A 170,212-nucleotide genomic window follows, 5' to 3' on the forward strand; every position below is an offset into this window, starting at 1 on the left:
AAGATCGACCTGACCCAGATGCTCGCCCAGCAGGCCGCCCTCCACGGCATCGACGCCGCCTCGGATCGCGCCCTCGACCTGCCGATCTCGCGCGACAGCTTCCTCATCAGCTACGTCAGCCGCACCGACGGCTTCTTCTCCCAGATGCCCAAGGAGGACCTGCCCCCCGGCTACGATCCGCGCAAGCGACCCTGGTACCAGGCCGCGGTCGCCGCCGACGGGCCGATCCTCACCGAACCCTACGGCGCCGCCGCCCGGTCGGGCAGCCTCACCATCACCAGCGCCGCCCCGATGCGCGACTCGAAGGGCGCGCTGCTCGGCGTCGCGGGCAGCGACTTCGACCTCGACGCGCTCGCCCGCATGATCAACGCCATCGACACCGGCGGCACCGGCTACGCCTACCTGGTGTCGCGCGCCGGCAAGATCCTGATCCACCCCCGCGCCGAGCTCAACGGCAAGCCCCTGTCAGACCTGATCACCGGCCCCCTGCCGGCGATCGGCCAGGCGACCGCCGAGACGCGCGAGGGCGAGCGCCCGACCCTGACCGCCTTCGCCCGGGTGCCGGACCTGCCCGCCTCCCTCGACTGGTACGTCGCCCTCTCGGTCGACCGCGCCACCGCCTTCGCCCCCGTCACCCGCCTGGCCACCGCCCTCGCGGCGACCACGATCCTGGTGCTGCTCGTCCTCGCCGTGGTGGTCAGCCGGCTGATGTCGGTCACCGTCGCGAGGCCGTTGAACCGCCTGGTCACCGTCCTGCAGCGCATGGCCGGCGGCGACGTCGACGCCCGGATCGACGTCGCGGCGCGCCGCGACGAGATCGGCGCGGTCGGCCGCGCCGTCGAGGCGATCAAGGAGATGGTGGCGCGCACGGCGCGCGAGCAGGCCGAGGTGACTCGCGTCGCCGAGGCGGCGGCGGAGGCCGAGCGCCGCCGCACCATGCTGGCGCTCGCCGACGGCTTCGAGCGGGCGGTCGGGGGGATCGTCGGCATGGTGTCGTCCTCGGCGACCGAGCTGCAGGCCACGGCCCAGGACATGACCGCGACCGCGTCGCAGACGGCGGCTCAGTCGCTCAGCGTCGCCGCGGCGGCCGAGCAGGCCTCGGCCAATGTCGGCACGGTGGCGGTCGCCTCGGAGGAACTCGGCGCCAGCGTGCAGGAGATCGCCCGCCAGGTGGCGGGCTCGGCCGCGCTGGCGCAGGGCGCGGTGGCGGAGGCCGGCCGGACCGCGCACCTCGTCGGGGAATTGTCGGCGGCGGTGTCGCAGATCGGCGACGTGGTCGAGCTGATCTCGACCATCGCCGGGCAGACCAACCTGCTCGCGCTCAACGCGACGATCGAGGCGGCGCGGGCCGGCGAGGCGGGGCGTGGCTTCGCGGTGGTGGCGGCCGAGGTCAAGGCGCTGGCCAACCAGACCGCCAAGGCGACCGGGGAGATCGCCGGCCACATCCAGCGCATCCAGGGCTCGACCGGGCAGGCGGTGACGGCGATCGACGCGATCGAGCGGCGGATCCGCGAGATCGACGGGGTGGCGGCCTCGATCGCCGCGGCGGTGGAGCAGCAGGGAGCGGCGACGCGGGAGATCGTGCGCAACGTCCACGAGGCGGCGACCGGGGCGGGCGAGGTGACGACGACCATCGCGGACGTGGCCGGCCGGGCCGAGGAGACCGGCGCCGCGGCGTCCCAGGTCCTCTCGGCCTCCTCCGAGCTGTCGCGCCAGTCCGAGCACCTGACCGCCGAGGTCGGCCGCTTCCTCGCCACCGTGCGGGCGGCCTGAGGCCGGATCGTACCCGGTCGATCCGGTGCCGCTCGCAGATGCGTGCTCATGGCTCCGCCCGCGAGGGCGGACGCCTGCCACTCGGCGAGGAACTGCCCGATCGGCTCGGGTGGCACGCGCCCAGCCGGGTGATCGGAAGAGCCTTGCGGGCCGACAGGCCGACATCGAGCCGGGGCTCGTGCTGCTGCGATGGGGGACGTGCGACCCATCGCCGATAGCGACGATCGTCGGCTCGGTCTCGAGAGAAAGCGCGACGCCGGCGACGATGAGCCACGAATCCGGCCGCGGTCTCTGTCCGATCGAACAACGACATCTCCGCGACCGGAGCGCTGCGCGATCGTCTATTTCGCCGTCCTTGTTGGCGCATCCCGCCGCCAGGACGGCGAGCGACCCGGCAAAGCTTCGCCCGCTCCGTCGCAGATCTTGCCGCGAAACCGGCGGCCACTCTTACGAAATCTGCGTGGCCGATGGGTCGGACCGGCGCGTGCGGGTCCTCGATGTCCGCTCACCACGGATCGGGACCCGTGCGTGGAGCGCGGTACCATCATGCCGGCGGAGTGGGGCGGTACCGCCGCCGCGGCGGCTTTGCGCAGGAGCGGCCCGGCGGTGATCGTCGACGGCGCAACCGGCGACCGGTGCTTCCTGGATGACGCGACCGTCACCCTGGTCCCGGCGCTCCGGCCGGGCGGCACGGTGATCCCCTGCAATCTGCGCGGGCCCGCAGGGTTGCCGGACTGCGCGAGGGGCCGGCGTGCGGTACGATCGCGCAGGCCTTCGCCGCCTTCACCTGGCGGGAGTGACGGGATGTCCTCGGGAGGGGCACCCCATCCGGGATGCCCCGCCTCACGTCAGGCGAAGTACTGGCCGCCGTTGATGGTCAGCGTCGAGCCGGTGATGAAGCCCGCCTGCTCGCCGGCCAGGAACTCGACCGCGCGGGCGATCTCCTCGGCCTCGCCGAGGCGGCCGACCGGGATGTGCGGCAGGATCTTGGCCTTCAGCACCTCCTCGGGGATCGCCTTCACCATCTCGGTGCCGATGTAGCCGGGCGCGATCACGTTGACGGTGATGCCCTTGTTGGCGTTCTCCTGCGCCAGCGCCTTGGCGAAGCCGATCACGCCGGCCTTGGCGGCGGAGTAGTTGGTCTGGCCCATCTGGCCCTTCTGGCCGTTGATGGACGAGATCAGGATGATGCGGCCGAAGCCGCGCGAGCGCATGCCGTCGATCAGCGGACGGGTGCAGGTGAACATCGAGTCGAGGTTGGTGCGGATCACCGCCTGCCACTGCTCGAAGGTCATCTTGTGGAACATGCCGTCGCGGGTGATGCCGGCATTGTTGACCAGGATCTCGATCGGGCCGAGCTCGGCCTCCGCGGCGCGGATGCCGGCCTCGCAGGCGGCGGCGTCGCCGACGTCGAACTTGAAGACGGGGATCCCGGTCTCGGCCTTGAAGGCCTGCGCGGCCTCGTCGTTGCCGCCGTAATTCGCCGCGACCTTGTAGCCGGCCTCCTTCAGACCCTTCGAGATCGCGGCGCCGATGCCGCGGGTGCCGCCGGTGACCAGTGCGACGCGTTCTGCCATGTGCCCTCTCCTCTTGGACGTGCGAGCGGTTTCATCCCTCGGCGCATCTCCGTGGTACTTTACGGAAGGCCGACGTTCCACAATGAAGGCGGGTGCTGTCCCGCTTCTTTAAGTGCTAACTGTAAAAGGCGGCCGGACTTCCGGCCGCCCCTCGTCGCGCCGCTAATATTTCAGCGCGACTTGAGCGATCGAGCCCGTATCAGCGCTCGAGGCACATGGCGACGCCCATGCCGCCGCCGATGCAGAGCGTGGCGAGGCCCTTCTTGGCGTCGCGGCGCTGCATCTCGTGCAGCAGGGTGACGAGGACGCGGGCGCCGGACGCGCCGATCGGGTGGCCGATGGCGATGGCGCCGCCGTTCACGTTGACCTTCGCATCGTCGAAGCCCAGGTCCTTGTTGACCGCGAGGGCCTGCGCGGCGAACGCCTCGTTGGCCTCGATCAGGTCGAGGTCGGAGGCCTTCCAGCCGGCCTTCTCGAGGGCCTTGCGCGAGGCCGGGATCGGGCCCGTGCCCATGATCTTCGGGTCGACGCCGGCGGTCGCCCAGGAGGCGATGCGGGCGAGCGGCTTGAGGCCGCGCTTCTCGGCCTCCGCCGCCGACATCAGCACCAGGGCGGCGGCGCCGTCGTTGATGCCCGAGGCGTTGCCGGCGGTGACCGTGCCGTCCTTCGAGAAGGCGGGTTTCAGCTTGGCCATGCCCTCGGGGGTCGCGCCGTCGCGGATGTACTCGTCGGTGTCCACCACCACGTCGCCCTTGCGGCCGGGCACGGTGACGGGGGCGATCTCGTCCTTGAAGCGGCCGTCCTTCTTGGCGGCTTCGGCCTTGTTCTGCGAGCGGGCCGCGAAGGCGTCCTGCTCCTCGCGGGTCAGCTGCCACTGCTCGGCGATGTTCTCGGCGGTGTTGCCCATGTGGTAGCCGTTGAAGGCGTCCATCAGGCCGTCCTTCAGCATCGTGTCGACGAGCTTGAGGTCGCCCATCTTCTGGCCGCCGCGCAGGTACTGGGCGTGGGGGGCCATCGACATCGATTCCTGGCCGCCGGCCACGATGATGTCGGCGTCGCCGTTGGCGATCTGCTGCATGCCGACCGCGACGGTGCGCAGCCCCGAGCCGCAGAGCTGGTTGAGGCCCCAGGCGGTCTTCTCCTGCGGGATGCCGGCGGCCATGGCGGCCTGGCGGGCCGGGTTCTGGCCCTCGCCCGCGGCGAGCACCTGGCCGAAGATCACCTCGTCGACCTCCTCGGGGGAGACCTTGGCGCGCTCGAGCGCCGCCTTGATGGCGACCGCGCCGAGCTTGTGGGCCGGGACGGTGGCGAAGGCCCCGTTGAACGAGCCGACCGGGGTGCGGGCCGCCCCCACGATGACGATATCTGCCTTCTCAGCCATGCGCCTCTCCTGACCTTCTCCCAGCGTCGTGGGCCGCCGCCGGCGCGATGTCCCGGCGGCGGCGCCCCACGCGCTTTGGGGTGGATGAAAGCTTTGCCCTCCGGGAAGTCAAGGCATGCTCCGCCCGTTATCGCGCTGGCAGCGCGGCCAGTTTGCGTGGACGGCGCGCAGATTGCTGTTTTCGCCGGCACACGAAGGCTTTAAGGTCGGTTCATGAGACACGGTGAAAATTCGGCTCGCCCGGTACCGTCCAGTTCCCGCCGGGTTCGCCAAGAGGGAGACAACGCACCGATGGCGGACAGCGGCAAGTCGACACCCACCGTCATCAAGAAGTACGCCAACCGGCGTCTCTACCACACGGGCACCTCGACCTACGTCACCCTCGAGGATCTCGCCGCGATGGTGCAGGCCGGCGAGGACTTCGTGGTCTACGACGCCAAGTCGGGCGAGGACATCACCCGCTCGGTGCTGACCCAGATCATCTTCGAGCAGGAGAACAAGGCCGGGGCCGAGAACCTCCTGCCGGTGGCGTTCCTGCGCCAGCTGATCCGCTTCTACGGCGACAGCATGCGGGCGATGGTGCCGAGCTTCCTCGAGCATTCCATGCACCACCTCGCCCGTGAGCAGGACGGCCTGCGCGAGAAGATGTCCCAGAGCTTTGGCCCCACCGCCTTCCAGCACGCCATGGAGGAGCAGGTGCGGGCCAACATGAGCTTCTTCAACGAGGCCATGCGGATGTTCACGCCGTTCGGCCCGGGCGGCCAGCCGGGGAGCGCCGACGCTCCGGCCGAGGCGTCGGTCCCGGCGGCCCCGGCCCCGAAGGCCGAGCTCGACGACATCAAGCGTCAGATGGCCGAAATGCAGAGCCGGCTCGAGGCGCTGGCCAAGAAGTAGCGCGGGACCGCCGGGGAGGGTGGAACACGGCAGGGCCCTTGCGACGTTGACGGCGCGTCGATCCGCGGAGCCCGCGCCATGTCCCAGCCCGACACGCCCGTCCCGCACCCGGACTCGCCCGGGCGGGCCCTCGTCCCGATCCAGGCGCCGACGCCCGTTCCCGCGGTGCCGGCCCGTCCGCTCGCCACCTTCCTGGTCCAGCTCATCGACGGGCCGGACGGGGGCTTGCGGCCCTCGCGGCTCCATCGCTCGCAGGTCGCCTCGGCGCGCTACGCGGCGGGCGGCGATCTCTGAGCCGGCGTTCGGCTCCCGGGGATTTCACGACCACGGGGCGTCGGCCGCGAGCCGTCGAACGGCCGCGCGACAACGTCGACGGGCTACGACCGCTTCGCGCGCGCCTCCGGCTCCAGCAACGTCATCAGCGAGCGCAGCGGCGGGCTGGCCTCCCCCGACCAGACGAGGTGGGTGCGGCTGAGCCGCAGGTGGTCCGGCAACGGGTGGCGCGCGACCGCGGTGGCGAGCACCGCATGGTCGAGCACCGCGGCCGGCACGATCGCGGCTCCGGTCCCGGCGGCCACGCAGGCCACGATGGCATGGTACGAGCTCATCTCGAGAACCCGCTCCGGCGATCGGTCCGCCTCGGCGAGCCAGGCGAACAGGCGCTGGCGGTAGGAGCAGCCGTGCGGGAACGCCACCACGGTCCGGGCCCGCTCCGGTCCCGCATCCGCCGTGCCCTTCGCGGCGATCAGCACCAGCTCCTCGTCGAAGGCCGGCATCGACGACAGCGGGCCGTGCTCGAACGGCTCGGACACGAAGGCCGCCTCGACCTCGTGGCGTTCGAGCTGGCGCAGCATCGCCCGGGTGGTGCCGGTCTGCAGCTCGATCGTCACGTCGGGATGGCGCGCGTGAAAGGCCGAGAGGATCGGCGGCAGCCGGGCACCGGCGGCGCTCTCGATCGAGCCGAGCCGCAGCACGCCCCGCACGCCGCCGCCGCGCAGCTCGCGCTCGGCGAGGTCCGCCAGCTGCAGCAGCTTCTCGGCATGGCCGAGCAGGGTGCGGCCGGCCTCGGTGAGGACGAGCGACCGGCCCTCGCGGCGAAACAGGGCGACGCCCAGCCGCTCCTCGAACTGCTTGATCCGGGTGGTCACGTTGGACGGTACCCGATTGAGCAGGCTCGCCGCCCGCGTCACCCCGCCCTCCCGCACCACGCAGCGGAAGATGTGCAGGTCGTCGAGATCCATCGTTCTCATAGAAAGAACGATATATCAGAAAAATTCATTTTCCAAGAATGAGTGCCGGGTGTCTGATCCCGGCATGCACACGCCCCTCGCGTCCCCCGCCCGTTCCGCCCCGCGACCCGCGACCTGGCCCGTCGTCGCGAGCGGCGTCCTCGCCCTCGCGGTCGCGATGGGCATCGGCCGTTTCGCCTTCACGCCGCTGATGCCGTTGATGCTGCGCGACGGCACCCTGACCGCGGAGGCCGGCGCCGAGTGGGCGGCGGCGAACTATCTCGGCTATCTCGCCGGTGCGCTGACCGCGGGGTGGTTCTCCGGCAATCCGGGTCGCGGGCTGGCCGCGAGCCTCGCCGGCGTGGCGCTGACGACCCTCGCGATGGCGCTCGCCGGCGCGCCTGCGCCGGCCCTCCTCGGCACGGCGTTGCGCGCCGCGGCAGGCCTGTTCAGCGCCTGGGCGCTCGTCTGCGCCAGCGGCTGGTGCCTCGCCGAACTCGCGCGGCGCGGGGCGCCGCGCCTCGGCGCCTGGATCTTTACCGGGGTGGGCCTCGGCATCGCGCTCGCCGGAGCGCTCGCCTGGCTCGGCGGGCGCCAGCCGGCAGCCCGGCTGTGGCTCGAGCTCGGGATGCTCGCCCTCGCCGGAGCGCTGCTCGCCGGGTTCCTCGCCCGGCGCGCAGGTGCTGTCCCGGCCGCAGCCCCGGAGCGCGAGGCCGCGGCGGTCGCGCGGGGCGCGGCCGATGGGCAGGGCGCGCTGATCCTGTGCTACGGCCTGTTCGGGTTCGGCTACATCGTGCCGGCGACGTTCCTGCCGGCGATGGCGCGCGACCTCGCGCCCGACCCGCTGGTCTTCGGCCTGGCCTGGCCGCTCTTCGGCCTCGCGGCGATCCTGTCGGTGGCGGGCGCGGCGCGCTCCCTCGCGGCCGTGCCGCGCCGGCGGCTCTGGGCGGCGGCGCAGGCCCTGATGGCACTCGGCACCGCGCTGCCGGTCGCGATCCACGCCCTCTGGGCGGTCGCCGCCTCGGCGCTCCTCGTCGGCGGCACCTTCATGATCGCCACCATGGCGGGGTTGCAGCTGGCGCGCGAGGCGCGGCCCGACGACCCGACGCCGCTGCTCGCCCGGATGACCGCCGCGTTCGCGGCCGGGCAGATCGCCGGCCCGCTCGCGGTGCGCGCCTTCGGGGCCGGCGGCGGGGACGGGCTCGGCCCGACGGGGGCGGTCGCGGCCTCCCTCCTCGCGCTCTCCGCCCTGTGGCTGTGGCGGGCGGGGCGTCGCCGGGTCTGAGGCGGCCCACAAACGAGAACGGCGCCCGCGAGGGGCGCCGTCATCCCGTGCCGGTCAGCGGCGGCGCGAAGGCGCCGCCGAACCGCATCACGCGTCGGCCTTGACCTTCAGGACCTGGCGACCGCGGTACATGCCGGTCTTCAGGTCGATGTGGTGGGGGCGGCGCAGCTCGCCGGAATCCTTGTCCTCGACGTAGGTCGGGGCCTTGAGGGCGTCGGCGGAACGGCGCATGCCGCGCCGCGACGGGGAGGTCTTTCGCTTCGGAACGGCCATTGGAACTGTATCCCGTGCAACAAAATAGGCGCGAAGCTGCTCCCGGGCGGAGCTGCCGCGCGCGTCGCGATCCTGATCGGAGCGGGGTCTATAGAGGAGACGCGCGCTCCTGGCTAGGGGACCGATCCCAGAAATCCGCTCGGCCCGTCATGCACCCATTCATGCATCCATTAAGGTGCCGTTCAACGGCGAAGGTCGCATGATGGGTCCAGCCGCTCCGGACAGCCCAGGCCCGGGCGCCCGAGGGCGGCACGATCGGAGCTCTTCCCGATGACGCGCTTTCCCCGCCTGACCCGCGCCCTGGCGCTGACCGCCCTGCTGGCTGCGGGCCCCGCTCTCGCCCAGACCCCGGCACCGTCGACCCCGACGACGCGGCCCGCTCCCACCACGACGGCCCCCGCGGCGCCGGTCGCCCCCAAGGCGCCCGAGGCCCCGAAGACCGCCCCCGCCGCGCAACCGGCGCAAGCCGGCAAGCCCGCCCTCGTCGACCTCAACAGTGCCAGCAAGCAGGAGCTCGAGACCCTGAAGGGCATCGGCGCGGCGCGCTCCGAGGCGATCGTCAAGGGCCGGCCCTATCGCGGCAAGGACGAACTCCTGTCGAAGAAGATCGTCCCGTCGAACGTCTACGAGGACATCAAGGACAAGGTCATCGCCCGCCAGAAATCCTGACCGCCCGGATTTCCGGCGCGTTCCGGGCGCACCCTTGGACGCATCCTTGCCGGCCCGGGGGAGGGGTGCTAGGCGCCGGGGCAGCCCCTCTCGACGTTGCCCCGGACGCGCCTCCCATGCCCCATCGCCTGCACCGCGGCGACCTGCCCGACGATTACGTGCCGGGCCCGGCCATCGCGGTCGACACCGAGACCCTCGGTCTCCAGCCCCACCGCGACCGGCTCTGCGTGGTGCAGATCTCCCGCGGCGACGGCGAGGCCGACGTCGTGCAGATCCCCAGGGCCGGCCCCGAGCCGGTGGTGCTCAAGCGCGTGCTGGCCGACCCGGCGGTCACCAAGATCTTCCACTACGCCCGCTTCGACCTCGCGGTGCTCTTCCATCGCCTCGGCGTGATGCCGGGGCCGGTCTACTGCACCAAGATCGGCTCGCGGCTCGCCCGCACCTATACCGACCGGCACGGCCTGAAGGACCTGGTGCGCGAGCTCCTCGGCGTCGACCTGTCGAAGCAGCAGCAATCCTCCGACTGGGGCGCCGACACCCTGACCCAGGCGCAGATCGACTACGCGGCCTCGGACGTGCTGCACCTCCACGCCCTGCGCGCCCGCCTCGACGCGATGCTCGCCCGCGAGGACCGCGCCGCCCTGGCGCAGGCCTGCTTCGACTTCCTGCCGACCCGCGCGCGCCTCGACCTGCTCGAATGGGACGAGACCGACATCTTCGCGCATAGCTGAGCGGACCTGGCGAAACGCGCGCCGCTGCCGCCCCGCCGGATGCCGACGGCGACCGGCGGTTTCGCGGGAGACGCGGAGCCGAGACAGAAGCCTGGCCGTTCTGTTAACCTTCCGGCCATAACTTCGACACCGGACCGGGGCAGGGGTGGGGCGTGTCCCGCGCACCCCGCCCGGGTCTCGGCATGACGCAGGTGGCCAGTACCTTGCTCGACGCGGTCCCGTCCCCGGCCGGCCCGGCCCTCGATTCCCGGCGCCTGCGCGCCCACACCCGCGCCCGCCGGCACAGCGCCCAGGTGCGCTGGCTGCGCCGCGCGATCCCCCTCGGCGCGGGCGCGGCCGGGCTCGCCATCGTGGTCGGCACCTGGCTCAACCCGTTCGCCGATCTCGGCGTCTCGGTCAGCCTCGGCGCGATCGGCGTCTCGGGCTCGAAGGTGACGATGGAGAGCCCGCGCCTCTCGGGCTACCGCTCGAAGGACAACCGCCCCTACGTGGTCACCGCCAAGGCCGCGCTTCAGGACGTGCGCAAGCCCTTCGTGATCGAATTGCAGAACATGCTCGGGCGCCTCACCACCGACGAATCGGGGGGGCTCGCCCATATCGAGGCGACCGCCGGGATCTTCGACACCCAGAAGGAGGCGCTGGAGCTGAGCCAGCACATCCGCCTCTGGACCGACAAGGGCCAGGAGGCGCGCCTCACCTCGGCCCATGTCGACTTCAAGGCTGGCGCGATGTCCTCGCGCGAGGCTGTCACCGTCACGATGCCGACCGGCTCGATCCGGTCCGACGGCCTCGAGGTGACCGAGAACGGCAAGACCATCTCGTTCGTCGGCAACGTCAGGGCGGTCTTCTCCAACCACGCCCCTTCCGAGACCTCGGAGCAGGATCCGCCGCTGCGGACCACCGAGGCCCAGATCAAGGACGATTGAGCCCGTGCCCCGTCTCCCGGCCCTCGCGGCGCTCGGCTGCCTCACCCTCGCGGCGCTCGCCCTCCCGTCCGTCCCGCGGGCCGAGACCCCGGCCGCGCCTACTGCCAAGAAGAAGGAGGCGGGCTCCGGCTTCGGCGCCTTCGGCAGCGGCGGCGGCAAGGAGCCGATCAAGATCGACGCCGACCGCCTCGACGTGTTCGATCGCGAGAACAAGGCGATCTTCGCCGGCAACGTCGTGGCGGTGCAGGGCGAGAGCACCATCCGCTGCTCCAGCATGACCGTGCACTACCAGCGCAAGGAGAAGGAGCCGAAGGGCAAGGCCGAGGCGAAGGCGCCCGAGGCCAAGGCCGAGGCCAAGCCCGACGCCAAGGCCTCCCTCACCCAGCCCGCGGAGCTGAAGCCCGTGAAGGTCGAGGCGAAGCCCGAGCCCAAGGTGGAGAAGGCCGAGAAGGCGTCCGATCCCACCGACGGCAGCGCGATCCGCCAGGTGGTCTGCGCCGGCCCGGTCACGGTGGTCTCCAAGGACCAGGTGGCGAGCGGCGACAACGCGGTGTTCGACCGGGTGGCGAACCGCGTCGTGCTCACCGGCAACGTGGTGCTGAGCCAGTGCCAGAACGTCACCCGCGGCTCGCGCCTCGTCTACGACATGAATACCGGCCGGGCGAACATGGACCCGGTCGCGGGCGGCCGCGTCTCCGCGATGTTCGTGCCGGGCGGCAAGGACGACAGCGCCAAGGGCAAGCAGGCGGGCTGCGCGCAGCCGCCTGGCCAGGCGGGCAAGGCGGCGCCGAAGCCGAGAGGGTAGGTGGGGGACTGAGGGTGGTCGATTTGGGGCCGTAAGGCCCTGAATCCGACTAGCGCGACAGGCCACTGAAGGTGCGGCGCTGATTCCCAGGCTTGAGCACCGCAGACCTCGGTTTCTTGCTGGTGCTCGGCAAGTGCGGCCTCGTGGCAGGCTCTCGCTCACCTGATACGGGCTGCCCGCTTATCTGCTCAAGTGCGCTTACCGGCGTCGGGTGGCAACCTCGAATGATCGACAGGCCTAAGCGTCGCCGGCACCCGACCAGCCTGTACGGAAAACCCCGCGAACTCCTTTTCCGTGCATCGCATCAATCCGACAGGGTTTGTCGCGCACCTCCCTCCGCCGTGGTCCGAAGGACGCGGTGCGAAGGCGAAGCTGGCTCGATGCCTTGTCGGCAAATACATGTTTTTCGTACAATTGAGCCTGACACGCGGAATGGTCGCTTGGGGTGGGAACCAGACTCTCACCCTGCACCCCATAGCGGACGCTCGGCGATCCACGGTTCTCGGTAGCAGCTGACGACCAGGATCATACCCGACCCATAGTACAGGCTAGAAATAAAGTCATACCAGCAGACAATTAAGTATCCAGAGATGGATCTTATACCACTGGCCAGAACTCAAATTTCTAAAGCATTCCCGTTTAGATCCTGCCATATACGGAGTCATGGAGCATTAAGATACGCCGAAAAGTGGCTCTGCTTCGCGGCCATTTCCCATGCGGTGCCACTAATTGCGGGTATCATCCAGGCTACCTGTTGTAGATTGGGCACAACTCGCAGCTAATTACTCCGTGCTTAGAAAACCCGTTGCGAGCCCTCAACCGCAATCTGTAAGCTTTTGGAAAAATAGCGGGGGCGGCGGCGTGGCTAATCGATTTCTATTGGCCGTTATGGGTCTAGCGTGCTGCGTCGCAGTGTCGGCATGCGGTAATACGCTGCCAATCATGGACGTGAGACACCCAGATCCCGGAGATTTTAGCGACTTCGTCCAAGCGGTTGTTTTGCACGTTCGTTGCGAACTGCGTCGAGCACTCAAAGCGAATACGCTCAATAATTCACAACGCCTCGCGATCTTGGACAAGTGGTCGGCCAAGATCGCCTTAAATCTAAAGGCCATTGATGAGGGCACGGCGAACCCCAATGTGACGGGAATTCCAAGTGCAGTTTTTTCAATCGGGGCGACCGGATCTTACAAAGCGGATGCTACCCGCGAGATGACTATGACTTATTTTTTGACCGTACAGGAGCTTCTCACTGAACGTGAGCCTGACGGCCAGTTGGCTATTGACCCTATCTCGAAGTTGCCGACGCCGTGTCAAAACGCCAATGATGGCTTCGCTCCTATAGGTGGCGACCTTGGCATCGAGCAGACAATCGCGGCAGCGTTCACGGCGTCTGATAGCTTCTATTCGCTTTCTGACGTTGTACAGGGCGGGCCGTTTGACACGATCTCTCATCATGTCAACTTCACCGTGATTGCTGGGGCCACGGTTACCCCGACATGGAAGTTCGTGAAGGTAACGGCTGACACGTCCGGAACGCTTCTTGGAGCTAACCGCACGACGTATGACGACCTGCTCATCACCCTCGGGCCCTCGCAGCTTGGAACGAGGAAGCTCGTGAAGGGCGGTCGCGTGCGTGTATTGGAGCCTTTGAGCGGTACATCAGAACTCGATCAGTCGTTCTTTGTGGAGCGTCTTAAAACAGTCTTCAGCTCGCCGCGGCCTGGTTTCTAAGGAGTGCGTGATCATGATGACCACATCGAAGATTGGTATGACCGCAGTTGCTTTGGTAGTCGGCGGAATTTCTACTGCTATGGCAAGCGATTACACCTGCATCTCTGGCGCCCGCATTCCGATGACGGTTGCGGCTGCTCAAGCAAGCGGATGGAATTGCACGACGACATGCGCCGCGCAGCTAAAACCCAATGCAAGCCTTCTTCCGGAAGAGGCCGATATTTTCTCAAGAGATAATCCGGATAAAAAGTGGGGCCCGCCCTATACCAATGGTAAGATTTGTATCGTGTATGTTGATCCCGGAAAGACTACGCGAGCGAGATACGGCGATGGCGCAAGATGCTTTTACACATACAGCGCTAGACCGGCCGACCCCTGTCAGGCTGGTGATCTAACAATTGCAAGTGAAAGGACTATCACCCAATAATCTGTTTTTGAGCGAGAACACCGTCTCAAGAGTACCAGCTAGAGCAGACGTTTGCACTCTATATATGTTTAGCGGCGCGCGATGGCCGGTCGATGTCACGACATGGACTGGAGGACAGATCTTCCAAGTGCCTGAATTGGGTCGAAAGCAGCCCCGTGAGCGCCTGTCAGGACTCCGCTGGCATCCCCAACTAGCCATCTTGTATGTCGGAAAACACCTGTTTTCCGTACATCCAGGCGTCACACTCGGAATGGCTGAACCGAGTCGATAGAGGATTCGCCCACAGTCAAGCTGATGAGGTTTATCCGTAGCCCGAAACTCGGGCGCTGCCTCTCCGGCGCGGGAGACAGGTCCCACGCCCGGCTCCGAAATGTCCCCGCAGACCGAGACGGCCCGGCGATTCCCACGCCGGGCCGTCTCGTCTCGCTTACGCCGACACCAACGGCGTCCCCGCCTCCGCCGCGCTGTCGCCCTCGGGCGTCAGCACCTCCTGGCCCTGCGCCTCCACCACCGCCGCGGCCGTGATGTTGACGATGCCGCGCGCCGTCACCGAGGGGGTGAGGATGTGGGCGGGCCTGGCCGGGCCGAGCAGCAGCGGGCCCACCGGTAGGGCGTCGGCCAGGGTCTTCGAGAACTGGAACGCGATGTTGGCCGCATCCAGGTTCGGCATGATCAGCACGTTGGCCTCGCCCTTGAGGCGCGAGCCCGGCAGCACCTTGTCGCGGATCGCCTGCGACAGGGCGGTGTCGGCCGCCATCTCGCCGTCGACCTCGAGGTCGGGGGCGCGCTCGCGCAGGAGCGCCAGGGCCTGGCGCATCTTGCGCGACGAGGCGGTGTCGAACGAGCCGAAATCGGCGTGGCTGACGAGCGCGATCTTCGGCGACAGGCCGAAGCGGCGGGCGGTATCGCCGCAGGCGATGGCGACGTCGGCGATCTCCTCGGCGCTCGGGTCGGGCCGCACGTGGGTGTCGGCGAGGAAATAGGCGCCCTTCGAGGTGACGATGAGGCTGAGCGCCGCGAAGTCCCGGGCACCCGGCGCGAGCCCGATGATGTCGCGGATCACCCGCACCTTGCTCTCGAAGCGGCCCTCCAGGCCGCAGATCAGCGCGTCGGCCTCGCCGCGGCGCACGGCGAGCGCGCCGATCACCGCGTTGTTGGTGCGCACCAGCGTGCGGGCGCCGTCCGGCGTGATGCCGCGGCGTCCGGCCAGATCGATGTAGGTCTGGACGTAGGTGCGGTAGCGCGGATCGTCGTCGGGGTTGATGAGCTCGAAGTCGCGGCCGGGCTGGATCGCGAGGCCGAAGCGCTTGAGGCGGGTCTCGATCACGTTCGGGCGGCCGATCAGGATCGGCTTGGCCAGCCCCTCCTCGACGATCGCCTGGACGGCGCGCAGCACCCGCTCGTCCTCGCCCTCGGCGTAGACGACACGGCGGGGATCCTGCTTGGCCGCGGTGAAGACCGGCTTCATGATGAAGCCGGAGCGGTGCACGAACCGGTCGAGGGATTCGGCATAGGCCCGCACGTCGGCCAGCGGCCGCTTGGCGACGCCGGAATCCATCGCCGCCTGCGCCACGGCCGGGGCGATGCGCAGGATCAGGCGCGGGTCGAACGGGCTCGGAATCAGCGAGTGCGGGCCGAAGGGCCGCGCCTCGCCGCCATAGGCGCGGGCGACGACGTCGGAGGGGGTCTCGCGGGCGAGCCCGGCGATCGCCTTGACGGCCGCCGCCTTCATCTCCTCGTTGATCGTGGTCGCGCCGACATCGAGCGCGCCCCGGAAGATATAGGGGAAGCACAGGACGTTGTTGACCTGGTTCGGGAAGTCGGAGCGCCCGGTGCAGATCATGGCGTCCGGCCGCTTCTCCTCGGCCAGCGTCGGCATGATCTCCGGATAGGGGTTGGCGAGCGCCAGGATCAGCGGCTTCTCGGCCATCCGCTCCAGCATCTCGGGCTTCAAGACGCCACCGGCCGAGAGGCCGAGGAAGACGTCGGCGCCGGGGATCACCTCGGCGAGCGTGCGGGCCTGCGTCTCCTGGGCGTAGACCGACTTCCAGCGGTCCATGAGTTTCTCACGGCCCTTGAAGACGACACCCTCGATGTCGGTGACGAAGATGTTCTCGCGGCGCGCGCCGAGCGAGACGAGCTGGTTGAGGCAGGCGAGCGCCGCCGCACCCGCGCCCGAGGTGACGATCTTGACGTCCGAGATCGTCTTGCCGGCGAATTCGAGGCCGTTGAGGACGGCCGCCGCCACGATGATCGCGGTACCGTGCTGGTCGTCGTGGAAGACCGGGATGTTCATCCGGGCCCGGCAGCGCTCCTCGACCTCGAAGCACTCCGGCGCCTTGATGTCCTCGAGGTTGATGCCGCCGAAGGTGGGTTCCAGCGCCGCCACCACGTCGACGAGCTTGTCGACGTTCTTCTCGTTCAGCTCGATGTCGAAGACGTCGATGCCGGCGAACTTCTTGAACAGGACCGCCTTGCCCTCCATCACGGGCTTGGAGGCGAGCGGGCCGATATCGCCGAGGCCCAGCACCGCGGTGCCGTTCGAGACCACCGCGACGAGGTTCTGGCGCGCAGTCAGGTTCGCGGCCTCCTCCGGATCGGCGGCGATCGCCTCGCAGGCGGCGGCGACGCCGGGAGAGTAGGCCAGCGCGAGGTCGCGCTGGTTGCCGAGCGGCTTCGTCGGCTGGATCTCCAGCTTCCCGGGCCGCGGATGACGGTGGTAGAACAGCGCGCCGCTCTTCAGATCGTCCGAAATGTTGCTGCTCACCGCGCTCTCTCCCCGGGTCGCCCAAAAAGTCGGGCTTGCCATCCTGCCCGCGACTCGCAAGCGAGCGCGCGGGTGAGGGGTTTCCTGCACCGCCTGCGGCAGGGGCGCAACCCTCACAACGAGACGTGCCTGCATCTGGCCAAGCTCGCGGCCCGGCACGGCTTCCGGGTGGCGCCGTACTCCTACGGCAGGCCGAAGGTTCGATTCCCCGAATCCGGCGCGCGACTGACGATCGGCCCCTACTGCTCCATCGCCGACAAGGTCGAGATCCTGCTCGGTGGCAACCACCGCACCGATTGGGTCTCGACCTATCCGTTCGCCGCGATGCAGGGCCTGTGGCCGGACCTCGACGCGCCGGAGGACTACCACGCCTCCCGGGGCGACGTGACGATCGGGGCCGACGTCTGGCTCGGCTCGGGCTGCCTGATCCTGTCGGGGGTCACGATCGGCTCCGGCGCCGTGGTGGCCGCCCACGCGGTCGTGACCCGGGACGTGCCGCCTTTCGCCATCGTCGCCGGCAACCCCGCCCGGGTGATCCGCCACCGCTTCCCGCCCGACATCGTGGCGGCGCTCGTCGAGACCGCCTGGTGGGACCTGCCGCCGGAGCGGGTCCGGGCCCTGGTGCCGCTGCTCCAGAGCGGCGAGGCCGAGGCCCTGGTGCGGGCCCTGCGGGACGGGCACGGCCGGACGGACGGGGAGGGGCCTTAGCCCCCGAGTCCCGCCGAGTCCCGCGGGGGCAGCCGGAGCGGCGCCGCGCCGGCCTCCGTGCCCGGCCGGCGGTCCGGCGATCGACGCGTTTGCCGGAGCGACGCCGCGCCGGCCGCCGTGCCCGGCCGGCGGTCCGACGATCGACGCGTTTGCCGGTGCGTCCGCCGCTATCGGGGGCGCGGCCCTTCGCGTGGCCGCATCCCCGCCGCCGTCAGGCCCGCCGCTGCCCGGTCTCCTTCGCCGTGAACCCCTCCAGGATCTTGTCGAGCGTCAGCGGGTAGTCTCGGATCCGGATCCCGGTCGCGTTGTAGACCGCGTTCGCCACCGCGGCCCCGGCGCCGCAGATGCCGAGCTCGCCCAGCCCCTTGCTCTTCAGCGGGTTCGTCTTGTCGTCGAGCTCGGGCAGGAAGACCGCGTCGATCTCCGGCAGGTCGGCGTGGACCGGGACGTGGTATTCGGCGAGGTCGTGGTTGACGAAGGTGCCGGAGCGCGGATCGACCTCGACCGCCTCCATGAGCGCGGTGCCGACGCCAAACACCATGCCGCCGATGGCCTGCGAGCGCGCGGTCTTGGGGTTTAGGATGCGTCCGCCGGTGAACACGCCGAGCATCCGCCGCAGCCGGATCTCGCCGGTATCGGCATCGACGCCGACCTCGGCGAAATGCGCGCCGTAGGAGTATTGCGAGAACTTCTTCTCGTTCTCGCCCGGCTTGATCTCGCCCTCGGCCTCGAGCCCCGGCCCGATCAGGTCGCGCAACGCCGCCGAGCGGTTGCCCGAGGTGATCCGCCCGCCCGTGAAGACCGCGTTCTGCGGGTTCAGGTCGGTCTTGGCGAGGAGCTGGCCGCGCAGGGCCTCGCAGGCCATGTAAAGTGCCGAGCCCGACGAGGCGGCGCCGAACGAGCCGCCGGAGCCCGACGACATCGGGTCGGCGGTGTCGCCCAGCACCATCCGCACCTGTGCGACCTCCAGGCCCAGCATCTCGGCGGCGATCTGGCTCAGGATCGTGTAGGTGCCGGTGCCGATGTCGGTCATCGCCATCCGGGCGGTGAGCGTGCCGTCGGGATCGAGGCGCACCCGCGCCTTGGCGGGCTGGAGCGGGTTGAGCCGGGCCGCCGACGCGACGCCGTGGCCGACCATCCACTGGCCGTCCCGCACCGAGCCGGGCTTCGGGTTGCGCTTGTCCCAGCCGAACAGGCGCGCGCCCTCGCGCAGGCACGGCACGAGCTGGCGGGTCGAGAACGGGACCTTCTTCTCCGGGTCCTCGGCCGGCTCGTTGCGGATGCGCAACTCGATCGGATCGAGGTTCAGCGCCTCGGCGAGCTCGTCCATGGCGCCTTCGAGCGCCAGCATGCCGACCGCCTCGCCGGGCGCCCGCATTGAGGAGGCGGGCAGCAGGTTCAGCGAGGCGAGCCGGTGCGCCGTCAGGCGGTTGGGCGCCGCGTAGAGCGAGCGGGTGACGTTGGCCGAGGTCTCGAAGAAGCTGTCGCCGGGCGTCGTGTCGGACCAGGATTCGTGCCCGATCGCCGTGAGCTTGCCGTCCCGGTCGGCGCCGAGGCGCACCCGCTGCACGGTGTCCGAGCGGCGCGTCGTCGAGGTGAAGACCTGCTGGCGGGTGAGCGCGACCTTCACCGGCCGGCCGTTCAGGTTCTTCGAGGCGAGCGCGGCCAGGATCGCATCGGCCTGCGGCTGGAGCTTGCCGCCGAACCCGCCGCCGACGAAGCGGCTGATCAGGCGCACGTTGTCCTTCGGCAGCTTGAAGACCGAGGCCAGCGCGTCCTGGCCGCGATTCGGCATCTGGTTGGCGGTGATCAGCGTGACCCGGTCGCCCTCCCAGGCCGCGATGGTGGCGTGCGGCTCCATCATGGCGTGGCTCTGCACCGGCGTGGTGTAGCGCGCGTCGATCGTGACGGCCGCCGCGGCGAGGCCGGCCTCGAAGTCGCCGAGGCGCGAATCCGGCGGCGTGCGCGCCTTCTCGGGCTTCTTGGCCTCGGCCAGCGCGTCGGCCAGCACGTAGGCGCCCTTGTCCTGGTCGTAGGTGACCCGGATGGCGGCGGCCGCCGCGCGGGCCTCCTCGAAGCTCTCGGCCACCACCAGGGCGACCGGCTGGCCGGCATGCCGGATTTCGGTACCGGTCAGGAGCGGGCCGACCTGCTCCTTCTTCTCGCCCTGGGGCGGTACGTTGCGGTGGGTCAGCACGTGCACGACGCCCGGCATCCGCTCGGCGGATGCCGTGTCGATGTCGCGGATGCGCCCCTTGGCGACCGTCGCCGTGACGACGAAGCCGTATCCGGGATCCTTCATCTCCCGGCTCTCGTAGGCGTAGGTGGCGCGGCCCGTGACCTTGAGGGGGCCGTCGACCCGGTCGATCGGCCGACCCACCGGGCCGCCGGTCTGCGTGTCGAGGGGTGTGACGCCGATCGGCTGGCTCATGTCCATGGCAGTTCTCCGATATCGGCGATCAGGCGCGCAGGGCGTCGGCGACGGCGGCCGCGAGGGTGCGCTTGGCGAGCGGGATCTTGAAGTCGTTGGGGCCGTAGCCGCGGGCGCCCTTCAGCGCCGCCTCGCCGGCGGCGGCCACGCCCTCGCGCACGAGCGCGGCTTCCGCCTCGGCCACCCGCCAGGGCTTGGGGGCGAGCCCGCCGAAGGCGAGGCGGGCCGAGCGGATCGTGTCGCCCTCGGCCTCGATCACCGCCGCCACCGACACGAGGGCGAAGGCGTAGGAGGCCCGGTCGCGCACCTTGCGGTAGACGTGCCGGCCCTTCACCGGCGCCGGGAGCGTCACGGCGGTGACGATCTCGCCGGGCGCGAGCGCGGTCTCGATCTGCGGCGTGTCGCCCGGCAGGCGGTGGAAGTCGGCGATCGGGATCCGCCGCTCGGCCCCGTCGGGCGCCACCGTCTCGACCGTGGCGTCGAGCGCCCGCATGGCGACCGCCATGTCGGAGGGGTGGGTGGCGATGCACTGGTCCGACGTGCCGACCACCGCCAGGATGCGGGTGAACCCTCCGATCGCCGAGCAGCCGGAGCCGGGCTGGCGTTTGTTGCAGGGCATCGCGGTGTCGTAGAAATACGGGCAGCGGGTGCGCTGCAGGAGGTTGCCGGCGGTGGTCGCCTTGTTGCGCAGCTGGCCCGAGGCGCCGGCGAGGAGCGCGCGCGAGAGCACGCCGTAATCGCGCCGCACCCGCTCGTCGGCGGCGAGATCGGAGTTGCGCACCATCGCGCCGATGCGCAGGCCGCCGTCCGACGTCGCCTCGATCCGGTCGAGCGGCAGGCGGTTGACGTCGACGAGGTGAGTCGGCGTCTCGATCTGCAGCTTCATCAGGTCGAGGAGGTTGGTGCCCCCGGCGATGAAGCGGGCATTGGGCTGTCCGGCGACAGCCCTGGCGGCGTCGGCCACGGTGGCGGGGCGCTCGTAGGTGAAAGCTTTCATCGGTCGCTCCCCTCAGAGCCGGGTCGCCGGGCCGCCGGCATCCCGGATCGCCGCGACGATGTTGGGATAGGCGGCGCAGCGGCAGATGTTGCCGCTCATCCGCTCGCGGATCTCCGCGTCGGTGAGGGCGACCGTCTCGGTCAGGTCCTTGGTCACGGTGCTGGGCCAGCCGGCCTTGGCCTCGTCGAGCATGCCGGCGGCCGAGCAGATCTGGCCGGGCGTGCAGTAGCCGCACTGGAACCCGTCATGCTTCACGAAGGCAGCCTGGAGCGGGTGCAGGTGGTCGCCGTCGGCCAGGCCCTCGATCGTCTTGATCTCGTCGCCCTCGTGCATCACCGCGAGCGTCAGGCAGGCATTGATCCGGCGTCCGTTGACCAGCACCGTGCAGGCGCCGCACTGGCCGTGGTCGCAGCCCTTCTTCGAGCCGGTGAGGCCGATGCGCTCGCGCAGGGCATCGAGGAGCGTGGTGCGCGGGTCGATCTCGAGGGGCCGGGCCTGGCCGTTGACCCGGAGGGTCACCGGCATCCGGGGCGTCGCCGGCTCGGCGGCGAGGGCCGGCGGCGTCGCGGCGGGCGGGGTCGCCGCCTGGGCGCGCCCGGCAAAGCCCAGCACGGCCGCCGCGGCGACGCCGCTCTCCAGAACGCTCCGGCGCGTGAGCCGCGGCGCGGAATCCGAGTTGTCCATGGTGCCTCCCGGCCTGGGGCGAGGTGACGGCGCACGGGCGCCGATGCCGCCTCGGCCGTTGGGCCGCGACGTGATTGCTCACCAAACGTTTCGGGGGCTGGGCGGGTCCCGAACTGGCCTCGGGTGCGGCATCGCGTGCGGCACGCAGCCCTCCACGGAGGACAACCTCGATACGGGAGTCCGTGCCCCTGCCTCTCAGCAGGTGGATGGTCGTTGACCTCACGTCGTGCGATCGTATGGTCCCATGACTGATCGAGGTGCATCGCGCGGTTCGAGTGGGATCACGCCAAAGCTCGCACCAACATCGTCAAGCACGGCGTGTCCTTCGAGGCCGCGACGGCGGTCTGGGACGATCCGCTCCACGTCGTCGTGCCGGATCGCATCGAGGCCGGCGAGCAGCGCTGGCATGCGCTCGGGATGGTGGGAGCGGTGGCGATTCTCGTCGTGGTTCACACGTATCCCGGTCCGGATGACGCGATCCGGATGACGATTGTATCGTCCGCATCATCGGGGCCCGGCGTGCGACGATCCATGAGAGGAGGCGCTATGAGCAGGACAGCGCTTAGCGCGGAGGAACTGGCGCGGTTGGCCGCCCTCGCGGCCTGGCCGGATCACGAGATCGATACGGACGACATCCCCGAGGCGCCGGCCGAGAATTGGCGTCATGCCCGCCGGGGGCCGGGCCGCTCTCCCGTGGAACGACCGGCGATCATTCCGATCGATGGCGACGTCGTGTCGTGGTTCAAGCGCAGTCCTCCGACGACGGATATCAGGCCGACATCAACCGCGTGCTGCGACGGTACGTCGACGAAGCCGCGAAGCGCTCCGCCTGACCGCCCTCACGAGCGAAAGATACGCGTGTACTGCGTCTCGTGCCGGAACGAGCCGAGGTCGAGCCGTAGCGTCGCGGTCCCGGCCTCGTCGAGGGGCAGATCCTCCACGGCGCGCGCCAGGGCCGCCGCCCGCGGCATCAGGGCGGCGACCACCCGCGTGCCGGCGGTCTGGCCGACGGGAGCGAGGCGCAGCGAGGCCGAGACGAGGTTCTGCAGGAAAGCCGCGAGATAGGCCGCCAGCACCGTGCCGCGATCGAGCCCGTGGGCGCCGGCCGCCGCGCCGACCGCGACCGGATAGGCCACCGGTCCGTCGAGCCGCCCTGCGAGGTCGGCGAGGCGCGGCACGTCCCAGGCGGCCCGGGTGGCATCGAGGAACGAGCGGCCCTGCTGGCTGGTCTCGAGGTGCAGCTCGCGCGAGGGGCTGAGCGCGAGGGCGAGGTCGTTCACCGCCACCAGCGCATCGGCGTCGCCACGTGCGGCGGCCCGATGGGCATGGGCGGCCAGGATCGCGTCGCTGCGGCCGGCGCCGTGGTCGAGCACGTCGGCGAGCCAGTCGCGTAAGGACGCCTCGTCGCGCACGTCGCCGGCCTCCACCGCCCATTCGAGGCCGTGCGAGTAGGCGTAGGCCCCCACCGGATAGCCCGGCGAGAGCCAGGCGAGCAGCACCAGGGCGTCCGGGACCCGCTCAGCCATGGGGGTGGTCGTGCGAATGGTCATGGTGGTGGTGTCCGTGACCGTGCCCATGATCGTGCGAGTGACCTTGCGCGTGCCCGCCCGCATAGGCGCCGCCCTCGGGCCGGAACGGCCGCTCGACCGGCGTCGCGGTGCCCCCTAAGCCCTCCACCATCGCGGCGAGCACATGGTCGTGGGCGATCCAGAGCGCGTCGGTGCCGATCTCGGCCGGGATGTGCCGGTTGCCGATGTGCCAGATCAGCCGCTTGAGGGCGTGGTCGGTGGCGGCGCGGATCTCCAGCAGTCTTTCCGGCGCCGCCTCGACCCAGACCAGGCGCCCGTCCTCGAGGCGGAGCGCGTCGCCATCGTCGAGGACGACCGGCTCGGGGAGGTCGAGCAGGAAGGCGAGGCCGCCGACGCCCCGCATCGCCATGCGGCGCCGGTGCCGGTCGCCGGAATCGAGCACGATGCGGTCGACGATCTCGCCGGAGCCGAGGACGTCGCGGCGGATGACGCGGGTGGCGCGGATCATGGGAAGGGCCGGGTTCCGATCAGTGAGGGTCAGACGACGTCCGGCTCGTCCGGACCGGGATAGAATCGCTCGTCGAGGATCTGCGACAGCGTGTAGGGGCAATCCGGCGGAAAGCTCCGCTCCGGCAGGCCGGTCTCGTCCGCCGCCCGCACCCGGGCGAGGCGATAGGCCTTGCTGAGAACCTCCGCCGGCCAGGCCCGCAGGCTCGGGCTCATCGTCACCACGTCGTCCAGGCTCACGCGCTGCTCGACGATGGTGGCGCGCCAGCCGTACTTCCGCTGCTGCGGCTGGAATTCCCATTTCAGCAGGTGGTGCAGCAGGACGGTCAGTCGGGAGCGGATCTCGGATTTCTGCGACCCGCCCAAATCGGCGATCTCCTCGGCCAGTGCCTCGCGATCGAGCGCGGCCCAGCGGCCGGCCCGGATCAGCGCGGCCTGTCCTTGCGTCCAGAGAAAATAGTCGATCTCGGGCGAGACATTCGTCTCGGGCGAGACGCCGGCCTCCGGCGCCTGCCGCTCGGCGAGCTTGGGCATGGTGTCGCTCCTACCCGATCATGATAGCTCAGAACAGGAAGTAGCGCTGCGCCATCGGCAGCACCTCGGCGGGCTCGCAGACCAGCAATTCGCCATCGGCGCGCACGTCGTAGGTTTCGGGGTCGACCTCGATCACCGGGGTGGCGTCGTTGTGGATCATGCTCTTCTTCGAGATGCCGCCGCGCACGTTCTCGACCGCGACGAGCTGCTTGGACACGCCGAGTTTTTCGCGAAGCCCCGCCTCGATCGCGGCCTTCGACACGAAGGTGAGCGCCGTCGACGCCGGCACCCGGCCGAACGCGCCGAACATCGGACGGTAATGCACCGGCTGCGGCGTCGGGATCGAGGCGTTGGGGTCGCCCATCGGGGCGGCCGCGATGGCGCCGCCCTTGACGATCAGGTCCGGCTTCACCCCGAAGAAGGCCGGCGACCACAGCACGAGATCGGCGAGCTTGCCGACCTCGACCGAGCCGATGTGCCGCGAGATGCCGTGGGCGATGGCCGGGTTGATCGTGTACTTGGCGACGTAGCGCTTGGCCCGGGCGTTGTCGTTGCCGGACGCATCGCCCGGGAGCGCGCCGCGCTGGCGCTTCATCTTGTCGGCGGTCTGCCAGGTGCGGATGATCACCTCGCCGACCCGGCCCATCGCCTGGCTGTCCGACGACATCATCGAGAGCGCGCCGATATCGTGCAGGATGTCCTCGGCGGCGATCGTCTCCTTGCGGATCCGGCTCTCGGCGAAGGCGAGGTCTTCCGGGATCGATGGGTCGAGGTGGTGGCACACCATCAGCATGTCGAGATGCTCGTCGATGGTGTTGCGGGTAAACGGCCGCGTCGGGTTGGTGGAGGAGGGCAGCACGTTCGGCAGCCCCGCCACCTTGATGATGTCCGGCGCGTGCCCGCCGCCGGCGCCTTCCGTGTGGAAGGCGTGGATGGTGCGGCCCTTGAACGCCGCGATCGTGTCCTCGACGAAGCCCGATTCGTTGAGCGTGTCGGTGTGGATCATCACCTGGATGTCGTGGGCGTCGGCCACCGACAGGCAGCAATCGATGGCGGCCGGCGTGGTGCCCCAATCCTCGTGCAGCTTCAGTGCGCAGGCGCCGGCCCGGATCATCTCCTCCAGGCTGTCGGGCTTCGAGGCGTTGCCCTTGCCGGCAAACGCCAGGTTCATCGGGAAGGCGTCGGCGGCCTCGATCATCCGGGCGATGTGCCAGGGACCCGGCGTACAGGTGGTGGCGAAGGTGCCGTGGGCCGGGCCCGTCCCGCCGCCGAGCATCGTGGTGATGCCGGAATTCAGCGCCTCGTCGATCTGCTGCGGGCAGATGAAGTGGATATGGCTGTCGAACCCGCCGGCGGTGAGGATCTTGCCCTCGCCGGCGATCACCTCGGTGCCCGGCCCGACCACGATGGTGACGCCGTCCTGGATGTCCGGGTTGCCGGCCTTGCCGAGCGCCGCGATGCGCCCGCCCTTGAGACCGACATCGCATTTCACGATGCCCCAGTGATCGAGCACCACCGCGTTGGTGATGACCGTGTCGACCGCGCCGCCCGCGTTGCTCGCCTGGCTCTGCCCCATCCCGTCGCGGATCACCTTGCCGCCGCCGAACTTCACCTCCTCGCCGTAGCGGGTGTGGTCCTGCTCGACCTCGATGACGAGGGAGGTGTCGGCGAGGCGGATGCGGTCGCCCTTGGTCGGCCCGAACATCGCCGCGTAGGCGGCGCGGGGGAGGCTGGCGGGTTTGGGGGTGTTGGACATGGGCGGCGGGTCCGGTCAGGCGGGCGTCGAGGAGTCGGATTTCGTGCGCGCGTCCTCGGCCAGGAGATAATCCCCGATCGGGTCGGCGCTGGGTGCCGGCGGGCCAGTCCTGGCGCGGGCGCGGCGGGCGATGTCTCGAAGGGAGAAAAGCGTGTCGGGCCTCGTCGAATGCGCGCGTCCCTCGTCTCCCGAAATGGGGGAGCCTTGGTCACCCGGCGCACGATCGGGCATCTGATGGGCGTCGGCTGGCAGAGTCACCGGTCCTCCATACCTCGATCTCCCATCCTCGACCTCATCCTGAGGTGTCAGTCCATCTCGATGGACTGACCTCGAAGGAGGGCTCGATGGATCGCTGTGACTTCTGGAGCCCTCCTTCGAGGTCAGTCGATTTGCAATCGACCGACACCTCAGGATGAGGTGGAAGGTTGGGAAAAGCAGGTTCGCATCGCCTACAGCGCCCCCATCACGTCACCCCGGAACCCGTAGACCTTCCGCCCGCCCCCCATCGGGATCAGCACCACCTCCCGGGTCGAGCCCGGCTCGAAGCGCACCGCCGTGCCCGGCGCGATGTCGAGGCGCTGGCCCCGGGCCTTGTCGCGGTCGAAGCGCAGCGCCGGGTTGACCTCGAAGAAGTGGTAGTGCGAACCGACCTGGATCGGCCGGTCGCCGGTATTGGCGACCTCGATCACCGTGCGGGGCGCGCCCTCGTTGAAGACGATCTCGCCGTCCGGGGTCGTGACCTCGCCCGGCACGTTGGTGGCGGGGGTGCCGCGGATCGGGTGGTGGACGGTGACGAGCTTGGTGCCGTCAGGGAAGGTCGCCTCGACCTGGATGTCGTGGATCATCTCGGGCACGCCCTCCATCACCTGGTCGGCGGTGAGGACCTGCGCGCCGAGCCGCATCAGTTCGGCCACGGTGCGGCCGTCGCGGGCACCCTCGACCACGAAGTCGGTGATCAGCGCCACCGCCTCCGGGTGGTTGAGCTTCACGCCCCGGGCCAGGCGGTTGCGGGCCACCATCGCCGCCATGGCGACGAGGAGCTTGTCCTTCTCGCGGGGGGTCAGCAGCACAGGGGCGTCTCTCCGGTCGGTGGGGCCCCATCCTTCGCCGAGGCGGGGGCGCGAGGCAAGATTTCCGGGTGCGGGCGGCCCCGGCGACGAGGCCGGGCACGCAAGAAACGAGCCGTCAGGTCTGCCAGACCCGCGGCAGCGGCCGCCCGCGAAACCCTTCGAGGATCCGGGCGGCGGCGACCCGCAGGGGGCCGATCTCGGGCCCGAGCAGGCGTAAGCTCAGCATGCCGTTCCAGGCGCTCGCCCCGGCCTCGACGGACAGCGCCTCGCAGCCGGCCGCCTGGATCAGGTCGCGGACCTGGTCGAGCCGGCTCTCGGCGTCGGGGGCGAGGTGGAGGAGCGTCGCCGTCGCCCGGGCGCCGCCGGCCACCGCCCGCCGGGCGAGGGTGGCGGCGATGTCGCCGTCGAGCCGGAAGGTGTCGGCGTAGACGAGCCGCCCGGCCCGGCGGATGCGCCAGGAATCGATGAGGGCGCCGTCCCGCACCACCTCGCCCTTGGCGGCGCGGCCGAAGACCAGGGCCTCGAACAGGGTGAGTTGCGCCGTCGCGTCGATCTCCGCGGAGAAGCCCCGGGCGAGCCGGGCGCCGTCGAACAGGATCGTCTCCTGCGGCAGCCAGGCCAGGGCGGCCTCCGGTTCGAGCGCGAGGTCCACGTCGAGCCGGGTCACCGGTCCGTCCGAGCGGTAGATCTTCTCCGCCGCCGTGGTGGTCAGCACGAGGTCGGCCCCCGGGCCGAGCCGCGCCTCGACGGTGAAGCGGTCGCCGCAGGCGATGCCGCCGGCGCTGTTGAGGAGCACCGCCTCCATCGGGCCGATCCCGCCGGGCCCGCGCTCCGGCCGCGGCAGGCGCAGCCGCAAGGGGCCGGCTTCGGCGAGGTCGGTGGTCCGCGTGGCGCCGCCCGGCATCCGCGCGACGGCGAGCGCGACGTGGCCGATCGAGCGCTGGCGGCGCACGGTATCGGGAAGGGGGGCGGTGGTGGATGGCGGCATCGGGAGCCCGGCGGGCCGGACGGCCCTCGTCGAGCCACGCTTAGACCGCGCCGGCAGCCCCGCAGGCAAGCCCCGAACGCGCGATGATGCCGGCAGGCCGTCCGGCGCGCGGCAGAATCTGCCGTCGGCCCGGGACTCTCCGGCGTCCGCGCACCGGCACTCCTGCTAGGCTGCCCGGGTCATCGGGAGCCCACGGATGCCAGCACCTCTCCTCCAGATCGAGACGACGCCGGACCTGCCGGCGACCGCCGACGTCGTGGTGATCGGCGGCGGCGTGGCCGGCACCTTCGCGGCCTACTATCTGGCGCGCCGGGGGCTCAGCGTCGCGCTGGTCGAGAAGGGCCGCGTCGGCGCCGAGCAGTCGAGCCGCAACTGGGGCTGGTGCCGCCAGCAGAACCGCGACGCCCGCGAGCTGCCGATGGCGACGAAGAGCCTCGACCTGTGGGACCGGCTCAACGCCGAGATCGGCGAGGATCCCGGCTTCCGGCGCTGCGGCCTGCTCTATCTCAGCAACGACGATGCCGAGATCGCCCGCTGGGCCAAGTGGCGCGACTTCGCGGTGACAGAGGGCGTCACCACCCACATGCTGAGCGAGAGCGAGGCGAAGGCGCGGGCGAGCGCCACCGGGCGGGGCTGGAAGGGCGGGGTGTTCTCGCCCTCCGACGGCGTCGCCGATCCGTCCCGCGCCGTGCCGGTCGTCGCCCGCGGGGTGATGAAGGCGGGCGGCAGCGTCCACCAGCTCTGCGCCGCCCGCGGCCTCGAGCTCCAGGGCGGACGCGTCAGTGCCGTCGTGACCGAGAAGGGCACGATCCGCACGAAGACCGTGGTGATGGCCGGCGGCGCCTGGGCGTCGTCGTTCGTGCGCCAGCTCGGCATCCGCTTCCCGCAATCGGCGGTGCGCTCCTCGATCCTGGCGGTCGGCCCCAGCGTCGCCGGCCTGCCGGACGCGCTCCACACCGCCGAGATCTCGGTGACCCGTCGCGGCGAGACCGGCGGCCATACGCTCGCGATCAGCGGGCGGGCCAGCGTCGATCCCACGCCCCAGCAGATCCTGTTCGCCCGCGAGTTCGTGCCGATGTTCGCCCGGCGCTGGCGCGCCCTGCGGCCGGGCGGCCTCGGCGGCTGGCGCAGCGGGCACGAGACCGCCGCGCGCTGGCGCCTCGACGAGGAGACGCCGATGGAGCGGATGCGGGTCCTCGATCCGAAGCCCGACGCGCGCCTCGTCGCCGAGACGCACCGGCGCGCCCTCGACCTGCTGCCGGCCCTGCACGGCACGACGATCACCGCCTCCTGGGCCGGCTACATCGATTCGACCCCCGACGGCGTGCCGGCGATCGGCGAGGTGACGGGCGTGCCGGGCCTGATCCTGGCGGCGGGTTTTTCCGGCCACGGCTTCGGCATCGGCCCGGGCGCCGGCCACCTCGTGGCCGACCTCGTCACCGGCGCCGACCCGATCGTCGATCCGCGCCCCTACCACCCGGACCGGTTCGAGGCCTCGGCCTGGGGCAAGGTGGCGGAGTTCTGAGGAGCGGATCTCCGTCCGGGTCCGCGACGATCCCTCGCGCCGGCGGGGTCGAAGTACCGTAAGCTCTCCTCCGCGCGAACGGAGGACGCACCGTGGAGTCTTCGTCACCCGAAACGACCTGCCGGGTCGTGCGACCCGGCCCCACCATCGTCGGCAAGCAGGCGCTGACCTACGCACCCGCGGTCTCGGCCGAGACGGTCGGATCGACGGGGCTGCACATGCAGCTCGTCACCCTGCCGCCGGGGGCCCGCGCCAGGGCCCACCTGCACGAGGCGCACGAGACGGCGCTCCACGTGCTCTCGGGCGTCGCCGGCACCTGGTACGGCGAGCGCCTGGAGCACCACCTGTGGAGCCGGGCGGGCGATTTCGTCTACATCCCGGCCGGCGTCCCGCACCTGCCCTACAACGCCAGCCGCACCGAGACCTGCACGGCGGTGATCGCCCGCACCGATCCGAACGAGCAGGAGAGCGTGGTGCTGCTGCCGGAACTCGACGCGCTGCGCCCTCCGGAGGGGGACGTCATGGCGTAGGGCCGGCGCCGCGAGGTCCGGCCCCCTTGCCTCACATCGCCGTCGGACGTCCGGCGGCCACCACCAGCAGCTTGCCGTCGCCGAGGGTCCGGGCCGCGGCGCGGCGGATGTCGGCCTGCGTCACCGCGCCGATCAGGCCGTTGCGGCGGGCGATGTAGTCGATGCCGAGGCCCTCGAAGGCGATCTGGACCAGCTGGTGGGCGATCTTGGTCGAGGTGTCGAAGCCGAGCGCGTAGGAGCCGGTGAGGTAGTCCTTGGCCTTCTGCAACTCGTCGTCGTCTGGGCCGTCGCCGGTCAGGCGGGCGATCTCGTCGGAGATCACCGCCAGGCACTCGGCGACGCGCTCGTTCTTGGTGGCGGTGTAGCCCCAGGTCATCGAGGCGGCGCGGTGGCTCACCAGCGAGGTGCCGACCGAGTAGGCGAGGCCGCGCTTCTCGCGCACCTCCTGGAAGAGCCGCGACGTGAAGGCGCCGCCGCCCAGGATGTGGTTGAGGACGTAGGCCGGGATGAAGTCGGGGTCGCGCCACGGCACGCCGTCGGTGCCGAAGCGCAGGACCGATTGCGGCACGTCGAGGTCGACGACGATGCGGCGGCCGAGGCCGGTGATCGTGGTCGCCGGCACCGCCGTCAGGGCGCCGCCCTCCGGCAGGTCGCCGAAGGCGGCGTCGAGGGCGCGCAGCAGCGCCTCCTCGCCGATGGCGCCCACCGCCGCGACCTTGACCCGGCCGCGGGCGAGCAGCCGGCGGTGCATCGCCACGAGGTCGTCGCGGGTGATCGCCGACACGCTCTCGATCGTGCCGGAGGAGGGCCGGCCGTAGGGGTGGCCGGGATAGGCCTCGGCGAAGAAGCGGCGCGAGGCCATCACGCCGGGATCGTTCTGCTGGTAGCGCAGCCCGGCGAGCATCTGGGCCCGCACCCGCTCGATCGCCGGCGGGTCGAAGCGCGGCTGGGCCAGCGCCAGGGCGAGCAGCGCGATCGCCTCGTCGGCGTGCTTGACCAGCATCTTGAGCGAGCCGCCGATGGCGTCCGGCCCGGCATGGAAGCTCAGCTCGATGGCGCGGGCGGCGAGCCGCTCCTGGAAGGCGTCGGAATCGTGCGGGCCGGCACCCTCGTCGAGGAGGCGCGCCAGCATCTGGGCGGTGCCCGACTTACCCTCGGGGTCCTGCGCGGCGCCGCCCTCGAAGGTGAAGGCGAGTGCGATCAGCGGGACGATCGGCGATTCGACGTGCCAGGCCTCGATGCCGCGGGCCGAGAGGACGGGACGCGCCTGGGTCGGCGACGAGGAGGACGCCGGGGCGGCGGTGCTGCGGGAGACGGCGTCGGCCGGGGTCATGAGGACCTCTTGTTGTCGTGACGTGCGAAGACGGATCCGCCCGGCGGCGCGCACGCCCCGGGCGGTGTCAGGATGCTGGGTTCAGGCCGCCGCGGCCGAAGACGCCTTCGAGGCACCCTCGCCCTTGACCAGATAGCCGGTGACCGAGCGGGCCGGCACCAGGTAGCGCTCGGCCACCGCGGCCAGGCGCGGGGCCTGGACCGCCTCGATCTCGGAGGGCCAGCGCCGCACCTCCTCGATGCTCTCGCCGATGGCGAGCGCCGAGCCGAAGATGCGGGCGAGCGAGGACTGGCTGTCGGAGGAATAGACGGTCTCGGCGACGAGCCGGGTCTTCGCCCGCTCGATCGCGGTGGCGGTCAGGGCCTCGGAGGGCGCGCGGGCGAGCGCCCGGTCGAGGGCCTCCTCCAGCTTCTCCAGGCTCACGCCCTCCGCCGGCACGGCGTAGACCGAGAAGCGGGTATCGTCGATCGCCGAGCCCATGTACCAGGCGCCGGCATTCACCGCGACGCCCTGATCCAGCACCAGGCTGCGGTAGAGGTAGGAGGTCGGCCCGCCGCCCAGCACCTCGGCGAACAGTTCGAGCGCGTGGCTCTCGCCGTCGCGGGCGGTCATGCAGGAGGGGGTGAGGTAGAGCCGCTGCAGGGTCGGCTGCTCGACCTTCGGGTCGGCGACGCTCAGGCGGCGCGCGGCGCGCGGCTCCGGCTCCCGCGGCCGCACCCGCTGCGGCCGGGCGCCGCGCGGCGTCACCACGCCGTAGGTGTCGTCGGCCAGCCGCCGGACCTCGTCGGCGGTGACGTCGCCGGCGACCACCAGGATGGCGTTCTCCGGGGTGTAGAAGCGGCGGTAGTAGTCGAGGGCGTGGGTGCGGTTCAGCTCCTCGATCTCGTGCATCCAGCCGATGATCGGGATGCCGTAGGGGTGGTGGACGAAGAGCGAGGCCGCCATCGCCTCGGAGAGCTGGGCCGAGGGGTCGGTCTCGACCCGCATCCGGCGCTCCTCCAGCACCACGTCGCGCTCGGGCGCCACCACGGCGTCGTCGAGGATCAGGCCGGTCATCCGGTCCGCCTCGAAGCTCATCATGGTCTTCAGGTTCTCGCGGGCGACCCGCTGGAAGTAGGCCGTGTAGTCGAAGGAGGTGAAGGCGTTCTCCTGGCCGCCCAGGCTCGACACCGCCTTCGAGAAGGCGCCGACCGGATGGGTCTCGGTGCCCTTGAACATCAGGTGCTCGAGGAAGTGGGCGATGCCGGACTGGCCGAGCGGATCATCCGCCGAGCCGTTGCGGTACCAGACCATGTGGGTCACGACGGGGGCGCGGTGGTCGGGGACCACCACCACGTCGAGGCCGTTGTCGAGCACGAAGGACGCCACCTCGGGACCGCCCGCCTCCGCTCGGCCGAAGGGCGCCGCGTCGGTGCGCAGGGTCGCGCTGACGGGGCTGGCGAGGCCGGGGGCGGGGCGCATCCTGACTGGGGACATCCTGATCTACCTTAGCCGGGCGACCGGAAGGGCCCCCCGTGTTGGATCGTGAACCGGCTCACTTAAGCGAGGCTTGCGGCTCTTCGCGAGTCGGAGGCCGGGAGAGGCGGAGCCGGGGGCGAGCCGGTCCCCGGGGGTCGCCGGCCGTTAGAGACCCTGTTCTAGAGCATTTTGTGGCAGGGGGGACCCGAAGACTGCGGAGAAATGCATCCCGTGCAGGTCGCACCCGACCTCGCCCAGTCGAAGCGTGGCCGGAGTTTTGGGTGAAGCTTTGGGTGCATTCCGCAGGATCTCCCCCGGAGACGGGGAGACGTGCAGCCCTGCGCCGGAAGCAGGGCTTTCACGCACGAAAAACCCCGGGCCGCTGCTGCGGCCCGGGGCGGAAGACCCGGTCGGATCTCGGAAACGTTACTGGCGCGAGCGCAGGTAGGCGCCGGGATCGGCCTGCTCGCGATCGCTGATCATCGCGTTCGGGCCGCGATCGGTGCGGGCGAGCTTGCCGTTCGGCGGCTTGCGGTAGCCGGTCGGCGGCGCGGTCAGGGTGTCGCGGGAGGGCTCGACGTCGGGCAGGTTGACGTCGTCGTCCTTCTTGCCGGCGAAGAGCTGCATCGGGTTGAGCCAGAACGACTCCTTGACGTTGTCGCCGGGCTTGTAGGTCGGCTCCGTCGTCATGCTGGCGCCCTCGCGCCGGCCGGCCTGCATCTCGCGGATCGGCAGGGTGGCGTTCTCGTCGCTCACCCGGCCGCCATAGCCGCGGGTGATCGGCTTGCGGTCCTCGGCGGCGCGGCGCTCGCGGGTCGCGGTCTCGGGATCGGTCGGCCATTGCGGGTTGGCCTCGCGCAGGGCGCGGCGGTCGACCGGCGGCGGCAGGGCGGCCTTGTCCATCTTCGGCGGCAGCACCAGGGGCGCCCGCTCGCGGTAGGTGATGGTCGGCCGCTCGGGTTCGATGAGGCCGATCGACGACAGGGCGTTCTTCATCGCGACGCCTTCCTGGGCGTGCGCGCCCGGGGAGGCCATCACGCCGGCCACCAGGCCGGCGGCCGTCGCCGCGGCGAGTATCGTGCGCTTGTCGAGCATGCTGGCCCCTTGCCTGTTCCGCCCCCTGGGTTGGTTCCCGAGGTGGTGGCGGTTTCGGGCGAAGGTATGGCGTGGCCGTAGGCGGGCGCAACGCCGATCCTCGCCGTTGCGCCCGTGACACACACGCGTTTTCAGGTCGGCCCGCCCGTTGCCGCCGCGCGGCGGCGCTCCAGCACCAGCCCGTCGTAGAGGAGGCCGACCACGCCGAAGACGATGCCGGCATCCGCCACGTTGAACACGTACCAGGACCAGGCGCCGGCATGGAGGTGGACGAAGTCGAACACCGCCCCGTAGGCCGCCCGGTCGATGGCGTTGCCGATCGCCCCGCCGACGATCATGCCGAGCGATCCCGCGAGCCAGCGGCTGCCGGCGCGCGCCATCCAGACCGAGAGCGCGACCGAGGCCACCAGCGACACGCCCACCAGGAGCCAGCGCCCGAGCGCCGAATCCTGCTGGAACAGCCCGTAGGAGACGCCGCGGTTCCACACCACGATCAGCTGCGCGAAGGGCGCGAGCACGATTGGCTCGCGCACCGGCAGGTCGGCGACGAACAGGAGGCCGAGCTTCGTCACCTGGTCGAGGACCAGGGTGACGAGCGCGACGAAGAGGCCGAAGGGGAGGGGACGCATGACTTTTCCTCGCCCTGTCCCTGCCCGTTACTCGGCGGCCTCGGCGTGGAGGGCGTCCCACTCGCGCAGGGCCTGCGCGTCGCGGGGCGTCACGTCCGGGTAGTCCGGGTCGCTGCCGACGCTGTCCAGCACCTTCCACGAGCGGGCGCATTTGCGCCCGTCCGCCAGGGCCGGCACCACCGCGACGCCCTTGACCTCGTCGAGCCGGAAGGCCTCCGCCGGACCCTCGCCGGCCTCGACCCGGATGCCGGAGGTGATGCACACCTCCGAAAAGTCGATGCCGTCGAGGCTCGCCAGCAGGTCGGTGTCGGCGACGAAGACGGTCGGGGCCGCCTCCAGGCTCGCGCCGATGCGCTTGCCCGCCCGCTCGATCTCGAGCGCGCCCGTCACCACCCGGCGCACCCGGCGGATCTTGGCCCAGCGCTTGGCCAGCGCCTCGTCGCGCCAGGCGGCCGGCGTCTCCGGCAGGGTCTCGGTATGGACCGACGCCGTCTCGGAGGGATAGCGCGCGAGCCAGGCCTCTTCCGCCGTGAAGGCCAGCACCGGGGCGAGCCAGACCGTGACGCGCTTGAAGACCTCGTCGACGACGGTGAGCGCGGCGCGGCGGGTCTGCGACGAGATCGGATCGCAGTAGAGCGCGTCCTTGCGCACGTCGAAGTAGAACGACGACAGGTCGCCGGTCATGAAGCCGTTGAGCAGCGCCACGACCCGCTTGGTGTCGAAGGTGCGGAAGGCGTCGCGGATCTCGGTGTCGAGCTCGGCCAGCCGATGCAGGATGAACCGCTCCAGCTCGGGCATGTCTTGCGGGGCGACCCGGTCCTCGGGCCGGTGATGGGCGAGCGTGCCCAGCATCCAGCGCAGCGAGTTGCGCAGCTTGCGGTAGGTCTCCGAGAAGGTCTTGATGATCTCCGGGCCGATGCGCAGGTCGTCGGTGTAGTCCGAGGCCGCCACCCACAGGCGCAGGATGTCGGCGCCCGAGCCCTTGATCACGTCCTGGGGCGCGACGACGTTGCCCTTCGACTTCGACATCTTCTCGCCCTTGGGGTCGAGGACGAAGCCGTGGGTCAGCACCACGTCGTAGGGCGCGCGGTCGCGTGTGCCGCAGGATTCGAGCAGCGACGAGTGGAACCAGCCGCGATGCTGGTCCGAGCCCTCGAGGTACATCACCGTGTCGTCGCCGCCGTCGCGCCGCCGCTGGATCCCGGACAGACCCGGAAACGCCTGCGGGTCGCCCAGCGTGAAGGCGTGGGTCGAGCCGGAATCGAACCACACGTCGAGGACGTCGGTCACCTTCTCGTAGGCCGCCGGGTCGTGCTCGGGGGCGAGGAACCGGGCGCCGTCGGCGTCGGTGAACCAGGCATCCGCCCCCTCGGCCGCGAAGGCGGCGTGGATGCGCGCGTTGACCGTCTCGTCGCGCAGGATCTCGCCGGTCTCGCGGTGGACGAAGACCGTGATCGGCACGCCCCAGGCGCGCTGGCGCGACACCACCCAGTCCGGGCGGTTGGCGATCATGCCGGTGATGCGGTTCTGGCCTTGCGGCGGCACCCACTGGGTGACGGCGATCTCGCGGAGCGCCACGTCGCGCAGGGTCGCGTCGTTCAGGCTCGCCACCGGCTTGTCGAGGGCGATGAACCATTGCGGCGTGTTGCGGAAGATGACCGGCTTCTTCGAGCGCCAGGAATGCGGGTAGCTGTGCTTGAGCGTGCCGCGGCCGACGAGCGTGCCGGCGGCGGTCAGCGCGGCGATCACCGCCTTGTTGGCGTTGCCCTTCTGGCCCTTCTCGTCCAGCACGCGGGTGCCGGTGAGGCCCGGTGCCGACTCGGTCAGCACGCCGTCGGCATCGACCGTGTAGGGGATCGCCGTCTCGATGCCGCGCTCGCGGAGCTGGCGGCCGTTCGCCATCCAGACCTCGAAATCCTCGCGGCCGTGGCTGGGGGCGGTGTGGACGAAGCCGGTGCCGGCGTCGTCGGTGACGTGCTCGCCGTCCAGCATCGGCACCGCGTAGGCGTAGCCATCGTTCCAGGACGCCAGCGGATGGGCCAGCGTCACGCCGGCCAGCTCTTCGGCCGAGACGTCGCTCAGTCGCTCGAAGGATTCGACGCGCGCTGCCTTGAAGACGTCGCCCGCCAGTTTGTCAGCAACAACGTAACGAACACCAGGTTGAGACCAGTTCTCTTGAGGCGCAGCAACGACACGATACAATCCGTAGGAGACTTTTTTGGAATAGGCGACGGCCCGGTTGGCCGGGATCGTCCACGGGGTGGTGGTCCAGATGACGACGCGGGCACCCTGCAAGTCCGGGGCCGTCTTCGAGGCGACGACCGGGAAGGCGGCCCAGATGGTGTCGCTGACGTGGTCCTCGTACTCGACCTCGGCCTCGGCGAGCGCGGTCTTCTCGACCACCGACCACATCACCGGCTTCGAGCCGCGATAGAGCTGGCCGGTGGTGGCGAAGGTCATCAGCTCGCGGGCGATCGCGGCCTCGGCCGGATAGGCCATGGTCAGGTAGGGATGGTCCCAGTCCCCGGTCACGCCGAGGCGCTTGAACTCCTCGCGCTGCACCGACAGCCAGTGCTCGGCGAAGGACCGGCACTCGCGCCGGAACTCGACCACCGGCACGTCGTCCTTGTTGCGGCCGGCGGCGCGGTACTGCTCCTCGATCTTCCACTCGATCGGCAGGCCGTGGCAGTCCCAGCCCGGGACGTAGTTGGCATCCTGCCCGAGCGACCCCTGCGTGCGGACGACGATGTCCTTCAGGATCTTGTTGAGCGCGGTGCCGATGTGGATGTGGCCGTTGGCGTAGGGCGGACCGTCGTGCAGCACGAATTTCGGCCGCCCGGCCGCCGCCTCGCGGATGCGGGCGTAGAGGTTGGTCCTCGCCCAGCGCTCCAGGATCTCCGGCTCGCGCTGCGGCAGCCCGGCCCGCATCGGAAAATCGGTGACCGGCAGGAACAGGGTCTCGGAATAGTCGCGCCCGGTGGCGGTTTTCGGCTCGGTCATGGTGGTCAAGGCTCGTCTGGGGCGCGGACGCGCAGCCCTTGAGAGGGAATCGCCCGTGAGGGAATCGCAAGCGGCGAAACGGCGGCAACCCGGCCTTCCGCGCGGCCGCGCGATGGCGGCCCTCAGGCGGAAGCCGGGCTCGTAATTCGCCGGATGGCGGCGCGGCGCGGGTGCGATTCGGTCATCCGGCGCTTCTAGCAGCGGCGGGCGGGCGGGGGAAGCGGGGTGATGAGCCCGACGAGCGACCCGGCCTCCGGCGCTCCGATGATGAAGGTCCGGTGGAGATGGCGCGTCGGACCGGCCCTTCCCCCTCACTGCCGATGTTGCTAAAAAAGACTATAATAGTCACGAGGTGCCCGATGCAGGAAATTCAGCTCCGGGATGCGAAGGCAACGCTGTCCGCCGTCATTGATCGCGCCCGCCATGGCGAGCCCTCGGTGATCACGCGCCATGGCCGACCGGAGGCCGTCCTCCTGAGCTACGAGGAGTGGCAGCGTCTGTCGCAGGTCCCCTCTTTCGGACGCATGCTCATGTCTGCGCCCCTGGAGGCAGAAGATCTGCCTCCGCGCGACGGCGGCGTGCGCGACGTCGAGTTCTAGGACCTTGTACCTCGTCGATACCAACGTTGTCTCCGCGGCGGCTCCGACCCAGGCTGCCGTTGCGCCGGACCTCGTCGCCTGGATGGATCGCAACAGCGCTCATCTATATCTCTCGGTCATCACGGTTGCCGAGATCGAGGCCGGTATCGCCAAGAGCCGCAGGCAGGGCGCTCACCGAAAAGCCGAGCGTCTGGCCGAATGGCTGGCCGCGTTGCTGCACCTCTATGGCGCCCGGGTCCTTCCGATCGACCTCGATGTCGCGTGGTATCTCGGCTGCCTGACCGACAGGGCCCGCGGGCAGGGCCTCACACCCGACCTCGCGGATCTCGCCATCGCGGCGACGGCACAGAGCCGCAAGTGGTCGGTGCTGACGCGCAACCTCCGGCATTTCAGTCCGCTGGGCGTGCCCGCACATGATCCCTTCGCGGCGCTGCCGCCCGATGCGACAAGCCGACCGCTCGAACCCTGACCGACGTCATTGCGCGGACGAGCCCTGATAGAGCCACGACACCGTCCCGGCCTCGACCAGCACCATCACGCCGATCCCGATCAGCACGAACGGCGTCGCGACCCGGCCGATCCGGCGGATCGGGGCGCCGAAGGCCGGATGGTGGACGAGCCGGTGCGCGAGGGCGAGCCAGAGCCCGGTCATGAGCGCGAAGACCGCGACGAAAAGGACAAGCCGCGGGCCCGGGCTGGTGGCGAAGACCGGGATGTAGATGCCGAGGTTGTCGCCGCCATTGGCGATCGTCACCCCGGCCACCGCCAGCGCGTGGCCGACGGAGGCCGCGCCGGCCGGAGCCTCGTCCTCCGCGTCGGTCCGCATTGACAGGAGGCGGCGCAGGCCCAGCACGATCGGGACCAGGCCCATGAGGCCGATCCAGGCTGGAGGCACGATCAGGGACAGGAGCGAGCCGGCGAGCGCCACCAGCACCAGGGCGGCGATCCCGAAGCATTGGCCCACGACGATCTCCCGCGGGGCGGTAGCGCGGGTTGGAGAAGAAGCCGATCACCACGAAGAGATCGTCGAGATTGGTCGAGGCGAAGAGCGTGATCGCCAGGCCGATATCGGTCAGGGGAGCCATGGTGATGCGAACGAGAAGGCCGGAACGGGACGCTGCGTCGCGCTGTTGACGAGAAGGTTCAGTGAATCCGGAGCTCTACCATGCGGATCCTGCTTCCTGCCCTCGCGCTCGCCGCGCTCCTGGCCACCCCGGCCGTCGCCCGCGAGCTGCGCCCGCCGCGGTCGGTGCCGGAGGACATCGACGCCACGGGCTCCGTGACGCCGACCGACCCGCTGCTGATCCCCGACGAGGACAGCGGCCCGGCGCGGCGGACGAGGCGCCCGCGCGAGCGGGGCACGGACGCCGAGGCGCCGATCCGCGAGTTCATCCCCGAATAACCGGCATTTAACCCCGCCGGCCCAGCGCGGCCTACGGGACACCACAGGGTGGTCGATCTGCGGTGCCGGTCCCATCCACACCCTCATCCTGAGGTGTTAGTCGATCGAAGATCGACTGACCTCGAAGGAGGGCTCCATATAACACTGAGGTTTCTGGAGCCCTCCTTCGAGGCTCACTGCGTTCGCACCTCAGGATGAGGTCGTGGATGGAAAAGGCGAATCCGGTGATATTCATGCCAATGTCTACTATTGGCTGGGCCGAATCGCCCTGATCGAATCACCCCAGCATCGAGGGCGTGCGGTCGGAGGCGAGCAGGCGGCGCGCCCGCGCGGAATCGTCGTGCATCTGCACGACCAGGGCCTCGGCGCTGTCGAAGCGCTCTTCCCCGCGGATGAAGCCGACGAGCTCGACCGCGATCGCCTGGCCGTAGAGGTCGCCGGAGAAATCGAACAGGTAGGTCTCGAGAAGCGGCGCGCCGTCGTCGAAGGTCGGGCGGCGGCCGTAGCTCGCCACGCCGTCGCGCAGGCTGCCGTCGACGAGCCGGACGCGCACCGCGTAGATGCCGTGGGCGAGCGCGCAGGCGTCGAGCGCCACGTTGGCGGTCGGGAAGCCGAGGGTGCGGCCGCGCTTGTCGCCGTGGCGCACCGTGCCCTCGACGAACCAGCGGTAGCCGAGGAGGTGGTTGGCGGTTCCGACGTCGCCGGACTCCAGCGCCGCCCGGATCGCGCTCGAGGAGACCGGCGCCTCGCCGCCGCCCGCCGCCACCGCCGGCACGATCCGGCAGGCGAGCCCGTTCTCGGCGCAGAGCGCCTCCAGCATCGCCGGCGTGCCCTCGCGCCCGCGGCCGAAATGGAAGTCGTGCCCGATCACCACGCCCGACAGGCCGAGCTCGCCCTTCAGGGTCTCGGCCACGAAGGCCGACGCCCCGGTGCCGGCGAGCCTCGCGTCGAAACGGCGCACGAAGGCGCCGTCGATGCCGAGCCGCTGCAGCACCGCGAGCTTGCCCGCCTCGCCGGTCAGGCGGAACATCGCCGTGCCGGGCGAGAAGAACGCGCGCGGATGCGGCTCGAAGGTGACGACCGCGCTCGGCCGGCCGAGGGCCGCGGCCATCTCCCGCACCGCCGCGATCAGGGCGCGGTGGCCCTGGTGGATGCCGTCGAAGTTGCCGAGCGCCGCGACCGCGCCCCGCAGGCCCTCCGGCACCGGTTCGCCGTCGCGGTGGACGGGGAAGGACGGGGCGACGGGGCGCGGGGCAGTCTCGTCGCGCGGCATACGGGTCCTTGGCTTGCCGGGGGAAGGGTGTTCTGAAGGCGGCCGGACCCTGTCGAAATCCACCGGTCGGGTCAAGACGCCGGGGCGCAGGCCGGGGGGCGGACCGGTCTGCCCGCGGGTTAACCGCTTCTCAAGGGCCCGGAACTACAAGCTGAGAACAGAGGAGCCGACCGGCGCCTCGACTCATCATCCAAGCGGGAACCGGCGCGCGGGGATGCGTCGCGCCCGCGAACGGAGCCGTAAGCCATGGCCCTTGACCTCGGCATGCCGATCCTCGTGGTGGACGATTACCAGACGATGGTCCGCATCATTCGCAACCTGCTCAAGCAGCTCGGCTTCGAGGATGTCGACGACGCCTCGGACGGCACCGGCGCGCTGGCGAAGCTGAAGCAGAAGAAGTACGGCCTCGTGATCTCCGACTGGAACATGGAGCCGATGACCGGTTACGAGCTGCTGCGCCACGTCCGAGCCGACGACGCCCTGCGCACCACGCCGTTCATCATGGTCACCGCCGAGTCGAAGACCGAGAACGTCATCGCCGCCAAGAAGGCCGGCGTGAACAACTACATCGTGAAGCCCTTCAACGCCCAGACGCTGAAGACGAAGATCGAGGCCGTCTGCGGCGCCTGACGCCGCCGACGCGACGAGGCGGTGCCTCTCGGGCGCGGGAGCGTGCGGCTTGGCCGAGAGGCCGGCCGCACCCGCGCCGGATCCCCGAGCCCGCAACGGGCCGGGAAGCAACCTAGCCGCGGGGATCGATCAACGTGCTCAGGCAGATGACGGAAGGGCCGCGGTCCGCCCTCAACCGGCTGCTGGGAGGCAAGACGCCCATGGCCGGCACGACGGCGGCCCAGGCCGCGACCCCGGCGATCCCGGTCACGGAACTCCTGGAGATCGCCGACTACATCACCAAGCTGAAGGGCGGCATCGCGGCGCTGCGGGCCCAGGAACTGACCCGCGACCGCATCCCGATGGCGCATGACGAGCTCGGCAGCGTCGTCGCCGCCACCGCCAGCGCCACCAACCGGATCATGGAATCGGCCGAGTCGATTCTCGCCCTCGAGGCCAAGTCCCTCGACGATTACCGCCGCAAGGTCGAGGCCCATATCGGCGACATCTTCGAGGCCTGCACCTTCCAGGACATCACCGGCCAGCGCATCTCAAAGGTGGTGGAGGCCCTGGGCCAGCTCGAGAAGCGCCTGTCGCAGTTCTCCACCGTGGTGAACGTGCGCGACGGCGAGGCCGAGCTCGATCCCGAAGAGGCGCGCCGCAAGGCCCGGGCCGAGAAGCTGCTGCTCAACGGCCCGCAGCCGAAGGGCCCGGCGACGCCGCAGGACGCGATCGACGCCCTGTTCTCCTGACCGGATTTTGTCGAATCTCCAACCGGGGCGCGCCGGCCGCACCCCGGCCTCACTGCGTTCCTACCAGCGCAGCAGGTCGATCACCGCGTCCGGATGGACGGTCTGGGCCTCGAGCCAGTGGGCGATGTCGCCGATCGGCGCCCCCGCCGCGACGCCGAGCTCCTCGGCATGGATGCCGCGCGCCACCAGCAGGGACGCGATCCCGAAGGCCCGCGCACCGGCGACGTCGGTGCGGATCGCGTCGCCGATGGCGAGCACCCGGCCGCGGGGGAGGGGGGTGCCGCCGTCGAGGGCTTCCGCGGCGGCGAGCGCCGCCTCGTAGACCGGAACGTGCGGCTTGCCGGCGTAGACCACCGCGCCACCCAGTTCCTCGTAGAGCGCCGCGAGGGCGCCGGCGCAGGGGATCAGCCGCTCGCCGCGCTCGACCACGAGGTCGGGATTGGCGCAGATCATCGTCACGCCGCGGGCGGCCCAGGGGGCGAGCCGGGAGCGGTAATCCTCCGCCGTTTCGACCTCGTCGTCGAGGAGGCCCGTCACCACGACGTGGGCGGCATCGTCCGGCCCGCCGCGGGCGAGGTCGAGGCCGTCGAAGATCGGCAGGTCGCGCGCCGGGCCGAGATGGTAGACCGGCGCCGCCGCCCGCTCGGCCAGCAGCCGGCAGGTGAGGTCGCCCGAGGTGACGATGGTGTCGTAGGCGCTGCGCGGCACGCCGAACCCGTCGAGCTGCGCCAGGACGCCCGCGCCCGGACGCGGGGCGTTCGAGACCAGCACCACCCGGCGCGGCCGCTCGCCCGGCAGGGCGCGGAACCGCGTCAGCGCGTCCGAGGCGCCGCGATGGGCGTGCACGCCGTCGTGCAGCACGCCCCAGACGTCGCACAGGATCAGGTCGAAGCCGCCCGCGACGTCGGCGATCCCGTCTAGGATCGCGACCTCGCCCGGATGCGCCGCGCGAACCATCTCGGCCATGCCGTCCCTCCTGGCGCTGCATCGCAGCAAAACGCCTGCCGGACTTAAAGAGGGTCCGGCTCGAATGCAACGCCTGTTGAAATCGTTTACAGTCTTTCCGGGCCAAAACCCGGCCCGCGTCAGAGGAATGCCATCCGGTCGACGTCGACGAGGCCGCGATCGGTGATCTTGAGGTGCGGGATCACCGGCAGTGGCAGGAAGGCGACCTGGAGGAACGGCTCGGGCAGGGTGCAGCCGAGGCCCCGGGCGGCCTCCCGCAGGGGCGGCAGGGCGTCGCGCACCGCCTCGAACGGCCGGTCGCTCATCAGCCCGGCGATCGGCAGCGCCAGCTCGGCCAGGATCCCGGTCTCGTCCGCCACCACGAACCCGCCCTGCAAGTCGATCAGCCGGTTGACCGCCCGGGCCATGGCCTCCGTATCGGCCCCGACGACGCAGAGATTGTGGCTGTCGTGACCGACCGAGGAGGCGATGGCGCCCCGCTTCAGCCCGAAGCCCCGCACCAGGCCGCGCCCGATGCTGCGGGTGCCGTGGCGGGCCACCACGGCCACCATCGCGATGTCCTGGGCAAGGTCCGGCACGGCCGCCGGGGTCAGGCGCAGGTGCTCGGTGATGATGCGCCCGGGCACCACGCCGATGACCGGGGTCTCGCCCGCGGGCGCCGGCACGGCGAGGTCGGCGGCGCCGACCGGCTCGGCCCGCACGCTGCGGCGGCCCGGCGCGGGCGTGGCATCCCGCGTCGCGGCAAGCGCCTCGTCCGCCGGGCGGCCCGCCGCGAAGACGGCCGAGACGGTGCAGGCTTCCAGGTCGTCGAGCAGCACGACGTCGGCGCGCTTGCCCGGGGCGATCATGCCGCGGTCGGTGAGGCCGAAGGCGGTGGCGGCGGTGAGCGAGGCGGCCCGGTAGGCGGCGAGCGGCGGCACGCCGAGCCCGATCGCGGTGCGGATCAGGTGGTCGAGATGGCCTTCCTCCGCGATGTCGAGGGGGTTGCGGTCGTCGGTGCAGAAGGCGAGGAACGGCGCCGTCCGCTCGGTGAGCAGGGGGGCGAGCGCGTGCAGGTCCTTCGAGACCGAGCCCTCGCGAATCAGCACCGTCATGCCCTTGCGGATCTTCTCCAGCGCCTCCGCGGCGCTCGTCGCCTCGTGGTCGGTGCGGATGCCGGCGGCCGCGTAGGCGTTGAGGGGGAGGCCCGACAGGAGCGGGGCGTGGCCGTCGACGTGGCGCCCGGCGAAGGCCGCGAGCTTGGACAGGCAGGCCGGATCGGCCGCGACGACACCGGGGAAGTTCATGAACTCGGCGAGCCCCAGGGCCCGGGGATGATCGCGGTAGCGCGACAGGTCGTCGGCCTCGATCCGGGCGCCGGCGCTCTCGAGGTCGGTCGCCGGCACGCAGGAGGAGAGCTGGACCCGGATGTCCATCACGGTCTCGCTCGCCGCCGCCAGCGCGTAGTCGAAGGCGGCGGTGCCGAGCACGTTGGCGAGCTCGTGCGGGTCCCAGATCGCCGTGGTGATGCCGTGGGGCAGGACGCAGCGGTCGAACTCGTGCGGGGTGATGAGGGAGGATTCGATGTGCAGGTGGGTGTCGATGAAGCCCGGGACGGCGATCCGCCCCCGCGCCTCGATCACCCGGGCGCCCTCGTAGGTGCCGTAGGTCCCCACCACCGTGTCGCCGCATACCGCGATGTCGGTCTCGACCAGGTCGCCGGTGACGAGGTCGAGGAGGCGGGCGCCGCGGATCACCAGGTCGGCGGGCGCGCGCCCGGCCCCTTGCGCGATCCGGCGGGCGATGGGGTTCGACATCGGGGATCCTTCTGGCTGCGAGGTCCCCGGATTCTAGGCAGACCCGCATCGGCAGGCCACCGCGTCGTCCACCGAGATCCTCGCTTCGTCGCCGTATTTTCTCTGCGACACCGACGGCCGTCCTCGCGACATCGGCTCGGGACGTCTCGCGCCGAGGGCGACGAAGCCCCCGCGGCGGCGGGTCGGCCGGTCCTCACACCGCGCGGCGCAACACGTCCCGGAAGGCGCGGCGCACCGGCGGGGGCTCGTCGGCCGGCGGCGGGGGCGGCGGCTCGGGGGCCGGCTCGGGAGCGGGAGGCGAGAGAACCTCGGGCCGCACCACCCGCGGGGGCGAGAACACCGTGCCCTGCGCCAGCGGCAGGTCGAGGTCGATCAGGTCGGGCACGTCGGCCTCCTGCTCGACGCCCTCGGCCACCAGCCGGATCCCGGCCCGGGCCAGGGTGGTGGCGATCGCCGCGCCGTGCTCGCTCAGGAGCAGGTCGACCCCGATCTTGGCGTAGCTCGCGCCGCGGGCGGCCAGCGCCGGGGCGTCGAGGCGCGGCTCCGCGACCCGGTCGACCGCGAGCCCGATCCGCTCGCGCAGGGCTGCCAGCGCCCCCGCCTGCTCGGCATCGAGGCTGCGCCAGCTCTGCTGCGGCAGGGCCAGGATCAGCCGCCCGGCGAGTTCGGGGTGCAGGTCGATCAGGCGGCTGACCGCCCGCAGGAAGCCGGGCTCGAACAGCGATCCCGGCGACAGGGCGTAGGCCACCGGGGTCTCGCTGCCGCGGCCGGCGAGGTGCTGGCCGATCGCCGTCACCCGGGCGAGCATCAGCCGGTCGAGCTCGGTGGTGCGGCCGTGCCGCTCCAGCACCCGCAGGAATTCCGCCGGCGCCAGGAGCGCGTCGCCGACGCGCAGGCGCGCCAGGGCCTCGTAGAACGCCACCTTGCGCTGCGGCAGGCTGACGATCGGCTGGAGGTGGACCTCGAGCCCCTCGCCGAGGGCGGCCAGGATCTCGGATTCGGGCCTCGGCGCCGCGGCGGGCTCCGGCACGAAGGGCCGGCGGGGTGCGGGCGCGGCGTCGCGCGGCAGGATCGGGTCGGCCTGCGGGGCCGGTGCGGTGGCAGCCTCGGGCCGGGCCGCCACGGCAGGATCGGCCATGGCGGCCAGGGGCCAGGCCTGGGCCGCCTGCGCGGAGGCGCCCGGATAGGGAACCGACGACGGCGGCGCGAAGGCCTGCGGCGCGGCCTGCGCCAGGGAAGGGGCGGCCGCCGGTACGGGTGCCGACGCCATCGGGGCCTGCGCCACGGGCGCGTGTGCCACGGGGGCCTGCGCCAAGGGGGCCTGCATCAGGGGGGCCTGCATCAGGGGGGGCGCCACCGCGTGAGCCGCGGTCATCAGAGGAGGCGCCGTCACGGGGGCGGGCATCGCCGTCGGCATCGGGGCCGGCTGGGCGGGGGGCGCCGCGAAGGCCTGGGTCGGTGATGGGACGGCGGGCACGATCCCGGCCTTGAGGTGGGTCAGGTCCTCGTCCTGGGCCGCCACCGCCACCGCCAGTTCGCGCACGATGCCGCCGAGGAGGCCGATCTCGGCCGTGACCTCGGACAGGCCGTTCTCGAGCGCGGCGACCGGCGCGGCGGGCGCGCTCCGCTGCTCGACCGCGAGGAGGCGGCGCGACAGCAGGTCGATCTCGCCCGACATCCGCTCGACCTGCCTGGCCAGGCGCACGGCCCGCCGGTAGGCGAGCGCCGTGGCGACGCCCGCGAGGGCGGCGACCACCAGGGCGGTCCCGGCCACGGCACCGAGGAGGGGCGCCGACAGGAAAGCGAGCGCCAGGCAGGCCGCGCCCGCCAGGAGGCAGGAGAGGCTGAGGGCGATCCGACCCGCCGACGACCGATCGGCGCGCCGGCCGATCATGAGGGCCATGGCGATTCCTCTTAACGTATCGAGGACGTGCCGGGCCTCGCGGGATCCCGGCGCGTCGACGGTTGTCGCCGAGGCGCCCGATGCCTGCAAGACACGGCTGCGGGCTTCCCACGCTTTTCGCCCGACCTTGTCCGAGTTGCCGCAGTACCCGACATGGCTTGTGCGGCCCTGGCGTGCCGCGGGACGGTGCCGCCGCTGCCGGCGGGCCGTCGTGACTGATGGCGGCACTGACGGGCCGCGGCAAGGGAGAGTTGTAGCGATGACGATCGACCGGGCCGATGGCCGGATGGACCTGACGATGAAGGTCGAGGGCATGACCTGCCAGGGATGCGTCGCGGCGGTGACGAAGGCGATCCACCGCCTCGACCCGGCGGCCGAGGTGTCGGTGGACCTGGAGCGCGGCCGGGTCGCGGTCGTCACCGCCGCCCAGGCGCTCGATCTGGCCCAGGCCCTCGGCCGCGCCGGCTACGACGCCGAGGCCATGACCGGCTGAGGCCATGACCGGCTGAGGCCATGACCGGCTGAGGGTCCGGTGATCGGCCGGTCCCGGGCCGGTCCGACGGGGGAAAACGCCGGCGGGAGGGCGGCCCGCGCGGTGATCCGTGGACAGGTTTTGCGCCCGCCCCGCGCTCTAACGTTCGTTTAAGCCGGCTCTGCGAGGGTTTCCGCAGTTCGCAGAGTAGGGGCGCCGGGGCCGCAGGGTTCCTCGCGCTGGCGTGGCGGTGTGCATATCAACGGTGCCTTTGCGTCCCTGATCGATGCCCGTCTGACGGGTCTCGTCCACGAATCCACCGCCGGCGACCCGGCCGAGAGGGCCCGCCACGAGCGGTTCCTGATCTCCCGGCTCGCCACGGGCGCCGTGCTGATGGCGATGCTGCCGCCCTACCTGCTGTGGCGCGGCGTGCCGACCCTCGTCGAGGCGGCGGCGGCGGCCTGCCTGATCCTGCCGGTCTTCGCCGCCCTGCTGCTGGCGCGCACCGGCAACCTGACCCTCGCGCACGGGCTGTCCTCGGCGGCGCTGACCGGCCTCGTCGTGTGCCTGGCGAGCCTGACCGGCGGGCCGACCTCGGCGGTCACGATCTGGCTCGTGATGATCCCGGTCGAGGCGCTGCTCGCCGGCTCGCACCGCGCCGCCCTGGTGGCGGCCGTGCTGGCGATGCTGGGGGCGGTGGCGGTCGCGCTCGTCGAGCCGGCGACCGGCTTCGGCTTCTTCGCCTGGCCCTCGGCGCTCGCGATGCCGGTCTTCGCCATCACGGCGATCTGCCACGTCCTGGCGCTGTCCCTGGAGCATCACCGCCGGGAGGGGCGCTGGAGCGCCCGGCTCACCGCCGCCTCGATGCGCGACGCCCTGCTGCTCGATGCCATCGACGACCTCGTGACCTGGCACGATCGCAACGGCAGCGTGCTGCAAGCGAGCCCCGCCGCCCGCTCTCTCGCCGGGACGACCCCCGACGCGCTGGAGGGCCGCGGCCTGTTCAACCGCGTCCACGTCTCGGACCGGCCGGCCTTCCTGACCGCGCTCAGCGACGCGGCCGCCCAATCGCAGCCGGTGACGGTGCAGTTCCGCCTGCACGCCGCGGGCGAGGCCGGCGAGACCGGCCGGGTGATCTGGGCCGAGATGCGCGCCCACCGGGTGCCGGGCGCGATGGTGCCGGCGGCGGCCGGCGAGGCCGCCGTGGTGGCGGTGACCCGCGACGTGTCGGAGCACCGGCGGCGGTCCGAGGAGATCGAGGAGGCCCGGGCCGCGGCCGAGCGCGCCGACGAGGTCAAGAGCCGCTTCCTCGCCACCGTCAGCCACGAGCTGCGCACGCCGCTCAACGCCATCATCGGCTTCTCGGAGATGCTGGAGGCCGAATCGACCCTGGCGCTCGGGCCCGAGCGGCGGCGTGAATATGCCGGCATCATCCATTCCTCGGGCCGGCACCTGCTCGAGGTGGTCAACACCCTCCTCGACATGTCGCGGATCCAAAGCGGCAACTTCGACTACGCGCCCGAGCCGTTCGACCTCGCCGGCCTCGCCCACGGCGTCTGCGACCTGATGCAGATCCGGGCCGACCAGGGCGGCGTGCGTCTGCGGCGCGAGGTCGCCGCCGACCTGCCGGAGGTCACCGCCGACCCGCGCGCCTGCCGGCAGATGCTGATCAACCTCCTGTCGAACGCCGTGAAGTTCACGCCCCGCGGCGGCGACGTGGTGGTCTCGGTGCGCCGGGTGTTCGACCGGGTCGAGATGGCGGTGACGGATACCGGCATCGGCATCGCCGAGGCCGACCTGCCGCGCCTCGGCGACCCGTTCTTCCAGGCCGGCCTCGGCACCGGCTCGGGCTACGGCCGCCCGCACGAGGGCACCGGCCTCGGGCTCTCGGTGGTGCGCGGCCTCGTCGGCCTGCATCACGGCGAGCTGACCGTCGAGAGCGGCCCGTCCCGCGGCACACGGGTGGTGGTCACCCTGCCGCTCGACTGCCGCGTCGGCCGCGGCGATCCGGGCTGCCCGGTGCCGATCCGCACCGCCGCCCTCGTCGCGCAGGCCGGGGCACCCGTCCCGGCCGGGGCGCTTCCTCCCCCGGCCGCGCCCGCCCCGGGCGAGCGTCCCGCCGCGATGCGGCTCACCGGGTGAGGGCGCCGGCCGGCACGCGCCGGCACCCCTGACCCCCGCTAAGCCGCCGATCGAATCCGGAAAGGAGATGCGATGTCCGAGGCGCCAGCCCGGAGACGCGACGGGGCCCTCGACCGTCGCCGCGACGCGGCACCGCCCCGTCGCGCCGCCGACGCGCCGGCCCGCCGGCCCGACCCCGACGTCGCTCCGGCCGGCGAGGCCGCCGCCGAGCCGGCCCTGACCGCGGATGCCCGGCCGGCGCCGCGCGTGCGGACGACTCCCCGTGCCCCGCGCCCGGTCCGGTCCGCGCCGCGCCCGGCCGGCGCCCTCGACCGGATTCGCGGACGGGCGGACCGGATCCTGCGGCATCCGGCCGGCATCGTCGGCGGCCTCCTCGCCCTCGGGGCGGTGGCGGCGGTGGCGGCGAACGCCCTCAGCTTCCAGACCGGGCGCCACCCGGCGCCGCTCTTCGCCAAGGCGTCACCCGACAAGGCGCTCTCGGACGGCAAGGGCTCGGCCGGCAAGGACACCGCCGGCAAGGAACCCGCGGGCAAGACCCCGGCCGACCGGACGGCGCCGGACACCCGCGCGGCGCAGGCCGCTGGCGAGGCGTCGCCGCGCGCCGCCAAGCCCGATGTCTCGAAGCCGGACGGCATCGGCGCCCTGTTGCGCGACGACCGCACCACCGCCTCCCTCGGCCCGAAGGCCGATCCGGCCCGGTCAGCGAAGGCGCCGCACGGCAAGGAGACCGCCGGGCGCGAGGGCCAGGGCCGCGAGGCCTCCGGCAAGGCCGCCTCGCATGCGCCGGTCCGGGAGGCGCGGGCGCCGGAGCCGAAGGCGTCGGCCCTGCACGCGGCGGCGCCCGCGACGGGTCTCAAGCCCGACCGGTCGGTCGCCTACGCCCAGCGCGCCCTGATCAAGCTCGGCTACGGCCCGCTCACCGTCGACGGCATCGCCGGCCCGACCACCCGGGCGGCGCTCGCCCGCTTCGAGCGCGAGCGCCGCCTGCCCGGCGCCAGCGTGGCGCGCCGGACCCTGCAGGAACTCGAGGCGCGTTCGGGTCTCAAGCCCGAGTGAGAACCTGTTTGACTTGCGACGGCACAATCGCGAGGGGATTTTCTATCCTGCCCTCCACCTCATCCTGAGATGCTGGCGATCATAGATCGCGGGCGATCAAAGATCGCCAACACCTCAGGATGAGGTTGCTTGTGGGATAGACCATATCGATCGGCTAAACAGGCTCTGAGATAATCGGGCGGCATCCCGTACGCTGCGGGGTCGGTCGCCGCCGAAGCTTCAGGGAGCCTGCGCGATCGTGCGATCGTGGTCGTACGGGATGCGGGCCGGACGGGTCCGCCCTACTTCCCGAAATCCACCTTCGCGCCCCGCTCGACGTGCTTGGCCAGATCCCGCGCGTCCCAGTTGGTCAGCCGGACGCAGCCATGCGACTCGGTCTTGCCGACCTTTTCCGGCTCGGGCGTGCCGTGGATGCCGTAGCCGTCGTTGCCCGAGAGGTCGATCCAGACCACGCCGACCGGGTTGTTCGGGCCCGGCTTGATGGTGAACTTGCGCTTCGTCTCGACGCCCTTGAACTCGTATTTCGGGTTGTAGGTGTAGGTCGGGTCGAAGGCGACGCCCTCGACCTTCAGGATGCCGCTCGGCGCCGGCTTCTCCTCGCTGCCGATCGAGGCCGGGTAGGTGTGCACCAGGGCGCCGTCCTCGGCATAGGCGCGGACCTGGAGCGCGTCCCTGTCGACCTCGATCCGGCTGACCTTCGGCGTCTCGGGCAGCTCCTTGGCGGGAATGCGCCCGGTTTCGAGCGCCGGCACCGCCGCCACCGTGATCACCGTGCCGGCCTTGGTCAGCGCCGCGTCGGGGTTGAGGGCCGTCAGCAGGCCCCGGCTCATGTGGAAGCGCTCGGCCAGCATCTCGGCCGGCGAGCCGTAGGAGAGCGCCTTGAGGTCGGCCTGCTCCTCCATCTTGGGCGGGATCTCCTCCGCATAGGGGCCGTCGACGTCCTTCTCGGTCAGGGTGTACTGCGTCACCGCCGGGTCGGGGCTGGTGCCGGAGAGGGCCTGCCACAGCGGTGCGTCGAGGCGGCCGGCGAAGGCCTGTCCCTTCGCCTTGGCGAAGGCCGCGAGCGCGCCGCGCAGGTTGTCGCCGTCGCGCCCGTCGATGGCGCCGGGGGAGAATCCGGCCCGGTCGAGGAGCACCTGGGTCCGGATCGTCAGCGGATCGGGGCGCTTCTCGGCGGAGGCCTTCTCCTTCGCGGTCTCGCGGCCTGCCTCCGCCTTGTCGGAGGCAGGCTTGTCGGTTGCGGATTTGTCGGGCTCCGTGCCGCCCTCCGCCGGGCCGGCGCCGAATTGCGCCTGATTGATCGCCTCCGCGGTCAGAGGGGTCTCCGCGGCGCCGGCCGCACCCGCGCATCCCATCACCAGCAGAACCGCACCGAGCCTCGCCGCCGACCGCATCCGACCCTCTCCCGACTTACGAAGAACCGCAGAGCCTTAGAAGCGCCGGACGCGGGCGGACGTTCCCGCGCGGCATGTTCGACGGCCTGTCCCTATTGGCACAGGCGATGGCCGGCGGGCCGCTCGCGCTCGTCGAGATGGAGGTGGTTGGCGTGGGCTGGGTCCGAGCCCGGCCCGAGCACGGTGCGGAAGAAGCCGCAGGCGCGCGCCCGGACCGCAGCCTCGAACGCCGCTTCCGGCGTTCCCTCGCGGCTCGCGCCGACGGCGATCGGGGTCCGGCCCTCGACGACGAAGCCCATCACGTCGACCCCGTTGGCGTAGGCGTGCTCGCTGAGCTTGGCGCTCGGGTCGTGGTTCTGGCCGCGGCACTCGTAGGACCCGCCGATCTGGAGCTTCTGCGGGGCCTTGCCGAGGAGGCGCTCGCCGGTCACCCGCACCTCGGTGCTCCAGCGGGCGAGCGCCTCGGCGGCGGTGCAGGTGAGGGTGGCGGCGGGCGCGAGCGCGACGCCGTCCGGCAGCACCGTCACCCGCAAGGGTCTGGCCGCCCCGCACATCCCGTCGAGGAGGGGCGCGACGGGCTCGGCCTTGACGCCGAGGCGCTCCAGCCGGCCCAGGCAGGCGGTGTCGTCGGGCACGATCGTGGCGGGCCCCGGCGCCGGGCCGGACGGCAGGTCGGCGGGCCGCTCGGGCGGCAGGGGGGCGGTCTCGACGCCGGGGGCGGCCGGCGTATCCTTGCCGGGCTCCTTGGTCGTGTCCTTGGTGGCGTCCTTGCCCGCATCCTTCGCGGCGTCCTTGGCGGCGTCCTTGGCCGCGGGGTCGCCGGGCCCGGATTCCTTGACGTCGGGATGCCGGGCCGTCGGCTCCTTGATTGCCTCGGGCCGGGGCGGCGGCAGGGGAACCTGCTCGGCCGGGGTCCGGCTCAGCGGTGTCCCGGTCGGTGCCTGGGCGACCGCCGGCCCCGCCAGCACGGCGCACCCCATCAGTACGGCGAGGCTCCGCCCCATCATCGTCCTCGGCATCGCGCGTCCCCCCGTTCGCGCTCTCCAACGGCCGGCCAAGCGTGACCGTTCCGGCGGCGGGGCGTCCCCGGACGATCGGCGCGTCCCGCCGCGCTTGCGCCCCGCGCCCGAGGGTCTATCGTCGCCCGCCACACCAGCGAGAGGACCAGCATGCGCGGCGTCACGGCGGAGCACGAGCCCAACCCCTTCTCCGAGCCGGTCTGGACCACGCCCCACGGGCTGCCGCCCTTCGAGCGCATCGCGCCCGCGCATTACGAGCCGGCCTTCGAGCGGGCGCTCGCCCAGCACGTCGCCGAGATCGAGGCGATCGCCGGCAATCCCGAGCCGGCGGCCTTCGCCAACACCATCGGGGCGCTCGAGCGCTCCGGCGAGGCCCTGCGGCGGGTCTCCGCGACCTTCTTCAACCTGGCCGGCAGCCACACCAACCCGGACCTCCAGGCGGTCGAGCGGGCGGTGGCGCCGCGGCTGGCGCGCCACGGCAGCGCGATCTACCTCAACCCGGACCTGTGGGCGCGGGTCTCGGCGGTGGGCGAGGACGGCCTGACCGACGAGGAGAAGCGGGTGCGCGAGCGCTACCGCCTGCGCTTCCGCCGCGCCGGCGCCGAGCTCGACGCCGAGGCCAAGGAGCGGATGGCCGCCATCGCCTCGCGGCTCGCCGAGCTCGGCACACAGTTCAGCCAGAACCTGCTCGCCGACGAGAGCGGCTTCATGCTCGAACTCGCGGGCGAGGACGACCTCGTCGGATTGCCGCCCTTCCTGCGCGCCGCGGCCAGCCGGGCCGCCGAGGAGCGCGGGCTTCCCGGCTCGCACGTCGTCACCCTGTCGCGCTCGCTGATCGAGCCGTTCCTGGTCTTCTCGACCCGGCGCGACCTGCGCGAGCGCGCCTACGGCGCCTGGATCCGCCGCGGCGAGAACGGCGGCGAGACCGACAACCGGGCGATCATCACCGAGACCCTGCGGCTGCGGGCCGAGCGGGCGCGCCTGCTGGGCTACCCGAGCTACGCCGCCTTCCGCCTCGACGACACCATGGCGGGCAGCGCCGAGGCGGCGGTCGGGCTCCTGGAGGAGGTCTGGGCCCCGGCGCGCCGCCGGGCCGAGGCCGAGCGCGACCGCCTCCAGGCCCTCGCGCACGAGGACGGCCAGACCGCCGCCCTGGCGCCCTGGGACTGGCGCCACTACGCCGAGCGCCTGCGCCGACGCGAGCACGCCCTCGACGAGGGCGAGATCAAGCCGTACCTGCCCCTCGAGGGCATGATCCAGGCCGCCTTCGACACCGCGCACCGCCTGTTCGGCCTCTCCTTCACCGAGCTGGCGGAGGCGCCGCGCTACCACCCGGAGGTGCGGGCCTGGGAGGTCGCCGACCAGGACGGCACGGTGATCGGCCTGTTCCTCGGCGACTACTTCGCGAGGCCCAGCAAGCGCTCGGGCGCCTGGATGAGCGGCTTCCGCTCGCAGGAGCGGCTCTCGGGCCCGGTGACGCCGATCATCGTCAACGTGATGAACTTCGCCAAGGGCGGCGAGGACGAGCCGGCGCTCCTGTCCTTCGACGACGCCCGCACGCTCTTCCACGAATTCGGCCACGCCCTGCACGGGCTCCTGTCGAACGTGACCTACCCGATTCTCGCCGGCACCGCGGTGGCGGGCGACTTCGTCGAGCTGCCCTCGCAGCTCTACGAGCACTGGCTGGAACAGCCCGAGGTGCTGCGGACCCATGCCCGGCACTACCGCACGGGCGAGCCGATGCCCGAGGACCTGCTGGCCCGGCTGCTGGCCGCCCGCACCTTCAACCAGGGCTTCGCCACGGTGGAGTACACCGCCTCGGCCATCGTCGACCTCGACCTGCACCTCTCGCCGGAGGCCGAGGGCGGCATCGACCCGCTCGCCTTCGAGGCGCAGTCGCTGCGCCGCATCGGCATGCCGGCCGAGATCGCGATGCGCCACCGCACGCCGCACTTCCAGCACGTCTTCGCCGGCGAGGGCTACGCGTCGGGCTACTACAGCTACCTCTGGTCCGAGGTGCTGGATGCCGACGCCTTCGACGCCTTCCGGGAAGCCGGCGACATCTTCGACCCCGCCACCGCCGAGCGCCTGCGCACCTACGTGTACGGCGCCGGCAACCTGCGCGACGCCCGCAGCGCCTACACGGCGTTCCGCGGCCGGCTGCCGAGCACCGGGCCGCTGCTGCGCAAGCGCGGCCTAGCGGCGTAGCCGCCGGCCGAGGGCCGACGCGGCCGCGAGCCAGGCCGCGTCGGCCAGGAAGGCGAGCGACGCGGCCGCCGCCGCGCCCTGGACCAGCGCCAGGGTGTTCTGGGTCTGGAGACCGACGACGATCGGGGTGCCGAGGGTCTGGGCGCCGGCGAGCGCGCCCACCGCCGCGGTGGCGACCGCCAGGACCAGCACCACCCGCAGGGCCTCGAGGATCGGCCCCGCGGCGAGGGGCAGCTCGACCCGCAGGAGCGTCTGCGCCGGGGTGAGCCCCATCGCGGTCACGGCGGCGCGCACGTCCTCCGGCACGGTGGCGAGCGCCCCGGCCGTGCCGCGCATCACCGGCATCAGCCCGTAGGCGGCGAGCGCCAGCAGGATCGGCGGCGTGCCGAAGCCGAGTACCGGCAGGGCGAGCGCCACCACCACCACCGGCGGCGCGGCCTGGGCGGCCGCCGCGAGGGTATCGAGCGAGGTGCGCAACGAGGCGCCCGCCGCCCGGGTCGCCAGGATGCCGAGGGCGAGGCCGGCCCCGCCCGCCAGGAGAAAGCCGCCGAGCGCCAGGACGAGATGATGGCGGGCGAGCCAGGCGAGGCGCCCGGCCGGCACCGGCGTGCCGGCCTGCAGCCCGAGCGCGCGCACGAGGGGACCGGCGACCTCGGGCAGGCTCAACCCGGCCAGGACGAGGCCGAGCGCCAGGGGCGCGGCGAACCGGGGCAGGGCGCGGGTCATCGGGCGGGTCATGCGGCCTTCCGCGTCGTCAGGAGCGCGAGCCCGGCATCGAGCGCGAGCGCCAGCCCGATCACCGGGAGCGCGCCGAGCAGGATCAGGTCCTGGGCGAACTGCGCCATGCCCTCGAACACCACCGCCCCGAGCCCGCCGGCCCCGACGAGGCCGCCGAGGGTGGCGAGCCCCACGCTCTGCACCGCCGCGACCCGCAGCGCCCCGGCGATCACGGGAGCGCCGAGGGGCAGGCGCACCCGCAGCAGCGTCGCGCCGGGGGTGAGGCCCATCGCCCGGGCGGCGTGGAGCACCGCCGGGTCCGCCGCGGCGAGGCCGGCGGCGAGCCCCCGCACCAGCGGCAGGCACAGATAGGCGGCGGTGCCGATCACCGCCGGCACCGGCCCGATGGCCGACAGGCCGAGCCCCCGCAGGGCCGGCACGAGGGCGAGGAGGCCCGACAGGCCCGCCACCAGGCCGGCGAAGAGCGCCAGCGCGGGGACGACCTGCACGCCGTTGAGGAGCCCGTCGACGAGGCGCGAGGCCGATCCGTCGCGCAGGCGCAGGAGCGCGAGCGGCCCCGAGACCGCGAGCGCGAGCGCGAGCGCGGCCCCGGCGAGCCCGAGATGCTGGAGGAACGCCGCGTTCACCGCGCCCGCCCGCGCCCGGTACTCGACCATGAGCGAGAGCGAATCGAGGAGCCCACCCCCCGCGGCGAGCGCCAGGAACCCGAGGTGGAGCGCCGCGGCGACGAGGCCGCCCCATCGCGAAAAGACCGCCCGGGCCGCCTGCCCGGCGAGCCACGCCAGGGCGAGGCCCGCGAGCCAGGCGCCCGGGCCGAGGGCGGCGCGGGCCGCCGCCGGCTTGCCGACGAGGAGCCCGGCGGCGCCCTGGCCGGCGGCGAGCACCAGCCCGCACCAGGCCGCGAGCGCCGCCGCGAGGGCGAGGCGGCTTCCCTTGGCGGAGGCGGGGGCGGCGAGCAGCACGCCCGCGGCGAGCGTCAGGAGGCCGAGCCCGAGGCCGGGCAGGCCGATGCCGACGGGCGCGCCGGGCACGAGGCGGTTCGGCGCGAGCGTGAGGACGGGCAGGCCCGCGAGCGCCGCGACGGCGAGGCCGGCCGCCGCGAGGGGCAGCCCGCGGGACAGCATCGACGGCGGCAGGGTCGGGGGCGGCAAGGTTCGGGGCGTCGTCGTGCCGGGAGGCGTCATCTCGGAGGGCCTCATGGTGCGACCGATTCGAGGTAGCGGCGGGCGACGGCCTCCGGCGTGTCGCCGTCCACCGCCACCTGCGCGTTGAGCCGGCGCAGCGTCGCGAGATCGAGGCCGGAGAAGAGCCGGTCGAGGGCGGGCGCCATCGCGGGGTGGCGCGCCAGCGCCTCGGCGCGGACGAGCGGCGCCGGTTCGTAGACGATCTGCGCGCCCAGGGGATCGCTCATCACCACCACGTCGAGGGCCGCGATCGCCCCGTCGGTGCCGTAGACCATGCCGGCATTGACCCCGCTGATCCCTTGCGCGGCGGCCCGCAGGGTGACGGCGGTGTCGCCGCCGGGCAGCATCACGATCCGCTCCCGCGGCAGGGCGAAATCGTAGGCGCGCTCGAAGGAGGGCAGGGCGGCCGGGCTCTCGACGAACTCCGCCGAGGCGCAGAGCTCGATCCGGCCGCGACGGACCGCGCCGGCGAAATCCGCCATCGTGCTCAGGCTCTCGGCCCGGGCGAGCGTGCCCGCGACGGCGATCTGCCAGGTGTTGTTGGCGGGCGCAGGCGTGAGCCAGGTCAGGCCGTTCGCCTGATCGAAGCGGCGCGCCGCGGCGAGCGCGGTCTCGGCCCGGCGCCAGGCCGGGTCGGCATCGGTGCCGGAGAAGAAGGCGGCGTTGCCGGTATATTCGGGGTAGGCGTCGATCTCCCCGGCCTGGAGCGCGGCGCGCACGATGCGGGTCGGGCCGAGCTGCAGCCGCGGGGTCACCGGCACGCCGAGGCGCCGAAGACTCAGGACGATCATCTGCCCGAGGAGCGCACCCTCGCCATCGATCTTCGAGGCGACGACGACCGGGCGCCCCGTCGAACCCAGCGCCGTGCCCGCCGTGCCCCAGACGAGACCGGCGAGCGCACCCGATACTACGCGGCGTCGATTCAAGGGGGCGCGCGGCCCCGATCCCCGCTGCATCGCGTCCCAGCCCGCTACGCTTGACATGACTGCCTTTCCGGGCGACGGCTCACCGGCGCTGGTGACGCGTGTCGCCGCGGACTCGCACGGGTCGCGGGCGATGGGAACCCCCGACGGCGCAACGGCTCCCGCCGCCTCGGGGACGGTTCGGTCGGTCCCCGATTCGGGGCGATGAGGGAAAGACATCCGGCGTGGGCACGGAAACAAACGAAGAGCTCCTGAACGGTGCCCGCGTCCTCGTCGTCGAGGACGAAGCGGCGATCTCGATGCTCCTGGAGGACATGCTGCTCGATTTCGGCTGCGAGGTCGTCGGTCCGGCGGCTCGGCTCAGCAAGGCGCTCGAGATGGCCGAGAGCGAGAGCTTCGTGGTCGCGATCCTCGACGTCAACGTCGCCGGCGAGCCGATCTACCCCGTCGCCGAGGCGATCGTGCGCCGTGGGCTGCCCCTGGTCTTCTCCACCGGCTACGGCGGCGCGGGCATCCGCGAGCCGTTCCGCGACCGGCCGGTGGTCCAGAAGCCGTTCAGCCAGCAGGACCTCAAGCGCACCCTGATCGCCGCGATCGCGGCGGCGAACTGACCGATACGCGCCCGGTCGTCGGCGCGACCGTCCGATTTCAGACAGTATAGATCTCATCGATTGCCAGTCGAGGCAAGTCGATCTGCCACTCGATCGCGACATCTCGCCGCGCCGGACCCAACCGCGTCGAGCGGTGCCGCCCGCGGGCCGGGCGACGGACCTCGCCCTCGTCGGCCGCCCGCGCCGTCCTCCGGCGCGCGCAGCCTTGAGCGTCCCGCCTCAGCGGATGCCGCCGCTGGCGGTGATGACCTCGCCCGTCAGCCAGCCGGCGTCGTCGGAGGCCAGGAACGCCACCACCCCGGCGATGTCCTCCGGGCGGCCGGCGCGCCCGAGTGGCGTCTGCGCGACGAGGCCGGTCTCCATGTCGGAACCGACCACCCCGGCGGCGTGCGTGCCCTCGGTCACGACGAAGCCCGGGCTGACCACGTTCACCCGGATCTTGCGCGGCGCCAACTCGTTGGCGAGCACCCCCGAGATGGCGTTCACCGCACCCTTGGTCCCGGCATAGACCGCCGCCATCGGCGTGTGCACGTGGGTGATGGCCGACGAGATGTTCACGATGCTGCCGCCCTCGCCGAGATGCCTCGCAGCGGCCTGCGTCGTCAGTAGGAGCCCGAGCACGTTGACGTCGAACTGGCGCCGGTAATGGTCCTCGGTCAGGTCCTCGATCGCGGCGAATTCGTAGATGCCGGAATTGTTCACCAGCACGTCGAGCCGGCCGAACTCCCCGACGGCGGCCTCGATCAGCGCCTGCGCCTCCGGCGCCCTGGTCACGTCGCCCCGGACCGCGACCGCCCTGCCGCCGGCCCCGACGATGGCCGCGACGACCGCGTCGGCTCCCGCCCGGCTGGAGGCGTAGTTCACCACCACGGCGGCGCCCTCGCGCGCCAGAGCCTTGGCGATCCCGGCACCGATGCCCTTCGACGCGCCGGTCACGACGGCGACCTTGCCCTCAAGCTTCGACATGCGTGCTACTCTCCGATCCGGGCCCGCTCCGTCGGCGGAGCGATAGTCCCATAGTTCGGAATTTCGGAACTATGGCGGTGGAGTTCAAGACCCCATGGACGGTTGATGAGACCCCTGTTCCACCCCGCCATCGAGGACGTGCGGCCGGAGGCGATCCTGCACGCCCTCGCCGATCCCGACCGGGCCGCCATCTTCGCCGGGATCATGCGGGCCGGCTGCGTCGAGGCGTGCTCCGCCCTGTCGGCGATCGGCGACCGCGTGATCCCGAAATCCTCGTTGTCCAACCACGTCAAGGTGCTGCGCGAGGCCGGATTGATCCGCAGCGAGCGCCACGGCGTCGAGATGCGCAACCAGTCCCGCTGGGCCGAGGTGGAGGCCCGCTTCCCCGGCCTGCTGGCGGCGATCATCAACGCCTATGCGTCCGGCCTCGGCACGACGCCACGCGCCGACGAGACGGTCGCGTCATCCTGAATAGGCGCGCATCGGCTGGCCGACGCTTCGCCTACCCGGGTTCTCGTGTCGTCGCGGATGCTTGTCGCGAAACCGGATGCCGCCTCTTGCGAAATCCGCTCGTGGGCGGCGCGTCGGGGGTTGCGAGGCGGTCGAGCCGGCCCTCACGCGCTCCGCGCTTCGGGCCGCGCCCCGCCCGCACGCCGCTCCGCGGGGCCGCGCAGGTCGGCGGCCTCCTGCGCCTCGACCCGGCGCTTGAACGCCCCCCAGGCCATCAGCGTGCAGCCGCAGCGGTCGCACTGGATCATCGCCTCGTCGGTCAGGGCGGCCGGCAGGCGGACCGCCGGCGAACCGCACGACTCGCATCCGAACCCGCTGCGCATCTCGCTCACCCCGTTCCCGTTCAGGCCGCACCGCAAGCTTAGGCATGGTGCGCTGCACGCAAGATGAACGGAATGCGCCCAACCGCTACGAATCCAGCTCGAAGGCGGAGACGACGTGGCGGGGCCAGCGGCCGGGGGCGACGAAGACCGCGTCGGCCCGGAGCGTCAGGCCGGCGCACCAGGGCGCCCGGGCGATCCAGGCCCGGGCCGCGCGGGACACGAGGCGGCGCTTGCGCGTCGATCGCGACCTGGGCCGCCTCCAGGCTCGGACGGGCCTTGACCTCCACGAAGGCGACGACGCTGCCCCGGCGCACGATCAGGTCGATCTCGCCGCCGCCGAGCGAAACCCGCCAGGCGAGCGGCCGGTAGCCCTTCAGCAGCAGGGCGAGCGCCGCCAGGATCTCGGCCCGCCGGCCGCGGGCCAGGTGGAGCCGGCGCCGGGCCGCCCCGTCAGGCCTCGCCGGCATCGTCGCCGCGGCGGGCCAGCACCAGGGCGCGGGCATAGACCTCGCGCCGCTTCAGGCCGGTCTCGTCGGCGACGAGGCTGGCCGCGTCCTTGATCGAGTGGCGGGCGAGCGCCGCCTCGATCCGGGCGTCGAGGTCGGCGTCGTGCTCCGGCCCCGGCGCGTCCTCGGGCGCGGTGCCGATCACCACCACCACCTCGCCCTTCGGCGGGCCGGAGGCGGCGTACTCGGCGGCGAGGGAGGCGAGGTCGCCCCGGCGCACGGTCTCGAACAGCTTGGTCAGCTCGCGCGCCACCGCGGCCGGGCGGGTGCCGCCCAGCACCTCGGCGGCATCCGCCAGCATCTCGGGCAGGCGGTGGGGCGCCTCGAACAGAACCAGCGTGCCCGGCACGCCGCCGAGCATCGCCAGGCGGTTGCGCCGGGCGCCGCTCTTCTGCGGCAAGAACCCCTCGAAGAAGAACCGGTCGGTCGGCAGGCCGGCCGCGACGAGCGCCGTGATCGCGGCCGAGGGCCCGGGGATCGGGGTCACGGAAAGCCCGGCCGCGATCGCCGCCTGGACCAGCTTGAAGCCTGGATCGGAGACGAGCGGCGTGCCGGCATCCGAGACCAGCGCCAGGGCCTCGCCGCCCTGCATCCGGGCGATCATCCGGTCGCGCACCCCCTCGCCCGAATGCTCGTGATAGGCCACGAGCGGCGTGGTGATGCCGTAATGGGCGAGCAGCGTGCGGGTGACGCGGGTATCCTCGGCCAGCACCGCGTCGGCGGCGGCGAGCGTCGCGAGGGCCCGGAAGCTCACGTCCTTCAGGTTGCCGATCGGCGTCGCCACGACGTGCAGGCCGGGGGGCAGGGGATCGGCCTCCGCGGCGAGGCCGAAGGCGGTGTAGACGGCCGGACCCCGGCCGGTGGCGGACCGGTCCGGAGACCGACGGCGGGAATCGTCGCTGCGCTGGGTCATCGCGCGCGACACTGCCACGGCTTCCCGCCCCCGCGCCATCGCGGCGTGGCCGGGAGCGGTCGTTTACTTTTCCCCGGCAGACTTTATGCACCGGGCACGTTCGTTGCCGATTCGTTGCGCGCGGGGCGCGGCGGGCCGGCCGGACCGGGGGGAGCGGGCGATGGGGGGCATCGGCCTCGACACTCTGAAGCGGTTGGGATGGGGCGGCGCGCTGCTCGCCGGCCTGCTGGCGCTCGGCGCCTGCGGCGGGGTCGACAGCCCGGTCGTCGCCACCCGCGCGCCCGCGCCGGAGGCTCCCGCCGCGCCGCCGCCGGGCGAGCCGGCGACGCTCGGCACCGGCAGCGTCAAGGTGGCGCTGATCCTGCCGCTCTCCGGGCCCGGGGCCGCGGTGGGCGCCAGCCTGCGCAACGCCGCCGAGCTGGCGCTGCAGGAATCCCAGAGCCCCGACCTGAAGCTCCTGGTCAAGGACGACCGCGGCACGCCGGACGGCGCCCGCGAGGCGACGGCGTCGGCGATCGCCGAGGGCGCGGAGCTGGTCATCGGGCCGCTCTTCTCCGCCACGGTGCAATCCGCCGCCGCCACGGCACGGCCGGCCGGCAAGCCGGTGATCGCCTTCTCGACCGATGTCAGCGTGGCGGCCCGCGGCGTTTACCTGCTCAGCTTCCTGCCGCAGACCGAGGTCGACCGGATCATCGACGCCACCACGGAAGCGGGCCGGCGCTCCTTCGTGGCCCTGATCCCGGAAACGACCTACGGCAACGCCGTCGAGGCGCAGTTCCGCGAGGCGGTGGCGCGCCGCGGCGGCCGCGTCGTCGCGATCGAGCGCTACCCCGCCGGCAACCCGGCGGCGGCGATCGGGCGGCTCGCCCCGCTGATGACCGGCCCGGCGCCGCAGGCCGACGCCCTGTTCCTGCCCGACACGCCCGACGGGCTCGCCGCCGCCGGGGCGGCGCTCACCCGCGCCGGCTTCAACCCGGCCCGGGTCCGCCCGGTCGGCACCGCGGTGTGGAACGACCCGCGGGTCTTCGCCCTGCCGGCCTTCCAGGGCGCCTGGTTCGCCGCCGCCGACCCGGCGGGCTTCACCGGCTTCGGCCAGCGCTACCGGGCCCGGTTCGGCACCGATCCGGTGCGGGTCGCGACACTCTCCTACGACGCGGTGTCGCTCGCCGCCGCGCTCAACCGGCAATACGGCTCGCAGCGCTTCGCCGACACCACGCTCACCAACCCGTCGGGCTTCGCCGGGATCGACGGGACCTTCCGGTTCCGCCCGGAGGGCACCAGCGACCGGACGCTCGCGGTGTTCGAGATCCGGGGCGGCGGCACCACGATCGTCAGCCCGGCGCCGCGGGCGCTCGGGCCCTCGGGGACGTAAGGCCCCCCGGCGGCGGCGCGAGGCCCCGGGGGGCGGGCCGTCAGGCTGCCAGTTCGGCCACCACGGCGTTGAGCACCGGCGCGCCCTTCGGCGTCGCCGCGAGGCGCCCCTCGGGGGTGCGGGCGACGAGCCCGGCCCCGACCAGCCCGGCGATGCGCTCCGGGTCGAGGGGCCGGCCGGCCAGCGCGGCATAGCGGGCGGGATCGATCCCCTCGCGCAGGCGCAGGCCCATCATCAGGAACTCGTCGGCCTGGTCGCCGGGGCTCAGGGCCTCGGTCTCGAGGAGGCCGTGCCCCTCGCCCTCGGCCCGGGCGAGCCAGGCCTCCGGGTTGCGCTCGGTCGAGGTCCCGGTGCGGCCCTCCGGCAGGACGAGGCGGCCATGGGCGCCCGGGCCGATGCCGGCATACTCGCCGTAGCGCCAGTAGAGCAGGTTGTGGCGCGATTCGGCGCCGGGCCGGGCGTGGTTCGAGATCTCGTAGGCCGGGAGGCCCGCACCGGCGCAGACCTCCTGGGTCACGTCGTAGAGGATGCGCGCCGCGTCGTCGTCCGGCACGGTGAGCTTGCCGGCGGCGGCGAGGCCGTAGAACGGCGTCCCCTCCTCGATGGTGAGCTGGTAGAGCGAGAGGTGCTCGGCCGCCCGGGCGATCGCCCCGCGCAGCTCGGCGGCCCAGGCCTGCGGCGTCTGGCCCGGGCGGGCGTAGATCAGGTCGAAGGAATAGCGCTCGAAATGCGCGGCGGCGGTCTCGACCGCCCGCATCGCCTCCGCGGTGCTGTGCAGGCGCCCGAGCGTCTTCAGCGAGGCGTCGTCGAGGGCCTGGACGCCGAGCGAGACCCGGTTGACCCCCGCCGCCCGGTAGCCGCGGAAGCGCTCCGCCTCGACACTGGTCGGGTTGGCCTCGAGCGTCACCTCGACGTCGGGCGACACGCTCCAGGCGCCCGCCACCGCATCGAGGAGCGCCCCCACGGTCTCCGGCTCCATCAGCGAGGGCGTGCCGCCGCCGAGGAAGATGCTGGTGACCGCGCGGCCCGGCGCGAGGGCGGCCGCGTGGGCGATCTCCCGCGCGAAGGCGGCCCGCCAGCGCGCTTGGTCGAGGCGGGTGTGGCGGACGTGGCTGTTGAAGTCGCAATAGGGGCACTTCGCGGCACAGAAGGGCCAGTGCAGGTAGACCCCGAAGCCGACGTCCCGGGTCGGATGTTCGATCATCCAGGGGATGTGCCGGCCTTGGCGCCGCGGCGCAAGGGGCGGAATGCCCGCAGGAGCGCTCCTGCTACGCCGGCAGGCCGTGATGCCGGCGGGCGATCAGGCATTCCGGGTCGCCGGGCTCGCAGGTGCGGCAGACCTCGGGCCGCACCGCGTAGACCTTGCACGCCACCGTCTCGCCGATCCGGCCCTCCAGCGCGCTGCACCGGTCGCCCTCGCAGCGCATCCGCCCGGCCGGGTCGTCGACATAGGCCTCCGGGATGCGCGCGAGGTCGGCATCGTCCTCGATGCTGAAGCGCGGCCACTCCGCCGAATAGGCGCAGCAGGCGCCGCAGGACTGGCAGGCGAAGCCCGCCGGATCGGCCGGATCCGCGGCGAGGCTCACGGGGACAGTCCCGGGGAGACGGGCGGGATCGGGCGCGGGCGGCCCTCGTCGTCGATCGCCACGAAGGTGAACACGCCGACCGTCACCTTCTCGCGGGTCTGGGTGCGGAAGCGCCGGGCCCAGGCCTCGATCTGGATCCGCATCGAGGTGCGGCCGGTGCCGACGACCTGGGTGTAGACGCACAGAACGTCGCCGACCCGGACAGGGCGCAGGAAGGTCATGCCGTCGACCGCCACCGTGACGACGCGGCCCTGCGCCCGCTCGACCCCGGCGATGCCGCCGGCCTGGTCCATCTGCGACATGACCCAGCCGCCGAAGATGTCGCCGTTGGCGTTGGTGTCGGCCGGCATCGCGATGGTCCGCACGGTAAGCTCGCCCTGCGGCCGCGCCGCCGCCGCGTCGGCGGTGCCGTCCGTCGTCCCCTCGTCCATCTTCGTCATGCTGCCCCCCTGGTCTCCCGGTCGAGCATAGGGCATCGAGACGCCGGAGCGCGAGCGCCTCGAATCGCCGATTGCACCCCGCGGTTTCATCCCCGGGCGAACGGACCTAGAGTCGGCGGCACGCCACATCAATCAGCCGGAGGACGCATCATGATCCAGGGCCACCCCACCAGCGGCGCCGAAGCCGACCGCGACTGCCCTGTCCCGCTCGCGACCCTCGGAGAGATCTACCGGGCCGAGCCGGAGGACCTGCCGGACCTCCTCGACGCCCTGCCGGTCGAGACCCGCGCCAAGCTCGCGGGCTACCTCTACGCCAAGAGCCACACCCACAAGCTCGGCCTCGTCGTCGCCCGCACCTGCGGCAAGGACGACCTTGTGAAGGCGCTGGGCGAGATCGGCACCGTCGTCCACGGCCAGGCGCACCTGCCGCCGCCCAAGCCCGTCCAGGCCGCCCCGGCGCAGCCCCAGGCGCGCAAGATCAGCCTGGGCGGCTCGGGCTCGAAGCGCAGCTTCGACTGAGGGGCAGGTCGGCCGCCCCGCGATGGGGACGGCCGACCGCCGGCGCCCGTTGCCGTCGAAGCACCCGGCGGGGTGATCGCGTCACCGCAGCTCCAGCGTCAGGCTCCGGAAGCGCTTGCCGTCCCGCGACTCCCCGCACGGCTTGCCGTCGGAGCCCAGGGCCTCGCCGTCGTCGCTCAGCACCTGCACCCGGCCGCCGGCCGGGTCGACCAGCAGGCCTTCCGGCTGAAAATCGGGAATCGCCGCGAAGGCCGCGGCGGCGCCCTCGATCCGGACCGGCTTGTCCGCGGGCGTGCCCGACCAGCGATAGAGGTCGAACGGCTCGCCCCCGCCGCCCGCTCCCCCCGCCAGCACCAGGTAGGCCTTGGCCCCCGGCGCGTAGGCGATGTCGCGGATGCCGCGGCCCTTGAGGTCGAGGGCGACCGGGGGGCCGAGCCGCGGGGCGGCGCCGGTAATCGCCTCGGCCGGGTTCTCCAGCGGCACCAGCAAGGCGTTGGCGTCGGTATCGAGGGGGTTGCGCAGGCCGAGCCAGAGGGACTTCTCGTCCGGGCGCGGCGCCATGCCCTCGATGTTGAAGCCCTTGCGCTTGGGGTCGAGGTCGTCGCGCGCCGGCACGTCGAGACCGATCCGCGCCGCCAGGAGCGGCGACAGCGCCGCGAAGGCCTGGGGCAAGGAGCGGATCGCGGTGCCCTTCGGGGTGAGCGCGGGCGTGCCGGCCGGGTCCGTCACCGCCATGGCGGCAAGCCGGCCGCGGCCCGGGCTCTGCTTGCCGCCGTGACGGCGGCTGTGCGAGCCGAGCAGGTAGAGGTCGGGGCCGAGCCAGGTCGCGGATTCGAGGTCGGCCTTGCCGTCCTTCTCGCCGAGGCCGAGCGGTGCCGCCAGATCGGCGCCGTCGAGGGGCAGGGCTTCGCCGCTCGTGCCCGCCCGGTAGAGCCGTACCACGGTCGACTCGTCGTCGACCACCAGGAAACGGTCGCCGAAGCTGCCGCGCGGATACGGCACGGCACCCGACGCCTCGCACATCCCGCGATGCTCCAGCAGCGGACCGACCTTCACCGGCTCGGCGGCAGCGGCGAAGGCCGTGACGGACGAGACGAGGGCGGCGAGGAGCGGCAGGGGGCGAGGCATCACGGGTCTCCCGGATTCCTGTTGCAGGCGGGTGCCGATCGGGCGCCCCGAGCGGCCTCCACGGGATGGCCCGGAGGTGGCGAAGGCGACCGTCGAACGGGGGTTCGCGAGAGGGGCCCCGCCTCAGCCGCCGGTCATCGGCGGGAAGAACGCGACCTCGGCCGCGCCCGCGAGCGGCGTCTCGGGCTTGGCGTGGACCCGGTCGACGGCGGCGCGGACCACGCCCTCGGTCTCGAAGGCGTACGCGTATTCCTCGCCGCGGCCCTTCAGGAAGGCGACGAGGTCGGCGACGGTCGCGACCTCGGGCGGCAGGTCGAGGGTCTCCTCGGGACGGCCGATCCGCTCGCGGACCCAGGCGAAGTAGACGAGCTTCATGGGGTGGCGCTCATCTCTCGTCGTCGATCACGTGGCGGATGCCGGAGCGCATGTAGTCGTAGCCGGTGTAGAGCGTCAGCGCGGCGGCGAGCCACAGCAGCACGAGGCCGAGCGTGCCGTTGCCCGGCAGCACCCGCTCGCCGGCCGGGCCGGCGATCAGCACGCCCAGCGCCACGAGCTGCACCGCGGTCTTCCACTTGGCGACCCGGCTCACCGGCACGCCGACCTTCAGCTCGGCGAGGTATTCGCGCAGGCCCGAGACCAGGATCTCGCGGCACAGGATGACGATGGCGGCCCAGAGCGACCAGCCGCGGATCGTGCCGTCGGCGCAGAGCATCAGGAGGCTCGCGGCGACGAGCAGCTTGTCGGCGATCGGGTCGAGCATCCGCCCGAGCGCCGAGCTCTGCGAGTAGGTGCGGGCGACGTAGCCGTCGAGATAGTCGGTGATCGCGGCCGCGACGAAGACCGCGACGGCGATCCACCGCGCGGTGTCGTCCTGGGGCCAGAACAGCAGCGCCACCACCACCGGAACCGCGACGAGGCGGCCGTAGGTCAGCATGTTGGCGAGGTTGAGGGCCGTCGAGCGGCGCCGGGGCACGACCACGTTCATCGCCTTCGGTGAAACCACGCGGGGGGAGGGGGCGTCAACACGGCTGAACCCGGACAGGGCCTCGCGGATCCCCCCACCTCACGCATCGGCGTGGAAAAAGTCGTAGACCGCCCGGGCGGTCGCGGCATTCACGCCCGGCGTCCTCGCCAGATCCTCGAGGGCGGCCCGCTCGATCGCCTTCACGGTCCCGAAATGGTGCAGGAGCGCGCGCTTGCGCGTCGGCCCGATGCCCGGGATCTCGTCGAGGGGGTTCTTCACCATCTCGCGCTTGCGCTTGGCCCGGTGCGCCCCGATGGCGAAGCGGTGAGCCTCGTCGCGCAGGCGCTGCACGAAGTACAGGGTCGGGTCGCGCGGCGGCAGGCGGAACGGCGCCTGGCCGGGCACGAAGAAGGTCTCGCGCCCCGCATCCCGGTCGCGCCCCTTGGCGATGCCGACGAGCGGCACGTCGGTGACCCCGACCTCGTCGAGGGCCTTGCGGGCCGCCTCGAGCTGGCCGCGGCCGCCGTCGATCAGCACGAGGTCGGGCCAGGCCGGAAACGCCTCGGTGTCGTTCGGGTCCGGCGCGGGCTCCGGCTCCGACGGGCCGCCCGCGGCGGCCGCCACGCTCGCCTCGGCCCTGGTGCGCGGGTGTTCCTTGACGAGCCGGGCGAAGCGGCGCTGCAGCACCTCGCGCATCATGCCGTAATCGTCGCCGGGCTTCACCTCCTCGGACTTTATGGTGAAGGTTCGGTAGTGAGTCTTCATGAAGCCGGTGGGACCTGCGACGATCATCGCGCCGACCGCGTTCGTCCCCATGATGTGCGAGTTGTCGTAGACCTCGATGCGGCGGGGCGCCGCCGCGAGGTTGAACGAGGTGCCGAGCGCGACGAGCAGCTTGCCCTGCGAGGCGGTGTCGGCCAGGCGCCGGGCCAGCGCCTCGCGGGCGTTGCGGGCGGCGTACTCGACGAGGTTCTTGCGCTCGGCGCGTTTCGGGCAGTGGATCTCGACCCGGTTCTCGCTCTTGGTCGAGAGCGCGGCGGCGAGGAGCTCGGCATCCTCGATCTCGTGCGAGACCAGCACCAGCCGGGGCGCCGGCTTGTCGTCGTAGAACTGGGCCAGGAACGAGGCCAGCACCTCGTCCGGCGTCATGCTGCGGTCGGCCTTCGGGAAGTAGGCCCGGTTGCCCCAGTTCTGCCAGTTGCGGAAGAAGAACACCTCGATGCAGAACTGCCCGGCCTGCTCGTCGAGGGCGAAGACGTCGGCCTCCTCGATCCCCTGCGTGTTCACGCCCTGCACGCCCTGGATGGCGGCGAGCGCGGCGATGCGGTCGCGGTAGCGCGCCGCCTTCTCGAACTCCCAGGCGTCCGAGGCCGCCTGCATCTCGGCGGCCATCCGCTCCTTGATGGCGTTGGACTTGCCCGACAGGAAGCCCCGCGCCTCCGCCGCGAGCCCGGCATAGTCCTCGACCGAGATCTCGTTCGTGCAGGGGCCCGAGCAGCGCTTGATCTGGTAGAGCAGGCAGGGCCGCGAGCGATTCTCGAAATAGCTGTCGGAGCACGAGCGCAGCAGGAAGGCGCGCTGGAGCGCGTTCACCGTGCGGTTGACCGCCCAGACGCTGGCGAAGGGGCCGTAGTAATGCCCGGCCCGGCGCCGCGCCCCGCGATGCTTGACGAGCTGCGGCGCGTCGGAATCCGCCGTGAGCAGGATGTAGGGCAGGGACTTGTCGTCCCGCATCAGCACGTTGAAGCGCGGCTTCAGCTGCTTGATGAGGTTGGCCTCGAGCAGCAGCGCCTCGGTCTCCGTCGCCGTGGTGACGAACTCCATCGAAGCCGTCTCGGCGATCATCCGGGCGATGCGGTTGGTATGCGCCTGGCCCCGCGCGTAGGAGCCGACCCGGTTCTTCAGGTTCTTGGCCTTGCCGACGTAGAGCACGTCGCCCTTGGCGTCGAACATCCGGTAGACGCCCGGCGAGGACGGCAGGGTGGTCCAGAACCGGCGGATCACCGCGGTGCCGGCCTGGATCGCCCCGGCCCCGGCATCGAGGTCGAAGTCGATCTCCGGCGAGGTATCGAGGGCGTCCACCGTCTCGTCGTCCTCGATCGCGTCGAGGGCGTCGGGCGGCACGTCGTTCCCAGGCTGTCGGCTCATCCCCGCGATGTAGGCGCCGCCGCCGCCGCTGGAAAGACCGCGCACAGGCGCTAAAAGGCCACCGGCGGCCGATGCCCCCGAAGACCGACGGACAGAGGAACCCCCGCCCGCATGAGCCTGCGCGACTGCCGCGTGCCCCGCATCCCGCCGATCCGGTGCGACCGGCCGGCGGTGCGCACGATCGAGAACGCCCTCTACCTGCCGCACAGCGAGGCGCGGGGCCGGCCCTCGGCCCTGTTCGACGCGGCAGGGCGCTTCGTGCCCGAGAGCGTGGATTACCGCGGCACCGTGCCGTCCTGGCAGCGCACCGACTGGCCGCAGGACTGGTCCTCGGGCCTGCCGGCGGACGTGCACGAGGCGCCGGAGGAGACCTACCTCTTCCTCGGCGGCGCCCACCTGCATTACGGGCACTTCCTCGTCACCACCCTGCCGCGGTTCTGGCCGCTCTTGTCGGGACGGCCGGCGGCGCCGATCCTCTGCTACGCGCCGACCGATCCGGCCCTGTGGCAGCCCTACCGTTTCGCCCTCGACATCCTCGCTCGCCTCGGCCTCGACGTGCGCGACATCCACGCCTTCGAGGGGCCGCGGCGGCTGCGCCGCGTCGTCGTGCCGGCCCCGGCCTTCCAGGAAGAGGCCTACGGCCACGCGGTCTTTCGCGACCTCTGCCTCGGGATCGGGGCCGGCTGCCACGCGCCCGAGGAGGTCGATGCCGACGACCGGCCCGCCTACCTCGCCAAGACCCGGCTCGCCGGCGGCGTGCGGCGCTTCGCCAACGAGGACGAGGTGACGGAGATCCTCGCCCGCGCGGGCGTCGAGATCCTGCACCCGGAGACGATGAGCTTCGCCGAGCAGGTCCGGCTCTTCGCCCGGCGCCGGGTGGTGGCGGGTTCCCTCGGCTCGGCCCTGCACACCGCCCTGTTCGCGCCGCCCGGCCGGCGCGTGGTGGCGCTCAGCCCCGGGCGCACGATCAACCCGACCTTCCGGCTCGTCGACGTCCTGTGCGGCAACGCCGTGTCCTACCTCCACCAGCCCGGCACGGCGGAGGCGGCCCCCGGTGCCTTCGGCAGCCAGCACCACCTCGCCGACCCGCGGGCGGCGGCCGAGGACCTGCTGCGGCGCATGGAGCGGATGGCGGCGTCGCCGGTGCGGGGAGGCCTGGCGGGGACAACATCGCGCCTCGCGGGGGCGTGGTCTCGCCTCACCGGCCGCGGCGTCCCGTAAGCCGCGGGGCCGGGCGGCGCAGACGCGACGAAACCCACCGCGTCGTCCCGCGGCTGTCCGGGGACCGGGAGCCGGGCGACACAGTGGGTTTTCGGGTCCGTCCCGTTCCGGCCTGCGCGACCGCGTCTCTCAATCGAACAGGGCGTCGATGTCGGTCTGGTCGACGTGGCCCGGATCCTCGTCGAGCTTCGGACCGTTGAGGAGGCTGCTCTCGTCGTCGATGCTGACGCCGCCGGCGGTCTCGCCGATCAGGTCCTTGAACGCATCCAGGCCGCCCCAGGCGTCGATCATCCGGTCGATGTGGTCCTCGACGAACTTGAGGACGTTGACGATCTTGCTGATCCGCTGGCCGGTCAGGTCCTGGAAGTTGCAGGCCTCGTAGAGCACGACGGTGCGGTCGAGGATGGCATCGACGCTGGAGCTGTCCTTCAGCCCGCCGGTCGAGCGCAGCACCGAGGCGTGGGTCTCGATCTCCTCGACGGCGGCCAGGATGGTGGTGGTCGCCCGCTCGGTCGCGTCGACCACGGCGTCGAGCTCGCCGGCGGCCCGGCGCACGCCCTTGCCGTCGAAGTCCTGCCGGTGCAGCACCGCGATCTCGTGCTTGGTCCGGCCGATGGCGGCCTTCATCACGTCGAGCTCGGTGCGCATGCCGTAGACTTCGGCCATCTCGCGACGGCAGGCGTCGATCACGTCGCCGGTCGTGGTCTGGGTCAGCCGCTTCAGCTCGTTGACCGTCGCCAGGATCTCGGAGATCCGGTCGTCATTGGCCGGGTTCGGCTGAGGCGACGCCTCGACCGGAGCATGGGAAACGCCGAGACTTTCCTCGATGCGGAAGCGCTTGTTCTTCATGGATCCGAGAGAGCCTGCAACCGCGGCCGCATCGTACGGCCCACGCGGTGCAGTCTCGCCAGGATTGATTGCGAATTGCTGAATGCCGGCGACGTCGCGGCATGTGGTGACGAAGGATTCACGATGCCGGCGGATTAACGATTCGACGCAAGGGTTTAGCGAAACGCTCACCACGTTCCTTCACCGCCCGGTCCCCGCCGATCCGCTCTCCTGTCGCCAGCGACGGCGATCGGTCGGACGGATCTTTGAGGCGGGTTGCGATGGTGATGCGCAGGATGGTGCTGACCGGGACGGTCGCGGCGGGGCTGGGCGTGGTGGCGCTCGGGACCGGTCCGGCCCTGGCGCAGGGGACGACCGGCTACGGTGGCGGCTTCATCGAGTACCTGATGACCGGCCAGGATCCGGTCACCGTGGCCCGCCCGTTGCGCCCCGCCCCGGTCGCGCCCGACGGCACGCTGCTCCCCGGGCGCGGCTACGGCTACGGCCAAGCCGCCTACGCCACCCGGCCGGGCGCCTATGCCGGCGAGGCCTACGGGCAGCGGCCGGCCTATTCCCGCACGGCGGGCTACGCTGCCGCCGGCACCTCGGGTGCGCAGGTCGGTTACGCGCCGGCCGAGTACGGGGGCGCCCTGCATTCGGGCGATCCCGTGCCGGTCCGGGCCCAGGCACCGCAGCAGGCGTATGTGCCCCAGCAGGCCTACGCGCCGCAGCAGGCTTACGCCCCGCAGCAGGCTTACGCCCCGCAGCAGGCCTACGCGCCCGATCCGTTCGAGGCGCCCGGCACCCGCCGGGCGGCGCTGCCGGAGGCCCGCGAGGAGGGAATCGCCCGGGCGATGGACCCGCGCTTCCAGCGCCAGGAGGTCGCCTATGACGGCGGCCAGCGGCCCGGCACCATCGTGATCGATACGCCCTCGCGCTTCCTCTACCTGGTCCAGCCCGGCGGCCGGGCCCTGCGCTACGGCATCGGCGTCGGCCGGCCGGGCTTCACCTGGTCGGGCATGAAGACCGTGAGCGCCAAGCGCGAATGGCCGGACTGGACGCCGCCGGCCGAGATGCTGCGCCGCCGCCCCGACCTGCCGCGGCACATGGCCGGCGGCCCCGCCAACCCGCTGGGCGCCCGCGCGCTCTATCTCGGCTCGTCGCTCTACCGCATCCACGGCACCAACGAGCCGCACACGATCGGCCAGTCGGTCTCGTCCGGCTGCATCCGGATGATGAACGAGGACGTGACGGACCTCTACGAGCGGGTGCCGGTCGGTGCCCGCGTGATGGTGATCTGACGCCGCGAGGATAGTCTCACGGCATGAAAAGGCCCCCGCCGCGTCGCCGCGGCGGGGGCCTTCCCGTTCGACGCGGCGGCCCGGTCAGACCCAGTCGTCGCTGCCGCCGTCGCCCGTGTCGCCGTCGAACGAGGCGTCCTGGAAGCCGGCATCGTCACCGCCGAGCGGCGCGCCGAAATCCTCGCTGCCGCCCTGGTTGCCGAAGTAGTTGTTCTCGACCGTGGTGCCGCCCGCCGCGCCGGCGCCGCCGAGGCCCGCCATGCTGCCGAGCGACGAGTGGCCGCCCGCGAAGGCGTTGCTCAGCGCGCTGCCGAGCAGCATGCCGCCCGCCGCGCCCGCCGCCATCGGCAGGGCGGTGGCGAGGAAGCCGCCGCCGGCCCGCTGCGGTGCCGCCTGCTGGCCGGCCCAGGGGCCCCCCTGCTGGGGCGCGTAGCCGGGCGCGGGACCGCCCGGCTGCTGCTGGCCGTAGCCGGGCTGCTGCTGGCCGTAGCCGCCGCCCTGGTTGCCCCAGGCGCCGCCGCGCGGGGGCTGCTGCTGCGGCTCGGGCCGCGAGCCGCCGCCGAAGATGCTCGAGAAGAAGCCGCCGCCCCCGCCCTGGCTCGCGCCCTGGCCGCCGCGCTGGGCCTCGGCCCGGGCCTGCTCGAGCTGCTGGTTGAGGCTCTTGATCGCCTCCTCCTGCACGTAGACGAGCTGCGCCATCGCGTAGGGGGCGTAGGGCTGGGCGCGGATCTTGTCGGCGATGAAGCGCTCCGCGTCGGCATCGCGGGGTTGCTGCGCGGCCTGCTCCAGTCGCTGGAATATGCCGTTGATGACGTCGCGTTCTTCGCTGTTCATGGAGCCGTACTCCTTCGGTTGCCGTTGGGCGGACCCGGCCCGGCGCCCACGAGATGGGAGGGGGACGGGCGTTTGTCACGGGGAGACAACGCCCGAGCGGGGCGTTTTCGCTCACCTCCTGCATTACGTTTTCGTCACCCCGTCTCATCCCGTCGCGGCCCGTCCGTTTCGCCGCTCCCATTCGCCGCTCCCGCCGTGAGGCCTTCATGCGGGACCCCGACTTTCTGGCATCCCCATCGCCTGTTAAGGGGACCGTGACGCGGCACGTGCGGTTGCCCGCGGGAGGAACATGATGGATCGCAAGACGATCGGTGGCCTGTCGGTCGCCCGGGTGCTGCACGACTTCGTGGTCGACGAGGCCCTGCCGGGTACGGGGGTCGCCCCCGACGCGTTCTGGAACGGTCTCGCGGCCCTCGTGCGCGACCTCGCGCCCCGCAACCGCGCCCTGCTCGCGACCCGCGACGCCCTGCAGGAGAAGATAGACGCGTATCACCGCGAGCGCGCCGGCAAGCCGGTGGACGAGGCGGCCTACAAGGCCTTCCTCGCCGAGATCGGCTACCTCCTGCCCGATCCCGGCCCGGTGCAGGTGCGCACCGACGACGTCGACGACGAGATCGCCACCATCGCCGGCCCGCAGCTCGTGGTGCCGACCTCGAACGCCCGCTACGCGCTGAACGCCGCCAACGCCCGCTGGGGCTCGCTCTACGACGCGTTCTACGGCACCGACGCGGTGTCTGAGGAGGGCGGCGCGACAAGGGGCGGGGGCTACAACCGCACCCGCGGCGCCCGCGTCGTGGCCCGCGCCCGCGCCTTCCTCGACCGCACCGTGCCGCTCGCCGGCGGCCGCCACGCCGACGTGGTGACCTACGCGGTCGAGGGCGGCCAGCTCGTCGGCAACATGAACACCGGCGACACCATCCCGCTCGCCCGGCCCGACGCCTTCGCGGGCTATCGCGGCAAGGCCGGCTCGCCCAACGCGCTGCTCCTGCGCCACAACGGCCTGCACGTCGAGATCGTGCTGGACCGCACCCACCGGATCGGCCGCTTCGACGCCTCGGGCGTCGCCGACATCCTGGTCGAGTCCGCGGTCTCGACGATCATGGACCTCGAGGATTCGGTCGCGGCGGTCGATGCCGACGACAAGGTCGTGGTCTACCGCAACTGGCTCGGCCTGATGAACGGCACCCTCTCGGCCCCGGTCGAGAAGGACGGCAAGCGCTTCGAGCGCAAGCTCAACCCCGACCGGACCTACACCGCGCCCGACGGCGCCGGCGAGGTCAGCGTGCCGGGCCGCTCCCTGATGCTGGTGCGCAACGTCGGCCACCACATGTTCACCGACGCGGTGCTGGACGAGTCCGGCGCCGAGGTGCCGGAGGGGATGCTCGACGCCGCCGTGACGGCGCTGATCGCGATCCACGACCTCAAGAGCACGGGCCTGCGCAACAGCCGCCGCGGCTCGGTCTACATCGTCAAGCCGAAGATGCACGGGCCCGACGAGGTCGCCTTCGCGGTCGAGCTGTTCACCCGCGTCGAGGCGATGCTGGGCCTGAAGCCCAACACGCTGAAGATGGGCATCATGGACGAGGAGCGCCGCACCACGGTCAACCTCGCCGCCTGCATCAAGGCGGCCTCCGAGCGGGTGGTGTTCATCAACACCGGCTTCCTCGACCGCACCGGCGACGAGATCCACACCTCGATGGAGGCCGGCCCGGTCATCCGCAAGAACGACATGAAGGGCACGCCCTGGATCAAGGGCTACGAGGAGAACAACGTCGATGTCGGCCTCGCCTGCGGCCTGCTCGGCCGGGCGCAGATCGGCAAGGGCATGTGGGCGGCGCCCGACGCGATGGCCGACATGCTGATGCAGAAGGGCGCCCACCCGAAGGCCGGCGCCTCGACCGCCTGGGTGCCCTCGCCGACCGCCGCGACGCTCCACGCGCTGCACTACCACGAGACCGACGTGAAGGCCCGCCAGCAGGAGCTGGCGCGCCGGCCGCGCTCGGCCCTCGACGAGATCCTGCAGGTGCCGCTCGCCCGCTCGAACTTCGCCCCCGACGACGTGCAGCAGGAGATCGACAACAACGTCCAGAGCATCTTAGGGTACGTCGTGCGCTGGATCGACCAGGGCGTCGGCTGCTCCAAGGTGCCGGACATCCACGACGTGGCCCTCATGGAGGACCGCGCCACCCTGCGGATCTCGTCCCAGCACATCGCCAACTGGCTGCACCACGGCGTGGTGTCGCAGGAGCAGGTGATGGAGACGATGAAGCGCATGGCCAAGGTCGTGGACCGCCAGAACGCCGGCGACCCGCTCTACCGCCCGATGGCGCCGGGCTTCGACGGTCCCGCCTTCCAGGCCGCCTGCGACCTGGTGTTCAAGGGCCGCATCCAGCCCAACGGCTACACCGAGTACGTGCTGCACGCCCGGCGCCGCGAGGCCAAGGCCGCGGGCGCGCCGGCCTGAAGACGCGAGAGGGGAGGGCGCCCGCCGCGGCGGGCGCCCGATCAGGGGTTCCGGGCCGGCGGGCGGTTCCGCCGTCCCGTTCCCGGGAACTCGTCGGCGACACTTTTCCCGGGCGATGTCCGGAGGGCCCGTCAGCAGACCGCGTTCGCGTTCGTCATCACGTCGATGGCGTAGCCGCGGTAGGAGACGCCCGACGGGCTGATGTAGCTCTTCACGAATCTCGGCAGCACGGAATTGTAGGTGCTGCTGATGATGACGGCGGCGCCGATGTCGCCGTCCCGCATGATGTTGCCGGCGGAGGCGAGCACGTCGGCATCCGTCAGGGCGGTCCTCGTGCCCGAGCAGACCTTGACCGACCCGCCGCTCTTCTGAAGCATGAACATATCGATCGTCGCGCTCGGATAGCGCACGAAGGTGTTGGCCCGGCGCTTGATGTAGGCGTCGATCATGTCCGACATGCAGCTCGAGTTCTGGCAGGTGGACATCGCCCGCGCGATCACCACCGAGGCCCGGTCGACGTCCCGCTTCGTGTTGACCATGAAGACGATGTCGTGCGTTCCCATGAACATCAGCAGCGCCAGGCTGCTGATGACGGCGAACTCCACCGACGCCGTTCCCCGGCTGCCCCGCACGAACCCGCACAGGCCGCTCGCCAGTCCGCTCGCCGGGCCGTGCAGCCGCTCTCCCCGGGCCGCACCCCATCGCGTTGCGATCGGACGCGGCTCTGGGTGATCGACGCCACCGCACGATCCGCGACGAACCGGGATCCGCTTCGCCGGACGATGCTCCAAGCAGATTTCGCCGAAGTGGTTGCCGGTTCGGCGCCGAAAATCTGCGACAAAACATGAACCTAAGCGGGCGAAGCGTTGGCCTGCCAACGCAAGTCTGCCCAACGCAAGTCTGCCCAACGCAAGTCTGCCCAACGCAAGTCTGCCCAACGCAAGTCTGCTTAGCGCCGGAACACCACCGATTCCCGTGCGACCAGCTGCGGGACGAGCGGCACGAGGCGCGGGGCCGCCATCGCCGCGCGCAGCACGATGACGTCCTGGCTCGCGCCGGTGTCGAAGCTGGTCCCGGTGATCGCGGTCGACGCCGTCGGAACGTCGGGAAGCTTCATCGCCTCGATCGTGATGCCGCTGGCCTGGTTCAGGCAGCTCTGGGTGAAGGCGATTCTGGCGCAGATCTTCGCCTTGTAGCCCGGCTTGTCCCGGGCCAGGAGCTCCGCCTCCGGCTCCGAGGCCGACTGATACAGCGCGTCGCTGATCGTCTGCTGGAGGTAGCAGTAGATCACGAATTGCAGCAAGCCGAGCACGAGCATCAGCAGCGGAAAGGCGATCAGAGCGAACTCGACCGCCGTCGCGCCCGACCGGCATCTCAGCATCTTGGCTGCGGAGGTCATCGCAGGTTCTCGGAGGAAGGGGCGGCCACGTCAAGGGCATGAGTTCTGGCAGAAGCGCAGATAGTCGATCAACCCGCCGAAGCTGTCGTCGAGCCCGGCCGCACGCCAGGAGATCCGATAATCCTGCTGCTTGGTGACGCTGAATTTATAGCTTCTCTCGATCCAGGTCTTCGACCAGATGCAGACGTCGGTCATGTACTGCTTGACATAAGTCGGGTCGGTGGTGGCGGTCAGGGCCTGGTCGTCCGACTTGTAGCCGCTCGATTTCGGCTCGACCCAGAGCTCGATGCGCCGGGTCTGCCCGTCGAGGGCGACCGTGCTCGTGCCGGCCGCGTTCTTGGCCACGTCGCCGTCGCGCGTCAGGCCGTCGGTGTCCTTCGGGTTCGAGCAGATGATCGCATCGTTCGGGTACTGGTACGCCCCGACGTTCTTGCGCGCCGTATAGACGTAGCGGACCTCGTAGGTGCCGACCGCGAGGTTGAAGATCATGTTGATCGACGAGTTCGTCGTGTTGTTGCCCCGCGTGCAGGCATTCTGCTGGGCCGTGGTGCGGGTGCCGACCTGATTGCTGCAATCGCTGTCGAGCTCGGCGAAGGACTTGCCGTACTGGACGCCGTCGCCGGTCGTGATCGCCGAGAGCTGGTCGACCTCGACACCGGCATTCGTCGTTCCCCATGACTTCCCCTGGCAGATCGAGCTGGTGCAGTTCGCCTGCGACATCGTGCCGAACACCGCCCAGCCGCCGACCAGCTGCGAGGCGTAGCCCTCGAACGACTCGGACATCATCATCGTCGGCGGGCCGGACGAGGACGCTGCCTGGACGTTGCAGTCGCGCGTCACGGAGAAGTCGACGCTGTCCTTGTTGAGGAATTTCTTGAAGAACAGCCCGACGCTCCCGGTCGCCACGACGTGGATGTTGCCCGGACGGACGCTCAGCGGCGGCGTGGTGAGCACCGTGGAGGATACCGTCGGCGTCGCGGTGATCTGGGCGGTCGCGGTCAGGCCCCGCTCCGACCGGTTCTTGTCGGCGTAGGACTGGACCGTCGCGCCGTAGCCGCTCGGCATGCTCAGACCGGTCAGGCTCTCGACGTAGACCTCGGCCTGTCGGCAGCTCAGGTCGGTCGCCGAGATCAGCCTCTGCTTGTACTCGACCGCGCGCGAGATCTCGATGCTGCCACCGATGCCCACCATGAGGATCGGCAGCAGGATGCCGAACAGGACGGTGGTGATGCCCCCCCGGTCGCCCATGAATCCGTGGCGCCTCGTGGACTCGAAACGCATCCTTGTCTCCGCGGGTCGTTCGATCCAAACGCCGCGGGACTGTCTTCCTAAATTATTTAACAAGTATTAATTCGGTATTAGAGCTTGCGCTTGTACCGAGATTATTGATTCTCGGTTGTTTCAACGGACGTCGTCCTGTCGCGCCTTGCTCGGAACGGCGCAGCGCCCGGCCATGTCGTGGCCGGGCGCTGCTCCAGGTTATCGATCTTGCAGTAATTTTTTCGACGAGCCTGAAGCCGTCTCGTCGAAAAGTGCTCTAGAACGGGATGTCGTCGTCCAGGTCGTCATAGCGCTTCTGGTTGCCGCCGCCGGATGCGGGAGCGGGGCGCCGCTCGCCACCGCCGCCGGACGACGAGCGCCCGCCGGAGCTGCGGCCGCCGCCACTGCCACCACCGCCGCCGCCGCCGCCGTAGTCACCGCCGCGGCTGATCTGGCCGCCGCCCATGTCGTCGGCGCCCATCTCGCCCATGCCGCCCTCGGCCCCGCCGCCGCGGCCGTCGAGGATGGTCAGCTCGCCACGGAAGCGCTGCAGCACGATCTCGGTCGTGTACTTCTCGACGCCGGACTGGTCCTGCCACTTGCGGGTCTGGAGCTGGCCTTCGACGTAGACCTTGGATCCCTTGCGCAGGTACTGCTCGGCGACGCGGGCCAGGTTCTCGTTGTAGATCACGACCGAGTGCCACTCGGTCTTTTCCTTGCGCTCGCCGCTCGCCTTGTCCTTCCAGGACTCGGACGTGGCCAGGCGCAGGTTCACCACCGGATCGCCGGAGGCCAGCCGGCGGGTCTCGGGGTCGCGCCCGAGATTGCCCACCAGGATCACCTTGTTCACGCTGCCCGCCATTCCGCTCTCCTCTCGTTCCATCTCACTCGGGCGTTCGCTTCGGCGCAGGCCCGCCCGACGCCGCGGACCACCGCATCGGTCCTGCGAGTTGGGCCGAACCGGCCGGGCCCGGCAAGGGGAGGGGGCGCCTTGTGCCCGAAACACACATCGCCGAGGCCCGAATGTGTTCTACATTTGTTCGTCGAGCGAGGCAAGCTCCGTCGGCGCGCCCCGACGGGCGGCCTGCACTACGAGAGCCCGGTCGGGACAATCATCCGTCCTGTCCGGCCGGTGCCGTGAAGTCGTCCACGCGCGCTTGCGGTGCGTCGCCCGCTCCAAGCCGTGCTGCCGCAAGGTTCCGCCTCGTCGCGAGCAGGCCGCGTCCCGGCTCCGATCCGCCGCCAGTGTGTCGGGCAAGTCTCGGCTGACGTAAATTTTAGCCGGGGCGGGATTGCCAGCGCGCTGAACTCGTGGCGGAGTGCCGAAACATGCCGCGAGGGCGTTGACGTCGCTACTCCCACGCTGCATGCCGCGCCACCGGTCCCAGGGCCGGCAGGACGACCGCCGGAGACGTCAGCGGGTGTCCGTCGATGAACGAGCGGGCCGGACCGTCGGTGGGTTCCGGCCGTCGAACGTATTCCGGTTGAATATGCGGCGAAGGCCGCACCGCGACGGCCGACCTGAAGGCGGCCGGCACCGTGGGGAGAGAACGAACATGCAGCACGCCACGCCGTCCGCGACGGCCCCGGGCTCGTCGCAGCCCTGGTACAAGGTCCTCTACATCCAGGTTCTGATCGCCATCGCGCTCGGCGTCCTGCTCGGCTACGTCGCCCCCGACACCGCCAAGGCGATGAAGTGGCTCGGCGACGCCTTCATCGCGCTCATCAAGATGATGATCGCGCCGATCATCTTCTGCACCATCGTGCACGGCATCGCGTCGATCGGCGACCTCAAGAAGGTCGGCCGCGTCGGCCTCAAGGCGCTGATCTACTTCGAGGTGGTGTCCTCGCTCGCCCTCGTCATCGGCGTGATCGTCGGCGAGATCGTGCAGCCGGGCGCCGGCTTCGGCGCCACGGCGGCGCAGCTCGACGCCAAGGCGGTGGCCGGCTACGTCAGCAAGGCGCAGGCCGATTCCACGGTCGCCCACATCATGGCGATCATCCCCAAGAGCTACTTCGACGCCTTCGCGGGCGGCGACCTCCTGCAGATCCTGCTGATCTCGGTGCTGACCGGCGTCGTCATCACGGGCCTGGGCGAGCGCGGCAAGCCGGCGATCCACGCCATCGAGGCGGCGGGCGAGATCTTCTTCCGCATCATCGGCATGATCGTGAAGCTCGCGCCGCTCGGCGCCTTCGGCGCCATGGCCTACACGATCGGTCAGTACGGCATCGGCAAGCTCGGCAACCTCGCCGGCCTCGTCGCCACCTTCTACCTGACGAGCCTCCTGTTCGTGCTGGTGGTGCTCGGGCTGATCGCGCGCTTCTCCGGCTTCTCGATCCTCAAGTTCCTGGCCTACATCAAGGACGAGCTCCTGATCGTGCTCGGCACCTCGTCGTCCGAGACGGTGCTGCCGCACATGATGCAGAAGATGAAGCGGCTCGGCGCCTCGGATTCGGTCGTCGGCCTCGTCATCCCGACCGGCTACTCGTTCAACCTCGACGGCACCAACATCTACATGACGCTGGCCACCCTGTTCCTGGCCCAGGCCGTGGGGGCGGATCTCAGCTTCGGGCAGTACGCCACCATCATCGCGGTCGCGATGCTGACCTCGAAGGGCGCCTCGGGCGTCACCGGCGCCGGCTTCATCACGCTCGCCGCCACGCTCGCGGCCATTCCCGGCAACCCGGTCCCGGTCGCCGCGATGGCGCTGATCCTCGGCATCGACAAGTTCATGTCGGAGTGCCGCGCGCTCACCAACCTCGTCGGCAACGGCGTCGCCTGCGTGGTGGTCAGCCGCTGGGAGGGCGAGCTCGATCCGGTCAAGCTGCGCGAGGTGATGGCCAATCCCCTCGCCATCGGCACCGAGATCGCCGACGAGAAGCCGGTCCCGGTCGCGCCGTAGGCGGGATGGCACAGCTGCGCATCGGCATCGATCTCGGCGGCACCAAGATCGCCGGGATCGCCCTCGACGGATCCGGCCGGGTCCTGGCCGAACGGCGCGTCGCGACCCCGCGGGGCGACTACGACGCCTCGCTCCGGGCCATCGCGGCGCTGGTCGGGGCGCTCGAGCACGCGGCCGGCGCGACCGGCACCGTGGGAGTCGGCATCCCCGGCGCGCTCGTGCCGGGGACCGGCCGCGTCAAGAACGCGAACTCGACCTGGCTCAACGGCCGGCCGCTCGGCGACGACCTCTCGTACGTCCTCGGACGGCCGGTGCGGCTCGAGAACGACGCCAACTGCCTGGCGGTGTCCGAGGCCGTCGACGGGGCGGGCGAAGGCCTCGCGGTCGTCTGGGCGGTGATCCTCGGCACCGGGGTCGGGTCCGGCATCGCGCTCGCCGGCCGTGCCCTCTCCGGGCGCCAGCGCATCGCCGGGGAGTGGGGCCACAACCCGCTGCCCTCTCCCGGCGACGACGAGCGCCCGGGCCCGGCCTGCTATTGCGGTCGCCACGGCTGCCTCGAGACCTGGCTCTCCGGGCCGGGGCTCGCCGCCGACCACGCCCGGCGCACCGACCGGGCGATGAGCGGCGAGGCGATCGTCGCGGCGATGCGGGCCGGCGACGCGGCGGCGGCTGCGACCTTCGGGCGCTGGCTCGACCGGCTCGGGCGCGGCCTCGCCGGCGTCGTCAACGTGCTCGACCCGGACGCGATCGTGCTCGGCGGCGGCCTCTCGACGATCCCCGAGATCTACGACGCGCTGCCGGAGCGCGTCGCCCCCCACATCTTCGGCGGCGGCTTCGCCACGCCGATCCGGCAGAGCCGCCACGGCGACGCCTCGGGCGTGCGCGGGGCGGCATGGCTGTGGAACGGGGAGGATGCGCCTGCCGCCTGAGGCGTGCTAACCGGTCTCGTCGACCGCCTTTCGCGCCTCGGGAGATCGCCTGTGCCGGCCAGACCCGTCGACCTCGATCCGGCCTCGATCCGCATCCTCGAGCACCTGCAGCAGGACAGCGAGGTCGGCATCGGCGACCTCGCCGAGGCGGTCGGCCTCTCGACCTCGCCGTGCTGGCGCCGGGTCGCCGACCTCAAGGCCCGGGGCATCATCCGGCGCTGCGTCGCGGTGGCCGACCCGCAGGCGCTCGGCCTGCACGTCAACGTCTTCGTCCACGTCTCGCTGGAGAAGCAGACCCAGGCCGCCCTCCAGGCCTTCTCCGACGCCATCCGCCACCGGCCGGAGGTGATGGAATGCTACCTGATGAGCGGCGAGGCCGACTACATGCTGCGGGTGGTGGTCGAGGACCTGGCCGAGTACCAGCGTCTCATCGTCGATCACCTCACGCGCATCCCCGGCGTCGCCAAGATCCGGTCGAGCTTCGCGCTCGATCAGGTGAAGTACACGACGGCGTTGCCGCTGGATCACCTGAAGGGCTGACGCGGCCGGGACGATCCCCGGACCTCCCCGTCCGTGCCCTCGTCCCGAGGCCGCAGATGGAGATGGACGATGCCGGGCACGCCCGGCGATAGCCCGGTGCCCCCTCTCCACGCCGGCACTGCGGGGGTAGCTTTCCGTCTCTGCGCAGGCTCGCGCTGTTTTCTCGCGCAAGTTCCCGCGCAAGTTCCCGCGCACGTCCTTGCACCTTGCCCTGGCCGGGGCGGACGGTCTACCCCATCTGTCCGGCGGGCCCTCCGGGCTCGCGACGTGAAGGCCGTTCTCCCGAGGTCATCGATGCTCACCGACACTCCCGCGGCCGGCCAGACCCCTGCGGGCGCCCTGATCAAGGACACCACCACCGCGACCTTCCGGCAGGACGTGATGCAGGAATCCCTGCAGCAGCCGGTGCTGGTGGATTTCTGGGCGCCGTGGTGCGGGCCGTGCAAGCAGCTCACGCCGATCATCGAGAAGGCCGTCAAGGATGCCGGCGGCAAGGTGAAGCTCGTCAAGATGAACATCGACGAGCATCCCCAGATCGCCGGCCAGCTCGGCATCCAGTCGATCCCGGCGGTGATCGCGTTCCAGCGCGGCCAGCCGGTCGACGGCTTCATGGGCGCCCTGCCTGAGGGCCAGATCAAGGCCTTCATCGAGCGCCTGGTCGGCCCCCTCGGCCCCACCGCGGTCGAGGACCTGATGGTGGAGGCGCAGGCCGCCGCCGAGGCCGGCGACACCGAGGCCGCCGCCGAGATCTACGCCGCCGTGCTCGGCCAGGAGCCGGGCCATGCCGGCGCCATCGCGGCGCTCGCCCGCCTGATCCTCGACCGCGACGACGTCGAGGGCGCGCGCCAGTTCCTCGATTCGGCGCCGCCCGAGGCCGCCAAGGACCCGGCCATCGCCGCGGTGCGGGCGGCGATCGAGCTCGCCGAGCAGGCGGCCTCCCTCGGCGACCTCGCCGGCTTCCAGCGCCGGATCGAGGCCGACCCGGCCGACTACCAGGCCCGGTTCGACCTGGCGCTGGGCCTCAACGCCAAGGGCCAGCAGCAGGAGGCGGTGGACCAGCTGATCGAGATCGTCCGCCGCGACCGCACCTGGAACGAGGACGGTGCCCGCAAGCAGCTCCTCCAGCTCTTCGAGGCTTGGGGCCCGATGGACCCGATGACCATCCGCGGCCGGCGCAAGCTCTCGACCCTGATGTTCTCCTGATCCGTCGGCGGGGCCCGCCGGCGCGGCATTTACGCCGGACAGGTATCCTCGCCGGAGGGCGGCGCCCTAGAACAAGGGGCGCGATCCCGGGCCCGCCGTCGCGGGCCCGGATCCCCTTCGTTTCGCGGGAGCGACGCCGATGAGCATGAACGTCGCCTACAAGGGACCGGCCGACTGCCCGGTCGTGATCCCGGTCTTTCCGCTCCCCGGCGCCCTGCTGCTGCCGCGGGGCCAGATGCCCCTCAATATCTTCGAGCCGCGCTACCTCGCGATGATCGACGACGCGCTGCGCACCGACCGGGTGATCGGCATGATCCAGCCGGATTCGGAATCCGGCGAGACGCCGCTCTCGCCGAAACTCTTCCGCGTCGGCTGCGCCGGCCGGGTGACCCAGTTCGCCGAGACCGGCGACGGCCGCTACCTGATCTCGCTCACCGGCATCGCCCGCTTCCGGGTCGAGGAGGAGCTCTCCACGACGACCGGCTACCGCCGCTGCAAGGTGACCTTCGCCCCCTTCGAGAGCGACTTCCACGCCCGGGCCGGCGAGGAGGCGGTGGACCGCGCCGGCGTGCTGAAGGCTCTGCGCGATTTCGTCGACGCCAACGACCTCAAGGTCGACTGGGCGGGGATCGAGGAGGCGCCGAACGAGGCGCTGGTCAACGCGCTCTGCATGATGAGCCCGTTCGGCGCGCGCGAGAAGCAGGCGATGCTGGAGGCCCCCGACCTCAAGACCCGGGCCGAGGTGCTGATCGCCGTCACCGAGATGGAGCTGGTGCGGGGAGCGGGCGGCGAGCCGACGCTGCAATAGGACGGGCTTTGGGTTAAGGCGTCCCGGCACACGCCCCGCCGGACCACCCGGACGCACCTTCGAGGACCCCCATGACCGATTCCCCCGCCGCCGAGGCCGCCCGCATCGACCCCAAGCTGCTCGAGCTCCTGGTCTGCCCCCTGACCAAGGAGCGGCTCGACTACGATGCCGCCCGCCAGGAGCTGATCAGCCGCTCGGCCAAGCTCGCCTATCCGATCCGCGACGGCATCCCGATCATGCTGCCTGAAGAGGCGCGCCAGCTGGCCGACTGACGGCCCGCCGCCACGCCCGGCCCGTGACGTTTCGGTAACGACCCCGGCCGATCGCGGGATCCGCCCGCGACCTTCCGGGCGGTTCGGCCGTTGGTCCCCCGCCGGGCCGGCACCGTGCCGGCCCCTCGGAGTGACGATCATGAAGCTCAGGCTCATCGCCGCCCTCGCGTTCTCGACCCTGGCTCTCGCCGGCGCCGCCGAGGCGCAGGGCATTCCCGGCGGCATGGAGCGGGGCGCCCGCGAGGGCAACCGCGTCGCCGGTCCGGTCGGCGGCATCGTCGGGGGCGCGGTGGGCGGCGCCGTCGGCGGCGTCAACGGCGTGCTGGGGATCGATCCCGGCCGGCGCGCCTACCGCACCAGCCTGCGCGGCCGCCACGACCGCTCCCATCGCCGGCACCGCCACTATCGCTGAGGCGGATCGCGGGGCGAACGGAGGTGTTCCGTCCGCCCCGCCCCGGACCGACGGAGATCGATCTTTCGGGATCGCGGCGATTCCTGGACGGTGCTTCTCCGGCGCCGCCGCGACACGCGGTACGGCCCCGTAATGGTTTGAAACTCCTTCGCGAATCGGCGAACGGCGCCGCTTGACCCGCGCCCGCCGCGGGTCCTAAGCACGTCGGCCAGAGACCGACGCCCGAGGACGCCATGACCGACCGCCTGCCCGGCTTCAACACCCTCGCGATCCATGCCGGCGCGGCGCCGGACGCCGCCACCGGCGCGCGGGCGACGCCGATCTACCAGACCACCTCGTTCGTGTTCGACGACGTGGACCACGCCGCCTCGCTGTTCGGGCTGCAGGCCTTCGGCAACATCTACACCCGCATCACCAACCCGACCAACGCGGTGCTGGAGGAGCGCATCGCCGCGCTCGAAGGCGGCACCGCCGCCGTGGCGGTGGCCTCGGGCCACGCCGCCGAGTTCCTGGTGATGCACGCCCTGATGCAGCCGGGCGACGAGTTCGTCGCCGCCAACAAGCTGTACGGCGGCTCGATCAACCAGTTCAACCACTCCTACAAGAACTTCGGCTGGAACGTCGTCTGGGCCGACACCGACGACCCGGCCTCGTTCGAGGCGGCGATCACGCCGCGCACCAAGGCGATCTTCATCGAGTCGATCGCCAACCCGGGCGGCGTCATCACCGACATCGCGGCGATTTCCGCCGTCGCCAAGCGCCACAACATCCCGCTCATCGTCGACAACACGATGGCGACGCCGTACCTGATCCGCCCCTTCGAGCACGGCGCCGACATCGTGGTCCACTCGGCCACCAAGTTCCTCGGCGGCCACGGCAACTCGATCGGCGGCCTGATCGTCGACGGCGGCTCGTTCACCTGGGCGGGCGACGCCCGCTACCCGATGCTGTCGCAGCCGCGGCCGGAATATGCCGGCATGGTCCTGTCCGAGACTTTCGGGAATTTCGGCTTCGCCATCGCCGTGCGGGTGCTCGGCCTGCGCGACCTCGGCCCGGCCCTGTCGCCGTTCAACGCGTTCCTGATCATCAACGGCATCGAGACCCTGCCGCTGCGCATGCAGCGCCACTCCGACAACGCCAAGACCGTGGCCGAGCACCTGAGCCGCCACCCCGCCGTGGCGTGGGTCAGCTATCCGGGCCTCGAGGCCGACCGCTACCACCAGCTGCACAAGCGCTACTGCCCGCACGGTGCCGGCGCGGTGTTCACCTTCGGCCTCAAGGGCGGCTACGAGGCGGGCGTGGCCCTGGTCTCGAACCTGAAGCTCTTCTCGCACCTCGCCAATATCGGCGATACCCGCTCGCTGGTGATCCACCCGGCCTCGACCACCCACCGCCAGCTCACCGACGAGCAGAAGACCCGGGCCGGCGCCGGGCCGGAGGTGGTGCGCCTCTCCGTCGGCATCGAGGATGCGGGCGACCTGATCGCCGACCTCGACCAGGCCCTCGCGTAGGACGCCCGCGCGCAGCGGCCCCGCGGGGCCGCTGCGGCGACGCATCGCCATTGCCGTCAGGCCCGGCCCCGTGATCTATTGGGGCACGTCCGGGTTCGGCGCGAATGGGCCGGGACGCGGGGCCGCCCGGGTGGGCCCGGAGTCCGGCGGGCCTGGAGGCTGGTGCGATGGTCGTCCACGACACCGACGCCTGTCCCCCGGCCGGCGACGGGCCCGCGCGGCAACGCGAGATCCGCGAGGAGATCCTCCGCCTGCGCGCCCTGCTGCGCGAGGCCCGGCGGCCGCGGCGGACCGCCCCGGCGGCCGAGCCGTCCGTCATCCCGCCACCGGTTCCCGCCCCCGACTGGGAGACCCGGCTCGCCACCGCCGAGGAGCTGAACGCGCAGCTGCGGGCGAGCGAGGCCTTCACCGCGCGGCTCCTCGCCGCCAGCCGCGACGACATCCAGGTGCTCGCCCTCGACGGCACGGTCCAGTGGCGCAGCGAGGGCGGCCGGGCGAACGCCGCCGAAGCGGAGGCTCGCACCCCGTGGGCGGAAGCCTGGCCCGAGCCCACCGACCGGCGGGCCGCGGACCTCGCATTGGCCGCCGCCCGGGCCGGTCGCACGGGACGCTTCCGTGCGCCCTCCGGCCCGCCCGAGTCCCCGCGCTGGTGGGACGTGGTGGTCTCGCCGATCCAGGGCGCGGACGGCGCGCCCGAGCGTCTGCTGACGGTGGCCCGCGACGTGACCGAGGCGCACCGGGCCGAGGAGCAGCAGGCGCTCCTGATGCAGGAGATGGCCCATCGGGTGAAGAACACCCTGGCCCTCGTCCAGGCGGTCGCCGCCCAGACGCTGCGCAGCGCCACCAGCCTCGAGGCCGCGACCGACGCCTTCAACGGCCGCCTGATGGCGCTGGCGGACGCCCACGACGTGCTGATCCGCGGCGCCTGGGCGGAGGCCGACCTCGCGGCCGTCGTGGCGGGCGCGATGGCGCCGCATATCGACGCGGTGCAGGACCGCTGCGCCGCCGTCGGGCCTCCCGTGGCGCTCGGGCCGCGGGCGGTCCTCACCCTGTCGCTGATGCTGCACGAACTCGCCACCAACGCGGCGAAGTACGGTGCCCTGTCGAGCCCGACCGGGCGCGTCGCGATCGCCTGGACGATCCTCGATGCCGCCCCGCCGCCCGCGGGCGACGGACGGGCCATGCTGCGCCTGCATTGGCGGGAGAGCGGCGGTCCCCCGGTCGTGCCGCCCACCCGCTGCGGCTTCGGCTCGCGGCTGATCGAGCGCAGCCTGGTGCACAGCTTCGGCGGGAGCGTCGCCCTGCGGTTTCCGCCCGAGGGCGCCGAGATGGAGCTGGAGGCGCCGCTCGCCGCGCTCCAGGACGGCGCGGCCTGAGGCCCATCGGCGCCGCCGATCCGTCTCCCGGCCGTGCTTGACCCGGGGAATGCGGACCCATAGGCACCATCCCTTCGGCCGCAACCATCCGCCCCCGCCCGCATTGCCCGCGATGACATCTGATCCGGACCGACCGCCCCAGGAGCTTCTCCATGGAGAAACCCGTCAGGGCGAAGACCTGCGCCGGGAGGAGGCCGACGCCCCGCCGGTGGTGCTCCTCGTCGAGGATGACGGCCTTCTGCTGATGGAGGCCGCCGACACCCTGGCGGAAGCCGGCTTCACCGTGCTGGAGGCGCCCCACGCCGACCAGGCGCTCGCGGTGCTGGAGAGCCGCGCCGACGTCGAGGTGCTGATGACCGACGTCGACATGCCCCTCGGCTCGATGAACGGCTTCGCCCTCGCCCGCCTGGTCTCGCGGCGCTGGCCGCGGATCCCGGTGCTGGTGGTCTCCGGCATGGGCAGCCCCGGCCCCCACGACATGCCCCCCGGCGCCCGCTTCATCCCCAAGCCCTACGCGCCCTCGGCCCTGGTGCGGACGTTGCACGCCACCGTGCGCCGCGCCGCCTGAGCCGCCCCTTCCACGGACGACCCCGATGACCGACCCGACCAAGCCGCGCCCCACCGAGCTGCATTTCGCGACCCGGGCGGTCCATGCCGGCACCGCCCCCGACCCGGCCACCGGCGCCCGGGCGCAGCCGATCTACTTCACCAACGGCTTCGTGTTCGAATCGAACGAGCAGGCCGCCGACATCTTCGCCATGCGGGCGACCGGGTTCTCCTATTCCCGCGGCTCGAACCCGACCGTGGCGGCCCTGGAGCGCCGGGTCGCCTCGCTGGAGAGCGCCAAGGCGGCGGTCGCCGTGGCCTCGGGCCAGTCGGCGATGCTGCTCGTGCTGATGACGCTGATGCGCTCGGGCGACGCCTACGTCGCCTCCTCGCGGCTGTTCGGCGGCTCGCTCGGCCTGATGCGGCGGCTCGAGGGCCGCTACGACCTCGTGCCGCAATTCACCCGGGGGCTGACGCCGGAGGATTTCGAGGCGGCGATCACGGACAAGACCCGGGCGGTCGTCTGCGAGTCGATCGTGAACCCCTGCGGCACGGTGATCGACCTCGAAGGCGTCGCCGCGGTGGCGCACAAGCACGGCCTGCCGCTCATCGTCGACAACACGCTGGCCTCCCCGGCCCTGATCCGGCCGATCGAGCACGGCGCCAACATCGTGGTCCACTCGACCTCGAAGTTCCTGTCGGGCTCCGGCACGGTGATCGGCGGCATCGTCTGCGACGGCGGCCGCTTCGACTGGAAGGGCACCGGCCGCTACAACCTGATCAACGAGCCCTGGCCGGACTATGACGGGCTCGTCGTCTCCGAGCGCTTCCCCGAGACCGCCTTTGCGGTCGCCTGCCGCCTGTTCGGCCTGCGCGATCTCGGCCCGGGCCTGTCGCCGATGAACGCCTTCCTGACGCTCACCGGCACCGAGACCCTGCCGCTGCGCATGGAGCGCCACTGCGCCAACTCGCGCGCCGTCGCGGCCTTCCTGAAGGACCATCCGAAGGTCGCCTGGGTCAGCTACCCGTCCCTGCCGGGCCAGCCCGGCGAGGCGATGGCGAACCGCTATTCGCCGATGGGCGCCGGCTCGATCTTCACCGTGGGCTTCAAGGGCGGCGAGGCGGCCGCGCAGAAGTTCATCACCGGGCTCAACCTGATCTCGCACCTCGTCAATATTGGCGAGATCAAGTCCCTGGCGATCCACCCGGCGACCACGACCCACCGCCAGCTCCCCGCCGCCGACAAGGAGGCCGCCCGGGTCGGCCCCGACACGGTGCGGCTGTCGATCGGGCTCGAATCGGTCGAGGATCTGATCGCCGACGTGGCGCAGTCGCTGGACGCGCTCGCCTGAGCCCGGGCGCCTGTGCCGAGATCAGTGAATTTTCGATCGACCAGGAGTTTGCTTGAGTGACGGGGCCGATGTCTCGAAAGGGGCTTTTCCCCACTTCGCGACCTTATCCTGAGGTGTCGGTCGATTGAAAATCGACTGACCTCGAAGGAGGCCCCCAGCCAGCGGAGAGATTGCTGGAACCTTCCTTCGAAGTCGGTCCATCATCGATGGACTGACACCCCAGGATGAGGTCGGGAACTGGCTGCCGTGACCTGGTCCGGATTCGGGCCGAGCCTCCCGAGACCGTCCCATCCCGCCGTGCAGCGCGGACGGGACGGTCCCCGGATTCTGCTCAGGGCGTCGGCTGGGTCCGGCGCGGGCGCACGGTCCAGCGCTCGAAGGCCGGGGCGCCGTCGTCGCGGGCGGCGTCTCCGCCCGGGACCGCGGCGCCGAGGGCCTGCGACAGGCTCTCGATCACGTCGTCGATGCGGGTGTCCTGCGGCGGCTCCGGCGGGGGTGGGGGCGGCGCGGGCTCGTGGGCGGGCTCGGCTTCGGCCTGGGGCGGCGGGGGCGCCGGCTCATGGGCCGGTTCCGGCACCGGCTCGTGGACCGGCTCGGGCTCCGGCGGCGGGGGCGGGGGCGGCTCGGGCGCCGGGGGCGTCGCGATGCGGCGCAGCGCGCTCGCCATGCCGGCCTCCTCGCCGCCGCTTCGCGGCGCGGCGTAGCGGCCGAAGCCGTAGCGCGGTTCGATCAGGTCGAGCACCGCGTCGAGGGCGGCGTTGGACAGGCCGATCTCACCGGGCTGCGGCACGCCCTGGAGCGCGATGCTGCGGCCCTCGTAGCCCGGGTCGGCGGTGACCTCGGGGCCGAACCACGGCGGCGCCGGGAAGCCGTTGGCCTCGTCGGGGTTGTCGAACGTCACCGTCACCACGTCGATGGTGCCGGGGGCGACGTAGCGGTCGATCAGGGCGTCGCGGCCGTTGCCGAGCGCCACCTGGGTGCGGTCGTAGGCGGCGCGGCCGGCGCAGACGTCGAGGAGCGCGTCGCCGTGGGCGCGGGGCACCTCGGTGCGCTCCTCGGTGGCGGCGCCGCCGTCGGAGGTGACGAGGACGAGGTGGCACTGGCCGCCGTCGACGCGCACGAACGAGGTGCGGCCCGACTGGGACGGGAAGTAGCCTTCGGTGATGCGGGAGGAGCCGCGCTCCTTGCGGATCAGGCGGACCAGCGCCGGCGCGACCTGGAAACGTCGTACGAGGGTCATACGCTCAACTCCACGGGGGTCGCGGCCTCAACGACCGCGATCGGCGTCAACTCTCGCGTATCGGCTCAACGGGACAACGGAATCAAGGCCGGGACGGTGATGTCGCGGATTTATTGACCGTTTTCGCGTCACGGAGCGCCCATGCGGGGCATCATTCCAGGCTCGCGGCGATCAGGGCCTCGGCGGCGACGGCGAGCGAGCGGTTCGGCCCCTCGGCCCCGAAGATCTGGCCGCAGGCGAAGGCGCCCTCGATCAGGAGCAGCAGGGCGTCGGCGAGGGGCTCCGGCGTCCGGGCGCCGATCGTGCGGGCGACCTCGGCGAGGCGGGCGTGCAGGGCGCGCTTGCTGGCGAGCACCGCGGCGCGGGCCGGATGGTCGGCCTCCGGGTACTCGACGAGGGCGTTGGTGAGGCCGCAGCCGCGAAAGCCCGGCCGGGCGCTGCGCCCGGCGATGCCGGACAGGAACGCCACCAGGCCCGCCCGCGGGTCGCCCGGATGGGCCGCCAGCGCCTCGTCGAGGCGCCGGCGCAGGCCGGCGTCGTAATCCTCCAGGCAGGCGACCACCAGGGCGTCCTTCGAGGCGAAGCCGCGGTAGAGGCTCGGCTTCGTCACCCCGGCCCGGGCCACGATCTCGTCGACCCCGACGCCGCGGATGCCGCGGCTGTAGAAGAGTTCGCGGGCGGCCGCCCGGATCCGGTCGCCGGCCCGGGCCGGCCCGCTCCCGTCGCGCCCGTCCCCCGAGGTCCCGTCCGCCATCCCCGTCACTCCCATCCTGCGCCCGATGCCCTTGACGATGTTACTGACCGGTACGTACCATGTTAGCACGATTCGGGGAGGGGTGTCCCAGCATGAGTTCGACCGTGTCGCCGCGAGGCATCGCCCCGCCGAGGCCCCGGCCCTTCGGCCGCAACTACGCCTTCGTGGTGGTGGGGGTGATCTTCCTCTGCCTGCTCGCGGCCGCGGGCCTGCGGGCCTCGCCCGGCGTGCTGATCCTGCCGCTCGAGCAGGCCTTCGGCTGGAGCCGCTCCACCACCTCGTTCTCGGCCGGCCTCGGCATCTTCCTGTACGGCCTCGTCGGGCCGTTCGCGGCGGCCCTGATGCAGAGCTTCGGCATCCGCCGCACGCTGCTCTGCGCGCTCGCCCTGATGTCGGCCTCGACGGCGCTGAGCGCGCTGATGACCGAGCCCTGGCACCTCGTCGCCACCTGGGGCGTGCTGTCGGGCCTCGGCAGCGGCTGCGTCGCCATCGTGCTCGGCGCGACCGTGGTGAACCGCTGGTTTGCCGTGCGCCGCGGCCTGTTCATGGGGCTTCTGACCGCCAGCACCGCCACCGGCACGCTGATCTTCCTGCCGGGCCTCGCGGCGATCGCGCAGGCCGGGGGCTGGCGCCCGGTGGTGCTCACGGTGGCCTGCGCCGTCGCGGCCCTGATCCCGCTCGTCGCCTGGCTTCTGCCGGAGCGACCCTCCGATATCGGCCTCACCCCCTACGGCGCCGCCCCCGGCACCGTCGCCGAGCCGCCGCGCCGCGCCAATCCGTTCCGGGCCGCGATCGACGGGCTGGTGCGGGCGAGCGCCAAGGGCGATTTCTGGCTCCTGTTCGGCACCTTCTTCATCTGCGGGCTCACCACCAACGGGCTGGTCGGCACCCACCTGATCTCGTTCTGCGCCGACCAGGGCATTCCCGAGGTGCGGGCCGCCGGGCTCCTGGCGATGATGGGCATCTTCGACCTCATCGGCACCACCGGCTCGGGCTGGCTCACCGACCGCTACGACCCGCGGAAGCTCCTGTTCGTCTATTACGGCCTGCGCGGGCTGTCGCTGATGGCGCTGCCCTTCACCGACTTCTCGTTCTACAGCCTGTCGATCTTCGCGGTGTTCTACGGCCTCGACTGGATCGCCACGGTGCCGCCGACGGTGCGGCTCGCCAACGAGACCTTCGGCGAGCGCGACGCTCCGATCGTGTTCGGCTGGATCGCCGCCGGCCACCAGCTCGGCGCGGCGACCGCGGCCTTCGGCGCCGGCCTGGTGCGGGCCTCGGAGGGCCGCTACCTCGAGGCGTTCCTGGCCGCCGGCCTCACGGCTCTCATGGCCGCGCTGATGTCGCTGATGATCGGCCGGATGCGCCGGGCGGCGCCGGTGGCGGCGGCCTGACGGGGGCGGCCCGCCCGTCACGGATGCAGCGCCGCCCCCTTCGTCGCCTTGTCGACGTCCTTCTTCGGGCCGTGGAGGGCGAGGCCGACGAGGTCGGGCGCGTCGGCGGGCTCGGCGCGGAAGACCTCGCGGTTGGCGGCGTCGTGCCCGGTCTCGAACATCGCCCGGACATAGGCGCTGCGGGTGAGGTCGCGCTGGATCGCCTGCTGCCAGGCCCGCTGCAGCACCTCGGCGGAGGCGGAAAAGATCAGGATCGGCTGGCCGAGGAGCCGGGCATGGGTGCGCCCGGCGGCGTCGCGGTAGGGCTCGCCCATCGCCTGCGGCACGGCACCGGCGATGCCGGTCGCCAGGAAGGCGGTGACGTTCAGCTTCTGCCACACGGCGAGGTCGTCGCGGACCAGGATGGCCACCTTGGTGTCGAACATCGAAACGCTCCCTGCGGGGGTGATCGACCGCAGGGCTAGTCGAGCGCGGCTCCACCGTCTGGAACGTCCGTGCGCCCGCGCCGGTAGGCGGCGGGGGTGAGGCCGTAGGCGCGGCGAAACCAGCGGCCGAGATGGCTCTGGTCGGAAAAGCCCGCCATCAGCGCGGCTTCCGCCGGCGGCACCCGCTCGCGCAGCAGGGCGCGGGCCCGGACGAGGCGCAGCTCGACCAGGCAGGCATGGGGCGAGGTGCCGAAGCGCCGCCGGAACGCCCGGGCGAGCTGGAACCGGTCGGCGGCGCCGACCGCCCGGGCGAGCGCGTCGAGGCCGAACGGCGTGGCGGCGTGGGCGTGCAGGTAGTCGAGCGCCCGCTCGGCCAGGGCGGGATCGCCGTCGGGGACCGGGCGGGGTGCCGCGGCGCCGAGATGGCCGCGCAACCCCTCCGCGAGGTCGTCGAGCGCCGCGTCGGTCGCGAGCGGCGAGGCGGCACCGAACACGGCGCGGCAGGCCCGGTCGATCGCCGCGCCGAGATGCCGGTCGTCGGCCAGCGTGGCGCGAAAGCCGAGAGGCCCGTCGTGGCCGCCCATCCGGTCGCGCAGCCAGTCCTGCGGCAGGTAGAGCATGCTGTAGCGAAAGCCCGCCGCGCGCAGGGCCTGCCCGTCGTGACGCTCGCCGGGCTCGATCAGGATCACCCGCCCCGCCGTGCTCTGGCGCCGGGCCCCGCGGCAGAAGAAATCCTGGACGCCGTCATGGGTGACGCCGACCAGCCACTCGTCGTGGTGGTGCATGTCGTAGGCGTGGCCGTGGAAGCGCGCCGTCACCGCCTCGACGCCGCTCGCCGCGTCGCGCCGCAGGTGGACGACGTCGCGGGACGGTGCGGGCTTCTCACCCACGGCGTCGCCCGCGATGCTCATGCCGCCACCCGCACGGCCCGGCCGACGGCGAGCGCCAGCACCAGCCCGACGCCCAGCATCGGCACCGCCAGCGCCTCGAGCCCGTGAGCACGATAGGCCAGTCCTCCCGCCACCGCGCCCGCGACCAGCGCCAGCCAGGTGCAGGCATCCGGCAGCCAGCCGAGGGCGGGGCCGATCCGGGTCGCGGCCTGGGCCAGGGTGTGGCTGAGGCTGAACAGCGTGCCGGTGACGAAGGTGACGCCGGGGCGGAAGCCGGCGCTCCGGCGCAACGCCGCGTTCTGTGCCCCCATGGCGGCGGCGAGGAGCGGCGCCACGGGACCCTGCGCGGGGCCGAAGGCGAGGGACAGGGCGGCGGCCAGGAGTGCCGCCTCGACCGCCAGCACGGCGGCCGGCCCCCAGCGGCCGGGGGTGCGCAGCGACACCACGCTGCCGCAGAAGCCGCCGCCGAGGAACGACGCGAACAGGAGGCCGATCTCCCAGGCGACCGGGTGGCCGGCTTGCGCCAGCGAGACCGCGAACTGGGTCGAGTTGCCGCTCATGAACGAGGTGTAGAGCCCGTCGAGCCGCAGGAAGCCGACGGCGTCGACGTAGCCGGCGGCGGCGGTGAGCAGCAGGCCGCCGGCGATGTCGAGGGGAGGGGTTTCGCGCATGGGAGGAGGGCGTCAGGTTGCGGGCGCCCCACTCTCCTCCGACAGCGCGCGCCGCACCAGCATCAGGTCGGGGTCGGAGGGGTCGGTCCTCACCGTAAAGCCGAGCTTGCGGCACATCGCCAGCATGGTGGTGTTCTCGCGCAGCACCTGGCCCTCGACGTGGCGCAAGCCCTCGGCCCGGGCCCAGTCGAGCATCAGCCCCATCAGCGACCAGCCGAGGCCGAGGCCCTTGAGATCGGAGCGGACCAGGATCGCGTACTCGCCGGTCTCGTGGTTGGCGTCGGCGTGGAGGCGCACCGCCCCCATCATCGTGCCGGTGGCCTCCTCGGTCGCCACGAAGGCGATGGCGCGGGCGTAGTCGAGCTGGGTCAGGCGGGCCAGGAAGGCGTGGCTGAAGTCGCGCACCGGCGCGAAGAAGCGCAGGCGCAGGTCCTCGGCGCTGACCTGCTTGAAGAAGACTTCGAACAGCCCCTCGTCCTCGGCCCGCACCGGGCGGACCAGGATCGCCTGCCCGTCGAGCACGATGCGGCGCTCCCAGGCGCGGGGATAGGGCCGCACGGCGAAGCGCGCGTGGCTCGGGCCGGTGCCGGCATCGCGCCGGCGCTCCGCCGGCAGGGGCGCCACCGCCGCGCGGGCATCGAGGGCGATGACGCCGTCCCGGTCGGCCAGCAGCGGGTTGATGTCGAGCTCGCGCAGCTCCGGCAGGTCGGCGGCGAGCTGGCCGAGCTTGACCAGCACCAGGGCGACCGCCGCCTCGTCGGCCGCCGCCACGTCGCGATAGGCCTTGAGCCGGCGCGCCACCCGGGTCCGCCCGATCAGGTCGGCGGCGAGCCGCCGGTCGAGGGGCGGGAGCGCCAGCGCCCGGTCGTCGATCACCTCGACGGCGGTGCCGCCGCGGCCGAACACCACGACGGGGCCGAAGACCGGATCGTCGACGAGGCCGGCGATCAGCTCGCGCGCCTGGGTTCGGCGCAGCATCGCCTGGACGACGAAGCCGGTGATCCGGGCCTCGGGCCGCTCCTGCGCCACCCGGGCCAGCATCTCGGCGGCGGCCTCGCGCACCGCCGCCTCGCTGGTCAGCCCCAGGCGCACGCCGCCGACGTCGGACTTGTGCACCACGTCCGGCGAGGCGAGCTTGAGCGCCACCGTGCCGCCCGCCGCGATGATCGGCCAGGCGGCCTCCGCGGCGGCGTCGGCGGCGGCGGCGAGCGTCACCGGCTGGGCCGGGATGCCGTAGGCCGCGAGCAGGTCCGCCATCTCGCGGGGATCGAGCCAGGTGCGGCCCTCCGCCAGCACCCGGTCGACGATCGCCCGGGCGGCGCCGGCATCCGGCACGAGGTCGTCAGGCAGCACCGCCGGGGTGGTGGTGAGGTCGTCCTGCGCCTCGCGGTAGCGCACGAGGTGGGTGAAGCCCTCGACCGCGTCGGCATCGGTGGCGAAGCGCGGGATGCCGGCCTGGCTCAGGATCTCGCCGGCGGCCTCGTCGCCCACCGTGACGGCGAAGACCGGGCGGGCCCGGAACGCGCCCTTGCGCCCGCGCTTCACCGCCTCGACGATGTCGCTCGCGACCGCGCTGCCGCCCGAGAGCGCGGTCGGCACGTTGATGACCAGCACCGCATCGTTGTCGCGATCGGCCATCAGGGCCTCCAGCGCCGCGGCGTAGCGCGGCCCGTCGGCGTCGGCGCCGATATCGACCGGGTTGCGCCAATCCTGCGGGCCGGTGCCCGACACCGCGGCGGCGAGCCGCGCCCTCGTCTCCTCCGAGAGGCCGGCGAGGGAGCCGCCGAGATCGATCAGCCGGTCGACCGCGATGGCGCCGACGCCGCGGCCGTTGGCCAGGATGGCGAGGCGCCGGCCCGGGAAGGGCCGCTGGCGACCCAGCGTCTCGACCGCCGAGAACATCTCGTCGAGGTCCTGGACCCGCAGCAGGCCCGCCCGCCGGAAGGCGGCGTCGTAGACCGCGTCGGTGCGCGCCAGGATGCCGGTATGGGTGATCCCGGTGTGGGTGAGGACCGGAGGAGCGGCGCGGCCGTCGGCGATCCGGGCGGCGTCGTGGCGGCCGGAGCGGATCACCACCACGGGCTTCGCCCGGGCGGCGGCCCTGGCCGCCGACATGAATTTCGGCGCGTCGGTCACGGTGGCGATCGACAGGAGGATCGCCCGGGTGCGGATGTCGGCGGCGAAGTGGTCGAGGCAGTCGGCGATGTCGACGTCGAGGGCGTTGCCGAGGGAGACGATGCCCGAGAACCCGGTGCCGCGCCCCTGGGCCCAGGCGACGATGCCGGCCGCCACGGTGCGCGACTGCGAGATCAGCGCCAGGTCGCCGGGGAGCGGCGCCCGGGCGAGCAGGCTGGCGTTGAGCGCGCTGCCCGGCACGGCGAGCCCCATGCTGTCGGGCCCGACGAGGCGCAGGGAATGCCGCCTTGCCGCCGCCCGCGCGGCCTCCGCCAGCGAATCCGGCCCGCTGCCGAGGCCGGTAGTGATGACGACCGCCGCCCCGCAGCCCTTGCGGCCGGCGGCCGCCACCACCTCCGGCACGGTCTCGGGCGGGGTCACGATCACCACGAGGTCGGCGGGCTCGGGCAGGTCGGCGAGGTCGGCGAAGGCCTGGACGCCGTCGACGCTGTCGTGGCGCGGGTTCACCGGCCAGATCGGACCGGCAAAGCCCGCCTCGCGCAGGTTGCGCAGGATCGCGGCGCCGAACGCGTTCGGCCGCGCGCTCGCGCCCACCAGCGCCACGGAGCGCGGGCTGAGGAGCCTGTCGAAGCGGTAGGTGCTCATGCGGGTCCAGCAATCCGGGTCGGCGGGGGCGGGCGGCCACGTCGGAGGGGTCGCCCCGGCAGGTAGGGCGGGGCGGGCCGCAGGTCACGGGAGACGGCACGAGCGACCCGCGCCGCGCAATGAGCAGGAAGGCAGGCGGGCCGGCGCAGATGCATCATGGTGCATTGCAATATGTTTCTATTGCGTCGCACAATAGTGAATGCTTTATTGACGTCTCCCGGCAGATCCCGGCTTTCCGGATGCGCATCTCGCGCCGGACAGAACTCCTGGACCACCGATGCGTCTCATCGCCCTCTCCGCCCTCGGTCTCGTTCTCGCCACCGCGGCGGGTGCCTCCGAGCTGACCCCGCGCCAGTCGCACAGCCTCGATCTCGGTCCGGTGCGCGGCTCGGCCTACTACACCGTCGAGAAGGACGGCCTGCGCGTCGTCGCCACCCTGGCGCCGACCGACGCGACCGCCGCCACCCCGCTGCGCGTCATCACCACGCTCGCCTCCGACCAGGTCGTCAGCTTCTCGGTGCCCGGCACCCAGGACGGCGCGGCCGCCTCGGTCGCCTTCGCGCGCCGCGGCAACCGGGTCGAGGTCGCCTCGACCGGCTACTGAACCGATCCGCACCCGCGGGCCGGAAGAGATCCGCGGGTGCGCGGCGGTTTCCCTGCCGCTGCGGCGCCGTGCGCCGCTTGTCTTGTCGGCCGATCTTTGCCACCTGTCCGCCGTCTGAAAACGACCTCGCGCACGGGCCCCAAGGATCACGCCATGCCGACCCTCTCCCCCTTCTGGCGCAACGGCGCGCTCGCCCTCGGGCTCCTCCTGCCGGGTGCCGCGCTCGCCCAGGCGCCGGCCCCCGCCGCCGCTCCCGCCGCCGCCCCGGCCCAGTCCCCCGACACCGTCGTGGCCAAGGTGAACGGCGCGACCATCACCGCCGGCGACCTCGCGGTGGCGGCCGACGACCCGGCCCTGTCGCTGCCCGGCGTCGACGAGGCGCAGAAGCGCAACCTGCTCGTCGACTACATGGTCGACCTGAAGATCGGCGCCCAGGCCGCCGAGAAGGACAAGGTGGCCGAGAGCCCCGACTTCACCCGCAAGCTCGCCTATTTCCGCGACAAGCTCCTCCTCGACGAGTACCTCGAGCGCGAGGCCAAGAAGGCCGTCACGCCCCAGGCCGCCAAGGCGCTCTACGACGAGACCGTCAAGGCGATGAAGCCCGAGGAGGAGGTCCACGCCCGCCACATCCTCGTCGACAACGAGGCCGAGGCCAAGAAGATCGCCGCGCGCCTGAAGGCCGGCGAGGACTTCGCCAAGGTGGCGGCCGAGACCTCGAAGGATCCCGGCTCCAAGGCCGAGGGCGGCGACCTCGGCTGGTTCACCAAGGAGCGGATGGTCGCGCCCTTCGCCGACGCGGCCTTCAAGCTCGAGGCCGGCAAGATCTCCGACCCGATCAAGACCCAGTTCGGCTGGCACGTCATCAAGGTCGAGGAGAAGCGCAGCAAGCCGGTGCCGAGCTTCGACGAGATGAAGGAGCAGGTCGAGGCCTACCTCACCCGCAAGACCCAGCAGGACATCATCACCAAGCTGCGCGAGGGGGCCAAGATCGAGCGCGTCGGGGCCACCCCCGCGGCTCCGGCGCCCGCGCCGAAGGCGGACGAGAAGAAGTAAGACGCGACTTCGTGTGATGGAAAGCCCCCGGACGCACGGCGTCCGGGGGCTTTTTGCTGAGAAACCCTGCCGATCCCCAGCACGCGACGGAAATCTTACCCCATGCGTCATTCGGTCGAGCAGATTTCTATTGGTTCGGTCGATGGTACACGACAGGATCGTTCACATGTGACGTCGGCCTGTCCGATCTCGAACCTCATCCTGAGGTGTTAGTCGATCTTTGATCGACTGACCTCGAAGGAGGGCTCCAGAAATCTCGGAGACTTCTGGAGCCCTCCTTCGAGGCTCCCTGCGGTCGCACCTCAGGATGAGGTCGCGGTTGGGAAAGCCACGTACCGTCAGGCTTCACGCCATTGTCGTACACTGTCCCTGCGATCCGGCCAGGAGGGGCGGGGTGCCCGCCCCTCCGAAAAACCTACCGCAGCACCTGCGACAGGTTCGGCCCCCGCAACGCCGCCAAGGCCGCCATCCGTACCGGGGCGTTCGGCGCCCCGTACAGGTCGTAACCGCCCTTGCGCTGCACGATCTCGAAGTAGAACCGCTCCTCGAACGGCGTCGTGTAGAATTGCAGGAACTCGCCCTCGCCGACCCGGTCGTAGAGGATGCTCAGGCTCTGCATGCGGGCGATGAGCGCGTCGTCGAGCCCGAAGCGGGCGGCCACGTCGTCGTAGTAGTTGGCCGGGATCGGCAGCAGCGTCGCGCCGGCGGCCTTGAGGCGCTCGGCCGCCGCGAAGATGTCGTCGGTGGCGAGCGCGATGTGGTGGACGCCGGCGCCCGCGAAGCTCGACACCAGGCGGGCGGTCGCGGTGTTGCGGCTCTCCGAGATGTTGAGGGGCAGCCGCATGGTGCGCTCGGCGTTCGACATCGCCTTGCTGCGCACCAGGCCGTAGGGATCGGGCAGCACCACCACGTCCTCCGGCTCGAGGCCGAGCACCGCGCGGTAGAACAGCACCCAGGAATCGAGCTGGCCCTCGGGCAGGGCCTGCGCGACGTGGTCGACCCGGGTGAGCAGGCCCGTCGGTTCGGCACCGTCCTCCATCACGAAGTCGTGCTCGAAGTCGCTCCCGGTCTGCGGGTCGGTGAGGATGATCAGGCTGCCGTCGGGCGCCCGGATCGACGGGAAGGAATTCTCGTCCGGCCCGATGCGGCCGCCGAAGCGGGCCGCGCCGTAGGATTCGGCCCGGCCGAGCGCCGCGAGCGCGTCGTCGGTGGTGATGGCCTGGGCGCAGACCGAGGGGCCGTGCATCAGGAAGTAGGACGAGGCGAAGGAATCCGGCTCGCGGTTGAGGACGATGCGGATCTCGCCCTGGCCGTAGAGCGTCACCGCCTTGCTGCGGTGGCGGCCGAGCCGCGTGAAGCCGAGCTGGCCGAGGAGACGCGCCAGCGCGCCCTCGCAGCGCTCGTCCACCGCCACCTCGATGAAGCGGTGCCCGGCGATGGCCGGCGGCAGCGGCGGGTCGAACAGCTCGACCCGGCGGCGGGGCCGCTTGGGCGGGGAGGGCGCGAGCGCGGCGGCCTCGTCGGTGCGCCGCACCCGCTCCTCGAGAAACAGCAGCGAGCGGTGGCCGTCGGCCGCGGTCTGGCGCGGGGGCGCGGCCCGCATGTCGTCGTTGAAGATCTCGAGCGAGATCGTTCCGGTATAGCCGCAGGCGAGCACCGCCTGGAGGAAGCCCGGCACGTCGAGGTCGCCCTGGCCCGGCAGGCAGCGGAAGTGGCGGCTGAGCGTCAGCGGGTTCATGCCGATGCGCGGAGCATCCGCCAGCTGGACGAAGAACACCCGCTGGCCCGGGAGGTTCGCGATGCCCGACCAGTCGTCCGGGAGAGCGAGCGTGTGGAAGCTGTCGAGGATCAGGCCGAGATGCGGGTGGTTCGCCCGCTCGACGATGCCCCAGGCCCGGTCGAAGGTGCGCACCTTGGTGCCCCAGGACAGGGCCTCGAAGCCGATCTTGAGGCCGCGCTTCGCCGCCCGCTCGGCGAGCTGGTAGAGCTGGTCGGCCATCCGGGAATCGTCGTCCGAGACCTCGTTCCCCACGTTGGAGCAGACCAGGATCAGCGGCGCGCCGAGCTCTTCCATCAGGTCGAACTTGCGCTCGGCCCGGTCGAGGTTGCGCTTCAGCTGCTCGTCCGACACGCCCTCGAAATCGCGGAAGGGCTGGAACAGGTCGATCGACAGGCCGAGGTCGGAGGCGTAGCGGCGCACGTCGCGGGCGGGGCCGGTGTGGAAGAGAAGGTCGTTCTCGAAGATCTCGACCCCGTCGAAGCGCGCCGCCGCGATCGCCTCCAGCTTCTCGATCAGCGTGCCGCTTACCGACACCGTGGCGATCGCCTTCCGCATTGCGTTCTCCCGTCTGCTTGTGCGCCGGTCCTCCATCGCAAACGGGGCCGGCTCCGTCGAGCCCGGAGCGGGGAGGGGGCAGCCCGCCGCCATCCGCGCTTGACATGAACGTACTGGTTAGTACATTTGAGCTCAAGCGCGTCGCAATCGCGTCATCCGAGGAACGTTCGAGAGAGGAGCCCGCATCATGGGCGCAGCCCCCAGATCCGTCCTGGCCGGCCTGATCGGCAACGGCATCCAGGCGTCCCGCACGCCTCCGATGCACGAGCACGAGGGCGACGCGCAGGGCCTGCGCCTCCTCTACCAGAAGATCGACCTGGAGAAGTTGGGGCTGGGTGCCGACGCGCTGCCCGAGCTCCTGACCGCCGCCGAGCGGATGGGATTCTCCGGCCTCAACATCACCCATCCCTGCAAGCAGGCGGTGCTCGCCCATCTCGACGAGCTGTCGCCCGACGCGGCGGCCCTGGGCGCCGTCAACACGGTGGTCCTGCGCGACGGCAAGCGGGTCGGCCACAACACCGACTGGTGGGGCTTCGCCGAGGCGTTCCGGCGCGGCCTGCCCGACGTGGCGCTGACCCGCGTCGTGCAGCTCGGCGCGGGCGGTGCCGGCGCGGCGGTGGCTCACGCACTCCTGACCCTCGGGGTCGAGGACCTCGTCCTCAACGACATCGATCCGGCCCGGGCGGCCGCCGTCGCGGCCTCGCTCTGCGCGCGCTTCGGCGCCGGCCGGGCGCGGGCCTGCACCGACCTGGCGGCCGAGGTCGCGGCGGCGGACGGCCTCGTCCACTGCACGCCGACCGGCATGGACAAGTATCCGGGCCTGCCGTTGCCGGCCGAGTACTTGCACCCCGGGCTGTTCGTCGCCGAGATCGTCTATTTCCCGCTCGAGACCGCGCTCCTGCGCGAGGCGCGCCGGATCGGCTGCCGCACCCTCGACGGCGGCGGCATGGCGGTGTTCCAGGCGGTCGAGGCGTTCCGTCTCATCACCGGCCTGACCCCCGACCCGGAGCGGATGCTCCGCCACTTCGCCGAGCTCGGCCGGACGGCCTGAACCGATCCCGGTCCGCGGCCCCCGCCGCGACCCAAGCCTTTGAAGAATGTGGCCCGATCCAACGGGCCCGTCCGTCCCCCATCACCAGGAAACGTCCGATGACCTCCTCCGTCTATCCCGCGCCCGCCGCCGCGGTCGCCGAACCCGAGGCCGCGAAGACGCCGAAGAAGGCCGCGCTCGCGAGCTGGATCGGCAGCGCGGTCGAATACTACGACTTTTTCATCTACGGCACCGCCGCGGCACTGATCTTCCCGAAGCTGTTCTTCGCGCCGAACAACCCGCAGGCGGCGGCGATCGCCTCGTTCGCGACCTTCGGCGTCGCCTACATCACCCGGCCCCTCGGCGCCGTGGCGCTCGGCCATATCGGCGACCGCTTCGGCCGCAAGAAGGTGCTCACCTTCACGCTGCTCCTGATGGGCCTCTCGACCTTCATGATCGGCTGCCTGCCGACCTACGACCAGCTCGGTATCCTGTCGCCGATCCTGCTCGTCATCGCCCGCTTGCTCCAGGGCATCTCGGCCGCCGGCGAGCAGGCCGGCGCCAACTCGATGACGCTGGAGCACGCCCCCGCCCACAAGCGCGCCTTCTTCACCAGCTTCACCCTGAGTGGCACGCAGGCCGGGCTGATCCTCGCCACGCTGGTCTTCCTGCCGATCACCCAGATGCCCGAGGCGCAGATGCTGTCCTGGGGCTGGCGCATCCCGTTCTTCCTCAGCGCCCTCGTGGTCGCGGTCGGGTTCTGGGTCCGCCGCACCCTCCCGGAGACGCCGGTCTTCGAGAAGGAGCAGGAGACGCACGCCCACGCCAAGGCCGATCTGCCGGTGGCGGTGCTGTTCCGCACCCAGTGGGCCGACGTGCTGCGGGTGATCTTCGCCGCGCTGGTCTCGGTGGTGAGCACCATCTTCAGCGTCTTCACCCTGTCCTACGCGGTCAACACGATGAAGATCGACCGCCCGACGATGCTGACCGTGCTGATCCTCGCCAACGTGGTGGCGCTCGGCGCGATTCCGGCCTTCGCGGCGCTCGCCGACCGCATCGGCCGCCGCCCGGTCTTCATCTTCGGCGCGCTCGGCTCCGCCGCGCTGATCTGGCCGTACATGTGGGCGATCAGCCAGGGCAACATCCCGCTGATCTTCACCTTCGGCATCCTGCTCTCGGGCGTGGTCTACAGCGCCGCCAACGGGGTGTGGCCGTCGCTCTACGGCGAGATGTTCGACACCAAGGTCCGGCTGTCGGGCATGGCGATCGGCACCCAGATCGGCTTCGCTCTCGGCGGCTTCGCCCCGGTGATCAGCGCCGCGCTCCTCGGCGACGGCCCGACCGGCTGGGTCCCGGTCGCGGTCTTCGTGACCGCCACGGCCGGCATCGCCGCGGTGTCGATCTTCACGGCGCGGGAGACCTACCGCACGCCGATGGAGCTGCTGGGCAAGCGCTGACCCGATCCCGCTCCGCCCTACAACAGGAAAGGCCCGCCGCCTCGGTCGAGGCGGCGGGCCTTCTTGTTCGTCAGCCGATCAGAACCGGTAGGTGAAGTTGCCCTTCACCGCGTGGTCCTGGGCCCGCTCGCCGGCCTGGCCGGTATAGGACACGCCGAGCGTCGTCGCCGGGGAGACCGCCCAGTCGAGGCCGGCCTGCGCCACCACCGCGTCGCGGTTGATCGGCACGCCGGCGACCAGGAAGCCGGTCTGGCCGGCCCCGAAGGCGAGGAGGGCCTTGGGCACCACGTCGCCGTAGGCCCGGCGCCAGCCGACGAGGCCGGTCAGGTACACCGGCAGGTCGGCGGTGAGCCGGGTCGAGCCGCGCACGCCGACGGTCGTGGCGGCCAGATCGTTGTCGCGGCCGAGGCCGGACAAGGCCGCCGGGCCGCCGCGCTCGGTGAAGGCGTCCTGGCCGATGCGGATCGCCGCCGCGCCGACGAAGGGCTCGATCACGGCCGCGCCGAACGCCACCCGGTAGCCGAGCTCGCCGAAGACCTGCGCGGTGAGGCCGCCATAGCGGGCGTTCAGCCCCTGGGCGAAGCCCGGCGCCAGGATGCTGCGCCGGAGCGATAGGCTGTTGCCCCCCGCGACGCCGCCGAAGCGCAGGGCCACCGGCCCGAGGGTGGTGCCGGCATAGAGGCCGCCGAAGCCGCTCTCGATCACGCCCGAGGAGGCCTGGCCGGTCACGTCGAGGCTGGTGTTGGTGTAGCCGCCGGCGACGCCGACGCGCCAGGCGCCGGGGAGCCCGCCGAGATCGAGGCCGGTATCGGCACCGAGGACGAAGCCGCTGATCTGGCGCGACAGCGAGGCGGCGTTGCCGTCGCCGCGGGTGCGGCCGAAGGCGCCGAAGCCCTGGCCCCAGAGGCCGTAGGTCCGCGGCGCGGCGAGCTGCGCCGGCACCTGGACCGGCGGCGCGGCCCGGCCCGGCAGGTCGGCCGAGTAGGCTGCCGGCAGGCTGGCGGCCGAGAGGCCCCCGAAGGCCGGCGCGCCCGCGACGTCGCCCCGGCGCAGGCGGTCGAGGATCGCCTCGCGCACGAAGAACGCGGTCTCGAACTGCGCCGTCACGGCGCTGGCATGGACCTCGCCCGAGAGGGACGCGAAGGCGCTTCGCGCCGCCGCCGGATCGGCGTTGACCAGCACCGTCTCGTAGAGCGCGTTGCCGGCGCCGAGCGCCTCGATCGCCCCGCCGGTCGCGGCCTGGTTGCGGGAGGCGCCGATGGACGCGAACGTCGTGGCGTTGCGCGCCAGCGTCAGGCCGACATCACGCGCGTCGTAGTCGAGGCTCGCTCCGATGAAGGTATAGCCCGGCGTCACGGCATCAAAGCGACCGACGACTCCATCCGTCGTCCGCAGGATGGTGGTGCGCTGCCCGAGCAGGCTCCGCAGAGCACCGGGCGTGAGGCTGTCGGACCCTTCGGACGCGACCGTCACGGTGCCTCCCTCGATCCGCGCCGTGCCGGCAACACCGACCCGGTCGCTGCGGCCCGGTGCGACCTCGACGGCGTACCGCGAGCCTCGGGCGAAGCTGAGGTCGCCGAACACGGTGAGACGATCGACACCCCCGATCCCGGGAGAGAGCGTACCTCCGGACCGGACGTTGACGTTGCCGAGGAAGCCCCCGCCGCCGAGCGTGCCGCCCGCATTCACATTGGTAACCGATCTCACCAAGCCGTCGACCGCCAGCAGGCCGCCGTTCACCTCCGTGCTGCCGGTATAGGTGTTGAAGCCGGTCAGGATCAGCGCGCCGTCCCCGGTCTTGGTCAGCCCGCCCTGGTAGGTGCGGTTCAGAAAAGCCTGATCGCGGGCCTCGCGCCAGGTGTACTCGATCTGCTGGTCGGCGGTCGCGCCCGCCGGCAGGCCGGCGCTCCAGCCGCGGGCGGCCTTCACCTGCAGCCAGGTCGCGTGCTCGGCGCCGTCCTCGACCTGGCGCTGGCGCAGCGCGGCGTCCGAGATGTCGTTCGACCAGGTGTCGACCGTGCCGCCCGGCAGGGTGGCGGTGAAGCGGCCGAGGAACTGGCCCGGGCCGTTCATGGCGCGGCCGAGGTCGATCTTGCCCCAGCCGAAGGTCTCGTTCGGCACGTCGGCCGGGCCGCTGCCGAGATGGGTCGCGGTGGTGAGCAGCACGTCGCGCGCCTGCTCGTTGGTCATGTAGGGGAAGCGCTCCATCACCAGCGCCAGCGCGCCGGTGACGTGGGGCGCCGACATCGAGGTGCCGCTCTTCGAGCCGTAGCCCGCCACGCCCGTGGTCGAGGTCACGGTGCTCAGGATGCCGCGGCCGGGCGCGGCGATGCACCAGTACTTGGCGAGCCCGCAGCGGTTGAACGCCGTGCCGTCGTCGATGGTCAGGCCCGAGGCGGCGATCCAGCGCGATTCGAGGTCGGGCTCGAAGTAGGGCAGGGCGGCCCGCACGGTCGGGTTGTTCACCCCGGCATTGCCGGCGGCGAAGACCATGATGGTGCCGTATTGCCGGGTCGTCTCGGCGACCGCGTCGAGCCAGTCGAGCCGGCCCTGGAACTTGGCGTATCCGGCCGCGACCCCGGCGAGGGTGTTGTAGTTCTCGGAGGGCGGCGGGCTGCCCCAGGACGAGTTGATCGCCCGCGCGCCGGCCGCCGCCAGGTTGCCGTAGGCGGCCTTGAAGTAGGCGTAGTCCTGGTTGGCGCCGTAGATCGCGGAATCGGTGGCGTTGGTGTTGGTGGCGAGCAGGCTGGCGCCGAAGGCGACGCCGTGCATGCCGGTGCCGTCGCGGCGCGCCACGATGGTGCCGTCGACATGGGTGCCGTGATCGTCGTTGACGCCGCGGATCCAGGTGCCGGGCACCGAGAAGGCGCTGCCCGCCGCGAACAGGTCGCTGCGCACGCCCGCGGCGGTCTCGTAGCGGTAGCCGTTCCCGAGGTAGGTGCCCTGGACGGTGAGCGGGGTCACCTGGCCGGCGAATTCCGGATGGGTGGCGAGGAAGCCGGAATCGACCGAGCCGACCACGACGCCCCGCCCGGTGATGCCGCGGGCATAGGCCTGGTCGGCCCGCATCGAGGTCAGGCCCCAGTCGCCGAGATATTCCGGCGTCCGCCAGCTCGTCGCGTCGCCGAGGCGGCCCGGATCCTGATACCCGGACGACTGCGCCAACGCAGCGTAAGAGATCGTCGAGCAGAGGAGCGAGATCAGGCCGCGGGCGGCCATCGTCTTGCGTCTCGACTGTGTCTGAACTTGCATCGAATTGCCTTGATCTGAGTGCGGGCTTTGCAGCCTTCTTCTTCAGGGACGGCGCTTGGTGGCGCTGAAGGCGAAAGTAGCCGCGAAAAAGCCCGATTGGGGCCACGGAAGTTTCGCAATCGTCTCTTTCCGGACGGCCGTTGCAGAAACGTCACGAGGGCGGGGAGGCGGGGGAGCGGCGGCGGGAACAGATACTCCTTGGGAGCATTGGTCGGGCATTCCCGTCGCGAGGTGCCGGCATGACCCAGCAAATCCCGATCGATCCCGACTCGGTCGACGACGCCCCCGCCGGCCCGGACGGCACCCACGCGCTGCGCTCGGACCTCGCCTACCAGCGCCACGCCATCGTCAACGTCGCGTATCTGGGCCCGCCCGGGGCGGGGGACCGGGGCTGGGTGCTGGTCGATGCCGGGATCATGGGCTCGCGGGCCGCCATCGAGGCGGCGGCCGCGTCCCGGTTCGGCCAGGGCGCCCGCCCGGCGGCGATCGTGCTCACCCACGGCCATTTCGACCATGTCGGCGTGCTCGAGGACCTGGCCGAGGCCTGGGACGCCCCGGTCTGGGCGCACCCGCTCGAGCGCCCCTATCTCGACGGCAGCGCCGCCTATCCGCCGCCGGATCCGGGCGTCGGCGGCGGGCTCGTCGCCCGGCTCTCGCCGCTCTTCCCGACGAAGCCTGTCGATGTCGGCACCCGCCTGCACCTCCTGCCGGAGGACGGCAGCGTGCCGCCGCTCCCGGGCTGGCGCTGGCTCCACACACCCGGCCATTCCCCCGGCCACGTCTCGCTCTGGCGCGCCGCCGACCGGACGCTGATCGCCGGCGACGCCTTCGTGGCGACGGCGCAGGAATCGGTCTACGCCGTCGCGACGCAGGCGCCCGAGATGCACGGGCCCCCGCGCTACCTCACGATCGACTGGGACGCCGCCGGGCGCTCGGTGGCGGCCCTGGCGCAGCTCGAGCCGGAACTGGCCCTCACCGGCCATGGCCGGCCCCTGCGCGGCCCCGGCCTGCGCCGCGCCCTGCACGACCTCGGCCGCGATTTCGCGGCGGTGGCGGTGCCCGAGACGGGGCGCTACGTCGAGGCCCCGATCCGAGTCGGCGATCCGGCGGCGACGCAGAAGCCCTGAATCCTGCTCTCCCCGCTATCCACACCGGCCGCCGGCCACGCGAACGCAGCTTGACCGGACCACCCTCGCCATGGCTTGTTCCCGTTATGTTCTAACGTGAGTCGGCGGGGCCGGCTTCATGCAGCGGTGAGCCTGAAAGCCATGAGCGGCGCCATGAACCACGAGCCGGCGGAGCGACGCGACGGGCGGGCGCCCGGCGTCGAGACCATCGCGGTCGCCTACCTGACGGCGGCCGACGGCGATGCCGGCGTGGCGCTGCGCCGGGCGATCGCCGACGCGCTCGCCGATCTCGGCGAGGCCGAGCGCAGGACACGCCAGCGCGACCGGCTGATCTCCCGCGGCTACGTGCGGGCCGGGCCGATCGGGCGGGGGTGACGGGGCTTCGTAGAGGCGCGCCGCCCCCGAACCCTCCCTCCTCCGCGCAGGGCTGTCCGTGAAAAAATACGTTTTAAAATCAAGCGCGGGATCCCCTCTCCCATGTGGGAGAGGGGTAGGGGTGAGGGTGCTACGGTCCAGTGCTTGGCTCAGTCGGTTACGCTGCCAGCACCACGTTCAGTGCTTTACACTGAAGCGTGTCACCCTCACCCCCGGCCCCTCTCCCACACGGGAGAGGGGAGACACGCCAGTCTTTTCCCCGGACAGCCCTGCCGCAGAGGGGGAGGGTTGAGATTCCCACCCCGCCAGGGGCCGTTTTGCCGAACGGCTCGTCCGCCGCGCCCCGTGCGCGCCGGCACATCGACCCACGCCCTTACCGCACTACGCATCCCTCACCAGCCGGGACGTTCACCCATGTCGATTGCACCCATGTCGATTGCCATGTCGATCCACGCCACCCGCTACGACATCCGCCGCGACCGCGACGGCTGGACCGTCTACGACGTGCGCTCCGGCGCCATCGCGGTGATCGACGACGTGCTGCAGGTCGGACTCGCGATGGAGGAGGCCGACGCGGTGGCCGACGCCCTCAGCGCCGAATGCCCGTCGGCGGCGCTCGCCGGCCTGATGCCCCGGTTCGCCTGGTTCCAGATTCCCGCCCGGCCCTGATTCAGGGCCGGATGCCCTCGAACACCATCTGGTCGGCATGGGCCCGCGCGAGGCGCACCTGCGCCTCGGTGCGCACGGTCCAGGCCATCACCGGCATCCGCCCGAGCAGGCGGCAGAGATGGGTGGCGGCGTTCGGCAAATCGTCGACGCGCCAGGACAGGAAGTCCGGCCGGCTCTCCGAAAAATGCAGCAGCTGGCCCAGCCCGTGCCGCTGCGCTTCCGTGAGGCTCGCGTAGGACGGGTCGTCGTGCCGGCTCTCGGCCACGATGCCGCGCGGGATGCCGGGGGCGAGGTCGGCGAGCGCGCCGACGATCACCGGATCGAACGACTTCACCGCCAGCGGACCGTCATAGGCGGACACGATCGCGGCGGTGCGGCGGGCGAGCGCGAGGTCGCCGTCGTGGCGGGTCTTCACCTCGACGACCAGCGGCGTGCGGCCGGCGATCGTCTCCAGGAACCGTGCCAGGGTGGGGACCCGCTCGGCGCTGCCGAGCACCGTCAGCTGCCCGAGGTCGGCGGCGTCACGCTCGCGCACCAGGCCGTCGGCCCCGGTGAGCCGGCCGAGGCCGGCATCGTGAAACACCATCGCCTCGCCGTCCCGGCTGAGCTGGACGTCGCACTCGATCGCGTAGCCCCCCGCGATCGCGGCTTCCGCCGCCGCGATCGTGTTCTCGGGAATGCCGGCGGTCCTGTCGTGCAGGCCGCGATGGGCGATCGGGCGGGCGGTCAGCCAGCCGGGGGCGAGGCGGTCTGTCATGGAATCAAGGACTCTCGGATCAGCGGATCTCGAACATACCCTCGACCTCGACCACCGCGTCGAGGGGCAACTCGGCGACGCCGATCGTCGAGCGGGCGTGACGGCCGCGCTCGCCCAGCACCTGTACCATCAGGTCGGAGGCGCCGTTCATCACGCCGGCCACCGCCGAGAAGCCCGGCGCCGCATTGATGAAGCCGCCGAGTCGCAGGCAGGACACCACCGCGTCGTCGAGGTTGCCGGCGGCCGCCCGCAGCTGCGCCAGGATGTTGAGGGCGCAGTGCCGCGCCGCCTCGGCGGCGGCTTCCGGCGAGACCGCGGCGCCGACCTTGCCCTTGTGGGCCGGATCGATCTGGCCGTCGGCGCCGAAGGGCAGCTGGCCCGAGATGATCACCAGGTTGCCGCTGCGCTGGAAGCCGACGTAGTTCGCCACCGGGGCCGCGGCCGGCGGCAGGGTGAAGCCGAGCTCCTTCAGGCGGTCGAGGGTCGCGCTCATCTGTCAGATCTCCCACCAGGCCCGTCCGGGGCGTGACGCCCGCCGGAGCGAGAGGCCGGTCCGTCGTCCCGCGGCGGTGCCGCCGCGGCGCGGCCGAGCCCGGCCGCTCCCCGGTCTGTGCCCCGAAGGAAGTCCGGCCGCAACCCCGGGCGCGGGCTCCTCTCGCCGTCATCTCGGCGTCATCTTCACGGCCGGCGTTGACAGGGAGCGCTCGTTCCATAGTATCCGCGCGCGCCGCCCTTCGAGGCGGCGCTTTGTTTTCCGGTCGACCGACTCACTCGACCGCGACGGAGACGAGATCGTGACCTCCTCGCTGCTGCCGACCTACGCCCGGGCCAAGGTGTCCTTCGAGCGCGGTGAGGGCGCTTGGCTCATCGCCCGAGACGGCTCGCGATACCTCGATTTCGGCGCCGGCATCGCGGTCAACTCGGTCGGCCACGGCCACCCGCACCTCGTCGCCGCGCTGACCGAGCAGGCCCAGAAGGTCTGGCACGTCTCGAACCTGTTCGAGGTGCCCGACGCCGAGCGGCTGGCCCAGCGGCTGACCGAGGCGAGCTTCGCCGACGTGGTGTTCTTCGCCAATTCCGGTGCCGAGGCCAACGAGGCCTGCATCAAGATGGCGCGCAAGTACCACGCCGCCGGCGGCCATCCCGAGCGCTACCGGATCGTCACCTTCGAGGGCGCCTTCCACGGCCGGACGCTCGCCACCATCGCGGCCGGCGGCCAGCAGAAATACATCGACGGCTTCGGCCCGAAGGTCGACGGCTTCGACCAGGTGCCGTTCGGCGATCTCGAGGCCCTCAAGAGCGCGATCACGCCCGAGACCGCCGCCCTGATGATCGAGCCGATCCAGGGCGAGGGCGGCCTGCGGGTGGTCTCGCCCGAGTGGCTGCGCACCCTGCGCGGCTTGTGCGACGAGCACGGCCTCCTGCTGATCATGGACGAGGTCCAGACCGGCATCGGCCGCACCGGCAAGCTCTTCGCCCACGAGTGGTCGGGCGTGACGCCCGACATCCTGTCCTCGGCCAAGGGCATCGGCGGCGGCTTTCCGATGGGCGCCTGCCTCGCCACCGGCGAGGCCGCCCGCGGCATGGTGGTGGGCAGCCACGGCACCACCTTCGGCGGCAACCCGCTCGCCATGGCGGTGGGCAACGCCGTGCTCGACATCGTGCTCGCGCCGGGCTTCCTGGAGCAGGTGCGCCAGACCGGCCTGCTCCTCAAGCAGCGGCTGGCCTCCCTCAAGGACCGCCACCCGGACATCGTCGACGAGATCCGCGGCGAGGGCCTGATGATGGGCCTGCGCCTCGTGGTGCCCAACACCGAATTCGCCGCCGCCGCCCGGGACGAGCACCTGCTGGTGATCCCGGCCGGCGACAACGTCGTGCGCCTGCTGCCGCCGCTGATCATCGGCGAGGCCGAGGTGTCCGCGGCGCTCGACAAGCTGGAGGCGGCCTGCGCCGCCATGGAATTGAGGGGCCGGAAGGCCGCCGAGTGATGAATGCGCCCCTAAAGATCGCGCCGGGCCCCCGGCACTTCCTCGACCTGACCGACTTCTCCAGCACCGAGCTGCGCACGGTCCTCGACGCCTGTGCCGACCTGAAGCGCCGCCGCCGGCGGGGCGAGCCGCCGGCGGAGCGTCCGCTCGCCGGCAAGTTCCTCGGCATGGTGTTCGACAAGCCCTCGACCCGCACCCGCGTCTCCTTCGACGTGGCGATGCGGGAGCTCGGCGGCGAGACCCTGATGCTCACCGGCCGGGAGATGCAGCTCGGCCGCGGCGAGACCGTCGCCGACACCGCCCGGGTGCTGTCGCGCTACATCGACGCGATCATGATCCGCATCCTCGATCACGGCATGATGCTGGAGCTGGCCGAATACGCCACCATCCCGGTCATCAACGGCCTGACGAAGGAGTCGCACCCGTGCCAGATCATGGCCGACGTGCTGACCTTCGAGGAGCATCGCGGGCCGATCAAGGGCCGCACCGTCGCCTGGTCGGGCGATTCCAACAACGTGCTGGCCTCCTGGGCCCACGCCGCGGCCCGGTTCGACTTCACGCTCAACGTCGCCTGCCCGCCCGAGATGCCGGTGCCCGAGAGCCTGATCGCCCGCGCCAAGGCCGAGGGCGCCACGCTCAACGTCACCGCCGACCCGTTCGAGGCGGTGGCGGGCGCCGATTGCGTCGTGACCGATTGCTGGGTCTCGATGGGCGACGAGGACGAGGCGCACCGCCACAACCTGCTGATGCCCTACCAGGTCAACGGCCGGCTGATGGCGGCGGCGGCCAAGGACGCGGTGTTCATGCACTGCCTGCCGGCCCATCGCGGCGAGGAGGTCACCGCCGAGGTGATCGACGGGCCGCAATCGGTGGTGTTCGACGAGGCCGAGAACCGGCTCCACGCCCAGAAGGGCATCCTGGCCTGGTGCCTCGGCGCCGTCTCCTGACGATCTCCCCGGGCGGCGGACCCCTTCGAAACCACCGCCCGGACCACCATATGGCGCAATACGCCGGTCTCTCGCCGCGGCGCCTTTCCCGCTCCTCGCCCCGCCTGCCCGCTCCGTCCCGGGCGCCCGCGCGGCGGCGGTCCGCGCGGAAGCCGCCCCGCCGGGAGACCTTCTTCTTTCCTGCGCGAGAGCCGGCCTTCAGCCTTGCCGGCGGCGGTGAGAGCATGTCCGAGACCACTTCCTCCCAGAGCCCCGAGGGCCGCGACGACGCGATCCTGCCCTTCGCCGTCGAGCCTCTCGACGTGCGCGGCCGCGCCGTGCGCCTCGGTCCCTCCCTCGACACCATCCTGCGCCGGCACGGCTACCCGGACACGGTCGCGCGGCTCCTCGGCGAGGCGACGGCGCTGACCGTGCTGCTCGGCTCGTCGCTGAAGTTCGAGGGCCGGTTCCAGCTCCAGACCAAGTCCGACGGCCCGGTCGACATGGTGGTGGTCGATTTCGAGGCGCCCGACCGGGTGCGCGCCACCGCGCGCTTCGATGCCGGCCGCGTCGCGGCGGCGGGGCCGCGCGCGGACACGGCTCAGCTCCTCGGCCACGGCCACCTAGCCATGACGATCGACCAGGGCTCGGTCCAGAGCCGCTACCAGGGCGTGGTGGCGCTCGAGGGCCAGGGCTTCGAGGAGGCGGCGCACCAGTATTTCCGCCAGTCCGAGCAGATCCCGACCCGGGTCCGCCTCGCCGTCGCCGAGCAGGTCGAAGGCAGCGGCGAGGCCTGGCGCGCCGGCGGCCTGCTGATGCAGTTCCTGCCGCACTCGCCCGAGCGTGCCCGCCTCGCCGACCTGCCGCCCGGCGACCTGCCGGAGGGGCACACGTTCCTCGACGACAGCGCGAGCCGGGAGGACGACGCCTGGGTCGAGGCCAAGTCCCTGGTGGCGACGATCGAGGATCACGAGCTCGTCGACCCCACCGTGTCGAGCGAGCGCCTGCTCTATCGGCTCTTCCACGAGCGCGGCGTGCGGGTGTTCGAGGCGCAAGGGGTGCACGAGGCCTGCCGCTGCTCGCGGGAGCGGGTGATGGGCATGGTCCGCAACTTCTCGGCCGAGGAGCGCCGCGACATCGTCGGCGAGGACGGCCGCATCGGCATCACCTGCGAGTTCTGCTCGCGCCATTACGATCTCGATCCGGCCGAGGTCGAGGCCGAGATCGTCGGCGGCCAGCCCGCCTGACGTGACGAAAGGGGAGGGGCGAGGGAACTTTTCGCACCGCAACCGACTCTTCCTGCGCCCGAGCGTGTCGGGCGAAAGCAGTCGGAGCCGTCGATGTCCCGCCCCCTCCTCGCCGCCGCGTTCCTCCTCGTCGCCGGCGCCAGCGCCGGCCTGGCGCAGGATGCGAGCGGTCCCAAGAACGGCCCCACCCCCGTTCCCGGCACGCCCGCGACCCTCAACAACGACCTGCGGCCGACCTTCGTCGCCCAGGAGCCGAGCGACCTGATGGCCTCGAAGATGATCGGCCAGAGCATTGTCAACGGCGCCAACGAGAGCATCGGCTCGGTCGCCGACATCGTGCTCGGTCCCGATCTGGCGGTGAAGTCCTACGTCGTCGGCGTCGGCGGCTTCCTGGGCCTCGGCACCAAGTACGTCTCGGTCGCGAAGGAGGCCCTGCAGGTCACCCGCGTCGACGACAAGACCCTGAAGGCGGTGATCAACACCGACAAGGACCAGCTCCGCGCCGCGCCGGAATACGTCTATCTCGGCCAGCAGCCCGCGAAGGCGGATGCGCCGAAGGCCGGCGCGCAGGCCACCGACACGTCGAAGCCCGACGTCCCCGCCGCGACCGGCACCACCACGACCCAGCCGGCGCAGCAGTAAGCGGCGCCCGAGCCTGGCGGGGCGGCGGCGTGCGTGGCACGCTGCCATCCGGTTCCCACCGGACGGCTCCGCCATGCCCCTCGACCTCTATCTCGGCTTCGTCGCCGCCACGCTGGTCCTGATCCTGATCCCGGGACCCAACGTCGCCCTCATCGTCGCCAACAGCGTGGCCCACGGCACCCGGTACGGCCTCGTCACGGTAGTGGGCACCAGCGCCGCGCTGGCCGTCCAGCTCGCCCTCACGGTCGCCGGCCTCTCGGCGATGCTGGCCCTCATGGCGACGTGGTTCGAGCTGTTGCGCTGGCTCGGCGTCGCCTACCTCGCCTGGCTGGCATGCCGCGCTTGGCGCGCGCCCGCGACCGATCTCGCGCAGACCGCGCCGGAGCCGCGCGCCGCCCGGGCGATGGTCCTGCGCGGCTTCCTCGTGGCGCTGACCAACCCCAAGACGCTCCTGTTCTTCGGCGCCTTCCTGCCCCAGTTCGTCAGCCGCGACGCGGCACCCCTCGGGCAGCTCGTGCTGCTGGCCGCGACCTTCCTGGTCCTGGCGATCGGCGGCGACGCGGTCTGGGCGGCTTTGGCGGGGCGGGCCCGGGTCGTGCTGGCGCGCGGGCGGTGGCGCAACCGGGTGACCGGCGGGCTTCTGATGGGGGCGGGCGTCGGCCTGGCGCTGGCGCGGCGACCTTGAGACGGAAACTGCAAACCTGCTCGCGATGAGAGCGGAGCGCGTTCCCCTCCCCCTTGTGGGGAGGGGCCGGGGTGGGGGGCGCAAAAGGCACCGCCTCGCTGCGTGCGGCACCACCCCCACGCGGGATCTTCGATCTGCCATACACCTCCCGACAAGGGGGAGGGGAGGAGCGCTACCTGCAAGGAGAGAGGGTGGTCGGATCGCGTTGATAAAATGCGATAATCTGCACGGGCGAGGAGAGCCCGCGATTTTTTCTTACATCATGCATTCTCGTGGAAGCGGGCTGCGTCGACTCACGCCGGGCTCCACCCCGCCGCGCAGTCCCGCACCAGCTGGCGCAGGAACGCCTCGCCGGCCTCGAAGGCCGCCAGCGTGATGTACTCGTCCGGCTGGTGCGCCTGGTCGATCGATCCGGGGCCGCAGACCACGGTCGGCAGGCCGGCGAGCTGGAAGCGGCCGGCCTCGGTGGCGTAGGGCACCGTGATGGTGTGGTTGCGGCCGGCGAGCCGGAGCGCCAGGCGCTCGGCCGGGGAGCCGGGCTCGGGCGCCAGCCCCGGCACCGCGGCGTCCTCCTCGGTCTCGATGTGCCCGTAATTGCCGAAGCGGTTGAGCCGCTCGCGGGTCACCCGCTCGACCTCCCCGGCGAACAGGCCCGGGATCTCGTCGCGCGGGAGGTCGGGCAGGCCGCGGAACTCCCACTGGAATTCGCACGCCTTCGGCAGGATGTTGCGGGCGGTGCCGCCGCCGATCACCCCGACATGGACCGTGGTGTAGGCCGGATCGTACCGGCCGCTGGCATCGCCCTTCGCCGCCATCTGGTCGGCGATGCGGTTGAGGCCCGCCACCAGCTCGGCCGCCGCCATCACGGCGTTGGCGCCGAGCGCCGGCTTCGAGGAATGCGCCTCGTGGCCGTGGACGGTGGTGCGGTAGGTGTAGATGCTCTTGTGGGCATCGGCGACCTCGAGGTCGGTCGGCTCGCCGACGATCACGGCGCCGGGCCGCGGCAGGTCCTTGCCGAGGCGGGCGATCACGTCGACCACGCCGAGGCAGGTCAGCTCCTCGTCGTAGGAAAGCAGGATGTGGATCGGGGTCTTGAGGTCGGCCGCCAGCATCTCCGGCACCAGGGCGAGGCAGAGCGCGTCGAAGCCCTTCATGTCGACGGCGCCGCGTCCGTAGATCTTGCCGTCGGCGATGCGCAGGGTGAAGGGATCGCTGGTCCAGGATTGCCCCGCCACCGGCACCACGTCGGTATGGCCCGACAGCACCACGCCGCCGTCCTGCATCGGTCCGATGGTGGCGTAGAGCGCCGCCTTGTCGCCGGCCTCGTTCGGCGCGATCACGTAGGGAACGCCCCAGGCGTCGAGATACTCGGCCACCCAGCGGATCAGCGGCAGGTTCGACTTCTGGCTCTCGGTGTCGAAGGAGACCAGCCGGGCGAGGAGTTCGAGCGGGGTCAGGCGGGGGCCGGTCTTGGTCATCGGAGCGGGCTGTCTCGTGCCGGAGGTAAGCCCCGGTCTTAGCCCAAGCTCCGTCTCCTCGACACCCGCCCCGATGCAGGCGCCCCCAGACGCCCGAGCACGGGTCGGTGTTAGTGCATCACCCGGCGCACATGCGGCGAGTCGAGCGAGAAGGCGGGGATCGCGGCCTCGAAGCTGTCACCGTCGGCGGTGGACATCGTGTAGGTGCCCTCCATGGTGCCGTCCGGCGTGGTGAGGGGGCAGCCGCTGGTGTAGCTGAACGACTCGCCGGGCCCGAGCACCGGCTGCTTGCCGACGACGCCGGCGCCGCGCACTTCCTGCATCTCGCCGCGCCCGTCGACGATGCGCCAGTGCCGGGAGCGCAGCTGCACCTGCTCGCTTCCGTTGTTGGTGATCTCCACCGTATAGGCAAAGAAGTAGCGGCCGCTGTCGGGCGAGGATTCTTCTTCCACGAAGCGCGGCTGCACCGACACGCTGATGCCGCGGGTCTCGGCCTTGTACATCGGGAAACCTCCGCTGGCGGCCCGCGCATCAAGCGCGACGGCCGGCGGGCGTCGTGGTACGTCCGGCCTCCCGGATCGTCAATTGCCGGCGAATGCGGTCGGTAATCCTGCACGAGGCGCCCCACCCCGTCATGCGGCTTCCTTCCTCGTCCACAGCCGTCGCGGGCCTCGGTGCCGCGCTGGCGCTGGCCCTGCGCGCCGATCCCGTCTGCTTCGTCCTCCTCGCCGCCTGGCGCGGGCTCGCGCATCGGCCCTCGGACCCGGGACGCGGGGAGGGGCCGTGGCTGCGCGTCGCCCTGGCGCTCGCGCTCGCCTGGCGGATGCCCGGCTGGCCGGCGGCCGCTCTGCTCGCCGCGCTCCTCCTGCAGATCGCGGCGGCGCGGCTCGCCGGCTGGCTCGCGGCCAGGCGCGGGCTTGCGGCGCCGGGCCTCGACCTCCACACCCTGGTCCTGGCCGGGGGGCGGGTCGCCGATACCGTCGCGGCGCTCGCGCTCTCCGGCCTGATCCTGCTGCCCGAGCGGGCGGCCCCGATCGTCGCGGCGCTCGCCGGCCTCACCGCGATGGGGGCGATCGCCCGGGCGAGCCTCGCGCTTGCCCTCGACCGGGGCGTGCGCGACGAGGCGTGAGGAGCTCTTCACGTCGTGGAAACCCCGCTCCTGCGACAAAGACCCGTTGAGGATGGACGTGTCATGGTGAAGCTCGAGGACGGGATTCAATCGGCGGAGGGCATCGCGGCACTCGCGAGCGCCGGGGTGATCCGGCCAGCCAGCCCCTTCGCGGACGACCAGATCCAGCCGGCGAGCCTCGACCTGCGCCTCGGCGGCCGGGCCTGGCGGGTGCGGGCGAGCTTCCTGCCGGGGCGCACCCGCGACGTCGCCGCCTGCCTCGACAAGCTCAAGCTGCACGAGATCGACCTGCGCCAGGGCGCGGTGCTGGAGACCGGCTGCGTCTACATCGCCGAGTTGCAGGAGGGCGTGGCCCTGCCGCCGGATCTGGCCGCCAGCGCCAACCCGAAGAGCTCGACCGGGCGCATCGACGTGTTCACCCGCGTCATCACCGACCAGGCGCGCGAATTCGACATGGTCGAGGCCGGCTATGCCGGGCCGCTCTTCGCCGAGATCTCGCCCCGCACCTTCCCGGTGCTGGTGCGCACCGGCTCGCGCCTGTCGCAGCTGCGCTTCCGCCGCGGCGCGGTGCGGCTCGACGACGCCGCGCTCGCCCGCTTGCACGCCACGACCCCGCTGGTCGATTGCGCCGACCCGTCGTTCCAGGGCGGCGTCGCCGTCTCGGTCGATCTCTCGGGCTTCGACGGGCTGATCGGCTACCGCGCCAAGCGCCATACCGGCCTCGTCGACGTCGACCGGCCGCGATCCTATCCGGCCGCCGAGTTCTGGGAGCCCCTGCGGGCCGACGGATCGGGCACGCTCATCCTCGATCCGGGCCAGTTCTACATCCTGGCCTCGAAGGAGGCGGTGCAGGTGCCGCCGGACTTCGCCGCCGAGATGGTGCCGTTCGATCCCCTCGTCGGCGAGTTCCGGGTCCACTACGCCGGCTTCTTCGACCCCGGCTTCGGCCATGCCGAGGCCGGCGGCACCGGCGCCCGGGCGGTGCTGGAGGTGCGCTCGCGCGACGTGCCGTTCATGCTGGAGGACGGCCAGATCGTCGGCCGGCTCGTCTACGAGCGGATGGCGAGCCGCCCCGCCGCCCTCTACGGCAGCGCCGCCGGCTCGAACTACCAGGCGCAGGGGCTGAAGCTCTCGAAGCATTTCGTCTGACGCCGGCCTTTTTCGGCCCGCCCGCTCACCACCTCGCGACGGCCCGGGACGCCTCCACGTCCCGGGCCGTTGGCGTAGGGGGCCGGACTACGCCCTTACGGTGAAAGGGAAATACCGACTTCGCGCCTGAAGTGCGGCCTGACGTGGTTTCACCCCCGCGCCTTGATCTCGATCAATCCAGTATCAAATCTAACGGACGATCTAACTTAGACCATAGCAAATTTTGAAATTTACTATTTGTTAGTGCGACTGCGGACAATCGAGACCCGCAAGATCGCCGGACGTTGCTTGTGCAGACTGTCGATCGAAGCCAAGGCATCCACGCAACGGGGGCGATCGTCATGGTGTCCGGTCACGCGCAGAGTGACAAGGTCTCGTTCTTCCGGTCGGTCAAGTTCAAGATCATCGCCGCCTCCAGCACCTGCGGCCTCGTCGCCTCGATGCTGATCGTCGGGTTCGGCGCCTACTCGACGATCAGCAACAGCCAGTTCGTGACGAAGACCTTCGAGACGGTGCTCGACGAGAAGAGCCGCACCTATCTCCAGGCCATCGCGGCGAATCAGGCGACGACGATCCAGCACAAGCTCGACTTCGCCTTCGCGGCGGCGCGCAACACCTCCGGCATCCTCGAGGCGCTGACGACCGGCAAGGCGGGCGCGAAGCCGGCGCAGATGCGCACCGTCCTCAACGACTTCCTGCTCGGGGTGCTGAAGCGCAACCCGGATTTCAACGGAACCTACAGCGCCTGGGAGCCGAACGCCCTCGACGGGGTCGACGAGAGCTTCGCCAACCGGCGCGACGTCGGCGCGGATTCCACCGGCCGGGCGCTGCCCTACTGGACCCGCAGCGCCGACGGCCGGATCGCCGTCCAGCCGCTGGTCGAGTACGACAGCCGCGACCTGCACCCGAACGGCGTGATGAAGGGCGGCTGGTATCTCGGGCCGAAGGAGACCGGGCGCGAGAGCCTGCTGGCACCGCTGCCCTACGTCGTCCAGGGGCAGTCGGTCTACCTCGCCACCATCTCGGTGCCGCTCACCGTCGGCGGCCGGTTCGCGGGTGTGACGGGCACCGATTTCGACCTGTCCTTCGTGCAGAAGGCGGCCGAGGCGGCGAGCACGTCGATGTACCAGGGCCAGGGCTCGGTCACGATCGTGTCCCAGTCCGGCCTGGTGATCGCCTCGAGCCGTGACGCCAAGCGCATCGGCCATCCCCTCGGCGAGAACGACGCCGGCTGGGCCGCCTACGACACGACGATCCGGGCGGCGCAGAGCTTCGTCGGCTACGACGCCACGCTCGACGAGTTCCGGGTCGTCGCCCCGGTCGGCCTCGGCCGCACCGGCACCGCGTGGTCGATCCTGATCGCCCTGCCGCGCGGGGCCGTGATGGCGGATGCGGCGGCGCTCGGCACGGCCCTGTCCGGCCGGGCCCGGACCGATCTGTCCTGGCAGCTCCTCGTCGGGCTCCTCGTCGCGATCGGGGCGGTCGGGGTGATGTACGGCCTGGCGAGCACCCTTGCGAATCCGCTCTCGCGACTGGCGCTGGCGCTGCAGGCGATGGCGCGCGGCGACGAGATCAGGGCGATCCCGGGGTCGGACCGCACGGACGAGATCGGCGCCGTCGGCCGCGCCGTCGAGGCGATCCGTGCGCTGGTCTCCCGGCGGGCCGAGGAGCAGGCGGAGATCCGGCGCGCCGCCGAGGCCGCGGCGGCGGCCGACCGCCACCGCGCCATGGCGGCGCTCGCCGACACGTTCGAGCGCGCGGTCGGCAGCGTGGTCGGCCTCGTCTCGTCCTCGGCGACGGAGTTGCAGGCTACCGCCCACGGCATGACGACGAGCGCGGGCGAGACGGCGACCCGCTCGGCCTCGGTGGCGCAGGCCGCCCGGGAGGCGGCCTCGAATGTCGGCACGGTGGCGGCGGCGGCGGAAGAACTCGGCGCCTCGGTGCAGGAGATCGGCCGCCAGGTCCACGGCTCGGCCGATCTGGCGCAGGCCGCGGTGCGGCAGGCCGACGAGACCGCGGGCCTCGTCAACGCCCTGACCCAGGCGGCGTCGCGCATCGGCGACGTGGTCAGCATGATCTCGACCATCGCCGGGCAGACCAACCTTCTCGCGCTGAATGCCACGATCGAGGCGGCGCGGGCCGGCGAGGCGGGCCGCGGCTTCGCGGTGGTCGCCGCCGAGGTCAAGGAACTGGCCAACCAGACCAGCCGGGCCACCGACGAGATCGCCCGCCAGATCGCCCAGGTCCAGGGCGTGACCGGACAGGCGGTCGGCGCCATCGGGTCGATCACCGGGCGCATCCGCGAGATCGACGCGCTCGCCACCGCCATCGCGGCGGCGGTGGAGGAGCAGTCGGCGGCGACCCAGGAGATCGTCCGCAACGTCGCGCAGGCCGCGACCCGCACCGGCGAGGTCACCGGCACCATCGCCGGGGTGGCGAGCGCCGCCGAGGGCGCGGGCGCCGCGGCCGCGCAGGTGCTGTCCTCGGCTTCCGATCTGTCGCGCCAGTCCGAGCACCTGAACGCAGAGGTCTCGCGGTTCCTGGTCTCGGTGCGGAGCGCCTGAGGAGGTCGGGGGATCTACTCCGCCGCCGCGTCGTCGAGGAGCCAGACCGTCTCGCCGGCGGCGCGCACCCGGCCCGCCGGCAGGTCCTCGCCGGCGGCGAGGCGGGCGAGCGGTTCCCGCTTGCCCGCGCCGGTCACCAGGAACAGGGCGAGCGGCGTCGCCTCGAGCGCCGGCCTTGCGAGGCTCACCCGCGGCACGAACGGGGCGAGGCCGGCCTCCGGCACCGCCACCACCCAGGCCGTCGCCTCCCGCGCCCCAGGCTTGCCCGGAAACAGCGAGGCGGTGTGTCCGTCCTCGCCGAGGCCGAGGAGCACGCAATCGAAGAGCGGCCGGGCCGGATCGAGCCGGTCCGCGCCGTACCAGGCCTTCAGCTCCGCCTCGTAGTCGGCCGCACAGGCCTCGGGCGCACGATCGGTCGGAATCGGGTGGAGGTGGCCGCGCGGGACGAGGTCCCCGAACGCCTCCTCGGCCAGCCGCCGGTTGCTGCCGGCCTCCGGCCCGTCGCCGACCCGCTCGTCGCCGAAGAACCAGTGCAGGCGCTCCCAGGGCAGGCGCTCGCGGAATTCCGGCCCGGCGAGCAGCCGGTAGAGGAGTTTCGGGGTCGAGCCGCCCGACAGGCAGATCCCGATCCGGCCCTGCCTGGCCGCCGCGATCCCGACCAGCCGCCCGGCCGCCGCGTGGGCGACGGCGTCCGCGTCGGGCAGCACCCGATGGCCTGCGGGGAGTGTGCTCATGTCGGATGCTCCAGCGAGCGCCAGGCGCGCCCCTCGCCGGTCAACAGATCGTCGGCTTGCTTGGGTCCGGCGCTGCCGGCCTCGTAGGGGATCGTTTCCAGCTGCTCCTGCGCCGCGGCGTCGAGGATCGGCTGGACGATGCGCCAGCCGGCCTCGATCATGTCGGCGCGCTGGAACAGGGTCGGGTCGCCGATCATCGCGTCGTAGATCAGCGTCTCGTAGCCGGTGCTCGGCTCGGTCTGGAAGTAGTCCTTGTAGCAGAACCGCATGTCGACGCTGCCGAGCCGCACCGCCGGGCCCGGGATCTTGGCGCCGAACTGCAGCGAGATGCCCTCGTCGGGCTGCAATTGCAGCACCAGCCAGTTCGGCACGTCCTCGTGGACGTTGGTGCCCTTGAACAGCGACAGCGGCGCCTGCTTGAAGCGGATCGCGATCTCGGTGTCGCGCCGGGTCATCGCCTTGCCGGTGCGCAGGTAGAACGGCACGCCGGCCCAGCGCCAGTTGTCGATGCCGAGCTTCAAGGCCACGAAGGTCTCGGTGTCGCTGTCGCCGGCGACATCCGGCTCCTCGCGGTAGTCCTTCACCGCCTTGCCGTCGACGGTGCCGGCCGTGTAGCGGCCCCGCACCGCGTCCTCGGGGCGCGCCGAGGGGGTGGCGAGCAGCACCTCCTCCTTCTTGTCGCGCACGGCCTCGGCCTCGAACGAGATCGGCGGCTCCATGGCGACCAGCGTGTAGAGCTGGAAGAGGTGGTTCGGCACCATGTCGCGCAGCGCGCCGGTGGCCTCGTAGAACTTGCCCCGGCCTTCCACCCCCACCGTCTCGGCGACGGTGATCTGGACGTGGTCGATGTGATCGCGGTTCCACAGCGGCTCGAACAGGCCGTTGCCGAACCGGAACGCCATGATGTTCTGCACCGTCTCCTTGCCGAGGAAGTGGTCGATGCGGAAGATCTGGTCCTCGGACAGGACCTTCAGGATGTCGGCGTCGAGCTTTTCCGCCGAGGGCAGGTCGTGGCCGAACGGCTTCTCGATGATGACCCGGCGCCAGCGGCCGTCCGCCTCCTCGGTCAGCCCGGCCTCGCCGAGCTTGGCGATGGTCTGGCCGAACAGGCCGGCGGCGACCGCGAGGTAGAACAGGACGTTGCCGCCATCCTCCGCGCCGGAGATTTCGGCGATCGCGCCCTTCAGCTCCCCGAAGAACGCGGAATCGGAGAGGTCGCCCGAGCGGTAATGGACGCGCCCGACGAGGTCGCTCCACACGCCCTCGTCGAACGACCCGCCGCCGGCCTCACCCCCCTTGGCGGTGATGAAGCCGCGCACGGTCTCGCTCAGCTCGGAGCGGAACTCCTCGGAGGACATCTCCGTGCGGCTGACGCCGATCACGGAAAACTCTTTCGGCAGCAGGCCCCAGCGGCCGAGATTGTAGAGCGCCGGCATCAGGAGCCGGTGGGTGAGGTCGCCGGTCGCCCCGAAGATCACCAGGGTGCAGGCGGGCGGGGGCGCGGCCCCCTCGGCCATGGCGGAGGTCATTTCGGCTCCTGGTGGCCGCCGAAGCCCTTGCGCATCGCCGAGAGCAGCTTGTCGGCGTAGGTCGCTTCCTGGCGCGAGCGGAAGCGGGCGTAGAGCGCGGCCGACAGGACGTGGGCCGGCACCGCCTCCTCGATGGCGGCGTTCAGCGTCCAGCGGCCCTCGCCCGAATCGGCGACGTGGCCCGAGAAGGCGTCGAGGTTCTCGTCGCCGGCCAAAGCCGTCGCCGTGAGGTCGAGGAGCCAGGACGAGACCACGCTGCCGCGACGCCAGACCTCCGCGATGTCGCCGATGTTGAGGTCGAAGCGCTGCGCCTCCGGCAGTTCCGCCGAGTTGGCGTGCTTGAGGATGTCGAAGCCCTCGGCATAGGCCTGCATCAGGCCGTACTCGATGCCGTTGTGGATCATCTTGACGAAGTGGCCGGCGCCGCTCGGGCCGGCATGGATGTAGCCGTGTTCGGCGCGCGGGTCGCGGCCGTCGCGGCCGGGCGTGCGCGAGACCTCGCCGAGGCCGGGCGCGAGCGTCTTGAAGATCGGGTCGAGCCGGTCGACCGCCGCCTTGTGGCCGCCGATCATCATGCAGTAGCCGCGCTCCAGGCCCCAGACGCCGCCCGACGTGCCGACGTCGACGTAGTGCAGGCCCTTCTCGTTCAGCACCGCGGCGCGGCGCACGTCGTCCTTGTAGAACGAGTTGCCGCCGTCGATGATCACGTCGTCGGGCTGCATCAGGCCGGCGATCTTCATCACCGTGACCTCGGTCGGGTCGCCCGCCGGGAGCATCACCCAGGCGGTGCGCGGCACGTCGAGCTTGGCGACGAAGTCCTCCAGGCTGTCGGCGCCGACCGCGCCCTCCTGCACCAGGGCCGCCACGGCCTTGGGGTCCTGGTCGAACACCACCGCCGTGTGCCCGTTGCGCAGGAGGCGGCGGACGATGTTGCCGCCCATCCGACCGAGACCGACCATGCCGAGTTGCATCGTGTCACTCCTCGCCGGCGAGGCCGGGGCCGGCGGCCCGTGGGCGTGGGGGCCCGTCACATGTCGTCTGTCGCGGTCTCCTCTCCCACACGGGAGAGGGGAGATCGCGTTGGAGGAGCTAACTAAGCGCCGACTTCAGCCGGTCGAGCCCCGTGGCGACATCGCCCTTGATGTGGACCCGCAGGGCCCGGCGGCCGCGATCGGACAGGACGCCGAAATCGCCCCGCGCCTGGGCGGCGATCACGGTGGCGAAGCCGAGGCTGCGGCCGGGGATCGCGAGGTCGGGCGCCTCCGAGGTGATCTGGAGGAAGACGCCGCTGTCGGGCCCGCCCTTGTAGGCTTGGCCGGTCGAGTGCAGGAAGCGCGGCCCGAACTCGGCACAGGTCGCGACGTGCCGGGCCTCGCGCAGGGCCATCCGGGCCTCCTGGAGCGGCTTCAGGTGCTCGGGGTTGCGGGTGACGTAGGCGAGCAGCGCGACGTAGTCGCCCGGGCCCACGCGCCCGATCTGCGCCTTGATCCAGCTCGCCGGGTCGGTGCCGGCCCCGGCCTTGCGCAGGGCGTCGGCATTCGCCGGGTCGGTGTAGAGCGCGAAGGTGTCGTCCTCGGCCACCGGCGTCTCGGCCGGGAGCGCGCCATCCTTCTCGGCGGCCGAGAAGAGCTCGCGGGTCTTGATCTTGCTCGCCTCGACGTCGGGCTGGTCGAACGGGTTGATGCCGAGCACCGCGCCCGCCACCGCCGTCGCGATCTCGAAGCGGAAGAACTCCTGCGGCAGGCTCGCCTTCGACGCGAGGTCGATCCGCACCACCGGGTGGCCGGCCTGCTCCAGCGCCGTCACGGCGGCGTCCTGGCCGGCATCGGTCGCGCCCTCCAGGCGGAGCTGCACGAAGACCCGGTCGTTGCCGTAGGCGGCGGGGGCGGCGAGCGGCTCGTTGTCGATCGGGATGAGGCCCTTGCCCTCCTTGCCGGTCGATTCGGCGATGAGCTGCTCGGCCCAGGCGCCGAACGTGTCGATGCCCTTCGCGGCGATCAGCGTGACCTTGTCGCGGCCGGCTTCCGTCGCCGCCTTGCCCAGTACCAGGCCGAGCTGCACGCCCGGGTTCAGGTCCGGCGGCACGTCGGGGCCGCAGGAGCGCACCATGACGCGGGCGCTCTCCAGGAATGCCTCGACGTCGAGACCCATGGCGGCTGCCGGCACCAGCCCGAAGGCCGAGAGCACCGAGTAGCGCCCGCCGATCTGCTTCACGCCGTAGAAGATGCGCCGGAAGCCGTCGTCCTTGGCGGCCTTCTCCATCGCCGAGCCCGGATCGGTCACGGCGACGAAGTGGCGGCCGGCCTTGTCGTGGCCGACCACGTCGCGCATCCGGCCGAGGAAGTAATCGCGAAACACGTTGGGCTCGAGGGTCGAGCCCGACTTCGAGGCGACGATGAACAGCGTGCGCTCGAGGTTCACCGCGGCCTCGACCGCCCGCACCTCGTCCGGATCGGTCGAATCGAGGATGCGCAGGCGCGGGAAGCCGGGCTGCTGTCCGAAGGTCTCGGCGAGCACCTCCGGGCCGAGGCTGGAGCCGCCCATGCCGAGCACCACCGCGTCGGTGAAGCCCTCCTGCTTCACTTCTCGACCGAAGGCGGCGTAGTCGCCGGCCTTCGCCAGTTCGTCCTCGACGATGGAGAGCCAGCCGAGCCACTGCGCCTCGTCGGCGCCGCTCCACACGCTCGCATCGCGCTGCCACAGCCGGCGCACCAGGCCGTCCTTGCGCCAAGTCTCGATGGCCTTCTTCAGCGGCTCGTCGAGGCTGCCGAGCGCTAAAGCCTGCCGGTCGAGCCCGGTGCCGAGGAATTTCTGTCGCTTGCCGGCGACCGCGCCGAGAAGCTTGTCGGCGGCGTCGACGAAGAGCTGCACGCCCTCCTCGACGAGTTGGCGCGCCACGGCGTCGAGGTCGATGCCGGTCTTCGCGAGATCGGCGAGCACCCGCTCGGCCTCGTCGACACCCTCTTCCAGGCTCGCCCGCACCGTGCCGTGGTCGCGGAACGCGTCCATCGTCGCCGGCGGGATGGTGTTGACGGTGTTGGGCCCGATCAGCTCCTCGACGTAGAGCACGTCGGAATAGGCCTTGCTTTTGACGCCGGTGGAGGCCCAGAGCAGGCGCTGCGGATGCGCGCCCTTGGCGGCGAGCTTGTCCCAGCGGTCGCCGGCGAAGAGACGCTTGTAGCGCCGATAGGCGAGCTTGGCGTTGGCGATCGCGACCTTGCCCTTGAGGCCTTCGAGCGCCGCCTCGTCGCCGCCCGCCTTGACCTTCTCGTCCAGCAGCTTGTCCACCGCCGCGTCGATGCGGCTGATGAAGAAGCTCGCCACGCTGGCGACCCGGGCGACGTCGCCGCCCGCGGCCGCGAATTGCTCCAGGCCCTCGATATAGGCGTTGGCCACCTGCTCGTAGGCGTCCTGGGAGAAGAGCAGCGTGACGTTGATGTTGATGCCGTCCGCCGTGAGGTCGCGGATCGCCGGGATGCCCTCGGGCGTCGCCGGCACCTTCACCATCAGGTTGTCGCGGGCGACCGCCGCGTGGAGGCGGCGCGCCTCGGCCAGCGTCTCGGCGGTGTTCAGCGCCAGGTAGGGCGAGACTTCCAGGCTGACGAAGCCGTCCTGCCCGCCGCTGGCGTCGAAGACCGGGCGCAGCACGTCGGCCGCCGCCTGGATGTCGGCGATGGCGAGCCCCTCGTAGAGGTCGATCACCCGCTGGTCGCCCGCCGCCTTGATGGCGTCGTCGTACTCGTCCGAGTGGCCGATCGCCTTCTCGAAGATCGCCGGGTTGGAGGTGACGCCGCGCAGGCCGTCCTCGTCCACCAGGCGCTTGAGCCCGCCCTCCTGAACGAAGCCCCGGGCCACGAAATCGAGCCAGACGGCCTGGTCCTGTTCGGCGTGCAGTTTCTTGAGCGGGTTCATGCCTGGGTCTCCGCGTGGTTGTCGCAGATGTGGCCCGCACGGGGGCGCTGTCCAGGGGGTAGGATGAGCTAAGCTTGACTGTAGGGCCGAAAAACGATGTGCCGCGTCGCGTCTTAGCGCCGGACGGGCCAGAACGCCGCGACCGCGACCAGCACCCAGCCGAGGATCAGGATCATGCCGCCGCTCGGCGCCGCCATCGGGAAGAGCGGCTGTTGCAGCAACGCCCGCATCGAGAGGTCGCCGGAGAACAGCGCGAGGCCGAGCGCCAGCGCGAAGCCGGCGATCCGCGCCGGGACCGGATGCGCCCGTCCGCTCCCGGCGAGCAGGGCGAGTCCGAGGAGGGCGGGGGCGTGGAAGAGCAGGAACTGCGCCGCCGTGGCGAGGCTCGTCGCCCCGGCGATGTGGGCGGCCGCCGCCGAGAGGCCGACGCCGAGCGCGCCGGCGAGGCCGGCGAGCGCGATCAGCATCCGGTCGGCGAGAGGCATCATGCCTCGCCGCGCTCGGAGAGCAGCCGGGCGATGCTGGCGCGCAGGTCCGTCACGCCGTCGTCGGTGCGGCTCGAGGTCAGGATGATCTCCGGGTAGGCCGCCGGCCGCCGGGCGATCGCCGTCCTCGTCGCGTCGAGCCGGGCCTCGATCTCGTGCTTCTTGAGGGCGTCCGACTTCGTCAGCACGATCTGGTAGGAGACCGCGGCCTTGTCGAGCCCATCCAGCACCTCGGCGTCGATCGGCTTGATGCCGTGGCGCGAGTCGATCAGCAAGTAGACCCGGGCGAGGTTGGCCCGGCCGCGCAGGTAGTCGTGGATCAGCTCGGTCCAGGCCGCGACCTTCGCCTTCTCGACCGCCGCGTAGCCGTAGCCCGGCATGTCGACGAGGACGAGCTTGCCGCCGCCGATGTCGAAGAAGTTGAGCTGCTGGGTGCGCCCCGGCGTGTGCGAGGTGCGCGCCAGCGCGTTGCGGCCGGTGAGCGCGTTGATCAGGCTCGACTTGCCGACGTTGGAGCGGCCCGCGAAGGCGATCTCGTGCCCCCGCATCGGCGGCAGGATCGCGAGCTTGTCGGCGGCGTAGAAGAAGTCGGCCGAGCCGGCAAAGAGCAGCCGCCCCGCTTCGCGCAGGGCGGCCGCCTTCTCGGCCTCCGTTTGAGGCTCGTGCTGCATCAGCTCTTCGCGGCCTTGGGTGCGCGGGAGAACGTCGAGCGCAAGTTGTCCCACAGCTCCACCTTTACCCCGTTGCGCCGCATGATCACGTATTGCTGGATCACCGACAGGGTGTTGTTCCAGGCCCAGTAGATCACCAGGCCGGCCGGGAACGAGCCGAGCATGAATGTGAAGATGATCGGCATGAAGGTGAAGACCTGGGCCTGGACCGGGTCCGGCGGCGCGGGGTTCATCTTCATCTGCACGAACATCGTCACGCCCATGATGAGCGGCCAGATGCCGAGGTGGAGGAAGTCCGGCGGGGTGTAGGGCAGGAGGCCGAACAGGTTGAACAGCGAGGTCGGGTCCGGCGCCGCGAGGTCGCGGATCCAGCCGAAGAACGGCGCGTGCCGCATCTCGATGGTGACGAACAGCACCTTGTAGAGCGAGAAGAAGACCGGGATCTGCACCAGGACCGGCCAGCAGCCGGCGACCGGGTTGATCTTCTCCTTCTTGTACAGCTCCATCATCGCCTGCTGCTGCTTCACCTTGTCGTCGGCGTAGCGCTCGCGGATCGCGGTCATCTCCGGCTGGACGGCCTTCATCTTGGCCATCGAGACGTAGGAGCGGTTGGCGATCGGCAGGAACAGCAGCTTGAGCAGCAGGGTGACGATCAGGATCGAGACGCCGAAGTTGCCGAACAGCCGGTAGAAGAAGTCCAGCGCCTTGAACATCGGCTTGGTGATGAAATAGAACCAGCCCCAGTCGATCAGCAGGTCGAAGCGCTTGATGCTGAGCGACTTCTCGTAGCCGTCGATCGCCCCGACTTCCTTGGCGCCGGCGAACAGGCGCTGCTCCGACGACACGGTGGCGCCGGGGGCGAGCTGCTTGGCCTCGCCGAGGCTGCTCGCCTGGTAGACCTTGGTGGCGCCCTCGTCGCGCTCGGTGAAGGAGCCGGTATAGGGCGTCTTCTGGTCGGGGATCGCGGTGGCGGCCCAGTACTTGTCGGTGATGCCGAGGAAGCCGCCGGTCACGCCGGTCCAGGACAGGCCGCGGGTGCCGGGCGTGCCGAGGGGGTTCTCCTTGCCGAGCTTGTCGTAGGTGTATTCCTGCAGGCCCTTGTCGCCGAGCACGCCGATCATGCCCTCGTGGAGCACGTAGTAGCCCTGCGTGTGCGGCTTGCCCCAGCGCGAGACGAGGCCGTAGGGCAGGAGGCTGACGGCGTTGGCGCCCTTGTTCTCGACCGTGTCGGCGATCGTGAACATGAACTTGTCGTCGACCGAGATGGTGCGGCGGAAGGTGAGGCCGGCACCGTTGTCCCAGGTCAGGACCAGGGGCTTCTCGGGGGTGAGGGCGTCGCCCTCGGCGGTCCACAGCGTGTCGCCGCCCGGCAGCGGACCGGCATTCTGGCCGACCCAGCCGAACTCGGCATAGTACGGGTTGGCCGAGCCGGTCGGCGACAGCAGCTCGATGCGCGGCGACGCGTTGTCGACGGTCTCGTGATAGTTCTTCAGCAGCACGTCGTCGATGCGGCCGCCCTTGAGCGCCACCGAGCCGGCGAGCGCCGGGGTGTCGATGCGGACCCGCGGCGAGCGGGCCAGCGCCTCGGCGCGGCTCGCCGCCAGGGCCGGGCTGCCGTTGGGCGCCCCCGGCAGGGTGCCGGGCAGCGGGCTGGCGGGGCCGCCCTCGCGCGGGCTCGCCGCCGGGCCGTCCTTTGCGGCCTGCGCCTGCTTGGCGGCCTGCTCCTGCCGCTGGCGCTCCACCTGCGGCGCGCTGACGAAGTAGTTCCAGCCGAGGAGCACTGCCAGCGACAGCACCACGGCGATGATCATGTTCGTCTTGTCGTTACCCATGGACCCGCGACGCCTGCCGCCAAAAGAGCGGGGCCGACCGACGGGCCAAAGGCGGCCCGCGCGCATCCGGCCCTCACGACCAACACGACGAGGCGATACCGGCTTGCCGGCACCGCCTCATGAATTCCGTTTCGGGGGCGCGCCCTGCGGCGCGGCGTCGGCCCCGCCCGGGCTCCGCGCCCCGCCGCGACCCCGCCCCCCGCTCCGCGCGGGGCGACCGTGATCCTTCGAGGGATCCCGCGGCGCCTTCGGTTTCGTCACCACGCCGAGGGCCTGGCGGACGTCGTCGACCAGCTGCGCGAAGGACGCCGAGAGAGCGTCGCGCCGGCCGATCAGCACGACGTCGGCGGGCTTGTCCCGCTGCGCCGGGCCGGCCTGCGTCGCCGCGATCTGCGCCGCCACCTTGAGGCGGCGGCGGATGCGGTTGCGCTCGGTGGCGTGGCCCTCGCGCTTCGTCACGGTGAAGCCCACGCGCAGGCCGCCCGGCGGTCCATCGTCCCGCAGGCGGCCCTGCGCCGTCAGGCGCTCGGTATGGAAACGGCGGCCCTTGGCCGCCGCCAGATAGTCCGGGCGCCGGGTGATCCGGCCGACCGGCGGTTCACCGCCGGGCATCGCGGCGCGCTCGGGCACCGCGGGCTGCCCTTACGCCGACAGGCGCTTGCGGCCGCGGGCGCGGCGGGCGGCGATGACCTTGCGGCCGCCGACGGTGGCCATGCGGGCACGGAAGCCGTGGCGGCGCTTGCGCACGAGCTTGGACGGTTGATAGGTTCTCTTCACGGCATGTCTCCGAAGGCCGGGGCCGGCCGCGCTCCTGGCGCTGCCGAGGCCCTCGTGGTCCAGAATGTCTCGACGAAAGCGAACCGCGCCCGAATGGGGCGCGGTCACGTCGCGCCGGTGTATGGCGGAATGGCCCCTGCGAGTCAATCGCGTTAAGGATCCGCCCGGGCATCCGGCGGCGACCGCCGGAGCATGGTTTTTCGTAGGGAGACGCCGATGTTCGACGAGGCCGAGCGCGCAACGCGGCCGCGCAACGTGCACGAGATCGGCCAGGACCTCTCGGCCCTGTCGGTCTCCGACCTCGACGAGCGGATCGAGGCCCTGCGCTGGGAGATCGCCCGGCTCGAGGAGGATCGCCGCCGCAAGCAGGCCTCTCAGGAGGCGGCCCGGGCGGCGTTCAAGTTCTGAGGGTTTTCCCGGTCCCGGAACGGGACGTGTCCGGGCGCGCCCGTTCCGGCGCGGGACGGCAGGGGCGGGGTCGGAGAAGCCCGGCACCGGTCGCGTTCGTCGGCACGCGAGGCCGAGGCACCTATGCCGAGGCACCTATGAAGCGCGGTCCACGCTCCATCGCGACCTGACGACGCTCTCGTCCCAGCGATGCCGCCGCGGATGCAGGCTGGCCGGCGTCTTTCTTATCATGGCCCGCCCGGACTCGCCGGGGGGAGGGGAGGCGCCCGACCTCGAAGGCGTCGGTTCGTCCGGTTCGATCCCTTGCCCTCGCCCCGCCATCCCGTTGCCGCCTCGCCGCTTCCCCGGCGGGCGACCGACAGCGTTAACCATTTTTTAAGCCTTCCGGGCGATAACCAAGGCGGTCCAGCTTTCTGGATGTCGAGTGGTTTTTCTGTCCACTCTGTTTGATGCCTCCCTGTACGACTCTTTCGCCGCCCCATCGGGGCGGCTTTCTTTTTTCCGGCCCAGATTTCTCGAAGGGCTCGGGATCGTCCGTCCCCCGACCGCGTTGACGTTAAGGTTAACTTTTCGTTGACGGCGCGCGGCCCGCCCGATGGCGCTATCGTTGCGCCAGTCAGCCCGAGCGCACCGTGAATGTCCCGTACCGACACGGGACCGGCGTCGCGGTGGCACAGGAGGGATCATGGGCGTGATGGACGTGATGTTTCGGGACGAGCAGCCCACCGTGCGCTTCGGCGAGACGTTCGTGGCCTCCGAGGGCTTCAAGCTGCTGTTTCGCGAGGGCATGACCCTCGTGGAGGAGACCGCGGCCTATCTCGACGGACCCGGCCGCGACGAGTCGCGCCTCCTCGCCCGCCACGCCGCCCTGACCTATGCCAGCGAGAGCATGCGGCTCACCACCCGGCTGATGCAGATCGCCTCCTGGCTGCTGGTCCAGCGCGCGGTGTCCGAGGGCGAGCTGAGCCTGAGCGAGGCGGCCGAGGAGAAGACCCGGGTCCGCCTGACCACCGCCGAGACCAACGAGGCCACCCCGGTCCTCGTCGCCGAGCTGCCGCTGTCACTCCAGGCCCTGATCGGCCAGTCGAAGCGGCTGCACGCCCGCATCCTGCACCTCGACCGGCTGATCTCCGACGATCGCCCGACCCCCGAGCCGCGGGTGAGCCCGGTCTTCGCCCAGCACGACATGCTGCGCGTCGCCTTCGGCTGACGGCGCCCCCCCGGGCGAATCGCATCGCCGGCCTGTCCCCCGGGGCGGGCCGGCGATGCGATTCGCGCTCGGCCGGGGAGGGCGGTCGCCCGCATCCGGTGATGCCGGCGGCGAGCACGCGGGCACGAAAAAAGCCCCGGCCGCGAGGCCGGGGCTTTTTTCGCGCGAAGCAGCGGCCGTGAGGCTTACTTCTTGCCGAACGAGATGCCGGCGAAGCGCGAGTTGAAGCGCGAGAGGCGGCCGCCGCGATCCATGAGCTTCTGCTCGCCGCCGGTCCAGGCCGGGTGCGTGCTCGGATCGATGTCGAGGTTGAGGGTGTCGCCCTCCTTGCCGTAGGTGGAGCGGGTCATGAACGAGCTGCCGTCGGTCAGCACCACCTTGATGAAGTGGTAGTCCGGGTGCTCGGTCGCGGTGCGGGCCACCTTGGGGGTCGCGACCGACTTGCCGGCGGGGATCGCCTGCTTGGCGGCGGGGGCTGCTTGCTTTGCCATGACGAATTCCTAAAGAGTGCGACCCGCGCCGAACGCTCCGCTTCGGGCCGCGGCCATTGATCGCGCGTAATCGGATGAGCGGCGGCCTATACCTCACCTCCGTGCGCCAAACAAGCGCCGGCACCCGGACAGCACGACACCCGCACATGGCACGCCACATGGCACGATCCCCGGCACGATCCCCGGCCCGACCCGAGACCGCCCGTCCCCGCGCTGCCCTGGGGGCTCTCAAGCCCCTCTTCCCGTTCGCGGCGCGCTACAAGGGCCGCATCGCCGCGGCGGTCGTCGCGCTCGTCGCCGCCTCGGGGGCGACCCTGGTGGTGCCGATCGCGGTGCGGCGGGTGGTGGATCTCGGCTTCTCGCACGGCGAGGTCGGGATGATCGACGCCTATTTCGGCGGGCTGATCGGCGTGGTGGCGGTGCTCGCGGTGGCGAGCGCGGCGCGCTACTACTGCGTCGTGACGCTCGGCGAGCGGGTGGTGGCGGACCTGCGCGCCGCGGTGTTCGCGCGGCTGACGACCCTCGATCCCGCCTTCTTCGACAGGGCGCGCAGCGGCGAGCTGGTCTCGCGCCTCACCGCGGATGCCGCGCAGGTGAAGTCGGTCTTCGGCGTCTCGCTCTCGATCCTGCTGCGCAACCTGTTTCTGTTCACCGGCGCCATCGGCATGATGGTGTGGACGAGCCCGCGGCTCTCGGTGCTGGTCCTCGCCGCGATCCCGCTGATCGTTTTCCCGCTGATCCTCTCCGGCCGCGGGGTGCGCCGCCGCTCGCGGGCCGCGCAGGACCGGCTCGCCGACGCCTCGGCCTTCGCCACCGAGGCGGTGGGCGCCGTGCGCACCATGCAGGCCTTCGGCATGGCCGGCGCCACCGCCAAGCGCTTCGCCGCCGCGTCCGAGGACGCGTTCCTGGCCTCCCGCGCCTCCGCGCGGGCGCGAGCGCTGCTCACGGGCGTGGCGATCTTCCTGATCTCGGCCAGCGTCGTCGGCGTGCTGTGGTACGGCGCGCAAGGGGTGGCCGCCGGCACGCTCTCGGCCGGCCAGCTGTCGCAGTTCGTGCTCTACGCGGTGTTCGGCGCCAGCGCGCTCGGCCAGCTCTCGGAGGTGTACGGCGAACTGACCCTCGCGGCCGGGGCCGCCGAGCGCCTCGCCGAGATCCTCGACACCGTGCCGGCGATCGGCGCCCCCGACCGGCCCCGCGCCCTGCCGATCCCGCCGCGCGGCGAGATCGCCTTCGAGCGGGTGCGCTTCCACTACCCGACCCGGCCCGAGATGCCGGCCTTGCACGACCTCAGCTTCGTCGTGGCGCCGGGCGAGCGCGTCGCCCTCGTCGGCCCCTCGGGTGCCGGCAAGAGCACGGTGCTGCAGCTGCTGCTGCGCTTCTACGACCCGGAATCCGGCACCGTGCGGGTGGACGGCGTGCCGGTCGACGCGGCCGAGCCCGAGGCCCTGCGCGCCCGCATGGCCCTGGTGTCGCAGGACCCGACGGTGTTCAGCGGCAGCATCCTCGACAACATCCGGTACGGCCGGCCCGAGGCGAGCGAGGCCGAGGTCGAGAAGGCCGCGGCGCAGGCCCATGCCGACGGCTTCATCCGGGCTCTGCCGGAGGGCTACGCGACCCTGGTCGGCGAGCGCGGCGTCACCCTCTCGGGCGGCCAGCGCCAGCGCATCGCGATCGCCCGGGCGATCCTGAAGGACGCCCCGATCCTGCTCCTCGACGAGGCGACCTCGGCGCTCGACGCCGAGAGCGAGCGGGCGGTGCAGGCCGCGCTCGACGTGCTGATGAAGGACCGCACCACCCTGGTCATCGCCCACCGCCTCGCCACCATCCGGGCGGCCGACCGCATCCTGGTCATGGAGGACGGCCGCATCGCCGAGCAGGGCACCCACGACGCCCTGCTCGCCCGCGGCGGGCTCTACGCGCAACTGGCGTCGCTGCAGTTCGGGGCCGGGATGGACCCGGCGGGAGAGCGGCAGGTCGCGGAGGTGTAGGGGCTTGGTCGAGTGATGGGATCGATGTCGCGAGAGGGGTTCCTGCCCGATTCACGATCTCATCCCGAGATATCGATCGATCGGCGATCGAATGGCCTCGAAAGACGAGTCCGGGGATCGTTTCGGATTCCTGAATATCCTTCGGGATCGGTCGATTTCCAATCGACCGACAACTCAGGACGAGGCAGTTCGCGGAACAAAAAATTCAAACAAAGCCAAGCGAGATCTAAAACAACACCCGCCCCGTTCTGCGGGCTTTTTCTCTCCCGCATCCTCGGGGCGAGTCCGCTCCCGGCCGACCGGCGGGACGCCCGTCACCGCTCCGTCAGCTTCATCTCGATCCGCCGGTTGCGCGCATAGGCCTCCTCGCTCGTCCCGGCCTCGAGGGGCTGGAACTCGCCGAAGGCCCCGGCGAGCAGGCGCTGGGGCGGGATGCCCTTGCCCACGAGGTACTGCACCACCGCGATGGCGCGGGCCGCCGACAGCGCCCAGTTCGAGGGGAACTGCGACGACGCGATCGGCCGCGCGTCGGTATGGCCGTCGACCCGCAGCACCCAGGGGATGTCGGCCGGGATCTGGCGGTTGAGCTCCAGGATCGCGCTGGCGATCCGGTCGATCTCCGGGCCGGCCTCGGGTTTCAGAACCGCCTGTCCGGCGGAGAACAGCACCTCGGATTGCAGCACGAAGCGGTCGCCGACGATGCGGATGTCGGGCCGGTTGCCGAGGATCTGGCGCAGGCGTCCGAAAAAGTCGGAGCGGTAGCGCGCCAGCTCCTGCACCCGCTGGGCGAGCGCCACGTTGAGGCGGCTGCCGAGATCGGCGATGCGGGCTTGGCTCTCGCGGTCGCGGGTCTCGGAGGCCGCGAGCGCGTCCTCGAGCGCGGCGAGCTGCTGGCGCATCGCCGAGATCTGCTGGGTGAGGAGGTCGACCTGGCTCAGCGCCCGGGCGCTGGCGCCTTTCTCGGCATCGAGCTGGCGGCCGAGCTCGGCCGCCTTGCCCTCGGCGCCCTGGCCGCTGGCGAGCAGGCCTTGCAGGCGCGCCCGCTCGGCTTCCGACCCGGACAGGTTCGCCCGCAGGGAGGCGGCGCTCTCCTCCAGGGCCCGCTTGCCCGAGCGCTCCAGCGCCAGGAGGTCGGTGAGCTCCGAGATCTGGCGGTTCAGCCGCTCCAGCACCGTGTCGCGGCCCGACAATTCCTGCGACAGGAAGAACTGGCCGGTGACGAAGATGGTGAGCAGGAAGACGACGGACAGCAGCAGCGTCGTCAGGGCGTCGACGTAGCCGGGCCAGACGTTGAGCGCGCGGTCGCGCCGGACGAGGCGGCCGGCCATCAGGCGGGGTCTCCGGCGCTCACTCGACCTTCTCCCGGGCGAGGCGGTCGAGCACCTGCTTCAGTTCGCGCTCGCGGTTGGCCTGCGCCTCGACCCAGTCGCGGATCATCTGCTGCTCGGCCCGCATGTGCTGGACGAGGCCCTGGATGCCCTCGGCGAGGTTCGCCATCGCCTGCGTGCTCGCCCGGCTGTGGGTGGTACCGTCGCCGACCAGCGTGCCGAGCCGCGTCATCGCGTCGGCGACCTCCTTCAGGGCGGCCTCGCTCCGCGGCTCGCGCGGCGCGGGCTCGGGCGGGCGCGGCCCGGCCTGGGCGAGGGAGGCCGCCGCCGGCACGGTCACGGGGACCGGCACCGGGGCGGGCGCCGGACCGGCGGCGGTGACGAGCCAATCCTCCAGCTCGTTGTAGAACCGGGTATGGGCCTGGCCCGCCTGGAGGTCGAGAAAGCCGATCACCAGGGAGCCGGCGAGGCCGAACAGCGAGGCCGAGAAGGCCAACCCGATCCCCGACAGCGGCACCGCGAGGCCGCTCTTCAATTCATCGAACATCACCGCGGCGTCGCCGCCGCCGGCCCGCATCGAGCGGATCACGCCGCCCACCGCCGACAGGGTGTCGATGAGGCCCCAGAAGGTGCCGAGCAGGCCGAGCAGGATCAGGAGGCCGCCGACGTAGCGCAGGATCTCGCGCCCCTCGTCGAGGCGCGAGGCCACCGTGTCGAGGAGGGGCTGGAACTGCCCCTGCGGGTGGGGCCGGCCACTCTTCGCCTCGCGCAGCGCCGGGGCGAGCGCCGCGAGCACCCGGGGGCTTCCGGCATCGGGCGCGCCCTCCGCGACGCGGTTGGCGAAGCGCACCTCCCGGAAGAGCCGCTGCACCTGCCCGAAGGCCATCACGATGGCGATCAGCGTCGCGCCGACGATCAGGCCGTTGAGACCCGGATTGGCCATGAAGGCCGGCACGATCTGGCGGTACAGCACGAAGGCCAGGAACCCGGCCAGGACCAGGAACACCACCATGCGGACGAGGTAGATCCGCGGCGATGTCAGGGGAGGGGACGCAGCGCTCGCCGCCATCGCGGGCCGTACTCACTGTGGCGGACGGGGCCCGGAGGGGCGCCGCGCCCGGGATGCCGGGTCGCCGCCGCCCTGAAGGATCCCCCGGGGCAACGGTGCCGGCACTGTGCCGGGTGCCGCCGGGACGATCAAGCCGGCGCCGGGCTTGTCCTGCCCCGGCCGCGTCGTCCGAAAGTGCTTAGTCCACCGCGGATTCGCGGGTCCCGGGTGCGGTCAGTCCCAGTGCCGCGGCCAGGTCTCCTCGAGATGCGGCCCGAGGCGCACCGGGCTCACCCGGCGGGCGAGGCCGGTGGCGTCGTCGGTCTCGACCGCGATGCCGCACAAGGTGCCCTCGCCGGTCGCGGCCTCGAGGCGGCTGCCGGGGGTTTTCTGCAGGAAGCGGCGCACCGGCTCGTCCTTCTGCATGCCGAGCACCGAATCGTAGTCGCCGCACATGCCGACGTCGGACATGTAGGCGGTGCCGCCCGGCAGGATGCGGTGGTCAGCGGTGGGAACGTGGGTGTGGGTGCCGACCACCAGGCTCGCCCGGCCGTCGAGGAACCAGCCGAAGGCCTCCTTCTCGCTCGTCGCCTCGGCGTGGACGTCGACGATCACCGCGTCGGCGGCGTCGCGGAGCGGGCAGGCCGACAGCTCGCGCTCGGCCGCCGCGAAGGGATCGTCGAGGGGATCGAGGAAGATCCGCCCCATCACGTTGACGACGAGCACCCGGGCGCCGCTCTGGGTCTCGACCACCGTGGCGCCGCGGCCGGGGGTGCCGGGCGGGTAGTTCGCCGGGCGCACCAGACGCGGCTGGCGGGCGATGAACACCATCGCCTCGCGCTGGTCGAAGGAGTGGTTGCCGAGCGTCACCGCGTCGGCCCCGGCATTGATCAACTCGTCGCAGATGCTCTCGGTGATGCCGAAGCCGCCGGCGGCGTTCTCGCCGTTGATCACCACGCAGTCGAGGCGCCAGCGCTCGCGCAGGGCCGGCAGACGCTCGCTCACCGCCAGCCGGCCGGGCCGGCCGACGATGTCGCCGAGGAAGAGGAGGCGCATGGCGGTGGTCAGTCTCCGGTGGGGTGGATCAGGCCGGTCTCGGTCACGATCCCGTCGAGGGCCCGGTCGTACGGACCGTCGGGCACGACGGGCGTCTCCTGGGCCGCGAAGGCGATGCCGATGGCGAGCGCGCGCTCGCGCGCGTCGAGGCGGGCGAGCGCCCGGTCGTAATAGCCCTTGCCGTAGCCGATGCGGTGGCCCCGCCGGTCGAAGGCGGCGAGCGGCACCAGCAGCGCGCGGGGATCGACCACCGGCGCGTCCGGCCCCGGCTCGCTCAAGCCGAAGCCGCCGGTGCTGAGCGCGTCGTCCTCGGCCGCGAGGCGGAACACCAGGCCGTCGGCCGTCACCTGCGGCAGCGCCACCGCCTGGCCGCGGGCGCGCAGGGCCGCGATCAGCGGCCGCACGTCGACCTCGCTGCGGATCGGCCAGTAGGCCGACACGACCTCGGCGCGGGCGATCTCGGGAAGGGAGAGGACGATCTCGGCGATGCGACGGGAGGCGGCGTCTCGCGCCTCGACCGTCAGCCCGTCCCGCCGTGCCAGCGCCGCCTTGCGCAACGCGGACTTCGAGGGATCGGGGGAAGCGTCGGTCGTCATGCTGGTCCAGCGCGGGGCCACGAGAGCCGTTGGAGAATCGATCCCGGGAAACCTACGAAGTAGGTGGGCGCCGTTATGCCCCGGTCCACGGACCAGGGCAGTGACAGCTCCCGAGGGAGTCGATAAGGCCCCGGGGAATGTGTCTCCTGACGAGAGCCGCAGCCCCGCCGACCTCATGTAGCGCCGCGACGCCCGTTGCGAAAGGGGGCCGTCCGGGGGATTTGGGGGTGGATGCGCGGCGAGGCCTCCCGGGACCGCCGGTCCCGTCGAATGCCCCCTTCACGGATCGGACCAGCCAGGGATCGACCACCATGAGCTTCAAGGCCCTTCTCGCCCCCGTCTTCGTCCAGGTTCTCCTGACCTTCTGCCTGCTGTTCTGGACCGGGCGGGTGCGCTTCGCCGCGGCGCGGGCGGGGGCGGTCCGCGTGCAGGACATCTCGCTCGGCGAGCGGACCTGGCCGGCGCCGGTGCAGCAGGTCTCGAACGCGTTTGCCAACCAGTTCGAGCTGCCGGTGCTGTTCTACGCCGTCGTCGGGCTCGCGCTGGCGACGCGGCAGGGCGACACGCTGTTCGTCGGCCTCGCCTGGCTGTTCGTGCTGACCCGGATCGTGCACGCGGGCATCTACGCCACCAGCAACGTGGTGATCCGGCGCTTCCAGGCCTTCCTCGCCGGGGCGCTCGTGCTGCTGGCGATGTGGTTCGTCTTCGCCGTCGAGATCCTGCTCGCCTGACGGCAAGGTGCCGCTCGCCCGACGGCGAGAGGCAACAGGCCCGACGGACCGCCCCGGGCGCCGGGGACGATGCGCCTCCTCGCCTTCGTGGGGCGGGGAGGCTAAGGGGGCGGTCTCAGTAGCGCGGTGCCCGCGGCGGCGGGTTGCCGTATTCGAGCTGCGTCTTGGCGTCGTAGGGCCGGGGCGGGGGCGGCGTCAGGTCGACGGCCGGCGCCGCCGGGGCGGTGGCGCAGGCGCCGGCCGACAGCGCGATCAACGCGGCCAGACTCACGGCGAGGGCGGACGGAATGGGACGACGGATCATGCGGGCGATACTCCGGCCTTGGGGAACGAACGGCCAAGGTGTCGGGACCGTCCGGGCCGAAAGCTTGGCCGTGTCGGGCCGTTCCCGCGGCATGACCGTGGCGGTTTCGGGATCGGCGGTTTCGCGATGACCCCGGGCGCCCGCCTCTCCGCCGCCATCGAGGTCCTGGCCGACATCGCCGAGCGCCGCCGCCCGGTCGCCGACGCCCTCAAGGATTGGGGCCTCGCCCACCGCTTCGCCGGCTCGGGCGACCGCGCCACCATCGCCACGCTCGTCTACGACGCGCTGCGCCGCCGCGCCTCCGCCGCCTGGATCATGGGCGACGATTCTCCCCGCGCCGTGCTGATCGGCTCGCTGCGGCTCCAGCGCGGGCTCGCCGCCCAGACCATCGCCGAACTGTTCACCGGCGAGCGCTTCGCCCCCGCCCCGCTCACCGAGGCCGAGCGGACCCGGCTCGAGACCGGGACGCTCGGCGACGCCCCCGTCCACGTCGCCGGCGACGTGCCGGAATGGATCGTGCCGTCGCTGGCATCGGCATTCGGCGACGACCTCCTGCCGGAACTGCGGGCGCTCGCCCGCCGGGCTCCCCTCGACATCCGGGTCAACACCCTGAAGGCGAGCCGCGACGCCACCCGGGAGGCGCTGGCCCATCTCAACTCGGAGCCGACGCCCCTGGCACCGGACGGGTTGCGGGTGCCGCTCGGCGAGGACGGCCGCGGCCCGGCCCTCCACGTCGAGCCGGAATTCCTGGACGGCTGGTTCGAGATCCAGGACGAGGGCTCGCAGCTCGCCGCCCGCCTCTCCGGCGCCAAGCCCGGGATGACGGTGGTCGACCTCTGCGCCGGCGGCGGCGGCAAGACCCTGGCGCTCGCCGCCCTGATGGGCAACGAGGGCCGGCTCGTCGCCACCGACGGCGACCCGCGCCGCCTGGCGCCGATCCACGAGCGCCTGCGCCGGGCCGGCGCCAGGGCCGAGGTGCGCACGCCGCGCGGCGGCCAGGGAAAGCGCGATGCAGGCCGGCCCGACGTGATGGCCGACCTCGACGGCAGCGCCGACCTCGTGCTGGTCGACGCGCCATGCACCGGCGCCGGCACCTGGCGGCGCAACCCGGACGCCAAGTGGCGCCTGCGCCCCGGCAGCCTCGCGACCCGCGTCGCCGAGCAGGAGGCGGTGCTCGACCGGGCGGCGCGCCTGGCGCGGCCGGGCGGGCGGATCGTCTACGTCACCTGCTCGCTCCTGCCGCAGGAGAACGACGCGGCGGTGGCGGGGCTGGCGGCGCGGCGCGACGACCTCGCGCTGCGCCCACTCGACCTGCCGGCGTCCATCGCCGAGCGGGTGCGCCGCACCGCCCACGGGATCCAGATGAGCCCGGAGCGGACCGGTACCGACGGCTTCTATGTCGCGCTCCTCGAGCGCGGGCCGGATCGCTCGTGACGGGCCCGGCCGGGGTTTCCCGCCCCGGTCGGCATTTTTCTGCCGTGCATCTGCGATCGCTTCGCTTATGCAGATCGGACGAGGGGTCATCCCGGCCGGCGCGCCCTCCCGCGTCGCCGGGTCTTCGAGAGTGTCGGACGGTCGGCATGGTGCTGCATCGCAGGACGTTGCTCACGGGCGCGGCCGCCCTCGCCGTCGCGCCGGAGGCCGTGGCGCAACCGGTCGTCCCGCCGGCCGGGGATCCGCCCCTCGGGCACGATGCGCCGCCGCGGACCGCCCCCGGTTCCACCCTGGAGGTGTTGCGCCTCTGGCCCGGCAAGCCGCCGGGAGGAGGGGGGCCGAACCCCGAGGGCCCGCGCTTCGACGAGAGCCGCGAAGGGGTCGTCACCGGCGTGGTCGAGCCCTGCCTGCTGGTGATGCGCCCGGCCAGGCCCACCGGCAGCGCGATGGTGATCGCCGCCGGCGGCGGCTACCGCCGCATCGATCTCGGTCACGAGGCGGTGCCGGTCGGGCTCTGGCTCAACGGCCTCGGCGTCACCGCCTTCGCGCTGGTCTATCGTCTCCCGGGCGAGGGCTGGGCGGCGGGCGCCGACGCGCCGATCCAGGATGCCATGCGGGCGGTGCGGCTGGCCCGCGCCCGGGCCCGCCGCTACGGCTACGAGCCGAACCGGATCGGCGTGATGGGGTTCTCCGCCGGCGGCCACCTGATGGGCTCGGCCAGCACCCGCTTCGCCTCGCCGCTCTACGCGGCCGTGGACGAGGACGACGCGCTCTCGGCCCGGCCCGACGTCGCGGCGCTGATCTACCCGGTCATCACCCTGAAGCCCCCCTTCGACCGTACCTCGAGCCGCCGCGTCCTCGTCGGCGACAGCCCGACCCGCGTGGCCACCGAGGCCTATTCGGTCGAGACCCGCGTGCCGCCCGAGACTCCGCCGACCTTCCTGGCCCAAGCCGCCGACGACCCGATCGCCGTCGTCGAGAATTCGCTGCTGATGTTCTCCGCCCTGCGGGCCGTCGAGGTGCCGGTGGAAATGCACCTGTTCGAGCGCGGCGGCCACGGCTTCAACCTCGGCGTGCCGGGCTCCCCGGCCGCGGCCTGGCCGGGGCTGTTCGCCACCTGGGCGCGGCGGCGCGGGTTCATCCGCGCCTGAGACACCGGAATTTCGAACTCCGGCGCCATGGCGGTTACGACATCGCCATACCGCTCCTTCCAATCTCGATTGACACGCCCTCCGGCCGCGCCGCATCATCCCGGCCGTGAGCGAGCTGCCCCCCGACCCGAACCTCTCCGCCCCCCTCGGCCACCTGGAGGGCGATTCCCCGCCGGCCCCCGACTGGTTCCGGGATGCGGTCGCGGTCGCGCCGGAGGTCGGGCGCGTCACGGTGAAGGGCGCCCGCCTTGAGACCTTCGCGTGGGGGCCGCGCGGCCGGCCGGGGCTGATGCTGCTGCACGGCAACGGCGCGCATGCCGGCTGGTGGCGCTTCGTCGCGCCGTTCCTCGCCGGGCCGTACCGCGTCGCCGCCCTGTCCTGGTCGGGCATGGGCGGATCGGACTGGCGGGAGTCCTACGACCTCGACACCTTCGCCGACGAGATCGAGGCGGTGGCCGGGGAGACGGGCCTGTTCGCCGCCGGCCCGCCCGTGATGGTCGGCCATTCCTTCGGTTGCTTCCCGATGCTGACCGAGGCGGGGCGCGAGGCCGGACGCTGGCGCGGCGCGGTGATCGTCGACCCGCCGATCTTTTCCCCCGAGCGCCGCACCGGGCGCCGGCGCGAGGACGGGCGCTTCGCCCCGCACCGGATCTACCCGACCCTGGAGGCGGCGCTGGCGCGGTTCCGCTTCGCGCCGATGCAGCCCTGCGAGGCGCTCTACATCGCCGACCTGATCGCGCGGGAATCGCTCAAGGAGGTCCCCGGCGGCTGGAGCTGGCGCTTCGATCCCTCGCTCTGGGCCCGCCTCGTCCTGCCGGACCGGGCCGCGATGGTGAGGGAGGCCCGCTGCCCGCTCGCCCTCGTCACCGGCGACCGCTCCGACCTGATGCGGCCCGCCGACGCGGCCTACGTCCAGGGCCTGCTGCCGCCGGGCTCGCCCCGCATCGACCTGCCGGAGGCCTACCACCACGTCATGGTCGACCAGCCGCTCGCCTTCGTGGCGGCCCTGCGCGCCCTGCTGGCGGTCTGGCCGCCATGAAAACCTGGCCTCAATGAGAACCTGACCTCGATGAGAACCTGGCCGGCATGAAAAAAGGGCGGCCCCGCCCGGGGCCGCCCTCTCGAATCCTGGCGTCACGCGCGAGGCGTCAGAAGCAGCGGCGCACCTTGCGCACCACGACCCGGCCGAAGGGCCCGCGGGTCCGGGTCACCTTGACCACGCAGCGGGGGCCGCGGCGCACCACCCGGCGGGTGACGTACTGCGCCTGCTCGACCGAGACGGCCGGCGCGACGGTGCCGCCGGGGGCGACCGGCAGGGCCGAGGCCGGCGCGAGGCTCAGGCCGGTGGCGAGGGTGGCGGCGATCCCGAGGACGATGGCTCGCATGGCGAGTCTCCTTGTCTGGTGGGTTGGGGGCGCCTCCCTCGCCGTTAGCGCATGAACGTCCGGTTAATGCCGTGGATGCACCGGGGCCCCGCTCGCGCGACGCGTTGCGCGCGGGGCGGCCCTCGTCTAACTCATCGTCCCATGACGACCGAGCACGACAAGATCCTCATCATCGACTTCGGCAGCCAGGTGACCCAGCTCATCGCCCGACGGGTGCGTGAGGAGGGCGTCTACTCCGAGATCGTCCCGTTCCAGGCGGCCGAGGCGGCCTTCGCGGCGATGAAGCCGAAGGCGGTGATCCTGTCGGGCGGGCCGGAATCGGTCACGGTCGAATCCTCGCCGCGGGCGCCGCAGGGCGTGTTCGAGGCCGGCGTGCCGGTGCTCGGCATCTGCTACGGCGAGCAGACGATGGCGGCCCAGCTCGGCGGCGAGGTCGAGGGCGGGCACCATGCCGAGTTCGGCCGGGCCGAGGTCGAGATCATCGCCGACAGCGCGCTGTTTCGCGGCGTCTGGCATGTCGGCGAGAAATATCCGGTCTGGATGAGCCACGGCGATCGGGTGACGAAGCTGCCCGACGGCTTCACCACCGTGGCGATCTCCCCCAACGCGCCCTTCGCGGCGGTGGCCGACGAGGCGCGAAAGTTCTACGCGGTGCAGTTCCACCCCGAGGTGGCCCACACCCCGCACGGCGCGCTCCTCATCCGCAACTTCGTGCGCGACATCGCCGGCTGCACCGGCGACTGGTCGATGGCCGCCTTCCGCGAGGAAGCGATCGAGCGGATCCGCGCCCAGGTCGGCAGCGCCAAGGTTTTGTGCGGCCTCTCCGGCGGCGTCGATTCGGCGGTGGCCGCGGTGCTGATCCACGAGGCGATCGGCGAGCAGGTCACCTGCGTCTTCGTCGATCACGGCCTGCTGCGCCAGGGCGAGGCCGAGGAGGTGGTGCGCCTGTTTCGCGACCACTACAACATCCCGCTCGTCCACGTGGAGGCCTCCGACCTGTTCCTCGGCGAGCTCGCCGGGGTCACCGACCCGGAGGTCAAGCGCAAGACGATCGGGCGCCTGTTCATCGACGTGTTCGAGGCCGAGGCCAAGAAGATCGGCGGCGCCGACTTCCTGGCGCAGGGCACGCTCTACCCCGACGTGATCGAGAGCGTGTCGTTCACCGGCGGCCCGTCGGTGACGATCAAGAGCCACCACAATGTCGGCGGCCTGCCCGCCCGCATGAACATGAAGCTCGTCGAGCCCCTGCGCGAGCTGTTCAAGGACGAGGTGCGGGTGCTCGGGCGCGAGCTCGGCCTGCCCGAGGCCTTCGTCGGCCGCCACCCCTTCCCGGGCCCGGGCCTCGCCATCCGCTGCCCCGGCGAGATCACGGGCGAGAAGCTCGACGCGTTGCGCAAGGCCGATGCGATCTACCTGGAGGAGATCCGCAAGGCCGGGCTCTACGACACGATCTGGCAGGCCTTCGCGGTGATCCTGCCGGTCAAGACGGTGGGCGTGATGGGCGACGGGCGCACCTACGACCACGTCTGCGCGCTGCGCGCCGTCACCTCGGTCGACGGCATGACGGCGGACTTCTATCCCTTCGACATGGCGTTCCTGGGCCGGGTCGCGACCCGGATCATCAACGAGGTCAAGGGCATCAACCGGGTGACCTACGACATCACGTCGAAGCCGCCCGGCACGATCGAGTGGGAGTGATCCGGCCCCGGACGGATCCGGTCTCGACCGTCGGTTGACCCGCCGGACTTAACATCGACGGCAGGGTTAGGTCGTCAAAGCGACTCAACGTCCACGACCAAATCGCCTAACCTGTCGCATCGGTGTCGTGGGCAACGGAGCCCGGGCACCGCGCGACGGAGCGAGTGACGATGCGGAGCGAGGCGAGCGCGGCGATGGCGGTCGAGACCGACGAGCCGATGACGGCCCCCGCCCTCCACGATGCCTATTCCAGCCTCGTCTGGGGCGCGGCCGACCAGGCCCTGTGCCTCCTCGATACGAACGGGCGGGTCGCGGCCTGGAATCCCGGCGCCGAGCGGCTGACCGGCTATCCGGCGGCGGAGGTCCTCGGGCGCCGCTTCGCCTATGGCGACGCGCCGGACGGGGAGGGGGCTGCCGCCCTCGCCGCCGCCCGCGAGAGCGGGCGCTACGAGGCCGAGGGCTGGTGGCCGCGGCGCGACGGCAGCCGCTTTCGCGCCCACACCGTCATCGCGGCGATCCACGACGGGGCGCGGCTCTCCGGCTACGCCCAGACCATCCGCGAGGTGCCGGCGCGGCGCGAGGGAAGCGACGAGATCGAGGCGGTCGCCCTGATCCTCGACCTCGCCCTCTCGACCATGTCGCAGGGCCTGTGCCTGTTCGACGCCGACCGGAAGGTGCGGCTTCTCAACCAGCGCTTCCACCAGATGTTTCCCGCCCCCGGGCGCGATCTCGTCGGCGCCCCGATCGAGGCGATCTGGGCGCTCGCCTTCGGCGGGCCCGAGGCCGGGCTCTGGCAGGGGGCGGCCCTGCTCGCCGGGCACCGGGGGTCGTTCGGCAACGGCGAGACGGTCGTGGTGGCGACCCCGGACGACCGGGCGATCGCGCTGGTGCGGCGGGAGGTCCCGGGCGGGGCCTTCGTCGTCACCTTCGAGGACGTGACGCGCCAGCGCCGGGCCGAGGAGGAGATCAACCGGCTCGCCCACCACGACGCCCTGACCGGCCTGCCGAACCGGGCGATGCTGTGGCGCCGCCTGCGCGAGAGCGCCGCCGAGGGCGCCCTGCCGGCCGGCACCGCGCTCCTCTTCCTCGACCTCGACGGCTTCAAGGCGGTCAACGACGAACTCGGGCATCAGGCCGGCGACGCGCTCCTGCGCCAGCTCGCCGACCGTCTCCGCGGGGCGCTGCCGGAGCCGGGCCTCGCCGCCCGGTTCGGCGGCGACGAGTTCGCGCTGCTGCTGCCGGGTGGGGCCGGCGAGCTGGCGGTGCCGCTGGCCGAGCGTCTGCTGATCGAGCTCGGCCGCCCCTACGACATCGAGGGCCAGCCGGCGCGTCAGGTCACCGCCAGCATCGGCATCGCGCTCGCCGACGGCACGGCGACGCCGGACGCCATGCTGCGCCAGGCCGATTGCGCGCTCTACGCCGCCAAGGGCGCCGGCAAGGCCGCCTGGCGCCTGTTCACCCGCCGGCTCGAGACCGAGCGCAGCGACGAGATGCGCCTCGAGCGCGACCTGCGCCAGGCGATCGCCGCGGGCCAGCTCGCCGTCGCCTACCAGCCGATCATCGACCTGGCGCAGGGCTCGGTGAATGCCCGCGAGGCGCTGTTGCGCTGGACGCATCCCGAGCGCGGCCCGGTCTCGCCCCGGCGCTTCATCCCGATCGCCGAGAAGTCCGACCTGATCCGCGAGCTCGGCCTGTGGGTGCTCGACCAGGCCTGCCGCGCCGCCGCCGCCTGGCCGGACGAGGCGAGGCTCTGCGTCAACGTCTCGGTCTACCAGCTCGGCGACGGCAGCCTGCCGCGGGCGGTACAGGAAATCCTCAGGCAGACCGGGCTGACGCCCCGGCGCCTCGAACTGGAGATCACCGAGACGGTGCTGAGCACCACCGCCGGCGGCATCGTCGACGATCTCCGGCTCCTGCACGACATGGGGGTGAGCGTGTCGCTCGACGATTTCGGCGTCGGCTTCTCGTCGCTGGCCCGGGTCCGCGCCTTCCCGATCGACCGCATCAAGATCGACGGCTCGTTCGTGCGCGACGCGGTCGAGCGGCCGGATTGCCGGGCGATCGTCGGCATCGTCGCCGAGCTCGGCCGGCGGCTCGGCATCGAGACGGTGGCGGAGGGCGTCGAGACCCCGGCCCAGCTCGCGGTGGTGCGCGAGGAGGGCTTCACCGAGGCGCAGGGCTACCTGTTCGGTCGCGCCGTGCTGCCGGCCGCCCCGGCGGCTCGCGCCGCCGGGGCGTGAGGACCGCGCCCGGACGGGCGTGAGGCGACGCCCGCGAGGGCGTCGCCGATCCGGTCAGGAGATCGGCCCGGTGTGCTTCTCGAGGAGCGCCCAGGCGTCGTCGCCGAACTTGCCCTTCCACTCCTTGTAGAACCCGGCCGATTGCAGCTTGGCCTGGAACGCCTTGGTGTCGACGTCGCGGATGTCGAGGCCGCGGGCCTTCAGGTCCTGCTCGGTCGTGCCGGCGCGCTGGGCCATGTCGGCGCGCTGGGCCACCGCCTGGGCGTTGAAGTGCTTGGCCACCACGGTCTTCACGTCCTGCGGCAGGCCGCGCCAGATCTTGCCGTTCGACAGGAGCCAGAAGCCGTCCCACATGTGGTTGGTCTTCGAGAGGTACTTCTGCACCTCGTAGAGCTTGGCGCTGTCGATCAGGGTCAGCGGGTTCTCCTGGCCCTCGGCGATCCGGGTCTGCAGCGCCGAATAGACCTCGGCGAAGTTGATCGTCATTGGGGCGGCGTCGAACGCCTTGAACATCGAGGTCCACATCGGGCTCGGTGGGACCCGGATCTTGAAGCCCTTGAAGTCCTCCGGCTTGAGGATCGGGCGGCTCGACGAGGTGGTCTGGCGAAAGCCGTTCTCCCAGATCCGGTCGAACGCGAACAGGCCCGACTTCTCGATCTGCGCCCGGACATGGGCGCCGAGATCGCCGTCCATCGCCGGCCACAGCTTGTCGTAGGACGACCAGGCGAAGCCGACGCCGCTGATCGAGGCCGCCGGCACCAGGGTGGCGAGGATCAGCGGCGAGAGGGTGAAGAACTCCAGCGCGCCCGAGCGCAGCTGGCTCAGCATGTCGGTGTCGCCGCCGAGCTGGTTGTTGGGAAACAGCTTGATGTCGACCTTGCCGCCGGTCTCCTCGCGGATCGCGTCGGCGGCCTTGGTCATGTAGACCGTCAGCGGGTGGCTGACCGGGGTGTTGTTGGCGGCCTTGAGGCTGAACTCGGCCGCGTGCGCCTTCGTGATGCGCAGCACCGCCGGGCCCGCGACGGCGCCGGCGACGGCGAGATGCAGCGCGCGGCGGCGCGTGAGCGTGGTCATGGCGTCCTCCTGGTCGGCCCGCTTCGCCGCGAGCCCTTTGCGATTGCCCGCGTCTTCGGTCGCGCGGGTCCATCGAGGCTTAAAGCACGTTTTTTCCGGCCCGGCATCCATCGCACGGGCCTCGGGCGGCACGTTTCTCCTCCCGCGCAGGCCCGACCTTTCGCGGGCGCCGAAATGCTCTAAGGAGAGGCACCGCATCACGCGGGCGGCGCTTCGACCGGGCGCCGCGTCCCCGTCCGCCGCGCGGCCGGGCCCGAGGCGATCGGGCCGCCCGCCCGAAGGTCCGCTTTGCCGCCCGCCATGCCGCTCGTCCGCTCGATCCTGTTCACCGTCGCGTTCTACCTCGTGACCGCCGCCCTCCTGATCGGCGGCCTGCCGCTGCTCGTCAGCCGACGCAGCGTGATCTGGCTCGCCCAGACCTGGGGCCGGATCGTCCTGCGGCTGCTGCACGCCATCGTCGGCCTCAAGGTCGAGTTCCGCGGCCTCGAGCATCGCCCGGCCGGCGGCGTGCTGGTCGCCGCCAAGCACCAGTCGGCGCTGGAGACCCTGGCCCTCGTCACGGTGCTCGACGACTTCACCTACATCCTCAAGCGCGAGCTGATGTGGCTGCCGCTGTTCGGCTGGTACCTCGCCCGCAGCGAGATGGTGGCGATCGACCGCTCGAAGGGCTCCCGGGCGCTGGCGCTGATGAACGAGGAGGCCGCCGCCGCGATGGCCGACGGCCGTCGCCTGATCATCTTCCCGGAGGGGACGCGGCGCGCGGTCGGCGCGCCGCCGGCCTACAAGTTCGGCGTCGCCCACATGTACGACCGCCTCGGCGTGCCCTGCCTGCCGGTGGCGCTCAACACCGGCGTGTTCTGGGGCCGGCGCCGCCTGACCTACCGGCCCGGCACCGCCGTCATCGAGTTCCTGCCGGTGATCCCGCCGGGCCTGCCCCGCGAGACGTTCCTGCCGACCCTCCAGGAGCGGATCGAAACCGCCTCCGACGCCCTGGTGCGCGAGGCCGATCCCCGGGCCGCCGCGACGACGATCCGCGCCGCGCAGGACTGACGCGCGGCGCCTCCCGGCCGGGTCGAGCACAGCCGTAGCACCCGGGCGCACCACGCAACATGAACTCTTCGTAACCTCGCAACGGTTTTGGCCACTCGTGCATTTCATGGTCCTCACAACAGGAGGATATGATGCGTTGGAGCATGGTTGCTGGCGCCGCGATCCTGTCTCTCGGTGCCGTCGTCGGCACGGGAACGACCGCCGAGGCGCGTGACGGCTGCGGCCCCGGGTTCCACCGGAACTGGCGCGGCTGGTGCCGCCCGAACCTCGGGCCGCGGGTCTTCTACGCCCCGGTCGTCGGGTACCGCACCGTCGTCGTCGGCCCGCGCTGGGGCTACGGCTACCGTCGGGTCGGCTGGCACCGGCCCTGGGGCTACGGCGGGTACCGGCGGGTCGGCTGGCATCGCCCGTGGGGCTATGGCGGCGGCTGGCACCGCGCCGGCTGGGGCGGCGGCTGGGGCCACCACGGCTGGCATCACCGCTGGTGAATGAGGGCGGCGGCCGGGTTTTCCGGCCGCCGCGCCCCGCCGCGCCTTGAACCTCACCCGCCCGCTCTCCAGATCTTCGTCATGCTGGTCGGTCGTGCTTGACGGCCCCATAGAATCGGAACTAGGCTGGAACAAATGGCGAACAAACGAGCCCTGTCCTGGTCGGTGGCGATGCGGGACATCCAGAACGACCGCGCGAGGAGATCGGACGTGCGTGAGGAGCGCCTGAGAACGGCCACGAGCCTGCGGGGAACCCCGGCCCTGCCGCTGAGCGCCTGGCGCGGCCAGTCCGGCCGCCGCTACGTGGTGGGGATCCATGCCCTGGACGACGACCCGTCCGAGGTCGGTGACGCGGTCGTGATCGCGGTGCGCCGCGGCGGCGACGGGACCGCCGAGCTGGTGGCGGTGGCGGCCGCCGGCGAGACCCCGCGCGAGCGCCTCGCTCGCGGCTGGCTCACCCGGGCCCGCGCCCGCGGCGCGACCGAGATGCACGTCCATCGCCTGGCCGAGGACGCCGCGGCGCGCCGCGCCGTGGTGGCGGATCTCGGCGGCGCGGTCGCCTGACCCGCCCCGACGCGGGTCCTCAGTAGATCGGGCCGGACGACCAGGTCGGGCTCGAGAGCGGCAGCGGCTCAGGCAGGGCCCGGGGTTCGGCGGCCAGCGCCGGCCGCGGCGCGTGCGGCGGAGGAGAGGTGTAGGCCTGGACCGGGGCCGGTCGCGGCGCCGGGGCGCGGGCGACCTTCGACCCGGCGTCGCGGGCGCTCGTCGGCGATACGCCGTAGGGGTCGTCCTGCTCGACGTCGATCGGCGCCGGATCGGGGGCGGGTTGCCAGGCCGGCTTCCTGCGGATCGGCGAGAGGGGCGTGCCAGGGGGCGGCAGCTGCGACTCGTACTTGATCAGCGGCTTGCAGATGCGCCGCAGGCCGCGGGGATCGTGCCGGGCCAGATCGAGGTGCAGGTGGTCGTAGTGGTAGATGTTCGAGCCCGGCCCCAGCACCGTGGTGAAGTGGTTGCAGGCGCCGAGAAAGACCTCGCGCAGAAAGCCCTGCTCGGCTTCCGTGCCGCGCCAGCCGCCCTTCACCGTCACTACGTAGCCGTCGGCGAAGCGGAAGGACATCACGTCGACGGCGTTGCCGAACGAATGCTCCGAGAGCTTCGCGCCGACCTGGTTGTTGCGGCCGCGGCAGGAATACGAGCCGGAATTCATCTCGACCACCGGCTGGCCGAAATAGATCTGGGCGGCCGGCTGAACCGTGCCGGCGAGCCAGGCCTCCACCTCCGGGATGATCGGGCAGGCCAGCGTCATGCGCTGCTTGAGCGCGACGGTGCCGCCGGCGAGCCGGGTCACCCGGAACGGGTGGACCATGCCGCAGACGCCCGGCCCGTCGATCTCCTTGACCGGCTGGATGTCTTCGCTCGCACGAACGAGCTTCTGGGCGAGACAGACCTCTTCGGCCTGATTCCGCCAGGGTTCGCGCTGCTCAAATCGATTGAGCGCGCATCCGGTGAGCCCCAGGCCGAAGAGCGTGAAGGCTGAGAACGCTACGATGCCACGACGCATGGTGCGTAACATGCGCCCGATGCCGTAAACGCCCCGTCAACCGTCGCCGTCAGCCCTTGGCCCGGGATGGGGCGGTCCGCTCACGCGAACCGTTTGGCCCCCGCCACGCACAGGACCACGAGCCCCGTGACCGCGATCATCGCCGGGGCGACCGGCTCGGCGAGGAGCAGGCCGGCCAGCGCCAGGCCCAGGAACGGCTGGAGCAGCTGCAGCTGGCCCACCCCGGCGATGCCGCCGCGCGCCAGGCCACGATACCAGAACACGAAGCCGACCAGCATGCTGAACACCGAGACGTAGCTGAGCCCGAGCCAGGCCGGCACGCCGATGCCATCGAGCGCCGCCGGCCGGGTCGCCAGCGCCAGCGGCCCCATCACCGGCAGGGCCAGCACCAGGGCCCAGCAGATCACCTGCCAGCCCCCCAGACGCCGCGACAGGGCGGCGCCCTCCGCGTAGCCGAGCCCGCAGAGCAGGATCGCGGCGAGCATCAGGAGGTCGCCAGCGAGCGAGGCCGCGCCGCCCTGGACGAGCGCGAAGCCCGCCACCGCGCCGCTGCCGAGGAGCGAGAACAGCCAGAAGGCCGGCCGCGGCCGCTCGCCGCCGCGCAGGACCCCGAACAGGGCGGTGGCGAGCGGCAGGAGCCCGATGAACACGATCGAATGCGCCGAGGTGACGTGCCGGAGCGCCAGCGCCGTGAGGAGCGGGAAGCCCAGCACCACGCCGAGAGCCACGATGGCGAGCGACGGGAGGTCGCCCCGCGCCGGCCGTGCCTGCCGCAGGCCCCACAGCAGGGCCGCCCCGAGCCCGGCGGCGATCACCGCCCGGGCCGAGGTCAGGAACAGCGGCGAGAACCCGCCCACCGCCACCCGGGTCGCCGGCAGCGACCCGCTGAAGATCGCCACCCCGAGGAGCCCGCTGCCCCAGCCGTCCGCGTGCCGCTGCATGATCCGCCATCCGTTCCGCCGACGCGCCTCGTCGGGACGCCCTGTGTCGAGCGGGATGGGTATCGTCGCCCCCCTGGCCCCGGAAGGCACGGTCCCGTACGGTTGAACCGAACTGTGTGGGTCGCAACGACCGTACGGTGAGGGATGCGACAATGGAAGGCGGCCGGACGGCCGACGTGATGCGCACGATCCGCGGGCGGATCGCCGCGCGGGGGCTGGCGCCGGGCGAGCGGCTGCCCTCGATCCGCGGGCTCGCCACCAGCATGGGCGTCTCGCCCTCCACGGTGGCCGAGGCCTACGAGCGGCTGGCGGCGGAGGGGGCGGTGCGCTCGCGCCCGGGCTCGGGCTTCTACGCGGCCTCGTCCGCCCCACCTCCGACGCTGGCCGAGATCGGCCCGCGCCTCGACCGGGAGGTCGATCCGTTCTGGGTCTCGCGGCAATCCCTCGACGGCGAGCCCGACGCGCCGAAGCCCGGCTGCGGCTGGCTGCCCGCCTCGTGGATGCCGGTCGAACCCCTGCGCCGCGCCGCCCGCGGCCTCGCCCGGGCCGAGGGCGCGGTCCTGACCGATTACGGCACCACCCGGGGACCGGCCGGCCTGCGCCGTCTCCTGGCGCGGCAATTCGCCGAGGAGGGGCTGCCGGTCGGCCCGGACCGGATCCTGCTCACCGGATCGGGCACCCAGGCGGTCGACCTCGTCTGCCGCCTGCTGTTGCGCCCGGGCGATGCGGTCCTGGTGGACGATCCCTGTTACTTCAACTTCCAGGCGCTGCTGCGCGCCCACCGCGCCACCGTGATCGGCGTGCCCTGGACCGAGGCCGGGCCGGACCCGGAGCGCTTCGCGCAAGCCGCCTCGCAGAGGCCGCGCCTCTACCTCACCAACTCGGCGCTGCACAACCCGACCGGCGCCACGCTGTCGCCTGCCATCGCCCACCGGATCCTCAACGCGGCCGCCGCCCACGACGTCACCATCGTCGAGGACGACATCTTCGCCCCCCTCGAACCCGAGCCCTCGCCGCGGCTCGCCACCCTCGACGGGCTGGAGCGGGTGATCCGCATTGGCAGCTTCTCCAAGACGCTCTCGGCCTCGGTCCGCTGCGGCTACGTCGCGGCCCGCCCCGACACGATCGAGGCCCTGATCGACCTCCAGGTGGCGACGCATTTCGGCGGGGTGAGCCCGGTCGCGGCGGAACTCGTCGCCGGGGTGCTGGGCGACGGGCAGTACCGCAAGCACCTCGACGCCCTGCGCCGCCGCCTCGCCCGGGCCCGGCGCGAGACCGCCGAGCGGCTCGCCTCCCTCGGCATCCGGCCCTGGCTGATGCCGCGGGGCGGGTTCTACCTCTGGTGCGCGCTGCCCGACAGCCGCGACGCGGCGGGCGTCGCCCGGGCGGCCCTGCGCGACGGCGTGGTGCTGGCGCCGGGCGACGTGTTCAGCGTCTCGCGCACGGCCTCGGACCGGATGCGCTTCAACGTGGCGCAGATGGGAGATGGTCGGGTGATGCCGGTGCTGTCCCGCGCCCTGGCGGGGCCGGAGGCCTGAATATCGCCAGGAGAGTGGTGCGGGCGGTCGGACTCGAACCGACATATCCGTGAGGACGGCGGATTTTGAGTCCGCTGCGTCTACCAATTCCGCCACGCCCGCGCGCGGTGAAGCCCCTCTCCTCTGCCGTGCGAAGCGGGAGCGTGTCAATCCCGGGCGGTGCGGCCGCCGGCCGGGCGGTGCGGGCCGCGCGACTCCTTGCCGGGACTGTCCTTCGGTGCCGCCGTCTCCGGGGCCTGGTTGATGCCCGGCGCGATGCCCGGTGCGATCTGGTCGGCGCTCGGCGCCGTCTTCAGGTCGGGGGTGGGAAGGGTCGAGACGTCGTGCGAGCCCTTCACGGTCGTGGTGACGCCCGCCGGCGACACCGCGGAATCGTCCTTCCGCCGCGGCCCGATCCGCGCGAGGAAGTCGGTGAACACGGTGCGCAGGCGGTCGTCGTGCTCGGCATAGGCGCCGACCGAGACGGTCGCCGTCATGCCGGCGACGAGGGCGACGGTCGCCGGCACCGTATCGATGCGGATGCGCACCGGCACCCGCTGGGCGAGGCGGACCCAGGTATAGACCGGATCGACGCTCGGCAGGCCCTGCGTGCTCGCCGCGGCATTGGAGGTGCTGATGCCCCGGGTGATGCTCTCGACCCGGCCGCGGATCGGCGCGGCGTAGCCCATCAGCGCCGCGGTCGCGGGATCGCCGACCCGGATGTGATCCATCTTGGTCTCCTCGAAGTAGCCGTCGATCCAGTACGAATCGGCGTCGATGACCGAGATGTTGCGGGTGCCGGCACTCGCGTAGTCGCCGACCCGCAGGAGCAGGTTGGTGACGTAGCCGTTGACGGGGCTCCTCACCTCCGTGCGCTTCAGGTTGATCTCGGCCTGGGCGGCCTGCGCCTGGGCCGCCGCGAAGGCCGCCTCCGCCTGCTTGGCGGTGCCGGCGAATTGCTGCTTCTCCTCGATCGAGGTCGAGACCGTGGTCAGCGCCTCGCGCCGGGCGGCCTGGGCGCGCTTGACCTGAAGGTCGGCGGCGCGGTTCTCGACCTCGGCCTTCGCCGAATCGAGGGCGATCCTGAAGTCGAGCGGGTCGATCACGTAGAGCACGTCGCCCTTGCGCACGAGCTGGTTGTCGACCACCCGCAACTCGGTGATCTGGCCCGAGACCTGGGGGGCGACGCTCGCCACCTGCACCCGGACCCGGCCGTCCCGGGTCCAGGGCGCGGTGACGTAGTATTGCCAGACGACCAGGGCGGCGCCGGCGGCGAGCGCCAGCACCACGAGCGTCGCCAGGATCCGCAAGGCGCGCCGTCCCCGGGTCGTCCGCTTGACCGCCACGATTCTCTCCTCAGACCAGCACGATCAACAGCGCCAGGATGCAGACGTAGATCCCGGCTTCCGCCAGCGGCGGGTTCGCGAAGGCGCGCTCGAACCGCAGCGCCCGCAGGAGCGGGCGCAGGACCAGCAGGATCGCCAGAGCGAGCGCCGCATAGGCGACGAAGGGGGAGACCAGCACCCCGCCGACCGTCAGCTCGTGGAACATGACCTATCCGCGACCCCACAGGCCGAGGCGCCGCAGCACGCGGCCCTGCCCCTCGACGACATAGGACGCGGTGGCGAGATCGGCCACGACGCGGGTCGCGGTGCGGCGTGATTCCGTCGGGCCGGCGCGGCCGGCAGCGAGGAGCGCGGCGCCGGCCGCCCGCAACGGTCCGGCCTCGGCCGCGCGCAGGGCCGCCCGGGCCTGGCGCACCGCGCCGTCATAGGCCGGCACCTCCGCCAGCCGGTTCAGGCCGGCCTGCGCCCCGGCGGCGGCGGTGTCGAGCGCGGCGAGCGCGAAGGCGTGCCGCAGGGCGGCGCGGCGCACCGCCCCGGTGGTGCCGCCCCAGCCGGCGAACTGCACCAGCCGGTCGGCGTCGAGGTTGACGCGCTCGTCGGCCTCCTGCGGCTCGCCCGACAGCGCCTCGACCACGTCGGCCCGGGCGGCATCGAGCGACCAGCGCCGGCGCTGGGCGTTCGTCGTGGGCAGGACGATGCGGATCACCAGGAACAGGATCAGCCCGGCGACGCAGAACAGCACGCTCGACGTCAGGTAGGATTCCGCGCTGTAGGGCTGAGGGTTGGTCGGCGCCAGCACGACGGGGAAGAACACCAGCAGGATGAAGCCGAGGCTCGCGGTCTTCGGGCGCAGGCTCAGGAGGCAGGCGGTGACGATCACCGGCGCCATGGCGATGGCGAGCAGCGGGAAGCCCTGGCCGCCGTCGAGGATCAGGAACTCGACGATGCCCGCGCAGGCCGCGGCGAGCGGCATGCCCCACAGCGCGCCGGTGGCGAAGGCGACGGGATTGGGGTTGATCGAGGCGAGCGCGGCGAAGGCCGAGACCTGGAGCAGGGCCGCCGAGGTGGCGGGCCAGCCGCTGAGCACGAACAGCGCCGCGCTGATCGCGATGGTGATGACGACGCGGGCGGCGTTGCGCAGCGCGTCGGGAAAGTCGCGGTGGACGGGGAGCCGCATGTCGCGCAGCGGCGCCCGGCCGGTCTCCAGCGCGTCGATCCCGTCCTCGGCGAGCCGGTCCTGGCGCAGGAGGTCGATGGCGCGGCGCAGCCGCAGCACCGCATCCGGGTTCGCATCCTCGCGCTCGGCGAGGGCGTCGAGACGGGCGACGAGGGTCGGCAGCGCGTCCCGGTCGCCGTCGAGGCCGGCGAGCACGCTTGCCCGCAGGTCGTCCGGATCGCCGGAGCGTGCCACCGCCAGGGCGAAGGAGCGCGCGGCGGCGACCGAGGCGAACAGGGCCGCCACCGCGCTGCGGGCCCCCGCCGCCCGGTTCGCGCCGTCGTGGAACTCGGTCGCCACCACGCCGATCGCGTCGCGGGGGGCGGCCGCGAGGCGCATCGCCTCGGCCGCCGCCTCCGGTCCCGGATCGCCGTCCCGCACCGCCCGGCGGACGAGGTCGCGCACCGCCTCGCGGGCCTTGCCCATCCCGGCGCTGAGGTCGGGGAAGATGGAGGGCGCGGCGAGCGCGTCGTTGATGAAGGTGATCGCCACGATGCCTAGCGTGATCGCGGCGACCCGCTCGACCCCGGTGGCGAAGACCGATTGCGGCGCGTCGATGTTGTTGATGGCGATGATCGCCACCGTGTAGCCCGACAGCATGGCGCCGTAGGCCTTGGTGCCCTGGAGGTAGTTGGCGGTGAACACGCACAGCCCCATCCAGAGCGCGAAGGCGACCAGCATCTCGACCCGATCCTGCCCGAACAGGGCGGCGAACAGGATCGCGACCGCGAAGCCGACCAGCGTGCCGAGGAAGCGGTAGGCGGCCTTCGACAGGGCCTGCCCGCGCCGGGGCTGGGCCAGGATCGCCACCGTGACGGCGGCCGAGGACGCGCTCTCGAGCTGGAGCCAGAACCCGGCATAGAGCGCCAGCATCATGGCGAGCCAGATCCGCACGGCATAGGCCCAGGACGAGAGCGGCGGCGGCTCGATCCGGTCGAGCAGCGCGTCGATCCAGCTGCGACGCAGCGACCCCTCAGCCATCGCGTGCCGCCGATCCGGATGCAATCACCGAATACGATGTTAGGGTGGGGGTGGCCGGACGGCAACGATCCGGCGCGCGGCGCCGCGCCGCGACGGAACGAACAGTCGAGGAAGCGCCGATGAGCAAGCCTGAGATCCGCGTGGCCACGTTCGCGGGCCCGGGGGCGGAACCCGTCATCCAATCGGTGCCGTGGCCGAAGGTTCCGCGCAAGGCCGCCCTGATCAAGGTCGGCGCCTGCGGGGTCTGCGGCACCGACCAGCACATCCTCAAGGGCCATTGGCCCAAGCCCCTGCCGTGGCCGTTCACGCTCGGCCACGAGATCGGCGGCGTCATCGTCGAGAAGGGCGAGGAGTTCACCGCCGACTTCATGGAGAAGCCGCTCCAGGTCGGCTCCAAGGTGATGATCCCGCCGCTGATGCCGTGCGGGCACTGCTATTACTGCGTCCACTACCCCGAGCAGGCCAACAAGTGCCTGACGCCGGTCTATTACGGGCGCTATCTCGGCTTCGACAAGGCGCCGCACCTGTGGGGCGGCTGGGCCGAGTACGTCTATGTCGACCTCGAGATGCTGCCGGGCACCAAGGTCTACAAGCTGCCCGACGACATGTCGCTGCGCCTCGGCGCGCTCTCCGAGCCGCTGACCTCCTGCATCCGCGCCTTCAACCGGGCGACGAAGGCCGGCGGCTTCAAGTGGGGCGACACGGTGGTCATCCAGGGTTCCGGCCCGATCGGCATCCTGGCGGTGGCGGCCGCCCAGGAGATGGGGGCCGGCCGGGTGATCTGCGTCGGCGCGCCGGAGGAGCCGCGCCTCGCGCTCGCCCGCAAGTTCGGCGCCGAGGCCACCGTCGACATCACCGAGGTCACGACGCCCGAGGCCCGCATCGCGGCGGTCCGCGAGATCGTCGGCGGCTTCGGCGCCGACCTGGTGATGGATTGCTCGGGCCATCCGAGCGCGGGACCCGAGGGCATCGAGTTCCTGCGCGACGGCGGCACCTACGTGGAGATGGGCCAGTTCACCGATGCGGGGAAGATCGAGACCTCCTGGCACCGGATCTGCTCCAAGGACCTCAACGTGCTCGGCTCCTGGGCCTTCACCGGCAACGACCTGCCGCTCGGCGTCGACATGCTCTACCGCGCCCGGGACAAGTATCCCTGGCTCGAGATGCAGACGGTCTATCCCTTCACCCAGGAAGGCGTGTCGCAGGCGGTGAAGGACGCGATGGCGATGAAGACGGTGAAATCCACCATCGTGCCGTTCCCCGAGCTCGTCGCGTGACGGAGCGTCCGCGCGCCTGACCGCATGGCGGGGCGGGCGCGAAGGCGCTAGGTCGAGGCTTCGCGATTCGTCGAACCCGGAGCCCGCGCCGTTGCGTCCCGTCCTGCTCGCCGCCCTTCTCGCCTGCGCGCCCGTGCTCGCCCACGCGCAGGCGGGTCCCCAGCCCGTCGGGCTCTGGCTCACGCCCGCAGGCGATTCGCAGATCCGCATCGCCCGCTGCGGCGCGGGCTATTGCGGCACGATCGCCAAGGTGATGGCCGGCGAGACCAGGGACATCCACAACCCGGATGCGAGCCAGCGCGGCCGCAGCCTCGTTGGCGTCGCGCTGACCCGGGACATGCGCCCGTCTGGAGAAGGCTGGGAGGGCTCGCTCTACAATTTTCGCGACGGCAAGACCTATTCGGGCAAGCTCGCCATGAAGGGGCCGAACGTGCTCGAACTGTCGGGCTGCGTGCTGGGCGGGCTGATCTGCAAGAAGCAGCTCTGGACGCGGGTGGATTAGAGCATCTTCCGACGAAGTGGATGCCGGCATGCAGGCGTTCCGAGAGGCTCGCCCCTTTCCCGGATCTCCTTCCGCTTCGCTTCAGTCGTGCAGGCCCGTACCGGGCCCGGAAAGGGGTTGGCCGACGATGGGCCAGGGAGCTTGGCGGCCCCCCCGCCCCGTATCGTGTACTGTGTTGCAACGCGATCGTGACGCTTTCTAGCGGGCCACCCGCCTCTCGGTCAGGCCGTGCGCGCCAGCGCCTTGCGCACCCGGCCGACCAGCGCCCAGAGGCGCGGATCGCGCTTGATCCGCCGCTTGAGGCGGGCGCCGGCCTCGGCGGCCGCGCCGTAGGCCCGGCCGCGCAGGCTCACCGGCAGCACCGCGTCGACGAGGCCGATCGTCTCGTCGCAGACGCTCGCCTTGTAGCGCGCCTCGCCGACGCCGAGGTCGAGGGCGGTCCGCCCGCGGGCGCACTGGTCGCGGATCAGGGCCTGGAGCAGCAGGTCGCCGGGGCTGAACCGGGCGAGCGCCGGGTCGGGATCGAACGAGGTCAGCATGCCGCTGAACCGCAGCGCATCGACGGCGCCGACAAAGGTCGCGAGGATGCGCCCGTCCTGCGTGCGCAGGGCGTGCAGCTCCAGGGCCCCGGACCGGTGCGCCGCCGTGAGGAAGTCGCGGGCCGCCGGATCGGCGAAGGGATCGGCGATGCCGGCCTGCGCGAAGCGCAGCGCCTTCTGGGCGAGATAGGCCGACAGGATCGCGGCGCCCTCCTCGTCGTCCGCCGCGACTCGATGCGCCACCGGGCCGAGCGCTCCGGTGAGCCACTTCTCCTTCTGGCGCAGCTTGCGCCGCGCGTCGCCGCTCATCACCCGCTTGAGCACCGCCTCGGGATCGGCCTCCAGCGCCAGGCCGTAGGCGTCGCTCGGCGAGGCGGTGCCCTGGGCGAGCGGGTTCGGCAGGCCGTTCCACAGGCGCGGCTGGTCCGGCAGGTGGATCACGTCGATCCCTGCCTGGGCGCCGGCGCGGAGCAGGGCCCGGGCGTAGGCCTCGGGCGGCAGGGCCATCGCCTCGGGGTGGGCGAAGAGCGGCATGTGGTAGTTGGCGTGCCGGCCGCCGATCACCCGGCCGACCCGGATGCCGGCCTCGCGGTGCACGAACAGCGGCAGCAGCGCCAGCGGCCGCCCCGAGGAGTCGCGCAGCAGGACGGGGCAGGGGCGGGCGCCCCGCGGCAGGATGCGGGCGCAGGCCGCCACCCAGTCGAAGCGCTGGTAGGGCGTCATCACGGCGCCGGGCGTCGTCTCGAGGGCGCGCCAGGTCGCCTCGGCGGCCGCGAGGCTCGAGAAGACCTCGGGCACCAGTGCGAGGGCCGGCGCCGGACCGGCCGCCACGCCCTCCGCCGCGAGTTGCATCGTGCCGCCCATCGCCCCGCCCTCGATCGCCTCACCGATGGCCTAGCGGGCAAGCGTGCAGAATCCGCAAACGCCGTAACGAAGCTTTGGCCGATCGCCGGCATTCTCCCCGGCATGCTCACCGCCGCCACCCGCCACCGCCTGTTCCAGGCCGGTTTCGCCACCATCGCGGCGACCGGGGCCGACCGCTGGCTTGCCCCGGCGACCCGCGGCCGCGGGGTGATCCTGACCTTCCACCACGTCCGCCCGGACGAGGGGGGGGCCTACGCGCCGAACCAGCTGCTCTCGATCACCCCGGCCTTCCTCGACCGGACGCTCACGCTGCTGCGGGAGCGGGGCTTCGCGGTGGTCCCGCTGGCGGAGGTGCCGCGGCGCCTGTCCGAGGGCGGGCCGCCCTTCGCGGTCCTGACCTTCGACGACGGCTACCGCGACAACCGGGAGCACGCCGCCCCGGTCCTGCGCCGGCACGGCGCACCCTGGACCCTCTACGTCACCCACGACTTTGCCACCGGGACCGGCCGGCTGTGGTGGATCGAGCTGGAGCGGGCGATCCGGGGTCTCACCCGGGTGCGGTTGCCGGAGGTCGGGCTCGACCTGACGGCCGCGGACGACGCGCAGAAGGTCGCCGCCTTCGCGCAGGCCTACCGGGCGCTCCGGGCCGGGCCCGAGGAGGGGTTGCGCGCCGCGACCCTGCGGCTCTGCGGCGAGGCCGGCATCGATGCGGGCGCCATCGCCCGGGAGCTGTGCCTGTCGGGGGGCGAGCTGCGGGATCTCGCCCGGGACGAGCCGGTGACGCTCGCCGCCCATACCCTGACGCATCCGATGCTCGCCAAGCACGACGCGGCGACCGCGCGCCGCGAGATCGTCGAGGGCCGGGCGCGTCTCGCCGACCTTCTCGGCGCGGTGCCGGAGCACTTTTCCTACCCGGTCGGCGATCCGGGCTCGGCGGGCGCGCGGGAATTCGCGCTCGCCCGCGAGGCGGGCTACGTCACCGCCGTGACGACCCGGCCCGGCCACCTGTTTCCCGGGCACGCCGCCCATCTGCATGCGCTGCCGCGGGTCTCGGTCAACGGCCTCTTTCAGACCGATGCGGCGTTGCGCGCCCTGCTCTCGGGCGTGCCGTTCCTGGCCTGGAACCGCGGCCGGCGGCTCAACGTGGCGTAAGGCACCGGGTCAGCGGTGGCGCCGGCGTCGGTAATGGCGGCTCCCGCCGCCGCTGATGACCGCGAAGGTCGCGCTCTGGCGGCCGCCGCGCAGGCGCCGGGTCCAGCCGCGCCGGCCGCGCGGGGCCGGCTCGGCCGCCGCCTCGGCGAGCGCCGGCGGCAGGGGCAGGCGCGGGATCGCCGCGGAGACCGCGGCGGCGGCCGCCGCCACGTTCTTCGCCGCCGGGCCGAACAGCGACAGGCACTGGTTGTAGGCGAGGTCGCCCTTGATGCGCTCGCACTCGCCGACGGAGCGCGGGACGCCCTGCGCCTGCGCGGCGCCGGAACCGAGGCAGAGGGGGCCGAGAAGGAGGAACGCGAGCGCGTGGCGCATGGGCCTGGGGCTGCCTTGCGGGTTCGAGCGGGGAGGCACGGGGCGCGGGCGGGCGCGGGCCGTGGGGAATTGCCGCCGTCCCTGGCAGGCATTTTGGGCGAAAAGCCGGCCTGAACCACCCGGTTCGTGAAGAAGTCCTCAGGCCGGATCGCGGTCGGGGCGCTCCATCCAGCGGATCAGCGGCATCAGCGGGAAGATCCAGGCGATGCCGAGGATCGCGTACAGCACCGACTGCACCACCGCCGGCGTCTCGGCGATGCGGCTGTCGGCGAGCGCCATGGCGAGGGGCGCATAGACGATCACGAAGGCGATCATCGCGATCGCCCCGAGGAGGGAGCGGGTACGGCGGCGCATGGGCGGGCAACCTGTGGCGTCTGGCGGATCGTGGGCCTTCGCCTACGCGAGGGCCCGGCCCGCCGCAATCCGGCCGGCCGACGCAGGCGGGAGGCGTCGGGCGCGGCCGGGGCGCGTCACCCCGCCCGCGAGAGCGGCGCCGCCGCGTCGTTGCCGGTCCGGGCCGCGGCGAGGAGCCCGGCGCTGCGGCTCCGCCAGTCCGCGATCGCCCGCGCCTTGACCGGGCCGAAGCCGCGGATCGCCTGCGGGGCGGCGAGGAGGTCGCGCACGATGTCCGCATCCGCCCGGCCCACGAGGGCGAGCGCCGCGTCGATCTGCGCCTCGTACTCGGCGAGCACCGCCCGCTCCTCGCGCCGCTCGGCGATCAGCCGCAGGGGATCGAGCGGCGTGCCGCGCAGGCCCTTGAGACGGGCGAGCCCGCGCAGGACCGGCAGCAGCCAAGGTCCGAAGGCGATCTTGCGCGGCTCGCTCTCGCCCGGCCGGGGGCGGGCGAGGAACGGCGGGGCGAGGTGGAAGGTCGGCCGCACCGGGCCCTCGAACTCGTCCGCCAGCCGGGCGTGGAAGGCCGGATCGGACTGGAGCCGCGCGACCTCGTACTCGTCCTTGATCGCCATCAGCTTGAACAGCGAGCGGGCGACGGCGTCCGCCGCCGCCTCGCCGGCCCGCGCCCGCACCGTCGCGACCCGGGCGCGGTAGCGCGCCGCGTAGGCCGCGTCCTGGTACTTAGCGAGGTAGGCGGCGCGACGCGCCACCAGGCCGTCGAGGTCCGGTTCCGGCTCCGGCTCCGTCACGCCTTGCGCGGCGACGAAGGCCGGGTCGGCGGCGACGAGCCGGCCCCAGGCGAGGGCGAGGCGGTTGCCCGCCACCGCGACGCCGTTCAGCGTCACCGCCCGGTCGAGGGCGGCGAGCGAGACCGGCACCAGCCCGCATTGCCAGGCAAAGCCCAGGAGCAGCACGTTGGCCGCTTGCGCGTCGCCGACGAGCCGCTCGGCCAGCGCCTGCGCGTCGAGGCTCCTCAGCGCTCCCGGGCCGACCCGGCGGGCGAGCAGCGCTTCGAGCATCCGCGTGTCGATGCGGGCATCGGGGTCCCGCAGGGTCGCGCCGGTCGGGATCTCGTGGGTGTTGGCGACGATGCGGGTGCGGGCGGGGTCGATCACCGCCGCGGCGTCGGCGCTCGCCGCCACCACGAGGTCGCAGGCCAGCACCGCATCGGCGCGGCCGCGGTCGATCCGCACCTGATGCAGCCCGGCCGGATCCGCGGCGAGGCGCACGAAGGACAGCACCTGCCCGCCCTTCTGGGCAAAGCCCATGAAGTCGAGCACGCTGGCGCCGCGCCCCTCGAGATGGGCCGCCATGGCGACGAGGGCGCCGACCGTGACGACACCGGTGCCGCCGACGCCGGCGACCAGGATCTCGTAGGGTTCGGGGCCGAGGGCCACGTCGGGCTCGGGCAAGGCGGCGGCCCGGGCCGCGACGGCCTCGGGGGTGATCGCCACGCCCGCGCGGCGGCGGGGCTTTGCGCCCTCCAGCGTCACGAAGGACGGGCAGAAGCCCTTGAGGCAGGACAGGTCGCTGTTGCAGCCGGTCTGGTCGATCGCGCGCTTGACGCCGAACTCGGTCTCGAGCGGCACGACCGAGAGGCAGTTCGACTTCTTCTGGCAGTCGCCGCAGCCCTCGCAGACGAGGGGGTTGATGACGGCACGCCGCGCCGGCTGGGGCGCGAGGCCGCGCTTGCGCCGCCGCCGCGCTTCCGTGGCGCAGGTCTGGTCGTAGACGAGCACGGTCACGCCCGGGGTCTCGCGCAACTCGCGCTGCACCGCGTCAAGGTTGTCGCGGTGATGGAGCGTGACCCCGGGTCCGAGAGGATCGCGGGCGGCGGCCTGCGCCACCCGGTCGGGATCGTCCGACACCACCACGACGCGGGCCGCGCCCTCGGCGCTCACCAGGCGGGTGATCTGCGGCACGCTCAGCACCCCGTCGACCGGCTGGCCGCCGGTCATCGCCACCGCGTCGTTGTAGAGGATCTTGTAGGTGATGTTGACGCCGCTCGCGATCGCCTGCCGGATCGCGACGTGGCCGGAATGGAAATAGGTCCCGTCGCCGAGATTCTGGAACACGTGCGCCTGGCGGGTGAACGGCGCCTGTCCGGTCCAGTCGACCCCCTCGGCCCCCATCGGCACGATGCCGGTGGTGTCGCGCTCCATCCAGTTCGCCATGAAGTGGCAGCCGATGCCGGCGCGGGCCTGCGAGCCCTCCGGTACCCGGGTCGAGGTGTTGTGCGGGCAGCCGGAGCAGAAATACGGGGTGCGCACCGGGAGTTTTTCGGTCGCCGACGGGACGGGCGTCGCCTGCGGGACCCGCGCCGCTACCCCGAGGGCGTCGAGGCGCGCCGCCAGGATCGCGGTCAGGCGCGAGGGCCGCAATTCCTCGACCTCCGGCACCAGGGGCGAACCGGCGCCGTCGTGCTTGCCGAGGATGCGCGGCCGGCGCTCGGGGGCGAGGTCGTAGAGCCCGTCGCGCAGCTGGCGCTCGACCAGAGGCGCCTTCTCCTCGACCACCAGCACGGTCTCGACCCCGGCGGCGATGCCCGCGATGCCCGTGACGTCGAGGGGATGGACGAGGCCGACCTTCAGGACCGCGATGCCGTGGGCGGCGAGCGAATCCGGGCCGTGGCCGAGGAGCCGAAAGGCCTCCATCGCGTCGCCATGGGCCTTGCCGACGGTGACGACGAGGAGGCGGGGACGCTCCGGCGCCACCACCAGCCGGTCGAGGGGGTTGGCGCGGGCGAAGGTCCGGATCGCGTCGAGCTTCCTCAGCGCCCGCGCCTCGATGGCGAGGCTCGGCAGGTCGGGCCAGCGGATGTGCAGGCCGCCGGGCGGCGGGACGAAGGCGGGGGTGGTGAAGGTCGGCAGCGGCGCGAGGTCGATCGAGGCGGCGCCCTCCACCACCTCGGAGATCGCCTTGAATCCGACCCAGGCGCCGGAGAAGCGCGAGGCGGCAAAGCCCCACAGGCCGAAGGCCTCGTACTCGGCGAGGCTTGCCGGATGGATCACCGGCATGTGCCAGGCGGCGAGCGCGAGGTCGCTCTGGTGCGACATCGAGGACGAGACGCAGCCGTGGTCGTCGCCGGCGACGACCAGCACCCCGCCCTTCGCCGAGCTGCCATAGGCGTTGCCGTGCTTGAGCGCGTCGCCGGACCGGTCGACCCCCGGGCCCTTGCCGTACCAGAGGCCGAACACCCCCTCGACGGTGGCGGCCGGATCGAGGGCGACGCGCTGGCTGCCGAGCAGGGCGGCCGCCGCCAGGTCCTCGTTGATGCCGGGCTGGAAGCGGATGCCGGCCGCCGCCAGGCGTTCCTTGGCCTTCCACAATTCCTGGTCGACGGCGCCGAGCGGCGAGCCGCGATAGCCGGAGACGAGGCCGGCGGTGGCGAGCCCGTCGCGCCGGTCGATCGCGGCCTGCGCCAGCAGGAGCCGTACCAGGGCCTGCGTGCCGGTCATGTAGGCCCGGCCGACGCTCCGGTCGAAGCGGTCGTCGAGGCGGTAGGCACGGTCGAGCTCGGGCATCGGCGGGATCTCCTCGGGCACTAGCCTATGCCGCAACTTAGGGGAGAACCTGCCTGTCTGCTTCCGTTCAAGCGCTGACAGAGGTACGAAAGGACGTGAAATCGCCGTTACGGGACATGCTCATGCCTGAACGCGGAGTACCGCCGGACCGCTTCGAGCGCGCGATCCTCGACGCCCTGCAGGACGATGCCCGCCTGTCGGTGCAGGACCTGTCGCAACGGATCGGGCTTTCGACCTCGCCGACCTGGCGCCGCCTCAAGGCGCTGGAGGAGCGCGGCATCATCCGCGGCTACGTCGCCCTGGTCGATGCGGCGGCCCTCGGCCACGGCCAGTGCGTCTTCGCCCACGTGACGCTCGCCAAGCACGACCGGGAGGGGGTGGCGGAGTTCGAGCGGGTGGTCGGCGCCCGCGACGAGGTGCTCGAATGCTTCTCGACCACCGGCCAGGCCGATTACCTGCTGCGGGTCGTGGTGCGTGACGCGCAGCACTACGAGCGCTTCCTGCAGGAGGCGGTCTTCTCCTGCCCGGCGGTGCAGCAGATCCACTCGAACTTCGCCCTGCGCGAGGTGAAGTTCCGCGTAAAGGTACCGACGGGAGCGTGAGCACAAAAAAAAGAGCCCAGCCGTGAGGCCGGGCTCCGCTCCGTCCGGGGACGGAGAGTTCAGACTAGAAGCCGTTGAACTTGTAGTTCAGGCCGGCGCGGACGACCGCGAACTCGGTCTCGCGACGGTACAGGTTGGCCGGGCCGACCGACGCGACGCTCGGCGAGAACACCGAGTACTGCGTGCCGTTGGCGGTCTGGGCGAACACGCCGTTGTTGCGGTTGCCCTGGTCCAGGTTCACGTACAGGCCTTCGACCTTCAGCGTCACGGCCGACGAGCGGAAGAAGTTGAAGAACGAGTCGGTGGGCAGAGCGTACTCGACGCCGCCGCCGACGACCCAGCCGGTCTGGAAGT

At 72.0% G+C, this 170,212-nt stretch carries 155 protein-coding genes, 1 tRNA gene, 1 other RNA gene and 4 pseudogenes; 74 read left to right on the forward strand and 87 right to left on the reverse strand.

What is annotated here, in order from left to right:
- A partial coding sequence (locus BMX97_RS18105; RefSeq protein WP_244538501.1) for a methyl-accepting chemotaxis protein occupies positions 1-1,773 on the forward strand: 1,773 nt, incomplete at its 5' end.
- Between the two features lie 848 nt (positions 1,774-2,621).
- Here BMX97_RS18105 and phbB read toward each other — a convergent pair.
- Positions 2,622-3,350: an acetoacetyl-CoA reductase gene (phbB, locus tag BMX97_RS18110; RefSeq protein WP_091752743.1), complete on the reverse strand. Its 729-nt coding sequence runs from the start codon at positions 3,348-3,350 to the stop codon at positions 2,622-2,624.
- Between the two features lie 199 nt (positions 3,351-3,549).
- Positions 3,550-4,731: an acetyl-CoA C-acetyltransferase gene (locus tag BMX97_RS18115; protein ID WP_091752744.1), complete on the reverse strand. Its 1,182-nt coding sequence runs from the start codon at positions 4,729-4,731 to the stop codon at positions 3,550-3,552.
- Between the two features lie 291 nt (positions 4,732-5,022).
- On the opposite strand from BMX97_RS18115, the gene phaR reads away from it, so the two are divergent.
- Both phaR and BMX97_RS18125 read left to right on the forward strand, forming a co-directional pair.
- The gene (gene phaR / locus BMX97_RS18120; RefSeq protein WP_091752745.1) at positions 5,023-5,625 is read left to right on the forward strand and encodes a polyhydroxyalkanoate synthesis repressor PhaR; all 603 of its coding nucleotides are present in this window, start codon (positions 5,023-5,025) and stop codon (positions 5,623-5,625) included.
- Positions 5,626-5,703: 78 nt separating this feature from the next.
- Complete coding sequence (locus BMX97_RS18125; RefSeq protein ID WP_091752746.1) at positions 5,704-5,919, forward strand: hypothetical protein; 216 nt, start codon at positions 5,704-5,706, stop codon at positions 5,917-5,919.
- 83 nt (positions 5,920-6,002) lie between these two features.
- Here BMX97_RS18125 and BMX97_RS18130 read toward each other — a convergent pair whose 3' ends face one another.
- Positions 6,003-6,866, reverse strand: coding sequence for a LysR family transcriptional regulator (locus tag BMX97_RS18130; RefSeq protein ID WP_177202271.1), 864 nt, complete (start codon positions 6,864-6,866; stop codon positions 6,003-6,005).
- 73 nt (positions 6,867-6,939) lie between these two features.
- Here BMX97_RS18130 and BMX97_RS18135 point away from each other — a divergent pair, with 73 nt between their 5' ends.
- Positions 6,940-8,139, forward strand: a complete 1,200-nt coding sequence (locus BMX97_RS18135) for a YbfB/YjiJ family MFS transporter (protein WP_091752748.1) — start codon at positions 6,940-6,942, stop codon at positions 8,137-8,139.
- 87 nt (positions 8,140-8,226) lie between these two features.
- Here the strand turns inward: BMX97_RS18135 and rpmF are convergent, their stop codons facing one another.
- The gene (rpmF, locus tag BMX97_RS18140) at positions 8,227-8,412 is read right to left on the reverse strand and encodes a 50S ribosomal protein L32 (RefSeq protein WP_091752749.1); all 186 of its coding nucleotides are present in this window, start codon (positions 8,410-8,412) and stop codon (positions 8,227-8,229) included.
- Positions 8,413-8,682: 270 nt separating this feature from the next.
- Here rpmF and BMX97_RS18145 point away from each other — a divergent pair, with 270 nt between their 5' ends.
- The 6 genes from BMX97_RS18145 (at position 8,683) to BMX97_RS32165 (ending at position 13,704) form a co-directional block, all read left to right on the forward strand.
- Complete coding sequence (locus BMX97_RS18145; protein WP_091752750.1) at positions 8,683-9,081, forward strand: ComEA family DNA-binding protein; 399 nt, start codon at positions 8,683-8,685, stop codon at positions 9,079-9,081.
- Between the two features lie 116 nt (positions 9,082-9,197).
- Positions 9,198-9,812, forward strand: coding sequence for a ribonuclease D (locus BMX97_RS18150; protein ID WP_091752751.1), 615 nt, complete (start codon positions 9,198-9,200; stop codon positions 9,810-9,812).
- Between the two features lie 152 nt (positions 9,813-9,964).
- Entirely contained in the window at positions 9,965-10,738 is a 774-nt protein-coding gene (gene lptC, locus BMX97_RS18155) for an LPS export ABC transporter periplasmic protein LptC (protein WP_244538502.1), read from the forward strand.
- 4 nt (positions 10,739-10,742) lie between these two features.
- Positions 10,743-11,543 carry an LptA/OstA family protein gene (locus BMX97_RS18160; RefSeq protein WP_091752753.1) on the forward strand — a complete coding sequence of 267 codons (801 nt, stop codon included), beginning with the start codon at positions 10,743-10,745 and terminating at the stop codon, positions 11,541-11,543.
- Between the two features lie 942 nt (positions 11,544-12,485).
- Complete coding sequence (locus BMX97_RS32160) at positions 12,486-13,277, forward strand: hypothetical protein (protein ID WP_143074646.1); 792 nt, start codon at positions 12,486-12,488, stop codon at positions 13,275-13,277.
- A gap of 13 nt (positions 13,278-13,290) precedes the next feature.
- Entirely contained in the window at positions 13,291-13,704 is a 414-nt protein-coding gene (locus BMX97_RS32165) for a hypothetical protein (RefSeq protein ID WP_143074647.1), read from the forward strand.
- Between the two features lie 427 nt (positions 13,705-14,131).
- Here the strand turns inward: BMX97_RS32165 and BMX97_RS18165 are convergent, their stop codons facing one another.
- Entirely contained in the window at positions 14,132-16,471 is a 2,340-nt protein-coding gene (locus BMX97_RS18165; RefSeq protein ID WP_091752754.1) for an NADP-dependent malic enzyme, read from the reverse strand.
- 84 nt (positions 16,472-16,555) lie between these two features.
- On the opposite strand from BMX97_RS18165, the gene BMX97_RS18170 reads away from it, so the two are divergent.
- Complete coding sequence (locus tag BMX97_RS18170; protein WP_091752868.1) at positions 16,556-17,179, forward strand: CatB-related O-acetyltransferase; 624 nt, start codon at positions 16,556-16,558, stop codon at positions 17,177-17,179.
- Positions 17,180-17,390: 211 nt separating this feature from the next.
- Here BMX97_RS18170 and BMX97_RS18175 read toward each other — a convergent pair whose 3' ends face one another.
- Genes BMX97_RS18175 through paoA form a run of 3 tightly spaced genes read right to left on the reverse strand, consistent with a single transcriptional unit; the run spans position 17,391 to position 21,291 of the window.
- Complete coding sequence (locus tag BMX97_RS18175) at positions 17,391-19,616, reverse strand: xanthine dehydrogenase family protein molybdopterin-binding subunit (protein WP_091752755.1); 2,226 nt, start codon at positions 19,614-19,616, stop codon at positions 17,391-17,393.
- A gap of 22 nt (positions 19,617-19,638) precedes the next feature.
- On the reverse strand, positions 19,639-20,607 hold the full coding sequence (locus BMX97_RS18180) for an FAD binding domain-containing protein (protein WP_091752756.1): 969 nt from the start codon (positions 20,605-20,607) through the stop codon (positions 19,639-19,641).
- A 12-nt stretch (positions 20,608-20,619) separates the two neighbouring features.
- Complete coding sequence (gene paoA / locus BMX97_RS18185; protein WP_060846740.1) at positions 20,620-21,291, reverse strand: aldehyde dehydrogenase iron-sulfur subunit PaoA; 672 nt, start codon at positions 21,289-21,291, stop codon at positions 20,620-20,622.
- 318 nt (positions 21,292-21,609) lie between these two features.
- On the opposite strand from paoA, the pseudogene BMX97_RS33795 reads away from it, so the two are divergent.
- Positions 21,610-21,714, forward strand: a pseudogene (locus BMX97_RS33795) (BrnT family toxin); the annotation flags it as partial.
- 416 nt (positions 21,715-22,130) lie between these two features.
- Here BMX97_RS33795 and BMX97_RS18195 read toward each other — a convergent pair.
- From BMX97_RS18195 to BMX97_RS18220, 6 genes are all read right to left on the reverse strand, one after another.
- Positions 22,131-22,817: an urease accessory protein UreF gene (locus BMX97_RS18195; RefSeq protein WP_244538513.1), complete on the reverse strand. Its 687-nt coding sequence runs from the start codon at positions 22,815-22,817 to the stop codon at positions 22,131-22,133.
- Positions 22,810-23,328, reverse strand: coding sequence for an urease accessory protein UreE (locus tag BMX97_RS18200; RefSeq protein ID WP_091752758.1), 519 nt, complete (start codon positions 23,326-23,328; stop codon positions 22,810-22,812). Before BMX97_RS18200 ends, BMX97_RS18195 begins: the two co-directional genes overlap by 8 nt.
- A 29-nt stretch (positions 23,329-23,357) precedes the next feature.
- A complete protein-coding gene (locus tag BMX97_RS18205) occupies positions 23,358-23,861 on the reverse strand; it encodes a DUF29 domain-containing protein (RefSeq protein ID WP_091752759.1) in 504 nt (167 codons plus the stop codon).
- A 28-nt stretch (positions 23,862-23,889) separates the two neighbouring features.
- Complete coding sequence (gene ureC, locus BMX97_RS18210) at positions 23,890-25,617, reverse strand: urease subunit alpha (protein ID WP_091752760.1); 1,728 nt, start codon at positions 25,615-25,617, stop codon at positions 23,890-23,892.
- Positions 25,618-26,066: 449 nt separating this feature from the next.
- Positions 26,067-26,687, reverse strand: coding sequence for an urease subunit gamma (locus tag BMX97_RS18215; protein ID WP_091752761.1), 621 nt, complete (start codon positions 26,685-26,687; stop codon positions 26,067-26,069).
- 115 nt (positions 26,688-26,802) lie between these two features.
- The gene (locus BMX97_RS18220; protein WP_091752762.1) at positions 26,803-27,675 is read right to left on the reverse strand and encodes an urease accessory protein UreD; all 873 of its coding nucleotides are present in this window, start codon (positions 27,673-27,675) and stop codon (positions 26,803-26,805) included.
- Positions 27,676-27,871: 196 nt separating this feature from the next.
- On the opposite strand from BMX97_RS18220, the gene BMX97_RS18225 reads away from it, so the two are divergent.
- Together BMX97_RS18225 and BMX97_RS18230 are read left to right on the forward strand one after the other, a co-directional pair.
- On the forward strand, positions 27,872-29,200 hold the full coding sequence (locus BMX97_RS18225) for an NAD(P)/FAD-dependent oxidoreductase (RefSeq protein WP_091752763.1): 1,329 nt from the start codon (positions 27,872-27,874) through the stop codon (positions 29,198-29,200).
- A gap of 128 nt (positions 29,201-29,328) precedes the next feature.
- Positions 29,329-29,730 (forward strand): cupin domain-containing protein, encoded by a 402-nt coding sequence (locus BMX97_RS18230; protein WP_244538503.1) that lies wholly within the window; start codon positions 29,329-29,331, stop codon positions 29,728-29,730.
- Between the two features lie 31 nt (positions 29,731-29,761).
- Here BMX97_RS18230 and BMX97_RS18235 read toward each other — a convergent pair whose 3' ends face one another.
- From BMX97_RS18235 to ileS, 5 genes are all read right to left on the reverse strand, one after another.
- Positions 29,762-31,063, reverse strand: coding sequence for a M16 family metallopeptidase (locus tag BMX97_RS18235; protein ID WP_091752765.1), 1,302 nt, complete (start codon positions 31,061-31,063; stop codon positions 29,762-29,764).
- Positions 31,064-31,144: 81 nt separating this feature from the next.
- Entirely contained in the window at positions 31,145-32,524 is a 1,380-nt protein-coding gene (locus BMX97_RS18240; protein WP_244538504.1) for a M16 family metallopeptidase, read from the reverse strand.
- Between the two features lie 423 nt (positions 32,525-32,947).
- A complete protein-coding gene (locus BMX97_RS18245; protein WP_091752767.1) occupies positions 32,948-33,616 on the reverse strand; it encodes a hypothetical protein in 669 nt (222 codons plus the stop codon).
- Positions 33,617-33,747: 131 nt separating this feature from the next.
- On the reverse strand, positions 33,748-34,245 hold the full coding sequence (gene lspA, locus BMX97_RS18250) for a signal peptidase II (protein ID WP_091752768.1): 498 nt from the start codon (positions 34,243-34,245) through the stop codon (positions 33,748-33,750).
- Between the two features lie 27 nt (positions 34,246-34,272).
- Positions 34,273-37,245: an isoleucine--tRNA ligase gene (gene ileS, locus BMX97_RS18255; protein WP_091752769.1), complete on the reverse strand. Its 2,973-nt coding sequence runs from the start codon at positions 37,243-37,245 to the stop codon at positions 34,273-34,275.
- A gap of 359 nt (positions 37,246-37,604) precedes the next feature.
- Here ileS and BMX97_RS18260 point away from each other — a divergent pair, with 359 nt between their 5' ends.
- Together BMX97_RS18260 and BMX97_RS18265 are read left to right on the forward strand one after the other, a co-directional pair.
- Complete coding sequence (locus tag BMX97_RS18260; protein ID WP_060846726.1) at positions 37,605-37,844, forward strand: type II toxin-antitoxin system Phd/YefM family antitoxin; 240 nt, start codon at positions 37,605-37,607, stop codon at positions 37,842-37,844.
- Between the two features lie 4 nt (positions 37,845-37,848).
- The gene (locus BMX97_RS18265) at positions 37,849-38,313 is read left to right on the forward strand and encodes a type II toxin-antitoxin system VapC family toxin (RefSeq protein ID WP_091752770.1); all 465 of its coding nucleotides are present in this window, start codon (positions 37,849-37,851) and stop codon (positions 38,311-38,313) included.
- Positions 38,314-38,319: 6 nt separating this feature from the next.
- On the opposite strand, the gene BMX97_RS18270 is transcribed toward BMX97_RS18265, so the two are convergent.
- On the reverse strand, positions 38,320-38,808 hold the full coding sequence (locus BMX97_RS18270) for a cadmium resistance transporter (RefSeq protein WP_244538505.1): 489 nt from the start codon (positions 38,806-38,808) through the stop codon (positions 38,320-38,322).
- A 201-nt stretch (positions 38,809-39,009) separates the two neighbouring features.
- Here BMX97_RS18270 and BMX97_RS18275 point away from each other — a divergent pair, with 201 nt between their 5' ends.
- Entirely contained in the window at positions 39,010-39,246 is a 237-nt protein-coding gene (locus tag BMX97_RS18275; RefSeq protein ID WP_091752771.1) for a hypothetical protein, read from the forward strand.
- A gap of 277 nt (positions 39,247-39,523) precedes the next feature.
- On the opposite strand, the gene BMX97_RS18280 is transcribed toward BMX97_RS18275, so the two are convergent.
- Entirely contained in the window at positions 39,524-40,519 is a 996-nt protein-coding gene (locus BMX97_RS18280) for a bifunctional riboflavin kinase/FAD synthetase (RefSeq protein WP_091752772.1), read from the reverse strand.
- Positions 40,520-40,765: 246 nt separating this feature from the next.
- On the opposite strand from BMX97_RS18280, the gene BMX97_RS18285 reads away from it, so the two are divergent.
- A complete protein-coding gene (locus tag BMX97_RS18285; RefSeq protein WP_048427618.1) occupies positions 40,766-41,149 on the forward strand; it encodes a response regulator in 384 nt (127 codons plus the stop codon).
- Between the two features lie 200 nt (positions 41,150-41,349).
- Positions 41,350-41,880, forward strand: a complete 531-nt coding sequence (locus tag BMX97_RS18290) for a protein phosphatase CheZ (RefSeq protein WP_060849314.1) — start codon at positions 41,350-41,352, stop codon at positions 41,878-41,880.
- Positions 41,881-41,940: 60 nt separating this feature from the next.
- Here BMX97_RS18290 and BMX97_RS18295 read toward each other — a convergent pair whose 3' ends face one another.
- The 3 genes from BMX97_RS18295 to BMX97_RS18305 all read right to left on the reverse strand — a co-directional run bounded on the left by BMX97_RS18295 (position 41,941) and on the right by BMX97_RS18305 (position 46,545).
- Complete coding sequence (locus BMX97_RS18295) at positions 41,941-42,846, reverse strand: TIGR01459 family HAD-type hydrolase (RefSeq protein WP_091752773.1); 906 nt, start codon at positions 42,844-42,846, stop codon at positions 41,941-41,943.
- 119 nt (positions 42,847-42,965) lie between these two features.
- Positions 42,966-44,642: an adenine deaminase gene (ade, locus tag BMX97_RS18300; protein WP_091752774.1), complete on the reverse strand. Its 1,677-nt coding sequence runs from the start codon at positions 44,640-44,642 to the stop codon at positions 42,966-42,968.
- A gap of 193 nt (positions 44,643-44,835) precedes the next feature.
- Positions 44,836-46,545 (reverse strand): EAL domain-containing protein, encoded by a 1,710-nt coding sequence (locus BMX97_RS18305; protein ID WP_244538506.1) that lies wholly within the window; start codon positions 46,543-46,545, stop codon positions 44,836-44,838.
- A gap of 259 nt (positions 46,546-46,804) precedes the next feature.
- Here BMX97_RS18305 and BMX97_RS18310 point away from each other — a divergent pair, with 259 nt between their 5' ends.
- The 3 genes from BMX97_RS18310 to BMX97_RS18320 all read left to right on the forward strand — a co-directional run bounded on the left by BMX97_RS18310 (position 46,805) and on the right by BMX97_RS18320 (position 50,215).
- The gene (locus tag BMX97_RS18310; protein ID WP_244538507.1) at positions 46,805-47,038 is read left to right on the forward strand and encodes a heavy-metal-associated domain-containing protein; all 234 of its coding nucleotides are present in this window, start codon (positions 46,805-46,807) and stop codon (positions 47,036-47,038) included.
- Positions 47,039-47,269: 231 nt separating this feature from the next.
- On the forward strand, positions 47,270-49,159 hold the full coding sequence (locus BMX97_RS18315; RefSeq protein ID WP_091752775.1) for a sensor histidine kinase: 1,890 nt from the start codon (positions 47,270-47,272) through the stop codon (positions 49,157-49,159).
- Between the two features lie 72 nt (positions 49,160-49,231).
- Positions 49,232-50,215 (forward strand): peptidoglycan-binding domain-containing protein, encoded by a 984-nt coding sequence (locus tag BMX97_RS18320; RefSeq protein WP_091752776.1) that lies wholly within the window; start codon positions 49,232-49,234, stop codon positions 50,213-50,215.
- Positions 50,216-50,496: 281 nt separating this feature from the next.
- Here the strand turns inward: BMX97_RS18320 and BMX97_RS18325 are convergent, their stop codons facing one another.
- Complete coding sequence (locus BMX97_RS18325) at positions 50,497-51,609, reverse strand: L,D-transpeptidase (protein WP_091752777.1); 1,113 nt, start codon at positions 51,607-51,609, stop codon at positions 50,497-50,499.
- Between the two features lie 92 nt (positions 51,610-51,701).
- Positions 51,702-52,628, reverse strand: coding sequence for an extensin-like domain-containing protein (locus BMX97_RS18330; RefSeq protein WP_244538508.1), 927 nt, complete (start codon positions 52,626-52,628; stop codon positions 51,702-51,704).
- A gap of 150 nt (positions 52,629-52,778) precedes the next feature.
- Between BMX97_RS18330 and BMX97_RS18335 the strand changes: the two genes are divergently transcribed.
- Entirely contained in the window at positions 52,779-54,836 is a 2,058-nt protein-coding gene (locus tag BMX97_RS18335) for a M3 family metallopeptidase (protein WP_091752779.1), read from the forward strand.
- Here the strand turns inward: BMX97_RS18335 and BMX97_RS18340 are convergent.
- From BMX97_RS18340 to BMX97_RS18350, 3 genes are all read right to left on the reverse strand, one after another.
- Positions 54,825-55,574, reverse strand: coding sequence for an ABC transporter permease subunit (locus BMX97_RS18340; protein WP_244538509.1), 750 nt, complete (start codon positions 55,572-55,574; stop codon positions 54,825-54,827). The two genes, BMX97_RS18335 and BMX97_RS18340, sit on opposite strands and share 12 nt — an antisense overlap.
- Positions 55,571-56,698, reverse strand: coding sequence for an ABC transporter permease subunit (locus BMX97_RS18345; protein ID WP_091752780.1), 1,128 nt, complete (start codon positions 56,696-56,698; stop codon positions 55,571-55,573). The genes BMX97_RS18340 and BMX97_RS18345 overlap by 4 nt, the downstream gene beginning before the upstream one ends.
- 71 nt (positions 56,699-56,769) lie before the next feature.
- Entirely contained in the window at positions 56,770-57,684 is a 915-nt protein-coding gene (locus tag BMX97_RS18350; RefSeq protein ID WP_348273126.1) for a glycine betaine ABC transporter substrate-binding protein, read from the reverse strand.
- Between the two features lie 221 nt (positions 57,685-57,905).
- Between BMX97_RS18350 and BMX97_RS18355 the strand changes: the two genes are divergently transcribed.
- Positions 57,906-58,292: a response regulator gene (locus tag BMX97_RS18355; RefSeq protein WP_060846713.1), complete on the forward strand. Its 387-nt coding sequence runs from the start codon at positions 57,906-57,908 to the stop codon at positions 58,290-58,292.
- A 219-nt stretch (positions 58,293-58,511) separates the two neighbouring features.
- Here the strand turns inward: BMX97_RS18355 and BMX97_RS18360 are convergent, their stop codons facing one another.
- A complete protein-coding gene (locus tag BMX97_RS18360) occupies positions 58,512-59,258 on the reverse strand; it encodes a glucose 1-dehydrogenase (protein WP_091752782.1) in 747 nt (248 codons plus the stop codon).
- A gap of 105 nt (positions 59,259-59,363) precedes the next feature.
- Between BMX97_RS18360 and BMX97_RS18365 the strand changes: the two genes are divergently transcribed.
- On the forward strand, positions 59,364-59,729 hold the full coding sequence (locus BMX97_RS18365) for an ArsR/SmtB family transcription factor (RefSeq protein ID WP_091752783.1): 366 nt from the start codon (positions 59,364-59,366) through the stop codon (positions 59,727-59,729).
- Positions 59,730-59,872: 143 nt separating this feature from the next.
- Here BMX97_RS18365 and BMX97_RS18370 read toward each other — a convergent pair whose 3' ends face one another.
- The 3 genes and pseudogenes from BMX97_RS18370 to rsmI form a co-directional block, all read right to left on the reverse strand.
- Positions 59,873-60,091, reverse strand: coding sequence for a hypothetical protein (locus BMX97_RS18370; protein WP_143074648.1), 219 nt, complete (start codon positions 60,089-60,091; stop codon positions 59,873-59,875).
- Between the two features lie 85 nt (positions 60,092-60,176).
- Positions 60,177-60,558 (reverse strand): annotated as a pseudogene (locus BMX97_RS18375) (YraN family protein).
- On the reverse strand, positions 60,542-61,510 hold the full coding sequence (rsmI, locus tag BMX97_RS18380) for a 16S rRNA (cytidine(1402)-2'-O)-methyltransferase (RefSeq protein ID WP_177202277.1): 969 nt from the start codon (positions 61,508-61,510) through the stop codon (positions 60,542-60,544). The pseudogene BMX97_RS18375 and the gene rsmI overlap by 17 nt, the downstream one beginning before the upstream one ends.
- A gap of 160 nt (positions 61,511-61,670) precedes the next feature.
- Here rsmI and BMX97_RS18385 point away from each other — a divergent pair, with 160 nt between their 5' ends.
- Entirely contained in the window at positions 61,671-62,882 is a 1,212-nt protein-coding gene (locus BMX97_RS18385; protein WP_091752786.1) for a penicillin-binding protein activator, read from the forward strand.
- Positions 62,883-62,922: 40 nt separating this feature from the next.
- On the opposite strand, the gene hemW is transcribed toward BMX97_RS18385, so the two are convergent.
- The 3 genes from hemW to yciA all read right to left on the reverse strand — a co-directional run bounded on the left by hemW (position 62,923) and on the right by yciA (position 64,899).
- Positions 62,923-64,086, reverse strand: coding sequence for a radical SAM family heme chaperone HemW (gene hemW, locus BMX97_RS18390; RefSeq protein WP_091752787.1), 1,164 nt, complete (start codon positions 64,084-64,086; stop codon positions 62,923-62,925).
- Positions 64,087-64,150: 64 nt separating this feature from the next.
- Positions 64,151-64,468: a YkgJ family cysteine cluster protein gene (locus BMX97_RS18395; RefSeq protein ID WP_091752788.1), complete on the reverse strand. Its 318-nt coding sequence runs from the start codon at positions 64,466-64,468 to the stop codon at positions 64,151-64,153.
- Positions 64,465-64,899: an acyl-CoA thioester hydrolase YciA gene (yciA, locus tag BMX97_RS18400; RefSeq protein WP_091752872.1), complete on the reverse strand. Its 435-nt coding sequence runs from the start codon at positions 64,897-64,899 to the stop codon at positions 64,465-64,467. The genes BMX97_RS18395 and yciA overlap by 4 nt, the downstream gene beginning before the upstream one ends.
- 159 nt (positions 64,900-65,058) lie before the next feature.
- On the opposite strand from yciA, the gene BMX97_RS18405 reads away from it, so the two are divergent.
- Positions 65,059-65,427 carry a hypothetical protein gene (locus BMX97_RS18405; protein ID WP_091752789.1) on the forward strand — a complete coding sequence of 123 codons (369 nt, stop codon included), beginning with the start codon at positions 65,059-65,061 and terminating at the stop codon, positions 65,425-65,427.
- 81 nt (positions 65,428-65,508) lie between these two features.
- Here BMX97_RS18405 and BMX97_RS18410 read toward each other — a convergent pair whose 3' ends face one another.
- From BMX97_RS18410 to uvrC, 4 genes are all read right to left on the reverse strand, one after another.
- Positions 65,509-66,555 carry a DUF3616 domain-containing protein gene (locus BMX97_RS18410; RefSeq protein WP_143074649.1) on the reverse strand — a complete coding sequence of 349 codons (1,047 nt, stop codon included), beginning with the start codon at positions 66,553-66,555 and terminating at the stop codon, positions 65,509-65,511.
- 123 nt (positions 66,556-66,678) lie between these two features.
- Entirely contained in the window at positions 66,679-66,930 is a 252-nt protein-coding gene (gene moaD, locus BMX97_RS18415) for a molybdopterin converting factor subunit 1 (protein ID WP_091752790.1), read from the reverse strand.
- A 10-nt stretch (positions 66,931-66,940) separates the two neighbouring features.
- Positions 66,941-67,540 (reverse strand): CDP-diacylglycerol--glycerol-3-phosphate 3-phosphatidyltransferase, encoded by a 600-nt coding sequence (pgsA, locus tag BMX97_RS18420; RefSeq protein ID WP_060846701.1) that lies wholly within the window; start codon positions 67,538-67,540, stop codon positions 66,941-66,943.
- A 78-nt stretch (positions 67,541-67,618) separates the two neighbouring features.
- Positions 67,619-69,667 carry an excinuclease ABC subunit UvrC gene (gene uvrC, locus BMX97_RS18425; RefSeq protein ID WP_091752873.1) on the reverse strand — a complete coding sequence of 683 codons (2,049 nt, stop codon included), beginning with the start codon at positions 69,665-69,667 and terminating at the stop codon, positions 67,619-67,621.
- 111 nt (positions 69,668-69,778) lie between these two features.
- Here uvrC and BMX97_RS18430 point away from each other — a divergent pair, with 111 nt between their 5' ends.
- Positions 69,779-70,888 (forward strand): glycosyltransferase family 61 protein, encoded by a 1,110-nt coding sequence (locus BMX97_RS18430; RefSeq protein WP_091752791.1) that lies wholly within the window; start codon positions 69,779-69,781, stop codon positions 70,886-70,888.
- A 129-nt stretch (positions 70,889-71,017) separates the two neighbouring features.
- Here BMX97_RS18430 and BMX97_RS18435 read toward each other — a convergent pair whose 3' ends face one another.
- Entirely contained in the window at positions 71,018-71,737 is a 720-nt protein-coding gene (locus BMX97_RS18435; protein ID WP_091752792.1) for a chemotaxis protein, read from the reverse strand.
- A gap of 629 nt (positions 71,738-72,366) precedes the next feature.
- Here BMX97_RS18435 and BMX97_RS18440 point away from each other — a divergent pair.
- Positions 72,367-73,017 (forward strand): L,D-transpeptidase, encoded by a 651-nt coding sequence (locus BMX97_RS18440; protein WP_244538514.1) that lies wholly within the window; start codon positions 72,367-72,369, stop codon positions 73,015-73,017.
- A gap of 84 nt (positions 73,018-73,101) precedes the next feature.
- Here BMX97_RS18440 and BMX97_RS18445 read toward each other — a convergent pair whose 3' ends face one another.
- Positions 73,102-73,851: a DUF2076 domain-containing protein gene (locus tag BMX97_RS18445; RefSeq protein WP_091752793.1), complete on the reverse strand. Its 750-nt coding sequence runs from the start codon at positions 73,849-73,851 to the stop codon at positions 73,102-73,104.
- 292 nt (positions 73,852-74,143) lie between these two features.
- Here BMX97_RS18445 and BMX97_RS18450 point away from each other — a divergent pair, with 292 nt between their 5' ends.
- Positions 74,144-76,315 (forward strand): malate synthase G, encoded by a 2,172-nt coding sequence (locus BMX97_RS18450; protein ID WP_091752794.1) that lies wholly within the window; start codon positions 74,144-74,146, stop codon positions 76,313-76,315.
- 131 nt (positions 76,316-76,446) lie between these two features.
- Here the strand turns inward: BMX97_RS18450 and BMX97_RS18455 are convergent, their stop codons facing one another.
- From BMX97_RS18455 to ssb, 4 genes are all read right to left on the reverse strand, one after another.
- On the reverse strand, positions 76,447-76,920 hold the full coding sequence (locus BMX97_RS18455; RefSeq protein ID WP_091752795.1) for a hypothetical protein: 474 nt from the start codon (positions 76,918-76,920) through the stop codon (positions 76,447-76,449).
- A gap of 344 nt (positions 76,921-77,264) precedes the next feature.
- Positions 77,265-77,714, reverse strand: a complete 450-nt coding sequence (locus tag BMX97_RS33340; protein ID WP_091752796.1) for a TadE/TadG family type IV pilus assembly protein — start codon at positions 77,712-77,714, stop codon at positions 77,265-77,267.
- 30 nt (positions 77,715-77,744) lie between these two features.
- On the reverse strand, positions 77,745-78,995 hold the full coding sequence (locus tag BMX97_RS18465) for a TadE/TadG family type IV pilus assembly protein (protein ID WP_143074650.1): 1,251 nt from the start codon (positions 78,993-78,995) through the stop codon (positions 77,745-77,747).
- 256 nt (positions 78,996-79,251) lie between these two features.
- Positions 79,252-79,836 (reverse strand): single-stranded DNA-binding protein, encoded by a 585-nt coding sequence (gene ssb / locus BMX97_RS18470; RefSeq protein ID WP_091752798.1) that lies wholly within the window; start codon positions 79,834-79,836, stop codon positions 79,252-79,254.
- Positions 79,837-80,530: 694 nt separating this feature from the next.
- On the opposite strand from ssb, the gene BMX97_RS18475 reads away from it, so the two are divergent.
- The 11 genes from BMX97_RS18475 to BMX97_RS18525 all read left to right on the forward strand — a co-directional run bounded on the left by BMX97_RS18475 (position 80,531) and on the right by BMX97_RS18525 (position 90,826).
- Positions 80,531-81,877, forward strand: coding sequence for a dicarboxylate/amino acid:cation symporter (locus BMX97_RS18475; protein WP_091752799.1), 1,347 nt, complete (start codon positions 80,531-80,533; stop codon positions 81,875-81,877).
- Between the two features lie 5 nt (positions 81,878-81,882).
- On the forward strand, positions 81,883-82,806 hold the full coding sequence (locus tag BMX97_RS18480) for an ROK family protein (protein WP_091752800.1): 924 nt from the start codon (positions 81,883-81,885) through the stop codon (positions 82,804-82,806).
- A 51-nt stretch (positions 82,807-82,857) separates the two neighbouring features.
- On the forward strand, positions 82,858-83,346 hold the full coding sequence (locus BMX97_RS18485) for an Lrp/AsnC family transcriptional regulator (RefSeq protein ID WP_060846690.1): 489 nt from the start codon (positions 82,858-82,860) through the stop codon (positions 83,344-83,346).
- A gap of 294 nt (positions 83,347-83,640) precedes the next feature.
- Complete coding sequence (trxA, locus tag BMX97_RS18490) at positions 83,641-84,549, forward strand: thioredoxin (protein WP_091752801.1); 909 nt, start codon at positions 83,641-83,643, stop codon at positions 84,547-84,549.
- Positions 84,550-84,688: 139 nt separating this feature from the next.
- Positions 84,689-85,357 (forward strand): LON peptidase substrate-binding domain-containing protein, encoded by a 669-nt coding sequence (locus BMX97_RS18495; RefSeq protein ID WP_091752802.1) that lies wholly within the window; start codon positions 84,689-84,691, stop codon positions 85,355-85,357.
- A gap of 71 nt (positions 85,358-85,428) precedes the next feature.
- Positions 85,429-85,629: a Trm112 family protein gene (locus BMX97_RS18500; protein WP_060846687.1), complete on the forward strand. Its 201-nt coding sequence runs from the start codon at positions 85,429-85,431 to the stop codon at positions 85,627-85,629.
- A gap of 139 nt (positions 85,630-85,768) precedes the next feature.
- Positions 85,769-86,041 carry a hypothetical protein gene (locus BMX97_RS18505; RefSeq protein WP_091752803.1) on the forward strand — a complete coding sequence of 91 codons (273 nt, stop codon included), beginning with the start codon at positions 85,769-85,771 and terminating at the stop codon, positions 86,039-86,041.
- A 233-nt stretch (positions 86,042-86,274) separates the two neighbouring features.
- On the forward strand, positions 86,275-87,552 hold the full coding sequence (locus tag BMX97_RS18510; protein ID WP_060846685.1) for an O-acetylhomoserine aminocarboxypropyltransferase: 1,278 nt from the start codon (positions 86,275-86,277) through the stop codon (positions 87,550-87,552).
- A gap of 167 nt (positions 87,553-87,719) precedes the next feature.
- Positions 87,720-88,928, forward strand: a complete 1,209-nt coding sequence (locus BMX97_RS18515) for a sensor histidine kinase (protein ID WP_091752804.1) — start codon at positions 87,720-87,722, stop codon at positions 88,926-88,928.
- 112 nt (positions 88,929-89,040) lie between these two features.
- Entirely contained in the window at positions 89,041-89,496 is a 456-nt protein-coding gene (locus BMX97_RS18520; protein ID WP_091752805.1) for a response regulator, read from the forward strand.
- 25 nt (positions 89,497-89,521) lie between these two features.
- Positions 89,522-90,826 carry an O-acetylhomoserine aminocarboxypropyltransferase/cysteine synthase family protein gene (locus tag BMX97_RS18525; RefSeq protein WP_091752806.1) on the forward strand — a complete coding sequence of 435 codons (1,305 nt, stop codon included), beginning with the start codon at positions 89,522-89,524 and terminating at the stop codon, positions 90,824-90,826.
- A gap of 331 nt (positions 90,827-91,157) precedes the next feature.
- Here the strand turns inward: BMX97_RS18525 and BMX97_RS32930 are convergent, their stop codons facing one another.
- Positions 91,158-92,066: a CYTH domain-containing protein gene (locus tag BMX97_RS32930; RefSeq protein ID WP_091752807.1), complete on the reverse strand. Its 909-nt coding sequence runs from the start codon at positions 92,064-92,066 to the stop codon at positions 91,158-91,160.
- Between the two features lie 151 nt (positions 92,067-92,217).
- A complete protein-coding gene (locus BMX97_RS18535; RefSeq protein WP_091752808.1) occupies positions 92,218-92,820 on the reverse strand; it encodes a TetR/AcrR family transcriptional regulator in 603 nt (200 codons plus the stop codon).
- Between the two features lie 92 nt (positions 92,821-92,912).
- Between BMX97_RS18535 and BMX97_RS18540 the strand changes: the two genes are divergently transcribed.
- Positions 92,913-94,214 carry an MFS transporter gene (locus BMX97_RS18540; protein WP_091752809.1) on the forward strand — a complete coding sequence of 434 codons (1,302 nt, stop codon included), beginning with the start codon at positions 92,913-92,915 and terminating at the stop codon, positions 94,212-94,214.
- Between the two features lie 17 nt (positions 94,215-94,231).
- On the opposite strand, the gene BMX97_RS18545 is transcribed toward BMX97_RS18540, so the two are convergent.
- From BMX97_RS18545 to BMX97_RS18560, 4 genes are read right to left on the reverse strand one after another with little or no spacing between them, the layout of a single operon-like run.
- Positions 94,232-94,639, reverse strand: coding sequence for a DUF2000 domain-containing protein (locus BMX97_RS18545; protein WP_091752810.1), 408 nt, complete (start codon positions 94,637-94,639; stop codon positions 94,232-94,234).
- Positions 94,640-94,674: 35 nt separating this feature from the next.
- On the reverse strand, positions 94,675-95,550 hold the full coding sequence (locus tag BMX97_RS18550; RefSeq protein ID WP_091752811.1) for an AraC family transcriptional regulator: 876 nt from the start codon (positions 95,548-95,550) through the stop codon (positions 94,675-94,677).
- Complete coding sequence (locus tag BMX97_RS18555) at positions 95,547-96,200, reverse strand: YoaK family protein (RefSeq protein WP_091752812.1); 654 nt, start codon at positions 96,198-96,200, stop codon at positions 95,547-95,549. Before BMX97_RS18555 ends, BMX97_RS18550 begins: the two co-directional genes overlap by 4 nt.
- Before the next feature lie 12 nt (positions 96,201-96,212).
- Positions 96,213-98,981 (reverse strand): bifunctional acetate--CoA ligase family protein/GNAT family N-acetyltransferase, encoded by a 2,769-nt coding sequence (locus BMX97_RS18560; RefSeq protein ID WP_091752813.1) that lies wholly within the window; start codon positions 98,979-98,981, stop codon positions 96,213-96,215.
- Positions 98,982-99,258: 277 nt separating this feature from the next.
- Here BMX97_RS18560 and BMX97_RS18565 point away from each other — a divergent pair, with 277 nt between their 5' ends.
- The gene (locus BMX97_RS18565; protein ID WP_048429779.1) at positions 99,259-99,585 is read left to right on the forward strand and encodes a hypothetical protein; all 327 of its coding nucleotides are present in this window, start codon (positions 99,259-99,261) and stop codon (positions 99,583-99,585) included.
- Positions 99,586-99,738: 153 nt separating this feature from the next.
- Positions 99,739-100,638, forward strand: a complete 900-nt coding sequence (locus tag BMX97_RS18570; RefSeq protein WP_091752814.1) for a peptidylprolyl isomerase — start codon at positions 99,739-99,741, stop codon at positions 100,636-100,638.
- 415 nt (positions 100,639-101,053) lie between these two features.
- Here the strand turns inward: BMX97_RS18570 and BMX97_RS18575 are convergent, their stop codons facing one another.
- A complete protein-coding gene (locus BMX97_RS18575; protein WP_091752815.1) occupies positions 101,054-102,973 on the reverse strand; it encodes a bifunctional sugar phosphate isomerase/epimerase/4-hydroxyphenylpyruvate dioxygenase family protein in 1,920 nt (639 codons plus the stop codon).
- A 187-nt stretch (positions 102,974-103,160) separates the two neighbouring features.
- Between BMX97_RS18575 and BMX97_RS18580 the strand changes: the two genes are divergently transcribed.
- Both BMX97_RS18580 and BMX97_RS18585 read left to right on the forward strand, forming a co-directional pair.
- Positions 103,161-104,024 carry a shikimate dehydrogenase gene (locus BMX97_RS18580; RefSeq protein ID WP_091752816.1) on the forward strand — a complete coding sequence of 288 codons (864 nt, stop codon included), beginning with the start codon at positions 103,161-103,163 and terminating at the stop codon, positions 104,022-104,024.
- 98 nt (positions 104,025-104,122) lie between these two features.
- The gene (locus BMX97_RS18585) at positions 104,123-105,460 is read left to right on the forward strand and encodes an MFS transporter (RefSeq protein WP_091752817.1); all 1,338 of its coding nucleotides are present in this window, start codon (positions 104,123-104,125) and stop codon (positions 105,458-105,460) included.
- Positions 105,461-105,538: 78 nt separating this feature from the next.
- Here BMX97_RS18585 and BMX97_RS18590 read toward each other — a convergent pair whose 3' ends face one another.
- Positions 105,539-108,679, reverse strand: a complete 3,141-nt coding sequence (locus tag BMX97_RS18590; protein WP_177202272.1) for an autotransporter serine protease — start codon at positions 108,677-108,679, stop codon at positions 105,539-105,541.
- Between the two features lie 272 nt (positions 108,680-108,951).
- Here BMX97_RS18590 and BMX97_RS18595 point away from each other — a divergent pair, with 272 nt between their 5' ends.
- From BMX97_RS18595 to BMX97_RS18605, 3 genes are all read left to right on the forward strand, one after another.
- Positions 108,952-109,839 (forward strand): MBL fold metallo-hydrolase, encoded by an 888-nt coding sequence (locus BMX97_RS18595; protein ID WP_091752819.1) that lies wholly within the window; start codon positions 108,952-108,954, stop codon positions 109,837-109,839.
- A gap of 141 nt (positions 109,840-109,980) precedes the next feature.
- Positions 109,981-110,214: a hypothetical protein gene (locus BMX97_RS18600; RefSeq protein ID WP_244538510.1), complete on the forward strand. Its 234-nt coding sequence runs from the start codon at positions 109,981-109,983 to the stop codon at positions 110,212-110,214.
- Between the two features lie 429 nt (positions 110,215-110,643).
- Positions 110,644-110,883 carry a hypothetical protein gene (locus BMX97_RS18605; protein ID WP_091752821.1) on the forward strand — a complete coding sequence of 80 codons (240 nt, stop codon included), beginning with the start codon at positions 110,644-110,646 and terminating at the stop codon, positions 110,881-110,883.
- A gap of 1 nt (position 110,884) precedes the next feature.
- Here the strand turns inward: BMX97_RS18605 and BMX97_RS18610 are convergent, their stop codons facing one another.
- Both BMX97_RS18610 and BMX97_RS18615 read right to left on the reverse strand, forming a co-directional pair.
- Entirely contained in the window at positions 110,885-111,640 is a 756-nt protein-coding gene (locus tag BMX97_RS18610; protein WP_091752822.1) for a glycerophosphodiester phosphodiesterase family protein, read from the reverse strand.
- 19 nt (positions 111,641-111,659) lie between these two features.
- Positions 111,660-112,133 (reverse strand): RidA family protein, encoded by a 474-nt coding sequence (locus tag BMX97_RS18615; RefSeq protein WP_091752823.1) that lies wholly within the window; start codon positions 112,131-112,133, stop codon positions 111,660-111,662.
- Between the two features lie 301 nt (positions 112,134-112,434).
- Here BMX97_RS18615 and BMX97_RS18620 point away from each other — a divergent pair, with 301 nt between their 5' ends.
- The 5 genes from BMX97_RS18620 to BMX97_RS18640 all read left to right on the forward strand — a co-directional run bounded on the left by BMX97_RS18620 (position 112,435) and on the right by BMX97_RS18640 (position 117,128).
- A complete protein-coding gene (locus BMX97_RS18620; RefSeq protein WP_091752824.1) occupies positions 112,435-113,628 on the forward strand; it encodes an aspartate aminotransferase family protein in 1,194 nt (397 codons plus the stop codon).
- Positions 113,628-114,575, forward strand: a complete 948-nt coding sequence (gene argF / locus BMX97_RS18625) for an ornithine carbamoyltransferase (protein WP_091752825.1) — start codon at positions 113,628-113,630, stop codon at positions 114,573-114,575. The genes BMX97_RS18620 and argF overlap by 1 nt, the downstream gene beginning before the upstream one ends.
- Before the next feature lie 224 nt (positions 114,576-114,799).
- On the forward strand, positions 114,800-115,801 hold the full coding sequence (locus tag BMX97_RS18630) for an Hsp33 family molecular chaperone (protein ID WP_060846663.1): 1,002 nt from the start codon (positions 114,800-114,802) through the stop codon (positions 115,799-115,801).
- A gap of 93 nt (positions 115,802-115,894) precedes the next feature.
- On the forward strand, positions 115,895-116,443 hold the full coding sequence (locus tag BMX97_RS18635; RefSeq protein ID WP_091752826.1) for a PRC-barrel domain-containing protein: 549 nt from the start codon (positions 115,895-115,897) through the stop codon (positions 116,441-116,443).
- 73 nt (positions 116,444-116,516) lie between these two features.
- Entirely contained in the window at positions 116,517-117,128 is a 612-nt protein-coding gene (locus BMX97_RS18640; protein WP_091752827.1) for a LysE family translocator, read from the forward strand.
- A 293-nt stretch (positions 117,129-117,421) separates the two neighbouring features.
- On the opposite strand, the gene argE is transcribed toward BMX97_RS18640, so the two are convergent.
- Both argE and apaG read right to left on the reverse strand, forming a co-directional pair.
- A complete protein-coding gene (argE, locus tag BMX97_RS18645) occupies positions 117,422-118,606 on the reverse strand; it encodes an acetylornithine deacetylase (protein ID WP_091752828.1) in 1,185 nt (394 codons plus the stop codon).
- Between the two features lie 110 nt (positions 118,607-118,716).
- Positions 118,717-119,109, reverse strand: a complete 393-nt coding sequence (apaG, locus tag BMX97_RS18650) for a Co2+/Mg2+ efflux protein ApaG (protein WP_048430246.1) — start codon at positions 119,107-119,109, stop codon at positions 118,717-118,719.
- A gap of 131 nt (positions 119,110-119,240) precedes the next feature.
- Here apaG and BMX97_RS18655 point away from each other — a divergent pair, with 131 nt between their 5' ends.
- The 3 genes from BMX97_RS18655 to BMX97_RS18665 all read left to right on the forward strand — a co-directional run bounded on the left by BMX97_RS18655 (position 119,241) and on the right by BMX97_RS18665 (position 123,448).
- Complete coding sequence (locus BMX97_RS18655) at positions 119,241-119,735, forward strand: hypothetical protein (RefSeq protein WP_143074651.1); 495 nt, start codon at positions 119,241-119,243, stop codon at positions 119,733-119,735.
- Positions 119,736-119,798: 63 nt separating this feature from the next.
- A complete protein-coding gene (locus BMX97_RS18660; protein ID WP_091752830.1) occupies positions 119,799-120,884 on the forward strand; it encodes a 2'-deoxycytidine 5'-triphosphate deaminase in 1,086 nt (361 codons plus the stop codon).
- 341 nt (positions 120,885-121,225) lie between these two features.
- A complete protein-coding gene (locus tag BMX97_RS18665) occupies positions 121,226-123,448 on the forward strand; it encodes a methyl-accepting chemotaxis protein (RefSeq protein WP_091752831.1) in 2,223 nt (740 codons plus the stop codon).
- A 14-nt stretch (positions 123,449-123,462) separates the two neighbouring features.
- On the opposite strand, the gene pgl is transcribed toward BMX97_RS18665, so the two are convergent.
- The 9 genes from pgl to rpmH all read right to left on the reverse strand — a co-directional run bounded on the left by pgl (position 123,463) and on the right by rpmH (position 133,388).
- Complete coding sequence (gene pgl / locus BMX97_RS18670) at positions 123,463-124,182, reverse strand: 6-phosphogluconolactonase (protein WP_091752832.1); 720 nt, start codon at positions 124,180-124,182, stop codon at positions 123,463-123,465.
- Entirely contained in the window at positions 124,179-125,711 is a 1,533-nt protein-coding gene (gene zwf / locus BMX97_RS18675; protein WP_091752833.1) for a glucose-6-phosphate dehydrogenase, read from the reverse strand. Before zwf ends, pgl begins: the two co-directional genes overlap by 4 nt.
- On the reverse strand, positions 125,708-126,682 hold the full coding sequence (gene gnd / locus BMX97_RS18680; protein ID WP_091752834.1) for a phosphogluconate dehydrogenase (NAD(+)-dependent, decarboxylating): 975 nt from the start codon (positions 126,680-126,682) through the stop codon (positions 125,708-125,710). Before gnd ends, zwf begins: the two co-directional genes overlap by 4 nt.
- Positions 126,683-126,800: 118 nt before the next feature.
- Positions 126,801-129,623, reverse strand: a complete 2,823-nt coding sequence (locus tag BMX97_RS18685; protein WP_091752835.1) for a bifunctional transaldolase/phosoglucose isomerase — start codon at positions 129,621-129,623, stop codon at positions 126,801-126,803.
- A 113-nt stretch (positions 129,624-129,736) separates the two neighbouring features.
- On the reverse strand, positions 129,737-130,108 hold the full coding sequence (locus BMX97_RS18690; protein ID WP_091752875.1) for a DUF423 domain-containing protein: 372 nt from the start codon (positions 130,106-130,108) through the stop codon (positions 129,737-129,739).
- On the reverse strand, positions 130,108-130,779 hold the full coding sequence (yihA, locus tag BMX97_RS18695) for a ribosome biogenesis GTP-binding protein YihA/YsxC (RefSeq protein ID WP_091752836.1): 672 nt from the start codon (positions 130,777-130,779) through the stop codon (positions 130,108-130,110). The genes BMX97_RS18690 and yihA overlap by 1 nt, the downstream gene beginning before the upstream one ends.
- Positions 130,779-132,611: a membrane protein insertase YidC gene (gene yidC, locus BMX97_RS18700; RefSeq protein WP_091752837.1), complete on the reverse strand. Its 1,833-nt coding sequence runs from the start codon at positions 132,609-132,611 to the stop codon at positions 130,779-130,781. Before yidC ends, yihA begins: the two co-directional genes overlap by 1 nt.
- A 117-nt stretch (positions 132,612-132,728) precedes the next feature.
- Positions 132,729-133,223, reverse strand: coding sequence for a ribonuclease P protein component (locus BMX97_RS18705; RefSeq protein ID WP_091752838.1), 495 nt, complete (start codon positions 133,221-133,223; stop codon positions 132,729-132,731).
- Between the two features lie 30 nt (positions 133,224-133,253).
- On the reverse strand, positions 133,254-133,388 hold the full coding sequence (gene rpmH, locus BMX97_RS18710) for a 50S ribosomal protein L34 (RefSeq protein ID WP_010300405.1): 135 nt from the start codon (positions 133,386-133,388) through the stop codon (positions 133,254-133,256).
- A 216-nt stretch (positions 133,389-133,604) separates the two neighbouring features.
- Here rpmH and BMX97_RS18715 point away from each other — a divergent pair, with 216 nt between their 5' ends.
- Positions 133,605-133,796, forward strand: a complete 192-nt coding sequence (locus BMX97_RS18715; protein WP_091752839.1) for a DUF1192 domain-containing protein — start codon at positions 133,605-133,607, stop codon at positions 133,794-133,796.
- A 685-nt stretch (positions 133,797-134,481) separates the two neighbouring features.
- Positions 134,482-135,006 carry a protease adaptor protein RcdA gene (locus BMX97_RS18720; protein WP_091752840.1) on the forward strand — a complete coding sequence of 175 codons (525 nt, stop codon included), beginning with the start codon at positions 134,482-134,484 and terminating at the stop codon, positions 135,004-135,006.
- A gap of 185 nt (positions 135,007-135,191) precedes the next feature.
- On the opposite strand, the gene rpmE is transcribed toward BMX97_RS18720, so the two are convergent.
- Positions 135,192-135,428, reverse strand: coding sequence for a 50S ribosomal protein L31 (rpmE, locus tag BMX97_RS18725; RefSeq protein WP_048464135.1), 237 nt, complete (start codon positions 135,426-135,428; stop codon positions 135,192-135,194).
- Between the two features lie 227 nt (positions 135,429-135,655).
- Between rpmE and BMX97_RS18730 the strand changes: the two genes are divergently transcribed.
- A complete protein-coding gene (locus tag BMX97_RS18730) occupies positions 135,656-137,485 on the forward strand; it encodes an ABC transporter transmembrane domain-containing protein (RefSeq protein WP_091752841.1) in 1,830 nt (609 codons plus the stop codon).
- 314 nt (positions 137,486-137,799) lie between these two features.
- Here the strand turns inward: BMX97_RS18730 and BMX97_RS18735 are convergent, their stop codons facing one another.
- The 5 genes from BMX97_RS18735 to ssrS form a co-directional block, all read right to left on the reverse strand.
- Positions 137,800-138,813 carry a peptidoglycan -binding protein gene (locus BMX97_RS18735; protein ID WP_091752842.1) on the reverse strand — a complete coding sequence of 338 codons (1,014 nt, stop codon included), beginning with the start codon at positions 138,811-138,813 and terminating at the stop codon, positions 137,800-137,802.
- Positions 138,814-138,832: 19 nt separating this feature from the next.
- A complete protein-coding gene (locus BMX97_RS18740) occupies positions 138,833-139,882 on the reverse strand; it encodes a MotA/TolQ/ExbB proton channel family protein (protein ID WP_091752843.1) in 1,050 nt (349 codons plus the stop codon).
- Positions 139,883-140,095: 213 nt separating this feature from the next.
- Positions 140,096-140,917, reverse strand: coding sequence for a TIGR00282 family metallophosphoesterase (locus tag BMX97_RS18745; RefSeq protein WP_091752844.1), 822 nt, complete (start codon positions 140,915-140,917; stop codon positions 140,096-140,098).
- Between the two features lie 8 nt (positions 140,918-140,925).
- On the reverse strand, positions 140,926-141,513 hold the full coding sequence (locus BMX97_RS18750) for a 5-formyltetrahydrofolate cyclo-ligase (RefSeq protein WP_091752845.1): 588 nt from the start codon (positions 141,511-141,513) through the stop codon (positions 140,926-140,928).
- 10 nt (positions 141,514-141,523) lie between these two features.
- A non-coding RNA gene (gene ssrS, locus BMX97_RS18755) (6S RNA) lies at positions 141,524-141,681 on the reverse strand.
- A 143-nt stretch (positions 141,682-141,824) separates the two neighbouring features.
- On the opposite strand from ssrS, the gene BMX97_RS18760 reads away from it, so the two are divergent.
- Positions 141,825-142,244 carry an MAPEG family protein gene (locus BMX97_RS18760; protein ID WP_091752846.1) on the forward strand — a complete coding sequence of 140 codons (420 nt, stop codon included), beginning with the start codon at positions 141,825-141,827 and terminating at the stop codon, positions 142,242-142,244.
- Between the two features lie 115 nt (positions 142,245-142,359).
- Here BMX97_RS18760 and BMX97_RS18765 read toward each other — a convergent pair whose 3' ends face one another.
- Positions 142,360-142,548 carry a hypothetical protein gene (locus tag BMX97_RS18765; protein WP_048428920.1) on the reverse strand — a complete coding sequence of 63 codons (189 nt, stop codon included), beginning with the start codon at positions 142,546-142,548 and terminating at the stop codon, positions 142,360-142,362.
- 126 nt (positions 142,549-142,674) lie between these two features.
- Here BMX97_RS18765 and BMX97_RS18770 point away from each other — a divergent pair, with 126 nt between their 5' ends.
- From BMX97_RS18770 to BMX97_RS18780, 3 genes are all read left to right on the forward strand, one after another.
- On the forward strand, positions 142,675-143,982 hold the full coding sequence (locus BMX97_RS18770) for an RsmB/NOP family class I SAM-dependent RNA methyltransferase (RefSeq protein WP_091752847.1): 1,308 nt from the start codon (positions 142,675-142,677) through the stop codon (positions 143,980-143,982).
- A gap of 146 nt (positions 143,983-144,128) precedes the next feature.
- Complete coding sequence (locus BMX97_RS18775) at positions 144,129-145,133, forward strand: alpha/beta hydrolase (protein WP_091752848.1); 1,005 nt, start codon at positions 144,129-144,131, stop codon at positions 145,131-145,133.
- A gap of 106 nt (positions 145,134-145,239) precedes the next feature.
- Positions 145,240-146,172, forward strand: a complete 933-nt coding sequence (locus BMX97_RS18780) for an alpha/beta fold hydrolase (RefSeq protein ID WP_091752849.1) — start codon at positions 145,240-145,242, stop codon at positions 146,170-146,172.
- 109 nt (positions 146,173-146,281) lie between these two features.
- On the opposite strand, the gene BMX97_RS18785 is transcribed toward BMX97_RS18780, so the two are convergent.
- Positions 146,282-146,518, reverse strand: a complete 237-nt coding sequence (locus BMX97_RS18785) for a hypothetical protein (protein ID WP_091752850.1) — start codon at positions 146,516-146,518, stop codon at positions 146,282-146,284.
- A 141-nt stretch (positions 146,519-146,659) separates the two neighbouring features.
- Between BMX97_RS18785 and guaA the strand changes: the two genes are divergently transcribed.
- Positions 146,660-148,216 (forward strand): glutamine-hydrolyzing GMP synthase, encoded by a 1,557-nt coding sequence (gene guaA, locus BMX97_RS18790; RefSeq protein ID WP_091752851.1) that lies wholly within the window; start codon positions 146,660-146,662, stop codon positions 148,214-148,216.
- Positions 148,217-148,386: 170 nt separating this feature from the next.
- The gene (locus tag BMX97_RS18795; protein ID WP_091752852.1) at positions 148,387-150,456 is read left to right on the forward strand and encodes a putative bifunctional diguanylate cyclase/phosphodiesterase; all 2,070 of its coding nucleotides are present in this window, start codon (positions 148,387-148,389) and stop codon (positions 150,454-150,456) included.
- A gap of 54 nt (positions 150,457-150,510) precedes the next feature.
- Here the strand turns inward: BMX97_RS18795 and BMX97_RS18800 are convergent, their stop codons facing one another.
- Positions 150,511-151,530, reverse strand: coding sequence for a TRAP transporter substrate-binding protein (locus tag BMX97_RS18800; RefSeq protein ID WP_091752853.1), 1,020 nt, complete (start codon positions 151,528-151,530; stop codon positions 150,511-150,513).
- Positions 151,531-151,830: 300 nt separating this feature from the next.
- On the opposite strand from BMX97_RS18800, the gene BMX97_RS18805 reads away from it, so the two are divergent.
- The 3 genes from BMX97_RS18805 to BMX97_RS18815 all read left to right on the forward strand — a co-directional run bounded on the left by BMX97_RS18805 (position 151,831) and on the right by BMX97_RS18815 (position 153,632).
- Positions 151,831-152,580, forward strand: a complete 750-nt coding sequence (locus BMX97_RS18805) for a lysophospholipid acyltransferase family protein (protein ID WP_091752854.1) — start codon at positions 151,831-151,833, stop codon at positions 152,578-152,580.
- 131 nt (positions 152,581-152,711) lie between these two features.
- Positions 152,712-153,068: a GCG_CRPN prefix-to-repeats domain-containing protein gene (locus BMX97_RS18810; protein ID WP_143074652.1), complete on the forward strand. Its 357-nt coding sequence runs from the start codon at positions 152,712-152,714 to the stop codon at positions 153,066-153,068.
- Positions 153,069-153,278: 210 nt separating this feature from the next.
- Positions 153,279-153,632, forward strand: a complete 354-nt coding sequence (locus tag BMX97_RS18815) for a hypothetical protein (RefSeq protein WP_244538511.1) — start codon at positions 153,279-153,281, stop codon at positions 153,630-153,632.
- 19 nt (positions 153,633-153,651) lie between these two features.
- On the opposite strand, the gene BMX97_RS18820 is transcribed toward BMX97_RS18815, so the two are convergent.
- Both BMX97_RS18820 and BMX97_RS18825 read right to left on the reverse strand, forming a co-directional pair.
- Positions 153,652-154,629: an extensin-like domain-containing protein gene (locus BMX97_RS18820; RefSeq protein WP_091752857.1), complete on the reverse strand. Its 978-nt coding sequence runs from the start codon at positions 154,627-154,629 to the stop codon at positions 153,652-153,654.
- Between the two features lie 80 nt (positions 154,630-154,709).
- Complete coding sequence (locus BMX97_RS18825; protein ID WP_091752858.1) at positions 154,710-155,570, reverse strand: DMT family transporter; 861 nt, start codon at positions 155,568-155,570, stop codon at positions 154,710-154,712.
- 179 nt (positions 155,571-155,749) lie between these two features.
- Between BMX97_RS18825 and BMX97_RS18830 the strand changes: the two genes are divergently transcribed.
- Positions 155,750-157,108 (forward strand): aminotransferase-like domain-containing protein, encoded by a 1,359-nt coding sequence (locus BMX97_RS18830; RefSeq protein WP_091752876.1) that lies wholly within the window; start codon positions 155,750-155,752, stop codon positions 157,106-157,108.
- Positions 157,109-157,123: 15 nt separating this feature from the next.
- Here BMX97_RS18830 and BMX97_RS18835 read toward each other — a convergent pair.
- The 4 genes and pseudogenes from BMX97_RS18835 to BMX97_RS18850 all read right to left on the reverse strand — a co-directional run bounded on the left by BMX97_RS18835 (position 157,124) and on the right by BMX97_RS18850 (position 160,630).
- A tRNA-Leu gene (locus BMX97_RS18835) sits at positions 157,124-157,210 on the reverse strand.
- 350 nt (positions 157,211-157,560) lie between these two features.
- A pseudogene (locus tag BMX97_RS18840) lies at positions 157,561-158,436 on the reverse strand (HlyD family secretion protein); the annotation flags it as partial.
- Positions 158,437-158,443: 7 nt separating this feature from the next.
- Complete coding sequence (locus tag BMX97_RS18845) at positions 158,444-158,638, reverse strand: DUF1656 domain-containing protein (RefSeq protein ID WP_091752860.1); 195 nt, start codon at positions 158,636-158,638, stop codon at positions 158,444-158,446.
- A 3-nt stretch (positions 158,639-158,641) separates the two neighbouring features.
- Positions 158,642-160,630, reverse strand: a complete 1,989-nt coding sequence (locus BMX97_RS18850; RefSeq protein WP_091752861.1) for an FUSC family protein — start codon at positions 160,628-160,630, stop codon at positions 158,642-158,644.
- Positions 160,631-160,749: 119 nt separating this feature from the next.
- Here BMX97_RS18850 and BMX97_RS18855 point away from each other — a divergent pair, with 119 nt between their 5' ends.
- Positions 160,750-161,907, forward strand: coding sequence for a zinc-binding dehydrogenase (locus tag BMX97_RS18855; RefSeq protein WP_091752862.1), 1,158 nt, complete (start codon positions 160,750-160,752; stop codon positions 161,905-161,907).
- Positions 161,908-161,998: 91 nt separating this feature from the next.
- A complete protein-coding gene (locus tag BMX97_RS18860) occupies positions 161,999-162,409 on the forward strand; it encodes a DUF2147 domain-containing protein (RefSeq protein WP_091752863.1) in 411 nt (136 codons plus the stop codon).
- Between the two features lie 221 nt (positions 162,410-162,630).
- Here BMX97_RS18860 and BMX97_RS18865 read toward each other — a convergent pair whose 3' ends face one another.
- Positions 162,631-163,812 (reverse strand): GNAT family N-acetyltransferase, encoded by a 1,182-nt coding sequence (locus BMX97_RS18865; protein ID WP_244538512.1) that lies wholly within the window; start codon positions 163,810-163,812, stop codon positions 162,631-162,633.
- A 102-nt stretch (positions 163,813-163,914) separates the two neighbouring features.
- Between BMX97_RS18865 and BMX97_RS18870 the strand changes: the two genes are divergently transcribed.
- Positions 163,915-164,964, forward strand: a complete 1,050-nt coding sequence (locus BMX97_RS18870) for a polysaccharide deacetylase family protein (protein ID WP_091752864.1) — start codon at positions 163,915-163,917, stop codon at positions 164,962-164,964.
- A gap of 9 nt (positions 164,965-164,973) precedes the next feature.
- Here BMX97_RS18870 and BMX97_RS18875 read toward each other — a convergent pair whose 3' ends face one another.
- The 3 genes from BMX97_RS18875 to BMX97_RS18885 all read right to left on the reverse strand — a co-directional run bounded on the left by BMX97_RS18875 (position 164,974) and on the right by BMX97_RS18885 (position 169,256).
- Positions 164,974-165,336, reverse strand: a complete 363-nt coding sequence (locus tag BMX97_RS18875) for a hypothetical protein (RefSeq protein ID WP_091752865.1) — start codon at positions 165,334-165,336, stop codon at positions 164,974-164,976.
- Between the two features lie 138 nt (positions 165,337-165,474).
- The gene (locus tag BMX97_RS18880) at positions 165,475-165,690 is read right to left on the reverse strand and encodes a DUF2842 domain-containing protein (protein WP_060846623.1); all 216 of its coding nucleotides are present in this window, start codon (positions 165,688-165,690) and stop codon (positions 165,475-165,477) included.
- A gap of 116 nt (positions 165,691-165,806) precedes the next feature.
- Positions 165,807-169,256: an indolepyruvate ferredoxin oxidoreductase family protein gene (locus BMX97_RS18885; protein ID WP_091752866.1), complete on the reverse strand. Its 3,450-nt coding sequence runs from the start codon at positions 169,254-169,256 to the stop codon at positions 165,807-165,809.
- Positions 169,257-169,378: 122 nt separating this feature from the next.
- Here BMX97_RS18885 and BMX97_RS18890 point away from each other — a divergent pair, with 122 nt between their 5' ends.
- Positions 169,379-169,858, forward strand: coding sequence for an Lrp/AsnC family transcriptional regulator (locus BMX97_RS18890; protein WP_091752878.1), 480 nt, complete (start codon positions 169,379-169,381; stop codon positions 169,856-169,858).
- 64 nt (positions 169,859-169,922) lie between these two features.
- Here the strand turns inward: BMX97_RS18890 and BMX97_RS18895 are convergent.
- Positions 169,923-170,212 (reverse strand): annotated as a pseudogene (locus BMX97_RS18895) (porin family protein); the annotation flags it as partial.

Source organism: Methylobacterium sp. ap11, from assembly GCF_900110515.1.
GTDB lineage: Bacteria > Pseudomonadota > Alphaproteobacteria > Rhizobiales > Beijerinckiaceae > Methylobacterium > Methylobacterium ajmalii.

Bases quoted from the DNA above. Each gene is read 5' to 3' on its own strand.
- phbB (WP_091752743.1), bottom strand. From the start codon at position 3,350: ATGGCAGAACGCGTCGCACTGGTCACCGGCGGCACCCGCGGCATCGGC.
- BMX97_RS18115 (WP_091752744.1), bottom strand. From the start codon at position 4,731: ATGGCTGAGAAGGCAGATATCGTCATCGTGGGGGCGGCCCGCACCCCG.
- phaR (WP_091752745.1), top strand. From the start codon at position 5,023: ATGGCGGACAGCGGCAAGTCGACACCCACCGTCATCAAGAAGTACGCC.
- BMX97_RS18125 (WP_091752746.1), top strand. From the start codon at position 5,704: ATGTCCCAGCCCGACACGCCCGTCCCGCACCCGGACTCGCCCGGGCGG.
- BMX97_RS18130 (WP_177202271.1), bottom strand. From the start codon at position 6,866: ATGGATCTCGACGACCTGCACATCTTCCGCTGCGTGGTGCGGGAGGGC.
- BMX97_RS18135 (WP_091752748.1), top strand. From the start codon at position 6,940: ATGCACACGCCCCTCGCGTCCCCCGCCCGTTCCGCCCCGCGACCCGCG.
- rpmF (WP_091752749.1), bottom strand. From the start codon at position 8,412: ATGGCCGTTCCGAAGCGAAAGACCTCCCCGTCGCGGCGCGGCATGCGC.
- BMX97_RS18145 (WP_091752750.1), top strand. From the start codon at position 8,683: ATGACGCGCTTTCCCCGCCTGACCCGCGCCCTGGCGCTGACCGCCCTG.
- BMX97_RS18150 (WP_091752751.1), top strand. From the start codon at position 9,198: ATGCCCCATCGCCTGCACCGCGGCGACCTGCCCGACGATTACGTGCCG.
- BMX97_RS32160 (WP_143074646.1), top strand. From the start codon at position 12,486: ATGGACGTGAGACACCCAGATCCCGGAGATTTTAGCGACTTCGTCCAA.
- BMX97_RS32165 (WP_143074647.1), top strand. From the start codon at position 13,291: ATGATGACCACATCGAAGATTGGTATGACCGCAGTTGCTTTGGTAGTC.
- BMX97_RS18175 (WP_091752755.1), bottom strand. From the start codon at position 19,616: ATGGACATGAGCCAGCCGATCGGCGTCACACCCCTCGACACGCAGACC.
- BMX97_RS18180 (WP_091752756.1), bottom strand. From the start codon at position 20,607: ATGAAAGCTTTCACCTACGAGCGCCCCGCCACCGTGGCCGACGCCGCC.
- paoA (WP_060846740.1), bottom strand. From the start codon at position 21,291: ATGGACAACTCGGATTCCGCGCCGCGGCTCACGCGCCGGAGCGTTCTG.
- BMX97_RS18195 (WP_244538513.1), bottom strand. From the start codon at position 22,817: ATGGCTGAGCGGGTCCCGGACGCCCTGGTGCTGCTCGCCTGGCTCTCG.
- BMX97_RS18200 (WP_091752758.1), bottom strand. From the start codon at position 23,328: ATGATCCGCGCCACCCGCGTCATCCGCCGCGACGTCCTCGGCTCCGGC.
- BMX97_RS18205 (WP_091752759.1), bottom strand. From the start codon at position 23,861: ATGCCCAAGCTCGCCGAGCGGCAGGCGCCGGAGGCCGGCGTCTCGCCC.
- ureC (WP_091752760.1), bottom strand. From the start codon at position 25,617: ATGTCCAACACCCCCAAACCCGCCAGCCTCCCCCGCGCCGCCTACGCG.
- BMX97_RS18220 (WP_091752762.1), bottom strand. From the start codon at position 27,675: ATGCCGCCATCCACCACCGCCCCCCTTCCCGATACCGTGCGCCGCCAG.
- BMX97_RS18225 (WP_091752763.1), top strand. From the start codon at position 27,872: ATGCCAGCACCTCTCCTCCAGATCGAGACGACGCCGGACCTGCCGGCG.
- BMX97_RS18235 (WP_091752765.1), bottom strand. From the start codon at position 31,063: ATGACCCCGGCCGACGCCGTCTCCCGCAGCACCGCCGCCCCGGCGTCC.
- BMX97_RS18240 (WP_244538504.1), bottom strand. From the start codon at position 32,524: ATGCGCCCCGCCCCCGGCCTCGCCAGCCCCGTCAGCGCGACCCTGCGC.
- BMX97_RS18245 (WP_091752767.1), bottom strand. From the start codon at position 33,616: ATGCTCGACAAGCGCACGATACTCGCCGCGGCGACGGCCGCCGGCCTG.
- lspA (WP_091752768.1), bottom strand. From the start codon at position 34,245: ATGCGTCCCCTCCCCTTCGGCCTCTTCGTCGCGCTCGTCACCCTGGTC.
- ileS (WP_091752769.1), bottom strand. From the start codon at position 37,245: ATGACCGAGCCGAAAACCGCCACCGGGCGCGACTATTCCGAGACCCTG.
- BMX97_RS18260 (WP_060846726.1), top strand. From the start codon at position 37,605: ATGCAGGAAATTCAGCTCCGGGATGCGAAGGCAACGCTGTCCGCCGTC.
- BMX97_RS18275 (WP_091752771.1), top strand. From the start codon at position 39,010: ATGCGGATCCTGCTTCCTGCCCTCGCGCTCGCCGCGCTCCTGGCCACC.
- BMX97_RS18280 (WP_091752772.1), bottom strand. From the start codon at position 40,519: ATGCCGCGCGACGAGACTGCCCCGCGCCCCGTCGCCCCGTCCTTCCCC.
- BMX97_RS18285 (WP_048427618.1), top strand. From the start codon at position 40,766: ATGGCCCTTGACCTCGGCATGCCGATCCTCGTGGTGGACGATTACCAG.
- BMX97_RS18290 (WP_060849314.1), top strand. From the start codon at position 41,350: ATGGCCGGCACGACGGCGGCCCAGGCCGCGACCCCGGCGATCCCGGTC.
- BMX97_RS18295 (WP_091752773.1), bottom strand. From the start codon at position 42,846: ATGGCCGAGATGGTTCGCGCGGCGCATCCGGGCGAGGTCGCGATCCTA.
- ade (WP_091752774.1), bottom strand. From the start codon at position 44,642: ATGTCGAACCCCATCGCCCGCCGGATCGCGCAAGGGGCCGGGCGCGCG.
- BMX97_RS18305 (WP_244538506.1), bottom strand. From the start codon at position 46,545: ATGGCCCTCATGATCGGCCGGCGCGCCGATCGGTCGTCGGCGGGTCGG.
- BMX97_RS18310 (WP_244538507.1), top strand. From the start codon at position 46,805: ATGACGATCGACCGGGCCGATGGCCGGATGGACCTGACGATGAAGGTC.
- BMX97_RS18320 (WP_091752776.1), top strand. From the start codon at position 49,232: ATGTCCGAGGCGCCAGCCCGGAGACGCGACGGGGCCCTCGACCGTCGC.
- BMX97_RS18325 (WP_091752777.1), bottom strand. From the start codon at position 51,609: ATGCGGTCGGCGGCGAGGCTCGGTGCGGTTCTGCTGGTGATGGGATGC.
- BMX97_RS18330 (WP_244538508.1), bottom strand. From the start codon at position 52,628: ATGCCGAGGACGATGATGGGGCGGAGCCTCGCCGTACTGATGGGGTGC.
- BMX97_RS18335 (WP_091752779.1), top strand. From the start codon at position 52,779: ATGCGCGGCGTCACGGCGGAGCACGAGCCCAACCCCTTCTCCGAGCCG.
- BMX97_RS18340 (WP_244538509.1), bottom strand. From the start codon at position 55,574: ATGACCCGCCCGATGACCCGCGCCCTGCCCCGGTTCGCCGCGCCCCTG.
- BMX97_RS18345 (WP_091752780.1), bottom strand. From the start codon at position 56,698: ATGCTGTCCCGCGGGCTGCCCCTCGCGGCGGCCGGCCTCGCCGTCGCG.
- BMX97_RS18360 (WP_091752782.1), bottom strand. From the start codon at position 59,258: ATGTCGAAGCTTGAGGGCAAGGTCGCCGTCGTGACCGGCGCGTCGAAG.
- BMX97_RS18365 (WP_091752783.1), top strand. From the start codon at position 59,364: ATGAGACCCCTGTTCCACCCCGCCATCGAGGACGTGCGGCCGGAGGCG.
- BMX97_RS18370 (WP_143074648.1), bottom strand. From the start codon at position 60,091: ATGCGCAGCGGGTTCGGATGCGAGTCGTGCGGTTCGCCGGCGGTCCGC.
- rsmI (WP_177202277.1), bottom strand. From the start codon at position 61,510: ATGACCCAGCGCAGCGACGATTCCCGCCGTCGGTCTCCGGACCGGTCC.
- BMX97_RS18385 (WP_091752786.1), top strand. From the start codon at position 61,671: ATGGGGGGCATCGGCCTCGACACTCTGAAGCGGTTGGGATGGGGCGGC.
- hemW (WP_091752787.1), bottom strand. From the start codon at position 64,086: ATGATCGAACATCCGACCCGGGACGTCGGCTTCGGGGTCTACCTGCAC.
- yciA (WP_091752872.1), bottom strand. From the start codon at position 64,899: ATGGACGAGGGGACGACGGACGGCACCGCCGACGCGGCGGCGGCGCGG.
- BMX97_RS18405 (WP_091752789.1), top strand. From the start codon at position 65,059: ATGATCCAGGGCCACCCCACCAGCGGCGCCGAAGCCGACCGCGACTGC.
- BMX97_RS18410 (WP_143074649.1), bottom strand. From the start codon at position 66,555: ATGCCTCGCCCCCTGCCGCTCCTCGCCGCCCTCGTCTCGTCCGTCACG.
- moaD (WP_091752790.1), bottom strand. From the start codon at position 66,930: ATGAAGCTCGTCTACTTCGCCTGGGTCCGCGAGCGGATCGGCCGTCCC.
- pgsA (WP_060846701.1), bottom strand. From the start codon at position 67,540: ATGAACGTGGTCGTGCCCCGGCGCCGCTCGACGGCCCTCAACCTCGCC.
- uvrC (WP_091752873.1), bottom strand. From the start codon at position 69,667: ATGAGCCGACAGCCTGGGAACGACGTGCCGCCCGACGCCCTCGACGCG.
- BMX97_RS18430 (WP_091752791.1), top strand. From the start codon at position 69,779: ATGAGCCTGCGCGACTGCCGCGTGCCCCGCATCCCGCCGATCCGGTGC.
- BMX97_RS18435 (WP_091752792.1), bottom strand. From the start codon at position 71,737: ATGAAGAACAAGCGCTTCCGCATCGAGGAAAGTCTCGGCGTTTCCCAT.
- BMX97_RS18445 (WP_091752793.1), bottom strand. From the start codon at position 73,851: ATGAACAGCGAAGAACGCGACGTCATCAACGGCATATTCCAGCGACTG.
- BMX97_RS18450 (WP_091752794.1), top strand. From the start codon at position 74,144: ATGGATCGCAAGACGATCGGTGGCCTGTCGGTCGCCCGGGTGCTGCAC.
- BMX97_RS33340 (WP_091752796.1), bottom strand. From the start codon at position 77,714: ATGACCTCCGCAGCCAAGATGCTGAGATGCCGGTCGGGCGCGACGGCG.
- BMX97_RS18465 (WP_143074650.1), bottom strand. From the start codon at position 78,995: ATGCGTTTCGAGTCCACGAGGCGCCACGGATTCATGGGCGACCGGGGG.
- ssb (WP_091752798.1), bottom strand. From the start codon at position 79,836: ATGGCGGGCAGCGTGAACAAGGTGATCCTGGTGGGCAATCTCGGGCGC.
- BMX97_RS18475 (WP_091752799.1), top strand. From the start codon at position 80,531: ATGCAGCACGCCACGCCGTCCGCGACGGCCCCGGGCTCGTCGCAGCCC.
- BMX97_RS18480 (WP_091752800.1), top strand. From the start codon at position 81,883: ATGGCACAGCTGCGCATCGGCATCGATCTCGGCGGCACCAAGATCGCC.
- trxA (WP_091752801.1), top strand. From the start codon at position 83,641: ATGCTCACCGACACTCCCGCGGCCGGCCAGACCCCTGCGGGCGCCCTG.
- BMX97_RS18495 (WP_091752802.1), top strand. From the start codon at position 84,689: ATGAGCATGAACGTCGCCTACAAGGGACCGGCCGACTGCCCGGTCGTG.
- BMX97_RS18500 (WP_060846687.1), top strand. From the start codon at position 85,429: ATGACCGATTCCCCCGCCGCCGAGGCCGCCCGCATCGACCCCAAGCTG.
- BMX97_RS18505 (WP_091752803.1), top strand. From the start codon at position 85,769: ATGAAGCTCAGGCTCATCGCCGCCCTCGCGTTCTCGACCCTGGCTCTC.
- BMX97_RS18510 (WP_060846685.1), top strand. From the start codon at position 86,275: ATGACCGACCGCCTGCCCGGCTTCAACACCCTCGCGATCCATGCCGGC.
- BMX97_RS18515 (WP_091752804.1), top strand. From the start codon at position 87,720: ATGGTCGTCCACGACACCGACGCCTGTCCCCCGGCCGGCGACGGGCCC.
- BMX97_RS18520 (WP_091752805.1), top strand. From the start codon at position 89,041: ATGACATCTGATCCGGACCGACCGCCCCAGGAGCTTCTCCATGGAGAA.
- BMX97_RS18525 (WP_091752806.1), top strand. From the start codon at position 89,522: ATGACCGACCCGACCAAGCCGCGCCCCACCGAGCTGCATTTCGCGACC.
- BMX97_RS32930 (WP_091752807.1), bottom strand. From the start codon at position 92,066: ATGACCCTCGTACGACGTTTCCAGGTCGCGCCGGCGCTGGTCCGCCTG.
- BMX97_RS18535 (WP_091752808.1), bottom strand. From the start codon at position 92,820: ATGGCGGACGGGACCTCGGGGGACGGGCGCGACGGGAGCGGGCCGGCC.
- BMX97_RS18540 (WP_091752809.1), top strand. From the start codon at position 92,913: ATGAGTTCGACCGTGTCGCCGCGAGGCATCGCCCCGCCGAGGCCCCGG.
- BMX97_RS18545 (WP_091752810.1), bottom strand. From the start codon at position 94,639: ATGTTCGACACCAAGGTGGCCATCCTGGTCCGCGACGACCTCGCCGTG.
- BMX97_RS18550 (WP_091752811.1), bottom strand. From the start codon at position 95,550: ATGAGCATCGCGGGCGACGCCGTGGGTGAGAAGCCCGCACCGTCCCGC.
- BMX97_RS18555 (WP_091752812.1), bottom strand. From the start codon at position 96,200: ATGCGCGAAACCCCTCCCCTCGACATCGCCGGCGGCCTGCTGCTCACC.
- BMX97_RS18560 (WP_091752813.1), bottom strand. From the start codon at position 98,981: ATGAGCACCTACCGCTTCGACAGGCTCCTCAGCCCGCGCTCCGTGGCG.
- BMX97_RS18565 (WP_048429779.1), top strand. From the start codon at position 99,259: ATGCGTCTCATCGCCCTCTCCGCCCTCGGTCTCGTTCTCGCCACCGCG.
- BMX97_RS18570 (WP_091752814.1), top strand. From the start codon at position 99,739: ATGCCGACCCTCTCCCCCTTCTGGCGCAACGGCGCGCTCGCCCTCGGG.
- BMX97_RS18575 (WP_091752815.1), bottom strand. From the start codon at position 102,973: ATGCGGAAGGCGATCGCCACGGTGTCGGTAAGCGGCACGCTGATCGAG.
- BMX97_RS18580 (WP_091752816.1), top strand. From the start codon at position 103,161: ATGGGCGCAGCCCCCAGATCCGTCCTGGCCGGCCTGATCGGCAACGGC.
- BMX97_RS18585 (WP_091752817.1), top strand. From the start codon at position 104,123: ATGACCTCCTCCGTCTATCCCGCGCCCGCCGCCGCGGTCGCCGAACCC.
- BMX97_RS18590 (WP_177202272.1), bottom strand. From the start codon at position 108,679: ATGGCCGCCCGCGGCCTGATCTCGCTCCTCTGCTCGACGATCTCTTAC.
- BMX97_RS18595 (WP_091752819.1), top strand. From the start codon at position 108,952: ATGACCCAGCAAATCCCGATCGATCCCGACTCGGTCGACGACGCCCCC.
- BMX97_RS18600 (WP_244538510.1), top strand. From the start codon at position 109,981: ATGAGCGGCGCCATGAACCACGAGCCGGCGGAGCGACGCGACGGGCGG.
- BMX97_RS18605 (WP_091752821.1), top strand. From the start codon at position 110,644: ATGTCGATTGCCATGTCGATCCACGCCACCCGCTACGACATCCGCCGC.
- BMX97_RS18610 (WP_091752822.1), bottom strand. From the start codon at position 111,640: ATGACAGACCGCCTCGCCCCCGGCTGGCTGACCGCCCGCCCGATCGCC.
- BMX97_RS18615 (WP_091752823.1), bottom strand. From the start codon at position 112,133: ATGAGCGCGACCCTCGACCGCCTGAAGGAGCTCGGCTTCACCCTGCCG.
- argF (WP_091752825.1), top strand. From the start codon at position 113,628: ATGAATGCGCCCCTAAAGATCGCGCCGGGCCCCCGGCACTTCCTCGAC.
- BMX97_RS18630 (WP_060846663.1), top strand. From the start codon at position 114,800: ATGTCCGAGACCACTTCCTCCCAGAGCCCCGAGGGCCGCGACGACGCG.
- BMX97_RS18635 (WP_091752826.1), top strand. From the start codon at position 115,895: ATGTCCCGCCCCCTCCTCGCCGCCGCGTTCCTCCTCGTCGCCGGCGCC.
- BMX97_RS18640 (WP_091752827.1), top strand. From the start codon at position 116,517: ATGCCCCTCGACCTCTATCTCGGCTTCGTCGCCGCCACGCTGGTCCTG.
- argE (WP_091752828.1), bottom strand. From the start codon at position 118,606: ATGACCAAGACCGGCCCCCGCCTGACCCCGCTCGAACTCCTCGCCCGG.
- apaG (WP_048430246.1), bottom strand. From the start codon at position 119,109: ATGTACAAGGCCGAGACCCGCGGCATCAGCGTGTCGGTGCAGCCGCGC.
- BMX97_RS18655 (WP_143074651.1), top strand. From the start codon at position 119,241: ATGCGGCTTCCTTCCTCGTCCACAGCCGTCGCGGGCCTCGGTGCCGCG.
- BMX97_RS18660 (WP_091752830.1), top strand. From the start codon at position 119,799: ATGGTGAAGCTCGAGGACGGGATTCAATCGGCGGAGGGCATCGCGGCA.
- BMX97_RS18665 (WP_091752831.1), top strand. From the start codon at position 121,226: ATGGTGTCCGGTCACGCGCAGAGTGACAAGGTCTCGTTCTTCCGGTCG.
- pgl (WP_091752832.1), bottom strand. From the start codon at position 124,182: ATGAGCACACTCCCCGCAGGCCATCGGGTGCTGCCCGACGCGGACGCC.
- zwf (WP_091752833.1), bottom strand. From the start codon at position 125,711: ATGACCTCCGCCATGGCCGAGGGGGCCGCGCCCCCGCCCGCCTGCACC.
- gnd (WP_091752834.1), bottom strand. From the start codon at position 126,682: ATGCAACTCGGCATGGTCGGTCTCGGTCGGATGGGCGGCAACATCGTC.
- BMX97_RS18685 (WP_091752835.1), bottom strand. From the start codon at position 129,623: ATGAACCCGCTCAAGAAACTGCACGCCGAACAGGACCAGGCCGTCTGG.
- BMX97_RS18690 (WP_091752875.1), bottom strand. From the start codon at position 130,108: ATGCCTCTCGCCGACCGGATGCTGATCGCGCTCGCCGGCCTCGCCGGC.
- yihA (WP_091752836.1), bottom strand. From the start codon at position 130,779: ATGCAGCACGAGCCTCAAACGGAGGCCGAGAAGGCGGCCGCCCTGCGC.
- yidC (WP_091752837.1), bottom strand. From the start codon at position 132,611: ATGGGTAACGACAAGACGAACATGATCATCGCCGTGGTGCTGTCGCTG.
- BMX97_RS18705 (WP_091752838.1), bottom strand. From the start codon at position 133,223: ATGCCCGGCGGTGAACCGCCGGTCGGCCGGATCACCCGGCGCCCGGAC.
- BMX97_RS18715 (WP_091752839.1), top strand. From the start codon at position 133,605: ATGTTCGACGAGGCCGAGCGCGCAACGCGGCCGCGCAACGTGCACGAG.
- BMX97_RS18720 (WP_091752840.1), top strand. From the start codon at position 134,482: ATGGGCGTGATGGACGTGATGTTTCGGGACGAGCAGCCCACCGTGCGC.
- BMX97_RS18730 (WP_091752841.1), top strand. From the start codon at position 135,656: ATGGCACGATCCCCGGCACGATCCCCGGCCCGACCCGAGACCGCCCGT.
- BMX97_RS18735 (WP_091752842.1), bottom strand. From the start codon at position 138,813: ATGGCCGGCCGCCTCGTCCGGCGCGACCGCGCGCTCAACGTCTGGCCC.
- BMX97_RS18740 (WP_091752843.1), bottom strand. From the start codon at position 139,882: ATGGCGGCGAGCGCTGCGTCCCCTCCCCTGACATCGCCGCGGATCTAC.
- BMX97_RS18745 (WP_091752844.1), bottom strand. From the start codon at position 140,917: ATGCGCCTCCTCTTCCTCGGCGACATCGTCGGCCGGCCCGGCCGGCTG.
- BMX97_RS18750 (WP_091752845.1), bottom strand. From the start codon at position 141,513: ATGACGACCGACGCTTCCCCCGATCCCTCGAAGTCCGCGTTGCGCAAG.
- BMX97_RS18760 (WP_091752846.1), top strand. From the start codon at position 141,825: ATGAGCTTCAAGGCCCTTCTCGCCCCCGTCTTCGTCCAGGTTCTCCTG.
- BMX97_RS18765 (WP_048428920.1), bottom strand. From the start codon at position 142,548: ATGATCCGTCGTCCCATTCCGTCCGCCCTCGCCGTGAGTCTGGCCGCG.
- BMX97_RS18770 (WP_091752847.1), top strand. From the start codon at position 142,675: ATGACCCCGGGCGCCCGCCTCTCCGCCGCCATCGAGGTCCTGGCCGAC.
- BMX97_RS18775 (WP_091752848.1), top strand. From the start codon at position 144,129: ATGGTGCTGCATCGCAGGACGTTGCTCACGGGCGCGGCCGCCCTCGCC.
- BMX97_RS18785 (WP_091752850.1), bottom strand. From the start codon at position 146,518: ATGCGAGCCATCGTCCTCGGGATCGCCGCCACCCTCGCCACCGGCCTG.
- guaA (WP_091752851.1), top strand. From the start codon at position 146,660: ATGACGACCGAGCACGACAAGATCCTCATCATCGACTTCGGCAGCCAG.
- BMX97_RS18795 (WP_091752852.1), top strand. From the start codon at position 148,387: ATGCGGAGCGAGGCGAGCGCGGCGATGGCGGTCGAGACCGACGAGCCG.
- BMX97_RS18800 (WP_091752853.1), bottom strand. From the start codon at position 151,530: ATGACCACGCTCACGCGCCGCCGCGCGCTGCATCTCGCCGTCGCCGGC.
- BMX97_RS18805 (WP_091752854.1), top strand. From the start codon at position 151,831: ATGCCGCTCGTCCGCTCGATCCTGTTCACCGTCGCGTTCTACCTCGTG.
- BMX97_RS18810 (WP_143074652.1), top strand. From the start codon at position 152,712: ATGCGTTGGAGCATGGTTGCTGGCGCCGCGATCCTGTCTCTCGGTGCC.
- BMX97_RS18820 (WP_091752857.1), bottom strand. From the start codon at position 154,629: ATGCGTCGTGGCATCGTAGCGTTCTCAGCCTTCACGCTCTTCGGCCTG.
- BMX97_RS18825 (WP_091752858.1), bottom strand. From the start codon at position 155,570: ATGCAGCGGCACGCGGACGGCTGGGGCAGCGGGCTCCTCGGGGTGGCG.
- BMX97_RS18830 (WP_091752876.1), top strand. From the start codon at position 155,750: ATGCGCACGATCCGCGGGCGGATCGCCGCGCGGGGGCTGGCGCCGGGC.
- BMX97_RS18845 (WP_091752860.1), bottom strand. From the start codon at position 158,638: ATGTTCCACGAGCTGACGGTCGGCGGGGTGCTGGTCTCCCCCTTCGTC.
- BMX97_RS18850 (WP_091752861.1), bottom strand. From the start codon at position 160,630: ATGGCTGAGGGGTCGCTGCGTCGCAGCTGGATCGACGCGCTGCTCGAC.
- BMX97_RS18855 (WP_091752862.1), top strand. From the start codon at position 160,750: ATGAGCAAGCCTGAGATCCGCGTGGCCACGTTCGCGGGCCCGGGGGCG.
- BMX97_RS18865 (WP_244538512.1), bottom strand. From the start codon at position 163,812: ATGGGCGGCACGATGCAACTCGCGGCGGAGGGCGTGGCGGCCGGTCCG.
- BMX97_RS18870 (WP_091752864.1), top strand. From the start codon at position 163,915: ATGCTCACCGCCGCCACCCGCCACCGCCTGTTCCAGGCCGGTTTCGCC.
- BMX97_RS18875 (WP_091752865.1), bottom strand. From the start codon at position 165,336: ATGCGCCACGCGCTCGCGTTCCTCCTTCTCGGCCCCCTCTGCCTCGGT.
- BMX97_RS18880 (WP_060846623.1), bottom strand. From the start codon at position 165,690: ATGCGCCGCCGTACCCGCTCCCTCCTCGGGGCGATCGCGATGATCGCC.
- BMX97_RS18885 (WP_091752866.1), bottom strand. From the start codon at position 169,256: ATGCCCGAGCTCGACCGTGCCTACCGCCTCGACGACCGCTTCGACCGG.
- BMX97_RS18890 (WP_091752878.1), top strand. From the start codon at position 169,379: ATGCCTGAACGCGGAGTACCGCCGGACCGCTTCGAGCGCGCGATCCTC.